211 protein-coding genes, 3 tRNA genes and 1 riboswitch (1 of these 215 cut by a window edge) are annotated in these 228,118 nt (G+C 67.6%); of the genes, 93 read left to right on the top strand and 121 right to left on the bottom strand.

The annotated features are described in order from the left end of the window. A protein-coding gene (locus K8P10_RS01065) for a TrmH family RNA methyltransferase (RefSeq protein ID WP_224779961.1) crosses the window boundary here: on the bottom strand, positions 1-489 show its 5' portion. Its footprint begins 147 nt before the window's first position; only the first 489 of its 636 coding nucleotides appear in the window; it begins with the start codon at positions 487-489; the stop codon falls past the left edge of the window. An 85-nt stretch (positions 490-574) separates the two neighbouring features. Between K8P10_RS01065 and K8P10_RS01060 the strand changes: the two genes are divergently transcribed. Both K8P10_RS01060 and K8P10_RS01055 read left to right on the top strand, forming a co-directional pair. Then, positions 575-1,225: a TetR/AcrR family transcriptional regulator gene (locus tag K8P10_RS01060; RefSeq protein WP_224779960.1), complete on the top strand. Its 651-nt coding sequence runs from the start codon at positions 575-577 to the stop codon at positions 1,223-1,225. Continuing rightward, positions 1,222-2,493: a nitroreductase family protein gene (locus K8P10_RS01055; protein ID WP_224779959.1), complete on the top strand. Its 1,272-nt coding sequence runs from the start codon at positions 1,222-1,224 to the stop codon at positions 2,491-2,493. The genes K8P10_RS01060 and K8P10_RS01055 overlap by 4 nt, the downstream gene beginning before the upstream one ends. Before the next feature lie 9 nt (positions 2,494-2,502). Here K8P10_RS01055 and K8P10_RS01050 read toward each other — a convergent pair whose 3' ends face one another. The 7 genes from K8P10_RS01050 to K8P10_RS01020 form a co-directional block, all read right to left on the bottom strand. Further along, positions 2,503-3,465: an aldo/keto reductase gene (locus K8P10_RS01050; RefSeq protein ID WP_224779958.1), complete on the bottom strand. Its 963-nt coding sequence runs from the start codon at positions 3,463-3,465 to the stop codon at positions 2,503-2,505. 122 nt (positions 3,466-3,587) lie between these two features. Continuing rightward, entirely contained in the window at positions 3,588-4,913 is a 1,326-nt protein-coding gene (locus K8P10_RS01045) for an LCP family protein (RefSeq protein WP_224779957.1), read from the bottom strand. A 123-nt stretch (positions 4,914-5,036) separates the two neighbouring features. Then, positions 5,037-5,459, bottom strand: coding sequence for a hypothetical protein (locus K8P10_RS01040; RefSeq protein ID WP_224779956.1), 423 nt, complete (start codon positions 5,457-5,459; stop codon positions 5,037-5,039). A gap of 88 nt (positions 5,460-5,547) precedes the next feature. Next, positions 5,548-6,579 (bottom strand): DUF418 domain-containing protein, encoded by a 1,032-nt coding sequence (locus K8P10_RS01035; protein ID WP_224779955.1) that lies wholly within the window; start codon positions 6,577-6,579, stop codon positions 5,548-5,550. Between the two features lie 207 nt (positions 6,580-6,786). Further along, a complete protein-coding gene (locus K8P10_RS01030; RefSeq protein WP_224779954.1) occupies positions 6,787-9,021 on the bottom strand; it encodes an ATP-dependent Clp protease ATP-binding subunit in 2,235 nt (744 codons plus the stop codon). A 69-nt stretch (positions 9,022-9,090) separates the two neighbouring features. Next, positions 9,091-10,068, bottom strand: a complete 978-nt coding sequence (locus K8P10_RS01025) for an Lrp/AsnC family transcriptional regulator (protein ID WP_224779953.1) — start codon at positions 10,066-10,068, stop codon at positions 9,091-9,093. Positions 10,069-10,140: 72 nt separating this feature from the next. Beyond that, positions 10,141-11,550, bottom strand: a complete 1,410-nt coding sequence (locus K8P10_RS01020) for an amidase (RefSeq protein ID WP_224779952.1) — start codon at positions 11,548-11,550, stop codon at positions 10,141-10,143. A 202-nt stretch (positions 11,551-11,752) separates the two neighbouring features. On the opposite strand from K8P10_RS01020, the gene K8P10_RS01015 reads away from it, so the two are divergent. Genes K8P10_RS01015 through K8P10_RS01005 form a run of 3 tightly spaced genes read left to right on the top strand, consistent with a single transcriptional unit; the run spans position 11,753 to position 14,475 of the window. Then, positions 11,753-12,502 (top strand): DUF5058 family protein, encoded by a 750-nt coding sequence (locus K8P10_RS01015; protein ID WP_224779951.1) that lies wholly within the window; start codon positions 11,753-11,755, stop codon positions 12,500-12,502. 17 nt (positions 12,503-12,519) lie between these two features. Further along, the gene (locus K8P10_RS01010; protein ID WP_224779950.1) at positions 12,520-13,245 is read left to right on the top strand and encodes a hypothetical protein; all 726 of its coding nucleotides are present in this window, start codon (positions 12,520-12,522) and stop codon (positions 13,243-13,245) included. An 18-nt stretch (positions 13,246-13,263) separates the two neighbouring features. Beyond that, positions 13,264-14,475 (top strand): amidohydrolase, encoded by a 1,212-nt coding sequence (locus K8P10_RS01005; RefSeq protein WP_224779949.1) that lies wholly within the window; start codon positions 13,264-13,266, stop codon positions 14,473-14,475. Between the two features lie 27 nt (positions 14,476-14,502). Here K8P10_RS01005 and K8P10_RS01000 read toward each other — a convergent pair whose 3' ends face one another. Genes K8P10_RS01000 through galE form a run of 3 tightly spaced genes read right to left on the bottom strand, consistent with a single transcriptional unit; the run spans position 14,503 to position 18,471 of the window. Continuing rightward, positions 14,503-16,056 (bottom strand): sulfatase-like hydrolase/transferase, encoded by a 1,554-nt coding sequence (locus tag K8P10_RS01000; RefSeq protein ID WP_224779948.1) that lies wholly within the window; start codon positions 16,054-16,056, stop codon positions 14,503-14,505. Between the two features lie 4 nt (positions 16,057-16,060). Next, complete coding sequence (locus tag K8P10_RS00995) at positions 16,061-17,461, bottom strand: LCP family protein (RefSeq protein ID WP_224779947.1); 1,401 nt, start codon at positions 17,459-17,461, stop codon at positions 16,061-16,063. Then, complete coding sequence (gene galE, locus K8P10_RS00990) at positions 17,458-18,471, bottom strand: UDP-glucose 4-epimerase GalE (RefSeq protein WP_224779946.1); 1,014 nt, start codon at positions 18,469-18,471, stop codon at positions 17,458-17,460. The genes K8P10_RS00995 and galE overlap by 4 nt, the downstream gene beginning before the upstream one ends. A gap of 156 nt (positions 18,472-18,627) precedes the next feature. Between galE and K8P10_RS00985 the strand changes: the two genes are divergently transcribed. Continuing rightward, complete coding sequence (locus K8P10_RS00985) at positions 18,628-19,986, top strand: mannosyltransferase (protein ID WP_224779945.1); 1,359 nt, start codon at positions 18,628-18,630, stop codon at positions 19,984-19,986. Between the two features lie 17 nt (positions 19,987-20,003). Here the strand turns inward: K8P10_RS00985 and purE are convergent, their stop codons facing one another. From purE to K8P10_RS00970, 3 genes are all read right to left on the bottom strand, one after another. Further along, positions 20,004-20,519: a 5-(carboxyamino)imidazole ribonucleotide mutase gene (gene purE / locus K8P10_RS00980; RefSeq protein ID WP_224779944.1), complete on the bottom strand. Its 516-nt coding sequence runs from the start codon at positions 20,517-20,519 to the stop codon at positions 20,004-20,006. A 43-nt stretch (positions 20,520-20,562) separates the two neighbouring features. Further along, positions 20,563-22,155, bottom strand: coding sequence for a hypothetical protein (locus K8P10_RS00975; RefSeq protein ID WP_224779943.1), 1,593 nt, complete (start codon positions 22,153-22,155; stop codon positions 20,563-20,565). A gap of 386 nt (positions 22,156-22,541) precedes the next feature. Further along, the gene (locus K8P10_RS00970) at positions 22,542-23,687 is read right to left on the bottom strand and encodes a 5-(carboxyamino)imidazole ribonucleotide synthase (RefSeq protein ID WP_224779942.1); all 1,146 of its coding nucleotides are present in this window, start codon (positions 23,685-23,687) and stop codon (positions 22,542-22,544) included. Positions 23,688-23,888: 201 nt separating this feature from the next. Between K8P10_RS00970 and K8P10_RS00965 the strand changes: the two genes are divergently transcribed. Further along, positions 23,889-25,592, top strand: coding sequence for a DHA2 family efflux MFS transporter permease subunit (locus K8P10_RS00965; protein ID WP_224779941.1), 1,704 nt, complete (start codon positions 23,889-23,891; stop codon positions 25,590-25,592). After that, positions 25,585-26,190, top strand: a complete 606-nt coding sequence (locus K8P10_RS00960) for a MarR family winged helix-turn-helix transcriptional regulator (RefSeq protein ID WP_224779940.1) — start codon at positions 25,585-25,587, stop codon at positions 26,188-26,190. The genes K8P10_RS00965 and K8P10_RS00960 overlap by 8 nt, the downstream gene beginning before the upstream one ends. Before the next feature lie 4 nt (positions 26,191-26,194). Here K8P10_RS00960 and K8P10_RS00955 read toward each other — a convergent pair whose 3' ends face one another. From K8P10_RS00955 to K8P10_RS00945, 3 genes are all read right to left on the bottom strand, one after another. After that, positions 26,195-26,905: an endonuclease/exonuclease/phosphatase family protein gene (locus K8P10_RS00955; RefSeq protein ID WP_224779939.1), complete on the bottom strand. Its 711-nt coding sequence runs from the start codon at positions 26,903-26,905 to the stop codon at positions 26,195-26,197. A gap of 80 nt (positions 26,906-26,985) precedes the next feature. Beyond that, on the bottom strand, positions 26,986-27,804 hold the full coding sequence (locus K8P10_RS00950; protein WP_224779938.1) for an MOSC domain-containing protein: 819 nt from the start codon (positions 27,802-27,804) through the stop codon (positions 26,986-26,988). A gap of 15 nt (positions 27,805-27,819) precedes the next feature. Further along, positions 27,820-28,755 (bottom strand): LysR family transcriptional regulator, encoded by a 936-nt coding sequence (locus K8P10_RS00945; protein ID WP_224779937.1) that lies wholly within the window; start codon positions 28,753-28,755, stop codon positions 27,820-27,822. A 123-nt stretch (positions 28,756-28,878) separates the two neighbouring features. Between K8P10_RS00945 and K8P10_RS00940 the strand changes: the two genes are divergently transcribed. After that, complete coding sequence (locus K8P10_RS00940; RefSeq protein ID WP_224779936.1) at positions 28,879-32,448, top strand: bifunctional proline dehydrogenase/L-glutamate gamma-semialdehyde dehydrogenase; 3,570 nt, start codon at positions 28,879-28,881, stop codon at positions 32,446-32,448. A gap of 183 nt (positions 32,449-32,631) precedes the next feature. Next, positions 32,632-34,128, top strand: coding sequence for a sodium/proline symporter PutP (gene putP, locus K8P10_RS00935; RefSeq protein ID WP_224779935.1), 1,497 nt, complete (start codon positions 32,632-32,634; stop codon positions 34,126-34,128). Positions 34,129-34,221: 93 nt separating this feature from the next. Here the strand turns inward: putP and K8P10_RS00930 are convergent, their stop codons facing one another. The 10 genes from K8P10_RS00930 to rplK all read right to left on the bottom strand — a co-directional run bounded on the left by K8P10_RS00930 (position 34,222) and on the right by rplK (position 50,602). Continuing rightward, positions 34,222-35,034 carry a PP2C family serine/threonine-protein phosphatase gene (locus tag K8P10_RS00930; protein WP_224779934.1) on the bottom strand — a complete coding sequence of 271 codons (813 nt, stop codon included), beginning with the start codon at positions 35,032-35,034 and terminating at the stop codon, positions 34,222-34,224. Then, positions 35,031-36,638 (bottom strand): DUF5684 domain-containing protein, encoded by a 1,608-nt coding sequence (locus tag K8P10_RS00925; RefSeq protein ID WP_224779933.1) that lies wholly within the window; start codon positions 36,636-36,638, stop codon positions 35,031-35,033. Before K8P10_RS00925 ends, K8P10_RS00930 begins: the two co-directional genes overlap by 4 nt. Before the next feature lie 91 nt (positions 36,639-36,729). Beyond that, the gene (locus tag K8P10_RS00920; protein ID WP_224779932.1) at positions 36,730-36,990 is read right to left on the bottom strand and encodes a hypothetical protein; all 261 of its coding nucleotides are present in this window, start codon (positions 36,988-36,990) and stop codon (positions 36,730-36,732) included. Continuing rightward, a complete protein-coding gene (locus K8P10_RS00915; protein WP_224779931.1) occupies positions 36,987-39,515 on the bottom strand; it encodes a transglutaminase domain-containing protein in 2,529 nt (842 codons plus the stop codon). The genes K8P10_RS00920 and K8P10_RS00915 overlap by 4 nt, the downstream gene beginning before the upstream one ends. Next, the gene (locus K8P10_RS00910) at positions 39,512-40,888 is read right to left on the bottom strand and encodes a DUF58 domain-containing protein (protein ID WP_224779930.1); all 1,377 of its coding nucleotides are present in this window, start codon (positions 40,886-40,888) and stop codon (positions 39,512-39,514) included. The genes K8P10_RS00915 and K8P10_RS00910 overlap by 4 nt, the downstream gene beginning before the upstream one ends. Beyond that, complete coding sequence (locus tag K8P10_RS00905; protein WP_224779929.1) at positions 40,885-41,898, bottom strand: MoxR family ATPase; 1,014 nt, start codon at positions 41,896-41,898, stop codon at positions 40,885-40,887. Before K8P10_RS00905 ends, K8P10_RS00910 begins: the two co-directional genes overlap by 4 nt. Positions 41,899-41,947: 49 nt before the next feature. Beyond that, complete coding sequence (locus K8P10_RS00900) at positions 41,948-48,019, bottom strand: Ig-like domain-containing protein (protein ID WP_224779928.1); 6,072 nt, start codon at positions 48,017-48,019, stop codon at positions 41,948-41,950. Further along, a complete protein-coding gene (locus tag K8P10_RS00895) occupies positions 48,016-49,149 on the bottom strand; it encodes a serine/threonine-protein kinase (protein ID WP_224779927.1) in 1,134 nt (377 codons plus the stop codon). Before K8P10_RS00895 ends, K8P10_RS00900 begins: the two co-directional genes overlap by 4 nt. Positions 49,150-49,475: 326 nt before the next feature. Next, positions 49,476-50,162, bottom strand: a complete 687-nt coding sequence (rplA, locus tag K8P10_RS00890; RefSeq protein ID WP_224779926.1) for a 50S ribosomal protein L1 — start codon at positions 50,160-50,162, stop codon at positions 49,476-49,478. An 11-nt stretch (positions 50,163-50,173) separates the two neighbouring features. Continuing rightward, complete coding sequence (rplK, locus tag K8P10_RS00885; protein ID WP_224779925.1) at positions 50,174-50,602, bottom strand: 50S ribosomal protein L11; 429 nt, start codon at positions 50,600-50,602, stop codon at positions 50,174-50,176. A gap of 135 nt (positions 50,603-50,737) precedes the next feature. Here rplK and K8P10_RS00880 point away from each other — a divergent pair, with 135 nt between their 5' ends. Beyond that, on the top strand, positions 50,738-51,244 hold the full coding sequence (locus K8P10_RS00880) for a zf-TFIIB domain-containing protein (protein ID WP_370631919.1): 507 nt from the start codon (positions 50,738-50,740) through the stop codon (positions 51,242-51,244). A 63-nt stretch (positions 51,245-51,307) separates the two neighbouring features. Here the strand turns inward: K8P10_RS00880 and K8P10_RS00875 are convergent, their stop codons facing one another. Both K8P10_RS00875 and K8P10_RS00870 read right to left on the bottom strand, forming a co-directional pair. Beyond that, on the bottom strand, positions 51,308-52,645 hold the full coding sequence (locus K8P10_RS00875; RefSeq protein ID WP_224779924.1) for a M20/M25/M40 family metallo-hydrolase: 1,338 nt from the start codon (positions 52,643-52,645) through the stop codon (positions 51,308-51,310). A gap of 95 nt (positions 52,646-52,740) precedes the next feature. Continuing rightward, a complete protein-coding gene (locus K8P10_RS00870) occupies positions 52,741-53,430 on the bottom strand; it encodes a TetR/AcrR family transcriptional regulator (RefSeq protein WP_224779923.1) in 690 nt (229 codons plus the stop codon). 185 nt (positions 53,431-53,615) lie between these two features. On the opposite strand from K8P10_RS00870, the gene K8P10_RS00865 reads away from it, so the two are divergent. The 5 genes from K8P10_RS00865 to K8P10_RS00845 are packed head-to-tail and all read left to right on the top strand — an operon-like array spanning position 53,616 to position 60,469. Next, positions 53,616-55,301: an amidohydrolase gene (locus K8P10_RS00865; RefSeq protein ID WP_224779922.1), complete on the top strand. Its 1,686-nt coding sequence runs from the start codon at positions 53,616-53,618 to the stop codon at positions 55,299-55,301. Next, positions 55,298-56,950, top strand: coding sequence for an ABC transporter substrate-binding protein (locus K8P10_RS00860; RefSeq protein ID WP_224779921.1), 1,653 nt, complete (start codon positions 55,298-55,300; stop codon positions 56,948-56,950). The genes K8P10_RS00865 and K8P10_RS00860 overlap by 4 nt, the downstream gene beginning before the upstream one ends. Continuing rightward, positions 56,947-57,972: an ABC transporter permease gene (locus K8P10_RS00855; RefSeq protein ID WP_224779920.1), complete on the top strand. Its 1,026-nt coding sequence runs from the start codon at positions 56,947-56,949 to the stop codon at positions 57,970-57,972. Before K8P10_RS00860 ends, K8P10_RS00855 begins: the two co-directional genes overlap by 4 nt. Beyond that, positions 57,969-58,841, top strand: coding sequence for an ABC transporter permease (locus K8P10_RS00850; protein WP_224779919.1), 873 nt, complete (start codon positions 57,969-57,971; stop codon positions 58,839-58,841). Before K8P10_RS00855 ends, K8P10_RS00850 begins: the two co-directional genes overlap by 4 nt. Next, the gene (locus tag K8P10_RS00845; RefSeq protein WP_224779918.1) at positions 58,838-60,469 is read left to right on the top strand and encodes an ABC transporter ATP-binding protein; all 1,632 of its coding nucleotides are present in this window, start codon (positions 58,838-58,840) and stop codon (positions 60,467-60,469) included. Before K8P10_RS00850 ends, K8P10_RS00845 begins: the two co-directional genes overlap by 4 nt. Positions 60,470-60,487: 18 nt before the next feature. Here K8P10_RS00845 and K8P10_RS00840 read toward each other — a convergent pair whose 3' ends face one another. Genes K8P10_RS00840 through K8P10_RS00820 form a run of 5 tightly spaced genes read right to left on the bottom strand, consistent with a single transcriptional unit; the run spans position 60,488 to position 66,780 of the window. Next, complete coding sequence (locus tag K8P10_RS00840; RefSeq protein WP_224779917.1) at positions 60,488-60,778, bottom strand: cupin domain-containing protein; 291 nt, start codon at positions 60,776-60,778, stop codon at positions 60,488-60,490. Positions 60,779-60,810: 32 nt separating this feature from the next. Then, on the bottom strand, positions 60,811-62,061 hold the full coding sequence (locus tag K8P10_RS00835) for a M20 family metallo-hydrolase (RefSeq protein WP_224779916.1): 1,251 nt from the start codon (positions 62,059-62,061) through the stop codon (positions 60,811-60,813). Continuing rightward, entirely contained in the window at positions 62,058-63,719 is a 1,662-nt protein-coding gene (locus tag K8P10_RS00830; protein ID WP_224779915.1) for an amidohydrolase, read from the bottom strand. The genes K8P10_RS00835 and K8P10_RS00830 overlap by 4 nt, the downstream gene beginning before the upstream one ends. Next, positions 63,716-65,401 (bottom strand): thiamine pyrophosphate-dependent enzyme, encoded by a 1,686-nt coding sequence (locus K8P10_RS00825; protein ID WP_224779914.1) that lies wholly within the window; start codon positions 65,399-65,401, stop codon positions 63,716-63,718. The genes K8P10_RS00830 and K8P10_RS00825 overlap by 4 nt, the downstream gene beginning before the upstream one ends. 47 nt (positions 65,402-65,448) lie before the next feature. Next, positions 65,449-66,780 carry an MFS transporter gene (locus tag K8P10_RS00820; RefSeq protein WP_224779913.1) on the bottom strand — a complete coding sequence of 444 codons (1,332 nt, stop codon included), beginning with the start codon at positions 66,778-66,780 and terminating at the stop codon, positions 65,449-65,451. A 155-nt stretch (positions 66,781-66,935) separates the two neighbouring features. On the opposite strand from K8P10_RS00820, the gene K8P10_RS00815 reads away from it, so the two are divergent. Next, positions 66,936-68,087 (top strand): helix-turn-helix domain-containing protein, encoded by a 1,152-nt coding sequence (locus tag K8P10_RS00815; RefSeq protein WP_224779912.1) that lies wholly within the window; start codon positions 66,936-66,938, stop codon positions 68,085-68,087. Between the two features lie 15 nt (positions 68,088-68,102). Here K8P10_RS00815 and K8P10_RS00810 read toward each other — a convergent pair whose 3' ends face one another. Continuing rightward, a complete protein-coding gene (locus K8P10_RS00810; protein WP_224779911.1) occupies positions 68,103-69,020 on the bottom strand; it encodes a LysR family transcriptional regulator in 918 nt (305 codons plus the stop codon). A gap of 135 nt (positions 69,021-69,155) precedes the next feature. Here K8P10_RS00810 and K8P10_RS00805 point away from each other — a divergent pair, with 135 nt between their 5' ends. The 3 genes from K8P10_RS00805 to K8P10_RS00795 all read left to right on the top strand — a co-directional run bounded on the left by K8P10_RS00805 (position 69,156) and on the right by K8P10_RS00795 (position 73,217). Next, positions 69,156-70,322 (top strand): iron-containing alcohol dehydrogenase, encoded by a 1,167-nt coding sequence (locus K8P10_RS00805; RefSeq protein WP_224779910.1) that lies wholly within the window; start codon positions 69,156-69,158, stop codon positions 70,320-70,322. A gap of 67 nt (positions 70,323-70,389) precedes the next feature. After that, on the top strand, positions 70,390-71,802 hold the full coding sequence (locus K8P10_RS00800) for a cytosine permease (protein ID WP_224779909.1): 1,413 nt from the start codon (positions 70,390-70,392) through the stop codon (positions 71,800-71,802). Positions 71,803-71,819: 17 nt separating this feature from the next. Beyond that, positions 71,820-73,217, top strand: coding sequence for an amidase (locus K8P10_RS00795; protein WP_224779908.1), 1,398 nt, complete (start codon positions 71,820-71,822; stop codon positions 73,215-73,217). A gap of 10 nt (positions 73,218-73,227) precedes the next feature. Here the strand turns inward: K8P10_RS00795 and K8P10_RS00790 are convergent, their stop codons facing one another. The 5 genes from K8P10_RS00790 to K8P10_RS00770 all read right to left on the bottom strand — a co-directional run bounded on the left by K8P10_RS00790 (position 73,228) and on the right by K8P10_RS00770 (position 75,467). After that, the gene (locus tag K8P10_RS00790; protein WP_224779907.1) at positions 73,228-73,773 is read right to left on the bottom strand and encodes a TspO/MBR family protein; all 546 of its coding nucleotides are present in this window, start codon (positions 73,771-73,773) and stop codon (positions 73,228-73,230) included. A gap of 63 nt (positions 73,774-73,836) precedes the next feature. Further along, entirely contained in the window at positions 73,837-74,160 is a 324-nt protein-coding gene (locus tag K8P10_RS00785) for a hypothetical protein (protein WP_224779906.1), read from the bottom strand. A 13-nt stretch (positions 74,161-74,173) separates the two neighbouring features. Then, entirely contained in the window at positions 74,174-74,521 is a 348-nt protein-coding gene (locus K8P10_RS00780) for a hypothetical protein (protein WP_224779905.1), read from the bottom strand. After that, positions 74,518-75,156, bottom strand: coding sequence for a hydrogen peroxide-dependent heme synthase (gene hemQ / locus K8P10_RS00775; protein ID WP_370631995.1), 639 nt, complete (start codon positions 75,154-75,156; stop codon positions 74,518-74,520). Before hemQ ends, K8P10_RS00780 begins: the two co-directional genes overlap by 4 nt. A 38-nt stretch (positions 75,157-75,194) precedes the next feature. Beyond that, positions 75,195-75,467 (bottom strand): hypothetical protein, encoded by a 273-nt coding sequence (locus K8P10_RS00770; RefSeq protein ID WP_224779903.1) that lies wholly within the window; start codon positions 75,465-75,467, stop codon positions 75,195-75,197. Between the two features lie 105 nt (positions 75,468-75,572). Between K8P10_RS00770 and K8P10_RS00765 the strand changes: the two genes are divergently transcribed. Then, complete coding sequence (locus K8P10_RS00765) at positions 75,573-76,046, top strand: MarR family winged helix-turn-helix transcriptional regulator (RefSeq protein WP_224779902.1); 474 nt, start codon at positions 75,573-75,575, stop codon at positions 76,044-76,046. A gap of 62 nt (positions 76,047-76,108) precedes the next feature. Continuing rightward, positions 76,109-76,372 carry a GlsB/YeaQ/YmgE family stress response membrane protein gene (locus tag K8P10_RS00760; protein ID WP_224779901.1) on the top strand — a complete coding sequence of 88 codons (264 nt, stop codon included), beginning with the start codon at positions 76,109-76,111 and terminating at the stop codon, positions 76,370-76,372. Positions 76,373-76,431: 59 nt separating this feature from the next. Here the strand turns inward: K8P10_RS00760 and K8P10_RS00755 are convergent, their stop codons facing one another. Together K8P10_RS00755 and K8P10_RS00750 are read right to left on the bottom strand one after the other, a co-directional pair. Beyond that, positions 76,432-78,090 (bottom strand): amidohydrolase, encoded by a 1,659-nt coding sequence (locus K8P10_RS00755; protein ID WP_224779900.1) that lies wholly within the window; start codon positions 78,088-78,090, stop codon positions 76,432-76,434. Next, positions 78,087-79,547: an APC family permease gene (locus K8P10_RS00750; protein ID WP_224779899.1), complete on the bottom strand. Its 1,461-nt coding sequence runs from the start codon at positions 79,545-79,547 to the stop codon at positions 78,087-78,089. Before K8P10_RS00750 ends, K8P10_RS00755 begins: the two co-directional genes overlap by 4 nt. Positions 79,548-79,729: 182 nt before the next feature. Here K8P10_RS00750 and K8P10_RS00745 point away from each other — a divergent pair, with 182 nt between their 5' ends. Continuing rightward, positions 79,730-80,437, top strand: coding sequence for a TetR/AcrR family transcriptional regulator (locus tag K8P10_RS00745; protein ID WP_224779898.1), 708 nt, complete (start codon positions 79,730-79,732; stop codon positions 80,435-80,437). 23 nt (positions 80,438-80,460) lie between these two features. Here K8P10_RS00745 and K8P10_RS00740 read toward each other — a convergent pair whose 3' ends face one another. The 9 genes from K8P10_RS00740 to K8P10_RS00700 form a co-directional block, all read right to left on the bottom strand. Then, on the bottom strand, positions 80,461-80,610 hold the full coding sequence (locus K8P10_RS00740) for a MetS family NSS transporter small subunit (RefSeq protein WP_224779897.1): 150 nt from the start codon (positions 80,608-80,610) through the stop codon (positions 80,461-80,463). Continuing rightward, positions 80,607-82,172 (bottom strand): sodium-dependent transporter, encoded by a 1,566-nt coding sequence (locus tag K8P10_RS00735; RefSeq protein WP_224779896.1) that lies wholly within the window; start codon positions 82,170-82,172, stop codon positions 80,607-80,609. Before K8P10_RS00735 ends, K8P10_RS00740 begins: the two co-directional genes overlap by 4 nt. Positions 82,173-82,340: 168 nt before the next feature. Beyond that, positions 82,341-84,140, bottom strand: a complete 1,800-nt coding sequence (locus K8P10_RS00730) for a bifunctional 3'-5' exonuclease/DNA polymerase (protein ID WP_370631915.1) — start codon at positions 84,138-84,140, stop codon at positions 82,341-82,343. A 2-nt stretch (positions 84,141-84,142) separates the two neighbouring features. Continuing rightward, positions 84,143-85,384 (bottom strand): Fic family protein, encoded by a 1,242-nt coding sequence (locus K8P10_RS00725; RefSeq protein WP_224779894.1) that lies wholly within the window; start codon positions 85,382-85,384, stop codon positions 84,143-84,145. Positions 85,385-85,553: 169 nt separating this feature from the next. Further along, entirely contained in the window at positions 85,554-86,522 is a 969-nt protein-coding gene (gene nrdF / locus K8P10_RS00720; RefSeq protein ID WP_224779893.1) for a class 1b ribonucleoside-diphosphate reductase subunit beta, read from the bottom strand. Between the two features lie 278 nt (positions 86,523-86,800). Then, positions 86,801-88,906 (bottom strand): class 1b ribonucleoside-diphosphate reductase subunit alpha, encoded by a 2,106-nt coding sequence (gene nrdE, locus K8P10_RS00715; RefSeq protein WP_224781193.1) that lies wholly within the window; start codon positions 88,904-88,906, stop codon positions 86,801-86,803. 35 nt (positions 88,907-88,941) lie between these two features. After that, positions 88,942-89,343, bottom strand: coding sequence for a class Ib ribonucleoside-diphosphate reductase assembly flavoprotein NrdI (gene nrdI / locus K8P10_RS00710; RefSeq protein ID WP_224779892.1), 402 nt, complete (start codon positions 89,341-89,343; stop codon positions 88,942-88,944). 73 nt (positions 89,344-89,416) lie between these two features. Further along, a complete protein-coding gene (gene nrdH / locus K8P10_RS00705) occupies positions 89,417-89,653 on the bottom strand; it encodes a glutaredoxin-like protein NrdH (protein ID WP_224779891.1) in 237 nt (78 codons plus the stop codon). A gap of 288 nt (positions 89,654-89,941) precedes the next feature. Beyond that, positions 89,942-90,400: a 23S rRNA (pseudouridine(1915)-N(3))-methyltransferase RlmH gene (locus K8P10_RS00700; RefSeq protein WP_224779890.1), complete on the bottom strand. Its 459-nt coding sequence runs from the start codon at positions 90,398-90,400 to the stop codon at positions 89,942-89,944. Positions 90,401-90,516: 116 nt separating this feature from the next. Between K8P10_RS00700 and K8P10_RS00695 the strand changes: the two genes are divergently transcribed. Beyond that, a complete protein-coding gene (locus tag K8P10_RS00695) occupies positions 90,517-90,867 on the top strand; it encodes a hypothetical protein (RefSeq protein ID WP_224779889.1) in 351 nt (116 codons plus the stop codon). Between the two features lie 35 nt (positions 90,868-90,902). Then, positions 90,903-91,208: a hypothetical protein gene (locus K8P10_RS00690; RefSeq protein WP_224779888.1), complete on the top strand. Its 306-nt coding sequence runs from the start codon at positions 90,903-90,905 to the stop codon at positions 91,206-91,208. A gap of 23 nt (positions 91,209-91,231) precedes the next feature. Here the strand turns inward: K8P10_RS00690 and K8P10_RS00685 are convergent, their stop codons facing one another. The 3 genes from K8P10_RS00685 to K8P10_RS00675 form a co-directional block, all read right to left on the bottom strand. Next, on the bottom strand, positions 91,232-91,489 hold the full coding sequence (locus tag K8P10_RS00685) for a hypothetical protein (RefSeq protein ID WP_224779887.1): 258 nt from the start codon (positions 91,487-91,489) through the stop codon (positions 91,232-91,234). 66 nt (positions 91,490-91,555) lie between these two features. Then, positions 91,556-91,831 carry a Rho termination factor N-terminal domain-containing protein gene (locus tag K8P10_RS00680; RefSeq protein ID WP_224779886.1) on the bottom strand — a complete coding sequence of 92 codons (276 nt, stop codon included), beginning with the start codon at positions 91,829-91,831 and terminating at the stop codon, positions 91,556-91,558. A gap of 107 nt (positions 91,832-91,938) precedes the next feature. Next, positions 91,939-93,165, bottom strand: a complete 1,227-nt coding sequence (locus K8P10_RS00675) for a pyridoxal phosphate-dependent aminotransferase (protein WP_224779885.1) — start codon at positions 93,163-93,165, stop codon at positions 91,939-91,941. Between the two features lie 202 nt (positions 93,166-93,367). Here K8P10_RS00675 and K8P10_RS00670 point away from each other — a divergent pair, with 202 nt between their 5' ends. After that, positions 93,368-94,276 (top strand): hypothetical protein, encoded by a 909-nt coding sequence (locus K8P10_RS00670; RefSeq protein WP_224779884.1) that lies wholly within the window; start codon positions 93,368-93,370, stop codon positions 94,274-94,276. Between the two features lie 18 nt (positions 94,277-94,294). On the opposite strand, the gene K8P10_RS00665 is transcribed toward K8P10_RS00670, so the two are convergent. After that, the gene (locus K8P10_RS00665; RefSeq protein WP_224779883.1) at positions 94,295-94,597 is read right to left on the bottom strand and encodes a thiamine-binding protein; all 303 of its coding nucleotides are present in this window, start codon (positions 94,595-94,597) and stop codon (positions 94,295-94,297) included. Between the two features lie 71 nt (positions 94,598-94,668). Then, the gene (locus tag K8P10_RS00660; protein WP_224779882.1) at positions 94,669-96,150 is read right to left on the bottom strand and encodes a DHA2 family efflux MFS transporter permease subunit; all 1,482 of its coding nucleotides are present in this window, start codon (positions 96,148-96,150) and stop codon (positions 94,669-94,671) included. A 182-nt stretch (positions 96,151-96,332) separates the two neighbouring features. On the opposite strand from K8P10_RS00660, the gene K8P10_RS00655 reads away from it, so the two are divergent. The 3 genes from K8P10_RS00655 (at position 96,333) to K8P10_RS00645 (ending at position 99,474) form a co-directional block, all read left to right on the top strand. Then, complete coding sequence (locus K8P10_RS00655; protein WP_224779881.1) at positions 96,333-97,187, top strand: exodeoxyribonuclease III; 855 nt, start codon at positions 96,333-96,335, stop codon at positions 97,185-97,187. 62 nt (positions 97,188-97,249) lie between these two features. Further along, a complete protein-coding gene (gene trpS, locus K8P10_RS00650) occupies positions 97,250-98,260 on the top strand; it encodes a tryptophan--tRNA ligase (RefSeq protein ID WP_224779880.1) in 1,011 nt (336 codons plus the stop codon). A gap of 233 nt (positions 98,261-98,493) precedes the next feature. After that, positions 98,494-99,474: a hypothetical protein gene (locus K8P10_RS00645; protein WP_224779879.1), complete on the top strand. Its 981-nt coding sequence runs from the start codon at positions 98,494-98,496 to the stop codon at positions 99,472-99,474. A 122-nt stretch (positions 99,475-99,596) separates the two neighbouring features. On the opposite strand, the gene K8P10_RS00640 is transcribed toward K8P10_RS00645, so the two are convergent. The 3 genes from K8P10_RS00640 to K8P10_RS00630 form a co-directional block, all read right to left on the bottom strand. Then, positions 99,597-100,637, bottom strand: coding sequence for an alcohol dehydrogenase catalytic domain-containing protein (locus K8P10_RS00640; RefSeq protein WP_224779878.1), 1,041 nt, complete (start codon positions 100,635-100,637; stop codon positions 99,597-99,599). Between the two features lie 81 nt (positions 100,638-100,718). After that, a complete protein-coding gene (locus K8P10_RS00635) occupies positions 100,719-102,419 on the bottom strand; it encodes a BCCT family transporter (protein WP_224779877.1) in 1,701 nt (566 codons plus the stop codon). A gap of 102 nt (positions 102,420-102,521) precedes the next feature. Beyond that, positions 102,522-103,469 (bottom strand): flavin reductase, encoded by a 948-nt coding sequence (locus K8P10_RS00630; RefSeq protein ID WP_224779876.1) that lies wholly within the window; start codon positions 103,467-103,469, stop codon positions 102,522-102,524. A gap of 116 nt (positions 103,470-103,585) precedes the next feature. Here K8P10_RS00630 and K8P10_RS00625 point away from each other — a divergent pair, with 116 nt between their 5' ends. The 12 genes from K8P10_RS00625 (at position 103,586) to K8P10_RS00570 (ending at position 115,108) form a co-directional block, all read left to right on the top strand. Continuing rightward, the gene (locus K8P10_RS00625; RefSeq protein ID WP_224779875.1) at positions 103,586-104,263 is read left to right on the top strand and encodes a GntR family transcriptional regulator; all 678 of its coding nucleotides are present in this window, start codon (positions 103,586-103,588) and stop codon (positions 104,261-104,263) included. After that, positions 104,260-104,916, top strand: coding sequence for an amino acid synthesis family protein (locus K8P10_RS00620; RefSeq protein WP_224779874.1), 657 nt, complete (start codon positions 104,260-104,262; stop codon positions 104,914-104,916). Before K8P10_RS00625 ends, K8P10_RS00620 begins: the two co-directional genes overlap by 4 nt. Beyond that, positions 104,913-105,476: an amino acid synthesis family protein gene (locus tag K8P10_RS00615; protein ID WP_224779873.1), complete on the top strand. Its 564-nt coding sequence runs from the start codon at positions 104,913-104,915 to the stop codon at positions 105,474-105,476. The genes K8P10_RS00620 and K8P10_RS00615 overlap by 4 nt, the downstream gene beginning before the upstream one ends. 29 nt (positions 105,477-105,505) lie before the next feature. Beyond that, entirely contained in the window at positions 105,506-106,264 is a 759-nt protein-coding gene (locus K8P10_RS00610) for an alpha/beta fold hydrolase (protein ID WP_224779872.1), read from the top strand. Further along, a complete protein-coding gene (locus K8P10_RS00605; RefSeq protein ID WP_224779871.1) occupies positions 106,261-107,745 on the top strand; it encodes an aldehyde dehydrogenase in 1,485 nt (494 codons plus the stop codon). The genes K8P10_RS00610 and K8P10_RS00605 overlap by 4 nt, the downstream gene beginning before the upstream one ends. Before the next feature lie 6 nt (positions 107,746-107,751). Next, a complete protein-coding gene (locus tag K8P10_RS00600) occupies positions 107,752-107,967 on the top strand; it encodes a tautomerase family protein (protein WP_224779870.1) in 216 nt (71 codons plus the stop codon). 14 nt (positions 107,968-107,981) lie between these two features. After that, positions 107,982-109,028: an LLM class flavin-dependent oxidoreductase gene (locus K8P10_RS00595; RefSeq protein WP_224779869.1), complete on the top strand. Its 1,047-nt coding sequence runs from the start codon at positions 107,982-107,984 to the stop codon at positions 109,026-109,028. Positions 109,029-109,106: 78 nt separating this feature from the next. Further along, positions 109,107-109,245, top strand: a riboswitch (FMN riboswitch). Between the two features lie 60 nt (positions 109,246-109,305). Continuing rightward, positions 109,306-110,586, top strand: coding sequence for a bifunctional diaminohydroxyphosphoribosylaminopyrimidine deaminase/5-amino-6-(5-phosphoribosylamino)uracil reductase RibD (locus tag K8P10_RS00590; RefSeq protein ID WP_370631913.1), 1,281 nt, complete (start codon positions 109,306-109,308; stop codon positions 110,584-110,586). Beyond that, complete coding sequence (locus K8P10_RS00585; RefSeq protein ID WP_224779867.1) at positions 110,586-111,290, top strand: riboflavin synthase; 705 nt, start codon at positions 110,586-110,588, stop codon at positions 111,288-111,290. The genes K8P10_RS00590 and K8P10_RS00585 overlap by 1 nt, the downstream gene beginning before the upstream one ends. Further along, on the top strand, positions 111,287-112,657 hold the full coding sequence (gene ribB / locus K8P10_RS00580; protein WP_224779866.1) for a 3,4-dihydroxy-2-butanone-4-phosphate synthase: 1,371 nt from the start codon (positions 111,287-111,289) through the stop codon (positions 112,655-112,657). Before K8P10_RS00585 ends, ribB begins: the two co-directional genes overlap by 4 nt. After that, complete coding sequence (gene ribH / locus K8P10_RS00575; protein ID WP_224779865.1) at positions 112,654-113,145, top strand: 6,7-dimethyl-8-ribityllumazine synthase; 492 nt, start codon at positions 112,654-112,656, stop codon at positions 113,143-113,145. The genes ribB and ribH overlap by 4 nt, the downstream gene beginning before the upstream one ends. A 64-nt stretch (positions 113,146-113,209) precedes the next feature. Beyond that, positions 113,210-115,108, top strand: a complete 1,899-nt coding sequence (locus K8P10_RS00570) for an ABC transporter ATP-binding protein (RefSeq protein ID WP_224779864.1) — start codon at positions 113,210-113,212, stop codon at positions 115,106-115,108. Here the strand turns inward: K8P10_RS00570 and K8P10_RS00565 are convergent. The 4 genes from K8P10_RS00565 to K8P10_RS00550 form a co-directional block, all read right to left on the bottom strand. Continuing rightward, positions 115,098-116,204, bottom strand: a complete 1,107-nt coding sequence (locus K8P10_RS00565) for an acyltransferase family protein (RefSeq protein ID WP_224779863.1) — start codon at positions 116,202-116,204, stop codon at positions 115,098-115,100. The genes K8P10_RS00570 and K8P10_RS00565 overlap by 11 nt on opposite strands. Before the next feature lie 68 nt (positions 116,205-116,272). After that, positions 116,273-116,983 (bottom strand): hypothetical protein, encoded by a 711-nt coding sequence (locus K8P10_RS00560; RefSeq protein WP_224779862.1) that lies wholly within the window; start codon positions 116,981-116,983, stop codon positions 116,273-116,275. A gap of 2 nt (positions 116,984-116,985) precedes the next feature. Further along, positions 116,986-117,930 carry an ABC transporter ATP-binding protein gene (locus K8P10_RS00555; protein WP_224779861.1) on the bottom strand — a complete coding sequence of 315 codons (945 nt, stop codon included), beginning with the start codon at positions 117,928-117,930 and terminating at the stop codon, positions 116,986-116,988. Continuing rightward, complete coding sequence (locus K8P10_RS00550; protein WP_224779860.1) at positions 117,927-118,331, bottom strand: GntR family transcriptional regulator; 405 nt, start codon at positions 118,329-118,331, stop codon at positions 117,927-117,929. The genes K8P10_RS00555 and K8P10_RS00550 overlap by 4 nt, the downstream gene beginning before the upstream one ends. Before the next feature lie 171 nt (positions 118,332-118,502). Between K8P10_RS00550 and K8P10_RS00545 the strand changes: the two genes are divergently transcribed. After that, positions 118,503-119,708 (top strand): hypothetical protein, encoded by a 1,206-nt coding sequence (locus K8P10_RS00545; protein WP_224779859.1) that lies wholly within the window; start codon positions 118,503-118,505, stop codon positions 119,706-119,708. On the opposite strand, the gene K8P10_RS00540 is transcribed toward K8P10_RS00545, so the two are convergent. Further along, positions 119,654-120,586, bottom strand: coding sequence for a carbohydrate kinase (locus K8P10_RS00540; RefSeq protein ID WP_224779858.1), 933 nt, complete (start codon positions 120,584-120,586; stop codon positions 119,654-119,656). The genes K8P10_RS00545 and K8P10_RS00540 overlap by 55 nt on opposite strands. Beyond that, complete coding sequence (locus K8P10_RS00535) at positions 120,583-121,650, bottom strand: LacI family DNA-binding transcriptional regulator (protein WP_224779857.1); 1,068 nt, start codon at positions 121,648-121,650, stop codon at positions 120,583-120,585. Before K8P10_RS00535 ends, K8P10_RS00540 begins: the two co-directional genes overlap by 4 nt. 237 nt (positions 121,651-121,887) lie before the next feature. On the opposite strand from K8P10_RS00535, the gene K8P10_RS00530 reads away from it, so the two are divergent. From K8P10_RS00530 to K8P10_RS00500, 7 genes are all read left to right on the top strand, one after another. After that, complete coding sequence (locus tag K8P10_RS00530; RefSeq protein ID WP_224779856.1) at positions 121,888-123,282, top strand: MFS transporter; 1,395 nt, start codon at positions 121,888-121,890, stop codon at positions 123,280-123,282. Continuing rightward, positions 123,275-124,771, top strand: coding sequence for a glycoside hydrolase family 32 protein (locus K8P10_RS00525; RefSeq protein ID WP_224779855.1), 1,497 nt, complete (start codon positions 123,275-123,277; stop codon positions 124,769-124,771). Before K8P10_RS00530 ends, K8P10_RS00525 begins: the two co-directional genes overlap by 8 nt. Before the next feature lie 125 nt (positions 124,772-124,896). Further along, on the top strand, positions 124,897-126,162 hold the full coding sequence (locus K8P10_RS00520; protein WP_224779854.1) for an ATP-binding protein: 1,266 nt from the start codon (positions 124,897-124,899) through the stop codon (positions 126,160-126,162). Further along, positions 126,159-126,953: a response regulator gene (locus K8P10_RS00515; protein ID WP_224779853.1), complete on the top strand. Its 795-nt coding sequence runs from the start codon at positions 126,159-126,161 to the stop codon at positions 126,951-126,953. Before K8P10_RS00520 ends, K8P10_RS00515 begins: the two co-directional genes overlap by 4 nt. 53 nt (positions 126,954-127,006) lie before the next feature. Beyond that, positions 127,007-127,789, top strand: a complete 783-nt coding sequence (locus K8P10_RS00510) for a cyclase family protein (protein WP_224779852.1) — start codon at positions 127,007-127,009, stop codon at positions 127,787-127,789. Next, positions 127,786-129,501, top strand: coding sequence for a thiamine pyrophosphate-binding protein (locus K8P10_RS00505; protein WP_224779851.1), 1,716 nt, complete (start codon positions 127,786-127,788; stop codon positions 129,499-129,501). Before K8P10_RS00510 ends, K8P10_RS00505 begins: the two co-directional genes overlap by 4 nt. Continuing rightward, positions 129,501-130,421, top strand: coding sequence for an AEC family transporter (locus tag K8P10_RS00500; protein WP_224779850.1), 921 nt, complete (start codon positions 129,501-129,503; stop codon positions 130,419-130,421). The genes K8P10_RS00505 and K8P10_RS00500 overlap by 1 nt, the downstream gene beginning before the upstream one ends. Before the next feature lie 9 nt (positions 130,422-130,430). Here the strand turns inward: K8P10_RS00500 and K8P10_RS00495 are convergent, their stop codons facing one another. The 9 genes from K8P10_RS00495 to K8P10_RS00455 form a co-directional block, all read right to left on the bottom strand. Continuing rightward, a complete protein-coding gene (locus tag K8P10_RS00495) occupies positions 130,431-130,844 on the bottom strand; it encodes a hypothetical protein (RefSeq protein WP_224779849.1) in 414 nt (137 codons plus the stop codon). Positions 130,845-130,872: 28 nt separating this feature from the next. Then, the gene (locus tag K8P10_RS00490; protein WP_224779848.1) at positions 130,873-131,658 is read right to left on the bottom strand and encodes a uroporphyrinogen-III synthase; all 786 of its coding nucleotides are present in this window, start codon (positions 131,656-131,658) and stop codon (positions 130,873-130,875) included. 206 nt (positions 131,659-131,864) lie between these two features. Next, the gene (locus K8P10_RS00485; protein ID WP_224779847.1) at positions 131,865-132,125 is read right to left on the bottom strand and encodes a hypothetical protein; all 261 of its coding nucleotides are present in this window, start codon (positions 132,123-132,125) and stop codon (positions 131,865-131,867) included. Further along, positions 132,122-132,583: a phage holin family protein gene (locus K8P10_RS00480; protein ID WP_224779846.1), complete on the bottom strand. Its 462-nt coding sequence runs from the start codon at positions 132,581-132,583 to the stop codon at positions 132,122-132,124. Before K8P10_RS00480 ends, K8P10_RS00485 begins: the two co-directional genes overlap by 4 nt. Beyond that, entirely contained in the window at positions 132,580-132,927 is a 348-nt protein-coding gene (locus K8P10_RS00475) for a YtxH domain-containing protein (protein WP_224779845.1), read from the bottom strand. The genes K8P10_RS00480 and K8P10_RS00475 overlap by 4 nt, the downstream gene beginning before the upstream one ends. 97 nt (positions 132,928-133,024) lie before the next feature. Then, on the bottom strand, positions 133,025-134,395 hold the full coding sequence (locus tag K8P10_RS00470) for a hypothetical protein (RefSeq protein WP_224779844.1): 1,371 nt from the start codon (positions 134,393-134,395) through the stop codon (positions 133,025-133,027). Then, entirely contained in the window at positions 134,392-135,615 is a 1,224-nt protein-coding gene (locus K8P10_RS00465; RefSeq protein WP_224779843.1) for a CPBP family intramembrane glutamic endopeptidase, read from the bottom strand. Before K8P10_RS00465 ends, K8P10_RS00470 begins: the two co-directional genes overlap by 4 nt. A 52-nt stretch (positions 135,616-135,667) precedes the next feature. Further along, positions 135,668-137,053, bottom strand: coding sequence for a glycine--tRNA ligase (locus K8P10_RS00460; RefSeq protein WP_224779842.1), 1,386 nt, complete (start codon positions 137,051-137,053; stop codon positions 135,668-135,670). A 296-nt stretch (positions 137,054-137,349) separates the two neighbouring features. After that, the gene (locus K8P10_RS00455) at positions 137,350-137,964 is read right to left on the bottom strand and encodes a TetR family transcriptional regulator (RefSeq protein WP_224779841.1); all 615 of its coding nucleotides are present in this window, start codon (positions 137,962-137,964) and stop codon (positions 137,350-137,352) included. A gap of 78 nt (positions 137,965-138,042) precedes the next feature. On the opposite strand from K8P10_RS00455, the gene K8P10_RS00450 reads away from it, so the two are divergent. From K8P10_RS00450 to tagD, 5 genes are all read left to right on the top strand, one after another. Beyond that, complete coding sequence (locus K8P10_RS00450) at positions 138,043-138,654, top strand: biotin transporter BioY (protein ID WP_224779840.1); 612 nt, start codon at positions 138,043-138,045, stop codon at positions 138,652-138,654. Continuing rightward, complete coding sequence (locus tag K8P10_RS00445) at positions 138,651-139,406, top strand: energy-coupling factor ABC transporter ATP-binding protein (RefSeq protein ID WP_224779839.1); 756 nt, start codon at positions 138,651-138,653, stop codon at positions 139,404-139,406. The genes K8P10_RS00450 and K8P10_RS00445 overlap by 4 nt, the downstream gene beginning before the upstream one ends. After that, positions 139,403-140,014, top strand: coding sequence for an energy-coupling factor transporter transmembrane protein EcfT (locus K8P10_RS00440; protein WP_224779838.1), 612 nt, complete (start codon positions 139,403-139,405; stop codon positions 140,012-140,014). Before K8P10_RS00445 ends, K8P10_RS00440 begins: the two co-directional genes overlap by 4 nt. 10 nt (positions 140,015-140,024) lie before the next feature. Further along, a complete protein-coding gene (locus K8P10_RS00435) occupies positions 140,025-140,495 on the top strand; it encodes an SseB family protein (RefSeq protein WP_224779837.1) in 471 nt (156 codons plus the stop codon). A gap of 64 nt (positions 140,496-140,559) precedes the next feature. Further along, the gene (gene tagD, locus K8P10_RS00430; protein ID WP_224779836.1) at positions 140,560-140,958 is read left to right on the top strand and encodes a glycerol-3-phosphate cytidylyltransferase; all 399 of its coding nucleotides are present in this window, start codon (positions 140,560-140,562) and stop codon (positions 140,956-140,958) included. 22 nt (positions 140,959-140,980) lie between these two features. Here tagD and K8P10_RS00425 read toward each other — a convergent pair whose 3' ends face one another. The 3 genes from K8P10_RS00425 to K8P10_RS00415 are packed head-to-tail and all read right to left on the bottom strand — an operon-like array spanning position 140,981 to position 143,655. Next, a complete protein-coding gene (locus K8P10_RS00425) occupies positions 140,981-141,733 on the bottom strand; it encodes an amino acid ABC transporter ATP-binding protein (protein ID WP_224781316.1) in 753 nt (250 codons plus the stop codon). 17 nt (positions 141,734-141,750) lie between these two features. Next, positions 141,751-142,755, bottom strand: a complete 1,005-nt coding sequence (locus tag K8P10_RS00420; RefSeq protein WP_224779835.1) for an amino acid ABC transporter permease — start codon at positions 142,753-142,755, stop codon at positions 141,751-141,753. A 12-nt stretch (positions 142,756-142,767) separates the two neighbouring features. Further along, complete coding sequence (locus K8P10_RS00415; protein WP_224779834.1) at positions 142,768-143,655, bottom strand: ABC transporter substrate-binding protein; 888 nt, start codon at positions 143,653-143,655, stop codon at positions 142,768-142,770. 274 nt (positions 143,656-143,929) lie between these two features. Between K8P10_RS00415 and K8P10_RS00410 the strand changes: the two genes are divergently transcribed. The 3 genes from K8P10_RS00410 (at position 143,930) to K8P10_RS00400 (ending at position 147,247) form a co-directional block, all read left to right on the top strand. Next, entirely contained in the window at positions 143,930-145,306 is a 1,377-nt protein-coding gene (locus K8P10_RS00410; protein ID WP_370631910.1) for a glycine betaine/L-proline ABC transporter ATP-binding protein, read from the top strand. 11 nt (positions 145,307-145,317) lie between these two features. Further along, positions 145,318-146,286 (top strand): ABC transporter permease, encoded by a 969-nt coding sequence (locus K8P10_RS00405; RefSeq protein WP_370632020.1) that lies wholly within the window; start codon positions 145,318-145,320, stop codon positions 146,284-146,286. A 67-nt stretch (positions 146,287-146,353) separates the two neighbouring features. After that, positions 146,354-147,247, top strand: a complete 894-nt coding sequence (locus tag K8P10_RS00400; RefSeq protein WP_224779832.1) for a glycine betaine ABC transporter substrate-binding protein — start codon at positions 146,354-146,356, stop codon at positions 147,245-147,247. Positions 147,248-147,311: 64 nt separating this feature from the next. On the opposite strand, the gene K8P10_RS00395 is transcribed toward K8P10_RS00400, so the two are convergent. The 7 genes from K8P10_RS00395 to K8P10_RS00365 form a co-directional block, all read right to left on the bottom strand. After that, the gene (locus K8P10_RS00395) at positions 147,312-148,550 is read right to left on the bottom strand and encodes a hypothetical protein (RefSeq protein WP_224779831.1); all 1,239 of its coding nucleotides are present in this window, start codon (positions 148,548-148,550) and stop codon (positions 147,312-147,314) included. Beyond that, entirely contained in the window at positions 148,540-149,316 is a 777-nt protein-coding gene (locus tag K8P10_RS00390) for a TIGR03943 family protein (protein ID WP_224779830.1), read from the bottom strand. Before K8P10_RS00390 ends, K8P10_RS00395 begins: the two co-directional genes overlap by 11 nt. A gap of 7 nt (positions 149,317-149,323) precedes the next feature. Further along, complete coding sequence (locus tag K8P10_RS00385) at positions 149,324-150,307, bottom strand: permease (protein WP_224779829.1); 984 nt, start codon at positions 150,305-150,307, stop codon at positions 149,324-149,326. A gap of 27 nt (positions 150,308-150,334) precedes the next feature. Further along, complete coding sequence (locus K8P10_RS00380; RefSeq protein WP_224779828.1) at positions 150,335-151,288, bottom strand: DMT family transporter; 954 nt, start codon at positions 151,286-151,288, stop codon at positions 150,335-150,337. A 13-nt stretch (positions 151,289-151,301) separates the two neighbouring features. Beyond that, a complete protein-coding gene (locus K8P10_RS00375) occupies positions 151,302-151,790 on the bottom strand; it encodes an SRPBCC family protein (RefSeq protein ID WP_224779827.1) in 489 nt (162 codons plus the stop codon). Positions 151,791-151,812: 22 nt separating this feature from the next. Further along, positions 151,813-152,100, bottom strand: a complete 288-nt coding sequence (locus K8P10_RS00370; RefSeq protein ID WP_224779826.1) for an ATP-dependent DNA ligase — start codon at positions 152,098-152,100, stop codon at positions 151,813-151,815. A gap of 265 nt (positions 152,101-152,365) precedes the next feature. After that, positions 152,366-154,657, bottom strand: coding sequence for a glycoside hydrolase family 3 C-terminal domain-containing protein (locus K8P10_RS00365; RefSeq protein WP_224779825.1), 2,292 nt, complete (start codon positions 154,655-154,657; stop codon positions 152,366-152,368). Positions 154,658-154,753: 96 nt separating this feature from the next. Between K8P10_RS00365 and K8P10_RS00360 the strand changes: the two genes are divergently transcribed. Continuing rightward, the gene (locus K8P10_RS00360; RefSeq protein ID WP_224779824.1) at positions 154,754-156,082 is read left to right on the top strand and encodes an MFS transporter; all 1,329 of its coding nucleotides are present in this window, start codon (positions 154,754-154,756) and stop codon (positions 156,080-156,082) included. Positions 156,083-156,113: 31 nt separating this feature from the next. After that, positions 156,114-156,731: a TetR/AcrR family transcriptional regulator gene (locus K8P10_RS00355; protein ID WP_224779823.1), complete on the top strand. Its 618-nt coding sequence runs from the start codon at positions 156,114-156,116 to the stop codon at positions 156,729-156,731. A gap of 79 nt (positions 156,732-156,810) precedes the next feature. On the opposite strand, the gene K8P10_RS00350 is transcribed toward K8P10_RS00355, so the two are convergent. Then, entirely contained in the window at positions 156,811-156,972 is a 162-nt protein-coding gene (locus K8P10_RS00350; protein ID WP_224779822.1) for a hypothetical protein, read from the bottom strand. 121 nt (positions 156,973-157,093) lie between these two features. On the opposite strand from K8P10_RS00350, the gene K8P10_RS00345 reads away from it, so the two are divergent. Further along, positions 157,094-158,305: an MFS transporter gene (locus tag K8P10_RS00345; RefSeq protein WP_224779821.1), complete on the top strand. Its 1,212-nt coding sequence runs from the start codon at positions 157,094-157,096 to the stop codon at positions 158,303-158,305. A gap of 11 nt (positions 158,306-158,316) precedes the next feature. Here K8P10_RS00345 and K8P10_RS00340 read toward each other — a convergent pair whose 3' ends face one another. After that, on the bottom strand, positions 158,317-159,189 hold the full coding sequence (locus tag K8P10_RS00340; RefSeq protein WP_224779820.1) for an Fpg/Nei family DNA glycosylase: 873 nt from the start codon (positions 159,187-159,189) through the stop codon (positions 158,317-158,319). Positions 159,190-159,368: 179 nt separating this feature from the next. Between K8P10_RS00340 and K8P10_RS00335 the strand changes: the two genes are divergently transcribed. The 4 genes from K8P10_RS00335 (at position 159,369) to K8P10_RS00320 (ending at position 162,263) form a co-directional block, all read left to right on the top strand. Continuing rightward, a complete protein-coding gene (locus tag K8P10_RS00335; protein ID WP_224779819.1) occupies positions 159,369-159,719 on the top strand; it encodes a helix-turn-helix transcriptional regulator in 351 nt (116 codons plus the stop codon). After that, positions 159,716-160,594 carry an SRPBCC domain-containing protein gene (locus K8P10_RS00330; protein ID WP_224779818.1) on the top strand — a complete coding sequence of 293 codons (879 nt, stop codon included), beginning with the start codon at positions 159,716-159,718 and terminating at the stop codon, positions 160,592-160,594. Before K8P10_RS00335 ends, K8P10_RS00330 begins: the two co-directional genes overlap by 4 nt. A gap of 42 nt (positions 160,595-160,636) precedes the next feature. Next, positions 160,637-161,344 carry a hypothetical protein gene (locus tag K8P10_RS00325; protein WP_224779817.1) on the top strand — a complete coding sequence of 236 codons (708 nt, stop codon included), beginning with the start codon at positions 160,637-160,639 and terminating at the stop codon, positions 161,342-161,344. A gap of 79 nt (positions 161,345-161,423) precedes the next feature. Next, positions 161,424-162,263: a PhzF family phenazine biosynthesis protein gene (locus K8P10_RS00320; RefSeq protein ID WP_224779816.1), complete on the top strand. Its 840-nt coding sequence runs from the start codon at positions 161,424-161,426 to the stop codon at positions 162,261-162,263. A gap of 78 nt (positions 162,264-162,341) precedes the next feature. Here K8P10_RS00320 and K8P10_RS00315 read toward each other — a convergent pair whose 3' ends face one another. The 5 genes from K8P10_RS00315 to K8P10_RS00295 form a co-directional block, all read right to left on the bottom strand. Continuing rightward, on the bottom strand, positions 162,342-163,031 hold the full coding sequence (locus tag K8P10_RS00315; protein WP_224779815.1) for a TMEM175 family protein: 690 nt from the start codon (positions 163,029-163,031) through the stop codon (positions 162,342-162,344). A 65-nt stretch (positions 163,032-163,096) separates the two neighbouring features. After that, on the bottom strand, positions 163,097-163,660 hold the full coding sequence (locus K8P10_RS00310; RefSeq protein ID WP_224779814.1) for a TetR/AcrR family transcriptional regulator: 564 nt from the start codon (positions 163,658-163,660) through the stop codon (positions 163,097-163,099). 2 nt (positions 163,661-163,662) lie between these two features. Continuing rightward, the gene (locus K8P10_RS00305; RefSeq protein WP_224779813.1) at positions 163,663-164,847 is read right to left on the bottom strand and encodes a GDSL-type esterase/lipase family protein; all 1,185 of its coding nucleotides are present in this window, start codon (positions 164,845-164,847) and stop codon (positions 163,663-163,665) included. A gap of 55 nt (positions 164,848-164,902) precedes the next feature. Further along, positions 164,903-165,625 carry an ABC transporter permease gene (locus K8P10_RS00300; protein WP_224779812.1) on the bottom strand — a complete coding sequence of 241 codons (723 nt, stop codon included), beginning with the start codon at positions 165,623-165,625 and terminating at the stop codon, positions 164,903-164,905. A 38-nt stretch (positions 165,626-165,663) separates the two neighbouring features. Next, positions 165,664-166,548, bottom strand: coding sequence for an ABC transporter ATP-binding protein (locus K8P10_RS00295; protein ID WP_224779811.1), 885 nt, complete (start codon positions 166,546-166,548; stop codon positions 165,664-165,666). Positions 166,549-166,657: 109 nt separating this feature from the next. Here K8P10_RS00295 and K8P10_RS00290 point away from each other — a divergent pair, with 109 nt between their 5' ends. From K8P10_RS00290 to K8P10_RS00275, 4 genes are all read left to right on the top strand, one after another. Next, a complete protein-coding gene (locus K8P10_RS00290; RefSeq protein ID WP_224779810.1) occupies positions 166,658-167,806 on the top strand; it encodes a sensor histidine kinase in 1,149 nt (382 codons plus the stop codon). Next, positions 167,803-168,405: a response regulator transcription factor gene (locus K8P10_RS00285; RefSeq protein ID WP_224779809.1), complete on the top strand. Its 603-nt coding sequence runs from the start codon at positions 167,803-167,805 to the stop codon at positions 168,403-168,405. The genes K8P10_RS00290 and K8P10_RS00285 overlap by 4 nt, the downstream gene beginning before the upstream one ends. Then, a complete protein-coding gene (locus tag K8P10_RS00280) occupies positions 168,402-169,088 on the top strand; it encodes a hypothetical protein (protein ID WP_224779808.1) in 687 nt (228 codons plus the stop codon). The genes K8P10_RS00285 and K8P10_RS00280 overlap by 4 nt, the downstream gene beginning before the upstream one ends. Before the next feature lie 119 nt (positions 169,089-169,207). Continuing rightward, a complete protein-coding gene (locus tag K8P10_RS00275; RefSeq protein WP_224779807.1) occupies positions 169,208-170,188 on the top strand; it encodes an aminotransferase class IV in 981 nt (326 codons plus the stop codon). Here the strand turns inward: K8P10_RS00275 and K8P10_RS00270 are convergent. The 4 genes from K8P10_RS00270 to K8P10_RS00255 all read right to left on the bottom strand — a co-directional run bounded on the left by K8P10_RS00270 (position 170,156) and on the right by K8P10_RS00255 (position 174,915). Then, positions 170,156-173,128 (bottom strand): aminotransferase, encoded by a 2,973-nt coding sequence (locus K8P10_RS00270; RefSeq protein WP_224779806.1) that lies wholly within the window; start codon positions 173,126-173,128, stop codon positions 170,156-170,158. The two genes, K8P10_RS00275 and K8P10_RS00270, sit on opposite strands and share 33 nt — an antisense overlap. A gap of 81 nt (positions 173,129-173,209) precedes the next feature. Then, positions 173,210-173,665 (bottom strand): ASCH domain-containing protein, encoded by a 456-nt coding sequence (locus tag K8P10_RS00265; RefSeq protein ID WP_224779805.1) that lies wholly within the window; start codon positions 173,663-173,665, stop codon positions 173,210-173,212. A 47-nt stretch (positions 173,666-173,712) separates the two neighbouring features. Continuing rightward, positions 173,713-173,877, bottom strand: coding sequence for a hypothetical protein (locus K8P10_RS00260; protein ID WP_224779804.1), 165 nt, complete (start codon positions 173,875-173,877; stop codon positions 173,713-173,715). A gap of 21 nt (positions 173,878-173,898) precedes the next feature. Continuing rightward, positions 173,899-174,915, bottom strand: coding sequence for a proline racemase family protein (locus K8P10_RS00255; protein WP_224779803.1), 1,017 nt, complete (start codon positions 174,913-174,915; stop codon positions 173,899-173,901). A gap of 160 nt (positions 174,916-175,075) precedes the next feature. On the opposite strand from K8P10_RS00255, the gene K8P10_RS00250 reads away from it, so the two are divergent. The 6 genes from K8P10_RS00250 (at position 175,076) to K8P10_RS00225 (ending at position 182,015) form a co-directional block, all read left to right on the top strand. After that, positions 175,076-175,924, top strand: a complete 849-nt coding sequence (locus K8P10_RS00250) for a CPBP family intramembrane glutamic endopeptidase (protein WP_224779802.1) — start codon at positions 175,076-175,078, stop codon at positions 175,922-175,924. A 184-nt stretch (positions 175,925-176,108) separates the two neighbouring features. After that, the gene (locus K8P10_RS00245) at positions 176,109-177,965 is read left to right on the top strand and encodes an iron ABC transporter permease (RefSeq protein WP_224779801.1); all 1,857 of its coding nucleotides are present in this window, start codon (positions 176,109-176,111) and stop codon (positions 177,963-177,965) included. Positions 177,966-177,969: 4 nt separating this feature from the next. Next, complete coding sequence (locus K8P10_RS00240; RefSeq protein ID WP_224779800.1) at positions 177,970-179,064, top strand: ABC transporter ATP-binding protein; 1,095 nt, start codon at positions 177,970-177,972, stop codon at positions 179,062-179,064. Then, positions 179,061-179,882, top strand: coding sequence for an inositol monophosphatase family protein (locus tag K8P10_RS00235; RefSeq protein ID WP_224779799.1), 822 nt, complete (start codon positions 179,061-179,063; stop codon positions 179,880-179,882). The genes K8P10_RS00240 and K8P10_RS00235 overlap by 4 nt, the downstream gene beginning before the upstream one ends. Before the next feature lie 83 nt (positions 179,883-179,965). Next, a complete protein-coding gene (locus K8P10_RS00230; RefSeq protein WP_224779798.1) occupies positions 179,966-181,138 on the top strand; it encodes an ABC transporter substrate-binding protein in 1,173 nt (390 codons plus the stop codon). A gap of 70 nt (positions 181,139-181,208) precedes the next feature. Beyond that, positions 181,209-182,015 carry a GntR family transcriptional regulator gene (locus K8P10_RS00225; RefSeq protein WP_224779797.1) on the top strand — a complete coding sequence of 269 codons (807 nt, stop codon included), beginning with the start codon at positions 181,209-181,211 and terminating at the stop codon, positions 182,013-182,015. Between the two features lie 59 nt (positions 182,016-182,074). Here K8P10_RS00225 and K8P10_RS00220 read toward each other — a convergent pair whose 3' ends face one another. From K8P10_RS00220 to K8P10_RS15400, 3 genes are all read right to left on the bottom strand, one after another. Beyond that, a complete protein-coding gene (locus K8P10_RS00220) occupies positions 182,075-183,403 on the bottom strand; it encodes a pyruvate dehydrogenase complex dihydrolipoamide acetyltransferase (protein WP_224779796.1) in 1,329 nt (442 codons plus the stop codon). Then, complete coding sequence (locus tag K8P10_RS00215) at positions 183,403-185,595, bottom strand: thiamine pyrophosphate-dependent enzyme (protein WP_224779795.1); 2,193 nt, start codon at positions 185,593-185,595, stop codon at positions 183,403-183,405. Before K8P10_RS00215 ends, K8P10_RS00220 begins: the two co-directional genes overlap by 1 nt. Before the next feature lie 375 nt (positions 185,596-185,970). Next, positions 185,971-186,105 carry a hypothetical protein gene (locus K8P10_RS15400; RefSeq protein ID WP_255596773.1) on the bottom strand — a complete coding sequence of 45 codons (135 nt, stop codon included), beginning with the start codon at positions 186,103-186,105 and terminating at the stop codon, positions 185,971-185,973. A 37-nt stretch (positions 186,106-186,142) separates the two neighbouring features. Between K8P10_RS15400 and K8P10_RS00210 the strand changes: the two genes are divergently transcribed. The 4 genes from K8P10_RS00210 (at position 186,143) to K8P10_RS00195 (ending at position 189,930) form a co-directional block, all read left to right on the top strand. Next, positions 186,143-186,898: an SDR family NAD(P)-dependent oxidoreductase gene (locus K8P10_RS00210; RefSeq protein ID WP_224779794.1), complete on the top strand. Its 756-nt coding sequence runs from the start codon at positions 186,143-186,145 to the stop codon at positions 186,896-186,898. Between the two features lie 73 nt (positions 186,899-186,971). Further along, positions 186,972-188,315, top strand: a complete 1,344-nt coding sequence (locus K8P10_RS00205; protein WP_224779793.1) for an MFS transporter — start codon at positions 186,972-186,974, stop codon at positions 188,313-188,315. A gap of 75 nt (positions 188,316-188,390) precedes the next feature. Then, positions 188,391-189,170, top strand: a complete 780-nt coding sequence (locus tag K8P10_RS00200) for an SDR family NAD(P)-dependent oxidoreductase (protein WP_224779792.1) — start codon at positions 188,391-188,393, stop codon at positions 189,168-189,170. An 82-nt stretch (positions 189,171-189,252) separates the two neighbouring features. Then, on the top strand, positions 189,253-189,930 hold the full coding sequence (locus K8P10_RS00195; protein WP_224779791.1) for a GntR family transcriptional regulator: 678 nt from the start codon (positions 189,253-189,255) through the stop codon (positions 189,928-189,930). 12 nt (positions 189,931-189,942) lie between these two features. Here K8P10_RS00195 and K8P10_RS00190 read toward each other — a convergent pair whose 3' ends face one another. The 3 genes from K8P10_RS00190 to K8P10_RS00180 form a co-directional block, all read right to left on the bottom strand. Next, complete coding sequence (locus K8P10_RS00190) at positions 189,943-190,497, bottom strand: VOC family protein (protein ID WP_224779790.1); 555 nt, start codon at positions 190,495-190,497, stop codon at positions 189,943-189,945. Positions 190,498-190,607: 110 nt separating this feature from the next. Continuing rightward, on the bottom strand, positions 190,608-192,068 hold the full coding sequence (locus K8P10_RS00185; protein WP_224779789.1) for a carboxylesterase/lipase family protein: 1,461 nt from the start codon (positions 192,066-192,068) through the stop codon (positions 190,608-190,610). A gap of 332 nt (positions 192,069-192,400) precedes the next feature. Further along, positions 192,401-192,484 (bottom strand) — tRNA-Leu (locus K8P10_RS00180). A 399-nt stretch (positions 192,485-192,883) separates the two neighbouring features. Here K8P10_RS00180 and K8P10_RS00175 point away from each other — a divergent pair. From K8P10_RS00175 to pknB, 7 genes are all read left to right on the top strand, one after another. Continuing rightward, entirely contained in the window at positions 192,884-193,672 is a 789-nt protein-coding gene (locus K8P10_RS00175) for an FhaA domain-containing protein (RefSeq protein ID WP_224779788.1), read from the top strand. Further along, a complete protein-coding gene (locus K8P10_RS00170) occupies positions 193,669-194,232 on the top strand; it encodes an FHA domain-containing protein (protein ID WP_224779787.1) in 564 nt (187 codons plus the stop codon). Before K8P10_RS00175 ends, K8P10_RS00170 begins: the two co-directional genes overlap by 4 nt. Next, complete coding sequence (locus K8P10_RS00165) at positions 194,229-195,485, top strand: PP2C family serine/threonine-protein phosphatase (RefSeq protein WP_224779786.1); 1,257 nt, start codon at positions 194,229-194,231, stop codon at positions 195,483-195,485. The genes K8P10_RS00170 and K8P10_RS00165 overlap by 4 nt, the downstream gene beginning before the upstream one ends. Continuing rightward, the gene (locus K8P10_RS00160; RefSeq protein WP_224779785.1) at positions 195,475-196,866 is read left to right on the top strand and encodes an FtsW/RodA/SpoVE family cell cycle protein; all 1,392 of its coding nucleotides are present in this window, start codon (positions 195,475-195,477) and stop codon (positions 196,864-196,866) included. Before K8P10_RS00165 ends, K8P10_RS00160 begins: the two co-directional genes overlap by 11 nt. Further along, the gene (locus K8P10_RS00155; protein WP_224779784.1) at positions 196,863-198,344 is read left to right on the top strand and encodes a penicillin-binding protein 2; all 1,482 of its coding nucleotides are present in this window, start codon (positions 196,863-196,865) and stop codon (positions 198,342-198,344) included. Before K8P10_RS00160 ends, K8P10_RS00155 begins: the two co-directional genes overlap by 4 nt. Further along, the gene (locus tag K8P10_RS00150) at positions 198,341-200,107 is read left to right on the top strand and encodes a serine/threonine-protein kinase (protein WP_224779783.1); all 1,767 of its coding nucleotides are present in this window, start codon (positions 198,341-198,343) and stop codon (positions 200,105-200,107) included. The genes K8P10_RS00155 and K8P10_RS00150 overlap by 4 nt, the downstream gene beginning before the upstream one ends. Positions 200,108-200,206: 99 nt before the next feature. Further along, on the top strand, positions 200,207-201,910 hold the full coding sequence (gene pknB / locus K8P10_RS00145) for a Stk1 family PASTA domain-containing Ser/Thr kinase (RefSeq protein WP_224779782.1): 1,704 nt from the start codon (positions 200,207-200,209) through the stop codon (positions 201,908-201,910). Positions 201,911-201,923: 13 nt separating this feature from the next. Here the strand turns inward: pknB and K8P10_RS00140 are convergent, their stop codons facing one another. From K8P10_RS00140 to K8P10_RS00130, 3 genes are read right to left on the bottom strand one after another with little or no spacing between them, the layout of a single operon-like run. Next, complete coding sequence (locus K8P10_RS00140) at positions 201,924-202,568, bottom strand: aminodeoxychorismate/anthranilate synthase component II (RefSeq protein WP_224779781.1); 645 nt, start codon at positions 202,566-202,568, stop codon at positions 201,924-201,926. Beyond that, positions 202,565-202,723 (bottom strand): hypothetical protein, encoded by a 159-nt coding sequence (locus K8P10_RS00135; protein ID WP_224779780.1) that lies wholly within the window; start codon positions 202,721-202,723, stop codon positions 202,565-202,567. Before K8P10_RS00135 ends, K8P10_RS00140 begins: the two co-directional genes overlap by 4 nt. A 5-nt stretch (positions 202,724-202,728) precedes the next feature. Next, a complete protein-coding gene (locus K8P10_RS00130; RefSeq protein WP_224779779.1) occupies positions 202,729-203,502 on the bottom strand; it encodes a class E sortase in 774 nt (257 codons plus the stop codon). 59 nt (positions 203,503-203,561) lie between these two features. Here K8P10_RS00130 and K8P10_RS00125 point away from each other — a divergent pair, with 59 nt between their 5' ends. Beyond that, positions 203,562-203,840, top strand: coding sequence for a cell division protein CrgA (locus K8P10_RS00125; protein ID WP_224779778.1), 279 nt, complete (start codon positions 203,562-203,564; stop codon positions 203,838-203,840). 96 nt (positions 203,841-203,936) lie between these two features. Here the strand turns inward: K8P10_RS00125 and K8P10_RS00120 are convergent, their stop codons facing one another. Both K8P10_RS00120 and K8P10_RS00115 read right to left on the bottom strand, forming a co-directional pair. After that, a complete protein-coding gene (locus tag K8P10_RS00120) occupies positions 203,937-204,872 on the bottom strand; it encodes a rhomboid family intramembrane serine protease (protein WP_224779777.1) in 936 nt (311 codons plus the stop codon). Between the two features lie 5 nt (positions 204,873-204,877). Continuing rightward, complete coding sequence (locus K8P10_RS00115; RefSeq protein WP_224779776.1) at positions 204,878-205,387, bottom strand: peptidylprolyl isomerase; 510 nt, start codon at positions 205,385-205,387, stop codon at positions 204,878-204,880. A 149-nt stretch (positions 205,388-205,536) separates the two neighbouring features. Here K8P10_RS00115 and K8P10_RS00110 point away from each other — a divergent pair, with 149 nt between their 5' ends. Further along, on the top strand, positions 205,537-206,034 hold the full coding sequence (locus K8P10_RS00110) for a DNA/RNA helicase (protein WP_224779775.1): 498 nt from the start codon (positions 205,537-205,539) through the stop codon (positions 206,032-206,034). Between the two features lie 69 nt (positions 206,035-206,103). Here K8P10_RS00110 and K8P10_RS00105 read toward each other — a convergent pair whose 3' ends face one another. Genes K8P10_RS00105 through K8P10_RS00095 form a run of 3 tightly spaced genes read right to left on the bottom strand, consistent with a single transcriptional unit; the run spans position 206,104 to position 208,038 of the window. Then, complete coding sequence (locus tag K8P10_RS00105) at positions 206,104-206,553, bottom strand: NUDIX hydrolase (protein WP_224779774.1); 450 nt, start codon at positions 206,551-206,553, stop codon at positions 206,104-206,106. A 10-nt stretch (positions 206,554-206,563) separates the two neighbouring features. Then, complete coding sequence (locus K8P10_RS00100) at positions 206,564-207,589, bottom strand: alpha/beta hydrolase (protein ID WP_224779773.1); 1,026 nt, start codon at positions 207,587-207,589, stop codon at positions 206,564-206,566. Continuing rightward, positions 207,586-208,038, bottom strand: a complete 453-nt coding sequence (locus K8P10_RS00095; protein ID WP_224779772.1) for an Lrp/AsnC family transcriptional regulator — start codon at positions 208,036-208,038, stop codon at positions 207,586-207,588. The genes K8P10_RS00100 and K8P10_RS00095 overlap by 4 nt, the downstream gene beginning before the upstream one ends. A gap of 120 nt (positions 208,039-208,158) precedes the next feature. Here K8P10_RS00095 and K8P10_RS00090 point away from each other — a divergent pair, with 120 nt between their 5' ends. The 3 genes from K8P10_RS00090 to K8P10_RS00080 all read left to right on the top strand — a co-directional run bounded on the left by K8P10_RS00090 (position 208,159) and on the right by K8P10_RS00080 (position 211,433). Next, positions 208,159-209,601, top strand: a complete 1,443-nt coding sequence (locus K8P10_RS00090; RefSeq protein ID WP_224779771.1) for a DUF6421 family protein — start codon at positions 208,159-208,161, stop codon at positions 209,599-209,601. Beyond that, positions 209,594-210,286 (top strand): SDR family NAD(P)-dependent oxidoreductase, encoded by a 693-nt coding sequence (locus tag K8P10_RS00085; protein WP_224779770.1) that lies wholly within the window; start codon positions 209,594-209,596, stop codon positions 210,284-210,286. Before K8P10_RS00090 ends, K8P10_RS00085 begins: the two co-directional genes overlap by 8 nt. A 67-nt stretch (positions 210,287-210,353) precedes the next feature. Continuing rightward, positions 210,354-211,433 carry a low specificity L-threonine aldolase gene (locus tag K8P10_RS00080; RefSeq protein WP_224779769.1) on the top strand — a complete coding sequence of 360 codons (1,080 nt, stop codon included), beginning with the start codon at positions 210,354-210,356 and terminating at the stop codon, positions 211,431-211,433. A gap of 28 nt (positions 211,434-211,461) precedes the next feature. Here the strand turns inward: K8P10_RS00080 and K8P10_RS00075 are convergent, their stop codons facing one another. Beyond that, on the bottom strand, positions 211,462-212,142 hold the full coding sequence (locus K8P10_RS00075) for an aspartate/glutamate racemase family protein (RefSeq protein WP_224779768.1): 681 nt from the start codon (positions 212,140-212,142) through the stop codon (positions 211,462-211,464). Positions 212,143-212,207: 65 nt separating this feature from the next. Here K8P10_RS00075 and K8P10_RS00070 point away from each other — a divergent pair, with 65 nt between their 5' ends. Next, positions 212,208-213,251 carry a YeiH family protein gene (locus tag K8P10_RS00070; protein ID WP_224779767.1) on the top strand — a complete coding sequence of 348 codons (1,044 nt, stop codon included), beginning with the start codon at positions 212,208-212,210 and terminating at the stop codon, positions 213,249-213,251. A gap of 87 nt (positions 213,252-213,338) precedes the next feature. Here the strand turns inward: K8P10_RS00070 and K8P10_RS00065 are convergent, their stop codons facing one another. Both K8P10_RS00065 and K8P10_RS00060 read right to left on the bottom strand, forming a co-directional pair. Further along, positions 213,339-214,166 (bottom strand): aldo/keto reductase, encoded by an 828-nt coding sequence (locus tag K8P10_RS00065; RefSeq protein WP_224779766.1) that lies wholly within the window; start codon positions 214,164-214,166, stop codon positions 213,339-213,341. 11 nt (positions 214,167-214,177) lie between these two features. After that, complete coding sequence (locus K8P10_RS00060; RefSeq protein ID WP_224779765.1) at positions 214,178-215,374, bottom strand: MFS transporter; 1,197 nt, start codon at positions 215,372-215,374, stop codon at positions 214,178-214,180. A gap of 178 nt (positions 215,375-215,552) precedes the next feature. On the opposite strand from K8P10_RS00060, the gene K8P10_RS00055 reads away from it, so the two are divergent. Beyond that, entirely contained in the window at positions 215,553-215,993 is a 441-nt protein-coding gene (locus tag K8P10_RS00055) for a MarR family winged helix-turn-helix transcriptional regulator (protein ID WP_224779764.1), read from the top strand. A gap of 192 nt (positions 215,994-216,185) precedes the next feature. On the opposite strand, the gene K8P10_RS00050 is transcribed toward K8P10_RS00055, so the two are convergent. Then, positions 216,186-216,261, bottom strand: a tRNA-Ala gene (locus K8P10_RS00050). A 181-nt stretch (positions 216,262-216,442) separates the two neighbouring features. On the opposite strand from K8P10_RS00050, the gene K8P10_RS00045 reads away from it, so the two are divergent. Further along, positions 216,443-217,933, top strand: coding sequence for an MFS transporter (locus tag K8P10_RS00045; RefSeq protein WP_224779763.1), 1,491 nt, complete (start codon positions 216,443-216,445; stop codon positions 217,931-217,933). Positions 217,934-217,992: 59 nt separating this feature from the next. Here the strand turns inward: K8P10_RS00045 and K8P10_RS00040 are convergent. From K8P10_RS00040 to dnaA, 8 genes are all read right to left on the bottom strand, one after another. Then, positions 217,993-218,069 (bottom strand) — tRNA-Ile (locus tag K8P10_RS00040). A gap of 72 nt (positions 218,070-218,141) precedes the next feature. Further along, positions 218,142-218,549, bottom strand: a complete 408-nt coding sequence (locus K8P10_RS00035) for a DUF3566 domain-containing protein (RefSeq protein ID WP_224779762.1) — start codon at positions 218,547-218,549, stop codon at positions 218,142-218,144. Next, entirely contained in the window at positions 218,542-221,097 is a 2,556-nt protein-coding gene (gyrA, locus tag K8P10_RS00030) for a DNA gyrase subunit A (RefSeq protein WP_224779761.1), read from the bottom strand. The genes K8P10_RS00035 and gyrA overlap by 8 nt, the downstream gene beginning before the upstream one ends. After that, the gene (gyrB, locus tag K8P10_RS00025; RefSeq protein ID WP_224779760.1) at positions 221,087-223,081 is read right to left on the bottom strand and encodes a DNA topoisomerase (ATP-hydrolyzing) subunit B; all 1,995 of its coding nucleotides are present in this window, start codon (positions 223,079-223,081) and stop codon (positions 221,087-221,089) included. Before gyrB ends, gyrA begins: the two co-directional genes overlap by 11 nt. Positions 223,082-223,283: 202 nt before the next feature. Continuing rightward, positions 223,284-223,772 carry a DUF721 domain-containing protein gene (locus tag K8P10_RS00020; RefSeq protein WP_224779759.1) on the bottom strand — a complete coding sequence of 163 codons (489 nt, stop codon included), beginning with the start codon at positions 223,770-223,772 and terminating at the stop codon, positions 223,284-223,286. Next, positions 223,765-225,027, bottom strand: coding sequence for a DNA replication/repair protein RecF (recF, locus tag K8P10_RS00015; RefSeq protein ID WP_224779758.1), 1,263 nt, complete (start codon positions 225,025-225,027; stop codon positions 223,765-223,767). Before recF ends, K8P10_RS00020 begins: the two co-directional genes overlap by 8 nt. 10 nt (positions 225,028-225,037) lie before the next feature. Next, on the bottom strand, positions 225,038-226,180 hold the full coding sequence (gene dnaN / locus K8P10_RS00010) for a DNA polymerase III subunit beta (protein WP_224779757.1): 1,143 nt from the start codon (positions 226,178-226,180) through the stop codon (positions 225,038-225,040). A 398-nt stretch (positions 226,181-226,578) separates the two neighbouring features. Continuing rightward, positions 226,579-228,003 (bottom strand): chromosomal replication initiator protein DnaA, encoded by a 1,425-nt coding sequence (gene dnaA, locus K8P10_RS00005; protein ID WP_224781314.1) that lies wholly within the window; start codon positions 228,001-228,003, stop codon positions 226,579-226,581. Positions 228,004-228,118 lie beyond the last annotated feature (115 nt).

The raw sequence follows: 228,118 nt of genomic DNA, 5'->3' as shown, positions 1-228,118 counted from the left end.
TGGCCCCTCCTGCCCGAACAGCATGATGCAGCGCTCGGGCCACACGAACGTCTCGAGGGGCACGCACCCGGGGACGTTGTCGATCGCAACGATGGGGATCCCCTCGGCACGCGCCCACTCCGCGAGCTGCGCCACGTCCGAGTGGTATCGCACGTGCTGGTATCGATCCGTCACCATGGCGCCGCGCTTGTTCCAGCGGCGGCGGCCGACGATGTGCACGGTGTCGGCGGCGAACGCGTTGGCGCTGCGTACGATCGACCCGATGTTCATGTCGTGCTGCCAGTTCTCGATGGCGACGTGGAAGGGGTGTCGCTGTTCGTCGAGGTCGGCGACGATGGCGTCCATCTTCCAGTATCGGTACCGGTCGACGACGTTGCGGGTGTCCCCGTGCTCGAGGAGATCGGGGTCGTAGAACGGCTCGTCGGGCCAGGCGTCGCGCCCTCCGGGCCACGGGCCGACGCCGGGGAGGCTGGGGTCGCGATCAGTCACTGGACCATCATTTCAGATGCGCGCACCGCTTCCCCGGGTGCGGAGGAGGTTGACGGCGGCCGTCTAGAGCAAATACTCTAATCGCATGACTCCGCCCCCGGCAGACGCCTCCCGCCCAGAGAATGCGCGCGCGAAGATCCTCCGCGCCGCCCGCGACCTCTTCAACGAGCACGGCACGGCGGCCGTGTCGACGAACCACATTGCCGAGCGCGCATCGGTCAGCCCCGGCAACCTCTACTACTGGTTCCGCAACAAGTCCGCCATCATCTCCGCACTGTTCGACGAGTGGTCGGCCGCCTCCACTCCTGTCACCCCCGCTGACGAGTCCCCCGCTGCGCTGCTCCGCGCCCTCCTCGCCACGGAAGCTCAGAACTCCGTCACCGCGCAGGCCTATCGCGGGCTCAGCCGCGATCTCCTCCCGCTCCTGCACGCAGACGCCGAACTCGCGGAGCGCTACCGTGAGAACTTTCGCGCGCGCTCCGCAGCGCTCACCACTGCCGCGCAGCAGCTCGTGAGTGCCGGGTTGCTGCGCTCACCCGGAGGAGATGAGCAGGTCCGCGCGTTCGTGTCCGCCTTCTGGGTGCTCACCGAGTTCTCCGCCCCGTTCGGGGAGGTCGTGCAGGGAGCCGAGCCGCCGGAGCGCCCCCAGCCGCTCGCGGGAACGGTGCTCGCCGGCATGCTCACCGACACCGGACGGGCCGCGCTCTCGGCCGCAGCGAACGAGGTCGACGCGTGAGCCGGGACGAGCGCGCAGCCGACGGCAGCGGCGCGGCCAGGGTCGAACACGAGCACCAGGACGCCCCGTCCGAGCAAGGCGCGGGACTCTCCCGCCGTCGTCTCCTGAAGTGGGCGGGGATCGGCGCCGGCACGCTCGCCGTCGGAGCGCTCGGCGCAGGAGGAGTCCGCGCCGCCACCAACGGCGTGTGGCGCGCGGGCGCTCTGGACGCCCACGAATTGTGGAGCACGTGGCGGACCGAGACGGGTATCAGAGGGGTCGCCGCAGCGGGTGCCCTCGCCGCGAGTCCGCATAACACGCAGCCCTGGCACTTCGACCTCGCCGCGAATCGCATCGACCTCCACGCGGTGGCCGAGCGACGCATCCCCATCACCGACGCCTCCCTGCGAGAGCACTACGCGGGACTCGGATGCGCGATCGAGAACATGGTGCGCGCTGCACCGGGCCTCGGTTTCGTCCCGGCGGTGTCGCTCTTCCCCCAGGGCACCGAGTCATCGCTCGTCGCGCGCGTTCAGCTGGTGCCGTCGCGCGGAGAATCCGACTCGCTCGATGTCGAGATCGACCGGCGGCACACGAATCGGGGCCCGTACGCGGCGACACCCGTGCCCGCGAGCACGCTGCAGGCGCTCACGCGCGTCGCCGAAGCGCACCGGGGCGTCGAGCTGGTGTGGTTGACCTCAGCCGCTCAGCGGGACACGATGTCAGCACTGCTCGTCGAGGCCACAGAAGCCCTCATCGCCGACGAGGAGCAGTCGCTCGATTCTGCGGCGTGGTTCCGCACGTCGAGCCGCGACGTCGATACCCACCGAGACGGGATCACGCTCGACGCGCAGACGCTCGACGCGTTCACTCTCGCCGCCGCGAAGATTCTGCCCCCGCAGTCGCGGGAGGCGGCAGACCGCTTCTGGGTGGACCGCGCCCGGGACGAGCAGTGCCCGACGGCTGCCGCGTATGGAATCCTCGCGGTGCCAGACGTCGCGGATCACCGCGCCCAGGTGCTCGGCGGTCGTGCCCTCCAGGCCGTACACCTTGCCGCCACCGCTGAAGGACTCGGCCTCCACCCGATGAACCAGATCACGGAACGCATCGACCGCAATCGCGCGCTCGGCGAGGCCGACCAGTTCAGCTCGCGCTTCGGAGCGCTGCTCGGCAAGCCAGCCGAGACGCTCCTCCTCGCGTTCAGGATCGGATACCCGGAGCGGGCCGCCCTCCCGAGCCCGCGCCGCACGCTCGACGCCGTGACGACCGAGACGATGCAGCGCCCCTGAACCCGCCCCTTACTGCGACGCGACGGAGAGCTGCAGCAGGTCCGAATCGCTGAGGGTCAGGGTGAGGGAGCGGAGCAGCGCCTGCAGCTGCTCCGTGTTGCGCGCACTGGCGATCGGTGCGGCGATGGTCTGCTGCTGCCGCAGCCACGCGAGAGAGATGGTCGCGACGGGCACGTCGTACTCCGCGGCGATGCGGTCGAGCGTGGAGAGGAGCGTCCGACCCTTCGGCGTCAGGTACTCCGCGACCTGCCCGGCCCGCGGGCTCGCTCCTTCGGCGGTGGTGTCTGACTCGTCCCGGTACTTGCCCGCGAGGAACCCCTTCGCGAGCGAGAAGTACGGGAACACGGCGAGCTGCTCGCGCACGGCCTCGTCGCGCAGCCCGTTCTCCTCGTAGTCGCGCTCGACGAGGTTGTAGTGCGGCTGCAGTGCGACCGGGAGGTGGTAGCCGCCCTCGCGGGCGATCCGGAACCACTCCGCGATGCGCTCGGCGCTGTAGTTCGAGACGCCGATCGCCCGGATCTTCCCGTCATCCACGAGCTGCGAGAAGGCGGCGACGGTCTCGTCGAGCGGCGCCTTCGGGTCGTCGAAGTGCGCGTAGTACAGGTCGATGCGGTCGGTCTGCAGTCGACGCAGCGAAGCTTCGGCAGCAGCGCGGACATTGTCGGCTGCGAGTCCCTCGAACTCCGGATGCGTGGAGACCTTCGTCGCGAGCGTGACCCGGTCGCGGGAACCGCGGGCGGCGAACCACTCCCCGATCACGGTCTCCGACTCGCCCCCGCTGTTGCCAGGCACCCAGTGCGAGTATCCGTCCGCGGTGTCGACGGCGTCACCACCGCCCCCGACGAACGCGTCGAGCACCTCGAAGGAGGTCTCGCGGTCGGCCGTCCACCCGAAGACATTGCCGCCGAGCATGAGTGCGGCGATCTCGAGATCCGAAGACCCGACCGGAGTGCGAAGAACATCGAGCGACATGGAGAACTCCATTCAGAGATGAGCGGTGCGTGAGCGCAGAGCCGGAGAGCAGTGCTGGTTCGACGCTAGCACTGCTCCCCGCGAGAGTCGGCAGGAGCGAGGTCCCGAACGAGGGCAGCCGCTCAGTTCACACAGGGAACCGCCCCCGCCCGGATCGGCTGGTCCCAGGACTCGTAGACCTCGACCTCCTCCGCCGTATCGTCCTCCGGGCCTGCTGCCGTCTGGTCGGAAGCCCCTTCGGACTCCGTGGAAGGATCCACATCGGACTCATCGCTTCCCCCGGCACTGCCGGGCTCCGCATCATCGTCTTCCGCTGTCTCGTTCGGTGAGAGCAGTTCGGCGACGACACTCTGGATCTCCTCGACATCGACGAGATTGACGTCGCTGCCGTCGACCACTCCGAACTCCTCGATCGGCAGCGTCACGAACTCGATTCCGTGGTCGGAGACTTCCTTCGCCACCTTGAGGAAGCCGAACAGCTCGAACTCCGAGTCGAGCGCAACGGAGGATTGCGTGGCATCGACGAGCGATGTCACGGTCTTCGGCTGCGTCAGCGTCTCGGCGTCTCTCAGCCGATTGGCCAGGCCGACCAGGAATGCCTGCTGTCTGCGCGAGCGGTCGAGATCCGTCAGGAAGACCCCGCTGTCGCCCGTGTCGCGCCGCTGCCGCACGAAGCTCATCGCCTGTTCGGCATCGAGCTGCTGCACTCCCGCAGCGAAGTCGGCACCCGAATACACGTCTTCGGTCGCCTGGTTGAGGCACACCTCGATGGGCTGCACGGCTTCGGCGACGTGGAAGAACCCGCCCATGGTGACCTCGACGAAGTGGTCGATGCGCACGTCGCCGAGCAGGTGCGAGACCGTCTCGATCTGCGCTTGACGCCCGGCGGCACGCGCGTCCTGATACGCCTCGGCAGGGTCGGGGATCTCCCCGGTCGCGCTCAACTCCTCGAGACGTTCCTCGAGTGCGAGCCCGTAGGCCTCTTTGATCTTGCCGTGCGTAACACCGAGCGGCGCACCGGCGAGCTCGACGTAATCGTCTCGCGGGATCGAGATTCCGACGGCCTGCGACCGGTCTTCCGGCAGATGGAGCAGGATGAGCGTGTTCGCGTTGTACCCGCCGTCCTCCGCACCTCCGGCGTGGAGTGCCTGGTACACGTCTTCGGGGAGCGCATCGCCGTTCTGGTCGAGTCGACTGTCGAGCCCCATGATGAGCACGTTCATCTCACCCGGGTCCTCGGCGGACTCGATGCCGGGGAGGTCGAACTCCGAGCGGGTGATGCCCTCATCCACGTGGCGGAAGAAAAACGCGGCGAATATCGCCACGAGCGCGAGAACGAGCACGAGGGTGACGGCGATCGTCACGAGAAGCCGTCGTCGACGGCCGGCGGTCATCGAGGGGCGCGGAGGCGAGTCCGAGGACGGTGATGGACGATGAAAGGTGGGCATGAAGTTTCCGTTCCGCTGAGAGCGTGCCTGTCGGCATGGCCAGAGTCGTGTGCGGCGGATGCACGCGACACCGCACCGGCCCCACGGGGTCAGTGCGTCATGGATCGACACGCAGTCCGGCGCTCAGGCCAGCAGTAACGGGGGCGGGGTCGCGACGCGCAAGGACGGCTGCTCGGGGAGGAGCAGCCTGGACAGCCGCAGTCTCTCGACGGTCAGAAGCGGAGGGAGCCGGAACTCGGTCATCGGCCACAGGACGGCCGACGCCGCGACGGAAGGTACATGGGTGATGACCTGGGAGCCGTGCGACCGACTCCCGGAGTCTTCTGCGTGTCCGGGCGGAGCAGAGATGCTGACGTCTTCCGCTCCCTCGTCGAAGACGATCTCCTGCTGAGTTCTCGACTCGTCGAATCGCAGCGTCACCTCACCTGCTGAGGCGTCGGGAGACGCGGCTTCGCCCTGCATCGCATCGATGACCCAGAACGTCGGCACGAACAACGCGAAAGCCAGCAGGAGCGTCAGGAGCGAGCACGCACGACCTGACCGCATCGCGCCTCCCTCACCTCGGACCTCCGGGAACAGTCCTCGAAGAGGCTAGCAAAACCTCGCTGCGAGACGCGAAATCGCAGAGCGAAGGTCACGCCCGCGTCTGACGCAACGGCTGCGGTTTCCACCAGGTGACGGTCCGCCAGACCCATTCCATGGGACCGAAGCGGAAAGCGCGCAGCCAGATGGTCGAGAAGATCCAGATCAGTGGGGCCACGGCCGCCAGGACGAGGTACCCGTATTCGGGCAGCCACGCGATGTGCTGCGCATCGATCGCACGGGCGAGTATGAGGACGAGGAGGGTGGTCGTCAGGTAGTTCGTGAAGGCCATTCGGCCGAGCGGGGCGAAGAGCACGGTGAGCCCGCGTGCGGCAATACCGTTGCGCATCAGCAGCATCACTCCGGTGGCCAGCGCGAACATCGTCAGCACGCCAGCGATGCGGCCCGGCTTGGAGAACGAGCCGAGACCGATCTCGCCGATCTGCATCACTGCGAAGCTGCTGGCCGCGATCGCGAAGGCTCCGCAGGCAGCGGCGAGCACCCCCGGACGACGCATCAGCACCGTGATGAGGTCGTAATCGGCGATGGCGCAGCCCAGGAGGAACAGTCCGGGGATCAGCACCGGCCCGCCGAACGGGGCGCCGGCACCGGTCAGCACGATCCCGCCGATGAGCGGCACCCAGCGCGGCAGGAAACTTGCCGGCAGGAGAATGATCAGCCCGCCCACCGCGTAGAACGCGAGCACTTCGCCCGGGTAGAGCAGATGGTGCAGCACCCCGATGATCAGGAGGAAGACCAACCGGCGCATCAGCACGATACGCGGATGCTCGGTGCGGGTACGAGCGGATCGAAGGAAGAGCGCAAACCCGATGCCGAAGAGGAGCGCGAAGAGCGGCATCATCCGCCCCTCGAACACCAGCCCGGTGATGAAGTCGATCGCGGTCGGGTCATCGGTCGCCGGCTTGGGCGAAACGTCGTACCCCCACCGGGCGATGGCCTGGACGTTGACGGGGATGATCCCGGCGATCGCGATCCCGCGCAGCACGTCGAGTACCGCGATCCGAGGCGCAGGCTCGGGCAGGTCGCCGGATACTCGGGAGTGCACTGCTGACGGGTGAGACATGTGTTCCTTCCTGGCGTTCTCGGGGCCGACTCGTGCCGGCCTCAAGCAGTTTAGGGAGGCCCACTCTCACCCAGAGTCCTCCCGAGGTGCCCGATGCATGGCACCTCGGTACCACGGCTCGGAGCACCCTGCGCGCGCGAGCCGCCCGGGCGCAGACACGAAACGGGCGGACCGGCTTGTCGCCCGTCCGCCCGTTCGCTCGTGAGATCAGTCGTCGAGCAGTTCGGCCTCGATGACGTCGTCATCGCCCGGCACCGGCCCAGCGGTCGGCGACTGGGTCGGCCCCTCGCTGGTGAGCGTGAGCGCGTCCCCGTCATCTGCCACGTCGACCCGCACCGTGTCGCCGTCGTGCACTTCGCCGCCGAGCAGACCGCGAGCGAGACGATCCTCGATCTCGCGCTGCATGAGCCGACGCAGCGGCCTGGCACCGTACACGGGGTCGTGACCGCGAGACGCCAACCAGCTGCGGGCTGCCGGAGTGACGCCGATGGTGAGGCGGCGATCCGACAGGCGCTCCTGCAGCCGGTCGATCGAGATGTCCACGATCGCGGCGAGGTCGCTCTCGCTCAGCGGCGTGAAGATCACCATCTCGTCGAGGCGGTTGATGAACTCCGGCTTGAACGCGCGGCGCACCGTCTCGCGCACCGAGTGCTCCTTCTCCGACCAGGGCATATCGGGGTCGATGAGGTACTGGCTCCCGAGGTTCGAGGTGAGGATCAGGATCACATTGCGGAAGTCGACCGTGCGGCCCTGCCCGTCCGTGAGGCGCCCGTCGTCGAGCACCTGCAGCAGCACGTCGAAGACCTCGGGGTCGGCCTTCTCGACCTCGTCGAGCAGCACGACCGAGTATGGACGCCGGCGCACGGCCTCGGTCAACTGACCGCCCTGCTCGTAGCCGACGTACCCCGGAGGGGCGCCGACGAGACGCGCCACGGAGTGCTTCTCGCTGTACTCGGACATGTCGATGCGGACCATGGCCCGTTCGTCGTCGAAGAGGAACTCGGCGAGTGCTTTCGCGAGCTCGGTCTTGCCGACGCCGGTCGGGCCGAGGAAGAGGAACGAGCCGGTCGGCCGGTTCGGATCCGAGATGCCCGCTCGGGTCCGGCGAACGGCGTCGGCCACCGCGGAGACAGCGTCTTCTTGCCCGATGAGTCGCTTGCCGAGCTCGCGCTCGAGGTGCATCAGCTTCTCGGTTTCGCCCTGCAGCAGCCGGCCGACGGGAATGCCCGTCCACGCCGCGACGACCCCGGCGATGTCCTCGTCGGTGACCTGCTCATTGACCATGCGCGGCTCCCCGCCGACCTCATCGGCGGCCTCGGCCTGCTCGGCCTCGTTCAACTGCTTCTGGATCACGGGGATCTCGCCGTACAGCAGCTTCGAGGCGCGCTCGAGGTTGCCCTCGCGCTGCGCGACCTGCGCCTGCATGTTCAGCTGATCGAGCTTCTCGCGCAGCTCGCCCACCTTGTTGAGGTCGGCCCGCTCCCGCTCCCAGCGGGCTTCGAGCACTTCGAGCTCCGCCTGCTTCTCAGCGAGCGTTTCGCGCAGTTTCGCGAGGCGCTCCTTCGACGCGGCGTCTTTCTCCTTCTTCAGTGCGAGCTCTTCGAGCTTCAACCGGTCGACGGCGCGGCGCAGCTCATCGATCTCGAGGGGTGCTGAGTCGATCTCCATACGCAGACGCGACGCTGCCTCGTCGATCAGGTCGATCGCCTTGTCGGGCAGCTGCCGCGCGGTGATGTACCGGTTCGAGAGCGCCGCCGCGGCGACGAGCGCTGAGTCAGCGATCGTGACCTTGTGGTGCGCCTCGTACCGCTCCTTCAAACCGCGGAGGATCGCGACGGTGTCGGTCACGCTCGGCTCCCCGACGTACACCTGCTGGAACCGGCGCTCCAGCGCCGCATCCTTCTCGATGTATTCCCGGTATTCGTCGAGCGTGGTGGCACCGATGAGACGCAGCTCGCCGCGGGCCAACATCGGCTTCAGCATCTGCGACGCCGCTACCGAGCTCTCGCCGCCGCCTGCCCCCATGAGGGTGTGCAGCTCGTCGATGAAGGTGATGAACTTGCCGTCGGAGTCCTTGATCTCCTGCAGCACCGCCTTCATGCGCTCCTCGAACTCGCCCCGGTACTTCGCGCCCGCGATGAGCGCGGAGATGTCGAGCGAGATGAGCTCCTTGTCCTTCAGGGACTCGGCGACGTCGCCCGCGACGATGCGCTGGGCAAGACCCTCGACCACGGCCGTCTTGCCGACGCCGGGTTCGCCGATGAGCACGGGGTTGTTCTTGGTGCGCCTGGTGAGCACCTGGCTCACTCGGCGGATCTCCGAGTCGCGCCCGATGACGGGGTCGAGCTTGCCCGATCGCGCGACCTCGGTGAGGTTGACGCCGAACTGCTCGAGCGCGCTCTGTTCGCCTTCACCCTGGGCGGGCTGCCAATTCGCTTGCATGTGGGTCTCCTTCCGTTCAGCAGACCGAAACGACACAACTGTCGAAACTTGAGTGTGATTGGCTCAAGTTTACCTCGAATCCCTGTTCAACGCTAGGGTCCGTCCACCGCGCTTGCGCGCCTCAACCACGAGGTCGGTCCGCACGCGAGATGCGCCCTTCCACATCTCGTGCGCGAGCAGCGCATACAGCTGAGCGTGCGTCGCCACCGTGACGTCGACGAGCAACTGCGCATCGCCCGCGATCGCCGCCAGATACCTGACCTCGGTCCGGTCGCGCAGCCATGACCCCAGCACTTCGACGCGATCCGGTTGCGCCTCCACCCAGAGCATGGCCTCGACCGGCAGTCCGATCGCCGCCGGCTCCACGAGGGCGCGGATCGATATCTGACCCGACGCCACGAGCCACTCGACCCGCCGCGCAGCGGAGGTGGCACTCACCTGCGTGCGTCGCGCGATCGACTCGATACTCGCCCGGCCGTCCTCCTCGAGGCACGCGATGATGTCATCGTCGTGCAGACCCTGCGCCGCGGACGTCGACGCACCGAGATCGTCAGACCCGGCTCGCGGGGTGAGCGCCCGCTCCTCCGCAGGGCTCAGCGCGCCGACACGCCACCCTCGCACGGTCTTGAAGTAGCGCAGCACTGGGAACGCCGAGAACCGTGTGATGCCGGGCGTCGCGGGGAGCTGAAGTGTGAGCAGATCGACGAGGTCACCCGAGTAGCCGACCTCTGTCACGACGTCCGAGGTGCCGGTGGTGAGGTAGCTGTACGTCGTCCCTTCCTGCTGAGTCATCGCCTGGGCGGTGAGTCGCGCCGAACCCGGCGTGCACTCGCATGCGACGATGACGCGGTTGGCGAGCGTCCGCACAGCCGCGACGGTCACAACCCCCCGCTCGAGCAGTTCGACGCCGTACCGCGCGACGGTGCGCTCGGGCTCGCCGAGGGCGTCCGCGATCCGGCTCCAGGGAGCCCGTCCGTCCACCTGCAGCGCTGCGATGATACGCAGGTGCAGATCGCTCAGTTCCATCCGCCCGGTCTTCAGCGCCATGGGGGTACTGTACCCGCAGACGCCGCGATCGGGCACGCCGCAACCGCGCGGCGCACCCGATCGGGGTGGGCGTCAGTCGAGGATCGCCGGGGTGCGCGCGGCGAACCCCGTGGCCTGCTCGTAGGCAGCGGCCCAGTTCAGCAGGTCGACATCGCGGTAGTGGTTCGCCGCCATCTGCCACCCGACGGGCAGCCCCGCGCCGGTGAACCCTGCGGGCATGGCGATCACGGGAAGGCTCGCCGCCGACAGGAGGCACGCCGAGCGCATCCAGTCGAGATACGTCTCCGCCTGGGTGCCGGCGATCTCCTGCGGCCAGCGCCAGCTCGCATCGAACGGCAGCACCTGCGTGGCCGGGCTGAGGAAGGCGTCGTATCGATCGAAGAACTGCTGCGATGCGTGCTCGAGGCGAGTGCGTGCTGCGTGCGCTGAGATGATCGCCGCGGCCGATAGGTTGAGGCCGAGCTCGACGTTCCAGATCACCTCGGGCTTGATCACGTCCGCGAAGCGCTCCAGCAGCGGACCGATCCCGGTCGCGAAGTCGAATGCCCTGGTCGTCTGGAAGACCTCGTCGGCATCGGTGAAGTCGATCGTCGCTTCCTCCAGGATCGCACCCGCTTCCTCGAAGACGGCGAGCTGACCGCGGAGCACCTCGATAATCTCGGGCTCGACGGGAACGCCGATACCGAAGTCGAAGCTGTAGCCGATTCTGACCCCGCGCAGATCGGGCAGCGGCGTGCCGAAGTCGGCCCCCTGCAGCGGGCTGGGGTTCGGCAGACGCGTCGGACCCGCCGAGGCGCGCATGAAGAGCGCGAGATCCTCGACGGTTCGCGCCATGGGACCCGAGCGCCCGAGCCAGCTGAACGCGTTCACCGGCGACTCCATGGGGATGACGCCGTAGGAGGGGCGGAAGCCGAAGACGTTGCAGAACGCGGCCGGAATGCGGAGCGACCCGCCCATGTCGGACCCGTCGCCGAACGGCTGGATTCGGGAGGCGATCACGGCCGCGACACCGCCAGAGGAGCCGCCGGCCGAGACGCGGGTGTCGTAGGGGTTCACCGTCGTGCCGAACAGGTCGTTGAACGTGTGCGAGCCCGCGCCGAACTCCGGCACGTTGGTCTTGCCGGTGCGAATCGCACCCGCGGCCGTGAGACGGGCGATCTGAAGGTCGTCGGCCTCGGGCACGTGGTGCTCGAGCGCCAGGGACCCCTGCGTCGAGCGCAGTCCGCCGGTGTTGAAGGTGTCCTTGTGCGTCATCGGCAGACCGTGCAGCAGACCGTGGCCCTCTCCGCGCGCGGTCCGCTCGTCGGCATCGGCGGCGAGCGCCTGTGCACGGTCGAAGTCGGTGGTGATGACGGCGTTGATCGCAGGGTTGCGCTGCTCGATTGCCGCGATGTGACTGTCGAGCGCCTCACGAGCGGAGAGTTCTCCGCTGCGGATCGCTCCCGTCATCTGCGTTGCCGAGAGATCCTGGATCCCGCTCATGTGCCCGCCTTTCCTCGTTGAACTGCCGTGAGAAATCATTGCCCTCTTTCGCGCTGTGACCAAGCCGTTTTCGCCAATCGGGCGGTTTTGGGGGATTTCGCCAAGTTCGTGACTGAATCCTGCAGGCGCTTGTGTACCCGGGGGTTGCCCCAGAAGGTGAGAGGAAGTCGTTTCCGCGCTTGCATGGTCAAAGGAGCACAGCATGCCGCCCATCCCCCGTTTCGCCGTCGGCGATCCCACTTCGACGGACATCTGGTCCGTCGCCAATGTCCCCATCCTGTGGGTCTTCGCGGTCGGCGTCTTCGCCGTCATCTTCGTGCAGACGTTCCTCTACTCGCGCGCCGCTCGCGCCGCGGCTCCCGGAATCGAGATGCCGCAGAAGGAAGTCAGGGAGTCGTTCCGCGCGGGAGCGGTCGCCTCCATCGGTCCGTCGCTCGCGGTGGTCCTCGTCGCGATCGCCTTGCTCGCCCTCTTCGGAACCCCGGCGGTTCTCGTGCGCATCGGCCTCATCGGCTCCGCGGCGACGGAGACCGCCTCGGCGGGTATCGCCTCCGCGACTATGGGTGCTGAGCTCGGCGGCCCCGACTACACCCAGCAGGTCTTCGCGGTCGCCTTCATGGCGATGAGCCTCTCCGGCGGCATGTGGATGCTGTCCACCCTGATCCTCACCCCGATCCTCAAGAGGGGCAGCAACACGCTCAGCAAGCGGAACCCCGCGGTCATGGCCCTCATTCCCACGGCAGCCCTGCTCGGCGCGTTCTCGATGCTGTCTGTCGCCGAGACCGCGAAGTCCTCGGTGCACCTGATCCTCGTTCTCACCTCGGCGGCCATCATGGGCCTGTGCCTGCTGCTGGCGAAGCTGCTGAAGATCCACTGGCTCAAGGAGTGGGCGCTCGGCATCGCCATCATTCTCTCCCTCGCCGTCGGCTACCTGATCCACACCGGATCCTGAAGGAGCACAGAGTCCTCATGACGACCTCACCCAACCCCACGCTCACCGCCGAGAACGCGATGGCGCGCTTCGACGCGCAGACGACCCGGTACGGCTCGATCACCATGATCGCGGGCCTGATCCTCTCGCTCGCCGGCCCCTTCTACCTGCTCTTCTTCGGCGGCCTCGACCTCTCCTGGCCGATGATCTGGACCGCGTTCATCGCGGTCGCGGCGACCTTCGGCGTCTTCTGGATCGTCGAACCCGTCACCTACTTCCCGGTCCTCGGGCCGGCCGCCATGTACCAGGCGTTCATGATCGGCAACATCTCGAACAAGCTGCTCCCCGCCGCGATCGTCGCGCAGTCGAGCATCGACGCCAAGCCGGGCACGAGCCGCGGCAATATCGCCTCCGTGATGGCGATCTGCGGCGCGGCGACGGTGCACCTGCTGAGCCTGCTCATCTTCGTCGGCGTGCTCGGCACCTGGCTCATCTCGATGATCCCGCCTGACCTGATCGAGGTGGCGCGACTGTACATCCTCCCGTCGCTCATGGGCGCCGTGCTCGTGCAGTGCATCGTGTCGATGAAGCAGCTGCGCCCGACCATCGTCGCCCTCGCACTCGCGCTGATCGTGCAGTTCGGCGTGATCCTCGTCGCACCGGCGGTCGCACCATACGCCACGGCCATCGTCGTGATCTCCTCGATCGTCATCTCCTGGCTCGTGCGCGACCGGAAGAAGACATCGGGTGGGACACTGAACTAGGACCAACGAAGGGACATCATGCTCAGCACCACGCTCACCGACGACGAACGCGACGCGCTCCACGAAACCTACCGCCACCTGCACCGCAATCCCGAGCTCTCGATGCAGGAGCACCGCACGGCGGAGTTCATCGAGCGGCGGCTGGACGAGATCGGCATCGAGCACTTCCGCTGCGGCGGAACCGGTGTGGTCGGCATCCAGCGGAACGGCGAAGGGCCGGTGGTCGGCTTCCGCGCCGACTCCGATGGGCTGCCGATCCAGGAGGACACGGGCGCCGACTACGCCTCGACCGCGACGGGCGAACTCGCGGACGGCACGACCGTGCCAGTGATGCACGGCTGCGGGCACGACACCCACGTCTCCTCCGCACTCGCGACCGCGGCGCTCATGGCGCGGCAGACGGACGGCTGGTCAGGCACGATCGTGTGGCTGTTCCAGCCGGGCGAGGAGACCGCTGCCGGCGCGGCCGCAATGGTCGACGACGGGCTCTGGGATCGTGCGCCGAAGCCGGAGGTGGTGCTCGGGCAGCACGTCTTCCCCTCGGTGCCCTCCGGCGGCGTCGCGATCTCCCGCGGCACCGCCATGGCGCTGGCCGACTCGCTGAAGGTCACCGTGTTCGGCACGCAGTCGCACGGTTCGCAGCCGCAGAACGCGATCGACCCGATCGTGCTCGGCGCGCACATGGTCACGCGGCTCCAGACGATCGTCTCGCGCGAGCTCTCGCCGCAGGAACCCGCCGTCGTGACGTGCGGCACGTTCCACGCCGGGTTGAAGGAGAACATCATCCCCGACCGCGCGGAGTTCACCCTGAACATCCGCACGCTCACGGAGGAGAGCCGAGCCCGCGTGCTCCCCGCGATCACGCGCATCGTGAATGCGGAGGCCGAAGCCTCCGGCGCTCCGCAGCCGCAGATCGAGGAGATCTACCGATTCCCGAGGCTGTACAACGACCCCGAGCGCGCCGACCAGGTCATCACGGCGCTGCGCTCGGAACTCGGCGACGATCGCGTTGTCGAAGTGCCGCCCGCCATGGGTTCGGAGGACTTCGGATGGCTCGCCGACAGCATCGGCGTGCCGTGCGTGTTCTGGTTCTTCGGCGGTTTCGCTGCGGAGAACACTGCCCCGCCCGTGAACCACTCGCCGTTCTTCCTCCCCGACATGGAGCCGACGCTCAGCACCGCCGTCCGGGCGGGCGTGGCGACGCTCCAGCAGGCGCTCGCCCGCCCCTAGCGCCGCAGCACCGACGCGCTGCTCCGCTCACCCGCTCCAGAGATCCCGGTAGAACTCGGGGGAGCGCGAGCGGAGCAGCGCGTCGTACGTTTCGTCGTCGAGGGCGAGCGCCGATCCCTCGGGAATGCCCGGTGCGAGCGCTGAGACGCCGAGCCCTGCACGGTGGTCCTCGAGCGGGATGCCAGCGAGTTCGATGAGCGTCGGGTACATGCTCAGCTGATCGATCCGTTCGCGGGTGAACGCGACCGGTTCGGGACTCCACACGCGGTTGAAGATGGTCCGCTCGGGCGTCCGGCCCGGTGCGAGCGCCGCGTCAGCCTCCGCGAGCGGACCGAGCTCGTCGTGGAAACTCGCCCAGCTGGCGACCTGCTTCAGGTGATCCCCCATCACGACCACGGTGGTGTCCTCCAGAATTCCCTCCGCATCCAGCGACGCGACGAACCCGGCGACCGCCTCCATGGAGCACCGCGTGATGTCCGTCATCGGCTCCGCGGCGCGCATGTCGCACCCCTCGGGGGCGACGGCGGGCTCGTGGGTGTCGAGCGTGAGGACCGTGAGGTTGAACGGTGCACCCTCGCGGTGCAGTTCGGCCGCCTCGTCGGCGGCGAGTTCGAGCAGGCGGCGATCCCCGAGGCCCCAGTCATCGCGCATCGCCGACGCGGGCTCCCCCTGCTCGCGCCAGGTGCGCAGGTCGCGGACCTCGTCGTATCCGTGCTCGCGCAGAAAGCGATCCTTCGCGGCGAACGTCGCGTTCGCGCCGCCCAGGAAGATGCTGCGGTATCCGTGTTCCTGGAGGACATCGCCGAGACAGACGGCTCCTGGAAGATAGCGACCGGGCTCCTCCCCCACGCGGTTCAGGATCTGCGACCCCGTCGCCGCGGTAGCGCTGCGCAGCGGGATCCCGCACTGGGTCGCCACGACCCCCGCCATCGTCCAGCCGCCCCCGGGCGCCTGGGTGAGCGCGTCGATCCGCTCCCAGTCGGTCGTCGCGGCCGCGAGGGGCGCGAGCATGTCCTCCTCGAACGTGCCGTCGTCCGCCATCGCGTCCTCCACGGACTCGAGGTACACGAGAATCAGGTTGCGCGGTTCGCCGCTCCCCGTGACCGGCGAGACGGCGTAGTCGGCGAGATCGAGCCCGCTCGCGATGGACCGCGCATAGTCGCGCACCTGTACCGCACCCCCGAACAGGGCTCCGCCCACGCCGACCGAGGCGATCGGGAGGGCACAGGCGAGAACGCCGGCGGCGACGCGCGACGCTCTCGGCGTGCCCGCCCCGAGGAGCCCGGCGTCTCGCAGCGAGCGTCGCGAGAGCGTCACGAGCACGACCAGCGCACCCACGACCAGGAGGGGCACCGCACCCACCCACAGGGCGCCGCGCCAGACGAGCGATGCGTCCCCAGTCTCGGCGCCGACGAGGTTCATCTGCAGCTGATCGACGGAAACCACGCCGAACGCGGCCCGGATCCAGAGCCCAGCGGCCGCGAGCACCACTCCCGCCCAGACGAGCACCCACATGAGGATCCAGAGCGCGTTCCGCGCTCCCGCCACAACCCGGGCGCTGCGCCCTCTGCGTCGGGACACCGCCCTACTCCGTCTCCTCCTCGTCGGGCGGCGAAGCCTCGGCGATGCCCTGCTGCACCAGCTGCTGCACCACCGCGTAATCGGGGTACTCGGCGTCGACCTCCGGAGGCGTGAGCTCGACGCTCACCGGCGAGAACTCGCGCGCCTTCCCTGCCAGATCGACGAACGGGCCGAGCATGGAGTTCGGAATGTCGGTGTCCACGATGTTGCCACCGGCCTTCGCGACCTCCTCGAAGCGGAGCAGCACGTTCTGCGGGTTCATCTGCGCGAGGATCGCAGCCTGCAGCGTCCGCTGACGCTCCATGCGGTCGTAATCGCCCTGCGCTGACCCGTAGCGGGACCGGGCGAACCAGAGGGCGTGGAACCCGTCGAGATGCTGTTCGCCCGGCTCGATCCACTCGTCCACGTTCACGAGCTCGCCGGTGTACTCGTCGATGTTGCCGCCGACGGGCAGGCGCTCCTCGACGTTGATGTCGACGCCGCCGAGGGCGTCGATGAGCTGCTCGAACCCCTTCATGTCGATGAGCACGTAGAACTGCACGTCGAGTCCGGTCGCACCGCTCACGGCGTCCTTCGTCGCCTCGATGCCGGGCGAGGAGCCCCGCGAGACCGCGTCGGGGTACAGCTCGGGCTGGAAGTACTCGACCTCGGCGTACACACCGTTCAGCCAGCACCGACCGACGTTGCAGCCGTAATCGACGCCGAACCCGTTGGGGTGCTCGGCGTACATCGGCGAGTCGGAAGGGAACGGCATGTTCGGCAGCTCTCGGGGCAGGCCGATGATCGTCGACTGACCGGTCTCGGCGTCCACACTGATGAGCGACAGACTGTCCGCCCGCATGCCCTCGCGATCCTCACCGGCATCGGTGCCGAGGAGCAGGATGTTGTAGCGTCCGTCGACGGGTTCGACGGCCGCAGCGCCGCCGCCGAAGATCTCGCTCAGCGCGCCGCGCGCCGAGCCGACCGTCATCGCCGCCCACGCCGCACCCGCGACCGGGAGCACGGTAAGGACGATCGACAGCATCGCCACCGGCACCCGCCACTTCGGCGACACCCGGATGAGTTTTGCGAGCTGCAGCGTATTGAATCCGAACACGAGCCACATGATCGCGTACGCCACGATCACCCACTGGACCACGAGCAGCACGATCGGGTTCGTGAAGAACGACAGGGTCGCGACGCGGGCGACGCCGAAACCGATCACCGAGACCAGGGCTACGAGCAGCAGCGTGAACGTCGCGATGAGCCCGAAACGACCCATGCGCCGGTTCCCCGCCACGACCTGGGCGCTGCCAGGCAGGAGGAACCCGAGCACGACGAGCCACCTTGCCCGCTTCGTCATGAGCGGGGTGGACTGGGCATCCGGGTAGCGCAGGGGCCGTTCGAGGTCCACGCTTGCGCTCATCCGGCGTATCCGTTCGGGTTCGCCGACTGCCAGGCCCAGGTGTCCCGGCAGGCGTCGGCGAGGCTGCGCGTGGTGCCCCACCCCAGATCCCGATTCGCGCGGGCCGGATCGGCGACGACGACCGCGACATCACCAGGTCGCGGAGGCACGATGTCGTACGGCACCTCACGACCCGACGCCTCCTCGAACGCCCGGACCACGTCGATGACGCTCGACCCGTCGCCCGAACCGAGGTTGTAGGCGACGACACCGGGAACCAGGTGCTCGAGCGCGGCGACATGCCCCTCGGCGAGATCCATCACGTGGATGTAGTCGCGGACTCCGGTGCCGTCGGGTGTCGGATAGGTGTCTCCGAATACGCTCAACCGCTCGCGCTTGCCCACCGCCACCTGGGCGATGAACGGCATGAGGTTGTTCGGGATCCCGGTCGGGTCCTCTCCGATCCGTCCGGACGGATGCGCGCCGACCGGGTTGAAGTAGCGGAGCAGGACGGCCTCGAGCTCCGGCCACGCCACCTGCGCGTCGCGGATGATCCGCTCGTTCATGAACTTCGACCACCCGTAGGGGTTCGTGACCCCAGCGCCGACCGGGTGCTCCTCATCGATCGGGGAACGCTCCGGATCGCCGTACACGGTGGCCGACGAGCTGAACACGAGCTTCGTCACCCCGCGCTCGCGCATGATGTCGAGCAGTGCCAGCGTCGAGTCGAGGTTGGTGCGGTAGTACCGGATCGGCTCGGCCACCGACTCGCCGACAGCCTTCAACCCGGCGAAGTGGACGACGGCGTCGAAATCGACATCCACGAGCGCCGTAGCCGCTGCCTCGCGGTCGGTAAGATCCGCCGTGATCACCGGGATCGATCGCCCGGTCAGCTCTTCGACCCGGCGCACCGACTCGGCGCTGCTATTGGAGAAGTCGTCGAGGATCACCACGTCGTCACCGCGCTCGAGCAGGACGAGCGCCGTGTGCGATCCGATGTAGCCGGCACCACCAGTGAGGAGAACACGCATGCCCACTAGGGTACGCCCCGGAGTTCCCCGCGCCTGTGGACCCGCCGCGAGTCCTGATTGTGACCTTCGTCATCGTTTCCGGTGCCGATCTCAGGGGTTTGCCGGGAGCCGTTCGTTTAGGATGGACGCGGAGATGGGGTGTGTGAGAGGGGGACCATGACCACGCTCACCGTATTGGGAGAGCCCTTTCCCGACTGGGAATCGGAGCTGCAGCGCGCTGCGGCAGCCGACCTGCTCGCGGCCCTCGCCAGCACCGCGCCTCGCGCATGCTCGACTCGACTGCTCGTCGCCAAGGGCAAGCCGCAACCCAGGTTCGCGTCACCGAAAGCTCAGGTCGATTCGCTTCCCCTCGCCGCTGGAATGCTCCCGGTGCTCTGGCAGAGCGGCGCGTCGGCGAGGCCCCTCGACGGCGAACTCGTGCACTCCCTCACCCCTATGATGCCGCTGCGCTCCCGCCCGGCCGACGACGGAACTCAGACCTCGGTCACGGTGCCTCACACGCTCGCCTGGGAGGCCCCGCACCTCCTCGGCTCATCGCAGGCTCGCCTCTACCGCGCGTTCGTGCGCCGGGCCGTCAAGTACGCCGACGTCCTCGTCACCCCCACGTACGCAGTCGCATCGCTGCTCCACGAGTACTACGGCGACGCCCTCCCCGTGCAGGTCGTCCCGCTCGCACCGCCGACCGAGCTGCTGAAGCCCAGCGACGCCGACGAGCGCCGCACCGCGCTCGGCATCCCCGACCACTACATGGTCACCACGGCGTCCGCGACCGAGCACGGTCGCCTCGAGTGGATCTTCACCGCCATGCGCGCCGATCGCACGATCCCGCACCTCGTGATCGTTCCGGGTCTCGATCCGACACTCGCCGAATCCGCGCGGAAGATGCGCGCTGGCGCGGCGGCGAAATCGGCGCAGGCATCCACGTCCGCGACGGTGGACGCCGCCTCGGACGCCGCGGACGCGAACCAGACCTCCGCTGCACCGACGAGCGCCGCGAGCGGCACGACCTCGGCTGGCGCCGTCTCGGGTGAGACCACCGTCGGTGAACGCGCCTCGACGGCGGTCGACGAGACACCCCCGCCCTCCGAGACCGCCACCGGCGCGTCGAGGTCCAGTTCGACTCCCGTGGCGAACCCCTGGTCTGAGGTTCCCGCAGACCTTCGCGACCGCGTCACGGTGATCACGCCGGGCGATCTCGCCGACATCGGGGCGACGCTCTCCTCGGCCCAGCTCCTCTTGCAGCCGCAGTCCGTCGCTGGCAGCGGCTACACCCTGCTAGCGGCTCTGGCTGCAGGCGTTCCTACCCTGCACTCGGGTGCCGAAGCGGTCGCAGAGCTGATTCTGGACGGCGGAGTCAGCGCCGAGAGCGAGACCGCATTCGCCTCCGAGCTCTCGCGCCTCGCCGGCGACCCTGCCGAACTCGATCGCCTCTCCGTCTACGCGGAGGACCGCAGTCGCACCTTCAGCTGGGTCGGCACGGCGTGGAGCCTGTGGGAGCTGCACGCGAACCTCTGATCGGGGCGCGCGACCCGCTACTCGGCGGCGAGCCGTTCCTGCAAAGCGGCGTTCTTCTGCTCCACGGCGGACTCGAGGTCGGCGGCGTAGCGGTCGAGCTGCTCGGCGACGGCCTGATCGTGCGATCCCAGGATGCGCGCGGCGAGCAGACCGGCGTTCTTCGCCCCACCGATCGAGACGGTCGCCACCGGGATCCCTCCGGGCATCTGCACGATGGAGAGGAGCGAGTCGAGCCCGTCCAGCTTGGCCAGCGGCACCGGCACGCCGATGACCGGGAGCGTCGTCATCGATGCGACCATACCGGGCAGGTGCGCCGCACCACCCGCACCTGCAATGATGACCCGCAACCCCCGGCCGGCGGCCTCGCGCGCGTACCGCACCATCTTGTCCGGGGTGCGATGCGCGCTCACGACCTCCGTCTCGTGCGGGATGCCGAAGTCGCGCAGCACCTGCACGGCGTCGCCCATCACGGAGAAGTCGGAATCGGAACCCATGATCACGCCGACGAGGGGCGCGGTGGTGCGGTCTGCCATATCCCCAGGGTAGCGCGGCGGCGCGCACCCCGGGGAACGGCGCTCACCGCTTCGACGCGCGGTACCCCGCCTGGCGCGCAGCGCTCTCGGTGGTGAAGCACTCCTCAGGCTTCGTGCGCGAGTAGTAGGCGCCCCCGGGCACGTGATAGATCATCGAGTTCGCATTGCCCTTGATCGGCGCCCAGGTCGGGCAGTTCCACGCCGAGGAGGGCTTCGTACGGCTTGGATACGACACCTTCCCCGTCTGCGATGAGGTCTTGGACGCCGTCGTGTAACCCGACTTCGAACCCGTCACGGTGACGGAGATGCGGTGCCCGCGGTCTCCCGCTGCCACCCGGTATGTCGACTTCGTCGCGCCCGAGATGTTCTTTCCGCTCCGCTTCCACTGGTACTTCAGCTTCACCGGTTTCGGACTCCACGTTCCGGCGTTCGCGCGCAGGGTCGAACCGATCTTCGCCGCGCCCGAGACCGACACCTTGCCCGTCTTCAGCACACGAGGCACCGACTTCGACGCCGAAGTCTTGGTCGTGGTCACGTATCCGGACTTCGACCCGCGAACGGAGACGGTGAGCTTGCGCCCCGCATCGGCAGAGGTGATCTTGTACTTCGCCTTCGTCGCACCCCTGATGGCCTTGCCATCGCGGTTCCACTGGTACTTCACCGTGGAGGCCTTCGGCTTCCACGTGCCGACGGACGCCGAGACGGTGGATCCGACCTTCACACTGCCGCCGATCTTCGGAGCGGGGGCAGAGAACACCCGGAGCACCTTCGCCGTCTTCGCCGACGTCGCAGACGCGGTCGTGTAGCCGGCCTTCTTCCCCGTCACCTTGACGGTGATCGTCTTGCCAGCGTCAGCACTCCCGAGCTTCAGAGTCGCTTTCTTCGCCCCCGAGATCGCGCTGCCGTTCCGATACCACTGGTAGGTGAACCCGACGCCCGTCGCACCCCACTTCCCCGGCTTCGCCGTCAGCGTCGACCCGACGGCGGCCTTCCCTGAAATGCTGGGCTTCGCCGCAGTGAGCTTGAGGGCCTGCACGGGCCCGACGGCCGGCGAATCGCGCACGATCGAGGCATCGCCGCGCACGCCGGAGACGCGCACCTTCAGTCGCTGACCCACATCGGCGGCCTGCAGTACGTAACTGGCACCCGTCGCCCCCGGTATGGCTGCCGTACCGCGGAACCACTGGTAGGAGAGGCGGGCTCCGTGGGCCGCTCCGTCGACGGCCGTCGTGAGCGTCGATCCGAAGCGCACCTCACCGGTGACGGAGACCGTGAATTCCAACGGCTCGGGCTCAGGCTCAGGCTCGGGCTCAGGCTCAGGCTCAGGCGTGACGTCGTCGTCGCCCCCGCCTTCTGGCGTGTCCGAGTCCCCCTGACCGTTGACGCCGGCATCGGCGTCGGTCCCGTCAGCAGCACCCTGGGCGTGCGCTCCGGCCTGCGCATCGACTTCGGCGTCCGCCAGAGTCTCCTCCACTGGCGCGAACCCGTTCCCGGATTCGAAGACGGTGGTCGCACCGTCATCGGCCACGGCGGGTGCAGTGCCCCCGACAGCGAGACCGGTCAACAGCAGAGCCGCCGCGGTGGAGAGGGAGATGAGGCGCTGCCAGGAGGCAGGGCGCGCGACAGACTGATGCATGCGTTCTTCCGTTGTACGTCGTGATCAACAAGGTGCTGCCGTCTCACAACGAACACGGCTTCCTTATTATGCGGGAAGCCCGTGGTTTACGCTACACCTGCTGCAATGTTGAGCGGCCGCGGCGGTACCGCACCCGTCGCGTCCTCGCACCCGTCGCGTCCTCGAACCCGTCGCGTCTTCGAACCCCCCGTGACGCCACATCCCCGGCCGGAGCACATTGAATTCACGCGAACACCCGAACTATCCCGGGATACGGGTGTGCCCGCGTACACTCCATGTGCCCGCGCGAAGATCATGTGCCCCGGCGGGCGCGCCGGGCGAGGGCGACAGCGCTGGGCAGGCGGGCACCTCGCGACGGCCACGCCCACCACGCCCCGTTCAGTCGATCAGTCGAACAGGGCCGCGGCCGCCTCGGCCTCCGCGCGCACCTCGGCGAGATCGTCACCGGTCACCGTCACGTGGCCGACCTTGCGCCCCGGGCGGGACTGCTTGTCGTAACTGTGCACCTTGGCGCGCGGGTGCGCCGCGAGCACGTCGGCGTAGCGGACGGGCATCGGCCCTTCCTCTGGCCCGCCGAGCACGTTCATCATGACGACGGCCGGCGCGGCCATCGACGTGTCGCCGAGCGGCAGGTCGGTGACAGCGCGGAGGTGCTGCTCGAACTGGCTCGTCACGGACCCCTCGATGGAGAAGTGGCCGGAGTTGTGCGGCCGCATCGCGAGCTCGTTCACGAGGACGCGTCCGTCTCGGGTTTCGAACATCTCGACCGCGAGTACTCCGGTGACACCCACGCCCTCGGCAACCGTCGCGCCGATCCGCGCGGCCTCGTCGAGGGCCTTCGGGTCGGCGACGGGGGCCGGGGCAAGTACCTCAGCGCACACGCCGTCGCGCTGGATCGTCTCCACGACCGGCCAGGTGCGCGATTCACCAGAGGGCCGACGCGCCACGAGCTGCGACAGTTCGCGGGTGAAATCCACGAGCTCTTCGACGAGCAGGCGGCCACCCCGGCCATCCTCGGCGAGTGCCGTGAACCAGTCGCGAACCTCGTCGGCAGCCGAGACGACGCGCACGCCCTTCCCGTCGTAGCCGCCGCGGGCGGTCTTCACGACCGCCCTGCCGCCGTGCAGGCCGATGAAGTCGTCGAGGTCGGCCTCGTCTGCGACGGCCCGCCAGGCAGGGATCGGGACGCCGAGCTCGGCGAGCTTCTCACGCATCAGGATCTTGTCCTGCGCATACTGCAGCGCGTCCGGGCGCGGGTGGACGGCGGTCCCGCGCCGCTCCAGCTCGCGGAGAATCTCGCCGGGCACGTGCTCATGGTCGAACGTGACGACGTCGACGGTCTCGGCGAACGCATAGACCGTCTCGGGGTCGCGGTAGTCGCCGACCGCATCGGCGGCGCGGGCGGCGCTCATGCCCTCGGCCTCGGCGAGCACACTGATCCGCAGCCCGAGGTGGATCGCCGGGGGCACCATCATGCGAGCCAGCTGCCCGCCCCCGATCACGCCGACCCTGATGACACCGGTCTCCGCCATGCTCCGCCTCTCGTGGTGCGCTCGACTGGACACCCCTATTCTGCCGCATGACCGGGGGCCGGGCGATCCGGATCCTGTACATCGCCCCAGAAGGTTGATTTGCGTCAACCAAACGCCTATAGTTGATCTTCGTCAACGAATCACGGCGACCATCCCGCATCCTCGCCGCCCCACTCTGCTCCCGAAGGATTCCACCCTCAGATGACCAGTTCCCCCGCGAACGCCGCACCCAGCGGCCTCCTCGTCGGACGCGCGAAGAACCTCGCGCTCGCCGGCCTCTTCCTCAGCATGTTCGTGACGATGATCGCCATGAACGTCGTCGGCACGTCGATGCCGATCATCATCGCCGACATCGGCGGCTCGCAGGCGTCGTTCACCTGGGTGATCATGGCCACCACGCTCGCCTCGGCCATCTCGACCCCGATCTGGGGCAAGCTCGCCGACCTCACGAGCAAGAAGGTGCTCGTGCAGACCTCGCTCGTCATCTTCACGGTCGGCTCGATCGTCGCGGGCATGGCGCAGGATCCGTCGTGGCTCATCGCCTGCCGCGTGTTCCAGGGCCTCGGTGCCGGCGGTATGGGAGCACTCGGCCAGATCGTGCTCGCCGAGATCGTGAGCCCCCGCGAACGCGGCAAGTACATGGGCATCATCGGTGCCGTCATGGCGGTCGCGACGGTTGCCGGGCCGCTCGTCGGCGGCCTGCTCACCGACACCATCGGCTGGCGCTACAACTTCTACGTCGCCGTGCCGATCGCGATCGTCGCCATCGTGATGCTGCAGTACACCCTGCACCTGCACACCGAGAAGCAGAAGGTCAAGATCGACTACGCCGGAGCGTCGTTCATCTCCGTCGGCTTCTCCAGCCTCCTGATCTGGATCACCCTGGCCGGCACGGACTTCGACTGGTGGTCGTGGCAGACGGGCCTCATGGTCGGCGTCGGCGTCGGCGCCCTCCTCATCGCGATCTTCGTCGAGCTGAAGGCGGAGGAGCCACTGATCCCGCTCACCCTCTTCAAGAACCGCACCTTCACGCTCTCAGTGATCGCCAGCATCGCCGTCGGCATGGTGATGTTCGCGACGGTGGTCTACCTCAGTCAGTACATGCAGCTCGCACGCGGTCGCTCCGTCATCGAGTCGAGCCTCCTGACGCTCCCCATGATGCTCGGCGTGCTCGGTTCGTCCACGATCGTGGGCCAGCTCATCAGTCGCAGGGGCAACTGGAAGAGCTACATGGTGACGGGATCGGTGCTCCTCGTCATCGGTCTGGCGCTCATGGGCCAGCTGCGTTACGACACCCCCTACTGGATCGCCGAGGTCTCCATGTTCGTGCTCGGCTGCGGCGTGGGCATGACGATGCAGAATCTCGTGCTCGTGGTGCAGAACACGGTGTCGCCGAACCAACTCGGGGCGGCGAGCGCGGGCGTGACCTTCTTCCGCACGCTCGGCGGCAGTGCCGGCATGTCGGTCATGGGCACGATCCTGGCCCACGAGGTGGAGAGCCTGATCTCCGATGGTATGACGAAGCTCGCCGCGTCGAACCCGGCCGCTCTCGAGGGAGCGGAAGCCCTCAAGGGCGGTGCGATCCCGAAGATCGCCGAACTCTCCGGTCCGCTGCGGACGGTCGTCGAGTCCTCGTACGGCGAAGCGATCGGACACGTCTTCCTCGCCGTCTCCCCCGTCGCCGTGATCGCGCTCATCGCCATCGCGTTCCTGCCGAACCTGCCGCTCAGCACGAAGACCAACGCCGAGCGCCTGTCCGAGGAGCGCAGTGCCGTCGAAGAGCAGGCGTCGGAGCTTTTCGAGGTGAGCACCGGCACGATCCCGGTCGTCGATCCCGCGGATCACGACGGCTCGCGGTCGTCCGCCACGACGCGCGACCAGCGGACCGGCGGCCCGAATGCGTGAGCGCGAGCCGGGTGCCGCCGTCGACGGCGCGGCACCCGGCGATGACGCCGATCACACCATCAGCGAGATCATCGCCGAGTTCTCCGAGGTCTTCGCGTTCGCGCGCACCCGGTGGGCCTGGTACGCCGAAGAGGTGCACCCCGATCTCAAGGGCGTCGGCATGATGGTGCTGCAGACGATCCTGCGCAAGGGTCCGATCACGGCGACCGAGCTCACGCAGATGCTCGACATGGACAAGGCGGTCGTGAGCCGCCAGGTCTCGAAGCTCCGTCAGCTCGGCCTCATCGACGCCGAGCCTTCGGCGGAGGATCGTCGCGTCACCCGCCTCTCGGTCAGCCCCGAGGCGACGCACACGCTCGACGACATCCGCAGCCGCATCGACCACGCCTACCAGCAGCAGTTCGCGGGCTGGAGCGAGGGCGAGCTCGAAGGGCTCCGTGCGGCGCTCCACCGCTTCAACGGGACGGCGCACGGCGCCGAACGCCCCGAGTGGCCGCTGCACCGGTGCGGCAAGAGCGGTGCGTCACCGAGCGGCGACACCGACGCCGAAGCGGCCGACGGCGCCGACGCGGCAGACGCCGCGAGTCGCCAGGGCTGACGGCTCAGGCGAGAACCGCCACCGGCTCCTCCTCGGCAACCGGCTCGCCCCGGAGGGCGGCGGAGACGAGGATCGGCAGGTGGTCCGAGCTGCCGCGGTCGAGAGTGCGCACGCTACCGATGTCGAGACCGATCGACGTCGCGAAGTCGAAGTGGCCGCGGAACATCTTGTACCGCGTGTAGGTGCGCTTGTCGCTGAGCGACAGATCGTAGCCCGTCTCGCGCATCTCCCGGCCGAGCCGCGACTGGTAGACGGGGTAGTTGTAGTCGCCCACCATGAGCGCAGGCAGTCCGGGGCCGAGCAGCTTGAGCTCGGCGAGGGCCGCGTGGATCTGGTGCCGACGCAACGAGTTCAGAGCGGTCAGCGGGGCGGCGTGGAACGAGGCGACGATGATGTCGCGCTCCAGTTCGGCGTCGTGGATGCGCGCACCCAGCAGACGCTCGTGCGCCGGGGCGAGCAGCCGGTCGTGCAGCGACTTCTTCAGCTGGAACGTGTGCGCCGCCCGCGCGTGGAACCGATCTTCACGCACGTACATGGCGAGCCCCAGGCGGTTCTTCTCGGTCGCGTGGAGCAACCGCAGATGTCCGAGGTGGCTCGGCAGCGACACCGCTTCCGCCTCCTGCAAGCAGAGCACGTCGACGTCGTGATCGTCGGCGAGCGCGCCGATCTCCGTGACGGCGCGGTTCTTTCGCAGGTTGTAGCTGATGACCTTCATAGCGAGTCTGGCTCCCTCCCACGACCGGCGTTCCCGGCCGCGCTGTGCTTCACGTTACGCGCTTTTTTCTGCGGATTCACTCAGATCACGCTGACCGTATCCCCCACGCGGATCGTTCCACCGCCCGCGATCGGCAGCAGCATGCGACCCAGCGTGGGCCGCTGCTGACCGACGTTTCGCGTCAGCGTCGTGAGGACCGGAACGTTCCGCTCGCCCGTATCGGGGTCAGCGTGCGTGGCGAGACAGCGGACGATCGGGATATCCGCCCGGAATCGTACGTCCCCGATCCGGATCTCGCGGCCTTCTTCCCACTCGAGCTCCTCCCATGCGCTGAACCCGTCGACCACGACGTTCGACCGGAAGCGACGATCGTCGATGCGGGAGCCGCTGTCGGAATCGGAGCCGAGCGCCGCGGCGAGCGCGGCGACGCTGGCGGTCGCGTGCAACGACACGTACCCCCGCGGGTCGTCCTGGAACCGGGAGGTGACTCCGTCGCCGAGGAGCGTGAGCGGCAGCCGCCCGGCGTGCTCGAGGCGCGGCCCCTGCGGCGAGTCGCGGACGAACGCGGTGACGGCCGCCACGAGCGCCTCGCGGCCGGCATCGTCGAGGCCCGCCTCGACGAGGGTGTTTTCCCCGCGCCGGATCGTGATCCGTCGCGCCTCGTCGTCGACCGTGAGACGGAGCTGCGCGAGCGCGGGGAAGTCTTGGAGGGCGAGTCCTTTCGTCTTCGGCCAGTACTCGAGCCCGTCGCGTGCTTCCGGTTCCACGGCGTCTGCGAAGCGGAATGCGAGCGTTCGGTCACCCCTGATACGTCCGTCCGCCTGCACCTCGAGCACCGGCAGTGCCTCGGGCGTGAACCCTTTCACGGGGTGGCGGAACAGCGCAGTCACTCGAGCCATGGCCGCTATTCTGCCCTATCCGGCCGCGGCGGCCTCCGCGCGGACCTCGAGGTCGGCGGCGACGACGGAGAGGACACTCCGGACGGCGGCCAGTGCGGGGTGCCCGCCACTCGACTCCCTGGCGGCGGTGAAGAGCGCGCGGTGCGGTCGTCCGGCCAGGTCGATGAGGCGCACTCTCGGACGATCCTGGGCGTGCACGAGTCCTGGCAGGATCGCCACGGCGTTGCCCGACTCAATGAGACGCACGTGCGCCTGCAGATCCGCCGTCTCGAATCTGACGTCCGGCTCGAACCCCGCATTGCGGCAGGCCTGCTCGGCGAAGTGGCGGGATGCGGCTCCGCGCGGTTCCATGACCCAAGGGAGGCCGGCGGCCTGCTCGATGCGCGTGACACGGTCGAACTCTTCGCCGACGGTGCCGCGCCAGGGGACGGCGAGCCGGATCGGGTCCGTCGTCAGGATCTCGCGGTCGAGCCCCGCGAAGTGGGCGGCGGCGTGGTGCGGGTACTGCTCCGCGACCACGAGGTCGAACGAGCGGGCCCAGGTCTCGCGGAGCGCGGTCTCCGGTTCGTACTGCACCATCTCCACCCGGAGTGAGGGATACGCGTCGCGGAGCATCCGGAGGGCGCGCGGCATGATGGCGAGGACGGCGGTCTGGAAGACGGCGATCCGGATCGATCCGGACAGCTCGGTGCGCCCGCGGTGCAGTTCGGCCTCCGCGCGCTCGAGGCCTGCCAAGAGCTCGGCCGTTTCCGCCACGAGCCCCTCTGCCGCGGCCGTCAACTCGAGGGTCCGTCCGACCTTGCGGAAGAGCGGCACTCCCGCCTCGCGTTCGAGCTGCCCGAGCTGCTGCGAGACGGCCGAGGGGGTGTAGTTCAGTGCTTCGGCGACGGCCGCGACGGTGCCCCGCGCGTCCAGCTCCCAGAGCAACCGGAGACGACGCATTTCCAGCACCTGCGCACCCCGCAATCATGTAGTCACACTTCACCTTAATCGGCAATATCGGTAACTTTACTTGAGGGATTCGAGGTCGCAAACTGGGGGCATTCCCCTATACCGACGTTCGAGAGGCCTGCCGTGAGCACTGTCGCCCTTACCGCAACCCATATCCGCCCGCAAGACCTCGCGGATGATGCCATCGCGCTCGTGCGCCGCTGGCTCACGGAAGCGGCGGAGGTTCCGGCCGATGCCTCGGCCGAGCGCCTCGCCGGCGTGCTGCGCGACCCCAATGGACTCGACTTCACCGTCGGCTTCGTCGACGGCGTCGTGCGCCCCGAAGACCTCAAGGCCGCGGCGAAGAAGCTCTCCGAGCTCGTGCCCCTGACCCCGAAGTTTCTGGCGAGCCCGCTCCGCGGCGCCATCGGGCTCGGGGGCGCATTCGCCCGCCCGCTGCCCCAGGTCGTCGTGCCGATCGCGCGGAAGGTGCTGCGCCAGATGGTGAGCCACCTCATCATCGATGCCACCGACTCGAAGCTCGGCCCGGCCATCGCGAAGATCAAGCGCGACGACGTCAGACTGAACATCAACCTGCTCGGCGAGGCGATCCTCGGCGAGCACGAGGCCGAGCGCCGCCTTGCAGGCACCCACCGCCTGCTCGACCGCCCCGATGTCGACTACGTCTCCATCAAGGTCTCCTCCACTGTCGCGCCCCACAACCACTGGGCCTTCGACGAGGCGGTCGACCACATCGAGCAGCAGCTCGTGCCGCTCTTCGCGAAGGCCGCACAGGCGACTCCCCAGAAATTCATCAACCTCGACATGGAGGAGTACAAGGACCTCGACCTCACGATCGCGGTCTTCAAGCGCATCCTCGACCGCCCCGAGTTCGCGACACTCGAAGCGGGTATCGTGCTGCAGGCCTACCTGCCCGACGCACTCGGCGCCATGATGGACCTGCAGGACTGGGCGGCGGAGCGCGTCGCCGCCGGCGGCGCGCCGGTCAAGGTGCGCGTCGTCAAGGGCGCGAACCTGCCGATGGAGCAGGTCGACGCCGCGATCCACGGCTGGCCGGTCGCCACCTGGGGGTCGAAGCAGGACTCGGACACCAGCTACAAGGCCGTGCTCGACTTCGCACTCGCCCCCGAGCGAGTGAAGAACGTGCGCATCGGAGTCGCCGGCCACAACCTGTTCGACATCGCCCTCGCCTGGCTGCTCGCGAAGGCCCGCGGCGCCCAGGACGGCATCGAGGTCGAGATGCTCCTCGGCATGGCCACCGGGCAGGCGGAGGCCGTGAAGCGCGAGGTCGGCTCGCTGCTGCTCTACACGCCCGTCGTGCACCCTGAGGAGTTCGACGTCGCCATCGCCTACCTCATCCGCCGTCTCGAGGAGGGCGCGAGCCAGGAGAACTTCATGTCCGCCGTGTTCGAGCTCAACGACAGCACCGAGCTGTTCGAGCGCGAGAAGAGCCGCTTCCTGGCGTCACTCGAGGACCTCTCGGGCATCACGGCGGACGGCGACCCCGAGCACTTCTCGGTGCCGCGGCCGAATCGCGATCAGGATCGCCGCGCGTACGACGCCGAGGGCGCCGAAGCCCGCATCGCCGAGCTCACCGACGGCGGATACGACGCCTTCCAGAACACCCCGGACACCGACCCCGACCTGCCGAGCAACCGCGCCTGGGGTCGGGAGATCGCGAACCGCATGGTCGACTCGACGCTCGGCACCGACCTCGTCGAGTCGTCCCGCATCTCGGACGAGCAGGAGCTCGAGGCCGCGATCACCCGCGGTATCGCCGCAGCCGACGAGTGGCAGGCGCTGAGCGCCGACGAGCGCGCCCGCATCCTCCACCGCGCGGGCGAGAAGCTCGAGGAGCGTCGCGCAGCGCTGCTCGAGGTCATGGGCTCGGAGTGCGGCAAGACGCTCGACCAGGGCGACCCCGAAGTCAGCGAGGCCATCGACTTCGCCCACTACTACGCAGCCCTCGGCCAGGCCGTCACACAGGTCGACGGTGCCGTGTACCAGCCGAAGAAGCTCACCGCCGTCATTCCACCGTGGAACTTCCCGACCGCAATCCCCGCCGGCGGTGCCCTCGCCGCGCTCGCCGCGGGGTCATCGGTGATCTTCAAGCCCGCTTCGGCATCGGCCCGCACCGGTGCCGTCATGATCGAGGCGCTCTGGGAGGCCGGTGTGCCGCGCGACGTGCTGCAGTACGTCCAGTTCGCCGGGCGCGAGCTCGGATCGAAGCTGGTCGCTGACGAGCGCGTCGACCGCCTCATCCTCACCGGCGCGTACGAGACCGCGGTCAGCTTCCGCGAGCTCCGCAAGGACCTGCCGATCCTCGCCGAGACGAGCGGCAAGAACGCGATCATCGTCACCCCGGACGCAGACCTCGATCTCGCCGCGAAGGACGTCGCGCAGTCGGCGTTCGGCCACGCCGGCCAGAAGTGCTCGGCCGCATCGCTCGTGATCCTCGTCGGTTCGGTGGCCACGTCGAAGCGCTTCAGGCGCCAGCTCATCGATGCCGTCGAGTCGCTGAAGGTCGGCACCCCCGACCAGCTCGAGACCCAGATGGGACCGATCATCGCGGCCCCCTCGGGCAAGCTCCTCCGCGGGCTCACCACGCTCGGCGCCGGAGAATCCTGGATCGTGCGCCCGAAGCCGGTCACCGACGCCGGCCCGCTCTCAGTGGACGCCGACGGCCAGGAGAAGCTCTGGACTCCCGGCGTGCGCGACGGCGTCCGCCGCGGATCCGAGTACCACCTCACCGAGTACTTCGGCCCGATCCTCGGCATCATGACCGCGAAGACCCTCGACGAGGCGATCGACATCGTCAACGAGATCGAGTACGGCCTCACGAGCGGCCTCCACTCCCTCGACCGCGCCGAGATCGCGCACTGGCTCGAGCGCATCGAAGCCGGCAACGCCTACGTGAACCGCGGCATCACGGGCGCCATCGTGCGTCGCCAGTCGTTCGGCGGCTGGAAGAAGTCGGCGATCGGCGCAGGCACGAAGGCCGGCGGCCCGAACTACCTGCACGGTCTCGGCGACTGGACGGACGCGCCGGTGCGGAGCGAGCTCCGCGCGCCGCGCCGCGCCGCCGCATCGCTCGTGGTGGCCGCGCAGCAGGCCGGCGTCTCTGGCGACGAGCTCGAGTGGCTGCGCGCCGCGGTGAGCTCGGACGCCCACGCGTGGGACGACGAGTTCGGCATCGCGCGCGACGCCTCGCAGCTCGGACTCGAGCGGAACCTGCTCAGGTACCGGCCCGTTCCCGTCACGATCCGCATCGCCGCAGACGCCCCGCTCCACCACACGCTGCGCGCCATCGCGGCCGGACTCGCGGCGAACGCGAACCCGACCGTGAGCTCCCCCGTCGCGCTGCCGCAGCCGGTGCTCGAGGCGCTCAGCACCGCGCACGTGACCGTCCACTTCGAAGATGAGAACGCGTGGAAGCAGCGGGTCACCCGCATGGCGGCGCAGGATGGACCGCACGCCAGCGAGCGCATCAGGGTCGTTGCAGGGGCATCCCGCGAGGAGCAGGTCGCCCAGGTGTTCCGCGCCGCGAACGGCAAGCCAGACATCGCCGTCTACGGCGGTGAGGTCGTCTCCGCCGGACGCGTGGAAATGCTGCCCCACCTGCACGAACAGGCCGTCTCCATCACGGCGCACCGCTTCGGTACGCCGAGCCGCATCTCGGAGGGAGTGCTCTAACCACGCACGAGTACGGGAGGGGTGGCCGAGTCTCCACCCCTCCCGTGTCACAAAACAGACTCGATTTCGCTTCCCGTGGTCCGTGGGAACTGAAATCGGCGCCGTACCTGGCACGCTAGTGATGCCGCTCACGCCTGTGGGGCATCGGACAGTACACGACGGACCCTCAGAAAGGGGACACTGATGTCCAACCAAGTCTGGCTCTTCATCGCGCTGGGGATCTACTTCGTCGCGATGCTCCTCATCGGCTACCTGGCATACCGCCGGACCTCGGGCCATGAGGACTACATGCTCGGCGGGCGAAACCTGCCGCCGTGGGTCGCGGCGCTCAGCGCGGGTGCCTCTGACATGTCCGGCTGGCTCATCATGGGCCTTCCCGGAGCCATCTACCTCGCGGGCCTGATCGAAGCGTGGATCGCCGTCGGCCTGACCCTCGGCGCCTACTTCAACTGGCTGGTCGTGGCACCGCGTCTGCGGGCGTACACGCAGGTGGCGCAGAACTCGATCACGATCCCGAGCTTCTTCGAGAACCGTCTGCGCGACAAGACCCGGCTGCTCCGGGTCGTCTCGAGCATCATCATTCTCGTGTTCTTCACGTTGTACGTCTCGTCGGGAATGGTCGCCGGCGGCGTCTTCTTCCAGAGCGCGTTCGACGGCGACTACATCTGGGGCATGGTCATCGTGACCGCGGTGACACTCGCCTACACGCTCTTCGGGGGCTTCCTGGGTGCATCGCTCACCGACGTCGTCCAGGGCCTCATGCTCGTGACCGCCATCGTGCTCGTGCCGATCATCGCCGTCTTCTCGGTCGGAGGTTTCGGCGAGGCGATGTCGCTCGTCCGCACCCTGGAGCCCACCCACTTCGATATCTTCGGCGGAACCGGCCTGACCTCCGTCACGGTGATCGGAGTCCTCTCCGGCCTCGCCTGGGGTCTCGGCTACTTCGGCCAGCCGCACATCATCGTCAGATTCATGGCGCTGCGCTCACCGCAGGAGGCGAAGAGCGCACGCCGTATCGGCATCACCTGGCAGGTCCTGTCGCTGTCGGGTGCCGTGTTCGCCGGTCTCGTGGGCGTCGCCTACGTCGCGCAGAACAACATCGACCTCGCCGATCCCGAGACGATCGTGCTGATGATGTCTCAGGCGCTGCTCCACCCGCTGTTCGCCGGCTTCGTCCTCGCCGCCGTGCTCGCCGCGATCATGAGCACGTTCTCGAGCCAGCTCATCGTGTGCTCGTCCGCGCTGGTGGAGGACCTGTACAAGGTCCTCAAGAAGACGCCGCCCGCTGAGAAGAACCTCGTGCTGCTCGGCCGCCTCTGCGTGCTCGGCGTCGCAATCATTGCGGCGCTCCTCGCAGTGAGCCCGAACGACTCGATCCTCGGCCTCGTGAGCTTCGCCTGGGCAGGCTTCGGCGCCTCCTTCGGACCGATCGTGATCCTCAGCCTGTACTGGCGCAAGCTCACCAACTGGGGCGCACTCGCCGCGATGGTCGTCGGAGCGGTCACGGTGTTCGTCTGGAGCAACCTCGAGCGCGGCCTGTTCGACCTCTACGAGCTGCTGCCCGGCTTCATCCTCGCGACCCTGACCGCGGTCGTCGTCAGCCTGGCGACGTACCGTCGCGACGAGAACATCGAGAACGAGTTCACGGAGACGGAGAGTCTGCTCGTCGTCCAGAAGTGACACCGTCGCCGGCGCGAACGCCGGCATGCTGAACCGCGAGCCCGCCCGGCGCCCCGAGCACCGGGCGGGCTCGCGGCGTTCGGGCGGAGCGGATCAGCGCCCGGACGCGTCGCGCGTCGCGTCGTCGGCGGTGTCCACGAACGACGAGTCCCACGACTGAGCGTCGGTCCCACCGGTGTCGGGGGGCGGCTCGAGTGCGAACAGGGTGTCGACCACCACGACGCTGATGTTGTCGTGGCCTCCGGCCTCGCACGCGCGCTGCACGAGTTCATCCGCGACGGACTCGGGTCGTCCGCCGACGGTGAGTACGCCGCGCAGCTCCTCGTCGGTGAGCTCATTGGTGAGCCCGTCCGAGCATACAAGGATACGGTCCCCCGTCTGCATGGGCAGCAGCCAGGAATCGTGCCGCGAGTCCCCGGCGCCGAGGGCTCGCGTGATCACGTTGCGCGGCACGTCCGCGGCCTCGGAGCGCCCGGCCGCCTCCAACTCGGCGAAGAGGGAGTGGTCCGACGTGAGCTGCGTGAACGCTCCGCCCCGCAGCAGGTAGACCCGCGAGTCGCCCACGTTGACCACGTACCAGCAGGGGAAGCCGTCGTGCTCGCACCGGATCACGCCGGACAGCGTGGTGCCCGCGCCGCGGGAGGTCGTCCGGGAGACGTCCAGCACCGCAGCGCGCGCACGCTCGATCGCGTACTCGATGGCCGGGAGCGCGGCCGGGCGGCCGAGCTCCTCCGCGAAGACCGACACAGCCGCCTGGCTCGCGAGATCGCCGGCCTCGTGGCCGCCGAGTCCGTCCGCGACGAGGAAGTACGGATCCTCCGCGATCACGGAGTCTTCGTTCACCGTCCGGTGCATGCCCACGTGCGATCGCGCGGCTGCGGCGACCCGGGGTTCCTGCTCGCTCACTCGGCGCTGCCCTCTCGTGTGAGCACGACGCGCATCGTGCCGATGATGAGTCGACGGGTCGCGACGGTCGCGGTGCGCGGTGCGACGTCCTCCTCGCGGCCGTCCTCGTGCACGAGGGCGACGCCGTTCGTCGAGTCGAGATCCTCGATCGTCCACACCTCGCCCGAGCGGCGCAACCGCGCGTGGGACTTGGACAGCGTCCGGCTCGGATCGGGAATCGCGACGGCGGGAACCCCGTCTGCCGAGGGCTTCCGCCCGATCACGACATCGTCGGCCGGGAGGGGGATCGTCGTGCCGTCCTCCAGCTCGATGATCCAGCCCGTGGATCGCGGACGCCGAGCGACGACGGTCTGTTCGAGGTCGTCATCGAGACCTGCGAAGTCCTCGGACTCCGGAGCAGGCACCTCGGGGCCCTGAGCCGACCCGTCAGGTTCAGGTTCAGGCGCGCGGTGCACCGGCGGACGGAATCTCCGCGAGGGGTCGGTGGTCTCCGCCGGCGTGGCATCCGCGGAGGATGCGGGGCGCAACGGGGCTTCTCCAGGCGCCGCTGCGGCAGGCGCCTGAGCGTGCGGGGCCTGGGCCTGCGCTGCCGGCTCGGCAACGGGGTGCAGCGGAGGCGCGGACTCGGTTCCGCCGGGAGCAGGCTCCGCATCTCGGACCGGTTCGGGGCCCGGCCACGCGAACGCGCGCAGCGGGGTGGTCGGCCGGAGGGGCGCCTGCTGGGGCCGCTGCTCCTCTGCCGCGAGACGCGCGAACTCCTGCTCCGTCGTGAGTCCGAGCCACCACTCCCCCGGCCCCTGGGGTCCCGGTCGCCCCTGGCCGTCCGGGCGGTCTCGATCCGCTTCCGGGCGCAGCGAGGCCGGTGCGGCGGGCAGGTCACCGACGCCGAGTTCTCGCCAGGGCTCGTGCGGCGGGTCGGGCTGCTGCACCGGGCCGGCAGAGGCGGATGCAGCCGCATCGACCTCGCCGAGGAACGCCGGAGCGACCGACGGCGGCGTACTGTGCTGGGACCGGTACGGCTGCGGAACGGCGTCCGGCTGGGCCTGCTGCTGCGGGAGCCCGGGAAGTCCGGCGTGCGCAGCAGCCTCCGGAGCGACCGCCCGCTCACCGGCGCGGGCGTAGGTCGGAGCGGACTGCGGTGCGGCGGCCGGAGCCGCCTGCGGCACGAGCGGCTGCGTCAACGGTGCGTCCTCGCTCAGTTCGGCAGCGAGCAGGGTCGCCCAGAGCGGAGGCAGGAACGCGCCGAGCACCGTGTACTCGGCACCGACCCCCGCTGCACGGTTCAATCGGTGCATCGCGATGATGGAGCAGACGTAGGGCACGACGGCGACCACCGGGATCACGACGAGGACCGCGAGCCATCCCGGCAGGCCGGCGCGATCAAGCAGACGCCACTGGTTCCACACCGGGATCCACCCGGCCGACGCCGGGAGCCCGATGCGCGGGAAGAGCCGCGCGAGCGCCCAGAGGTACCAGACCAGCAGGGCGATGCCGACGAGCGACCAGATGGTCAGGATCGGCGCGAGCACTCCGGATAATCCCACCGCGTCACCCGATGGGCCCGGTGCGAGCGCGCGCGCCTGATCGCCGGCGACGTCGCACACGACTGATCACGGGATCGGCTCCTCACGGGCTGCAGCACATCACGAATCCATTACGCTGCCATGTTAGCGTGTCATCGCCGACCAGCGCGCATCAGCCGAATGCGAGACCGGCCACCACCCAGAGCCCGGTCACCGACACCGCGAGCACGACGAGTCCTCCCCCGAGGGCGACGGCGCGGTACCGCGCCGCGATGCGACGCGTGGTCGGCAGCGAAGCGCGATCGGCACGCTGGTTCAGCTGTTCCGTCGGGGCGGGATCGGGCGGCGGAGGTCCGATCCGCCCGCCGGCCTCGACCGACCCCGGCGCGGGCGTCTGCGTCTGCGGCGAGCGCGGGCCGTACACGGGCTTCATGCCGACCTCCTGTCGGTCCACCGCTCGCGGAGGCGGCGGACCAGTCGGGGCACGCCGAATGAGGCGAGGGAGCACGCTGCGCGGATCCTGCCCCAGCGTCCCGCCGCCCGCTTCCGGGCATCCAGCTCGTGGTCGACCGCGTCCCAGAGCGCATCGGCCTCGGCGGCAGCGACACTCTCGGGAGCGAAGACCGCTCGGTCGACGACCGCGACGAGTCGGTCGCCATCGGTCAGCGCGAGCCGGTACGCGAGGTCTCGCCTGGTCTCGGTGCGGGCGGCGACAGCGCCCTCCTGCCCGAGGTCGGACAGCCGGTCGACGAGTTCGTCCCAGGCTCCGAGCGCCCGCACCTCGGGGATGCGCGCTCGGCGCCTGGACGCGCGTCGCAGCGCCTTGACCGCGAGGATGAAGACGAACGGCAGCGCGAGGAGCAGGACGGCCGCGAGGGAGAGCCCGGCGATGCGTGCGGCCTCGAGCCATGCCGCCCAGTCCTCCGCCTCTTCCCGGTCGGCATCGTCAGTCTCGGAGTCGCTCGCGCCGATCGGCGGGTCGCTGACGGAGGCGTCGCGCTCCTCGGGGACCGTCGCGAACTCCGGGTACCGCTCCCCCTCGGTGAGGGTGCGCGGCGGTGTCTCCACCTGCGGCGTCACATCGAAGGGAGCCCACACCCCGTCGGCCCCGCGCGCCTCGACCCAGGCTCCGACGTGCTGCCCCGCGCAGGAGGCCTCGCACGCGGGAACACCGGGAACGCCCTCGTCGAGGCGCACCCCCACGACGACGCGCGAGTCGAAGCCCATGGCGCGCGCGACGAGCGCGGCGGCCGCGGCGAACTGCTCGTCATCGCCGATCCCCGCGACCAGCATCTCCGAGGTGGCGCCCTCTCCCGCCGTGCTCTGCTGTTCCGCGAGCTGTTCGAAGAGCGTCTCCAGCCGGGCGACGGAGTGCCCGCCAGGGCTGGTGACGAAGCGAGTGCCGTAGGTCTCGGAGAGCGGGACGAGCCAGTCGTTCTCCCCCTCGCCGTCCGTGAGCGAGTGACTCAGATAACCGCGCTCGCGCAGGCGCTCGATCGCCTGTGCGAGGCCCGGTCCGCTCGCGGGGAGCGCCTGCGCGCGGAGCCAGCGGTCGAGCTGCGGCATCGCCTCCAGGTCGATCCCCGGTTCAGTATGCGCCGGAGTGTCGTCGAGGGACGCATCGGCGACCGCGCTCATCGACGCCGTGAACGCGTCCCCGGGTCGCACGCCCGCACCGTTCGGCACCGCGATCCCGCTCCCCGCGGACCGATTGAGGTAGAAGCCGTCGGTCAGGTCGGCCGCGCGCGGACCCGAGAACTCGGGGGGTGCGGCGAGCGGCGGCGCGAGCGGCATCCAGATCCCGCGATACCCCTCGTCGAATCTGACTTGCACCTCGGTCGGATCCTCGACCCGGTCCCCCGTCGGGAACCGAGTGAAACGCCCCGTGTCCGCGACATCTCCGACGGAGAAATCGACACCGTCGAAACGGTCGAGCACCGCGAGTCTGAGTCGATGCGGGGCGGCACCGTCGACGGAGACCGAGAAAAGCGACTGGTCGTAGGCTCCGTCGCGCTTCCACGCCCGGTACGACGCGAGCGCACTCGTCTGCTCGCGAACGACGAGTTCCGGATCAACCCGGTCACGCGGTACCCGCCGGTCGTCGGCCGCGACGGTCGGTGCGAACGCCGCGCCCGCGGCCAGCGCCACGACGACGAGGGCCGCCCCGGCCAGGCCTCGCGCCGCACGGTTGCCCCGCACCCGGCGCACCGCCATCCGCGAGGTCGCTCGTGCCGAGGCGCGTCCGAGCCTAATGGCCCGTCGCCTCGCCGCTCCGGCCGACCACGCGACCCAGGCCGTCGCCACGGCTCCGGCTGCGAACCAGATCGCGAGCTCACGGGGAGCTGCGAGCTCCCAACCCTGCAGCACGAGGGGCTCACTGACCTCGGCAGGTCCGAACGCGGTGCCGAACGCCACCGGGAGGATCACCCCGACGGCCGCGACCGGCGCGGCTCGCCCTCCGCGGAGCGCGAGTGCCGTCGCGCCCGAGGCGGAGAGCATGACGGTGACGAGCAACGGGACGAGCACGGCCTGATACGTACCCACCGGGAGGTCGAGTGTGAGGAGCTGCTTCCAGCCCAGCGCGACCGCTGCGAGACCGTCGATGAGGCCGCGCAGGATGGCAGCGGCGTCGTCGAACGGCGTATCGGGTACGGCGAGCGGGACTACGACGATCGCGAACGCCGCGAAGAGTGCCGGGATCGTGAATGCGCCCCAGCGCCATCGGATCCCCGCCCAGGTGACGAGACCGGCGAGCAGCCCGCCGACGCCGACCGTGATCCACCGGAAGTCGGTGTCGTACAGCGGCTCGGCAGCGATCCCGGCGAACAGGATCACGGCGAGCACGAGCGCGGCGGCGCCGAGAGACGATCCGGCCGCTCGCGCTCGGCGCCCGGCTCGAGCCGGCACCCGCTCGCCGGATTCCGCGCCCGCGCGGTCGCGCACCTGCTCGGCGCTCATGCGCCGCCTCCCCTGAGGAGCAGTCTCGGCAGGTCGCTGAGCATGCCGACCGTGAGCACGGTGCAGGCGTCCGCACGCCGCGCATGCGGGTCGGCCAGAAGTTCGCAGCGGATCGCAATCACGGCGACGCCGGGGTCGAACGCGGTGGCGGCTCGCTGGAGTCGCGCCGCTGACGCACCGGACCCGGTGACGGCGAAGACCACCGAGAGCGGACGTCTGGACCTGGCGAGTTGACGGGTGAGCTCGTCGAGCGGACGCGCCTCCTCGTCGGCGTGGGCGAGTTCCGCCCAGGAGTCGAGCAGCATCGTCGACGTCTGGGCGGGGAGCTCCTCGAGTCCGTCGACGCTCGGGCGCACGCGCCCGGAGGACCACTGCGACGCGACGAAGCGCTCGCGCCCCTCGCGAACGGCCTGGAGCGACAGCGAGGCAGCGACGCTCACGCCGAGCTCGAACTCCTGACCGCTCCCGTATCCGGCCCGCACCGCATCGAAGAGGATCGCCGTGCGTGCCGTCTGTGACTCCTCGAACTGGCGCACCATGAGCACGCCGGTCTTGGCCGTCGACTTCCAGTGGATGTTCCGCCGTGCGTCGCCGTGGGCGTACTCGCGCACGGCGTGGAACGAGAGATCCGCGTCCGTCAGGCGGCGACTGGCCGCGCCCTCGAGGTCGCGGACGAGTCCGGCGGATCCCGGCGGGAGCGTCACCGTGCGGGGGTGCACGTGGACCAGGTGCCGGTCGCGCCATCTCGCTTCCCGATGCAGCAGGCCGAGCGGGTCGCGCCTGGACAGCGTGATCGGCCCCACTTCGAAGACCCCGCGCTCGGCGGCAGCGATCTCGACCGGCAACTGCACGGCCCCCCGCGGCCCGATGAAGGGGATCGCGAGCTCGCGCAGCGCCTCCCCCACCGGCAGGTCGGCGGTCGCGGGCAACGCTGGCCGCGCGCCGCCGTTCTCGACCTCGACCACGGCGCTGACCTCATCGCCGACCACCACCCGGTCACGGTCGATCACGATCCTGATGAGATAGGAGCGGCTCCCGGCGAGGAAGGGGACCGCCGTGACGAGCAGCACCGCCCCGACGACGGCGAGGAACGCCGCCTCGACCCAACCAGCACCGAGCGCGGCGCCCGTAGCCCCCAGCGTGGCGAGGATCACGAACCAGCCGGGGGCGGTGACCGTTCGCGTGACGCGGCGGACACGTCGCGTCACCCGCACCCGCGACCGACGCCACCAGCGCCGCAACCGCGTGCGGCGCGATGGAGCACCGCCCTGGCCCCCGCCCGCGCGCGTCGTGTCGCCCCAGCGGGTCGTCCCGATGGTGCGACCGCGCGTCCCGGTGGCGGAGACCGGCGCGCGCGAAGTCCTCGCTTTCACGCCCCTCCGTTCTCCTGGGGCACCTCGACGTCCATGAGCACCTGGCCGACGATCTGCTCGGCCGTAACGCCGTCGAACTCCGCCTCGGGCTCAAGGATGAGACGGTGCGCGAGCACAGGCACCGCGAGATCGCGGATGTCGTCAGGCGTGACGTAGTGGCGACCGTGCGCAGCAGCCCACGCCGAGGAGAGCCGGACGAGCGCCAGCGCGCCGCGGACGCTCGCGCCGAGCCGCACCTCGCTCGCTCGGCGCGTGGCCTCGACGAGTCGTACGGCGTAGTCGGCGACCAGAGAGCCGACGTGCGTGGTGGCCGCGAACCGCTGCGCCTGTTCGATGACGTTCGTCGAGGCGATGGGCTCGAGCGGCTCGCTCCGCCCACGCGCGCCCTGCAGGATCCGCATCATCGCCGCCTCGTCCGGGTATCCGACCGAGGTCTTGATCATGAACCGATCGAGCTGCGCCTCCGGAAGCCGGTATGTGCCGGCTTGCTCCACCGGGTTCTGAGTCGCAATGACGAGGAACGGAGTCGGCACGTCGTGCGAGGTGCCGTCGACCGTCACGCGACCCTCCTCCATGACCTCGAGCAGGGCGGACTGCGTCTTCGGGCTCGCTCGGTTGATCTCATCCGCGAGCACCACGTTCGCGAAGACCGGGCCGGCGTGGAACTCGAAGAGGCCGGCGCGCTGGTCGTACACCGAGATTCCGGTCACGTCGCTCGGCAGCAGGTCGGGCGTGAACTGGATGCGCGTCGAGGTGCCGTGGATCACCTGCGCCAGCGCCCGGGCGAGCGCGGTCTTGCCGGTGCCTGGCACGTCCTCGAGCAGCACGTGGCCCCCGGCGAGCACGCTCGCGAACACCAGCTCGATCACCCGTCGCTTGCCGTGGATGACCTCCGCGATGGCGTCGGAGCAGGCGTCGAACACCTGGGCCACCCACTGCGCCTGATCCGGCGTGATGACCGGCTGACGGGCGGCGTCGTCGGCCGTGGACTGCTGCGGCTCGGGGTTCATGCGCGAGGCTCCTTCATCAGAGTGGTCGGGTGGGTCGAAACGGGCGGGTTCATTCCGCGCACGTCGTCAGCGTGGCTGCGGAGAGCGGGGCGAAGCCACCGCCCCAGGTGACGGTCAAGAGAACGGTATCGCCGTCCGGCTCTCCTGCCGTGACGGTCGCGTGCGGGCGCGCCGCCGCGGAGATGTTCACGAGGCTCGCGGCGTTCTCCGTCTCCGAGGTGAAGCACTGACCGTTCGTGCTCACCGAGACCGGTGCCTTCACCGTCTCGGCGCGCACCTCGGTCCAGTCCGAGCAGCTGGCCTCGTCAGCGGTGTCCACGCACTGCCGCACCGCGACCTCGTGCTCACGATCCTCGGTCAGCGCGAATCGGGGAACGACCGCACCGTCGATGCGGTACTGCAGCGTCGCGCCATCGATCGCCGTCGGTGACGGCTCGCGCGTCACGGCATAGCGAACGGTACCGGTGCCATTGCCGGCCGGCGACGTCGCGACAGCGTAGGAGGGGCTGCCGCCCGGAGGCTCCGGTCGACCGCCGATACGCACCTCGGCGCTCGACTGCCGGGTGATCCCGTAGTCGCTCACGGCGCAGGCCATCGCCCGATACTTCTGGAAGCGAGCGAGTCCGCCGAAGTCGGCGCTCGTCTGCCCGTTCACGCAGTCCGGCGGCGCACCGCCACCGGCCGGCCCGAGCGAGAAGCGAGTGCTCACCGACTCGCCGCCGTGCCCGCCGAGTCCCTGCACCGCGACCCGCGCGCTCGTCGCTCCCGTGGACTCGAGGGCCGCTCCCGAGAGCCGCGGCGCTCCGATCACAGTGACGCTGGCCTGCGCGGCAGAGCCGGTCGGCGAACCTCCGATGCTCGGCACCTGGTGCCGCGTCACCGGGGTGACGGTGAACGTCTGCCCGCCGACGGGGATCCCCGAGTAGGTCTCGCTCCCCTCCGGCCCCCGGATCGTCCCGAGCACCGACCCTCCCAGACGCACTTCGAAGGACGCCGCATCGCTCGACCCGACGACGCTGACCCGCACGCCGCCCGAGCGCTGATCGCTATTCGAAGCGTTCTTGACCGCGGTCGCCGTGACGGAGGAGACGCGCGGTGCTGCGTACGCCCACGCCGTGACGCCGTTCGACGGATCGGAGCGACCGACATCGTTGACCGCCCTGGCGGTGAACCGGTGCTGCTCACCGCTGCGCAGCCCGGAGGCCACGCACTGGTACACCGAGCCGCCCCGCGGCGCGCAACTCGTCGACCCGGCGCCCGACAGTTCGACACCGGTGACGGCGGGGTGCGCGGCGCGCGATCCGAGTGTGACGGTGAACGTGGCGCTCGTCGCGTCGTACCCCGTCTGCGCGATGCTCGCGGGGGCGTCGGGAACCCCCTGCGCGTCCAGCTCGATCGTGCCCTCTCCCACCCGGTTCTGCGCATCGCGCACCGTGAATCCCGCGGTGCAGGTGCCCCCGGTCGTGCGGTCGCCCCACGCGACGCGCACGCCCCGATCGCCCTGCTTCACGAGGGTGCCGACGGCGCAGGATCCACCGTTCACCGACGCCACCTCCAGGCCTCCGCCGCTCTTCCCCGCGAAGGGGTCGTGCTCGCCGGCCACGCCGACGAGATCGGTACTGCACTCGCTCCCGACCGTGCAGCGGAGCGCCACCGTGCCGCCGCGCGGCAGGTCACGGGGTGCCGAGCCGACCCGCAAGGTGAGCGTGCCGCGCGCGTCGCCGGCGCCGCTCACCTGCACCGTGACGGGTTGCTGCCTTCCGGGGGTCGCGTCCGCCCGCGCGGAGACCTGCAGCGCGCCGCCCTCGAGCCTGGTATCGAACTGCGAGCCTCCGCCGTCGGCGACGAAGCTCAGGTCGGCAGCCGATCCTGCGCGCTCGCCGCGCCAGACGACCATATCGGCGAGGGCGACCGTCTCGCTCGCACCGGGCGCGACGGTGCGCGTGATGCCCTGGAGCTCGGCGATCGGGTCTCGCGGCACCACCGAGACCGGGACGGGCAGCGAGCTCCAGCGCTCCTGCCCCTCGAGTCGCACGTCCATGACGCAGACGTCGTCCCACGGCGCTCCCGCACCAGCCGTGTAGCGCACCGTCGTGTCCGACACCGCTGTGCATGCCGCCTGCGCCCGACCGACGCGGAGATCACCGTCGCGCACCTCGATCCGGTCTCCCGATGCGATCTCGACGAGCGTCGCCACCCGCATATCCGCCGACTGCTCCTCCTTGACGGAGAGAGGCCGGATGCCCGGCTTGAGCGTGAGCCGGAGTTCGTCGAGCGGCGGCACGATGAGCAGACCGTAGGTCGTCACCTCCGCGCCCGTGGCATCAGTGCCCGAGAGCCGGAAGACCACCTGATCGCCATCGGGGTTGTAGTCCCCGGAGATCCTGCTGCCCTCGACACCGTAGCGGTCGGAACTCTCCCCCCACAGCGAGAGCTCCAGCGCGTCGGGGTCGCCCGTCGCCCAGCGCACCTTGCTGGTGAGCACGTCGATGCCGTCTCCCTCGAGTGCGGCTCGGTCCCCCACGGTCAGCACGGTGTCCGACACGGCGGGCGCCTGCGTGCCGACGCGTTCCGAGGTGTGGACGACGATGAGCCCGGTCGCGGTGCTCGACGTCGCGCTCGACCGGGTCGTGTACCGGTACGAGACGGTCCCGAGATCCTCTCCCGCCGAGATCGCCACCCGCCCGCGCGCGAGCTCCCGGGTATCGAGACGATCGGCGAGACGGCGGTACTCGGCGCTGTCCTCACCGCCAGCGACGTTCGGTTCGACGGCCGTCAGGGCGAGCGTCCCTTTGGCGGGATCGACGTCGTTGTCAAGCGGGCGGATCGTGACCGGGGTCCCTCCCGGTGGCAGTCGGACGTGATCGGTCGTCGCCACCGGCGATCGTCCCTGCCCGCCCGTTTCGGCAACGACGACGCGCAGGCGGCCGGTGCCCTCGCCGCCCGCCTCGTCGCGAACGGTGTACTCGAGGTCGCGCACTCCCGGTTCAGTGCCTCCCGCAGCGGAAACGCTGATGCTCGCTCCGTCGGAGCCGACGACCGCGGAGACCCGGGGGTCATCGCCCGGGTCGACGCCCATGAGGCGCACTCGGTCGCCATCGGGATCGACGCCGGACACCGGCACGGCGATGTCGGTCTGCTCCTCCGGCGCGACTCGTGCCGTGAGCGTCGCGGGTGAAGGGTCGCGGTTCGACCCCTCGGCGACGACGGTCACCAGGACGGTGCCGACGTCGCTCGCGTCCGGCTGGCTCGCCCCGTACGTGGTGTAGCTCAGCCGGTACGTTCCCGGTTCCTCGGGGGCGAGATACCGGAGCGTCGAACCCGATGCGAACGCGAGTTCGCCCTCCGCCCCCGAGCCGACGATCTCCGGGTCGAGCAGCAGGCGGTCACCCGCTGCGGAGACATCGTTGCGCAGCACGGGAATGTCGACGACCGATCCCGCTCGCGCGGTAGCCGTGTCGGTCACGGCGACCGTGCCGCCCGAATCGGAGTCCGGCACCTGGAAGACCGTCAGGCGACCCTGAACCTCGTCAGCTCCATCCGTCACTGTCACGTCGACGTCACCGACGCGACCCGCTGCACCATCCGGTGTGGATCCTGCGACCCGCACTCGCTGGTGCTCGATCACGTCGGCCTCGACCTCGCCGTCGGCCGGCTCGGCCGCGGCGACCGACAGCGTGCGCGCCGCACCGCCGGGTACTGCGTCGAGCACATCGACGACGGCGTCGGAGAGTGGGCGAATGAACGCGCGCATGGGAGGGAGGGCGAGTTCCGGCGCCTCCTCAGTCGCGGTCACCCTCACGACGCCCGTCGCTTCGAGGCCCGTCACCACGTCGCGTACCGTCACCGAGACCAGCGCGGCACCCGCTTCCGCGGCCGTCACCTCGACGGCGTCGGTGCGGTGCGACACGGAAAGCCCCGATCCGGAACCCTGAGCGGCGGCATCGGTGATCTCGAAGGCCCCGGATCCCCCGAGCACCCGGGTGAGCGGCCGGATCTCGGTCGGCTCGTCCACCTGCACCGTCGAGGCCGACGCAGCGAACACGGGAGGGGCGTCGGGCTGCACCCGGAGCGTGAGCTCGCGCGTCGTCTCCTCACCGCGGCTGTCGCGCACCGTGACCTCGAGGGCGGTCTCCGACGCTCCGGCATTGGGGTCGGTGTGCCGCACGGCGAGACGCCCGTCTCCCGTCACGATCGCGGTAACCGGGGCGTCGGCATCGGCGACCCGCACACCCCCGAGGATCATCACGTCGCTCTCGGGGTCGACCCAACCGTCGAGCAGCGGAGCCACGAGCGTGCCGCCCGGAGCAATGGCAGGCACGCCCCACTCACGCTGGCAGCCCACGACGGGGCACCACTCGGGCGCCGAGTTCGTCTCCTCCGCAGCGACGGAGAGGGTGACGGTCGCGGGCTCCGACGTAAGGGCTCCGTCGGTGACCCGGTAGGTAAAGGTCGCCGAGCCCGAAGCGCCCTCCGCGATCTCGGCGGCGATGCCCTGCCCGTCCGGCAGAAGCTCCACCGACCCGAACTCCGCGGGCAGCGGGGAGGACTCCAGGGATTCCGGGACGATCGTGAGGACGTCACGCTGATTCGCGTCGAAGTCGTTGAGGAGCACGGGAAGCTGCGCCGGCGCTCCGGCGCGCACGCCGAAGTCGTCGTCCTGCGCCGTCGGAGGCACCTGCTCCGTCACCTCGTCGACGACGACGACGCCCTCGTCCTCCTTCGGCGGATCGGAGATGTCCCACTGGGAGAGGGGTATCGCCACCCCGTCCGGCACCGTCCACAGCATGCCGGTGCCCATCTCGCTCAGCACGGCGCGCTCGCCGTTCCCACGGAAGACGGGGGTGAACTCGCCAGGATCCTCGACCGAATCGTCGTAGTCGAGCACTACCGGTTCACCGTCACCGGTCCACAGCGTGCCGTTCTGCTGGCCGAGCCACGCGGCGGCGATCGACCCGTCGATCGGGATCGGCTGCGCCGCCGCCCCTGCGGCGTTCACCACGCGTTCGGCCGCCCCGTCGTCGTTCAGACTGAGCAGCCCCGCGCTGTCGGCGATGAACACGCCGCCCGAGGAACCCGACGCCTGGAGTCGGGGCTCTCCGTCGAGCGGAAGCGCGGTCTCGCCCGAGCGCTCGCGGTACACGCTGCCGGATTCCGGATCGAGCAGCACCCAGTCGCCGTCCACCACCGCGAGCTGCGGTCGCTCGATACCGTGCCAGGACTCGGGAAGCTCGTGCTCGTCTTCGAGCGCGTTCCGCGCGATGTTGAACGTCGAGACGGTGCCGGTCTCCGCCGCGTACGCGACGAGCGCGCCGTCAGCCGTCACCGCCACGGCATCGGCGGAGAACGGCTCGGGCGCCGCGGGAGATCCCTCTTCCTCAGCGTCAGCGGCTGCCGCGGCGTCCTCGGCAGGTGCGGAGTCCTCGGCGCCCGTCGCCTCGCCGGACGCGGCGTCCACTGCGGTCAGGCTCGCGAGCCGGCTTCCGAGGTCTTCGGCGCCCTGCTCAGCGGCGAGGGCGACACCCCCCTCTGCGCCGTACGGGCTGCTCGTCCCCGCCTCGTTCCCCGGCCGCAGCGCGCCGGCGTACACCTGCCCCGACTCGGTTCTCACCGCCACGAAGTCGCCCGCTGTCACGACGTCCCTCGCCCCCTGGGGCAGGTTCACCGCACCACCGCCGGCCTCGGCCGGAGAGGAGACCGTCTCGGCATCGTCGGTCGACCCGCCGGCGTCGTCACCCTCACCGTCACCCTCACCGTCTCCGGCGCTGTCGACGGCGGTGTCGTCGATGCCGAGGTCTTCGGGCGAGGCGGCATCGACCGGCCACGCGCGTCCGTTGCCGTGCGTGAGCACTGCGGTGCGATCGCCCGACTGCACCAGCCCGCTCGGGTTCTCCACCCGTCTGACCGCGTCGATTTCGCCGGTGTCCGTGTTCACCCGCGCGTACTGGCCCGCATCCCTCGCGACCCACACTCCCGGCTCCGCGCGGGGCACCTCGCGGGCGTCGTACCCGTTCGCGATGACGGCGATGGTCGCCACGAGGGCCGCAGAGACGGCTCCGGCGACCCACACGCGGGTGGAGCGTCGTCGACGCGTCGCCGGCGCCGCTCCCCCGCCGCTCACGCGAGACCGCCCAGCAGCGCCCAGATCCCGACGAGAATCAGGGCAGACCCTGCTGCACCGATCGCCGCACCGATGAGTCCAGCGCGCATCGGTGACATCGGGGGGCGGTCGTACACCACGCCGTCGGAATCCGTCGTCAGGTGCTGCGCACGCAGCTCGGCCCTGGCCTCCGCCCGCGTCCGTCGCCCCGCAACTTCGCTGATAGCGGGGCCGCGCACACCGCTCTCGGCTGGTGTCGCCCTGGGGATCCACCCGTCGGCCACGACCTCCAGAGGCGTCACATCGAAGCCGTACCCGCGCTGCAGCTCTTGCAGGGCCTCACCGAACGCCGCCATGGAAGCGAACCGATCCTCGGCGCGCGCGGCCAGCGCCCGCTGCAGCACCGCGTCGAACGGCTCGTACCCGCGCGCGTCAGGCACGGGCGTGTAGGCGGCGCGGGCGATTCGCGCCGTGAGCTTCTCCCGGGAGTTCTGGGCCCGCTCCGGCTTCTCGAAGGGGGAACGGCCCGCGGCGAAGGAATACAGGGTCGCGCCGAGCGACCACACCTCGCTCGACACGCTGCCGGTGCTCTCGAGCTGCACCACTTCGGGCGCCGACCAGGGGATCGACATGGCCGCGCGCGCGTCGGCAGCCGCTGCCTGATCCGCGACGAGAGCGATGCCGAAGTCGGAGAGGACCGGCCGCCCCAGCGTCGTGATGAGCACGTTCGACGGCTTGATGTCGCGATGCAGCACGCGCGCTCGATGCGCCGTCTCGAGCGCGCCTGCGATCCGTACGCCCGCGTCGAGTACCTGCTCCAGCGGCGCCGGCCGTCCCTTCGTCTGCGCCCCCATCGAAGCCGGGCAGAACTCCATGGCGAGATACGGGAGCCCCTCCTGGGAGATGCTCGCCTGAAAGATCGAGACGATCGACGGGTGGCTGCTGAGGCGCGCCATCACGTCGGCCTCGCTCTCGAACGCCGAGCGCAGCGCCGCAGGTTCAGTTGCTCCGCCGCCGAGTACCTTTACCGCGACGACCCGTCGCGGAATGTCCTGCTCGTAGAGGTACACCTGCGCGAATCCGCCAGACCCCAGAGGACGCACATAGGTGAACCCCGAGATGCGCGGGGGTCGTGGCGTGCTGGCGCTCATCGAACTGCACGAATCCGGTCGAGCACGTCGGCCGCTGGAGCGCCGGGCACGCCGAATAGGCGCGCGTGGACGGCTCTGCTCAGCGTGCCGTCCGACCGCCCGCGTCCCCCAGAGGAGCCGAACCCAAACACGTCTCCAGTGTATCCGTCGCCCGCCGTAGCGGGTCACCGTCGAGTAACGGTCGCGCATCGCTCCGCGCTGCTCGGCGCTGCTCGGCGCGTCCCGTGCCGCCGGGCGCAGCCTGCGCCGCTCGGCCCCGAAAATCCTCCCGGAAACGCCGATGGGCCCCCACGCCGAAGCGCGAGGGCCCATCAGAGAGCTGCGAGTTAGAGACCCGCGACGTCGAGCGGGATGCCCGGGCCGAAGGTGGTCGAAACCGCACCCTTCAGCACGTACTTGCCCTTGGCCGACGACGGCTTGAGACGCGAGATCTCCTCGAGCACGGTGTTGAGGTTCTCACCGAGCTGCTCCGCCGAGAACGATGCCTTGCCCACGATGAAGTGAACGTTGGCGTGCTTGTCGACGCGGAACGAGATCTTGCCGCCCTTGATGTCGGACACGGCCTTCGCCGGGTCCGGGGTGACGGTGCCGGTCTTCGGGTTCGGCATGAGACCACGGGGGCCCAGGACCTTACCGAGACGTCCGACCTTGCCCATGAGATCGGGAGTCGCGACAGCCGAGTCGAAGTCGGTGTAGCCGGCGGCCACCTTCTCGATCAGCTCGTCGCCGCCGACCTCATCGGCGCCTGCGGCGATGGCCGCCTCCGCCTGAGCGCCGTTCGCGAACACGATGACGCGGGCGGTCTTGCCGGTGCCGTGGGGCAGGCTGACGTTGCCGCGAACCATCTGGTCCGCCTTGCGGGGGTCCACACCGAGCTTGACGGCGACCTCGACGGTCGAGTCGGTCTTGGTGGAACCGGTCTCCTTCGCGAGGGCGACTGCCTCAGCGGGAGCGTAGTACTTGCCGGCCTCGATCTTCGCGGCAGCGGCGCGGTATGCCTTTGACTTTGCCATTGTTCTGCCCCTTACTCGACCGTGATGCCCATGGAGCGAGCGGTGCCCGCGATGATCTTGGTGGCCTGGTCGAGATCGTTCGCGTTGAGATCTGCCTGCTTCTGCTCGGCGATCGCGCGGACCTGCTCGGTCGTGACCTTCGCCACCTTGACGGTGTGCGGGGTGCCGGAGCCCTTCTGGACGCCTGCAGCCTTCTTCAGCAGCTCGGCTGCCGGCGGGGTCTTCAGGACGAAGGTGAACGAGCGATCCTCGTACACCGTGATCTCGACGGGGATCACGTTGCCGCGCTGCGACTCGGTGGCCGCGTTGTAGGCCTTGCAGAACTCCATGATGTTGACGCCGTGCTGACCCAGCGCAGGACCCACGGGGGGTGCCGGGTTGGCGGCGCCGGCCGAGATCTGAAGCTTGATCAGACCTGTGACCTTCTTGACTTTCGCCATGAGTGATTCCTTTCCTCGAACGCGTGCGGTTCCGCACGAGTTCTCCCGCAGGTCCGGCCGTTCCGGATCGCGGTGCGATGTTCACGGCGCGCAAAATGCCGCAAACCACACCATCATACCTGAAACACTCCCGGCATGCACTCGGCGAACGCCGGTACGTTGATCCCCATGAAGTGTCCCGCAGACGGAACCACCCTGCTCATGAGCGAACGCCAGGGCATCGAGATCGACTACTGCCCGGACTGCCGCGGCGTGTGGCTCGATCGCGGTGAGCTCGACAAGATTCTGGAGAAGGCTCGCGTGGAGAGCGAGGAGGCGGCTCCGGCCCCGCCGTTGCCCCCCGCACCGTCCACTCCCGTCCAGGCCCCCTCGGTGGCACCGCCGTCGGCTGCCCCTCCCGTGCCGCCGATGCAGCCGCCTGTGCAGCCGCCGCCCGCACAGGCTCCCGGAAACGACCCCCGGTTCGACCCGCGCTACGACCAGCGCGGATACGGGGATCGCGGGCGCGAGGGCGACCCGTACGGGCAACCGCGCTACGACGATCGCGAGCATCGCGGCTACGAGGGCGGGTACGACCGCCGAGCCGATCCGCGATACCGCAAGAAGAAGCGGATGGACTGGTTGGGCGACCTCTTCGACTGAGCGGCGCACCGGGCTGGAACGCCACGGCGCTTCGTCCGGTGCCCGGCGGCGGGAAGCGCCGTGTCAGCCGACGCGCTCGGCGACGATCTGCCTGAGTGCCCGCAGGGCGAGGTCGACCGAGCCCACGCCGATCCGCTCGTCGTTGCCGTGGATGTGCGCCCGGTAGCGCTCGTATGACCAGTCGGGCTCGAGCAGACCGAATCCGTAGGCCGGGATTCCGCGGTCGCGGAAGAGCCGCGCATCGGATCCCCCCGCGGCGAGGTTCGGCACGACCGGCGCCCCGGCGACGTCGCCGACGGCGCGTTCGATGGCGGCGAAGAGCGGGGTGTCGATCGGGGATCCCGTCGCCGCCCAGCCGTGCAGGTGCTCGATGCGGACGCTTCTGGCCAGTGGCCCGAGCATCTCGGTGAGCAACTGGTCGACCTCGTCATCGGTCGTTCCCGGAAGGGTGCGGATGTCGAGGTCGATCGTGGCCTCTCCCGGGATGACGTTGTGCGCCTGGCCGGCGCGGATGACGGTGGGTGAGATCGTGTTCCGCGAGATCGCGTGCGCGTATCCGGCTATGCCTCCGATCTCGGGCAGCGCGGCGTCGACCCTGACGGGGTCGAGCAACCGCTCGGCGAGCTCCGGGTCCGAGACGCGCGCGGCGACGAACCGCGCCCACAGCTCACCGAACTCGATGGCGGGCTGCACATCGGACAAGCGCTGCAGCACCTCGGCGACCTCGAACGCCGCGCTCTTCGCCCCGTACGGGATCGATGCGTGCCCGGGAACTCCGCTGACCACGAGACGCCGGCCGGCCGACCCTTTCTCGGCGACACCGATCGCGACGTGGTCGCCCATGCGCATGCCCCCGGACTCGGAGAGCACCTCGGTGACCTGCACGACCGCCGGGTGCTCACGGAGCAGCCAGCGCAGGCCGAACTCTCCTCCGGCCTCCTCATCGGCCACGGCCAGCAGAACCAGGTCGCCCTTCGGCGGGGTCGGCGCCAGCGCGACCTCGCGCACGACGCACGCGAACACCGAGGTGAGGTAGAGCATGTCGACGGCGCCGCGACCCCAGATCTCGCCGTGCTCGAGGTCGCCGACGAGTTCCCCGCCGAACGGGTCGCGGGTCCACCCCGCAGCGTCGACGGGTACCACGTCGAGGTGACCCAGGAGTCCCAGCGCCGGAGCACCAGGCTCGGTGCCGCGCACCCGCGCGACGAGCGATGCGCGACCGGGCGATGCCTCGAGCACCTGCACCTCGACCGGAGTGTCGGCGAAGAACCGCTGGAGCACCCGCACGCTGCGGATCTCCTGGCCCGACTCGGGCGCTCCAGTGTTCACGCACGCCTCGCGGATGAGGGCCTGCAGGAGGGCGACCGCCTCGGGGGTCCCGGGATCCCGATCGTCAGCCACCCGCCACACTCCTCCCGTGCCGGCACCCGGGGCCGGCGCACTCTCGCGTACCCCCACGATACCCCCGGAAGGGAGCAGCCCCGCGCGCTCCAGTTCTACGCGGCCGGCCCGCTCCGGACGTCTGCGACCGTTCCCCGCTCGACGGAGTCGAGAATCGCCGCGATCCCGGCGCGATACACCGTGACGCCGTCGATGGCGAGCAGTGCGTCGCGGTGCGCGTCGACGAACGGATAGTCGGAGAGCCTGACGGTGCCGAACGTACTGATCCAGGGTATCGAGCCGTCGCGGGCGGCGCCCGGAGTCACCATGACCTCGTGCGCCAGGGCCGCACCGTGCGATAGAGCGAACCCCGAGAGCGCGGCGTACGCCCGGATGAGCGCACCCCCCTCGAGGCCGGCTTCGGTGAGCTTTTCGAGGAGGAACTCGACGGTCCCGGTGTCGCCGGGGCCCACCGGATCGATGACCGCAGCCTGCGCGCCGATCGACGGGTACTCGAGGCTGACCTCGACGAATCGCATCATGTGCGTCTCGAGTTGCTCGCGCCACGTCCCAGGGACGCTGCGCGCGTAGTCCGTCGTCATCGCCCTGAGACGGTCGAGTGCGGCACGGGTGAGTTCGTTCTTGCTTCGGAAATGCCGGTACATGGCGGTCGCGTCGACGCCGAGCGCTTCACCGAGCCGTCGGAACGTGACGTCGGCGTGCGGTTCGCTGCGCGCGAGTTCGAGCGCGGCCTCCACGATGAGCTCGCGGTCGAGACGCACCCGCTTCGCCACGGTCTCTGGCATGGGATTACCTCCGTGTCTCGTCCGCCGCCATCAGCGCTGCAGCACCCCTCGTGGAGGACTCCCGCCAGTCTAGACCCGGGATCGGATTTGGGGTCAACACGAATGTCATCGCTGTTGACATACGTGTTGACACACGCCTAGTGTGTGCTTCACGGATCAACGATGAGCCGTTCCGAGGAGGCCCCATGTCCACTGCCCCGACCACCGACCGCACCCGCGCCGATGTGGTGCTCGAGAACGGCTGGGTCTACACCGGATGCGACGCCGCCCCGCGGCGAGGGGGCCTCGCGATCCTGGACGGACGCGTCCTGAGCACGGACGACGAAGAGGTCGCCAGGCTCGCCCCCGGCGCGCACCTGCGCATCGATCTCGACGGTCGCCTCGTGACCCCGGGGTTCCAGGATGCGCACATCCACCCGATCCTCGCGGGCATGGAGCTGCTCGGTTGCGATCTCTCCGCGTGCTCGACAGCCGATGAGACCGTGGCCGCGGTCGCCGCGTACGCGGACGCCCACCCGGAGCTCGACTGGATCGTCGGCGCCGGCTGGTCGATGGATGCGTTCCCTGGTGGCACCCCGACGCGCGGCATGCTGGATGCCGTCGTGCCCGACCGGCCCGTGTTCCTGGAGAACCGCGATCACCACGGGGCGTGGGTCAACACCCGGGCGCTCGACCTCGCGGGCGTCGACGGTGAGACGCCCGATCCCTCCGACGGCCGTCTCGAGCGCGAGTCCGACGGATTCCCAGCGGGCACGGCGCACGAGGGGGCGATGAACCTCTTCAACACGGTCCGCCCGATGGCGACCGAAGACGAGGCGTACGCCGGCCTCCTCGCCGCGCAGGAGCACCTGCTGGGATTCGGCATCACGGCCTGGCAGGACGCGGCCGTCGGCGAGTTCATGGGGAGTCCTGACACCGTTCCCGTCTACTTCAGGGCGGTGCGCGAGGGAGCGCTCAAGGTTCGGGTTCGCGGCGCGCAGTGGTGGAATCGGGAGGACGGAGACGCCCAGCTCGCCGGAATCCTTGCGCGCCGCGACGAGGCGGCCGCCTCGTGCGATCCGGATCGCTTCTCCCTCGCGTCAGTGAAGGTCATGGTCGACGGCGTCGCCGAGAACTTCACCGCCGCGATGCACGAGTGCTACCGCGATCACCACGGCCGCCCCACCGACAACCGCGGGATCTCCTTCTTCGATCCCGCCGACATGGCGGCGTTCGTGTCCGAACTCGACCGCGAGGGCATGCAGGTGCACTTCCACGCGCTCGGCGATCGAGCGGTCACCGACGCGCTCGACGCCGTCGAGCGCGCGCTGCACGAGAACGGGCCGGGCGACCGGCGTCACCACCTCGCGCATCTGCAGGTGGTGCGGTCGGCTGACGTCGCGCGCTTCGCGCCCCTCGGTGCCACCGCCAACATCCAGGCGCTGTGGGCGTGCCACGAGGATCAGCTCGACGAGCTCACCCTGCCCTTCATGGCCGCGGACGCGGAAGAGCACCACTACCCCTTCGGCGAACTCTCGGCCTCGGGAGCCCGACTCGCGGCGGGAAGCGACTGGTCCGTATCGAGCCCCGACCCGATCCAGGCGATCCACGTCGCGGTGAACCGCGTCGGCCCGGGCGAGCACCACCGTCCGCTCGGCCCTGACCGGCAGCGCCTCACCCTCGCACAGGCGCTCGACGCCTACACACAGGGCACCGCCTACGTGAATCACCTCGACCACGTCACGGGCCGGCTCGTGCCCGGAGCGTACGCCGACTTCGCGGTTATCGATCGCAACCTCTTCGACCTCCCACCCGAGCAGCTGCATGACGCTCGGGTTGATGAGACCTGGGTCGGCGGCGAACGCCTGTTCCGTCGCGGGGGCGCGGCGTGAAGCGGCGGAACGGCGCGCTCCGCCGCCCGCGTACCGGCATCGCCGTCGCCGTGAGCCTCGTCGGGGTTCTCGCGCTGTCCGGCTGCGGGCAGAGCGCCATCGGGCAGCACGCCGGCACCTTCGAGCTGACGGCCGAGACCCCCGCGCCGGCCGGAGACATCGACCGGTTCACCTGGGCACTCACGACCGAGCCGTTCTCCCTCGATCCGGCGTACGCGTTCGACTACGCCGACAATACGGTGCTCTCGAACATGTGCGAGTCCCTGCTCCGCTGGAACGCCGACCTCTCCGTCTCGCCAGGCCTCGCGACCAGCTTCGAGAACCCCGATCCGCTGACCTGGGTCTACACGATCCGGGAGGGCGTGCAGTTCCACGACGGGACGACGATGACACCCCACGATGTCGTCGTCTCGCTGCAGCGTCACCTCGACCCCGAGGTGGGGTCGTTCTGGTACAGCACATTCCAGAACGTGGCGTCGGTCGAGCAGACCGGCGAGCACGAGGTGACGGTCCGCACCACAGAGCCCGACTCGCAGTTCAACCAGCTCATGTCCGCGGCGCCAGGCGTGGTGCAGTCGGCGGCCAGCACTGAGGAGGCCGGCCCCGACTACGGCAACCAGTCGACCGGCGTGAACTGCACGGGCCCCTTCCAGTTCGAGGAGTGGCGGTCGGGCGAGTCGATCACGATGTCCCGATTCGACGATTACTGGGACCCCGACCTGCGCGCACGCGCTGACGAGGTCGAGTTCGTGATCCTCAACGACGCGAACGCCCGCGTCAACGCGCTCCAGACCGGTGAAATCGACGGCGCGTGGACGATCCCGACCAACGCCATCGACCCGATGCGCGCGAGCGACACCGGCAACGTGTACTTCGGCACCAATGCGACGGTGCAGAGCATCGTCATCTCAGACATGGAGGGTCCACTCGGTGACGTCCGCGTCAGGCGCGCCCTCGCGCTGGCGCTCGACCGTGAGGCGCTCGCGCAAGCGGCCGTGCAGGGCTACGGCACCCCCACCGACTCCCTGACCCCCGAGTCGGTGTGGCGAGACGCCGACGACGCGACCCGCGCGCGCGCTTTCGACGACATCGCCCACTACGACTACGACCTCGAGGAGGCCCGCGAACTCGTCCGCGAGGCCGGCGCAGAGGGCGAGCGGATCGTCTTCGCGACCTCGTCCCTCGACCCCTCGTTCGATGTCGTCTCGCAGGCGATGGCGTCAGCCGGCAAGGAGATCGGGCTCGACATCGAGATCGACACGCGCTCCCAGAACGCCTACACACTGCTGTTCTCCGACCCGGCCGCAATCGAGGGCGTCGACATGTTCACGACCCTCTGGTACCTCTCGAGCACCGATCCCCTCGAGATGTACTCCGTCTTGCGGACCGACGAGTTCTCGAACTACGGCAAGTGGTCGGACCCCGAGTTCGACGACGTCGTGAACCGCGCCGTCGCCACGCTCGACGCCGACGAACGCTTCGCCCTCGCGGCGGACGCGCAGCGCATCGCGACCGACCAGCTGCCGTGGATCCCCCTCTTCGATCTGCCCGCGACCGTCTGGATGGGCGATCGCATCACCGGCGTCGATCCGTCCATCAACTACCTCTACTTCCCCTGGGCCGCGAAGATCGGGAGGGCCGAGCAGTGACCGAGACTTCCACGCGAGCGGTGCGCATCCGAGAGGACCGACCGACCCGACCATCCGGACGCTGGCGGCGCACCGCCCGCTTCATCGCGGGGCGTGTGATCGGCCTCGCACTGACCCTCGTCGCCGCCTCCCTCGTCGTGTTCTTCTCGCGCTTCGTCGTGCCGGGAGACCCCGCCCGCTTCCTCCTCCGCGGACGCAGCCCGAGCGAGGAGGCCATCGCCGAGGTCACTCGCCAGTACGGGCTCGACCTCCCTCCCCTCCAGCAGTACCTAAACTGGGCCGGAGGGATCCTCCAGGGCGACTTCGGCCGCTCCCTCCAGTACCGCGACGACGTCTCCACCGTGCTCCTGCAGCGGCTGCCGGTCACCCTCGAGCTCGTCGCGCTCGCCGCCGTCTTCATCGTCGTACTGGGTCTCGCCGCCGGCGTGCTCGCGAGCCTCAGACGGGGGCGCCCCACGGACCGGGTGATCCTCGTCGTCTCCACGGCGCTCGGCGCGATCCCGTCCTTCGTCATCGCGATCCTGCTCATCGCGATCTTCGCAGTGCAACTGGGATGGTTCCCCTCGTTCGGCAGCGGCGACGAGGGGCTCGACCGGTTCGTGCACCTCATCCTCCCTGCCCTCGCGCTCGGCCTCACGTTCGTCGCGCTCGTCACGCGGGTCACCCGATCATCGATGAACGAGCAGTTCGTCCGCGAGCACGTCGAGGTCGCGACAAGCCGCGGTCTCACACGCCCGTCGGTCGTGCTGCGGCACGTGCTCCGCAACGCGATCAGCCCGATTCTGCTGGTGAGCGGCGTGCTCGTCGCCGGGCTCCTCGTCTCCAGCGCGATCGTGGAGCAGACTTTCGGGCTCGCCGGCATCGGTTCCCTCCTCGTGCAGTCGGTCGACCGGCTCGACTTCCCGGTCGTCCAGGCCATCGTGCTCGTCGTCGTCATCGCCTTCGTGACGGTCAACACCATCGTCGACATCATTCAACCGCTGATCGATCCGAGGATCGCCGCAGGAACGGAGACCCGATGAGCATCGCCCCCCTCACCGGCACGCAGGCGCTCGTCGTGCCCCCGAGACCGCGCCGCCGGGCCCTGCTCACCCCGCTCGGGCTGATCGCTCTCGGGTTCGCCTCCGTCGTCGTTCTCGCAGCCGCGTTCGCACCGCTCATCGCACCGTACGACCCCGACTACGTCGATCTGCAAAGCGTGCTCTCCGGCCCGTCGCTCGCGCACTGGCTCGGCACCGACGCGCTGGGCCGCGACCTGCTCACCCGGCTCATGTTCGGCGCCCGCACGTCCCTCATCGGCCCGCTCATCGTCGTCATCGCGTCGACCGTCGTCGGTATCGCGCTCGGCCTCACGGCCGGGTGGCGGGGCGGCTGGATCGACGCCGCGCTCTCCAGAGTCTTCGACTTCCTGTTCTCATTCCCCGCGCTGCTCCTCGCGATCCTCGCCGTCGCACTGTTCGGCAAGGGACTGTTCGCGCCGATCCTCGCCATGTCGATCGCGTACATCCCCTACATCGCCCGGCTGACGCGCGGCCTCATCGTGGCGGAGCGGTCCAGGCCCTACGTCCAGGCGTACCGCGTGCTCGGGTTCCGAAGCACCTGGATCGCGTTCCGCCGGGTGCTCCCGAACGTCTTCCCGACCGTCGGCGCGCAGTCGACGTTGAACTTCGGCTACGTGCTCGCCGACCTCGCAGCGCTCTCATTTCTGGGCCTCGGCGTCCAGGCTCCCACCGCCGACTGGGGCTCCATGATCAACGAGAGCCGCGGCGCGCTCATGGGCGGGCACTTCCTGCCCACCCTGATGCCGGCGCTCGTCGTCGTGCTCGTCGTCGTCGCGATCAACATCATCGGCGAAGAACTGTCCGACCGCATCGGAGGCAACTTCTCATGACCGCACCGCTCCCCCTGCTCAGCGTCGACGGCCTCACCCTCGCAGTGCCAGGCCGAGGCGCCCTCCTCCACGACATCTCGCTCAGCGTCGACGCTGGCGAGGCGGTCGCGCTCGTCGGCGAATCCGGATCGGGCAAGTCGCTCACGACCCGGGCCGCACTCGGCCTGTTCCCCGACCGGGCCTCCCTGACGGGCTCCGTTCGCGTGGCGGGTGTCGACACCGTCACCGCCGACGCGGAACAGCTCAGGAGCATTCGTCGCGTGCGCGCCTCGATGATCTTCCAGGATCCCCGCGCCGGCATCAATCCCGTCAGACGCATCGGCGACTTCCTCACCGAGACCCTCATCCGCTGGCACGGACTCGACCGACGAGACGCCGCCGCGCGTGCGATCGACGAGCTCGCGCAGGTCGGCCTGCCCCGCGGCGAAGCCCTGCTGGAGCAGTACCCCCACCAGCTCTCGGGAGGCATGCTGCAGCGCGTCATGATCGCCGCAGCACTGCTCGACGAACCCCAGCTGATGCTCTGCGACGAACCCACCACCGCGCTCGATGTGACGACGCAGGCCGGCATCGTGGAACTGCTGCGCGAGCAGCAGCAGGCGCGCGGCATGGGCATGCTCTTCATCACCCACGATCTCGGACTCGCGGCGTCGCTCTGCGAGCGCACCGTCGTGCTCCAGGGGGGCCGCATCGTCGAGACCGGCCAGACCGAGACGGTCTTCGAGCACCCCGAGCAGCAGTACACGCGCGACCTCCTCGCGGCCACGCCCCGCATCGATCTCACCCGCTTCGCGGAACCGGAACCACTCGGCGCGCGGGACGACGATGCGCGCACCGCGAGCGGGACGCCCGCCGTCGTCGCCGAGGGCCTCGTGAAGCGGTACGTCGTCCCTGGCCGCGACGACGTCATCGCACTCTCCGACGCTGGGTTCACGCTCGATCGGGGCGGGTCGCTCGGCATCGTCGGCGAATCGGGGTCGGGCAAGTCAACGCTCGCCCGGATCCTCGTCGGACTCGAGCAGGCAGACGCCGGCACCCTCGAGATCGACGGCGTCACGCGACCGGACCGCCCGCTGAAAGCTGCGGAGCGGCGCGCGTTCGCCGCGCACACGCAGATGGTCTTCCAGGATCCCTATCTGTCGCTCGACCCGCGCGTCCCGGTCGGCAGATCGGTATCCGACGTCATTCGGCTGCACCGCGGGCTCGACCGTTCCACCGCTGAGCGAGAAGCGGGAGCGCTGCTCGAGCGGGTCGGGATTCGCCACGAGCACCTGCCCGCTCGACCGCGAGCGCTCTCGGGCGGCCAGCGGCAGCGCGTCGCGATCGCGAAGGCGCTGGCCGCAGAACCCACCATGCTCGTGCTCGACGAGGCGACCAGCGCGCTCGACGTCTCGGTCCAGGCTCAGGTGCTCGCCCTCGTCGAAGAAGTGCGCGAGCAGCTGGGACTCACGATCGTGTTCGTCACCCACGACCTCGCCGTCGTCTCGCAGGTCTGCGAGCACACGCTCGTGATGCAGCGCGGCCGGGTCGTCGAGCAGGGCCGCACCGCGCGGATCCTCGGCGCACCAGAAGACCCCTACACCGTGCGCCTCCTCGCCTCGCGCCCCGAACCGATCTGGGCCGCCTGACAGCCGTCGCAGCAGGCCTCAGTCGAGCCGTTCGACCTCCACGAAGACGATCGGCTCCCCGTCGCCGCGATGCTCCATGCGGTGCTCGGCACCCGCCTCACGCGCATAGCTGCTGCCCTGCTCCAGCTCGACGACGATCTCGTCGCCGTCAGGGCCCACCGCGAACATCGTGCCCGTCACCAGTGGGATCACCGCGTAGTCGTGGTGATGCCGGTGCATAGGAATCGCACCGCCTGGCTCGATCGTCCAGCGGGTGACCCGCATCCGGTCGTTCTCGACCTGCACTTCCCCGTGCGCCGCTCCGGTCATGTCGGCCTCGCCTCCTCGCGCTCCCGCGCGTCTCACGCGTCCGCGACCAGGGCACCCGCCGCGAGTCGCCGAACCACTCCAGTGAGGTGATCGACGCCTGCGACCAGATCCTCGTCGCGGGTGTACTCCTTCAGGTTATGCGAGATCCCGTCCACGCTGGGAACGAACAGCATGACCGTCGGCACGCTGTCCTTCATGTTCGTCGAGTCGTGACCGGCGACCGTCATCACCCGGTCGTTCGCAAGCCCGAGCTCCTCCGCGACCTGGCGGGCGAGCTCCACGCCCGCCTCGGGGTACGGGTTCTGATCCCAGCTGTGCTCACCGACGATCTCGATCTCGACGCGATCCTCGCGCTGCACCCGCTCGATAGTGAGCATGAGCGATGCGTGCGCACGTGCGATGACGTCGGGGCTCGGGGATCGCAGGTCGAGGAGCAATTGCACCTCGCTCGCAACGACGACCGGTGAGTTCGGGTAGACGTTCAGTTCGCCGCACGCCGTATGGAGTTCTCCGGGCGAGAACTCGTCGACGAGCTCCCGCGCCGCGACGACGAGGCGGGCGGCCCCGAGCAGCGCGTCACGCCGGTCGGCCATGAGCGCGGACCCGCTGTGCGCCTGTTCGCCCGTTACGCGGAAGTCGAACTTGTGAGCGGCCCACGTCGCCTCGACCAACCCGATCGTGACCCCGTCCTCCTCCATGCTGCGGCCCTGCTGCACATGAATCTCGGCGTACGAGGCGACTTCGAGGCCATCGAGATCACCGCGTTCACCGATCTCGTCGAGCGCGTCACGCACCGAGACACCCTGGAGGTCGCGTGTCGCCAGTGCGTCGGCGAGCGGCATCTTCCCCGTGAATACGGAACTCCCCATCATCGACGGCTTGAACCGCGAGCCCTCCTCGTTGAACCAGTTCACGATCGCGAGGTTGAACCGGGCTGCAGCCGGATCCGCGCGCAGCTCGTCGGCCACCCGGAAGCAGGCGTGCGCGGCCGCCATGACACCGTACGCCCCGTCGAAGCGGCCGGCGGTCGGCTGGGAATCCATGTGCGAACCGGTCACCACGTAGGGGGCCCCCGGCACGAGTTCGAGCAGCCCGAACTGGTTGCCGACCGCATCCCGCGTCACCGTGAACCCGTGCGACTCGAGCAAGCGCTCGAACCACTTGCGCTGCGCACCGTCCGCGGTCGATGCGGCCTGCCGATCGACACCGTGAGTCCCCTCGACGGCCCCGAACTGCGAGTGCACCGCCCAATCTGCGAGGAATGCCTCATCCTGCTGGGTCATGCCGTGGTCCCTTCTCGAGCATCGTGCGTGAACTGCCCGCCGACGACGGTCGCGACGATGTCGAGCGCATCGATGCGGGAAGCCGTCAGCGGCGAGGCGGAGAAGACCGTGAAGTCGGCGAGCTTGCCGCGCTCGAGCGTTCCCCGGTCGGCGAGGAGGCCCGTCGCGCGGGCGGCCCAGACCGTATGCGTGCGCAAGGCCTCCTGTGGCGTGAGCGCCTCCCGCTCCGCCAGGACGGCGCCGGAATCGGTCCGCCTGTCGACCGCGGCCTGCATGCCGCGCCGCAGGTTGTTGTCGGCGACCGGGAGGTCGGAGGAACCGGCGAGGATCACACCGGCGTCGATGACCGATCGTCCGCGATACAGCCAGCCCACTCGCTCCTCCCCGACGAGATATGCCATCTGATCGCCGAGCGGTCCGATGAAACCGGCTTGGGGGGTCACCGCGATCGCGAGACGCGCCGCACGCTCGACCTGATCCGGCCGTGCGATACCGAAATGCTCGATCCGGCACGGCACCGGCGCCACCCCATAGGCGACCTGCGCCTCTTCGATCAGGTCGAGTGCGAGGTCGATCGCCGCGTCGCCGATGGCGTGGAGTGCGAGGGGCCACCCCGCTCGATACGCCGCGAGAGCGCGCTCACGGTAGGTCTCGGGTGCATCCAACAGATACCCCGTTCGGTGCTCATGGCCGCAGTAGGATTCCGTGACGGCCGCCGTCGTCCCGAGGAGGGACCCGTCGAGAAAGACCTTCACGTGCCCGAACCGCACGCGGTCATCCCCGAAACCGAACCCGACCCCGAGGTCGAGTCCTGCACCTCCGCCGTTCCCGTGGAAGTCATCGGCGTTTGCAGTGAGCGGGCGCAGGGCATCCAGTGCGGGCATGAGCTGGGCACGGGCGTGGAGGCGGCCCGTGTTCGCCGCAGTCCGGTACGCGGCTGCCTCGACGGGACTGTGCCCGATCCACCCGCCGCCGACTCCGGCCTCGGTGAAACTCGTGATTCCCTGTGCGGCGTAGCGCGTCGTCGCCGCATCGAGCGCCTCGACCAGACGATCGGTCGAGTACGGCAGGAGAAGCGCCTGCACGAGTCCCTGCGCAGCCTCTTCGACGAGACCCGTCGGGTGCCCGTGCTCGTCGCGCACGATGACCCCGCCCGTCGGATCCTCGAACCCCGCCTCCAGGGCGCCGATCAGGCGCAGCGTCGCCGTGTTCGTGATCGAGGCGTGGCCAGAGGTGTGCCGCAGATAGAGGGGGCGGTCACCGGTGATCTCGTCCAGTCTCGCGATATCGGGGAAGGCTCCACCGTGGTGCGACTGGTTGAAACCCGTGCCGTGCACCCAACCGCCGACGTCCCCCGCTCGGTCGAGCCGGTCGACCTCATCTGCCACGGCGGCGTAGAGGGCTTCGATCCCGCGCACGACACTGAGGTCCACCGCCGACAGGCCGAGACCCCACCACGCGGTGTGGCAGTGCGCATCGATGAGCCCCGGGGTCACGCACGCCTCCCCGAAGTCTGCGACCCGCACCGCATCGACGTCTGAGAGTTCCTCGTCGAAGCCGACGATGCGCCCGTTCAGCACGCCGACCGCCGTCGCGGTCGGTCGCGCGTCGTCGAGCGTCAGGATCTCGTGCGCCCGAATGATGAGGTCGATCTTCAACGGTCCTCCCCGTTCTCGTCGTGGTCCGGTCGCCCGACCGGGATCTCGTCCGACGCCGGCGGCATGACGGACGCGTCCACCATCAGGTGGAGAAGGGCAGGACCCTCGGCGGCGAGCGCGCGGTCGAGGGCGGCCTCGAAGTCCTCGGTGCGGTCGACCCGCTCGCCGAAGCCGCCGAACGAGTGCATCCACGCGGCGAAGTCGGGGTTCGTCATTCCGGTGCCCGACGGCCGACCCGGGTAGTGGCGCTGCTGATGCTGCACGATCGTGCCGTAGACCCCGTTATCGACCACGATGACGAGGGGCGAGGCGGCGTGCGCGAAGGCGGTCGCGAGTTCTTGCCCGTTCATGAGGAAGTCCCCGTCACCGCACACGGCGACAACTCGACGATGCGGCTGCACCAGCGCGGCCGCGACGGCTGCCGGCACGGCGAGGCCCATGGCCCCGTTCCGGGCGCCCACGAGTGAGGCCGGGCGCAGATGCCGCACGAAGCGATGCGGCCAGATCGTCGCGTTCCCGGCGCCGTAGGTCAGGGTCGCTTCGCCGGCGAGCCGGTCGTCCAGCAGACCGAACGCGACACCGAGGTCGACACCGAGCGGCTCCGAGTCGGGCGACCGGTCCGGCCGGTGCGCCGCGACGTTCCGCTGTCGCTCGGCGCACGCGCGCATCCACCCGTCGTCGCGGGAGCCCCGCGCATCCGCGACGTCGGTGCGGTCGAGTGCCTCGGCGAACGTCGCCGGTGTCGCGATGAGGTGCTGGTCGAGTCGACCGGCATGCACTCTCGCATCGGGGTCTGGCAGCACCACCACCGTCTCGGTGTCCATGCCACGGGTGAACCCGTCGCTCAGCACGTCCGACCGCCCGCAACCCACGAAGATCAGCAGGTCGGCGTCGGCGTACCCGGCGACCACTGCGTCGGCGCGACCGTACCCGAGCCAGCCTGCCCAGGCGGCCCCGCGGTGAGGCACGGCATCGTAGGCCCGCCAGTCTGCGAAGACGGGGATCCCGGCGCGCTCCGCGAAATCGAGTAGGGCGGCGCCGGAACCGCGCTCCCAGCCGTCACCGCCTACCACGATGGCCGGCCGGGCCGCATCGGCAAGACGGCTAGTGAGCTCTTCGAAGCCCCCGATGTCGGGAGCGGGCTTCGCCTGACCGAGCACCGGGGCGACATCGGCGTCCGTCGCCCGCACCAGCACGTCCTCGGGCAGGCCGACGACGACTGGTCCTGGTCGCCCGCTGGCGGCGATCCGCATTGCTTCGCCCACGAGCTCGCCTGCACGGTCGGCGTCGTCGATCGTGAGCACGCGCTTCGCCGTCGATCCGAACCAGCCGTTGAGACTGAACTCCTGGAACGCTTCGCGTTCGCGATCCGCAACCGGGACGAGCCCGACGAAGAGCACGAGGGCGGTCGCATCCTGCCACGCCGTATGCACTGCGATCATGGCGTTCGCCGCTCCAGGCCCCCGGGTGACCATCGCGATGCCGGGCCGGCCGGTAAGACGTCCCTCCGCGAGCGCCATGAACCCGGCCCCGCCCTCCTGCCGGCAGACGATCGTGTCGATCTCCGAGTCGTACAGGCCGTCGAGCACATCGAGATAGCTCTCGCCGGGAACGGCGTACACACGCTCGACCCCGTGTGCTTCGAGCGTGCGGACGATGAGATGACCGGCGGACTGCGACACGGTGCGGCTCCTTGTCAGGTCGGTGCGAATGAGATGTTGGGTCGGCGTCAGTGCTTGAAGCCGGGTAGCTTCACGCTCATCCGGGGCGCGACGACCCCGGCGAAGGCGGTGAACACTGACAGGAGGACGAGCACCAGCGCCGCCGGCCACCAGTGGTCGGATGCCGCAGCGACGAGGCCGGTGGCGAGCAGCGGGATGAACCCGGAGAGCATACCTGCGGCATTCTGCGCCATGCCCACGCCGGTGTACCGGGTCTTGGCGGGGAACAGGCCGGTCAGCACCGTACCCGACGCCGCGTAGGGGAACGACAGTGCGGAGACGGCGAGAGTCATGCCGAGCACCACGAGCATCGGAACGCCCGACTCGAGCAGCATGAAGGCGGGGAATGCGACGACCGCGGACGCGATGCCTCCGTAGATGATCACCTTGCTCGCACCGAAGCGGGACCCGAGGCGGCCGCCCAGGATCAGCACCGGGATCTCGACCGCTGCGGCGACCATGCTGCCGAGCAGCATGAGCTGCGAGCTGTACCCGAGCACATTGACGCCGTACCAGACGCAGAACGCGGTGACGAGGTAGAACCCGCCGACGCCGAGCAGCGCCGCTGCCATACCGATGATGATGTGCTTCCAGCTGTTCTTGAAGGTGGTGGCGACCGGGCTCTTCTCGACCTCCCCCGATGCTTCCAGCTGCCGGAAGACCGGCGACTCCTCGAGGCGGCTGCGAATGTAGAGCGCGATGAGCAGCATCGGAATCGCGATGAGGAACGGGATGCGCCATCCCCAGGCGTCGAAGTTGTCCTGCGAGAAGAGCAGCGTCATCACGAAGAAGCCGCCCGAGGAGAGGATGGTGCCGATCGGCGAGCCGATCTGCGGGATCGCCGCGTAGCGCGCACGCAGGTGAAGGGGCGCGTTCTCGACGACGATCGTCATCGCGCCCGACCACTCGCCCCCGACGAACAGGCCCTGCAAGATGCGCATGAGCACGAGCAGGATCGGTGCCGCAATGCCGATCGCGGCGTAGGTCGGCAGCATTCCGATGAGTCCGGTCACGAGCCCGATGCCGACGATCGTGATCATCAGCACCTTCCTCCGGCCGATCCGGTCCCCCATCGCACCGAAGATGATGCCGCCGAGCGGTCGAGCGGCGAGTCCCACACCGAACGTCGCGAAGGAGGCGAGGGCGGCTGCCGTCGCATTCTCGCTCGCGAAGTACTGGACGTTGAACACGAGCGCGGCCGCCGCGCTGAAGAGGAAGAAGTCGTACCACTCGAGGGCGGTGCCGATCAGCGCGCCCACAGCGACCTTATTGGCGTCCTTCACGGTCAATTCTTGTGCGGCGTCGTATTCGATCGCCGCAGTTGGGGTCGTCTCGGTCATGTCTCTCCGTCGAGGTCGTGATCGTTCCTGCTGGGTTCGGTGCGCGGGCCGGCTCGCCCACGTGTTCGAGCCTAGGTGGCACATCGCCCATCTGAGGTGGGCATTCTTCGCTCTTTCAGGCCCACAAACAGTGCATCTGCACATATCATGACGGTGTGCCCCCGGAAAGCCCCGACACCGCAGACCACGAGCGGTGGTGCGCTCTCGTCGATCGGCTCGACGCACGCGTGCTCGCCGACCGCTTCACGACGCTCCTGCGAGCCGTGCCGGACTACGACCCTCCGCCCGTCCCGATGACCGAGATACTGCGCACCGGTAAGCTCACCTTCGCCGCGCTCCTGAACCGCCTCCGCTCCGAAGATGTCGAGGAGTTCCTCCCGGCGGCCCGCGAAGTCGGCGTGACTCGAGCGCGGGCCGGCATCCCGATCACCTCGCTCATGACCGCCATCCGCCTCGATTTCACGGTCCTCTGGCACGCCATCGCCGAAGTGGCGTCTCCCGAGGACGCCGCTCTCCTCGTACGACGAGCCGGGGTCGTCCTCGCCGCTGTCGACGAGTATGCGGGGCAGGCGCAGAGCGCCTACATGTCCGAGCTGCACCGCATCCGCGAGGAGGCCTCGTCCGTCCGACAGGGGCTGATCGCGCGCCTCTTCCAATCCCCGAGCCCGACCGAGGTCCAACTCGCGCAGATCGGAGAGGACCTCGAACTCCCCCACGACGAGCCCCTGCTCGTCGTGGCCGCGATCGGAGACGACATCCCCGCCCTCCGCGTCCTCATCGCCGAGGGCGAGCGGGCGGGCACCACGATTCTCACCCACCACCTCGGTGACACGCTCATCGCATTCACCCGGTCCGCGCACTATCCCGGATCACGGCTGGAGACGTTCTCCCGCGGCATCGTCGATCATAGAGTCGGCGTGTTCGAGGCGCCCCGCGGCCTCGAAGACGTCCACGAGTCGGCCACGACGGCACGGGTTCTCGCTCAAGCCCTCGGCCCGGACGACGCCCACGCAATGACCTGGCAACGCGGTTGGGCCAGAGTCGCCCATGAACACCTCGCACACGCCGGCCACCCCGTGATCGCAGATGTGGATCGCGCACTGGACAACTGCGGAGAGGCCGAACGGGAACGGCTCACCGATGCGGTCAGAGACTATCTCGTCACCGGGAGCGTCAGCGCCTCCGCCGCGAGACTCTACTGCCACCGCAACACGCTCACCAATCGGCTCGGACGGTTCGCGAAGCTCACCGGCATCGACCCCTTCATCCCGCAGCAAGCGGCCCGCCTAGTCGTTGGTTGGGCGTGACGTCACGGTGCATACTCACTCCAACCGGCGCGGGCGATCCGGCGTTTCAGGCGGAAGAAGCTGGGGATGATCCGCCACGATGCGCTCGAGAGCGGAGCAGAACGCCGTGACACGCGCCAAGAGGAGCGTCGACCGAGGCACCGTCAGCCAGTAGCGACGCCGTACTGAGAGTTGATCATGGAGTACCGGACACAGGTCGGGCTCGGCCTCGCCGATGTAGGTGGGCAGGAGAGCGATGCCGAGACCTGCTCGGGCGGCGGTCAGATGCCCGGCGATGTTATTCGTCTGCACCATCGCCGTGGCGTTCGGAACGACCTGATCGAGGAGGCGGAGCGGCTCAACGTCGAGGAGCGCGTCGACGTACCAGATGAGCGTGTGTCCGCTCCGCAGATCCGTCGCGTTACGAGGCGACCCGTGCGACTCGAGGTACTGAGCCGATGCGTACAAGCGCAGTTCATAGTCGGTCAACGCGCGCACCTCGGCCGTTTTCGACGGAGGTCGTTCCAGAGTGATCGCGACGTCGAAGTCTCGATCGGTCGCCGCGGTGTGGGAGGTTGAAGTCGAGACCTCGATCCGGAGTGCCGGGTGGCGCTCGTGGAACTCGGTGAGCTTCGGCAGCATAACGTAGGCCCCGAACCCGTCGGAGGTGACAATCCTCAAGGCGCCTGACAGTTCACCCGCGCCAGCAGCGAGATCCTCGGTGGCAGCCATCATCTGGGAGTCGATGGCCTCAGCATGCGGCACCAACCGTCTACCCGCCTCGGTAAGACGCCACCCTTCACGACCCCGATCCATCAGACGCACGCCCAGTGATGCTTCGAGTCGCCCGAGACGCCGGGAGACCGTGGTCTCGTCGAGACCCAATTGCGCGGCTGCGCCGCGCAGGGTCCCCCACCGCGCCAACTCGAGAAAAACACCGATGTGCTCGAGCACGTGTCTCCATTCGTCACTGCAACTCTGCAGTCAAGTCTGCGGAAATGGCCATTGATACCGCAATCCTGTCAGAGCAGACTGAAACTCGTCCCCACGGCCGCTGCCGTGACCCGGCGAAGAGGAGTTTCTACCGCAATGGCGCAACACATCGCTGTTCCACCCATTCTGAGTATCGGAGGTGGTGCCCTGCGAGAGATGCACGACGTGATCGCCCGCCTCGGCGCGTCTCGCGCGCTCATCGTGACCGATGCCTTCCTGTCGAGCACCGGTCTCGCGGCGCGCCTCGCGGAAGATCTGACATCCTCGGACATTCCGACAGCGATCTTCGACGGTACGGTTCCCGATCCCACGACCGCTTCACTCAAGGCCGGTGTCGATGCCGTTCACGCTCACCGGGCCGACGTCATCATCGGACTCGGCGGGGGAAGCCCGATCGACAGCGCCAAGGCACTCGCAGTACTCGCCCGACGCGGAGGCACCATGAGCGAGCTGAAGGCCCCGGTGCAGTACACCGGCTCCGCGCTACCCATCGTGGCGGTGCCGACGACCGCCGGTACCGGCTCGGAGGCCACCCAGTTCACCGTCATCACCGATTCCGAAACCGGTGAGAAAATGTTGTGCGGAGGGCCATCGTACTTGCCAACAGCAGCACTCGTGGACTACGAACTCACGCTCACGATGCCCCAGCGCCTCACCGCGGACACCGGTCTCGACGCACTAACCCACGCCGTGGAGGCGTACGTGAGCTCCCGGGCCTCAGGTTTCTCCGACGCCGTTGCGCTGCAGGCAATCCGGCAAATCGGGCAGCACCTCAGACGAGCCGTCGCCGATGGGACCGACCGCGGCGCCCGGTCAGCCATGATGGAGGCCGCGACGCTCGCGGGTATCGCGTTCTCGAATTCTTCAGTCGCTCTTGTGCACGGCATGAGTCGCCCGCTCGGGGCGCACTTCCATGTCGCGCACGGGATGGCGAATGCGATGCTCTTCGCGGCAGTGACCGAGTTTTCACTCGGTGTCTCCGACGCTCGATACGCGGACTGCGCTCGCGCGCTCGGCGTGGCCACCGAGCGTGACGATGATTCTGCGGCGGCGCGCGCGCTCGTCGCCGAGCTCCACCGATTGAGCGTCGAACTCGAGGTACCGTCGCCTCGCGCATTCGGCATCTCATCCGAAGCGTGGGAGCAGGCCCTCTCAGTGATGGCAGAGCAGGCCCTCGCCTCGGGCTCACCCGCCAACAATCCGCGCATTCCCGAGCACGCCGAAATCGTCGAGCTCTATCGCAGGATCTACGACGCCCGCTAGCGGGCACACCCTGCACCGCACTCCCACCCGATCCCACCCACCACCCTGATGGCGAAGGAGCCACCTCATGGCCTGGAGAGACGCATTCACGAGTCCCGCAACCTCGCTGGACGATCAGATGGAGAGCTACGCGACGTCGCGCGTGCCCAGCTCTCAGAGATGGCCCGCGTTCGCGATTCTGCTCATCCTGACCGGCAACGTCACAGCGATGTTCTGGTTCACCCTGGGGGGTCAGATCGGTTTTCTGGTGGGGTGGCCGAACATGTTGCTCCCGATCGGGTACCTAATCATCGTGTCGACGATCCTCGGGTCGCTCATCATGCGTATCGCGTCCAAGGAGGGCCTCAGCCTCGTCTTACTCACCCGCGGTCTCGGTTTCGGGGCCAAGGGATCAGCGCTCGCCTCGTTCGTCTACGGCATCAATTACATCTTCTACTTCATCTTCGAGGGCAGTATCGTCTCGCACGCCCTCAGCGAGTACTTCGGGATCGGCCAAGGCTCGCCGATGGCGAGCGTCATCTTCGCACTTGTCGGGGCGGCCGCACTCTACTTCGCTTGGCGCGGAATGCACTCGATGAACATCCTCCAACGATTCGGCATGCCGATCTTCATCGGGCTCTTCATCGTCGGCATGTTCATGCTCGCCGACGGCCACGCGATCGTGGGCCCAGGCCAATGGGAGTCCCTTTCCCCCAACGATCCGACAGTCATGGCTCAGGCGTTCTCACTGGTGAATGGGCAGATCGTCTTCCAAGCCCTGCTCGCGACGGATTACGGCCGCTTCTCTCGCACGCAGATCGGCTACCGCGGCACCGCGGGCATCATGTTCGGCGAGCTCGTAATGATCTCCGTGGTGATGATCCTCGGCGCGCTTCTCGCCTTCACTCTGTATCCGACACTGACCCAGGACAATCCTGAGCTCTGGGCCACCGACCCTGGGTTCGTGTTCGCGCTCGTGATGGGCTTCCTCGGGGTCGTATTCACGATCATCACTCAGATCCGCATCAACGTCATGAATCTCTACTCAGGATCACTGGCGTTCGCGAACACCTGGGACGCGTTCGCCAAGCGGCCGATCAAACGGAATTACTGGATGGTCGGCCTGCTGATTCTCGGTATCGCCCTATATCCGATCAACGTGCTGCAGTACACGGACACTTTCCTCGCGGTGACGGGCATCATGACGAACACTTGGATCTTCATTCTCCTTGCCGACTACTTCATCTGCCGAAAGGCCCTCAAGTACGCCTCCACCGACCGGATCGAGTACGAAGACCACGAGGTGCGCAAGTGGAACCCCTGCGGCATCATCGCCATGGTGGTCGCCGTCGCCATCGGCGCGCTCGGGCTCGTCGGCCTTTACCCCGTGTACTACGCTTCATTCGCGGCCATGTTCGTCGGCCCGATCCTGCACATCATTCTGACCGCGATCACTCGCGGTCGCTTCTACGCGGTCGCGCCCGTCGCCGCTCGAGTTTGAGATTGGGAGAACAGCACATGACCAACCAGCCCCTCCACTACGAGACCATCGAGAATATCTCGCACCTCCTCGCTCGGGGAGAACTCAGCGCCGTCGAACTCACCGACGCCATGCTCGATCGGATTGCCGCAGTCGACCCCGTTCTGGGCGCCTATGCGCACGTCGACGGGGCCGGCGCGCGAGCATCCGCTGCTCGGCTCGATCAGGAGCGTGCCGCCGGTACTTGGAGGGGGCCGCTTCACGGAGTGCCCCTCGCGGTCAAGGACATCTATGCGGATGCTGGCCAGCCTCTCGAAGTCGGGATGCCGAGCCGCATCGGAGCAGTCGCGGAAGAGACAGCCACCGTCGTGCGTCGCCTGCGCGACGCTGGCGCGGTCATCATCGGCCGCGTACACACGACCGAGGGCGTGTACGGGGAACACACCGCTCCGTTCGTCGCACCGAAGAACCCATGGGGGCTTGATCGGTGGGTGGGAGTATCGTCGAGCGGCAGTGCATCGTCGACCGCGGGCGGGCTGGCCTTCGCCGCCCTCGGCTCGGACACCGGTGGATCGATCCGAATGCCATCGTCGGCCAACGGCGCCACTGGGATCAAGCCGACCTGGGGGCGGTGCAGCAGATTCGGCGTCTTCGAGCTCGGAGCAACCCTCGACCACGTCGGCCCGATCGCGCGGTCAGCACGCGACGCCGGCTTCGTCCTCGAGGCGATCGCCGGTTACGACGTGCATGATCCGACGTCGCTCGCTGCCCCGGTCGACCCGTACGGGGCCAGGACCTCGACCGACTTGAGTGGAACACGGATCGGCCTCGACGTCGACTGGGCGCTCGGCGACGTCTCAGACACGGTTCGGCGCGGCATGCTGGAGGCCATCGACCAGCTTGAACAGCTCGGCGCCGAGTTCGTTCCGGTGCGCTTCCCCGACCCCGAGCAGATCAACGAAGACTGGTTCGTCGTCTGTGGCGTGCAGACGGCGACAGCGCACGGTTCGTGGTTCGATACCCACGAGGCGACCTACGGCGCCGCCCTCCACGAGCTGATCTCGATTGGCCGGAGCACCTCCGGAGTCGGGTACCAGGAAGTGCTGCAGCGCCGGGAGTGGTTCAAGGGACAGGTCAATCACCTGCTCTCCGAGGTCGATGCGCTCTTCATCCCCGGGCTCCCCTACGAGGCCCCACTGGCCTCGGATACGGTGCAGATGGGGGCTCAACAGCTCGCCGAAGTGCACCGATACACGGTGCCCTTCACGATGAGCCAGGTACCGACGATCACGTTCCCGATCGGATTCACCGAGGCGGAAGGACTCCCGGTCGCGGGGCAGCTCGTCGGCGCTCGACTGACCGAAGCCAACCTGGTGCGGATCGCGAGCGCGTTCCAGCGGGTGTCGCGTTTTCACCTGAAGCACCCGGCCCTGTGAGTTCCGGTCCTCAGTTCAGCGCGATGATCCCGATGTTCAGCGTCGACGCGAACAGCAGCCAGAGGAGGTAGGGCACGAGCAGGATGGTCGCCGCCGTCGAGCGACGTCGCGCCAACACCATCAACCAGATCACGGCGATGATGAGTGCCGTGATCACGACGAGTCCCGCCCACCATGCGGGGGCTCCGATGATCGGATATCCGGCGAAGAACGTCGGAGTCCACAAAAGGTTCAGTCCGAGCTGCACGCCGAACACCGTGAGCGCCCGCCGCGAGGCGTTCGGTGCACCCGCGCCGCGGTACCCGGCGCGCCAGAGGAGAAACCCGACGACGGCGTTCGCCGCGTAGAGCACACCCCAAGCCGGCCCGAACACGGAGCCTGGCGGATTCCATGGCACCTTCTCGGCATCCTGGTACCACCCTTCGACGTTCGACGTGGAGGCCAGCGACCCCAGGAACGAGACGAGTGCCACCGCCGCGATCATGGCGATGAGCACCACGATCTGACGACCCAAGGGAGGCTTCACTGCGGGCGCAGCAACGGATTCTGATGTCATGTTGCGCACACTCTACGGCAGTCCGCGGGTGACTACCTGATGACCCGAAGGCCGCTCGCGCTCCTACGCGAAGAAATCGAGCCGAGAGACCAGGTAAGACACTTCGAGTTGCACGACGGCCACCACTCCCAATCCACAGAGCAGCGCGAGCAAGCGAATCGGTATGGCTCGCCGCCGCGCCGCCCACACGCTCGCTGCATAGATCGGCACGGGGAAGAGCACACCGAACCAGAGCCAGAAGACCCCGTTGGAGGTCACTCCGAGCCCCATGTTCTCGCGAGCTGCGCGCGGGAGTTCGATAAGATCCACGACGCCGCGAACGACGACCGAGGCATACAGTGCGGTGATTACTGCCGAGACGACCCAGGCGAGTACGCGTGCGGGCACGGGAAGCCTCCGATCAGTCGAGGAAGACGGGGAGCGGGGCGAGCACAATCAGGCCGGCCACGAGCCGCAGCAGGGTCGTACGCGGGGACTCACGGTGCATGAGCCAGACGGTGCCGCACCAGAGTAGCGGCGCAGCCGGCGCGCACCAGTGCACGATCTGCTGCGTGACCCCGAGGATCGGCTCCGCCCCGTGTACGAGAGCGGCCGCGACGTCGGCGGTGAACCTGGCCCAGCTGAACCACGCCCAGGTGTACACCGCGTAGATGCCGAGAATCACCCCGCTCAGGACCAGGGCGGGACTCGAGAAGAACGCGCCTCGGTCGGCTACGCCGGAGACACTCTCGCCGCGTGCCGGGGTCACGGCACATCCGAGATCAACGCCTCAATCGACGTGCGCTCGCCGGTGAAGAAGGGGGTCTCTTCGCGGACATGCCGTCGGGCGTAGGTGCCGCGGAACGCTCGCATCACATCGACGAGTCGGTGCAGGTGCTCCGCTTCCAGTGCCAGGATCCACTCGAAGTCACCGAGCGCGAAGGCGGAGACGGTGTTCGCAATCACGTCGGGGAATGGGCGCGCCGCGGCACCGTGATCGATGAGCAGGGCCCGGCGCTCGTCTTCTGGCAGCAGATACCACTCGTATGACCGGACGAAGGGGTACACCGTCAGGAACCTCGCGGGTGCGACGTCGCGCAGGTATGCGGGCACGTGGTCTCGGGAGAACTCGGCGGGTCGGTGCACACCGACGGCGCTCCACACCGGCGTGCTCGCGCGCCCCCACGCGGTCTTCCGGAAGGCGGCATACCGATTCTGCAGCGCGGTGATGCTCGGACCGTGCGTCCACACGAACCAATCGGCGTCCGCGCGCAGACCGGAAACGCGATACAGGCCGCGTACGGTCACCCCGTCATCGTTCGATGCCCACGCCTCGCGCGCTTCGCGGACCGCGTATGCGCGGTCCGCGAGCATGCCTGTCCGGTGTGCGAACACCGACCACATGGTGTAGCCGAAGGGTTCCTGCTCCGCTTTCGGCCCCGTCACGAGCGATCTCCGCGCTTCACGCGCCAGTTCGGGATCAGGCCGAACGCCATCCACAGGCCCAGCGCGTCGAGCAGCACACCACCGAAGAACAGCCAGAATCCCCACTCCTCGTAGGTGAAGGCGAGGCTCATCACATAGAAGCCTCCGAACACGAGCGCGGCCGAAACCAGGAAGCACAGCAGGTCGAACGCAGACATGCGCGGGTGGGGCGACGGTTCAAAGAGCGGCCGGGACGGGATGCGGTCTTCAGTGCCGGGTTCCCCAGACATGTGACTCCTCCTCGGTTACTTCATGCACAAACTATTCGTGCATGAATCTTAGTCTAGCCGATCCTCCACCAGCAGATTCGACCGCGGGTAGGGGATGATGGGGGCATGACGTCGACCGATCCGCTGTCCCTCGAGCGCCAGGTGTGCTTCGCGCTCACTGTGGCCTCCCGCAGCATCGTCGCGGCGTACCGCCCCGTACTCGACCCGCTCGGCATCACCCACCCGCAATACCTCGTCCTGCTCGCCCTCTGGGAAGAAGAGCCGCTTGCGCTCACCGAACTCGCCACGAGACTGCACCAGGAAGCGCCGACACTGTCACCGCTCGTCAAACGTCTTGAAGCACGCGGTCTCGTCGAACGACGCCGAAATACCGAGGACGAGCGTCGACTGGAGGTGTCCCTGACCTCGGCGGGAGCAGACCTGCGCAGGCGCGCCGAGCGCGTTCCCGCTGAAATGGCGTCCCGTCTCGGAATGAGCACCGCTCGGCTCGAAGAACTCCACGCAGCGATGCTTGAACTCATCGAAGCCAGCGAGCGTTCACTGCGGAACGATATGGGATCGACGCCGCGCGAGGCTTGACCTTACCGCGCGCGTGCCGCTGTAATAGCTGGGAAAACCACAGTTATCGCAAGGGGGACACCATGGGATTTTTCGCATTTATCATCCTCGGCCTCATCGCGGGCGCGATCGCGAAAGCCATCATGCCGGGCAAGCAGGGTGGCGGCTGGATCGTCACTTTGATCCTCGGCGTCGTGGGCGCTGTCGTGGGAGGCTGGCTCGGCTCGCTGCTCTTCGACGCGTCGCTTGAGGAGTTCTGGTCGCTCCAGACCTGGGCGCTCGCCATCGGCGGATCTCTCGTGGTCCTGCTGATCTGGGGACTCATTTTCGGCCGCAAGAAGGCGTGAGGGAGCGCGGCGAGTGCAGACATCCCCGTGTCACGGGCGTCTGCACTCGCCGCCGCCGGTCACTCCGCCCGATACCGTTCTTCGCCTCGCACGACCGTGGATCGCACCCGAGACGTCAGCATCGCGGCTGGAGCACTCTCGAGCGGGTTCACATCGAGCACGATGAAGTCGGCACTCAGTCCCACTCGAATGCGGCCGGCAGTCCGGTCCATCTCCCCCGCGTAGGCCCCGCCGGCGGTCAGCGCGATCAGCGCCTCGGCCGGAGTGAACGCGCGCTCCGGATGGTAGGGCTCTCGGTGAGGGGCCAGCGCCGATCCGCCGGTCAACGCGATGTACAGATTGGGCAGCGGTTCGTGCGGTGCGGTCGGTGCATCGGTACCGAGGGTGATCGGCACGCCCGCCGCGCGAAACTTGTGCCACGGGAAGCCGAGCTCTTGACGTTCGTCGCCGAGTTGTGCCTTCCAGTTGTCGAGCACCGCGGGGTCGGAGTGCACCGGCTGCATCGACGCCACCACCCCGAGCTCGGCCATGCGGGCGATGGTGTCATCGGCCACGCTCTCCAGATGCTCGATTCGGTGACGTCGCGCGCGCGGTCCGTTGACGCGGACGCAGTGGTCGACGACTTCGAGTGCGATCTCGCTCGTGCGATCCCCGATCGCGTGCATCGCGAGCTGCAGGCCAGCACGATCGGCGGCCTCGGCCACCGGCATGATGCGCTCCGACGTCCAGATCGGTTCGGCGTTCGTGCCGTTCGCGTACGGAGCGATCATGGTCGCCGTGCAAGCATCGATCGTGCCGTCCATGATGAACTTTACGCCGGCGACGCGTAGCCACGCCGCTTCCGGGCCCGCGGCGAGCGCGTCGCGCAAGTGCACGATGCCATCGATCCCGGCGAGGTCCTGGTCAATGTCGCCGCTGGGCTCGAGTATCCAGTGCGCCGTGATCGGGAACGGGAGTCGACCGTCTCGCGTGATGATGGCACGCAGCCCGGCAACCTCTGCAGCGGTCAACGACATCTCCGTGGCACCCGTCACGCCGACGGAGAGGTATGCGTCGAAGGCGCGATCCAGGGCTGCGATGATGTCGCTCTCAGTCGTCTGTGCGCTCAGGAACCCGCCGGCGTACTGCGTACCCGCGGTTTCGAGCAGCAGACCCGTCGCGCGGCCCGCCGCGTCTCGCACGATTTCGCCGCCCACGGGGTCGGGCGTCGACGCATCGATCCCCATCTCCTCCAGCGCGGCGGAGTTGACCCATACCGAGTGGAAGTCGTTGGCGTCGAGGTAGACCGGTATGTCGGGGAGCACCGCATCGAGCATCGCCGCGGTCGGCTGCCCCTCTGCGATCGCCCCGAACATCCAACCGCTACCGAGCACGCGATCGGCCGTCGGATCCGCCGCTCGTGCAGCGACGAGTCGCTGCTGGATCTCCACGAGCGACCCGCAGTCTCGCAGCAGAACGCGAGCGAGGGCGTCGCCGAAGCCGACGAGGTGGGTGTGCGAATCGATCACCCCTGGGCAGACGAACTGCCCGCCCAGGTCGATCTCGACCACCTGCGCGCCACCCGCGGTCTGGCCGACGGCTCTGCGCACCTCTTCGACTGAACCGACTGCGACGAAGTGTCCGTCGTCGACGGCGAAGGCTTCGGCGAGAGGCCCCGGCCGGCCGGCACTCTGGTCGGCCGTGAAGACGACGGCGTTGCGGTACAGCGTTGTCGTCATCGCTGCGGTCCATCCGCCTCGCCGGAGGCCGTTCGGGCTCCGGCGTGCTCATCAAGCGGGTACTCCGCAGACAGCGCGTCAATGGCCTCCGTCGACGGGATCTCCTCGGAGAAGTTCAGCTTCGGCACGGGCTTACGGAAGAACCCGGTCTTGAGAGCGAGAATCACGACGCCGATGGCGACCCAGATGCCGCCGATGATCCAGGTCAGACTCTCGAGCGAGGTCCACAGCCAGATGGTCAGCCCGAAGCCGATGAACGGGAGCAGTCCATAGCGGATCCACGCCCAGGCGGTGACGGGCTCGGTGCGCCCGCCCTTCGGGAAGAGGTAGGTGCGGATCACCGAGAGGTTGACCATCGCAAAGGCGGCGAGAGCTCCGAAGCTGATCATGAACGCCGCCTGTTCGAGACTGACGAAGAGGCTCGCGAGCGCGACGACGGAAACCGTGGTCGCCGCCACGACCGGGGTGCCGAAGCGCCGTGAGAGCTTGCCGAGGGGTTTCGGCAGAATCCCATCGCGACCCATCGAGTACAGGATGCGCGAGACGGCGACCTGGCCGGCGAGACCGGAACCGAAGCAGCCGGCAACGGTGATGATCACGAAGATGATGGCCAGTACGTCGCCGCCCACGTGGCTGAACAGCACGGCCCCCGCCGCGTTCAACAGGTCGTCCGAGGCGGTGCTCCAGTCAGAGAGATAGTACGCGCGCGCACCGACGTATGAGACGAAGATGAAGAGCAGTCCGCCGACGATCGTCGTCAGCATGATGGCGCGGGGAATATCACGGCGCGGGTTCTTCGCCTCTTCCGACAGCGTCGAGACAGCATCGAATCCGAGGAATGACAGGGCGAGCACGGCAGCGCCCGTGAAGATCGGGCTGTAGCCGGCCGAACCGGGGATGAACGGCTCGAGCAGCGAGGGGGCGTTGGGGTCGTTGATCGCGGCCTTGATGGCGAGGATTGCGAAGACGATCACCGCGGCGACCGAGACCACAACGATCACCGTGTTGATCTTCCCGACGAGCGAGATGCCGAGCACGTTGAAGATGAATACGCCGATGAGGGCGGCGAGCGTGAAGATCCAGCTCGGCACGCTCGGGAACTGCGTCCCGACGTACAGACCGAGGATCAGGAAGTTGATCATCGGGATGAACAGGTAGTCGAGCATAAGAACCCAGCCCGTGAGGAACCCGGTGGCGCCGCCGAACGCTTGCTGCGAGTAGGTGTACGCGGATCCGGCGACCGGGTAGCGCCGTACCATCGCCGCATAACTCCCGGCGGTGAATAGCATGACGACAAGGGCTACGACGTACGAGTCGACGAGATGGCCTTCGGTGAGCTGGTTGACGATGCCGTAAGTGGTGAAGACGGTACCGACCGCCATGTACGACAACCCGAAGAGGGTGAGGGTGAAGACGCCGAGGGTGCGTTTGAGATGCGCACCGGATGCTTGGCTCACGGGGAACTCCTGGAATACAGCGGCAGATGCCGATAGTGAGCAGCAGGATCCATCGTCGGATCGCGCCGGCAAAATGAACAACGTTCTTTTTAGCTTCACTAGGATAAGTCTTGAATGGGAACAAAGCGAGCCGTGATCGCATTTTCTTCGAATGCGGTACCGGCACTGGCGAAAGGACTTCGATGGCAGGCCAGAAGCGAAGAGGCGTCGGCAGGCCGAACGAGAACGTTCTCTCCCGCGTACTGATCGTCGAGACTGCGCTTGACCTGCTCGACCGTCACGGCCGCGACGGTTTCGGAATGCGAGATATCGCACACGAACTCGGAGTGCGCCCTTCGGCGCTGTACAACCACGTCTCCAGTAAGGATGACGTCTTCAAGGGCATTCGCGAGGTCATCGCTACCCGCATCACGGTCGCCCCGTTCACGACGCAGCGGTGGGATGAGGCGCTCAGAACCTGGGCGCGCTCCTATCGCGAAGTGTTCGCCAGCCACCCGCCCACCATCGCCCTGCTCGCGGTGATGCCGTTCGCGACCGACTCCGAGATCTTCACCACCTACGAACAGGTCATCGAGGCACTGCACCGCGAAGGGTGGGAGCGGTGGGAAGCGCTCAACATTCTCGTCGCGATGGAGTCGTTCATCCTCGGCTCCGCGCTCGATGCGGCGGCTCCAGCCGACCTGATGTCACCGGGCGATCGCGGGGATGTTCCCCAGTTCTCCGAGGCGTATGCCCAACGAGAGACTCGAACCACCGAGACCGGCGCGAGTCCGGCGGACCAGGCGTTCGAGTCGGGGCTGGACGTATTCATGATGGGCCTGCAGGCCCAGCGGGATGCGCGAGCAGGACGCGAAGAAGAGCGCCTCGCCCGACAGCGCAGACCGCAGTGACGCCGACCGCGATCTGGCGTCGGTCACTCCTGCACGTCGCCTTCTGCGTCGTTCCCGCCCTCGGGGTATGTTCCGACCGACGGTTTCATCGAGAGGAAGACAATGCTCGCGATCAGGCCGCCCCAGATGATCACGGCGGCGATGACGAAGCAGGTCACGGCGATGGCGCTCATCGTGCGCCTCCCTTCACTCCGAGTTGTGCATCGGTCGGCCACGCATCGAACTTGTCCGGATCGTGGCGCCAGCGGAGCTGGGGCAGCACGAAGGCCGCGATCAGCATGACGAGGATACATCCCCATCCGGCCGCCCAGAGATACCACGTGTCATACCCCTCGTAGCCGTTCTGAAGGAAGTCGATGATCTTCGCGATCAGCATGTAGCCCAGCACGAGCGGGGCGAGCACGGTAGTGAAGATCTGCCACAGGGTGCCCACCTTGAACGTCGAGACCGCACTGAGGTGACGGGCGAGCTCCGGGCCCTTCCGCTTGACCCACAGCACGATGACCGACATGCCGACCGCGGACCCGACGATACCGATCTGGTTCGACCACGCATCGATGGTGTCGAGCGCGGTGAGACCGGAGGTCGAGCCGAACAGCACCAGCGAGATCACGGCGAGAATGCTGCCGAAGCCAAGCACTGCCTTCGGCCTGCTCCAGCCGAACTTGTCGCGCAGCGAAGCGATGACGACCTCGAGGATCGAGATCAGTGAGGTGAGGCCCGCAAGCGTGAGCGAGCCGAAGAACAATGCCCCGAACCAGGCACCACCAGGCATCTGACTCACGATAGCGGGGAAGGTCATGAACGACAGCCCGACGCCCGTGAGCCCCTCGAGCTGCGAGACCGCAACGCCCTGCTGGAAGGCGAAGAAGCCCAGGGTGGCGAACACGCCGATACCTGCCAGCAGCTCGAAGGCCGAGTTACCGAAGGCGACCACGAGTCCCGCACCGGTCATGTTCGAACGCCTGCGACGGTAGGACGAATAGGTGATCATGATGCCAAACGCGACTGACAGGGAGAAGAAGATCTGTCCGTACGCGGCGATCCACACGTTCGGATCGGCGAGGGCGGCAAAGTCGGGCGTGAAGAATGCGTTCAGGCCGTCCATCGCCCCTGGCAGCGTCAGCGCGTACCCGACCAGGATCAGGAAGCCGACGATCAACAGTGGGATGAAGATGATGTTCGCGCGCTGAATGCCCTTCACCACTCCCGCTGCGAGGATGCCGAGCGTCACGACCCACGCGATCACCAGCGGGATCATCACGCCGGGCACGAAGTCCAGCGTGAACGGGCTCGCGGCCGTCTGCAGGTAGTCGCCGGTGAAGAAACCCGCGGTGTCATCGCCCCACCGCAGGTCGAAGGAGAACACGAAGTAGCTCGACGACCACGCTAGTACCGCGGTGTAGTAGATCGCGATGAACACGCAGATGGCCACCTGGAACCATCCGAGCCCCTCGCCCAGCTTCCCGCCGAGGCGTCTGAGCGCGAGCGGCACGGAACCTCTGAACCGGTGGCCGATGGCATAGTCCAGGAACAGGATCGGAATACCCGCGGTCACGAGCGCCACGATGTACGGGATCAGGAACGCCCCGCCTCCAGATTCGTAGGCGACGCCGGGGAAGCGCCAGATGTTTCCGAGGCCGACGGCGGAACCGAGCGCCGAGAGGATGAAACCGACCTGGCCCGTCCACTGCTCGCGCTCAGGGACCGCCGTCTGGGGGTCTGCTCGTGTCATCGGTTTCCTTCCGCCGGTGAGGGTGGCGTCACGGACGAGATCATCAACGACGTCAGACCCAGAGCGTAGTCTGTGCACGCACTGAAAGAAAGCTCATGGAACGCGGTGTCGGAAGTGCGGCCCCCCACTCGGGTGGGTTTCGCCCCCGTGCGGGGCGATCTCAAGATCTCATTTCGACGCCGTATCCGCGACACTGACCTCGAGTGCGAACTCCACCGGGGTCTTGCCGAAGAGCAGTTCACCAGCCGCCGCCGCGGCATCCTGAATGGCCGCGGCCGCGGCCTTCGCCTGGTCGAGCGGGGCATGAACGATGACCTCGTCGTGCAGGAAGAACGCGAGGTGCGCGCGTCGTGCGAACGCGGGGCCGGAGGCCGGGGCATGCACTCCGCCGGTCTCCGGGAGTCGTGCGAGCCGCAATCGGAGGTCGGCCATCCACGCGAGCGCCCACTCCGCCGCCGTGCCCTGCACGATGAAGTTCCGGGTGAAGCGCCCGAAATCGCGGGCCGCACGGCGGGCGCGGGTTTCGTCCGCCGAGGTCGCGGAGTTCCCCTGGGCGCGGGCCTGCAGGTCGGCCCACTCGGGTCCTGGCTCCGGCGACGAACGGCCCAGCCAGGTCGACACCACGCCCCCGCGCTCCCCCGCGGAGGCCGCCTCATCGACCATGCGCATCGCGTTCGGGTAGATCCGGCGGAGTCTCGGCACCAGGCGACCGGCGTCGCCGGTCGTCGATCCGTACATCGCCCCGAGCACCGCGAGCTTCGCCTCCTCCCTCGACTGCACCGCGCCGCTCTCGACGATGCCGGCGTAGAGGTCCTTGCCCTGTCCCGCGACCGCCATGGCACGGTCCCCCGACATGGCCGCGAGCACCCGCGGCTCGAGCTGGGCGACGTCGGCCGAGACGAAGGTCCACCCCTCATCGGCGCGGATCGCCGGTCTGAGCCTCCGCGGAATCTGGAGGGCGCCCCCGCCGCTCGACGCCCACCGCCCCGTCACCACTCCTCCGGGAACGTACACCGGCCGATACCGGCCATCGCGCACCCACTCGTCGATCCACGCCCACCCGTTCGCCGAGAGGAGCCGCGCGAGTTTCTTGTACTGCAACAGCGGTGCGATCGCGGGGTGCTCGTGCTCCATGAGTTCCCACTGCGAGGTGGAGTGCACGTCGATCCCCGCGCGGCGGAGCGCCTGCAGCAGCTTCGGCGCGGAGTCGATCGAGAGGCCCCGCACGCCGAGCGCCTCTTCCACACGCGTCGCGAGTTCCACCATCGCCGACGGTTTGGTGCCCGTCGCCGGGCGCGGGCCGAGCGCCTCGCTAAGCAGGCGGTCGTGCTCCGATGCGCTCCACGGGAGGCCGGCGGAACGCATCTCGGCCGCGATCAGCGCACCCGCCGATTCGGCGGCGAGCAGGATCCGCAGACGCCGCGCTTCCCCACCGCTCGAGGCGAGCGCTGCGCGCTGCCGCGCGAACTCATCGAGCGCCGCCCCCAGACCATCGGGCACTGTGACACGGTCTGCGCTCTCGACCTCGAGGTCGAACAGGGTCGCCGCCGGCGCTGCGACCTCGGGTTCCTCGAAGTCACGCCGCCACTCGTCCGCGGCCACGAGCGCCTGCCGGGTCCCCGTGTACTCGGAGCGCGCCAGGATCGCGTGGCACAGCCGAAGATCATGGCAGCGCGCCACCGTGACGCCGTCTGTCAGGAGGCTCGGCAACCAGTGCGCGGTGTCACTCCACACCCACCGGGGTGGGTGCGTTGTTTCGCGGTCGCTCACGTAAGTCGACAGCTCCTCGTGCGAGAGCTCGACCGGGTCGCCGGTCTGGCCATCCGCGCTCACATCGACAGCGCCGATGCCTCCGCTCGGCAGTACACCGACCACGCACCAGCCGGGGCGGGGGCGGTGTCCCCCTGAGTCAGAGGCGGGTGGCGCGATCACCTCTCCACCGTAGTCGCGACGTCTGACGCGCAACATCCTTACCACGTCGACATGCGCCGGATCTCCGCGGCGTAATCGTCCAGTATCCCGAGAATTCCCCCGTGCTGCCATACCCGCCCACGCGCCCGACCCGTGACTTCGGTCAGCACGCCGCGCTCGGCCAGGGCCTTGAGGGATCGCAGCGCAGCCATCTCCCCCAGCCCGAGCTCGCGGACGAGATACGTCGTATTGACGACGGGCTGGGCGACGAGAGCGGGCAATATCCGCCAGGCCGCAGCATCAGACCTGAGCCCCTGAAGCCTGCTTCGCGATTCCGATAGCTGAGCGGCGAGGTCGTCGACGAGCCGTATTCCACTCGTCGCGGCGATTCGGCTCGCACGCGCGAACTCGCGAACGATGGGACCTGCATCCCCCTCACGGAACGCTCCGAGCGCGGTGAAGTAGCGACCCACGTCGACGAGCAGTCCCGCCGAGATCGGCACCGCCGTTGAACCGACGAGACCCTTATTGCGCAAGATGGACTGCGCCAAGGCCCGCCCGGTGCGCCCGTTCCCATCAGGGAACGGGTGAATGGTCTCGAATTGGGCGTGCGCGACCGCGACCTGCACAAGTACCGGCACGTCCTCGCGCTTCGCGAAGCGCACGAGGTCGTGAATCGATTCCGAAATGCGGGTGTGGTGCGGTGCGACGAAGTCCGCCGTCCGGGGGCCGGCCTCACCTGGCCCGATCCAGACCTGCTCCGAGCGGTAGCACCCGGCGGCAGCAGGGTCAAAGCCTGGCTGGTGCAGCATGAGCGCCCGGTGCATCGCCAGAATCGAGTTTTCGCTCACCTCATCCGCGAGATCCAGGGCGGCTTCCATCGCCCGGACATTGCCAATCACGGTGAGCGCATTGTGCTTCTCGCCCTCATCGATCTCCGCGAGCGCGAGCTGCTTCGCCGAGGTGGTCAACTGCTCGATCTGCGAGCTCGAGGCCGACTCGGTCCGGAGGAGGATCGCCGTCATGGGCCCCAGCGCGGGACTGTCGGTGCCGAGGGCACGCTGTGCGTGACCGTCGAACTCCACCAGCCGACGCGTCGCATCTTCGATATCGGACGAGTCCTCCGCACCCAAGCGCGGCGACCAGCCACAGATCGATGCCGCGATCGAGGCCCGGTAGGAGCCGGTCTGCCTCGCCACCTCGGCCCGCGAGTGCATCTCGGGAGCACGCGGCCGCCAGTCGAGCGTCTCGAACGAGACGGGTTCGATCGGAATGCTGATGCGCTCGAGAGGTGTGGGCATGACCGAATTTTACCAACACTTAATGAGCTAAGTGTTGGTAAGCGGAATGTTATGTACGGATGCTTGAATCTCGCGCTCGCCCGCGAGCCACGAGAGGCCCGGTGTCGCAGCGATGCGCGAAAACCGGACCCCTCCAGAGTCCCACCGGGTGCGGTAGGAACTCAGCGACTCAGAAGTCCCAGTCCTCGTCCTCGGTCGCGACGGCCTTGCCGATAACGTAGGAGGAGCCCGACCCCGAGAAGAAGTCGTGGTTCTCGTCCGCGTTCGGCGAGAGCGACGAGAGGATCGCCGGATTGACGTCCGACATCTCCTTGGGGAACATCGGCTCGTAACCGAGGTTCATGAGCGCCTTGTTCGCGTTATAGTGCAGGAACTTCTTGACGTCCTCGGTCAGTCCAACATTGTCGTAGAGATCCTGCGTGTACTGCACCTCGTTCTCGTAAAGGTCGAACAGCAGCGAGAAGGTGTAGTCCTTGAGCTCCTGACGGCGCTCCTCGGTCTCGTTCTCGAGCCCCTTCTGGAACTTGTAGCCGATGTAGTACCCGTGCACGGCCTCGTCGCGGATGATGAGGCGGATCAGGTCGGCGGTGTTCGTCAGCTTGGCGTGGCTCGACCAGTACATGGGCAGGTAGAAGCCCGAGTAGAAGAGGAAGGACTCGAGCAGCGTCGAGGCGACCTTCCGCTTCAGCGGATCCTCTCCCTCGTAGTAGTCGACGATGATCTGCGCCTTTTTCTGCAGATTCGGGTTCTCCATGGACCAGCGGAACGCGTCGTCGATCTCCTGCGTCGAGGCGAGCGTCGAAAAGATCGAGGAGTAACTCTTCGCGTGCACCGACTCCATGAACGCGATGTTGGTGTACACCGCCTCCTCATGTGGTGTGATCGCGTCCGGAATCAGCGATACCGCGCCGACCGTGCCCTGGATCGTATCGAGCAGGGTCAGGCCGGTGAACACGCGCATAGTGAGGAGCTGCTCCTCAGGCGTAAGCGTGTTCCACGACTGCACGTCGTTGGAGAGCGGCACCTTCTCGGGCAGCCAGAAGTTGTTCACCAGGCGGTTCCAGACCTCGAGATCCTTGTCGTCCTGGATCCGGTTCCAGTTGATCGCCTGAACAGCGTGGCCCAGCTTGAAGTTCATCGGCTCCCTTTTTCTCCGCTCGCGTCGGATCACCGTCGTGGAACACCACGGGGTGACCGAGAAGCACCGTCTATGAGATTTCATCCGTTCCGGCCACGACAGGCCGGGGACGAACCACCTCAAACTCTACCCGGTTCCCTCGCGAACCGCGCCCACCACTCCGCAGTCGACGAATACTAGATCTAGTGCCCGAGCGCCCACAGCACCGCAACATGGTGTGGGTATGACGGAAAGGGCGACCCCGATCGGGATCGCCCTTTCACGCCTGCTCGCAGTCGTTACAGCATGCAGCTGACGCACTCTTCCATGTCCGTTCCTTCGAGCGCGAGCTGACGGAGACGGATGTAGTAGATCGTCTTGATGCCCTTGCGCCACGCGTAGATCTGCGCCCGGTTGATCTCGCGGGTCGTCGCGGTGTCCTTGAAGAACAGCGTCAGCGAAAGACCCTGGTCCACGTGCTGCGTCGCCGCCGCGTACGTGTCGATGATCTTCTCGGGACCGATCTCGTAGGCGTCCTCGTAGTACTCGAGGTTGTCGTTGGTGAGGAACGGGGCCGGGTAGTAGACGCGGCCGAGCTTCCCCTCCTTGCGGATCTCGATCTTCGACGCGATCGGGTGGATCGAGCTCGTCGAGTTGTTGATGTACGAGATCGAGCCGGTCGGGGGCACCGCCTGCAGGTTCTGGTTGTAGATGCCGTACTGCTGCACGCTCGCCTTGAGCTCGCGCCAATCGTCCTGGGTCGGGATGTCGACGTTCGACGAGGCGAACAGCTCGCGCACGCGCTCGGTCGCCGGCTCCCAGGCCTGGTCGGTGTAGGTGTCGAAGAACTCGCCAGACGCGTACTTCGAGTCGGCGAAGCCCTCGAACTGTTCGCCCCGCTCCTTCGCGATCTGGTTCGACGCGCGCAGAGCGTGGAACAGGATCGTGTAGAAGTAGATGTTCGTGAAGTCGATGCCCTCTTCCGACCCGTAGTGGATATGCTCGCGAGCGAGGTACCCGTGCAGGTTCATCTGGCCGAGGCCGATGGCGTGCGACTTGTCATTGCCGTCCTCGATCGAGCGGACCGAGGAGATGTGGCTCATGTCGCTCACGGCGGTGAGGGCGCGGATCGACAGCTCGACGCTCGAGCTGAAGTTCTCGCCGTCCATCATCATGGCGATGTTCATCGACCCGAGGTTGCAGGAGATGTCCTTGCCGATGAGGTCGTAGCCCAGGTCCTCCGTGTAGGTGGTCGGGGTGTTGACCTGCAGGATCTCGGAGCACAGGTTCGACATGTTGATGCGGCCCTTGATCGGGTTCGCCCGGTTCACGGTGTCCTCGAACACGATGTACGGGTACCCGGACTCGAACTGCAGCTCGGCGATGGTCTGGAAGAAGTGGCGCGCGTTGATCTTCGTCTTCTTGATCCGCGAATCGTTGACCATTTCGTAGTACTTCTCGGAGACCGAGATGTCGCCGAAGGGCACTCCGTACACGCGCTCGACGTCGTACGGCGAGAAGAGGTACATGTCCTCGTTCTTCTTCGCGAGTTCGAACGTGATGTCGGGGATCACGACGCCGAGCGAGAGCGTCTTGATGCGGATCTTCTCGTCCGCGTTCTCGCGCTTGGTGTCGAGGAAGCGCATGATGTCGGGGTGGTGCGCCGACAGGTAGACGGCACCGGCGCCCTGACGCGCGCCGAGCTGGTTCGCGTAGCTGAAGCTGTCTTCCAGGAGCTTCATCACGGGGATGATGCCGGAGGACTGGTTCTCGATCTTCTTGATCGGGGCGCCGGCCTCGCGAACGTTCGAGAGGAGCAGCGCGACGCCTCCGCCGCGCTTCGACAGCTGCAGCGAGGAATTGATGCCGCGCGAGATCGACTCCATGTTGTCCTCGATGCGGAGGAGGAAGCAGGAGACGAGTTCGCCTCGCTGCGCCTTGCCGAGGTTCAGGAAGGTGGGGGTCGCCGGCTGGAAGCGGCCGGAGAGGATCTCGTGGACGAGACCTCGGGCCAGATCCTGATCGCCCTGCGCCAGGCCGAGAGCGACCATCACGACACGATCCTCGAATCGCTCGAGGTACCGCTTGCCATCGAACGTCTTCAGCGCGTACGAGGTGAAGAACTTGAACGCTCCGAGGAACGTCGGGAAGCGGAACTTCAGCGCGAACGCCTCGTTCGTGAGCCGCTCGATGAAGTCGACCGAGTACTGCTCGATGAGCTCGCGCTCGTAGTACTCGTTGTCGAGCAGGTAGCGCATCCGCTCCTCGAAGGAGTGGAAGAACACCATGTTCTGGTTGACGTGCTGGAGGAAGTACTGCCGAGCGGCCTCACGGTCCTTATCGAACTGGATCATGCCGTTGGCGTCGTACAGGTTGAGCATCGCGTTCAGCGAGTGGTAATCCATGTCGCTGACCTTCGACGAGTCGAGGCCCGGCTCAGTCACGAGAGTTTCCAAAACTGTTCCAATCCTTCTCGAACGGCGATGACGTCGTCCGGTGTTCCAAAGAGTTCGAATCGATAGAGGTGCGGGACTCCGCACTTGCGAGCGATGATGTCTCCCGCGATGCCGTACGCATCGCCGAAATTCGTGTTTCCCGCCGCGATCACCCCGCGGAGGTGACGGCGGTTGCGCTCATCGTTGAGGAAGCGGATCACCTGCTTCGGCACGGCCTTCGTTTCGGGTCCGCCGCCGTAGGTCGGAACGACCAGGACGAACGGTTCGTCGACCAGGAGGGGATCCTCGCGCGGATAGAGGGGGATCCTCGCCGCCGGACGCCCGAGCTTCTCGATGAAGCGGTGGGTGTTGCCCGATGCGCTCGAGAAGTAGACGAGATCCACCATCCGCACCTCCGGTCGAACAGGACCGGGAGGCGACTCGGGGTGCGTGTGCATCGAATCGTCTCCCGGCGGAGGACTAGTCGGCGAGGCGGCCGGCGAGCTCCGAGATCTTATCGGGGCGGAAGCCCGACCAGTGCTCGTCGTCGGTGACCACGACCGGTGCCTGGAGGTACCCCAGACCCTTCACCGTCTCCAGTGCCGTCTCGTCTTCCGAGAGGTCGATCACGTCGTACTCGATGCCCTTGCTATCGAGCGCTCGGTACGTCGCCGTGCACTGCACGCATGACGGCTTCGTGTACACCGTGGTTGCCATTTCACGCCCTTCGATCAAAACCGGTGCGCCCCGTCCGAGGCACTACATATAGTGAACCACACGAGAGGCGACCACAAGATGCTGTAGTTACACCCCTGTAGTTTTTCACGCGATTTCCACCGCGATCACCCCTCATCTGGGGAGAACTTTCGGCGAGATTCTGCCGCTCACCCTCACTTATCCACAACGTCGGGAGGGGGGAAGAAATTTCCTCCACCGATGCCTCTCGGCGTGTCGCGAGCGCGGGTGCGCGGGGCTGCCTGCGGGGCCGGGATCGGTGCGAGCGGCCTACTCGTGGTGGTAGGGACGCCCCGCTGAGATCTCCTGCGCGCGGTACAGCTGCTCCGCCACGATGAGGCGCACGAGCTGGTGGGGGAACACGAGGCGTGAGAGGCTCCAGACGAGGTTCGCGCGCTCGCGCACGCGCTCGTCCACCCCGTAGGCGCCGCCGATCACGAGCGACACTCGCGCCGACCGGTCGAAGGCCTGCTGCAGTGACCGCGCCAGTCCGGGCGAGGCGAGGTTCTCCCCGCGCTCATCGAGGAGCACCGCGAAGTCGTCGCGGTCGATCTTCGCGAGGAGACGGTCGGACTCCTCGCTCCGAGCGGCGTCGGCAGCACGGGACGAGTGCGGCAGCAGCGCCCAGGAGACGTCGAACGGCTTGCGCAGCCGCTGTTCGTAGCGGCCGATGCCCTCGGCAACCCAGCGCTCATGCTTCTTGCCCACAGCGAGGATCCTGACCGACATACGTTCATCATCTCAGGCCCGGGGCCGCATCGGGCGACGGCGGGGTGGCAGGATCCCCGATTTCACCCGGCGCGCCCGCACATGCAGCGGCCGTTGGCTGTGGGATTCTTGTACCCATGGGTCACCTCATCTACGGCAGCGGCATAGAGTACGACATCGAAGACCGCACCCTCGCCCACGCCAAGGTCGCGATCGGCATGAAGCTCCGTCGCGGCGAGGCGTTCTTCGTCAGCTGGCCCAACCCGGTCTCCAAGGGCAGCGGACGCGTCTCGATCTGGCTCTCCCCGCACATTCCGCTGGTCTTCCGCTTCGCGGGGAGCCGCGTCCCTGAACTCAATCAGACCTGGGTTAACGTGCTGCACGACCTCTCGAACACGTCTCGCGGCCTCGTGCTGCTCACCGAGAAAGAGGCGGAAGCCTACGCTGCTCAGCGCGCCCAGGAGGGCGCGCAAACCCAGTTCGAGTAATCAACGACCGAGCCACCACAGAATCGAGGACGCGCGTGGGGAAGCTGCACTACGGACACGGACAGACATTCGCGTTCGACGATCGTACGCTCGCGCATCTGCGCTCCGTCATCGTCGTGAAGCTCACGCTCCAGGAGAGCGTCGTCTTCACCTGGGACGACGCCGGGCAGCGCCGGACCATCTGGTTGCACCCGTCGATTCCGGTAACCTTCGAGTTCGACTCGACGGATAACCAGGACATCAATCACCGCTGGCTCGAACAGCTCACCGGCCTCGCCAACGGACGCGGCGGACTCGTGCTCACGCCGGAACCGGCGGCAGACCCTCAAGACGACGCCTAACCCAGCCCGCGGGCTGCGAGCGATCAGCTCGGCGGATCGAAATTGACCGGTGTCGACGGGATGTGCTCGGCCGTCTGCGAGACGGACACGTCCTCACCCATCACCGAGCCACCGGCCCGCCGGTCTCCACCAGCATCACCGTCGTCGACTGCGGATTCCGCCGTTGCCGGACCCTGGGGGGTCGCGCCGCCCTCGTCGGCCCAGTCAGCCCCGGTCTCATCCGACCGTGCCGGGTCACTCGTCGCATCGGGATCTCGACGATCCCCATCATGCTCGATCATGAGGTTCCTCCTTGTTTCTTCAGGTGCTCTTCCGACCGCGCGGGCTCGGTAACGATCCCTCAGGGATCAGTGCTCGCGCAGCAGCTCGATGAGCTCGTCTTTCCGCAGATCCGAGTATCCGCTGAGTCCGAGCTCCTTGGCACGCTCGCGCAGCTCGGGGACGGTGCGATCCTCGTAATCCTCGGCCGCACCCCCGCGCTTGCCGACGCTCCCTCGGCCGTCACGCGCTGCGGCGTTGGCGATCCTCGCCGCCTTCTCCTCGGACGCCCCCTCATCGGTCAGACGCTCGTAGAGTTCGGGGTCCTTGATGGACGGATTCTGCTTCGCTGATTGCTTCGCCACGACATCACCTCCGGACCCCCAAAGTAACGAGATCCTCGGCGACGAGAACACCCCTCGACAGGTGCCCCGAACCCCGATAGTCTTTCTGCTTTCGCGGAGACGGACCCTCAGTCTTCGCGGATCGACGCCAGGTATTCGCCGATGCGCCCGATCGCCTCGGTCAGCACCGGCACCGCAGGCAGGGTCACGAACCGCAGGTGATCAGGGGTCGGCAAGTTGAAGCCGCGCCCGTTCGTCACGAGCACGTGCGTCGCCCTGAGGAGGTCGATCACGAATGCCTGATCGTCGGCGATCGGGTACCGCTGCGGGTCGAGACGCGGGAACAGATACATCGCCCCTCCGGGCATTGCGCAGTCGACACCCGGAATCTGCGTGAGCAACCGGTGCGCCGCGTCTCGCTGCTCGCGCAAACGGCCACCGGGTGCGCACAGCTCGGCGATCGAACTCCCGCCCGCTTCTCCGCCGAGCGCGACGGGGATCGCGTACTGCGCCGGCACATTCGAGCACATGCGCATGTTCGCGAGCAGAGTAAGACCCTCCAGGAAGTCGCGCGCACGATCCCGGTCTCCGCTCACCGTGACCCAGCCCGCGCGGTAGCCCGCAACCCGCTGCGCCTTCGAGAGCCCGCTGAACGTGAGGCAGAGCGTGTCGGAGACGTGGAGCGCGGCGTGTTCGTGCACCGCGCCGTCGTACAGGATCTGCTCGTAGATCTCGTCGGCCATGAGCACGAGGCCATGACGCTCCGCCAGCGCAGCGAACCCGCGCACCAGCTCGGCCGAGTACACGGCCCCCGTCGGGTTGTTCGGGTTGATCAGCACGATCCCCTTCGTGCGATCGGTGACGAGACGCTCGATCGCCTCGAGATCAGGCATCCAGCCGTTCGACTCGTCGCACGGATAGTGCACAGCGTGCCCGCCGGACAGCGTCACCTGCGCCGTCCACAGCGGATAGTCGGGCGACGGTACGAGCACCTCGTCGCCGCTGTCCACCAGCGCCTGCAGCACCAGCGAGATCATCTCGCTCACGCCGTTGCCGATGAACACGTCGTCCTCGGTCACGTCGGCGACGCCCTCGTCACGGTAGAACTGGGCAACCGCCTGCCGCGCCGCGGGGATTCCGCGCGAATCGCTGTAGCCCTGCGCCGTGGGCAGCACCTGGCGCAGTTCGTCGACGATCTCGGGCGGCGCCTCGAACCCGAAGGGCTCGGGGTTGCCGATGTTCAGTTTCAGGATCTCGTGACCGTCACGCTCGAGACGCTGCGCCTCCTGCAGGATCGGACCGCGCACGTCGTAGCGCACCCCGCTGAGCTTGCGTGACTGAGTAATCGGACGCATGCACTGATTCTGGCACTCCCTGGTCGACTCGCCCAAACGCCTGGTCCGCCATGGGCGATGGACCTCGAGCGTCGCAGACACGGGTGTCGATGTCCGATGGCAGCCGCTCTTTCCCGCCACACCGTCCATTCAGCAGGCAGCAGAGACGGTGGACCGCCGTAAGCTGAAAGACAGTGACATCGGCAACTACCGGGGAGACAGCATGCGAAGCGTCTGGGAGCGCGCAGGGATGGTGGCGTTGGCCATCGCGTTGACGGCGAGCGCAGTTGGGTGCGCGAGCCTCAGCCCGTCCGTCGATGACGACGCCGAAGCCGCCCCGGCTCAGACCTCGTCCGCGGAGCAGCTCCTCGAAGGCGGGTGCAAGACGGTGAACTCCGAGTGGGGATTCGCCTTAGAACCCTGGGCGGCACTCGAAGCCGACACCCAGAGCCAGGATTTCGCGCAGAAGCAGACGGAGCACCAAGCCGTGATCTCTGCCTTGCAGGACATTGCTGACCGTGTCGAGGCCCCCGAGCTGCGAACAGCTCTGGACGCATCGATCAGTGCGCATCAGCAGTACGCCGACACCATCTGGCCCGGCTTGAACGAGGTTCCGGAAGGGTACGCGGTCGATCTCGAGGATCCCACGAACCTCTTGGTCATTCTGGGGGAGCAGCGAACCGCATTTGAGCAGCAGATGTCAGATGCAGATGTGCAGCGGTACGATCTGTGCGGTCCGATGCAGAGCGGCCAGACCGCCGCGCAGGCGTGCGAGATAGCCAACGGGGACTGGGTCGACGGGGGCGAGGTGTTCAGCGACGCCGCCAACCTCGCGGCCGACGGCGACGTGGCCGCGGCGCAGCGTCAGGCAGCCGACGGACTGGCGCAGCTCAAAGCCGCCCTGGTACAGGTGACCGACCCCGAGGCCCATACGGAGATGGCGCGCATGTACGACGCGTACGAGACATACTCCGAGGACGTGGTCGCGACGTTGCTCACGGAGGAGCAGGCGCTCGAGCTTTCCCCTGAAAAGCTTGATGCGTATATCGCTCAGGCCGACGCGGACTTCACCGTTTGGGACGAGGCGCTGACTGCAGGTGAGGAGCGCCTGTCCGCCTACTGCAGCAGGTGACGTCAGCCACCCCGGACGCTACGTTTCCAGGGCCGATTCCATGCGCTCGAGCTTGCCGTCCAGCTCACCGGTGTATCCGGGGCGGATGTCGGCCTTCATCACCAGCGAGATGCGGGACCCGAACGGCGCCACCGCCTCCGTCGCGCGCTTCACCACGTCGAATACCTCGTCCCACTCCCCCTCGACGGTCGTGAACATGGCGTCAGTGCGGTTGGGCAGCCCGGAATCGCGGACCACCTGCACGGCAGCGGCGACGGCGTCGTGCACGGAGCCGTCCGCCCGGCCCGTTCCAGACGGGGCGACGGAGAATGCGAGCAGCATAGGGAATCCCTTCGGGTCACGGACGGTCTTGCCACCAGAGTACGGGCAGCCCGACCACCCGGACGAGATCGTTACTTCGCGGCGACCGCCACCGACTCGGTGCGCGTCTGCGCGGGGCGCGGGGCGAAGCAGAGCGTGAGCAGCAGACCCACGACGATGGCGGAGACCGGCAGGATCAGCGACTGGGCCATCGCGATCCCGAACCCCTCGCGGAGCGCCTCGGGAAGCTGCCCGGCAGCTTCCCCTGGCCCGCCGGCGCCGGCGCCGAGCTGCGCCGTGATGCGCCCCTCCATGAGCGCCGCTACTCCAGCGGCGCCCAAGACAGCGCCCACCTGACGGCCAGTGTTGTACACCCCTGATCCGGCCCCGGCCAGCGATCGGTCGAGGCTGAACGTCGTGATCGACGCGAGCGGCCCCCACATGAACGCGTTGCCGAACCCGAGTACGGCGCTCGGCACGAGCATCCAGAGCACCGGGACCTGCACCCACATCATCGCCCCGTAGCCGACGAGACCGATCGCCATGAGCGCGAGCCCGACGGTCGAGACGCGGCGCGCATCGTGAGCGTCGATGTAACGGCCGACGGGGCGAGCCATCGCCACTGACACGACCGCCATCGGCACGAGCATGAGCGCGGCGCGGGTCGGGGTGAGGCCGTCCACCAGCTGGAAGTAGAACATGATCGGCAGTCCGAGCGCCGTCACCGTCGCGCCCACCGTCACGATCGTCGCCGAACCGACCGAGAAGTTGCGGTTGCGGAACAGGGAGAGCGGCATCAACGGCTCACCCCGCTGCACCCGCTGCCACAGGACGAACAGCGCCAGGAAGACGGCACCCGCAGCGATCAGCATCCACACCGTGATGGGCCCCCAGATGCGACCCCAGTCGAAGGCCTCGCCCTCCTGGATCCCGAACACCACCAGAAACATGCCGACTGCGCTGAGCAGCACACCGAGCAGATCGAAGCGGTGCGCGCTCGTCTCGAGCTTCGGCACATACTTCAGTGCGAGCACGAACGCGACGACACCGACCGGCACGTTGATGAAGAAGATCCACTCCCACCCGAACCCGTCGAGCAGGAAGCCGCCGAGGATCGGGCCGACGAGCGTCGCCACCCCGGCAGTGACGCCCCACACCGCCATGGCGGAACCGCGCTCGCGCGGGCCGAAGATCCGGGTGATGACCGCCATCGTCTGGGGGGTCATGAGCGCGGCACCGAGCCCCTGGAACACGCGCGCGACGATCAACGTCGTGATGTCGCCAGCCAGCCCGCAGGCGAGCGAGGACACCGTGAAGACCGTGAGACCGATGAGGTAGACCCTCCGCTGGCCGAAGCGATCGCCGAGCCGCCCCGTGATCAGCAGCGGAACCGCGTACGCAAGCAGGTACGCGCTCGTCGCCCACAGCGTCGCCGTCAGCGAAGCGCCGAGTCCGCTCATGATCGAGGGGTTCGCGACGGACACGATCGTGGTGTCCACCAGGATCATGAAGAACCCGATCACCATCGCCCAGAGTGCGGCCCACGGCCTGATGGGAGCGCTGTTCACAGACATCGACGACCTCTCTCATTCGGGGCGCCCGCGCGCCCCGTGACCCGACCGGCGCGTCGGGACCCAGACAGCATACGCCCGGCCACTGACGTTTCGACGCGGCGCCGAGAACGGACCCTTCAGCCACCTCGGCACCGTCGGCCGCCGCCCCGCGGATGTCGGTGGTGCGAAGTAGACTGGTGGTCATGGCTGAATCCCTGCGCGTCGCATCCGTGAACGTCAACGGCATCCGTGCCGCGTACCGCAAGGGCATGGCCGACTGGCTCGCCTCGCGCGACGTCGACGTGCTCGCGCTCCAGGAGGTCCGCGCCGACGACTCCCACGTCGAGGAGCTGCTGGGCGACGACTGGCACATCCTCCACGTCCCGTCGCTCGCCAAGGGGCGCGCAGGCGTCGCGATCGCGAGCCGTGTCGCCCCGCTCGCGCACCGAGTGGGTCTCGGCGCGGACGACGCGCAGGATCGCATCCAGTCGGCGGGCCGCTGGCTCGAGGCCGACTTCGCGTTCGGCGACGACACCATCACCGTCGTCAGCAACTACACGCACTCCGGTGAGGCTGATACGCCCAAGCAGGAGGCGAAGTGGGCCTTCCTCGAGGCGATGACCGAGCGCATGCGCGAGCTCTCGCACTCCTCCCATGTCGCCATCGTCGGCGACTTCAACGTCGGCCACCGCGAGCTCGACATCAAGAACTGGCGAGGCAACCGCAAGAAGAGCGGCTTCCTGCCCGGCGAGCGCGCCTACTTCGATCGCTTCTTCGGCCCCCGCGGCGAAACGGTGCAGGGCGTCGACGAGTCAGAGGGCGAAGGGCTCGGCTGGGTCGACGTCGGTCGCACCTGGGCCGGCGAGGTCGAGGGCCCCTACACCTGGTGGTCGAACCGGGGGCAGGCCTTCGACAACGACACCGGCTGGCGCATCGACTACCACGTCGTCACCCCGGCGCTCGCCGAGCGCGTCGTCGACTACCGGGTCGACCGCTACCCCTCATACGACGCACGCTGGTCCGACCACGCGCCAGTCGTCGTCGACTACCGCATCTGAGCGGTGCTGCGCCGGAACGGCGCGATCCTGATCTCTCATCTGCCCCGAACCAAGGAACCACTGTGAGCACCACCGGCAAGCCCGTCATCTTCTCCGGCATGCAGCCCTCCAGCGACTCGCTGCACCTCGGCAACTACATCGGCGCCCTCTCGCAGTGGACGCGCATGCAGGAGGACTACGACGCCTACTTCTGCGTCGTGAACCTGCACGCGATCACGGTGCCGCAGGATCCGGCAGCACTCGCCGAGCGCACCCGCCGCACCGCTGCCCAGTACATCGCCGCCGGCATCGACCCCGCCAAGTCGACGCTGTTCGTGCAGTCGCACGTGCCCGCGCACGCCGAGCTCGCCTGGGTGCTGAACACCCTCACCGGCTTCGGCGAGGCGAGCCGCATGACCCAGTTCAAGGACAAGTCGCAGCGGTACGGGTCAGACGCCAGCTCGGTCGGCCTCTTCACCTACCCCGTACTCATGGCCGCCGACATTCTGCTCTACCAGACCGATGTCGTCCCCGTCGGCGAGGACCAGCGGCAGCACATCGAGCTCACCCGCGATCTCGCGATCCGCTTCAACTCGCGCTTCGGCGACACGTTCGTGGTGCCCGAAGCGCAGATCCAGAAAGGCACCGCGAAGATCTACGACCTGCAGGACCCGACGTCGAAGATGTCGAAGTCCGCAGACAGTGAAGCCGGGCTCATCAAGGTGCTGGACCCCGCCAACGTCACGAAGAAGAAGATCATGCGGGCGGTCACCGACGCGGGCGACACGATCCGCTTCGACCGCGAGGAGAAGCCCGGGGTGTCGAACCTCCTCACCATCCACTCGGTGCTCACCGGCCGGTCCGTGGACGACCTCGAAGAGGAGTACACGGGCCAGCTCTACGGGCACCTCAAGAAGGGGCTCGCCGAGATCGTCGAGTCGACGTTCGCCCCCGTGCGCACTCGTACCGAGGAACTGCTCGCCGACCCCGCGGAGCTCGACCGCCTCCTCGCGGGCGCGGCGGATCGCGCGAACGAGGTGGCGTCCGCGACGCTCGACCGAGTGTACGACGCCGTCGGGCTGCTGCGCCGGTAGGGCGCACACGGTCCGGGGTGCGGCGTTGCGCGCCCCGGACCGGGGCCGGGGCCGCCGTTCGGTGTACGGTCTCGCATGCTATTCGTGGCTCATTCCATGCGCAACGCGCCACCGAATAGACGTCAACGAGCGATGCGGCGAGCGCACTGCTCGCGGCACGTGAGCGACAGCGAGTTATTCACAACCCTGCGCGAAAGCCGGCGCTTCGACAGGGACTCGATCAGACTGAAGCCATGTCGCGCCGGCCCGCACCGCTTCCGCCCTCGCTCGGGAGCGTCTTCACGACGGCCGAAGCCCTGGCGGCGGGAGTGGGACGGGGTCGCCTGCAGGGAACCGATCTCGAGCGACTCATCAGAGGGGTGTATCGGATCAGGCCGTTCCCCCACCGTATCCAGGAGGAACACCCCTCGGCGGCATGGAGACGACGCCAGTGGGAGCGCATCAACCTGCTCGTGTCATCCCTGCCGCACCACACCTTCTTCTCCGGCACCACAGCGGCCGTGATCTGGGGAGCCCCCGTGCCGCCCGCGACCACCGACGATCTCGAAGTGGGGGCCTTCGCGCCTCGTCGTCCACCGCGCAAACTCGGCATACACGGCACCACCTACCGAGAACACCTCGTGACGGTGACGATTCACCGCGGGCTTCGGGTCGTGACCCCGGCCTCACTGTGGTGCACTCTCGGTCCACGCCTCAGCCGGGACGAACGGGTGGCGCTCGGCGACTCGCTCATCCATGAAGCGCGAGTCCCCGGCACCCGTCGACTCGAAGCTCCGGCGCTCACAACCGTGACCGAGTTTGCCGCCACCATGAGTCGCGGTCGCCGCCCCGGAATCGTTGCACTCCGGGAAGCACTCCCGCTGCTCTCAACACAAAGCGCCTCGCCTCCCGAGACGCATCTGCGGCTCCGCTGCCGAGAATGGGGCCTCCCGCGCCCCGAACTCGACTTCGATGTGAGGAACGCACACGGTCGTCTGCTCGGGGCGTCGGAGCTCGCATTTCCCAAGTTCCGGGTCGCCCTTGAATACGAGGGGGACCACCACCGCACCAGCGTCCGCCAATGGAATCGAGACATCGAGAAGCAGCAGGCATACGCCGCAGCAGGCTGGACGATGATCCGCGTCACGGCCCGCATGCTCTACCGCGAACCGGACCGACTTCGAGCGGCCGTCGCCACCGCACTCCGAGCACGAGGCTGGAGTCATCCGGGCTAGGTTCGGCGGGCCACGGCGGACACCGGCCGATCAGTGGAGGATTCCGCACGCAATTCATGGGACATAACCTGCGAAACCCTCCACTGAAGCGGGCGGGCCGTGCCCGCTCGGTCAGAGTCGGCTTACGGCACCAGCACGGCGCGGCCCTGCACGCGCCCGTGGTGCAGGTCGTCGAAGGCCTGCAGGGCGTCGTCGAGCGGATAGCGCACGACCTCCACGCCGATCTTCCCCGCACGGGCGAGTGCGATCGCCTGCCGCATGTCGGAGCGCGTGCCCCCGTAGGCGCGCTCGATGTTGACGCCCCACGGCAGCGGAGTGCCGCTGCCTGCCACGTACTCGAACGCACCGTTGCCGAGCCCGACGAAGCGGATCGCGCCGCCACCGGCGACGACGGCGAGCGCGAGGTCGACGGTCGGCTGCACTCCGACGAAGTCGAAGACCACATCCGCGCCGCGGCCGCCGGTCTCGGAGAGGATCCGCTCAGCGGCGGAGCCGTCGCTCTGCAGGGCGAGGTCTGCCCCGTGAGACTCTGCGTACTTCAGCTTCTCCGCGTCGGTGTCGAGGGCGATGATCCGCGCGCCCGTCGTGGCGGCGAGGATCTGCAGCGCCATGTGTCCGAGCCCGCCGAGTCCGATGGTGACGACGGTCGCGTCGCCGACGAGGCGGTCGCGGACGGTGTTGATCGCGTGGATGGGCGTGAGTGCAGCGTCGGCGAGGGGCGCAGCGTCGACGGGGTCGAGGTCGCCGAGCGGATCGAGGTGGTGCGCCTTCACGGCGATGTAGTCGGCCATGCCGCCGGGCGATCCGATGCCGGGCGAGAGGGGGGCGAGTGCATCGCGGGGGTACGCCACCTCGCACTGGTTATCGCGCCCGGCAAGGCACTCGCGGCACTGCCCGCACGCGAGGATGAGCGCGACGAGTGCGCTGTCGCCGGCTTTCCAGCCGGTGACATCGTCGCCGATCTGCTCGACGGTGCCGGCGACCTCGTGGCCGAGGGTGCTGCCGATGAGCGGGTTGTCGTCGCCCATGCCGATGATGGCGATGTCCGAGTGGCAGAGACCTGCACCGCCGACGCGGAGCAGTACCTCGTCCGGCTGGATCTCGGGCTTCGGCTTCTCCTGCAGCTCAACGGTGTCGTTCTTCACGTAGGTCACTGCGCGCATGAGATCTCCTGTCTCAGTCGGCTCCGACGGTGGGCGTCGGAGCGGTCGTACAGGGCGTCGGATCGGCGTCCTCCCTCCAGGCTACTCCCGTGAGGAGCGACCATCGGACCGATCGGGATGGACGTTGAGGGCTCGACGCATCTCGTCTCGGGTGACGGGGCGTGTGCCCGCGAATCTCGCATCGTTGCGCAGTTCTTTGACGAGCGAGACGCCGAGGAGGGACACGATCACGGTGAACGGGATCGCGGAGAGGATCGCGGCCTGCTGGAGCGCCTGGAGCCCTCCGACGATGAGCAGCACGATCGCGCACACGCCGGTGAGCACCCCCCAGATGCCGAGCACGGTCTTCGTGGGTTTCAACGTGCCGCGGGACGTGAGGGAGCTGAGTACGAAGGTATTCGAATCTGCGCCGGTGACGAAGTACAGCACGACCATGATCACAGTAAGGATTGAGGTGATCGTCGAGAGCGGCAGTTCGGCGAGCAGCGCGAAGAAGGTGACGTTGGTATCCGCGAGGGTTGCTTCTCCGATACCGGTGCCTCCGAACATCTCGAGGTGTATCGCAGTTCCGCCGAAGATGGTGAACCACAGGGAGAAGACGATGGTGGGCACGCCCAGGACGACCGCCACGAACTCTCGGATGGTCCTGCCCTTGGAGATCGCGGCGAGGAAGATGCCGACGAAGGCGCCCCAGCTCAGCCACCACGCCATCATGAAGTAGGTCCACCACTGCATCCACTGCAGATCTTCCGGCGATCCGGGCGTCAGGAGGGCTACCATCGGGAACTCACCGATGAACTGTCCGAATGACCGGAAGTAGAGGTTGCTGATGAAGCTCGTCGGCCCGATGACGAGCACATAGACGCCGAGGAGTGCCGCGCCGATCATGGTGATCTGACTGACCCACTTGATGCCGCGTCCGATTCCGGAGAGCGCTGAGAGCGTGAAGATGACGGTCACGCCCGCGATGATGACGATTTGCACGAAGAGGTCGGTGGAGATGCCCGTCAACCGGTTCATCCCTTCGGCGATCTGCGATGCTCCGAGACCGAGGGAGGTGGTGGTTCCGAAGAGCGTGGCGAGCACGGTGAAGATGTCGATGGCTTTACCCGCCCACCCGTCCATGCTCCTCCCCAGCACGGGTCGCAGCATGGGAGAGATCAATCCGGAATTGTGCCGTCGGTGGGTGGAGTAAGCGATCGCGAGTCCGAAGACTCCGAAGAGCGCCCACGCGTTCGGTCCCCAGTCGAAGTAGGAGAACTGCATCGCGGTGACCGCGGCGTCGATCGTCTCGGGCTCGGCGAGACCGTGCGGGGGGACCATGAAGTGCGTCATCGGTTCGGCTGCACCGTAGCTGATGAGCCCGATGCCCATGACCGCTCCGAGAATCATGGCGATCCACGCCCACCGGGAGTACTCGGGTCGGTCGTGATCCTCGCCGAGGCGGATACGCCCGTAACGGCTGAAGCCGAGGAACAGCATCAGGATGATGCACGCGCCCGTCACCACGAGATATGCCCAGCCGATGTTCTGCGCCGCCCAGTTCGAGGCCTCGGTCATGACGCCACCGAGCCGCTCCGGCGCTACAGCAGCCCAGACGACGAAGGCGATGATCAACGCGACAGAGACGAGGAACACGACCCCTGGCCGCCCCCGCTTCCGGTCCGCCTCTCGCACCGCGAAGGACGATGTCGCGAAATCCGTTTCGCTCTGTCTGGTGCCGATCGCGATCGAAGGATCGGCACCGGGCTCAGATTCTGGCTGGCGTCCGTCTACTTGCATGGCGTACACGTCCTTGTGTCGGGGTGGCTGCCCGGATGGACAGCCGCATGGGGAGGTTGAGCTGGTTCGGCATCGGCTACCGGACCGGGGTGGTGAGCGAGCTCAGAGCTCGTTGAGCTGTGCGCCGTCGAAGAAGCGGCCGGCCTTGTAGACCATGGGCTCGACGTCGGAGAGTTCGGCGTGCGTCACCTTCGCGATGAACACGGTGTGGGTTTTGGCCTGGAACCGCTCCTTGATCTCTGCCTCGATGGAAGCTGCGGATCCGTCGATGAGCGGACTCCCCGACGGGCCGGCGTGCCAGTCGAGATCGGCGAACTTGTCAGCTCCCTTCGACGCGAAGACACCGACGGTGCCGCGCTGCGCGTTGCTCATGATGTTGATACCGAGGTGCGTCGACTTGAAGAGCGATGCGTAGGTGCTCGTCGTCTTCTGCACGCAGACGAGCACGAGCGGCGGGTCGAGCGATACCGATGCGTACGAGTTGGCGGCGAGCCCCCTGGGCTTCCCCTCCGCGTCGATGGTGGTGACGACGGTCACGCCGGTGATGAACTGCCGGTTGAAACCTTTGAGGGCTTCGAGCGAGGGCACGCCGCTCATATCGTCGACCACGGAGTCATCGGCTTCGAAGGCGGATCTGAGCGACGGCACCCCGAGATCGCGGAGCAGCTCGCTCTGATCCCAGGTCACCTCTTCGCGCGCGATCTTGCCGTCGCGGAACTGGACGAGATTGGAACCCCGGGTTTCAACCCGAGTACCGCTCGCGGGCACGCCCTGAAGATCGTTCGTGAAGGTACCGGTGGTACTCCAGAAGATCGCAGCGGAATCACCGGCCTCGTCGATGACCAGGCTGTCGACAGTGGTGACGAGGTCGGGAAAGGCTTCGCGTACCTCACTGATCTCACGCTTGAGCGCCTCGGCGTCGGTCACCCGCTTCGAACTCGTGCTCACGCGCTGATAATCCCGATGCAGGATCGTGTCGAAGGCGTCGAGCTCGCCCCGGTCCCACGCGGCTTCCCACGCGCCAATCACGGCTTCCTTGATCTGATGCATACATGGAATGCTAACAGCGATCCGGAAATCGTCAAGAAATCATCGGGAAACACTCAGAACACTGGAAACTAACGAGAATTCTTGACCCGCTCATGAATGCAAGATACGGTTGATGTATGCAAGAAGGCACGATTCTGGATCGACTCCGCGACATGGTCGTCAGCGGATCGGCACCCCCCGGTGAACTCCTCGGCGAGATCGCGCTCGCCCAGGAGTTCGAGGTCAGCCGCACCCCGGTGCGCGAAGCACTCAAGCAGCTGGAGCGCGAGGGCCTCGTCGAGGTGCGCCCGCGCGTCGGCACGTTCGTGCGTAAACCAACCGAGCGGGAGATCCTCGAGCTGTTCCAGCTCAAGGAGTCCCTGGAGGGTCTCGCCGCCGGTCTCCTCGCCCAGCGGGGTGAGGTCGTCGAACTCCGCGCACTCAGGCAGAACGTCGCCGACGAACGCTCCGTCGTCGAGGCGGGTGACGCCCGCGCCTACGCCACACTCGTGCACGAGTTCCACCACACACTCGTGACCGGCGCCGATAACCGCAAACTCGCCGAGCACTATGAATTGCTGATGAATCAGCTGGCCTATCACCGGATCGTCACGCAAACGCTCGCGTTGCCCGGCCGTCTCGGCGAATCGCTCAGCGAGCACGGCAAGATCCTCGCGGCGATCGAGTCGAAAGACGCTCTCGCCGCAGAGTTCGCCACCCGCAATCACGTCGCGCACTCGCGGCAGGCGGCCACGCTGGCCCGTCTCCGCGAGGACGACGGCGATACAGCCTCAGCGACAGGAGCTCTGGCATGACCCAGCCCCACGCCACCACCGATCTCACTGCCCGCTCCACCCTGCACGACTACGCCGATGTCGCAGACGCCTGCGGACTCCGCCGCGTCGTCACCCAGGTCGAGGAGGCGCCGGGCCCTCACGGCTCGTCCACGCGGCGCGCCGCAGCCATCGCCGTGATCCGAAACCCCTGGATCGGCACCGATACAGACCACGACCTCGCTGCAGAGGGCGAGCGGATCGCGGCCCTGCTCGCGAAGCTGCTCACCGACCGCCTTCTTGCCGCCCTCGGAGGTGCGGCGGCGGTGCAGGCGTTCGGCAAGGCAGCGCTCGTCGGTAACCACGGCGAGCTCGAGCACGCGGCCGCGCTGATCCACACCCCCTACTTCGGCAACCTGGTCAGGGAAGCCCTCGCGGGCACGTCGATCCTCTGCTTCACGGACGGCCGGGCCGAACCAGGCGAACTGCTCCGCGTCCCGCTCTGGCACAAGACCGCGGCTGCGACGCGGGATTACTACCAAACCCTTGAGGTTGCGCTGCCCGATGCACCGCACGCCGACGAGATCGTCGTGATCGCCGCGGCCTCGACCGGCCCGCGCCCCCACGCGCGCATCGGCGATCGCGCAACCGACCGCCCCATCACCTCGGAGATCCTGAAGGAGATCGCACTGTGAGCACCGCTGAACTGACCCCCCGCAAGATCTTCACCATCGTCGAGGAGACCGTCCTCGAGGGCGGGCGTCCCGTCGACCCGGTCGCCCGGGTCGCCATCGTCGGCACCGTCTTCCCGAATCCGTGGGCCGGCCAGGGCTTCGTCGAGGATCTACTCCCCGGCATCAACTCGGTCGCCTCGGACCTCGGCGCACTGCTCGCCCCCCGCGTGATGGAGGCACTCGACGCGCCGCTCGAGGCGTACGGCAAGGCTGCGATCGTCGGCTTGAACGGCGAGGTCGAGCACGGCTCGGGCATCATCCACAATCTGCGCTTCGGCGACCACTTCCGGAACGCAGCGAACGCCACGACGCTGCTGCCCGCCGTCGAGAAGCGCGGCCCCGCCGGGATCGCCTTCGACATCCCACTGAAGCACTTCACGGACATGAAGATCCGCTCGCACCACCAGACTGTTGAGGTGCGCGTCGCCGATGCGCCGCATGCCGACGAGATCCTCATCGCGCTGGCGGGTGCCAACCGGGGCAGGCCGCAACAGCGCCTCGCCGAGCTCGGCCAGGACTGACCGCACCGGACCGGACGGGCGAGATTTCAATGGTGCACTCCGCTCAAATGCCGATCGTGCTGCTGCACGGTGTCGGCCTCGACAGCTCGATGTGGGCACCCCTCGTCGAAGTGCTTGAGGCCGACGGCCACCGCTGCATTGCGCTCGACCTGCCGGGCCACGGCGCACAGCCGCCGCTGCGCGAGGCGCAGACGCTGGCCTCGCTCGCGGACGATGTACTTGCGCGGCTCGACGGGGATCGCGTGCACCTCGTCGGGTTCTCGCTCGGAGCGCTCATCGCCCAGCACATCGCGCGCTACGCTCCCGATCGCGTCGCGACCCTGACGAGTGTGAATTCGGTGTGTCGGCGCACTCCTGGGGAGGCGGCGAAGGTCGAAGCGAGACTCGAAACTGCCGGTGACGACTTCGCGGAGGGCGTCGAGGCGTCGATCGAGCGCTGGTACCCCGCAGCATCGACGACGGTGCCGCGGGAGCTCGTCGAGCGCACGCGGGAGACGCTGCTCGGCAACGACATCGAGTCCTACCTGCACGCCTACACCGTCTTCGTGCGCGGGGACCGCGAGATCGGACCCGAGCTCGGCGCCATCGCCGCCCCCGCGCTCGCCATCACCGGGGAGCTCGACCCCGGCTCAACCCCCGAAATGTCGCATCGGCTCGCCGAGGCGATCCCGGACTGCGGGCTGACCATCGTTCCGGGGGCGCGGCACATGATGCCCGTCGAGGACACCCCGGCGCTCGCACACGCCATCACCGCATTCATCGCAGCATCGGAAGGAACGTCACTATGACTGAACGACTGCAGCACTTCATCGGCGGCGAATACGTCGCCCCCGCTGACGGCGGGTACTTCGAGAGCACGAACCCCGCGACGCTTGCCGTGCTCTACGATGCGGCCCGCGGCACCGCGGCCGATGTGGACCGCGCCGTCGCCGCAGCGCGCACCGCGCACGAGTCCCAGGCCTGGTCCGGTCTCACCGCGACGAAGCGCGGCCATCTGCTGCGACGCCTCGCCGACCTCATCGGCGAGCACGCGGACGAGCTCGCCATGCTCGAGAGCCTCGACAACGGCAAGCTGCTGCGCGAGATGCGCGGCCAGATGGCGACGCTACCCGAGTATTACTACTACTACGCGGGTCTCGCGGACAAGGTGCAGGGGTCGCAGATTCCGGCATCGAACCTCGCGATTCTGAATTACACGCAGCGCGAGCCACTCGGCGTTGTCGGGGCAATCACGCCGTGGAACTCACCGCTCACGCTCACCACCTCGAAGATCGCCCCGGCCCTCGCGGCGGGCAACACCGTCGTCATCAAGCCGAGCGAGTACACGTCACGGACGGTGCTGCGGCTCGCCGAGCTCGCGACCGAGGCGGGATTCCCCGCCGGCGTCGTCAACGTGGTTACAGGGCTCGGCGTCGAGGCGGGCGCCCCCCTTGTCAGCCACCCCGATCTCGCGAAGATCTCATTCACCGGTTCGACGGCCACGGGCTCGCGCATCGCGTCAGAGGCAGCCGCGCGGTTCATCGGCTGCACTCTCGAGCTCGGGGGCAAGAGCCCGAACATCGTCTTCGACGACGCCGATGTATCGAACGCCGCAATGGGCGTCATCGCCGGCATCTACGCGGCGGGCGGGCAGACCTGCATCGCCGGCAGCCGCGTCTTCGCCCACAAGGCCGTGTACGACGAGCTGCTCGAGCGCGTCACCGAGCGCGCGCAGTCGATCAGGATCGGAGACCCCCTCGCCGACGAGACCGAGCTGGGCCCCCTCGCCTTCTCCGACCAGCTCAGCAAGGTCGACTCGTACGTGCAGTTGGGCGCCTCGGAGGGCGCGCGCATCCACGCGGGCGGCGGACGCCCCGAGGGTCTCGAGCTGCCAGGCTACTTCTACTCCCCCACGGTGCTCACCGACGTGAACAACGACATGCGGGTCGTGCGCGAGGAGATCTTCGGTCCGGTCGCGGCGATCATGCCGTTCGAGCACGAGGACGAGCTCGTGGCGCTCGCGAACGACACCCAGTACGGGCTCGCGGCCGGCGTGTGGACGCAGAATCTCGCGCGTGCACACCGTATGGCCCGCCGCCTCGATGCGGGCACGATCTGGGTGAACACGTACCGCGCGATGTCGCCGATGTCGCCCAGGCAGGGCTTCAAGAGCTCGGGCGTCGGCATCGAGCACGGTATCGAGTCGATGCAGGAGTACACACGGCTCAAGAGCGTGTGGATCAACACCGACGAGGGCCCCGTCGCCGACCCATTCGTGATGCGGGGCTGATCCGCCATGCCCCTCATCGACGTGTCGATCGCCCGCGGACGCTCGCCCGAGCAGCTGCGCGCCTTCATCGATGCCGTGCACCGCGCGGCAGAGGAGACCGTGGACGCGGCTCCGGAGAACATCACCGTGATCGTGCGCGAGGTCGAACCCGCGCTCTGGTCGCGGACCAATCAGACCGTCGCCGAGCGCGCAGCAGCGCAGGCGGCACCCGAGCAGCAGTAGAACAGGAGCACGCGATGCGCTTTTCACTCTTCATCCACATGGAGCGGTACGACGATTCGATCCCTCACGAGCAGCACTGGGAGAACCTCGTCGAGCTGGCGCTCCTCGCCGAGGCCGGCGGGTTCAGCACCATCTGGATCGGTGAGCACCACTCCATGGAGTACACCGTGTCGCCGAACCCGATGCCGCAGCTCGCGTACCTCGCTGCGAAGACGTCGACGATCCGGCTGGGTGCCGGCACCATCATCGCCCCGTTCTGGAATCCGATCCGCACGGCGGGCGAGGTCGCCCTGCTCGACGTGATCAGCGGCGGCCGGGCGGAGCTCGGCGTCGCCCGAGGCGCGTACCAGTTCGAGTTCGACCGTCTCGCCGACGGCATGCCGGCGACCGACGGCGGCAAGGCGATGAACGAGATCGTCGCCACCGTGAACCACCTCTGGGACGGCGACTACGCGCACGACGGCGAGGTGTACCGCTTCCCGACCTCGACGAGCGTGCCGAAGCCGGTGCAGAAGAACCCGCCGGTGTGGGTCGCGGCTCGGAGCCCCGAGTCGCACGACTTCGCCGTCGCCCACGGCGCGAACGTCATGGTGACCCCGCTCATGAAGGGCGACGAGGAGGTCGAGGACCTGGTCCGGAAGTACGAGACCGCGATCGAGAATCACCCCGAAATCGAGAGCCGCCCCGACATCATGGTGCTGCGTCACACCTACGTGCACAGCCAGGAGGAGCCCGAGGGCTGGCGTCCAGCGGCCGAGGGCATCAACACGTTCTACCGGACGTTCGCCGCCTGGGCGTTCGAGAAGAAGACCCCCGAGAACGGCTTCCTCGCACCGTCCGATCCCGCGAACTTCGCCGAGCGCCCCGAGTTCGCCCCTGAGGCACTGCACCGGACGGCAATGATCGGCACGCCTGAGGAGGTCATCGAGCGATTGCACCACTACCAGGAGCTCGGTGTGACGGAGTACAGCTTCTGGAGCGACAACAGTCTTCCCCACGAGCTGAAGAAGCGCTCGCTCGAACTGTTCATCGCCGAGGTCATGCCGGCGTTTTCGCGATGAGCGCAGCAACGCGCGTGCGCGTGCGCGTCATCCGGAGCAATCCGACGCGCGCATTGCGGGCGTGCGGGGTACAGTAGAGGGGTGTTCCGGGGTCGGTGAGAATCCGAACCGGCGGTGACAGTCCGCGACCCTCGCTCCCGCGAGGTTGAACCGGTGGAATTCCGGTACCGACGGTGATGAGCGTCTGACGCTCTAGTCCGGATGAGAGGAACGCGAGCGACGCCGCCGAGGTGTCGCGAGCGACCCGGAACTGCGATGGGCAGGAACCACGGACCGGATGTTGCAGCGAAGTGATCTCGAGGACGCAATGCGTCGTGCCCTGACGTTGGCGCGCCGCGGTCCGGCGGAGAACGCGAACCCGCAGGTGGGGTGCGTGATCCTCGACGGCGAGGGGCGCATCGTCGCCGAGGGGTGGCACCGGGGGCTCGGCACCGCGCACGCGGAGGTCGACGCGCTGGCGCATCTGCCGCAGGAGTGGCGGGAGCGCGCCGGTGAGCTCACGGCGGTCGTGACGCTCGAGCCGTGCAATCACACGGGGCACACCGGCCCGTGCGCCGAGGCGCTCGTCTCGATCGGGATCGGCGCGGTCGCGTACGCGGTCGCCGATCCGGGGCGCGAGTCCGCAGGTGGCGCTGCGACGCTGCGGGAGGCCGGGGTCCAGGTGCTGGGCGGCGTGCTCGAGCGCGAGGCGCGGGCGCAGATCTCGCACTGGTTGAACGGCGCGGCGACCGGATCGCACGACGCCGCGCACGGGACGTCGACGCGGGTCGGAACCGCCACGGGCTCGGTGCCGACAACGCGTACCGGTGCGGTGCAGGCGGCGGGGCCGTCTGCGGCGTCGGTCGCGGCATCCGCGGCTGCCCGCGCCGGCGGGGCGCGACCGCGGCGTCCCCGGGTGATCGCGAAGTGGGCGCAGACCCTCGACGGTCGTGCCGCGGCGGCGAACGGGACGAGCAAGTGGATCACCGGCCCAGAGGCTCGCGCTGACGTGCATCGGCGGCGCGCCGCCGCCGATGCGATCCTGATCGGTACCGGCACCCTGATCGCCGATGACCCCGAGCTCACGGCGCGCACGCCCGACGGGCAGCTGCTCGTGCCAGCTGAGCGTCAGCCGATCCCCGTGGTCGTGGGCAACCGCGAGATTCCGGCGGACGCGAAGGTGCGCCAGCACCCCGCGCTCGCGGCCCATGAGATCTCGGAGCCGATCCAGCTGCCTGGCGTCGACATCGAAGCGGAGCTCTCGGCACTCGCCAGGTACCGCATCTACACCGTCTTCGTCGAGGGCGGCCCGAAGATCATCAACGGCATGATCGCAGCGGGTCTCGTCGACGAGCTGCTGGTGTATGTCGCCCCCGCACTGCTCGGCGGGCCCAAGGTCTCGCTCGGCAACCTCGGCATCACCGACATCTCGGAGATCCGGCGGCTGCAGGTGCTCGAAACACTGCCGCTCGGCGCCGATCTGTTGCTCCGGGCGCGTTGGAGCCAGCGGGTTTCCGGCCGCGAGGAGATCGCCGAATCGTTTCCCGAAGCGCTGGCGCGCAGGGAGGAGATCAACTGATGTTCACTGGACTGATCGAGGAGACCGGAGAGATCACGGCGATCGACGCCGGTGACGACTCGCTGCGACTGACCGTCGCGGGCCCCGTCGTCACGAGCGACGCATCGCACGGCGACTCCATCTCCGTGGACGGCGTGTGCCTGACGGTCGTCGCGCAAGACGCGACGGCGGACGGCAGGAGCACCTTCACGGCCGACGTGATGCGCCAGACGCTGCAGATGTCGACGCTCGGCGCGCTCGCGCCGGGCGCGCGCGTGAACCTCGAGCGCGCGGCGCGCGCCGACAGCCGCCTGGGCGGGCACATCGTCCAGGGGCACGTCGACGGCACCGCTGAGCTCATCTCCGTCACGCCGGGCGACGCCTGGCGTGTGCTGCGCTTCTCCCTCGACGACGCGCTCTCGCCGCTCGTCGTCAGCAAGGGATCGATCACGCTTTCCGGAGTCTCGCTGACGGTCTCGAACGTCTCCGACCCCGCCCTGCGCGCACCTGAGGCGTGGTTCGAGGTGTCGCTCATTCCCGAGACGCTCGCCGCGACGACGCTCGGCGACCTGGAACCGGGCGACCGGGTCAACGTCGAGACCGATATCGTCGCCAGGCACCTGCTCCGGGTGCGCGCCTATCTCGCAGCGGAGCCGGCAGCACCCACCGAACCGACCGAGCCTCACCCCGACTTCCGCCCCGTTCTGAGGAGCCCCCGCTCATGACCGCACCCGCTTCAGGCATCGCCGCGATCCCCGCTGCGCTCGACGCGCTGCGCGCCGGCCGGCCCGTGATCGTCGCCGACAACGAGGACCGCGAGAACGAGGGGGACGTCATTCTGTCCGCCGAACTCGCGACGCCCGAGTGGGTGGCGTGGACGGTGCGGCACTCCTCCGGGCTGCTGTGCGCGCCCATGACGAACGAGATCGCCGACCAGATCGATCTGCCGATGATGGTGGAGCGCAACGAGGACGTGCGGAGCACCGCGTACACCGTGACGGTCGACGCGGCATCCGGCGTCACCACGGGCATCAGCGCGAGCGACCGGGCTACGACGCTGCGCACGCTCGCGAACCCGACCGCGGTACCCGGCGATGTGAACCGTCCGGGGCACATCCTCCCGCTCCGCGCGGTCGACGGCGGGGTGCGGGCACGCGACGGCCACACTGAGGCCGCGGTCGAGCTGATGCAGCTGGCGGGTCTGCGGCCGGTCGCCGCGATCGCCGAGATCGTCGCGGAGGACGGCGAGATGATGCGGCTGCCCGAGCTCATCGAGCTCGGTGCGCGCGAGGAGATCCCGGTGATCACCATCGCGCAGCTCATCGCGTACCTGTCCGAGCAGGATCCTGACGGGGCTCCCGCGGGAAGCGACGCCGAGACCAATCCGCACCGTCGCGTGAGCCTGCGGGCCGAGACCCGCCTGCCGACCGAGCACGGCGAGTTCTGGGCGAGCGCGTACCGGGATCGGCGGCTCGGGGTGGATCACGTAGCACTCAGCGCCCCGGTGCCAGAGGGCGTGCCCGACGCCGATCCGCTCGTGCGCGTCCACTCGGAGTGCATCACCGGCGAGGCCTTCGACTCCCTCAAGTGCGAGTGCGGTCCGCAGTTGCGCGCATCACTGGATCTCGTGCACGATCGGGGCGGCGTCGTCGTCTACCTGCGCGGCCAGGAGGGGCGCGGCATCGGCCTCGCGAACAAGCTCCGCGCGTATCAGTTGCAGGATCAGGGCCTCGACACCCTCGACTCGAACCTGAAGCTCGGCCTGCCGGCCGACGCCAGGGACTACACGGCGGCGGCCGAGATCCTCGCGGAGCTCGGCATCGAACGCGTCCGGCTGCTCACCAACAACCCCGACAAGGTGGCGCAGCTCGAGGCGCACGGGGTCGTCGTGACTGAGCGAGTCCCCCTCATCGTGGGCGTGACCGAGGTCAACCTCGGCTACATGGAGACGAAGCGCGATCGCATGGGGCACACGCTGCCAGGCGATGTCGCGCACGCCGAGGACGCGTCGCTCCGCGCCGACGAGCAGGACGCCACCGACCAGGACACCGATCGCGCAGCAGCGCACACCGACGACAGGAGCACCTCATGAGCGGCGCAGGAGCCCCCAATCTCACCGTGGACGCGACGGGACTCACCGTCGCCGTCATCGCCGGCAGCTGGCATGAGGAGGTCATCGACCCCATGCTGACCGACGCTGTCGCCGTGATCGAGCAGGCGGGCGCGACGGCGCAGACGTTCCGGGTGGCGGGATCGTTCGAGCTGCCGCTCGCGGCGCAGGCCGCGCTGCAGGGCTCGTTCGACGCCGTGGTCTGCCTCGGGGTCATCATCCGCGGCGGCACTCCGCACTTCGACTACGTCTGCAACTCCGTCACCGACGGGCTGACCCGCGTGCAGCTCGACAGCGGCAAGCCCGTCGGCTTCGGCGTGCTCACGACCGACGACGAGCAGCAGGCGCTCGATCGTTCCGGCCGACCGGGAGCACCCGAGGCGAAGGGACGCGAAGCGGCAGAGGCGGCACTGCATCTGGCGGTTCAGACGCGCGGCATCCGCGAGGCGGGACCTGCCGCCACCGCGTGAGCTCGACGCGCAATCCGTGGCGTACGCAGCCGCACATCAGATGTGGGGGGCTACGCTGGAGGGTGTGGCTGACGTGACCCCAGACGACCGACCCCGCGGCCCCCGAGCGTCGCTGAAGGAGCTGCTCCCCTACCTGTTCGAGCAGCGCGGCGCCCTCGCGCTCGCCCTCGGACTCGGGGTGATCGGTGCCGCGACATCGCTCGTCCAGCCGGTGCTGCTCGGCCAGGTGATCGCGAACGTCGAGGCTGGCCGTGCGCTCGCCGGCCTGCTGTGGATCCTCACCGCGATCATCATCGTTGATGCCGTGCTCGCCGGGCTGCAGCACTACGTGCTGCAGCGCATGGGCGAGGGCGTGGTGCTCACCAGTCGGCGCCGTCTGATCGCGAAGGTGCTGCACCTGCCCATCTCGCAGTTCGATCGCCGACGTACGGGCGATCTCGTCTCGCGCATCGGCAGCGATACGACGCTCCTGCGCGCGGTCCTCACTCAGGGATTCGTCGAGGCGATGAGCGGTGTGCTCGTCTTCGTCGGCGCTCTCGTCGGCATGCTCATCATCGACCCGATGCTGTTCGGGATCACCTTCGGCGTCGTCGTGGTCGCGCTCATCGTGGTGGTGCTCGTGTCGGCGCGGATCCGGCCGGCAGTCGCGCGGGCGCAGGAGAAGGTCGGCGACCTCGCGGCGCAGGTGGATCGGTCGATCACGTCGATCCGCACCATTCGCGCTGCAGGAGCGGCACTGCGTGAGCAGGAGTCGACGGAGCGGGACGCGACCGAGGCGTATGTGCTCGGGCTCAAAGTGGCGCGCATCTCCGCCGTCATCGTGCCGATCTCGTTCCTCGCGATGCAGGTGTCCTTCCTGCTGGTGCTCGGCCTCGGCGGGTACCGCGTCGCGATCGGGGCGATCGAGATCTCGCAGCTCGTCACGTTCATCATCTTCCTGTTCCTGATGGTCATGCCGCTGGGGCAGGCGATCGGCGCCATCTCGGCGGTGAATCAGGCGCTCGGCGCCCTCGGGCGGATCCAGGAGATCGCGAATCTGCCCACCGAGACCGCCCGTGATCTCGAGCTCTCCCCCGCCGGGCGCATCGTTCCGCTCGCCGAGGCGACCGACGAGTCCGCGGCGGCGATCCGATTCGACGACGTCCACTTCACCTATCGCTCCGCGGCACCCGATCGCGCCGACGCGCGGTCGCTCGTGAACACGAGCAAGCGCGGCGGACAGCGCGACGCCGAGGCAGCCGCACCCGAGATCGTCGAGACACCCGTTCTCCACGGGGTGACGTTCACGGTGCCGCGCGGGTCGCGCGTCGCGCTCGTCGGCCCCTCCGGCGCCGGCAAGTCGACGATTCTCGGCCTCATCGAGCGGTTCTACGACCCCGACGACGGGGCGGTCTTTCTGTACGGGGCAGACCTCCGCACCCTGGACCGTGGCGAACTGCGATCGCAGCTCGGCTACGTCGAGCAGGACGCCCCTGTACTGGCGGGCACGATCCGCGACAACCTGCGTCTGGGCGCCCCTGACGCGACCGATGCGGCGTGCGAACGCGTGCTGCGCGCCGTGAACCTGCACGACCTCGTCACCCGTTCCGCGGCGAACGCCCGCGCCGAATCGGGGCTCGACGTGCAGGTCGGCGAGCACGGCATCATGCTCTCGGGCGGCGAGAAGCAGCGGCTGGCCATCGCGCGAGCGCTCCTCACGGCTCCGCCGATCCTGCTGCTCGACGAATCGACCGCCAGCCTCGACGGCGTCAATGAGCGGTTGATGCGCGACGCCCTCGACTCGGTCGCGACCGGGCGAACCCTTGTCGTGATCGCGCATCGCCTCTCGACCGTCGTCGATTCCGACGTCATCGTCGTGCTCGACGAGGGACGCGTCGTGGGAGTCGGGTCACATCACGAGCTGGTCGAGACGGTGCCGCTCTACCGGGAGCTCGCCCAGCACCAGCTGCTCGTCAGCGAGTGAAGAGCCAGTCGATCCTGGGCGTCGTGAGCGGGCGGAACAAGCGCGCGATCGTTCGCGTGGAGAAGACGATCGCGATGACGACGCTGATGGCGACGAGGATCGCAAGTCCCCAGATGCCCCACTCTCCGAGCGCGTCGACCACTCCGAATTTGCGCAGCGCCCACACCACCGGAGCGTGCAGCAGATAGACGGTCAGCGTCTGCGCGCCCCAGGCGGTCATACGTGAAGTACCGCGCGGTGTGACGATGAGCAGGGCGAGCGTCAATCCCGCGGCGATCATCAGCAGCGCCAATCTTATGACCATGCCGCTTGCGATCATCGTTCCGAGGTCCTCGGGAACGAAGCCGAACGGGGCCGCATTGGCGAAGAGTTCGCCGTAGTGGTCCTTCCAGAGCGTCCACGCCCGCACATCCCACTGGTTCCGGAGATCCGGCAGAGCGAAGAAGGCCACGACGACCGCCGCGATGCCGGCCCACGCCATCGCGCGCACTCGCATCGTCGGGCGCGCAAGCCAAGGCTGCTCGCTCCACCCCCGTTCGCGAAGCTGCCATCCGAGCACGAAGAACGGCAGCAGGCAGAGCGTGCGCGAGGCTGAGAACTCCGCGCCGATCGTCGGGCTGACGCCCGCGAGCAGAGCGATCACCACGGAAGTGGTCAGCGGATACCGCAGGCGGGCGATATAGGGGAAGATGATCCGCATCGTCGCGAGCGAGACGAGGAACCAGAGCGTCCAGGCCTGCGAGATGAGCAACCCTTGGCCCGGTCCTTCTCCATCTCCGAAGAGGTTGAGCACGAACCAGATCCCCTCCCATACCAACCAGGTCGCGAGGAGCTGCGCCGTGGAGATGACGGCTTTCGTGGTCACCTCAGGTTTCGCGAACACTCCGGAGAGCAGGATCATGGCGGGCATGTGGAAGAGATAGATCCCGGCGTAGACGCCGTAGACGGCCGCGCCGTCATCACGGGCCGTGCCGATCAGGTGCCCGATCACCACGAGGACGATCAGCAGAAACCTCGCGTTGTCCCAGAGCGCGATCCGGGACCCTCCCCGGGGCTTCTGGGGTGCACTGTCGTTGTACGTCGTCTCGGCCGCCACGGCACCAGCATAAGAACCGGGCGGCCGAGATGTCGACTTTGATCGTTATCTTGATGTGCGCCGATGACTCACCGCACGGCGGTCCGCCGCATGCACAACCAGGTGCCGAACATCGCGGCGGCGGCGACGACGACCGCGACGAGCGCGACGCGCGGGCGGGTGATCCCCGCCACGATCTCGTTGATCTGCGGCACCACGATGAGCAGCGCGATCACGAGCAAGAGAACGACGGCGAGCGCGACGATGGTCGGGCCCTTGGCACCGAATCTGACCCACACTGCACCGAAAGCACCTCCGACACTGAGCGCGACCAGGGTTCCCAGGAAGACGGCCGGGATGAGGACGCCGAAACTGCCGTTGCCGAACGCGACGTTATCAAGCGCGTAGGCACCGAAGAACCAGTGGTTCGTCGCCAGCTCCAGTGCGAGCAGCGCGGTCATGATGACCGTGACGTAAGCCGCGATCGTCACGTTGGCGAGTGCGGTACCCAGTACGTACGCTCGGCGCGACGATCCGAGCGCGAGCGCATAGGGGAAGGTCGTGGCGACCGCCTGGACGCCGAAGTACACGAGGAAGCCTGGCAACGACCACACCATTCCGAGGTTCTGACGCGCGCCGTCCGCATACTCGGCACTTGCGGGATCGAGTCCGGCGCGCATGAGGATCGCGGCGATGATCCAGGTGACGACCAGCACGAGGGCCACGATGAGCAGCGGGGTCCCCAGCGAGACGAGTGGTTTGACGAAGTGCAGGCGGGTCACGTTGAGTGCGCGTTGCATGATTAGGCTCCGTTCGTTGCGGGTGCGGCGGTCGCTTCGGGCTGGACCGCGAGTTCGTCGGGCTGGTGCTCGACGTCTGCGTCGTCGAATCCGTAGGCGGCGACGAGCTCCTGCAGACTTACCGACGTGCACTCGAGACCGAGCAGCCCTGCCCGCTCGCGATCCGTCGCGGTCAGTCGTCCCTCGACCACCGCGGTCGCGAGACCTCCGACGCGGTGTCGGCGCAGCACGCGAAGGTTCGCCGTGTACTCGGCGACGGCCTCCGCCTTGCCGGAAACCTGGTGAGCGGTGCCGCGCAGGTCGTCGATCGCAGCATCCTGCACCACTCGGCCGTCGTCGAGGATCACGACGTGCTCCAGGAGGCGGTCCATCTCGTCAATAAGGTGCGTGGAGAGGATGATGGTGCGCGGATGTTCGGCATAGTCGCGGAGCAGCACGTCGTAGAAGCGGGTGCGCGCCGTCGCGTCGAGTCCGAGGTAGGGCTCGTCGAAGAACGTGACCGGGGCGCGCGATGCGAGCCCGATGACGATCCCGAGCGAGGAGAACTGACCCCGCGAGAACTTCTTGATCACCACTTTCTGCGGAATGCGGAAGGCGTCGACGAGCTCCTCGGCGAGTGCCTGGTCCCAGTTCGGGTAGAACATGCGCGCCGCGCGCAGCGCGTGCTTGGCTCGGTAGTCGTCGGGGTAGCGCTGGTTGTCGCGGATGAAGCACATTTGCTCGAGCGTGGCCGCCCGCTCAAAGGGCTGCTCGCCGAAGACTCTGACCTCGCCGGAGGTCGGGCGATCCTGTGCCGTGACGAGCGACATGAACGTGGTCTTGCCTGCCCCGTTGCGGCCGAGGAGACCGGTGATGGTGTCCTTTCGGATCTGCAGGCTGACATCTTCAAGGGCCGGGGTGCCGCGGTGTCTGCGGGTGAGGCCTCGGGTTTCGATCGCGATGGTCATGATCCCCCCTCTGGGTTTCGGGTTGCTGCGTGGATGTCGGTGCGGGTGCGCGCCCGTTCCGCGACGAGGTCGGTGATGGCGGAGGCGTCCAGGCCGAGCGCCGCCGCCTCATCGAGGAGCGGGTCGATGAACGCCGTGACGAGACCCTGCTGACGGGCGCCGGCGATGCGTGCCCTCGCGCCCTCGGCGACGAACATGCCGAGGCCGCGGCGCTTGAAGAGGACCTCGCGGTCGACGAGCAGGTTGAGCGACTTCCCCGCCGTCGCGGGGTTGATGCGCAGGTGCGCCGCGAGTTCGTTGGTCGAGGGCACCTGCTCCCCCTCCGCGTAGACGCCTCGGAGGATCTCGCCTGAGATCCGGTCGGCGAGCTGGAGGAATATCGGCCGGTCTTCGTCGAACACTCGGAACTCCTCTTCGCTGGTTCATTACTTCACTAATGAACCTACCCACCCCCGGTCCCGATTGTCAATCCCACCCCGTTCCCTCATAGGATGACCACACGTTGTTCGACGAACGTCGTCGGCCGAACTGTGAACCGGCGCGACGAAGCGCCGACATAAGGGAGACCCGCTGTGGACGTCATCACCTCCTACCTCGATACCCTCTTCGCACCGCACCCGGCCACCACGCGCATGCGAGAGGCGAGAACGCAATTGCAGGCGCTCATGGAGACCGCGAGCGCCGACGCCAGGGCGTCCGGACTCTCCGAGCATGAAGCCGTCGCGCGGGCGATCGCCGAGTACGGCGACCTCGACGAGATGGCCCCCAGGCTCGGCATCGCCGAGGAACTCGCCCGCGCCAGCGCGCACGCCCCTGCACCCGCAGCGACGCACGCCGCTGGTGACGGGCCGCGCGCCGCCATCGACACATCGGCGGATACGCAGCCCATCGACACCGACAGCCTCGACATCCCGCCCCCATCAGCGCTGCCAGCACCACCCGGGCCGCAGTCGGCTCCGGCGGCCATCCAGGATCCGGAGCCGGCGTTCCAGCCACCGCCAGCATCGGGACTCGCCCCCGTCACTCTCGATGAAGCGCGGGCGTTCGCCGAGGATGCGCGTCGTGCGCAGCGACTCCTCACCGTCGCGGTCATCCTGTTCGTGCTCTCGCCGACGGCGCTCATCGCGCTCCCCGTTCTCTCAGCGCTCCCCGGGTTCGCGCTCACCGACGCGGTGTCCAGCCTCATCGGGCTGTTCCTCCTCGCGGTCCTCGTGTTCCTCGGGGTCAGCGTCGTCCTCCGACGCAGCCGGGTGCTCCGGCCGCACCGACGCCTCATCGAGGGTCGCTTCGAGGAGGATCCCGCCGTCACCGCCTGGGCGCTTGAAGTCAGAGAGTCTGCAGAGGGGAGGCGCGCCCGCGCCCTCGTCATCGCGGTGGGCTGCTGGATTCTGAGCCCGATCCCGACGATCGCGAGCGGGGTGCTCGCCGACAGCGACGCCCCGTGGCCGCGCGAACTCGCGGGCATCGGCGTTCCCGGCACGCTGCTACTCGTCGCGCTCGGACTCGCGATCTTCCTGCCCACCGCGTGGCCGGCGGGCGTCGCCGAGACCTTGGAGGACGATCATGACCCCCACGCCGTCGACGACGACACCCCTGATCCCCCGGCGATCCGCGTGCTGAAGGCCGTGCTCTGGCCGTTGACGCTTGCGACCTATCTCGCGTGGAGCTTCCTCGGGAACAGCTGGGGCGTCTCGTGGCTGGTCTGGCCGCTCGCAGGTATCGTCTACTGGGCCCTCTCCTCCGTCGCCGACGCGTGGAAGGGGCGCTCCCCCGCGTAGGCGTCGAGCGCCGCACGGGTCGGAGGGTTCGCTCCCGCGACCGACACCGCGATCGCGGCGGCGCGCGCCGCGCGATCCAGTGCGCCCGGCAGACGGGACGCCATCGCGTCCGGCCCGAGCTCGAGGAGGCTCGACACGAGGCTCGCCATGAACGAATCACCCGCACTGATGGTATCGACGACGCCTCCGGCGTAGGCACGCACGCCCACCGCCCCGTTCCCCGCATCGCCTACGGCGCCGTCCGCACCACGTGTGATCACGACGATCGCCGGGCCGAGCGCCCGAATGTGCGCGAGCACCTGCTCCAGGCTGCGACCGGGATAAAGCCACACGACGTCCTCGTCGCTCAACTTGACGAGGTCGCACCTGGACGCGGCGGCCTCGAAGCGGGTGAGCGCGTCGGCGTGGTCGGGCAGCAACGACGGACGCACATTCGGGTCGAGGGTCACGAGCGTCGATGCGGGGAGCGACGCGAGCAGGTCGAGCACCGCCGCTCCTCCCGGTTCGACGAAGAGCGCGATCGAACCGGTGTGGACGACGGACGCTGCCGTGTCGAGTCCGCGCGGGAGCTCCCAGCTGAGGTCGAACCGGTACGTCGCCGACCCGTCGGGGCCGATCTCCGCATCCGCGGTCGACGTGCGCCGCGCAGACCATGACCGCTCGTGCAGGTCGACGCCCTCGTCGCGGACGTGCCTCGCGATCCTCTCCCCGCGCTCATCGCGGGCGATGTGTGTCAGCAACTGCGTCCGATGTCCGAGCCGTGCGGTGCCGATCGCGAGGTTCGCGGGGCTGCCGCCCACATACTCCCGATGGCCGTCCTCACGCCGCACGATGTCGATGAGCGCCTCCCCGATCACGAGGACTTCGGGTGCCGTCATGAGGTGATTCCCTTCCGAGGAGGCTGGGGGCCCGGGCTGATCTCGCCCGAACCGCGTTCGATGAGACTGGTCGGGAGCCGGACCGTCTGAGGGGCCCCGGTGTCCCCATCGAGCCGCGCGAAGAGCCGCTGGGCCGCTCGCGCGCCGATGCTCGAAGGGTCCTGAGCCACGACGGTGACCCCTGGCGAGAGAAGATCGGCCAAGGAGAAGTCGTCGAACCCGACGAGCGCGATGCGGTGCTCGAGCCCGCGGGCGTGCAGCGCTCGGACGGCACCGATGGTCGCGAGATTCTGTCCGGTGAGGATCGCCGTCGGCGGTTCCGGAGCGTCGAGCAGAGTGCCGATCGCCGCTTCGGCGGAGACGACACTCATCGGGCCGTTGAGCGGGGGGATCTCTGCAGTGGATCCGGCCTCGGCGAGGGCGTCGCGGAACCCGGCGAGCCGCTCGCCGGCCGTCTGAAGCATGAGGTCGTCGCCGAGGTAAGCGATCCGGCGATGCCCGCGAGTGAGCAGGTGCCGCGCAGCCATTGCGGCGCCCGCGCGGTTCTCGGTGACGACCGCGTCGACGCTGATGCCCCGCGCTTCGCGGTCGATGAAGACGATGGGCACCCCGCGCTGAATCTCGGGGAGCAGGTATCTCTGATTGGCGGTCGCCGTGGTCAGGATCAGTCCGTCGACCCTGCGGCGTAGAAATCCCCTGACCGTCTCAGCTTCTTTCAACGGATCCTCGTCGAGGCTTGCAGCGAACACTGCGACCCCGCGCCTCCGCGCTTCTGTCTCCACTGCACGGTGAATCGCACCCGAGAAGGGGTTGGCAACGTTGCCAACCAGCAGACCGATGGCGCCCGTCCGACCGTCCGACCGCTTCAGGTTCCCCGCATTGATGTCGGGTTGATAGTTGAGCTGAGTGATTGCGCGACGGACCCGCTGCTTCGTTTCCGAGGAGACGTTCGGCTCGTCGTTCACGACCCGGGAGACGGTCTTGATCCCTACACCTGCGAGCGCTGCGACGTCGCGCATCGTCGGTCGATCATTGCTCGCAGCTGCGATTTCGTGTTGAACCATCGTCGAGACCTCCCCGCCCCCACTGTAGTGCCGGAGCGCCGCCAAAGGGATGTACCGGTTCGGCCCCGGACACCGTGAGCTTCCCCTCATCAGCCGTACAGCAGCGCTCTCTTGACCTTTCGCAACTTCTTTGTCATGCTGTCGTCATTCGTCGGTAATGAACTCTACCGAAAATTGACAACGTTGTCAGTATCGAGCAACGGAGCCGACACCGTATTTCACAGAAGGCGGTCACAGATGACATCGATGACCCGGACATTCCGGAACACCTCGTACATGCAGAGCTCCCTCACGCTCCTGCTCTTTTTCGGCTCCTGGGGCATCTGGTGGTCGTTCTTCCAGATCTGGCTCAGCAACGAGCTGCAGTTCGACGGTACGGAGATCGGCACGATCTACTCCGTGAACTCGCTCGCGACGCTCGCGGTCATGTTCGTGTACGGCACGCTGCAGGATCGGCTGGGCACGAAGCGCACGCTCGCCATCATCGCTTCGATCGGCATGGCGGCCACGGCACCGTTCTTCATCTTCGTGTACCAGCCCCTCCTCGAGAACGCATTCATGATCGGCGTCGTCGTCGGCGCGGTCGTCCTCTCCGCGGGATTCATGGCCGCGGTCGGGCTCTTCGAAGCGCTCGCCGAGCGGTTCAGCCGCACCTACGGTTTCGAGTACGGGCAGGCCCGCATGTGGGGCTCGTTCGGGTACGCGATCGTCGCACTGCTCGCCGGAATCCTGTTCAACATCGATCCGAACCTCAACTTCGTACTGTCCTCAGTGCTGGGCGTCGCCTGTCTCCTGATCCAGCTGTTCTGGAAGCTTCCGCCCGAACTCTCCGCCACCACCGAACGGCCAGTGGCTGGCACGACCCAGGCGACTGGCACGGAGCCCGGTCCGAGCGATGCAACCGCCGGCGCCGTCGCCGCGGAGCTCGCGGAGGAGCGTGCTCAGCCCGCGACCCCGGGATTCCGTGAGATGGTCGGACTGCTCAAGTTGCCGGCGCTCTGGGCGGTGATCGGCGTCGTCCTCTTCACGTGGACGTTCTATACCGTGTACGACCAGCAGATGTTCCCGGGGTTCTACACCGGTCTTTTCGCGACTCAGGAGCTCGGAAATCAGGTCTACGGGGTGCTGAACTCCGCCCAGGTCTTTCTCGAGGCGATCATGATGGGGGTGATCCCGATCCTCATGCGCAAGATCGGCGTCCGGAACACACTCATGCTCGGGATCCTCGTCATGAGCCTGCGCATCTTCGGGTCGGCCGTCTTCACCGATCCCACCGTCGTCTCCGTCATCAAGATGTTCCACGCGATCGAGGTCCCGCTCTTCATCCTGGCGATCTTCCGGTACTTCACGCTGCACTTCAACTCGGCGCTCTCCGCGACGCTCTACATGGTCGGGTTCCAGATCGCCTCGCAGGTCGGCAACGTCGTGCTCTCGACCCCGCTCGGCGCCCTGCGTGATCAGCTCGGGTTCCAGCCCGTGTTCTTCCTGATCTCGGGCATCGTGCTCGTCGCCGGTGTCATCGCGTTCTTCATTCTGAAACGAGACGACGAGGACGTGTTCGGGGATCCCCTCACCGAAGCCGTCGAAGTCATCAAGATCAAGCCGGCCCGAGAGGAGCAGACCGATGCGTGAGCAGATCGAGCACGCCGAAACCGCGAATCGCGAACTGCGCGCGCAGCGCGTGGACCGTTGGTATCCGAAGTTCCATATCGCGGCACCGGCCGGGTGGATCAACGACCCGAACGGACTCTCCCACTTCCGGGGGCGCTTCCAGGTGTTCTTCCAGCACAACCCGTTCGCTCCCGTGCACGACTCGATGCACTGGGGCCACGTCTCGAGCGCCGACCTCGTGACCTGGAGACGCGAACCGATCGCCCTGGCGCCGAGCGTACTCGAGGACCGTGACGGCGTTTTCTCCGGGTCCGCCGTGGTGAGCGATGACGATCGGCTGATCGCATACTTCACCGGTCATCGCTGGCGCAACGGCGTCGACGAGGCCGAGGGCAATCTGCAGGTCCAGTGCATGGCGGTGAGCGACGACGGTGTCACGTTCGAGAAGCAGGGCGTCATCGTGGACTGCCCGGAGGACCTCCTCCACTTCCGGGATCCGAAGGTCTGGCGTACCGACGGCACCTGGTACATGGTGTTCGGCGCGTGCTCGGCCGAGCACCGCGGCGAGGTGTGGTTGTACACGTCGCAGGACATGTGGGAGTGGGAATTCGCGCGCGTGCTCTTCCGGGATCCGAATCCGGAGGCGTTCATGCTGGAGTGCCCCGACATGTTCCCACTGGAGACAGCGCACGGGGTGAAGTGGGTCATCCTGTACTGCCCGATGGGGCCTTCACCGTCCGGCTACCAGGCGCGGAACCAGCACAATGCTGGATACGTCGTCGGCGACTGGACGCCGGGCGGCGAGTTCGTGCAGCTCACCGACTACCGACCGGTCGACTGGGGCGCGCAGTTCTACGCGCCCCAGACTTTCGAAGCGCCGGATGGGCGCCGGATCGTCTTCGGCTGGATGGGGCAGTTCGGGTCACCGTTGCCCTCGGTCGAGGACGGCTGGAACGGGCAGCTGACCGTGCCGCGCGAGCTGACGCTCGACGACGATCTGCGCCTCATCCAGCGACCCGTCGAGGAGTTGGAGCAGCTGCGTATCCACAGTACGGACCTGGGTGAGGTCTCGCTCTCCGCGGAAGAAGACCGGCTGTTGCTCGACGACGTCGACGGAGCCGAAGTGGAGCTCGAACTCGATCTCACCCGGACGGATGCCGAGCGCGTGAGCCTGGCCGTGAACCGCACGGTGGACGGGCACGAGACGCTCGTCTCCTTCGACGACCTCTCCGGACGGGTCGCTGTCGACCGGCGCGCTGCGGGTGCAGGACCTCGCGGATATCGGGCGGCCCCGGTGCCCGCAGGAACCGAGCGGCTGCGACTCCGCGTCCTCATTGATCGGGCCTCGGTCGAGGTGTTCGTGAACGACGGCGTCGCGGCCGTGAGCTCGTTCGCGTTCCCCGCCGAGGGACCGAAGTCGATTCGGCTGACCGCCGAATCCGGCAGGGCTGAGGTGACGAGCCTCCGCGTGCATCGGCTCGGATCGATCTGGGAACAGGACCGCGACTGACCGATCGTCCCGTCCTGGGCTGAGCGGCGAGTCTGAGCGGCGAGGCCACACGGCGGGCCGGCCCACCCCCTCGGTACACTGGGCTGCACGGATTCAGTGCTGACTGCGGCGGAGGGGGACGGCTCATGGGTATCGCCCCCGTGCGTCCTCGCGGGCGCATCGCGCGGCTCGGCATGCTGCTGCTGCCCTCGATCATCGTGCTGCTGTGCGTGGGCATCACGGCGGCGATCGCGGTCTCGGTGCAGGAGCACAGCATTCGGGCGGCGACCACCGAACGGGTTGTCGACGTCGCCACCCACCTCGCCGAACTCGACCAAGTGCGCGACGCCGTCCTCCGAGATCGTGAGACCGCGACGGCCGAGCTGCAACCCCTCACCGATGTGGTGCAGCGCGCTGCCGGCGTCGACTACGTCGTGATCACGGACGACGCGGGGATCCGCATCACCCACCCGACCCCCGCCGAGCGAGGCAAACCCGTCTCCACCGACCCCTCGCGCGCGCTCGCGGGGGAGACCTACGTCGACACCGAAGCCGGTACGCGCGGGCTCACCCTCCGCGCCAAGACCCCGGTGCTCGACGACGACGGCAATGTGATCGGCATCCTGTCCGTCGGCATTCTGGAGTCGCGCATCTCGGAGGACTTCGGCGAGGCGGTGGCCGACCTGCTCCCCTGGATCATCGGCGCGCTCCTCGTCGGCACGCTCGCGAACACTCTGGTGAGCGCCGCGGTCCGGCGGCGCTTCCGCGGCGCCGACGAGATGACGCGCGAGATGGAGCATCAGCGGTCGACCACTGCTCTGCTGCGCGAGCAGACCCATGAGTTCCGCACCCGCCTGCACGTGCTCCACGGGCTCATCTCGCACGGCGACTCGGGCGAGGCACTGCGCTACATCGAGGACATCGCACCGGTGCAGACCGCCACCGCCGACGACGGCGTGGACATGCATCCGTTGATCCGCGCCGTGACCGAGGCCCTGCGCTCAGAGCTCGCCGATCTCGGCACCACCTTCAGCGCCGACGTCGACCTCCGCACCCCTCCCGATGACGACCTCATGCTGGTGATCACCAATCTGTGCCGGAACGCGGGCGAGGCCGGGGCGTCGCGCGTACGCCTGCACCTCGTCGAGACCGAGCATTCGGTCCACGGCACGGTGGACGACGACGGGACCGGCATCGATGCGGCGCAGCGGTCGCAGGTGTTCTCGCTCGGATTCTCGTCGAAACCCGACCGGAGCGGTGTGGGGCGCGGCATCGGGTTGAACCTGGTCCGCCGCCTCGTCACCGACCGCGGGGGCACCGTTGAGATCGGGGAATCGTCGCTCGGGGGCGCCCGATTCTCCTTCGAGATGCGGATGCCGGCGTGGTCGGCAAGCGCCGAGGAGCAGCGATGAGCGTCGCACCGATCCGGACCCTCGTCGTGGACGACGATGCCGGGGCACGCGCACTCCACGGGCGCTTCGTCGATGAGGCGCCGGGGTTCGCGCTCGTCGGCACTGCCGGCACGGGTGAGGACGCGGTGGCCCGCGTGCGGCGGGGCGGCGTGGACCTGGTGCTGCTCGACATGCAGATGCCGGGCATCAGCGGCATCGAGGTGCTCCACCAGTTCCATCAGGATCCGAGCACGGCTCCCGCCGTGCTCGTGATCAGTTCCGCCCGCGATCAGGTCACGGTGCGGCAGGCTCTGTCGGCTCGGATCGTCGGGTACCTCGTGAAGCCGTTCACGCAGGAGGCGCTCGCGACCAGGCTCCGGTCGCTGCGTGAAGATTGGGACCGTGATGCGCCGGCCGAGCGGGACCATCTGCTCGGACAGGGCGACATCGATCGGATGCTCGGCGTAGGACGAGTCGACCCGCGGACGGCACCGATCTCGGTGGCGCGGCCCGTGGGCGGCGGAGCGACCGACGCTGCGGGTGCACCGACCTCGACGTCGGGGATCCCGGTGATCACGCCGAAGAAGGGGATCTCGGAGGTGACGCTCCGGCAAGTCCTCGCGGCACTCGACCACACTCGGCCGACCTCGTCGAACGAGCTCGCTGAGCGCTGCCAGATCTCGCGCGCCACCGCCAGGAGGTATCTCGATCACCTGGTGCGCTCGGGCGCGATCTCCCTGTCGCACCGCTACGGTGCCCGGGGCAGGCCCGAAGTGCTCTACCGTCTCGCCGTGCCGCCGGTCGACCCCTGATTCCAGTCGAGCGCTAGGCTGGAGGCAGTACCCGACCCCGCCGAGGAGGACCCATGACGCTCATTCCCGAACTCCTGTCGGCCATCGGGTCTGGCTCGCTCCGCGTCGTCGACCTCACGAACCGTCTCCAAGCTTCGACACCTGCGCTGCGGCTCCCCGAGCCGTTCGCGAACCTCATCGACTTCTCGCTCGAGACGGTCAGTGCCTACGATGAGCCCGGCCCGTTCTGGAAGCACGCGAACATTCACACGGGAGAGCACGTCGGCACGCACATCGATGCGCCCGTCCACTGGATCAGCGGCAGGGACGGGCACGATGTCTCGCAGCTCCCGCCCGAGCGCCTCGTCGGACCGGCCGCCGTGCTCGATTTCACGGCGGAGGCCACGGAGAACCCAGACTTCCTTCTCGACATCCCGCACGTGCAGGCGTGGGAGGAGACGCACGGAACCTTCGAACCCGGTACCTGGCTGCTGCTCCGCACCGGCTGGGATCGCTACGCCGAGGACGAGCGAGCATTCCTCAACGCAGACACGACGGGGTCGCACACTCCGGGATTCACGGCGGCATGCGCCGAGTGGCTCGCCGGGCGGTCCGAGATCTCCGGGGTGGGCGTGGAGACGGTGGGCATCGACGCGGGGCGCGGTGCGGAGCTGATCCCGCCTTTCCCCGTGCACTACCACCTGCTCGGCGCAGACAAGTACGGCATCACCTCGCTCCAGAATCTCGGCGAGCTCCCCCCGAAGGGTGCAGCGATCATCGTCGCCCCGCTCCCCATCGTGGGCGGTACGGGCAGTCCGGCTCGCGTGTACGCGCTGGTCGAAGCCGCGACCCGGTGACCGGGGCCGCTGCCGCCGAGACGGCATCCGTCGCGGTGCTCGTCGGGCGGGCGCTCGCCCGCCTGGGCGCCGGTCACTGCTTCGGGGTGGTCGGATCCGGGAACTTCCACGTCACGAACGCGCTCCGCGCATCGGGGGTTCCCGTCACCGCAGCCAGGCACGAGGGCGGGGCGGCAACCATGGCCGACGCCTTCTCACGCATGAGCGGGACCGTCGCGCTCGTGTCCGTGCATCAGGGGTGCGGTCTCACGAACGCCGCAACCGGCATCGGCGAGGCGGCGAAGAGCCGCACCCCGGTGATCGTGCTCGCTGCGGAGGCCGGCGGGGCGCGCTCCAACTTCGCCATGGATCAGACGGGATTCGGTCGCGCTCTCACCGCTGAGTCCCATCGCGTGACCAGTCCGGAGACGGCGCTCGACGAGGTCGTCGCGGCATTCGTCACGGCTCGCGACGATCGCCGGACGGTCGTGCTCAACCTCCCGCTCGACGTGCAGTCCGCCTCCGCCCCCGCCGAGGCACTCGCGACGCTCGAGACCCTCCTCGCACCGCCTCCACCGGCTCCGCGGGAACCGGCCCCTAGAGACGTATCGGCGCTCGCTGACGCACTGCAGGCGGCCCGTCGCCCCGTTCTCATCGCCGGCCGCGGCGCCAGGGACGCATCGGGTCCGCTGCGCGACCTCGCGGAGGCGAGCGGCGCGCTCCTCGCGACCTCGGCGGTCGCCAATGGTCTCTTCGCCGGCGACCCCTATTCGCTCGGGATCTCCGGGGGTTTCGCATCACCCGTCAGCGCTGACCTCATCGCATCAGCCGATCTCATCGTCGGAGTGGGGTGCGCCCTCAACATGTGGACCACGCGCCACGGGCGCCTCATCGCTCCCGCTGCCACTGTGGTCCAGGTCGACGTGGAGGCTGAGGCCCTCGGGCTCCACCGGCCGGTCGACCTCGGCGTCGTCGGCGACGCCGGTGCGACCGCGCGCGCCGTGACCGCGCTGCTCCGCGACCGCACCCCCTCCGGACCGGCCTCGGACGCCACATACCGCACCAGCGAGGTGCGCGAGCGCATCGCTGCAGGATCCCGCTGGACCGACGTGCCCATCGATCCGGCACTCCCGGAGATCCCGGGCGGTGAGCAGCGCATCGACCCACGGCTCCTGAGCGCCCACCTGGATCGCCTTCTCCCGCCCGAGCGCATCGTCGCGGTCGACTCGGGCAATTTCATGGGCTATCCCTCCGCGTATCTTGGAGTGCCAGACGAGTTCGGCTTCTGCTTCACCCAGGCGTTCCAATCCGTCGGGCTCGGCCTCGCGACCGCGATCGGCGCCGCGATCGCCAGGCCTGATCGCCTCCCGGTGCTCGGCGCTGGCGACGGGGGCACGCTCATGGCGATCGCGGAGCTCGAGACGGCTGTGCGCCTGCGGATCCCCCTCGTTGCGATCATCTACAACGATGACGCCTACGGGGCGGAGGTTCACCACTTCGGCCGCGAGGAGGATCTCTCCACGGTGGTCTTCCCTCCCACGGACATCGCGGCCATTGCTCACGGGTTCGGAGCTGAGGGGGTGACGGTGCGCGCGGTGGAGGATCTCGCCCCGCTCACCGACTGGTTGGAGCGGCGAGCGCGCGGCGAACGCGTGCCCCCGATCGTCATCGACGCCCGGATCGCCGACGACGGTGGGTCCTGGTGGCTCGCAGAAGCGTTCAGGGGGCACTGATGCTCGGCATCATCCAGGGGTTCACCGTCATCCTCGGCGTCATCGGCGTCGGGTATCTCGCCGGCCGGTTCGGGGTCGTCAAGGGCGAGCAGCGACTCGTCCTCAACCGTGTGGCGTTCTCCGTCGCGACCCCCGCCCTGCTCTTCACGGTGCTGCACCGCAGCGACCCCTCGATCATCGTGTCGCCCGTGATCCTCGTGACGACCGTCTCCGCGGTCCTCGCGGCTGGTGTCTTCGTTGCGGCCTCGCGGCTCTGGTTCAAGCGCGACATCGGCGCCACGACCCTCGGGGCCACGTGCGCCGGATACGTCAACTCGAACAACCTCGGTCTGCCGGTCGCCGTCTACATCCTCGGCGACGCCGCCTACGTCGCACCGCTGATCCTGGTGCAGCTGATTCTCTTCGCCCCCACCATCCTCGCCATCCTGGAAACGACGCGCGGCAATCAACGCGGGGCGCTGCTGGCGCTCGGGCGGGCAGCCTCGAACCCGATCATCCTCGCGTCGTTGGCCGGCCTCGCGTTCGCGCTCATCGGGATCCCCGTACCGGAGATCGCGCTCGCACCGATCGAGATGATCGGGGGCGCCGCGATACCGATGGTCCTCCTCAGCTTCGGGATCTCCCTGCACGGGCAGCGCGCACTCCGGCGCGGCAGTGGACGCGCAGCGGTGTTCACGGCGACGGGGATCAAGCTGTTCTTCATGCCGCTCGCCGCGTGGGGGCTCTCGGTCGCATTCGGGCTGTCCGCCCATGAGACGTTCGTCGCAACGATCATCGCTTCGCTTCCGACTGCGCAGAACGTCTACAACTATGCGGCCACCTATCAGCGCGCGGAGATCATGGTGCGGGACACCGTGCTCGTCACGACGTTCGCCTCTCTCCCGGTCATCGCCACAGCGGCCTGGCTGCTGCAGTCGTAGCCGCTCGCGCTACGGCGTCTCGGTGGTGAAGACGCCGTTCTCGCCAGGCTGCTCGAGCCGGAGGGCGCGCACCAGATCCGCGGCGTGCCCGGTGGAGACGATGACGCGCACGTGATCGTCGAACCCCTCGGGAGCGCCGGCCGGGGCTTCCTCGAGATCGATGACCACCGCGTGGCGCCCCTTCCGCAGGAGTGCGAAGTCCTTCCCGGAGAGGTGCCGCCACGTGCCGAACGCGGTCCGTCCGAGAATGCGGCTGCCGAGCACACGGGAGCCGCGCAGCCAGACCCAGGGGTCGTCGGTGATGATCGCCGACGTGATGCGCGACCGATCGATCACCAGGTCGCCCCGATGCATCGCGAGCACCTGCTCGGCGCGGGTGAGCTGGATGACGAGCCGATCTGCGTGCACCTGGAGTCTTGCCATGAACTCCAGTCTGCCCGGTCGGGGTGAACTAGTCGAGCATATCGCTCTGATCGATCACCGACTCGACCGTTTCGATGAGCGCGTGCTTCATCTCGGACTCGACGTGCTCGGCCGTGTGCCTGACGCCCGAATCGATCGCGGCCTCGTGGGTGTGGGGGCCGACGCACGCGACGATCGTGTGCTCGGGGATCTCGGGGAACTGCTTCGCCACCTCCCGGGCGATCGCCGGAGATGCGATGAGCAGCGCGTTGATGCGGCCCGACTGCACGTCTTCGCGGATGTGCACCGAGGCCGGAACACCGACAGTGCGGAACGCGACGACCTGCGTCACATCGTGCCCGCGACTGATGAGTCCTTCCGTCAGCACCGGCTTCGCCACGTCGGAGCGCAGCGTCAGCACCTTCAGCACCTCATCGGTCTCGATCTCGGGCCACACCTTCAACAGACCCTCGGTCGTGTTGTCGCCGTCCTGCGGCGTGCGAGCGACCTCGTAGCCGGCAGCCTCGAAAGCCTGCAGCGTCGCCTCACCGACGACCGCGACCTCGGTGTGCTTCGGAATGACCGCCTGGTGGTGGGCCAGCACGTCCACGACCGTGGCGCTCGTCGCCGTCATCCACTGGAACTCGCCTGCCTCGAGGCGGTGGAGCGCGTCGACGAGCTTGTCCTCCTCGCTCGTGTGACCAAAGTCCACAAGCGGAGCGATCACTGTGCTCGCGCCCTGTTCGCGGAGCGCCTTGGAGACCAATTCACCCCAGGTACCACCGCGAGGCACGAGGACCCGGAGACCGCTGAGCGGTTTCGCCTCAGCCGACATAGACTCCTCTTCACTCGCTCGAACCACACTCGGAACGCTCCGGCGACTCAGAAGTGAGACGCCGGTCGCAGCCCAGAAAGCTCTGCTTCCGCTGAACCCTATTCTTACCCCGTGCCGCGCTAGACGCAAAACGCGGCGCCCCACGACGGGGAACGCAATCGAAATGTGACCCGATCGACGGTGTTACGGTCGCTCGGGTCGCCGATTCATTCCGCGAACTTGCGGGCGACAGCCACCGAAATCTTCCAGACGGCGAGCCCCGCGATCGCTGAGGCCCCGGCGACTCCCGCGGCGAACCCCAGCGGGTTCTCCCGCTGCTGCGTCGCCATTCGCGCCTTCGCGCGGGCTACGGCATCGTCGAAGCGTCGCGCGTAGTTCAGGCGGTCCCGCAGATGCGCGAGGGTGTCGTACAGTTCAGCGCGCACCGCTTCGGTCTCGGTGACGCTCTCGACTCGCTCGTGACTCATCGCCAGTTTCCCTTCTCCCCGACCCGGGGCAGTTCGCTGCCGCCGGCAGCAGGCGGATCCTCCGCGTTGATGCGCACCTCGGACATGGCCTTGGCATCGTCCTCGAAGCGGTGGAGGGTCTCCGTGGGCACGGGAACGTTCTTCTTCATGAGCAGGATGCCGCCCAGGATCGCGAGCCCCGCGAGCACGAGCAGGCCGACCGCGACGACGAGAGCAGACAGCCATACGGGCCAGACGACGGCCACGCCCGCGATCGCCGCGACGACGAGCGCCTCGAGCGCGAAGAACACGAAGAACAGGGCGACCACCACGGCGACCGCGCCGATCCCGAGCTTCTTCGCCTTCGCCGTGACCTCGCGCTTCGCATTCGCGATCTCGAGCTTGACGAGCTGGATGATCTGGTGGGGCAGTTTCGCGAGGAGTTCGAACGTGCCCGGCTGGTCGGAGCGACGACTCATTTCTCGTCCCGCTTCGACTGCTGCCCGGTGCTCCCCGACTTCCCGGTGCTCCCCGACTGAGCCCCAGTCGAGTCCGAGGTGGAGTTCACGCTATTCGCGGCGCCCTTCGCGGAACCGATCACGGTCGAGAGGGCATCCTTGCCCGCACTGAGCGCAGCGGCCTTGACCTCTTCGAACTTCGCCGTCGCAGCATCCTGGACGATCGAAACACCGTTCTGCACGGGATCGGACTCCCAGGCCGCCTTCGCCCCCGACTTGATCTTCTCGTAGCGGGCACGACCGGCACGGGCTCCCAGCACATACCCGACGGCAGCTCCGAGAACGAACGCGACTTTGCCTTTCATCTTGCCTCCAGAGATTGGTGTGTGCGTCTCAGCCAACCCTACAGCTGCTGATCGCTGAGTCATATTCCTTGACAGCAATACGGTATTCGTGCAGTGGCTACTCCGCGATCCCCGTGAGGTGCCGCCGCAGCGGCACCGATTCCTCGCGGGCCGCCCTGACCGCCTCGGCCAGGGAGTCGCCGTGCACCCGGCGCCCCACCACCAGCAGGGATCCCGCATGACGACTCTCGAATGCCGACACGGCATTCCGCAGCCGTGTTCGCTCGTCGAGCGTCGGCGTCTCGGCTGCTACGCGCAGCACATCCCACTCGGCACCGGGCGCTTCGCTCACGCCAGCCGCTTCGAGAAGCTCGGCGAGGATCGCTGAGGGGAGCGGGGGCTGCTCGCGTCCGGGCTCCTCCGACGGTCCGGCGAGTTCGGCGACCCAGTGCCCAGTTTCTCGCAGTTCGAGCCTGACCGACCAGACCTCGTTGCGGACGCTGCTCGGCGCACTCCCCTGCCCCGCGACGGTGACGCGTTGCAGGAGCGGGCCCGCGTGCTCGGGCACCGCCTCGGGCGGGGTCACACGCAGTCGGGCGCGGACGCGCGTTCGCGCTGCCGCGGTGATCTCGTCGAGTTCCTCCGCCGTCTCGGCGTCGGTGTCGGGCCACGCGGCGTCCACGCGCCGTCCGGCGTCGAGCACCAGCGCCCGCGTCTCGAACGATCCACCGGCGACGTCGTGCACTCGCCACCCCGCCTCGGTCCGCTCGATCGACGCGACTCCCGCGTCGACGAACTCGACCGCGAAGGCGCGCAGCTTGCGCCTGAGGGCAGCATCAAGCGCCGACCACCCGCCTCCGGGCACGACGGCTGTTTCACGTGCAACGGTCCGCTCCGATTCCGCGAGGACACCACCCGTCAGCGCGCCCGCCCGGCTCATCGCCTCGTTGAGTCCTGGCGCCGCGACTGCGGCATCGACGTCCGCTGCACCGACACCGAACCGTTCGACCGCGAACGGCTCCACCAGACGCTCCCGCACCCGCGGCCCGAGTCGCTTGTCGACGAGCGTCCCCAACCGGCGCGTCTTGCCGATCGTCAGGAGCGGCTTGAGCCGGTCCAGGTAGGCGCGGAACGCGGCGCCCCCGCCGAGAATCGCCAGCGCCTCGTGCGACAGCGGCACGGCAGGCACCCCCGAGACGGCCGGAAGAGGCTGTCGGGTCCAGCCGCCGCGCACGTCTGGCAGCCAGACCGGTGCAGGCGGCACCCGGAGCGGAGACGCCTGCTCGTCGGGATCCTCGCCCCCACCGAGCGGAGCGGCCACGTGATCCAGAAAGTCCTGCAGCACACCATCGCCGTCGGCAGCCGCGAGGTCCCGAGCCTGATCCGCATCGCCGGTGTCGACGACGCGCACTCGCAGGCCGAGTTCGGCGAGATCGAGCGCCGCCGCGAGCGCGGAGAGGCTGCTGCCGGTCACGGTGGCGTCGATCACGATGAGGACCCGCCCGCCTGATCCTGGTGCTGGCTCGGGCCGGCAGACGGCGCCGGATGCTCTCCCACAATCGGCTCAGGGTCCGTCGCCGGCACCTGCACCAAGTCGATCCGCGTGCGTCCGTAACCACCCGAGCGGAACACAATCACCGTGAGCACGAGGAACAGCCCCAGTCCGGCCGCCTGCACCAGGATCGAGACCCAGGATCCGCCGGTCTCGGCCTCCTGCGCCGTCGACCCGCTGAGGCCGGTGGCCATGATCCCGAACGCGATCAGGTTGTTCACCACGTGGATGCTGATCGCGGCCTCGAGGCCTCCCGTCCGCCACGTGAGCCACGCCGCGATCAGCCCCATCACGCCGACCGAGAGCATGCCCCAGACGTCGTAGATGTGCGCGAGCGCGAAGGCCACCGTCGGCAGCAGGATCGCGAGCCACGGGCTCCGCAGCCAAGAACCGATCACCTGCATGAAGAAGCCGCGGAACACCAGCTCCTCCGCTGCGGCTTGGAACGGCACGAGCAGCACCACGATGAGCAGCGACCACAGCGCTGCAGTCAGGTCGATGTCCGGCATCTCGGCCGCCACCTCCTGAGGGGAATCGACGAACAGCACCTGCACCGCGATGCTGAGTCCATTCGTCACGAGCAGGCAGGCGACCGCGAGACCCGCCGTCTTCCAAACGAGCCCCCAGCGGACCCGGAGCGCGACCGACCACGCGCGGCCGAACGGGCGGATGCCGACGCTCAGCAGCGCCAGCCACACGCTCGGAATCATGAGAATGATCGAGCCGAGCGTGAACACCAGCGACAGCGGCTCCTGGGTGTCGAGCACGGTCAACCGCTCAAAGCTCTCCATGAACGCGCCCATGTCGCCGACCGGCACGCCCGTCGCGAGCACCAGGACCGGCCCCATGACGATGCCGAACACCAGGGACAGCGTGAAGTAGTACAGCGCGGCGAGCACGAGGGCAACCAGCGGCTTCCACCACCGATACCCCGTCACGCCGCGGAACAGCCGATGGTACTCGAGCTCCTCGGTCTCCACGGTCTGCCAGCGCCTCCGCTGCACCCAGGGCCACGGCTGCGCCTGAGCTGCTGCGGGGTGTGCCGATGCTGCTGCCGGCGGTGCCGGCGTCGCCGGTTGTTCGGCGCCGCCCGGCGCACCCTGGGCCGCCTCCGGCCACTGCGACCGGCCGGGCTCCGGCGGTTGCGGGATCGTCATCTCGGACCCTTCCTGTCTGTTCCGTCCGACCCGGGCCTGACCGGGAACCCGACTATGCGCCGCGCAGGCGCTCGGCGAGGTACGCGTGGAGCTCGCTGCGCGGTACGCGGTGCTGCTCCATCGTGTCGCGCTCGCGCACCGTCACGGCGTCGTCGTCAAGCGAATCGAAGTCGACCGTGACGCAGAACGGGGTGCCGATCTCATCCTGACGACGGTACCGGCGGCCGATGGCGCCCGCATCGTCGAAATCGATGTTCCAGTCGTCGCGCAGATCCTGGGCGATCTCCTTCGCCAGCGGCGAGAGCTTCTCGTTGCGGCTGAGCGGCAGCACCGCGGCCTTCACGGGAGCGAGGCGCGGATCGAGCGCCAGCAGCGTCCGGGTGTCGGTGCCGCCCTTGGCGTTCGGAACCTCCTCCTCGCGGTACGCATCGACGAGGAACGCCATCAGCGATCGGGTGAGTCCCGCCGCCGGCTCGATGACGTACGGCGTCCACCGCTCGTTTTTCGCCTGATCGAAGTAGGAGAGGTCTTTGCCCGATGCCTTCGCGTGCGTCGACAGGTCGAAGTCGGTGCGATTGGCGACACCCTCCAACTCGCCCCAGTCGCCGCCGGTGAAGCCGAACTTGTACTCGATGTCCGCCGTGCGCTTCGAGTAGTGGGACAGCTTCTCCTGCGGGTGCTCGTAGAAGCGCAGGTTCTCGGGATTGATGCCGAGGTCGGTGTACCAGCGCATGCGCTCGTCCATCCAGTACTGCTGCCACTCGTCATCGGTTCCCGGCTCGACGAAGAACTCCATCTCCATCTGCTCGAACTCGCGCGTGCGGAAGATGAAGTTGCCCGGCGTGATCTCGTTCCGGAAGCTCTTGCCGATCTGCGCGATGCCGAACGGCGGCTTGATGCGTGCGGCCTGCAGCACGTTCGCGAAGTTCACGAAGATGCCCTGCGCCGTCTCGGGGCGAAGGTAGTGCAGACCCGCCTCATCGTCCACGGGGCCGAGGTAGGTCTTCAGCAGGCCGGAGAAGGCGCGCGGCTCGGTCCACTCACCGCGGGTGCCGCAGTTCTTGCACACGATCTCGGCGAGGCCGTCCTTCGGCGCACGGCCCTTCTTCTCCTCGAACGCCTCGATGAGGTGATCCTCGCGCTCGCGCTTGTGGCAGTTCTTGCACTCCACGAGCGGATCGCTGAAGACCTCGACGTGACCGGAGGCCTCCCAGACCTGCTTGGGCAGGATCACGCTCGAGTCGATGCCGACGATGTCGTCCCGCTTCTGGACCATCGCGCGCCACCACTGCTTCTTGATGTTCTCCTTGAGCGCGGTGCCCAGCGGACCGTAGTCCCACGCCGAACGCGAACCGCCGTAGATCTCACCCGCCTGGAAGACGAACCCGCGGTGGCGGGCGAGTGAGATGACTTTGTCGAGGCGAGACTGCTCGGCCATGTGTGTGAAACTCCAAGGGGCGTGTGGGGATCTCGGACCGCCGCGTGCTCGACGCGGCATACCCGCCCAGTCTACTCAGCGGCCTCACGGTGGCCTGAGTGCCCGGCCCCGGCCCCACCCCGGCCCCACCCCGGCCCGGCCCCGGCCTCACCCCGCCCTCACCCCGGCCTCACCCCCGCCGAGATTGCGGAATGTGCGCTTTCGAGGCCCCTCAAAGCGCACATTCCGCAATCTCGGTGAAGGGGCGGGTGGGGGCGGGTGGGGTGGGGTGGGAGGATGAGGGAGCGCAGCCGCGACTAGCGCAGACCTCGGATGATGATCGCGAGCCCCTCGTCGAAAGACGCATCGAGCGTTGCGGCGCTCTCCCCCACCGCGCCGGCGCCACCAGACGCGCCAGCAGCGCCAGGCGACTCGGACGCCTCGGACTCCCCCACCAGCGCTCCGAACAGCTGTGCCTGCAGGCGGGTCTGCGTCGACTGGGCGTGACCGAAGGTGTAGAGCAGGAGGGTGCGCGCACCCGATGGCCCGACGAGGTCGGCCAGCTCCGCTTCGACGCGCGAAGCTCCCAGCCGGAACGCCGCCGCGGTCGCCACCACGTCGGCTCCGTCTCGCACGCGCAGCATGGCGGAGCGCAGCGCGCGGCAGAGGTCACCCGCCGCCGCGACCTGCGCACCCGCGGACACCCCGTCGACGTTGCGCCCGACACCCCGCCCGCTCGTCCGCCCCACATCGGCAACGATCTCGTCGGCCATGAGCGCCAGGAGCGTCTGCTTGTTCGGCACGTGATGGTAGAGCGCTCCGGGCTGCACCCCCAGCTCCGCTGCGACGCGACGCATCGAGCAGCCTTCGAGTCCGTGCTCGCCAAGCACGAGCAGCGCGGCGGCGACGACGTCGGACCGAGAATTGCGCATGACCCCACCCTATCGCTAACCTGAACAGCGTTCAGTTGAACACCGTTCAGGAAGCACGTCGTGAACCTCGGAGGCCCCATGTCCCAGCAGACGGACACCACAACACCCCGCCGTCGGCGCACCGGCACTGCGACCGACCTCGCACTCATTGCGACGTTCGCGGCACTGATCGCCGTGTGCGCGATCCTCCCAGCCATCACCGTGGGGGGCGCCGTGCCGATCACACTCCAGACGTTCGGCACGATTCTCGCGGGGGCGGTGCTCGGCGCCAGACGCGGATTCCTCGCGGTCCTGCTCTACCTCGCGGTCGGCGCGGTCGGCCTCCCCGTCTTCGCAGGGGGATCCGCCGGCGTCGCCCCCTTCGTCGGCCCCTCCGCCGGATTCCTCGTCGCCATGCCGCTCGCCGCCGCGCTCTGCGGCTTCATCGTCGAGCGGCTTCCTCGCAAGCGCGTCGGGGTCAGCATCGCCCTCATCGCGCTCGCCGGCCTGGCCAGCAACATCGTGCTCACGCATCCGCTCGGCATTCTGGGCATGTCCTGGCTCGGCGACCTCACACTGCAGCAGGCCTTCTTCGCCGACATGGCGTTCTGGCCGGGCGACGTCGTCAAGAACGTGCTCGTCGGCGTCGTCGCGGCGTCCGTGCATCGCGCGTTCCCCGCGCTCCTGCCACCGCGTACACTGCCAGCGTGATCGAGCTCCGCGCCGCGACCGTCGAGGCGACGACCCCCGATGGTCGCATGACGATCCTCCACCCGACGACGCTCACGCTCACCGAGCGGCGCGTCTCGGTGATCGGCGCGAACGGGTCGGGCAAGTCGACGTTGGCCCGGATCCTGAACGGACTCGTCGAGCCCTCGAGCGGATCGGTGCGGATCCGGCGGGAGCGCGAGCCCGCACCCTCCGGGCACGACAACACAGACGGAGATACCAGCAGTCGACTCGCGGAAGCCTGGCTCGACACCGTCTCGGACGGTGCCGCGGTCCGCCGTCTCGTCGGCTTCACCTTCTCCGATCCGGGGGCGCAGCTCGTCATGCCCACGGCGATCGAGGATGTGGCGCTCTCCCTCCGCAGGCGGCACCGACGACGGGCCGAGCGCGACGCTGCCGCGCGTGCGACCCTTGAGCGCTTCGGGATCGCCGAGCTCGCCGAGCGATCCGTGCACACCCTGTCCGGTGGCCAGCGCCAGTTGCTCGCGATCGCGAGTGTGCTCGCCGCCGATCCCGCGATCCTGATCGCCGACGAACCCACGACCCTGCTCGATCTGCGGAACGGCCGCATGATCGGAGACCTGCTCATGCGCCTGCCGCAGCAGGTCGTCGTCGTGACGCACGACCTCGACCTGGCGGTGCGGGCCGACCGCACTCTCGTGATCGACGAGGGTGCGGTGGTGTTCGACGGGGATCCCGCGACCGCTGTCGACCGCTATCGGAGCATGGCGTGACCGCCTCGCCGCTCGGCTCCTACGTGCCGGGCACATCCGCTCTGCACCGGATCCCTCCCGGCCCGAAACTGCTCGGCCTGTTCGTCTTCGCGGGCGTCGCCATCGCCTTCCGCACCGTGCCGAGCACTCTCGTCGCGCTCGCGATCGCCGTCGCCCTGGTGCTCTCGGTCGGCCTCGGCTCGAGCGCCTTCGGCAGAACGCTGCGCCGCTTCGCGCTCATCGGCGTGCCCCTGTTCGCGTTTCAGGCGTGGCAGCAGGGGTGGGATCGCGGTTTCGCGGTCGTCGGCACTCTGTTCGCGCTGATCCTCGCGGCGAGCGCACTGACCGCCAGCACCCGGGTCGAAGACCTCATCGACACCATCACTCGGGTGCTCGGCCCGTTCCGCAGGTTCGGAGCGCGGCCCGAACGAGTGGCGCTGGCATTCTCGCTCGTGCTTCGGATGATCCCGACACTGCTCTCCCTGGCTCAGGAGACCCGAGCGGCGGCGCAGGCTCGCGGGCTCGAACGCAACCCGCGCGCGCTCATGGTGCCGCTCGTGCTGCGGACCGTGGCACACGCGCAGCAGACGGGCGAGGCCCTGCACGCCCGCGGCATCGGGGATGACTAGGCTGGTCCCCATGGCTGAGGCGAGCATCCCCGAGGACGTGTCCGCTGACTACGAGAACCCCGTCGCCCGAGCGGCGCTCGACGCGTTCCGCACCGCCCCCGACTACCCGCACCTGGCGGCACTGCTGACGGCGCTCCGGGAGGGGTACCTCGTCGTCGACGTCACCGGCACCCGGAAGGGCGGGGGCGGCAAGAAGGGTGCACGGGTCCGCACGATCCGTTCGACGCAGGGGCAGCTGGTGCTCCCGATCTTCACCTCGATGGCTGAACTCCGGGCAGCCGTCACCGATAAGCAGCGCGCCGAGCTCAAAGGTGCGGTGATGCCGGCGCTCGAGGCGCTCAGGCTCATCTCGACCGACCGGTTCGTCGCGGCTGAGATCGATCACGCCTCCGCGAAGCTCGTGCTGCTGCGGAAGTACGTCGAACTCGCGGCCGGAGGGGACCCCATCACGGCGGAGACGCTGGAGCAGATGAAGCGGTAGCCCGAGCGACGGGCAGGCGCACCGCTGTTCGGGGCCTGCGCCGATCATGCATAAGATGGACCGCATGAAACGCATCCTCACCTACGGCACGTTCGATCTGCTGCACTGGGGCCACATCCGCCTGCTGCAGCGTGCCCGGGCGCTCGGAGACTACCTCGTCGTCGCGGTCTCCACCGAGGAGTTCAACGCGGGCAAGGGCAAGCAGACGTATCACGACTTCGAGACCCGCAAGATGATGCTCGAGGCAGTCCGCTACGTCGACCTGGTGATTCCCGAGAACGACTGGGATCAGAAGATCGGCGACGTCGAGCGCTATGCCATCGACACTGTGGTGATGGGCGGCGACTGGGAGGGCGACCCCCGCTTCGAGGTGCTCCGCGGGCACTGCGAGATCGTGTACCTCGATCGCACGGAGGGCGTCTCCACGTCGAAGATCAAGGAGGATCTCGGCGAGGGCGCCTGAGTCAGGCACCCTCGCCGATCCGCTACAGCACCTTCGAGAGGAACGCTTTCGTACGTTCCCGCTGCGGGTTGAGCAGCACCTCACGCGGGTCGCCCGATTCGATGACGACTCCGCCGTCCATGAAGACGAGGCTGTCGGCGACTTCTCTGGCGAACCCCATCTCGTGAGTGACGACGACCATCGTCATGCCAGACTCGGCGAGTCCCTGCATGACGTCGAGCACTTCGCCGACGAGCTCGGGGTCCAGCGCTGAGGTGGGCTCATCGAAGAGCATCAGCTTGGGTTCCATCGCGAGCGCGCGGGCGATGGCGACGCGCTGCTGCTGTCCGCCGGAGAGGTGCGCAGGGTAGTAGTCCCCCCGGTCGGCGAGGCCGACGCGGTCGAGCAGCTCTTCGGCCCGCTGCTTGAGCTGTGCGCGGTTCCCCTTCCGCAGCAGCGTCGGGGCGGCCATCACGTTCTCGAGCGCCGTCATGTGCGGGAACAGGTTGAAGCGCTGGAACACCATACCGATGTCCCGTCGCTGCTTCGCGGCCTCTCGCGGGTTCATCTCGTAGATCTTGTCGCCGCGCTGCCGGTAGCCGACGAGGCTCCCGTCCACCCAGAGGCGGCCGGCATTGATCGTTTCGAGGTGGTTGATGCAGCGGAGGAAGGTGGACTTGCCCGACCCCGATGGGCCGACCATGCACAGCACCTCGCCCCGGTTGACCTCCAGCGAGATGGATTTCAGCACCTCGTTCGAGCCGAAGCTCTTCGAGATCGCCTCGGCCTTCACCATGGGTACGGTGTCGTTCGTCACGACCGGCTCCTCTCGCCGTCGGGCCACGGGGCATCGGGGTCATCGTTGCGATCCGCAGGTGCGACCGCCTCGGTCTCCTTCGCGCGCTGGATCGCGACGGCCTCCGTCGGTGTCAGCGGCTTCACGGTGTCCGGGCGTGCGCCGACGCCCTTCGCGAAGTAGCGCTCGAGGTAGTACTGGCCGATCATCAGCAGTGAGGTGACGAGCAGGTACCAGATCGAGGCGACGATGAGCATCGGCACGGGCTTGTAGGTCACTGCCGCGATGTCCCTGGTGCGGGTGTAGAGCTCGAGGGTGAACGGCACTGCAATCACCAGCGAGGTGGTCTTCAGCATCGAGATGACCTCGTTGCCCGTGGGCGGAATGATGACGCGCATCGCCTGCGGGAGGATGATACGGCTCATGGTGTGCCACCAGCCGAGGCCGAGAGCGACTGCGGCCTCCTCCTGCCCCTTGTCGACGGCGAGCAGGCCGGCGCGCACGATCTCGGCCATGTAGGCCGACTCGTTCAGCGCGAGACCAATGACCGCGAGCGTGAAGTAGCTCAGCATCGCCTGCGTGTCGAACTGGAACCACGGCTCCTGGAACGGGATGCCGATGTCGATCGTCTTGTAGACAACGCCGACGAGGCCCCAGAAGGTGAGCTGCACGTAGACCGGCGTTCCGCGGAACACCCAGAGGAACGCCCACGCCACCGACCGCAGCACCGGGTTCGGCGACAACCGCATCACGGCGAGGATCACTCCCAGCACGATGGCGATGATCATCGAGTAGACCGTCAGCTGCAGGGTGTAGCCGATGGCCGAGAGCACGCGGACGTCGAAGAGGTACTTGCCCACTTCGTCCCACGCGTAGACGGGGCGGTTGAACGCCGCGTCGTACAGGAACAGCGCGACCATCGCCAGAACGACGACCGCGAACACGTTGCGCCACGGGTGCCGGAGCCTGATCGCCTTGATCGGCTCCGGCACCTCGTGGCCGGGAGTTCGGGAGTCAGACATCGAGGTGATGGCCTATTCGGTGCCCGCGTTGATCGTCGCCTCGTCGATGGCACCGGTCTCTGCACCGGCGTTCTCGAGGATCTCCAGGTACGTGCCGTCGTCCATCAGCGACTGGACGGCGGCCTGCACCGCCTCGGACAGCTCACTGTCCTTTTTGATGGCGAACCCGTAGGGGGCCGCATCGAAGAGCTCGCCCTGGATCTCGATCTCGCCGTCGAGCTTGTTGACGGCATCGATGGTGACGGGCGAGTCGGCGGAGAAGGCGTCGGCCTGACCGAGCACGACGGCGTTCGTCGCCTCGGGCTGACCGTCGAACGGCAGGATCTCGATCGCCGATTCCCCGTCCTCCACGCACTTCTCGCTCCGCTGGGGCAACTCGTGCGTGTGCTGGACGGTGCCCGACTGCACCGCGACCTTCAGGCCGCAGGCGTTCTCGGGGTCGACGGTCTCCCCGGTGGGCGCCGCCCACAGAGTGCCCGCGTTGTAGTAGTTGACGAAGTCGACGGTCTTCTGCCGCTCGACCGTGTCGGTGAAGGATGACGCGCCGACGTCGACGCCGTCCTCCTCGATCTGGGGCAGGATGCTGTCGAAGCTCAGGATGCTCCACTCCGGCTCCAGACCGAGCTTCGCGGCGACCGCCTCGGCCAGCTCGACACCCCAGCCGACGGGATCGCCGTTCTGGTCCTTGAACTCGTTCGGCGGGTAGTCGGCGTCCGTGGCGAGGCGGAGCGTGCCCGACTCGCTGATCGCGTCGGGCAGCAGCGCGACCGCCGCGTCGTCCGCGGTGATCTCCGCACCGCCCGTGGTCTCCTCGGTGCCTGCGCCATCATCATTCGTGCACCCGGTCAGCACGAGGGCAGCAGCCGCAGCGAGTACGGGAACCGCATATCGAATCCTCATTGATCGTCCTCTCAGAGTCAGTGAAACATGGGCAACAGTACCGGTCTTCGCGAGCTTGTGACAATGCATGCGATAACAATGGTGTATCGGCACTTACCCCCGATCGGACAGGGAAAGTACGATACTTCGCACGGGAATACCTCCCGGCTCGCGTTGAGGGGGGCTCGGCAACTTGTTAGCGTCAATCAGCGGTGAAGATCCGGGCGTCACGTGCGCCTGCCCCGCGATAGACCCGCCACCGAGCACCGCGCTCGGCGGCTAGGAGGCAAAAATAGTGAATAGTTCCCCAGCCAGCACTCGATCGACGGCGGGCACTGAACGTGAAGTCGCTTTCGAGGTCTCCCAGGTCTTCAAGGTCTTCGGGCGCCGCCCGAAAGAGGCCGTGAAGCGCCTGCGGACGGGTTCGACGCGAGACGACGTGCAGCCCCTCGGCACCGCCGCGGTGATCGATGCCTCGTTCGACGTGAAGAAGGGCGAGATCTTCGTCGTCATGGGCCTCTCCGGCTCGGGCAAGTCGACCCTGATCCGCATGCTCAACGGGTTGAACCCCACGACCGACGGGTCCATCAAGGTCTTCGGCACCGAGGTCGTCGGCTCGGGCCCCACCGAGCTGCGCGGCCTCCGTCGTGACCACATGTCGATGGTCTTCCAGCACTTCGCGCTGCTCCCCCACCGCACGGTCCTCGAGAACGTGGCTTACGGCCTCGAACTCCAGGGTGTCGCGGCCGGCAAGCGCACCGAGCGCGCCAAGCACTGGCTCGAGCGCGTCGGCCTCAAGGGGTGGGAAGATCACTATCCGGAGGAGCTTTCCGGCGGCATGCAGCAGCGCGTCGGCATCGCCCGCGCATTCGCCGCTGACACCGAGATCCTGCTCATGGACGAGGCGTTCTCCGCACTCGATCCGCTGATCCGGCGCGAGATGCAGGAGCAGCTCATCGAGCTGCAGCAGGAACTCGGCAAGACGATCGTGTTCATCACCCACGACCTCAACGAGGCGATGTTCCTCGGCGACCGGATCGCGGTCATGCGCGACGGACGCATCGTGCAGGTAGGCACCCCCAACGACATCCTCACCGACCCCGCGAACGACTACGTCGCGCAGTTCGTGCAAGACGTCGACCGCGCTCGCGTGCTCACCGCAGGTGACGTCATGGAGGCGCCACGCGCCGTCGTCTTCGCCTCGGCGGGTCCGCGCGCCGCGCTGAAGACCATGCGCGACCTGCAGACCGCGGCCCTCTTCGTGACCGACGCCAAGCGGAAGCTGCTGGGCGTGGTCCGAGACAAGGACATGATGCGCCTGGTGCGCGAGGGGGGCACCGACCTCCACGAAGCGCTGCGCCCCACGCCGGCAACGGTCACGGCGGAACAGTTGATCGCCGAGCTGTTCGAGTTCGCCGTCGAGAGCTCGCTCCCGATCGCGGTGACCGACGAGCAGGGCCGCCTCATCGGCGTCGTGCCGCGCGTCACCCTGCTCGCCTCGCTGGCGCAGGTTCCGCCGACCACCACCGCGATCCCGATCATCGAGCCGACGCCGACGGTGCCGGCCGCGACGATCACGGCAACGCTCGATGATGGGGCTGTCGACGTCGCGCATCAGGAACCGGTGACCCTGCCGGAAGCCTCGGACTCGATTGAAGGGGGCCGCGCCTGATGGACGACTTCATGGACAACTTCCGCCTGCCGCTCGGTGACGCCGTCAGCGATGGCGTCGACTGGCTCACTTCCACACTGAGCGCCTTCTTCCGCGTGCTCCGCGACATCATGGGCACCCTCTACGACGGTCTCGACTTCGTCACGTCGACCCCGCCGTTCTGGGCCATGATCATCGTGCTCGCGATCATCGCGTACTTCGCCAAGGGGTGGAAGCTCGCGGTCGGCACCGTCATCGGCCTCTGCGTGATCGTCTCGGTCGATCAGTGGGACAACGCGATGGACACGCTCGCGCTGGTGATCATCGCATCGCTCATCGCCCTGGTCATCGCAATCCCGCTCGGCATCCTCGCCGCGCGCAACGACACGGCGTCGAAGATCATCCGGCCCTTCCTCGACTTCCTGCAGACGATGCCCGCGTTCGTCTACCTCATCCCCGCCCTGATGCTCTTCAGCGTCGGCGTGGTCCCCGGTATCGTCGCGACCATCGTCTTCGCCCTCGCTCCGGGCGTCCGGCTCACCGAGCTCGGCATCCGCGGCGTCGACAAGGAGGTCGTCGAGGCCGGGTACGCATTCGGGTCCACCCCGGGCAAGATCCTGCGCCAGATCCAGCTCCCGCTCGCCATGCCGTCGATCATGGCAGGTGTGAACCAGGTCATCATGCTCTCCCTCTCGATGGTCGTCATCGCCGGCATGGTCGGCGCCGGCGGCCTCGGCGGAGATGTCGTCGCGTCGCTGAACCGCATCGATGTCGGGCTCGGGGCCGAAGCCGGCCTCTCGGTGGTGATCCTCGCGATGATCCTCGACCGCATCACCGGCGCGTTCGGCACATCGAAGCGGAACCGCAAGAAGAAGAGCAGCGGTCGCGCGGCCAAGCCCGCCGACGAGGCTCCCCAGGGAGCCGATACGTCGGCCGCCGATGCACAGGAGGAGGCGGACCGGAAGGCCGCTTCACCCCAGCGCGCCCCTATCCCCGGATGATTCGGCGGTCCCTTCGAGGGGCCCCTCACCCGCACCAGCCCACGTACGACAGAAAGAAGGACACACGATGAAGAAGAAGTTCCTCACCAGCGCCCTCGCGCTCGGTGCCGCAGGCGCCCTTGCGCTCACCGGCTGCGCCAGCGACGGCGGCAGCGGCGACGAAGGCGGCGACGAGAAGGGCACCGTCACCTTCGGTCTCTTCAACTGGGACGAAGCGATCGCCGTCACGAACCTCTGGAAGGTCATTCTCGAGGATGAGGGTTACGACGTCGAGATCGAGACCGCCGACCCCGCACCGGTCTTCCAGGGCCTCGCCGACGGCGCCTACGACGCCGTGCTCGATGTCTGGCTCCCGCTGACCCACGAGGAGTACGTCGAGCGGTACGGCGATGACATCGTCGAGCTGGGCGCCTGGAACGACGAGGCGAAGCTCACCGTCGCGGTGAACTCCGACGCGCCGATCGACTCGCTCACCGAGCTGGCCGACAACGCCGATGAGTTCGGCAACCGTCTCGTCGGCATCGAGGCGGGTGCAGGTCTGACCGCCGCCACCGAGAACGAGGTCATCCCGACCTACGGTCTCGAGGACATGGACTTCATCGTCTCCTCGACGCCGGCCATGCTGACGGAGCTGAAGAGCGCCATGGACTCCGGTGACAACATCGCCGTGACCCTGTGGCGTCCGCACTGGGCCTACGATGCCTACGACATCAAGGATCTCGAGGATCCCGAGGGCACCCTCGGCGACGCCGAGAGCATCTACTCGTACGGCAGCTCGACGCTGGCCGAGGATCACCCCGAGGTCTCGGAGTGGCTCACCAACTTCAAGATGGACTCGGATCACCTCTACTCGCTCGAGAACCTCATGTTCAACGAGAACGAGGGATCGGACGACTACGAGCCGATCGTTCGCGAGTGGATCGAGCAGAACCAGGAGTACGTGGACGGCCTCACCAGCTGATCCGCTGCACTGTCAGGGGGCCGGGTCGCATGGCGATCCGGCCCCCTGCTGCGTCTGGTCCCGGCTACTCGCGGCACCAGTCGGGCTGCAACCCGTTCGCACTGCGAACGACGGCGCCATCGGCGACCCGCACGTAGGAGACGGATGCCCCGGTGAAGCCGGGAACCGGGTACCCGTCCGGCTCGCCGTCACCCGAGAAGACCTCGACGGCGACGTACTCCCCGTTGGGAGCGGTGCACACCGCACCCACTCGGCTCGTCTCGGCTGCGGGTCGGAAGAGCTCTCGCTCCCCCGCCTCATCCCGCACGATCACCGCGTCTTCCGTCGCCTCGATGTCGAGCGTCTCACCGGCCGCGGCCTCGACCGCCGCGTCCCAGTCCTCCTCGGTCGCCGGCGTCGCTGCGGTTCCCATCGCCGGGTCGTACTCGACCAGTTCACCGTCGAGCGTCCTGGCGACCACGGCCGTCGTTCCCGGCACGAATCGCCAGTCCGCGATCTCGAGCGGGCGATTCTGCTCGTCGACCACGGTGGCGAGGAGCGTGCCGGGATTGTTCATGTCGTAGAGCAGTAGTGAATCCGTGTACGACAGCACCTTGAAGGTCTCGGACCGGTCGAGATCATCGACGATGAAGCCGACGAGGCGCGTGCGCGGCTCGACCCGCAGGTCGCGGACGGTGGCGATCCCCGAGTCGATCATCGGAATCGGCTCACCGCCGTCGCGGGGTATCGTCTCCACGGCGGGGCGATCCTCGTCGTCGAGCGTGACGAGCACCGTCTGGTCGTCGAGCAGCGCATACTCCTGGATCCGGTCCGCGACGGCGAGTCCCCGGTGCGATTCACCATCGCGGAGTCGCTGGGAGAAGACCTGGTCAGAGCCCCCTCCTCGGACGAGTGTCGCAACTTCGGGGTCGAGCGTCGTGAATGCAGTGCGCAGTTCGCCCTGTCTCCCGGTGTGCAGTCCCTCAACCGTCGCCGTCAGCGCGTACTCCGTCGCGTAGTCGAGGGGTTCGGCGAAGGTGACGGTGACCGTGTTCCCGTCGACCGCCGTTTCGACCGGCACCTCCGGAGCGACCGTCACCTGTGGCGACGCGTCACCATCGGAGCTCAGCGGCTGATTCGCCTGGATCGTTACCGTCTGCCCTGCGCGCTCCGTCACCGCCGCCGTATTGACGTCGATCCCCTCCAGTCGCGGGCCCTGCGTCTGCGTGGCGAATCCGAGTCCCGCGGCGATGACCGCGAGACCGCCGATCACTGCCCAGACGAGCCGCGAGTGGCGGCGCCGGGGTGTCGACTCAGTGGACATAGGGATCCTCCGGCATGTCGACCGCGGTCGCCTCGGCGGGTACGAGCACCATCGGGTGCGCTCCGTCGGGGTCCGGATTCGTCGCGAACACCCCGGTCACCCGCACCCAGTCGTCGGCGACGAAGTCGTCCTGCCACCCGGGAGCGTAGACGGGCACCCCCACCGGCTGGGCGTCGATGGTGCAGCAGGTCACCGAGAATCGGGCGACGTAGAAGACGTCGTCCGGTGCGCCGTCGGCCGGCATCACGAAGCCGGTGAGGTCAGCCGTGCGCCCGAGCGCCGCTTCCCCGCCCTGCTGCCGGAGGAGCAGGGACCACTGCTTGACGTCGAGCTGCGACAGGTCGTCGACGTCGTCGATCGCGACCGGTGCTTCTCCACCGGGGCTGATCGACGCGTTCATCTCGCGCTGACCAGCGGTCGCGGCGCTGAGCGTCGCGGGCGGGATGATGAGCAGTGCCGTGGCGAGCGCCGCCACGAGAGCGCCCGCTGAGACGACCGCGATCGTCCGCGGACGGTCGGCACGCTCGGGGTGGGGCGGGTCGGTGGGGGCCGCGGGTATCTCGGCACGCGCTCGACGGTGGCGCACCGCGCCGGCGGCGAGGATCCCGACCGCCAGCATCCCGACGAGCGCGCCGAGCACCGACATCGTGACGGTGAAGACGGTGTACCTGGGATGGATGTACCAGTCGAGCCGCCCGCTCAGGGCGAGGGAGAGGGTGGCGGCGATCCCGATGGCGCTGATCGCCAGTCCTCGCCAGTGCGTCATGATGCGGTCACGCGACAAGGTTGACCCCCCATCCGATCGCGATACTGCAGAGCCCGATGATCGCGAGAAGCTGCAGCAGGGTCCGCGTCGTGAACGTGGTCCGCAGCAGTGCGAGCATCTTGATATCCATCATCGCCCCGAAGACGAGGAACGCCACGATGCCGCCGGGCATGAACGTCGACCCGAACGACATGATGAAGAACGCGTCGACGTTCGAGCAGATGGAGATGATGAACGCCAGGGCGACGAGCGCGAGCACTGAGAGCAGCGGGTGGCTGCCGAGCAGGAGGAGTGTTTCACGTGGCACACCGACCTGGATCGCACCCGCAACGCCCGATCCGACGGCGAGCGCCGGGAGCATGGCACTCGACTCCTCCGCGAAGCTCAGCGCGCTCCGGCGCAAGCGTGTCCGCGTGCGGCGGGAGAGGCCCGCGAGGGAGCCGGCGTTCGCACGCGCCTCGCCATCCTCGCCGAGGTGGGCGTCGTGATCGTGCTCGTGGTCATGGTCCCCACCCGCCGCGGCGTGGCGGCAGCTCGCCTCGAACTGGGGCGTCAGAATCTCGTGCTGCCTGGGGTGCCGGCTGAACACCCACCCCACGAGGTTCGCGATCACGAAGCCGCCGAGGATGCGGGCGACGAGAATGCCGTGATCCCAGCCGAAGGCCTGGTAGGTCGTGATGATGGTGACGGGATTCAGGATCGGCGCGGCGAGCAGGAAGGTCAGCGCCTCGGCGGGCGTGAATCCTCGGAGGATCAATCCCCGGGCGAGCGGGACGTTGCCGCACTCGCACACCGGCAGCAGCACCCCGAGCAGGGAGAGCGCCGCCCTCCGAAGCGCTGGCCGCCGCGGCAAAACCCGCTCGATGAGCGTGGGCGGCAGCCACACCTGCACCACGATCGACAGCAGGATGCCCAGGAAGACGAACGGCAGCGATTCGATGAACACGCTGACGGAGAGCGTGACGAAGTCACTGAGCCGATCGGGGAGCACCTGACCAGTGTAACGAGAACCGTTATCTCAACTGGAGCGACGCTCCAGCGCGTGCCTGCGTTCCAGGCGCACGTCGCCCCACTTGATGAAGGCGATACCCCCGAGGATCCCCACTCCTCCGAGCAGCTGCACCGGCGTCAGCACCTCCGCGAGGATGATCCACGCGGCGATCGCCGAGAACGGCACCTCGACGAGGTTCACGAACGATCCGACGGTCGCCCCGATGTACCGGAGGCCGACGATGCCGCAGAAGTACGCGCCCACCGTGAACATGACGATGAGGATCATCGGGACCACCCACGAGACCCGCGCCCCGGCGAAGTCGACTTCGGCGGCCACGAAGCGCAGGGGCATGATCCCGACCGCATTGACCACGACCGCCGCGAGTGCGCCGACGCACATGCCGAGCCCGGTGAACGCGATCGGCGGCACTCGGATCGTCGTGTTCGCCGACACCAGGAAGTAGCTCGCGAGGCACACCGCCGCGGCGAGCGCCATCGCGACACCGAACGCGTCGAGCGACACGTTGCGCAGGTCGAGCACGAGGACGACTCCGATCAGCGAGACGACGACGCCGGCGAACGTGAACGCTCCCGGTCTCTTGCGCGTGCGCGCCCACAGCCAGAACACGATGAGGATCGGCGCCGTCATCTCGAGCAGCAGTGCGACAGCCACCGTGAGGTGCTCCACCGCGAGGAAGAAGAACGCCTGCACGCCGGCCATCGAGACGACGCCGTAGGTGACCACCGTTCCCCAGTGCCGGCGCACCTCGCCCCAGTAGCCGCGCAACGCGAAGAGCGTGGGCACGAGCAGCAGCACTGCGGAACCGGCAAGCCTGACCAGCACGACCGCGCCAGGTGTCCAGCCGATCTCGTACATCGTCTTGGCGACGGGGCCAGCGACGGCGAAGAAGAATGCCGACAGCAGCGTGAAGACGAAACCGAGGACGACGATGCGACGCAACGCGCCCCCCCTCTTCACACCCCGCCCTATCCTAGGCGGTGCGCGGTGGCGGGTGCGCGGGACCTCCGATCAACTGCGGCTGCACGGCCTCTGCTTCCTCCTCCGCGTAGTGCACGAAGGCCCGCAGATCCGCGTTTACAGCAGCGTCGTCCACGAGCGTGATCCCCGGATCCGCCCCATCGGGCAGGTCGAGGACCCGGTGGTCCCACGCCATCTGGAGTCGCACTCGCGTCGTGCGATCATCGACCGCCGCGAAATCGACGCTTCCGGTGTGGAAGGCAGCGCCGAGGCTTCGCCACGCCAGGCGCCGCCGGGGCACGTGCTCGGCGATGACGGTATCGAAGTCGCGTCGATACTCCCCGAAGCGAACCCGCCAGTGCAGCACGGTATCGCTCAGTTGCGCCACCTCCTCGAGCGGCGCGAGGAAGCGCGGATATGTTTCGACGCGGACCCACAGCCGGTACACGTCGTACAGCGGCATCTCGATGTCAATGTGTCCGGATCCGGTATGTTTCGTCATCAGCGGCTCTCCGCCCCGGCGCCTACGCTGCCGGTTCCTTCACGATGCGCAGCCCGGATGATCCGTTCGCCTGTTTCGTCAGCGCTTGGAGCCAGGTGCGATTGAGCTGCGGCGACGGCTCGGCCGCGAGCTGGAAGGACAGCGTAATGGCGGGGTGCAGCCAGATGCTGCGACGGTGTCCCCGGTCCGTCCAGGTGAAGGCGAAGCTCTCCTGACGGCTGAGCTTCGCGAGAATGACGGGTTGCAGATGAGCGAGCGTGCGGTCGTCGAACTCGAAGACGTGCCTCGCCCCATAGTTGAGATATCCCAAGTGAGGTTTCCTAGATTGGCCCCGCCGCGCAGCCATGCGTGAACGCGCGACGAACTCGCGCTGCGATGACGCAGCGCCGTGGGCGATATGAGTACCGCGTTCAGAGCGAACGCGGTGAATAAGGAACGTCGTGATCACGAGCGCGATCACGACGGTGTTGCGAGGTTCTGACCCCATACTCGCAGATATCGAACAAAATAACGACTCCCCGGCGAGTCGGGCCCGATCACGCCCTGCGCTTGAACGCACCCGACTCGCCGCCGACTCACGCGTTGATCGCTCGAATGAGCTTCTCGGTCTCCCGCCTCGGCAGTGGGAACCCGTCGATACGCCCGACCGGTACTCCGCCGAGGAAGATGCGAGTGGCCTGATCGACGACGACGCCGTTCGCCTTCATCGCGACTTCGAGGCGAGCGGCGGTCTCCGGGTCCGCCATGAGCTCGTCGAACGTGGTTTCGAGGGTCACCGGGAGCGGTCGCTCATCTCCCTCAACCTCGACCGTGGCGGTCGCTCGAATGTCTCGGCTCGACGCGCCGACGTCGAGCGTGTACCGACCGGTCTCGACGACCCACCGATCCTCGCGGACGCTCCAGTACGCGAGATCGGACCGCCGGATTTGGATCACCACCTCTCGGGACTCCCCGGGTGCCAACTCGACGCCGCTGAACCCGCGCAGTTCACGGGTCGGCCGCCGCACGCCGGATTTCTCGAGTGCGGCATACACCTGCACGACCTCCCGACCCGAAACGGCTCCGGTGTTCGTCACCGTGACGGTCACGGCGATCCCTTCCTGGGAGGATGTCGCACGCGGATTCGTCATTTCGAAGGTGGTGTACGAAAGCCCGTGCCCGAAGGGGAAGCGTACGTCGAGCTGCCGAGTGTCGTACCAGCGGTACCCGACCAGCACGCCCTCGCCGTACCGCACGTGCCCCTCCTCTCCCGGGAACGTCCCGAACGCCGGGGTGTCTTCGAGGCGCAGGGGGATCGTCTCGGTCAGACGAGCCGAGGGATTGACGGAGCCGAAGAGCACATCCGCGGTGCCGGAGCCGCCCGCCTGCCCGAGCAGCGACGCATCGAGAATCGCGGGCACGCGATCCGCGAAGGGCAGCGAGACCGTTCCCCCGTGCGAGAGGACGACGACCACGTTCGGGTTCGCCGAGATCACATCGTCGAGCAATGCCAACTGCTCTGTCGGGAGATCGATGTGGGCGCGGTCGAAGCCCTCAGACTCCTCGTGCGCGGGCAGGCCCAGGAAGAGTACGACCGTCTCGGCGGCTTCCGCGATGGCTACGGCCTCGTCGCGCAGCTCGTCGGCGCGGGCAGCCTCGTCTCGTCCCGTATCCGCCTCGGCGTCCAGCGGGTCGATTTCGAACCCCTGCGCGTAGACGACCTCACCCTCCGCGTACCCCTGGATCGCGTTGAGTGCCGTGTCGATGCGCGTCGGAACGACGCGCGACGATCCGTCGCCCTGGTAGCGCGGATCGGCCGCGAATGCACCGATGACCGCCACTGAGGCGCTCGGCCGGAGCGGGAGGAGCTCGCCCTCGTTCCGCAGCAGGACGATCGATCTCGCCGCGACCTCCCTGGCGAGTTCGTGGTGCGCGTCGAGATCCACCGGGTGCGGTTCCACCCCGGCGGCGCGACGCGCGAGCTCGAGCACCCGGTCAGCGACGGCGTCGAGTTCCCGCTCCGCGAGCCGACCGTCCCGGACCGCGGCCACGAGCTCGGCATCGGTCCGCCCGCCGGAGGACGGCATCTCGAGGTCGAGACCTGCCTGCACCGCGGCGACGCGGTCGACGACTGCGCCCCAGTCCGACATGACGAGGCCGGTGAAGCCCCACTCCTCTCTGAGCACCTGGGTCAGCAACCAGGGATCCTGGGAGACTTGGACGCCGTTGAGGCGGTTGTATGAGCACATCACCGTCCACGGCTGCGCAACCTCCACGACGCGCTGGAACCCCCGCAGGTAGATCTCGCGCAGCGGCCGCGGATCGATGTCGCTGGAGGTGCGGTGACGGTCCGTCTCCTGGTTGTTCGCGGCGAAGTGCTTGAGCGATGCCCCGACCCCGCGGGACTGGATGCCGCGCACCACGCTCGCCCCGAGCTCACCCGATACCAGCGGATCCTCGGAGAGATACTCGAAGTTCCGCCCGCAAAGCGGGGTCCGCTTGACGTTGATCCCGGGTCCGAGCAGCACCGCGACCCCGGCTGCGGCGGCCTCGGCCCCGAGCGCCGCGCCGACGCGTTCGGCCAACTCGGGGTCGAACGTCGCACCGAGCGCGACCGCGGGCGGGAAGCATGTCGCCGGCGCGCTCGCGCCAATACCCACCTCGCCGAATCCGTTCGCCGGCTTCCGCAGTCCGTGCGGACCGTCCGCCAGCACCAGAGCGGGGACTCCGACGCGCGCGACGGCCTGGGTGCGCCAGTGGTCCGCACCGCTGGTCAGGCTCGCCTTTTCTTCCAGGGTGAGCCGGTCGACTGGCACTCGCTGCCCCGCCGCTGCTTCGGCAGGCTCCGAAGACGCTGATCGTGCCGGCATCTGCGGGGTATTCTTCATGGGATCTCCTTCGTTCGCCTCGAAAACCTTGACAGTTTCGGCTTTCAGTATGACACTTCTATCAGGCAATATCTACATGGCACAGAGGAGTCGTCAATGAGTAGTGTGAGCGGGTCCGCAGCGGGACAGCCCTCGGGCATCACCGGAGCATCAGCGGTTGTGGGATCTACTCCGGACGCGTCCGAGCCAGGAGCCCCGGCGCCGAAGTCCTACAGCATCGCCCTGGTCACTGCGCAGGTCTTCCTCTACATCGCTCTCCTCGGACCGGCGATGGTCGGGATCGGCATGAAGATCCAGTCGTTGATCGACGCCGGGGCGATTGCCGACGGCGCCGCAGAGAGCTCGATCGCCGTGCTCCAGGGAGTGGGGGCGGCGTCAGCATTCATCGCGAACGTCGTCTTCGGTCGCCTCTCCGATCGCACGACCTCGCGCTGGGGTCGCCGGCGCCCGTGGGTCGTCGGGGGCACAGCACTCATGACCATCGCCTTCGGCATCATGGCCACGGCCCCCAACCTCGGCACCGCAACCGCGGGGTGGGCCCTCGCCCAACTCGGCGCGAACGCCACGCTCGCCGCCTTCATCGCGACCATCTCCGACCAGGTACCCCGATTCCAGCGCGGCAGCATCACCGCGCTCCTCGGCATCGCGCAGAACGTCGGGATTCTCGGCGGCGCCTACGTCGCGGACTTCTTCGCCGGCCACCTGCTCATCATGTTCGTCGGCCCCTCCGTCGTGGCGGTCATCGCCATGCTGGTCTTCGCCCTCATCCTGCAGGATCGCGTGCTACCCGAGCGGCCGCCCCGGCTCTCCTTCCGCGGTTGGATCAGCACCTTCTGGGTGAGCCCGCTCGCACACCCCGACTACGCGCTCGCCTGGTGGTCCCGCTTCAGCATCATGACAGCGGCATTCATGTTCAGCACGTTCCGGTTCTTCTTCATCCAGCGCGAGCTCGGGGTGCCACCCGAACAGACCCCTCGGGTACTCTCGACCGCGGTACTGATCTATACCTGCGCGCTCGTTATCTCAGGGTGGCTGGCCGGCAGACTGTCGGACCGCCTCGGGCGCCGCAAGGTCTTCGTATGGAGCGCGACCGTCGCGTTCGCGATCGGCACCGCGATGCTCGGTACCGTCACCGACGTCCAGGGTTTCTATCTGGTCGAAGCATGGCTCGGTTTCGCCTACGGTGTCTACATTGGCGTGGACCTGGCCCTCGTGGTCGACGTGCTGCCGAACCCGGATGACGCCGGGAAGGACCTCGGAGTGTTCAACATGGCCAATGCTCTGCCGCAGAGCCTTGCCCCCGTGATCGCCGGCGCGTTGATCTACGTGGGCTCCTACCCCAACTACACCCTCATGCTCGGCATCGCCGGTGGGATCGCGCTGCTCGGGGCCCTCGTGATCTTTCCGATCCGCAGCGTCCGATAAGATTCGCTGCGGATCTCGTAGGCTGGAGTCCATGAGTCAACGGGGGCCATACGCGAAGGGCATCGCGAAACGGCAGGAAATCATCGATGTCACGCTCGATATCGTGGCGCAGCGAGGATGGCGGCAGACCTCCAATGCGGAGATCGCGTCCCGCGTCGGCTTGAGCCAAGCCGGGTTGGTCCATTACTACGGCTCACGCGAGGAACTCGCGATCGCAGTGCTCCGCTCGAAAGACCAGCACGATCGAGAGCAGTTCTTCGACCCCAACCCAACGTTCGAGGGCTTCATCGCCGTCATCACGCACAATACGACGGTGCCCGGACTCATCCAGCTCTACGTCGAATGCTCCTCCGAAGCCACGATCGAGGGGCACCCGGCGCACGAGTTCTTCCAGGAGCGAGTCGAGCGGATCCGGGCCCTCTTCACCAAGGTCATCGTGAACGGGCAGCGCAACGGTGAGGTCGGGTCGCACATTGACATCGCCGCGACGGCGAACTTGCTTATGGCGGCCGCCGACGGCCTGCAACTGCAGTGGCTGCTCGACCGCTCCGTCGACATGACCGCACAGCTCCGGCTGATGTGGGAGAGAATCCGTGCGCACTCCTGGACGCATGCGCACCGGACCGGAGGCGCGGCCGCGGGGAGCTGACACCTGAATTGCGAGGCCCTCCGGATACACTTCGGGGGCCGCACGGTGTCCCGTGCGGCCCCCGAAGGATCGTTCAGACTTAGCGGCGACTGCCCGTAATGGCCCGGAAGAGCCACATGATGACGGCGATGATCGCGAGCACCAGGCCCACCCAGAGGAGGAACCGGACCGCTTCGACCAGACCGCCGACGAGCAGCAGCGCGATGGCGACAATGATGATGAGGATCAGGAAGATATTCATCCTCGCAGTGTATCTCTCAGCGGTTTTTGCGAGAATTTCCACGTGAGGGCCTGGCACTCTCGCCACTGACCAGTTATCATCCCCTCCCGAAAACCTGGCGACCCGTTGATAGTGTCGCAGTGTGGCCGCGGACCCTCACAAGAACTCACTGGGCTGGCTCTGGGTGCTCATGGGTGCCGCCCTGCTCAACCAGGCCACGATCTATCTCGTCCGCCCGACGACCACCTACAAGCTTTCAGGCCTGGGCGCCGGGGCAGAGGTCGTCGGCCTGGTCGCCGCTCTCTTCGCGCTCCTGCCGCTGGTGATCGCCATGCCGCTCGGAGCCGCGGTGCAACGCACGCGGCACGTGAAACTGCTCCTCATCGTCGGGAGCGGCCTCGTCAGTGGCGGCGGGGCCATAGTGAGCGCCGCCCCGTCAGTCGTCGTCGTCGGACTCGGCACTGCAGTGCTCGGGCTCGGTCACCTCGTCTTCACGATCACCGGTCAGGCGATGATCGCGCGCTTCACGTCCGACCGCGACCTCGATCGCGGGTTCGGGTGGTTCGAGGCTGGGTACGCCGTGGGGCAGATGGCCGGTCCGCTGCTGGGCGGGATCCTCATCGGTTCGTCAGGCAGCGGGGCCGGAGCCCCCGGCGACGTCGATACGGCGCTCTGGATCGGCACCGCGATCGCCGTGCCGGCCCTTTTACTCCTGCTCGGCCTGCGCACCCCGTCCGCGCCGAGCGCGCAGCCGCACTCCGTGGTCGACGCCCAGTCAAAGCAGCGCGCGAAGCCCTCCGTGCTCCGGCTCCTGCGAACACCCGGTATGCCCTCGACCCTGCTGGCGTCGTTCGCCGTCGTCGCCGTGCTCGACATCCTCGCGGCGTTCCTGCCCCTGCTCGGCGAAGCCGTCGGCGCATCGCCCGTGCTCATCGGCGCACTCCTCGCGGTGCGCGCCGCGGCGACCATCGTCTCCCGATTCCTGCTGCCCGCCCTGCGCCGCGCATACAGTCGCAACGCCCTCGTGCTGGCGAGCCTGTGGGGGTCGGCGGTCGCCCTCGTGCTCCCGCCGCTGACACTGCACCTCCCGGCCGCCGCGATCGCGGCGATGGCGGTCGCGGGGTTCTTCCTCGGCCTCGGCCAGCCCCTCACGATGTCACTCGTCGTGCAGGCCGTCCCACCGGCCTGGCGGTCATCGGCGCTGTCGCTCAGACTCGTGGCGAATCGCGTCGGCCAGGTCGGTGTCCCCCTCGCGGCCGGAGCTGCAGCAGCACCACTTGGACCGGCAGGGGCGATCTGGCTCTCCTGCGTGATCCTCGCCGCGGCAGGCACCGAACGACTCTTCCGCCGGTGAGACCACCGCCACTATTTCAGCAGTCGCGAGAGGACCCGATCGGCGAGCGGCTTGCCCTTCGTCTGGCACGTCGGGCAGTACTGCAGCGATGAATCGGAGTAGGTGACCTCTCTGACGGTGTCCCCGCAGACGGGGCACTGCTCACCGGTGCGGCCGTGCACGCGCATGCCGGATCGCTTCTCACCCTTCAGGCCGGCTGCCGGAACGCCGGCTGCGCGGGCAATGGCGTCGGCGAGCGTGGACTCGAGCGCCGCGTACAGCCGTTCCGCATCGTCGCCGGTCATCGCGGCTGGCGCGAACGGCGACATCCGGGCCACGTGCAGGATCTCGTCGGAGTAGGCGTTCCCGATACCCGCGATGAGCGATTGGTTTCGCAGCACCCCCTTGATCTGGGAGCGACCGGCATCGGCGAGGATCCGCGCGAACACGTCGAAGGTGAAGGACGGGTCGAGCGGGTCGGGCCCGAGCCTCGCGACGCCCGGCACCTCGCCTGGGTCATCGACGAGGTACAGTGCGAGGCTCTTCTTCGTCCCGGCCTCGGTGATGTCGAGACACGCGTCGCCCGTATCCGTATCCGCGAACACGAGACGAGCGGCGAGGGGCCCCTTCCCCGAGCGCGCCACGGTGTCGGGCACCTCGTCGCGCCACTTCATCCACCCCGCACGCGCCAGGTGGATGACCAGGTGGTGGGGACCGATCCGGAGATCGAGGAACTTCCCGTGCCGATCAACGGCGTCGACCGTCAGACCGTTCAGCGCAGTCGAAGCGATACCGGCGGTCTTCAGAGCGGCGAACGCCCGGGTGTCGAGCCGGTCGACCACGCGGCCGACGGCGCGCCGACGCAGATCCGCCACGAGCGCGGTTACTTCGGGCAATTCCGGCATCTCCCCAGTATGCGCCAGCACGGCGCGCGCCCGCCATGCCCTCCGGATGCCGGTCCGCCCCGGCGGCCGGGCGCCAGTCCGCACGGGCCCGCCGACCCCAGGCCGCTCCCCCGCTTGACTGTGTCACCGGATCGGCGCACTATGGAACCCAATAGTTCCCGAACCGATTGGTACCAGATATGACAGCCGATGCGTTGACCCTCACGTTCGCGGCCCTGGCCGACCCGACGCGCCGCTCCATCCTCGCCGCTCTGCGCGAGCACGGCGAAGCGTCGGTGTCAGATCTGGCGCTGCCGTTCGATCTCACTCCACGCGCCATCTCGAAGCACATCTCAGTACTCGAGCACGCGGGCCTCGTCTCCCGCGGCCGCGACGCGCAACGCCGTCCGAGCCGATTGCGCGTGGAACCCCTCCAAGAGCTCGACGACTGGCTCGAGCACTACCGCGCGGTGTGGGAACACCGCTTCACCGCCCTCGAGGCCGACCTCGAAGCCGGCCCCGAAGCCCACGATCCAGAGGACCCATCATGACCACCACCGACAGCCGCACGTTCAGCATTGATGTCACTCGCGAACTGCCCGCCGCACCCGACCGCGTCTACCACCGCTGGACCGACGCCGATGCGCTCGCGCGCTGGTTCGCGCCGCCGACCTACCGGACGGTGCACGCCGAAGCGGATCCTCGAATCGGAGGGGCGTGGCGACTCGACTTCGCTGCAGACTCCGGAGAACACCGCTACACCGAGCAAGGGATCTTCAGAGCGCTCGACCCGAACACACGAGTCGAGCTCACCCTGCAGCAGGTCGACGGGGAGACCACGAACTCCGAGACGCTCGTCACCGTCACGTTCGCAGACATCGGCACAGCGGAGCACCCGCGCACGCTGTTGCGCTTCACCCAATCCGGCTACACCTCACTGGCGCTGCGGAACGCGAACCAGGACGGGTGGCTCGGCTGCTTCGACTCGCTCGACCGCGACCTCGCCGCCGATGCGGGAGCCGCCGAGCTCCGCGCGCTCTTCGCAACCTGGTTCGACGCCTCCACCCGGAAAGACGTCGACGCGCAGATGGAACCGATCGCCGACGATATCGTCTCCTACGAGCACGACACTCCTCAGGAGTATCGCGGCGTCGAGGCGGTCCGCGCCGTCTGCCAAGCGGGCATGGAGTACCAGACGGGAGATTTTCGGTGGGACATCCCCGATCTTCAGATCCGCATCGCCGGAGACGTCGCGGTAACCTGGGGCCTCAACCGAATGCGCAATGTCGCCTCCGACGGCTCCGTCAGGGTGGACTGGTCACGGGGCACGCGCATCTTCGAGCGTCGCGACGGGCGGTGGCAGATGATCCACCAACATGTCTCGTTCCCCGTCGACAGCGAAGGGCGCGCTTCGACTGAACGGTGACGGCACTGGCGCGGGCACACCCCGCCCGCTAGCGTGAACCCTGTGATGGAGGCCGAGTTGCTGCGCTACGCCGGCGGAGCGGTGAGCCTCATCGGGCTCGGTCTCGTCATGGGGTTCAGCCCCACGCTCATCGCCGTCGCCCTCCGCGTTCTCACCCACGCGAAGCGACCGGATCGGCTCATCGCCGGAATGCTGGTGGGTTTGGCGATCGGTTCCACGGCGCTACTGCTGGTGCTCCAGTTCGTCGATCCGCGCACGCTCGAGGCGGCGCTGCGGGACGACGTGGAGGGCGTACTCGTCCGCCGCAGCATCGATCTGGCGTTCGGTGGGCTGTTCGTCCTGGCTGCGGTGATCATGGGCACCCGGCTGCATCGCCCGCGACGCGTACGGCCGCCGCGAGCGACCGGCACGGAGCAGCCGTGGCAGATGATCCTCGTCGGCGCCTCGAACGCGGTCATCGGGGTGAGCGGTCTCGCCACCATGTACCTCACGGCACGACTCATCCGCGGCATCAGCGAGGACGACGCGATCCGGCTCATCGCCTATGCGCTCTTTCTCCTCGCCACGGTGTCGCCGTACGTGCTGCTCGCCTGGGCGTGGCAGCGCCTCCCGCAGCTCGCGCGCCGGATCACCGCCGTCTTCCACCGGCTCGCCGCAATGGATCGGCGGCCCTGGGAGTTCGGGATCGTGCTCACGATCGGGATCATCTTCCTCGGCCTGGGCGTGTGGGGAACGCCCCACCCCGCCTGACGGCACCACCGCAATCGCTACGCGCGGACGCTCCGGGCGTGCCAGGATCGAACTCGACCCAGCCGAAAGGAACCGATCGATGCCCGCACCACACCCCTTCGCCCAGGTCGATGTCTTCTCCCGGGAACCGTATCGCGGCAACCCGGTGGCGGTGATCCTCGACGCCGACGACATCGATGAGGGCGACATGCAGCGCATCGCACGGTGGACGAACCTGTCCGAGACCACTTTCGTCCTCACTCCGACTGACGCGAGCGCCGACTACCGCGTGCGCATCTTCACCCCGGGAGGTGAGCTCCCGTTCGCCGGGCACCCCACGCTCGGGTCCGCTCGGGCGTGGCTCGATCGGGGCGGGAAGCCACGCACGCCGGGCACGGTCGTCCAGGAGTGCGCTGCTGGCCTCATCGAGCTCCGTCACGAGGGCGAGTCGCTTTCGTTCGCCGGCCCTCCGGTGCTTCGCTCGGGCGACCTCGACGAGTCGTACGTCGCGCAGATCGCCGACGCGTTCGGCATCGATCGGGAGCGGATCATCGCGCACCAGTGGGTCGACAACGGCCCCGGATGGGCGGTCGTGCGTCTCGCGAGCTCCGACGAGGTGCTGGCACTCGAGCCCGACTTCTCCCGAATTCCCGACGCGAAGGTCGGCGCCATCGGCGCGACCCCCGACGGGTCCCCTCACGCCTTCGAGATCCGAGCATTCGTGACGGGCGTGGGTGTGCGCGAGGATCCGGTGACGGGCAGCCTCAACGCGTCGACGGCGCAGTGGCTCATCAGTCGGGGCGAGGCTCCCGAGCGGTACACCGTCGCTCAGGGCACCCGCCTCGGCCGCGCGGGCGAGGTCGAGATCACCTCCGGGTCGGGCACCGTGTGGGTCGGCGGTGCGACGACGGTCTGCTTCCGCGGAACTGCTGAGGTCTGATCGGGGTATCGGCCCGACCCGACGCCATCGAGTGAGCGCAATTCGTTCCGATCCGGTCCGCTGGGGAACCAATTGCGTTCACTCGACGGGGGTGGCCTCGGTGGCCTCGGTGGCCTCGGGGCCCGACCCGGGGCGGCGCAGCAGCATGCGGTCGAAGATGCGCTGCAGGAGTCCCGTCAACGACATCAGGAGGAGGGCGAGGTATCCGATTCCCGGAACCAGGAGCGCGACGATGAGCGACACGGCGAAGAGCGTCGCCATGGAGAGGTCCACGCCAATCCCGCGAGTGAGCGCCTCCGGTGTGGCGGAGTGCACGTCGGGGTGCCTTCGCAGGTAGAGGCGGGTGGTGAGCAGCAGGAGCGGTGTCGCGATCATCGTGCCGATGTACAGCGCCTTCGCAACGGGGTCGTCATCCGGCATCTGCCCGGTGATCGCTGTCGCCACGGGAAACCAGACGATGGTGAGCATCCACGCGACGGTGATCCACATGATCGCGGGTGTGATCCGCTCGATGCTCGAGAAGAGTCGATGGTGGTTCATCCAGAAGAGCGCGATGATGACGAAGCTGAGGGCGAAACTGAGCAACTGGTTCGTGTGCGCGCCGAGCCAGACGGCGGCGGTGTCCCCGGCACCCGCGACCTCACCGACGCTTTCCATCAGCGGCAGAATGAGCAGCGTCATCGCGATGGCCACGACGGCGTCGATGAACGCTCGTGTGCGTTCGGCACTGAAACCGACCTGCGATGTTGCGGGCCCTTCTCCGCTCATGCGGTGATCCTACTCCGCGGGCTGGTGGCTTCCGGCGATGCCTCCGACGTCACCGGGTCGCCCGCTCACGGCCACGTCCGCAGCGCCCGGTCGAGCGCGTCGATGGCCGCCTCCCAGGAGTCGATCGTCTGCGGCTCGCGGTGCCGGATCGACCCCGCCGCCTCAAGGCTGATGAAGCCGCTAATCGTGGCCCCGACCAGGCGCGCCGCGTGCACCGCGGCCGCGCCGGAGAGACCGTAGCCCCTGAGCACGGCGAGGGTCAGTCGGGAGACCCGGTCCGCGCTCGCAGAGGCGACGGTCTCGGGGTCGGCGCTGCGCTGGAGGGCTTCCCAGAGCCCCGGGCGCGACGCTGCGAATGTGCGATGCGCGTCGAAATACCCGCTCAGCGCATCGCGACAGGACGCCCCCACCGTCGCGTCGGCGACCAGGGCGCCCAGCTCGTCGAGCGCACGCCGATGGAGCCGGCCGAGGAGTGCCGCCTTGCCGCTCACGTGTCCGTACAGGCTCGCCGGTTGCACCCCGAGCGATCGTGCGACCGCAGAGACGGAGACGGCGTCGTAACCGTCTCGGTCGGCGATTGCCGCAGCCGCCTCTTCGACGATGTCGGGCGTGAGCCCCGCTCGCGCCATCGTCAGGCTCCGGCGACCGCGTCGCCGTGCACGGGCAGGTCGCCGAAGGGCCGCGCCTCCGAACGGACGTGGTCGACGAAGCGCTCACCGATCAGCCGGTGCGCCTCGGTGTCGGGGTGGAGAGCGTCAGGCAGGGGGATCCGGCGCTCATCGTCGGCGCCGTAGAGGTCGGTGCCCTCGAGGTAGTGGAGATGGGGATCGGCGGGCCGGTGCGCCACCACGTCTCTCAGCGCCTGTCGTACCGTCGAGAGGGTCAGCCGGCCGTGGTCGGTGTCGCCCTCGGTTCCCGTTGCGATGAAGCGCACCCGCCCCTCTGCGGCAGCAGCGGGGTCGAACGCTCCCGGCCCAGGCGTGTGCTCATGGATCGCGCAGTGGATCGGCGACATGAGCAGGATCGGCGTGTTCGGGTGCCCCTCCCGGACGGTATCGAGGAACCCGTGGACGGCCGGCACGAGCGTGCGCAGCCGCATCGCGTCGAGATTGACGATGTTGATGCCGAACTTGAGGCTGATGACGTCGGCCGGCGCGTCCCTGATCACGCGGGCGAGGAACGGATCGACGAACGCACTGCCGCCCAACCCGAGGTTCCGCAGGTCGAGCCCGAGGCGCTGCGCAGCTATGGCGGGCCAGATCTCGCTCGGGCCGGTCGCGTTGGATCCCTGGCTGATCGAGCTGCCGTGGTGCACCCAGAGCGGCCCGGCATCGGCGGCCACCGGAACGAGCTCTGCGTCCGCGGCGAGCGCGACCACGTCGAGGCGTTCGTTGTGCGGGAGCCAGATCTCGACCGTCTGCTCCTCGCCGGGAAGCCCGGAGACCTCGGTCGTGTGCGATGCCCCCGCGTGCCGCTGGGTGTCACCGGTCCGCATGTCGACGACGGTGAGGTCGCCCCCGGTGAGCCGATCCCGGAGGAGGAGTGCACCGTTGACGCGCACGTCGATCGCACCGCGGGGCCGCTCGAGCCCCGTGTAGGTGAACCGGTCAGGGTGCGTGACGAGGGTGATCCGCGTCGCTGACGTGCGGAACCTGAGGCGCACTCCCGACGGCTGCCCCTCCATGCCGAGCAGCTGCGGGTCGGGGAACTGATCCCCCACCCATGCCGGAAGGCGGTGCGGACGCAGGCCGTGCTCTGCGGCTTCGAGATGGTCGATGCCGTGGAAGAGTTCGGCGTGGAGCTCGTGCGTGATCATGACCACAATCCTACACCCTGTAGTTTTCTGCCTACTGCTATTAGGTCACCGCGCCTCAGCGCCTCGGCTCCCAGCGGAACATGACCTTGGCGAGCACGACGGCAACCACGATCCACCCCAGCGTGGGCGCGAGCAGGAGGAGACTCTCCCCCAGCTCGGCTCCGCCGTTCCACGCCGTGATCGTCAGCTCGGTGGCTGCGCCTCCGGGAAGCAACCGCTTCAGCAGGGCGAGCTCTTCAGTGCCGGTGAAGCCGATCCAGAACGCGATGGCAGACGCCCCGAGGGTGATGGGGAGGGTCGTCACCTGGGCGTGCTCGGGCGACTGGGTGATCCCCGCAGTCGCGAGCGCGAACCCGAGCATCATCAGCACCAGCGTGAGGCCTGACACGACGAGCAACAATGGCTCGGCCGGTGGTTCGTCGATGACGCCGAGCACGACGAGGACGGCGGTGACCTGGACCACGCCGATGATCGCCGGGGGCAGTACGATCCCGCTCAGCGCCGCGGGATCACTGACGGCGGTCGAGCGCAGTCGTTTCAGGAACAGCGTCTGCCGCCGCGCCGCGAGCGTCGTGACCGCCGTCGAGTAGAGCCCCATGCTGATCAGGATCATCATGAAGGCTCCGGCGAGCAGACCGACTCCGGTTGGCGACTGCGCGAACACTTCGCGCTGGGAGATGAAGAGCAAACTCAGGCCGATCGGAACGATCGTGGCGCTGACGAAGACCATCCGGTTGCGGAAGATCTGCAGGAATTCACTGCGGGCGATGGGAAGCATGGTGGGAGTCCTTCGGGTCGGGGGACGGCGTGGTCGGGTCAGTCGTTCGCGATGGAGCGGAACACGTTGTCGAGACGGGTCGGCCCGGCCTCGAGCTCGACGAGCTCGAGCTCTCGCGCGTCCGCCCAGGCGAGGAGGCGGTGCAGGTCGCCCTGCAACTCGTGGGTCTCGACGAGGACCGTCCCGTCGTCCCGCCTCGCATGCGCCAGTGGAATCTCCGCGGACTCGACGGGTGCCCTGAACGAGATCGTCGCCGGGAGGGTGCGGGTGATCTCGGCGACGGTTCCCTCCATCCGGAACTGGCCGCGGTGCATCAACCCGACCCGGTCGGCGCGCTGCTGCGCCTCCTCCAGGTAGTGCGTGGTGAGCACGATCGTCGCACCGTCCTCCCTGAGGCGGTCAACGCTCTCCCACAGCGCGTCGCGGGACTGGATGTCGAGTCCGGTCGTCGGTTCGTCGAGAAAGAGGAGTTCAGGGGATCCGTAGATCGCAGTCGCGAAGTCGAGTCGTCGCTTCTCGCCTCCGGAGAGTTGCGAGACGCGCGTGCTCGTCTTCTGCGTGAGGCCGACGACATCGAGCACCCGTTCGGGCCTATCCTCGCGCTGCGACAGACTGCCGATCAGGCCGAGCGTCTCACGCACCGTGAGGTCCTCGGCGAACCCGCTCTCCTGCAACATGATGCCCGTGCGCGGGCGCACGGAACGCCGGCGCGTCGGCGGCTCCCCGAACACGCGGACCTCGCCAGACGACGCGGTGCGGTGCCCCTCGATGACCTCGAGCGTCGAACTCTTGCCCGCCCCGTTCGTGCCGAGGAGCGCGTAGAGCTCCCCTCGCCGCACTTCGAAGCTCAGGCCCCTGACCGCTTCGAAACTTCCGTACCGCACGTTCAGGTCGTGCACATCGATCACTGTCTCTGTTGTCATGCCCCTATTCCACGCCGATCCGCGGCCACCCGGCAGGGCGGGAGCGTCACCAGCTCATGTGAGGTTTTGTCACTGTTCGGATGTGCCGCGGTCTGTCAGAGTGGGAGCCATGTCAGCCCCGAGCGCGCAGGCGAGCCGCCGCATGCACCGCGCCACGGTGCTCACTGCGGTGCTCGCGATCGCGCCGCTCACTCTGGTGCTGGTGGCGACCACCGCCGAGTCGTGGTGGGAGGGGGTCGCGATCGGCGCCGGACTCGGCGTCGCCTTCTTCGTGCTCTACGAGTGGCGGCCCGCGAGGCTCACCTGGGTCATGATCGCCGCACTCGCATTCTCGGCGCTCGTCTGGGTCGCGTCCACGCTCTTCGGCTTCAATCCGCTCGGGTTCTTCGGTGTGGCGCTGCTCGGCGGCGTCATGATCCCCCGGCTTCCCCGGCATCACATTTCCGCCGCCATCGGCATCGGGCTCCTCGTCGGCGCGACCGGATCCCTCTACTTCACCCATGAACCGCTCACCTGGAACAACGCTCTGCGGTACGTGCTGCTCCCCACCGGGTTCACGGTGTTCGTGGTCGCGGTGATCCTGATCCTCGAACGGCACCGGGCGATCCTGCACGATCTTGAGGCCGCCCAGCGGGCCGAGGCGGAGCTCGGCATCATGCGGGAACGGGTACGGTTCGCAACGGATCTCCACGACATCCAGGGCCACACCCTCCACGTGGTGAATCTGAAAGTCGCTCTCGCCGACGCGGTGCTCGACGCCGACCCCGAGCGCGCCAGACGCGAGCTCCGCGAGGTCTACGCGGAAGTCGAAGCCACGATCGCTCGCACGTCTGCCCTCGCCCACGGGCAGCACCGGGTGAACCTCGATGCGGAGATCGAGAACGCGAAGAACCTGCTGGAGGCCGCCGGTATCGAGGTGAGGATCAGCCGGACCGCCTCCGAGGATCCACGGAGCGATGAGGCGCTCGGCCAGGTGCTGCGCGAGACCACGACCAACATCCTGCGCCACAGCGACGCCGCCTCCGTCGACATCGACCTCACCGGGCACTCCCTGCGCGTCATCAATGACGGTGCCGCGCACTCAGGCGCGCTGCGACTGAGCGGTCTCGCGATGCTGCACGATCGGGTGGCCGCGGACGGGGGCGCGCTCACCGCCGAGCGCACCGGGGATCGCTTCATCACGACCGTGCAACTGCCGAGGAACGCGAGCGTGAGCCCCGATGCGGACGACGGCATCACCGCGGAGACGCCGACATGATCAGGATCGTGCTCGCCGACGACGAAGCCCTGCTACGGGGCGCGCTCGCGGCCCTCCTCCCGATGAAGGGCGAGATCGAGGTCGTCGCCGAGGCCGCGGACGGAGCTGCCGCGACCGCGGCGACGCTGCTCCACGCACCCGACGTACTCGTCATCGACCTGGAGATGCCCGGCACCGACGGACTCGAGGCAGTACGGCGCGTACTCGCCGAACGACCGGAGCAGGCGGTGCTCATGCTCACGCGTCACGCGAGACCGGGAGTGCTGCGCCAGGCGCTGCAGGCCGGGGTGCGGGGGTTCATCAGCAAGAGCGCGCGACCCGAGCAGATCGCGATGGTCGTCGAGACCCTGCACCGGGGCCGACGCTGGATCGACCCAGAGATCTCTGCGCTCGCGGTCGCCGGGGACTCCCCGCTCACCGACCGCGAACTCGACGTGCTGCAGGGCACGCTCGACGGACTCTCGGTCATCGAGATCGCACAGCGGCTGCACCTCGCCGAAGGCACCGTGCGCAACTACCTCTCCGGGGCGATGCAGAAGACCCAATCGCCGAATCGGCGGGCCGCGGCGCGGTACGCACGGGAGCGGAACTGGCTATGAAGACGGGCACGCTCTTGGCCTCAGCACCCTCCCGAGTGCAGATCGGATCGCTGCTGTGGGTCATCGCATTCGTGCTGAATTTCGGGCTCCAACTCATCGTCGTGCAGGCCTGGCCAGTCCCCTATCTGATCGCCGACCACACAGTGAGCGACCTCGGGTACACCGCCTGCGTCGAGGAGGCCCGTCCGGGCGGCGTACTGGAGACCTGCTCGCCGCTGCACGCCCTGTTCAACATCGGCGGAGTCGCGCAGTACCTCATCGTCGGAGCCGGGGCGATGCTTCTCGCTCGACGGTATCGGTGGTCGCGAGCAACCATCGCAGCGGCACTCGTGATGACGGCAGGCGGGATCGGCGTCTCCGTGGTGCCGGGAAACGTCAGCATCACCGCGCACACCTTGCTCGCGGTTCCGCTCTTTCTCGGTGGACTGGCGCTCCTCCTCTTCGCGGCGCGCCAGTCGCGCGGCGTCTCACCCCTGGTATCCGTCTCAGCTGCGGCAGTGGCAGGAGCGACACTCGCGGGGATGGTGTGGCTCGGATTCTCGCTCGCCGGGCACGGGCCTGTCGGCTGGTCCGAGCGCCTTGCCGCCGAGAGCATCTACGTGTGGTTCGTGATCGCAGGGATAGCCGCCCTCCGCAGTCCGCGAGAAGGCGACGACAGCACCCCTCAGGCGTCCAGGGCGTAACGCCTGGCCCGCGGGGGACACCGGTGGCCGGTGAGTTCCTCTGTGCGATTCTCCGCACTCAACGGGTATATTCTGCCGATGGCGCGCAACACCAGGCGAGCCGCTGAAAGGGGATGGCGATGGCCGGATCGAGTGAGCGGATCTTCCCGACGGTGGTCGCTCGAGGCGACCACGGTCTCCTGGGCTCGGCCGCCCCGAGCCGCGGGGCGGACCCCGGCTTCGAGGTCCTCGGCGGAGCCGCTCAGACGGTCGGGATCCACGACCTCGGTCTACTGCGGGGTGACGGGGTCTTCGAAGCCACCCGGGTGGTCGACGGACGCGCGGTCGCCCTCGCGTATCACCTGCGTCGGCTGAACCACTCGCTCCGCCACCTCGACCTGCCGGGGCTCTCGTCGCTGAATCTCTGGCGCCGAACCGTCGAGGGCTTCCTCGCCCAGTGCGCGGACCCCGCACAGCGCCTCCTGTTCCGGATCGTGATCACGCGAGGGCCCGAGCACCCCGAAGCCGACGGAACGGCGGCACACCCGACGATCCTCTTCATCCTCGAGCAGGCGCCCGATACGGGCGCCGAACTGCCACTCAGGGCCACCCTGCTGTCTCGGGGCGTCCCCGCCGGGTACGGGCGCGACGAACCGTGGCTGCTGGCCGGCGTCAAGACGCTCTCCTACGCGTCGAACATGGCGACCAACCGGTACGTGGCGGCACACGGCTACGACCTCGCGATCTACCGCACCACCGACGATCATGTCCTCGAGGCGCCGAACGCGACGGTCGTCAGCCGCGTCGGCGACACCCTCCGCACCCCGGACCCCGGCATCGGCATCCTCCCCGGCACCACGCTCGAGCTCTTCTTCAGGCACGCGCGCGGCCTCGGCCTGAGCACCGAGTTCGTCGAGCTGTCGACCGCTGACCTGCTCGCCTCAGACAGCGCATACTCGCTCGGGGGCGGACGGATCCGCGGTATCGGCGCGATCGATGCGACAACCCTGACGGTGGACGAGCCACTGCTGGAGAGCTCCAGGCGCTTCCTCGTCAGCCCTGAGGTCTACGAGGAGGACTGGCACGCCTCAGAGGGCTTCCTCGAACCCCTCCCCGAGTGAGCGGCGTTCACGCTTCCCCAACTCGGTGAGCACCGCTTCAAACGCAGCGACGAACACGTCGACGTCGCGCAGCCCGAAGGTCATCGGGGGTTTCACCTTGAGCACGTTCTGGCGCTCAGACGCTGGCTGCACGATGACGCCGAAATCGAGCAGGCGCTCGCAGATCCACGCCGTCTCCTCGACCGCTGGCTCAAGACTCTCACGGTCACGCACGAGCTCGATGCCTCGATAGAGACCGCTGCCGTGGACCGCGCCGATGAGCGGGTGCCGCGCAGCGAGTTCCTCGATGCGCTCGGCGAAGACCGCACCGACCAGGAGCGCGTTCTCCTGGAGCCCCTCGTCGACGATGACGTCGATCACCGTCGCACCGGCGACGGCGCTGGCGGGCGCACCCGCCGCCGAGGAGAAGAACATGCCGTCGCGCCTGAGGGCGTCGACGATATCCCTCCGGGTGATGACGGCGCCGATCGGATAGGCGTTGCCCGCGGCCTTCGCGACCGCGATGATGTCGGGCACGACGCCCTGCATCTCCGACCCCCAGAAGGCAGCGCCGAGTCGGCCGTACCCGACCTGCACCTCATCGGCGATGGCGAGACCGCCGTGCTCGCGCACTGCCGCGTACGCTCCGGCGAGGTACCCCTCAGGTGGGATCACGCCCCCTGCGTTGCCGAGCACGGGTTCGCAGATGAACGCGGCGGGCCCGTGGCCGGCTTCCGCGAGCTGTGCTGCCCGGTCGGCGACCTGCCGCGCGTACGCAGCGCCTGCACCAGCGCCGCGGTGCGGGCCGCGGTAGGCGTTCGGCGCGTCGACGAGGTGCACCCAGTCGGGCCGCGAATCCAGGGCAGAGGGGTTGTCGTAGGCGGACGTGCTCACGGAGTCCGCCGCCATCGTCCAGCCGTGGTACCCCTCGAGCGCTGCGATCACGTCGCGTCGACCCGTGGCCGCCTGAGCCAGACGGATGGCGAGGTCGACGGCCTCCGAACCGCTGTTCACCGGGATCACAGTGTCGAGCGTGGGGTCGGGCGCGTGCGCGAGCAGTCGCTCGGTGAAATCGGCGTACGCCTCGTAGAGGAACCGGGAGTTCGTGTTGAGCAGGTGCAGCTGCCTCCCGACAGCGTCGGCGAGCCGCGGGTGCGCGTGCCCGATCGCCGTGACGTTGTTCACCATGTCGAGGTATGCGCGCCCCTCGGTGTCGATGAGGATCGCGCCCCACCCTCGTTCGATCTGCGGCGGTTCGGCGTAGTACCGTTCGGCGGCACCGCCCATGGCGCGGTCGCGACGGCGGCGCTCTTCGCGGAGCCGCAGGATCGGGTCGGGGCAGGCCGGCACTCCGAGGATCGGCGAGGGATCCGCGGCGCCCGCAACGGCGTACTCGTCACCGGCCGCGCCGAACGCAGGATCGGGTGCGGCCCCCATAGCCCGGCGGAGCATCCGCAGGCGTCCGAGCCCAGGCACTCGCTCGGCGATCCTGCCGATCACGGCGCCTGAGGAGACCGGACGGCCCTGATCCGGAACATCAATCCCTGCGGCGTCGGCTTCGAGACCGTCGAATCGAAGCGTGACTCCCCCGTCGGTGAGCTCGATGATCTCGCCCACCCGGGTCAGGACTCCGCTGAACGGCGCGTGCACCGATACGCCCGGTCGCGACCACAGGTCCACGCACCTCGCTTTCGTCGGCGCCGGTGCGGAAACGTCGGTGGAGACACGGGTGAGGCGGCTCTCACCGAACCGCATGACGGCGACCGGTGCTGCGGCGAGCGCCTCGCGCGCGAGGTCGGTTTCGATGGACGGCGAGGTCCAGCGTCCTCGGTCGAGGTCGGCGCTGCGGATGCCGAGGTCGATGACGCGAGCTGATCGCTGCTCGGTGAGGATCGGCGCGTACTCGAGCCCCCGGCGGTGGGCGCGGCCGGCGGCGAGCCGCAGCTGCGCGACTACGTCGTCGTGCGCGAGACCTGCGGTGCGCGAGAAGACCTGCCACTCGTGCTCGATCCGCTCGCGGGCGTAGTCGTTTGCGGGGTCGATCCGGAGCTGACTCCACCCGCTCACGGCGAGCACCGCCCCGCGGAGCACGACGAGCGGCCAGAGGGCGTCGAGCTCGTCGTCGGTCAGGGCGAACCCCGCCTCTGCCACCTGCTGCGAGAACCCCCGCACCGCCCGGCACGCGATCGTCAGGTCGCCTGTGCGTCCCATGATGTCGGCGACGAGGACCGCGAGTTCGGCGATGCGCCACGACTGCGCGACGTCTCCGAGGTCGATGATCCAGGAGACACCGGAAGAGTCGCGCATGATGTTGTCAGCCGTGAGGTCTCCGTGGATGATCTGGCGCGGCAGATCATCCAGTGCTTCGAGGTGCGCCGCCGCGCGGCGTGCGGCGGCGAGACAGGCGTCGCGGCGATCCCCGGGAAGTTCGTGCAGCAGCTCTGCGACCACCCGCGGTGCCAGGGTGAGCTCCCACTGGATCTCTCGGTCGGCACTCGGGTGATCGAGGTTCCGCAGCGCATCGACGGCCCGCCCGACGAAGCCGCCGAGGTGCTCGGCTGCGGCCCCGTCGACGGCCTCGAGGTCGGCGAGGGTGCTCCCGTCTACGAGCGCGAACGCGCACATCTGCGCCTCGCGTCCGTCTGGCAGGGTGATCGGTACGCTGATGTCGCCATCGCTCGTGCGCAGCAGCGCCGGGGTCGCCAGTCCGGCGTCGCGATAGCGTTCCGCGACCGCCGCCTGCAGTGACACGATCTCCCCGGTGACCACCGGGTGGTGGATCTTGAGGAGCGCCCCCGCGCCCGATTCGGCGGACACGAGATAGTTCCGATCCTGTTGGCTGCCGAGTTCCCGGTACTCGCCGCCGAGACCGAAGTGCTCGGTCGCGTGCCGGCGCACCCGGTCGAGGTCGACCTCGGGTCGCGCGAGGAGCCAGGGTTGCTGCATTTCAGGGTCGGCCACGGAGGCCCCTTTCTGGAATCCACGGGGTTCACCGAGAGGATACCGGGAGCGCTCGTGCGGCGCGCGTGCGGCGCGGTCGGGTCAGTCCGCGTGCTCGGGTGGCCACACCACCGAGAAGCGCTCGAAGACGATTTCGTCTTCCTCCGACCACGATTCACCGCGCGCCGCGCACACCCGTTCCCAGTACCGCCGGTGCTCCCGCCGCCAGCTCTCCAGGGAGCCGTCGTCCTCACCCTCGTCGGCGGCGAAAGCCGTGTCGCCCGAGGCGAACGCGCCGATTCGCAACTCGGTGCTGCGGATCACGATGCGCGGCGCGCCGGAGCCATCGCACGCGATCCAGTGCGACCCGATGCGCGGCACCCGGTCGCCGGCCGCGTGGTACTCGCGGACGAGTTCCGCCGTCGCGCGTTTTCGCCCCGACAGCACCAGCGCGAGAAGTTCGTCGGCGAGTGCCGGGTGATCCCCGAACCGCTCCACGGTGTACTCATCAGCGCCCAGGATCGCCTCCGGGTGGGCGGCCGTGTACGCCTCCCACATCTCGACCGCGGCTTCGCGGTCGACCGGAGCCAGCTTCTGAGGGACGATCAGTGCGCCTCGAACTGAATCGGCGACTCGCCCATCGCGATGGTGGCGACGACCAGGCCGAGCATCGCCACGCTCGTCCCGATGAAGACGATGCCGTAGAACCAGGCGGCGAGGGTGAAGATCTTGGAGAACACGCGGAACCTTTCAGCAGAGGACTCGGTCATTCGAGTCTCCCATGTTCGGAGTCAGCGCAGCACGAACCCCGGCACGAGCTCATCCCGTGGGTCGACAAAGAAAGTGTGCTCGCCCGTCAGGTAGGCGGTTCCCGACACCTCCGGCACGACGGCCTCGCGACCGGCTGCGACCACGCGTTCGACTGCCCTCGCCGTGAACCGCGATCCGACGATCGACTCGTGCATCAGCGGAATTCCGGGCCCAAGTATGCCCTGAGCGGTCAAAGTGGCGACTCGCGCAGAGGTCCCGGAACCGCACGGCGAACGGTCGACCTCGCCGTCGGCGAACACCGTCGCGTTGCGCTGCCGGATCTCACCGGATGCGCCGGGCAACGATTCGAACACGATCGTCCCGTAGACCCCACTCAGCCGGTCATCGAGCGGATGGGCGGCCTGCGGACTCGCGTTCAGGGCCCACTTCACCTCGCGACCGATCGCGATGATGTCGCCGTAATGCTCCGGCGTCACGGTCAGGCCCACCGAGGCCGCGTCGAGCTGCGCGTAGATCGCACCGCCGAACGTCACATCCACCTCGACCTCCCCGCGGGAGGTCGAGACCGGGACGCGTTCGTGCAGCACGTAGCTCGGCACGTTCACGAAGTCCGCACCGAGGACCGACCCGTCCGCGTCGGTGCGGACCCTGGCCGTGACCCGCCCCGAGGGCACGTCGATCACGACGTCGGTGACCCCGGAGGGATCAGCTGCGACCCTGCCGCTCTCGACCGCCCAGACACCGAGGGCGATGGTGCCGTGGCCGCATGCGGTGGAGAATCCATCCTTGTGCCAGAACAGGACCCCGAAGTGCGCCCCCGCATCGTCGGGCTCGACGAGGAAGCCTCCGTACATGTCGGCGTGCCCTCGCGGCTCGAAGCACAGGATCTTCCGGATGCGTTCGATCTCCGGAGACGCCAGAGCGAACATCCGTTTCGCCGGCACGTCGGCTCCGACGAAGTCGACCGGGACATCCGGCACGATCCGGAATGGTTCGCCCGCCGTGTGATAGTCGATCGTGGCAAAGCGTTCGGGCATGCGCGACCCCGTGATCCTCTCGATACCCAGACGCCGTGTGCGCTGGGCGATGCAGTTGCTCAGTGGTATTGCAATAGTACCTTCCGCGTGCTCAGTCGATCTATCCGCACGTCCCTGCGCGGGGTAGCGTGGGCAGGAGGCAACCTTCGGGAGGACATCGATGAACGACACACCTGTGGTGCCCACGGCCCCGCAGGGTGCGTGGCGGCGATTCTGGTCTCGAGGCGGCTGGTGGCGGGCCGTGCTGCTCGCCGCCGCCTACTACGGCATTTACCAGCTGCTCGCGCTGCTGATCAACCGGACCGTCGGGGGCGATACCGGTGCGGGCCTCGGAACGAGCGACCCGCTGGTCGTGCTCATCGGCACGGCGCTCCCCATCGCACTCGGCGCCCTGCTGCTCATCGGGTTCGCCGCCTCTCTCGGCTGGCTTCGCAACCTCTTCGGCCGGCAACCGCGTCGCCGCATGAGGTGGGTTTGGGTCGGGATCGTCGTCGTGCTCGCCATCAACGCGTCCGCACTCATCACCCTCGACTTCGCGGCGGCAGGCGGCGCCCTGGTCGCCGTCTGGCTCCTCACCGGACTCTGCATCGGCCTGGCGGAGGAGCTGCTCACCCGTGGGTTCGTCGTCACCCTGATGCGCAAGGCCGGACACGGTGAGATCGCGGTGGCCCTGGTGTCGTCCGGGGTCTTCGCGGCGCTGCACGCCGGCAACCTCTTCACGACCGATCAGGGACTCGCCACCACTGCGACTCAGGTCGTCTACACCTTCGGGTTCGGGGTCATCATGTACCTGACGCTCCGGGTCACCGGGCGTCTCATCTGGCCGATCCTGATCCACGCCTCGACTGATCCCGCGATCCTGCTCTTCTCTGAGCACCCGACACAGGGCAACCCGCTCGAGCTGCTCCCCGCCCTGAGTACTCCCCTCGTCATCGCGATCGGAGCGCTCATGCTCATCATCTTCATCGTGAGCGAGCGGCGGACGACCCGCTCCCTCCGCGCGGCCTGATCTGACATACATTCCCGAACAGGGATCATTAATCTCAGGTGTTGCCTGGACCTCGCTCCGGCCTGCGTCGAACTCCGTATGCGAATACTGCGGTGTGCGAAGTTGACAGAACCCAAATAGGTCTCTACTCTCATCTAAAGATACCTACTTCGATATGAATCACGAGGCCCGAGACGAGGATGTCTTGACAACGAATATCCTGATGCCGCCCGGTGAGGACGAGCAGCCGGACACCAGATCGAAGCCTCGTCGGAGGTCAGGGATCGGTTCGCGGTTGCGCGCACTCGTCAGCAACCCGACCAACGCCATCGGGCTGCTGGGGCTGCTGCTCTTCACCTACCTGATCGTCATCCCGATCGTGGCGCTCCTCGCTGAGGGCACGCTCGTCGGCGGCCCCGATCAGGCGATCACCCGCCAGCCAGAGGGCTCGCTCACCTCGTACTACCTGTGGCGGGTGTTCCTCTCCCCGCAGGCGGCCACCATCTTCTGGGAGCCGCTCGCGAACACGCTCATCATCGCTGTCGCGAGCATCGTGCTCGCTCTGCTCCTCGGAGTCGGCGTCGCCTGGCTGCTCGTCCGCACCGACATGTGGGGGCGCAAGTGGTTCGCCACCGCGCTCATCGTGCCCTACATGCTGCCCTCCTGGACCTTCGCGCTCGCTTGGCTCACCCTGTTCAAGAACCGCACGGCCGGTGGGCAGCTCGGCTGGCTCGAAGCGCTCGGCGGCTCGGTTCCCGACTGGCTCGCCTACGGTCACGTGCCGATCATCGTGATCTTCGCCATTCACTTCACCCCGTTCGTCATCCTGCTCGTCGGCAACGCGCTGAAACGGTTCGATGCGACGCTCGAGGAGTCCTCCCAGATCCTCGGCGCGAGCCGCCTCCGCACGACCATGACGATCGTGCTGCCGATCCTGCGCCCCGCGCTCATCTCCGCGGTCACGTTGATCCTGGCGAAGGTCATCGGCGAGTTCGGCGTCGCCTACGTGCTCGGCCTGCCGATCAACATGAACGTCCTCGCGACGAGCCTGTACCGGAACATCTACAGCAACCAGACGGGTGCCGCCGCGATGATCGCGGCCGTGATCGTGCTCATCGGCGCCATCTCGCTGTGGGTCGACGTCCACTTCGTACGTGAGGCGAAGCGATTCGTCACGATTTCGGGCAAGAGCGGCAGTGTCGGCGCCGTGACGCGCCTCCGTCGCAGCCGATTCGTCGCGACCGCTGGCTGCGCCCTGCTGTTCCTGTGCAGCGTCGCGATCCCGATCCTGGTGCTGTCCCTCTCGACGCTCATGCGCCGGCCCGGAGACTTCTCGCCTGAGAACTTCACACTGGACTGGTGGATCGGACGCGGTCTCGACACCCTCGGCTTCCCGAACGGCATTCTGCTGAACGCCGATGTCTGGCAGGCAGCCTGGAACAGTCTCTGGATCGTCGGATCGTCCTCGATTCTCGCCGGCGTTGTCGGCCTCCTCGCCGGCTACGTGGTGGTGCGATCGAACTCGAGGTTCATCTCGAACGGGCTCCGCCAGATGCTCTTCCTCCCCTACCTCGTGCCTGGCATCGCCTTCGCCACCGCCTACATGGCGCTGTTCGGCGAGCAGCGTGGCCCGATCCCTGCTCTGTACGGCACGGCAATCCTGCTGGTGATCATCTACTTCACCGAACAGATGCCTTTCGCATCGCGGTCGGGCATCTCATCGATGATGCAGCTCGGCAGCGAGACGGAGGAAGCGGCGCGGGTCGCCGGGGCGAAGTGGTTCACCAGGTTCCGCACCATCGTGCTCCCGATCCAGAAGGGCGCCGTCGCGGTCGCGATGGTCATGGCGTTCATCTCCGGCATCAAGAGCCTGAGCCTCGTCATCATCCTCACAGTTCCCGGCCTCGACGTGCTCACCACGCTCTCGATCCGCCTGCTCGATCTCGGATACGCCCAGGCCGGCAACGGTGTCGTGCTCATCGTCTCGGCACTCGCGTTCGCGGGAACCTACACCGTCCAGAAAGTCATGAAAACCGATCTCTCCCGAGGACTAGGAGCGTAAGCGCATGCCTCAGATCACTCTCACCGACGTCACCAAGAACTACGGCGGCTCGACGAACGCGGTCAACGGCCTCGACCTCACGATCGAGGACGGCGACTTCATGTGCATCCTCGGCCCGTCCGGGTGCGGCAAGACGACGACCATCCGCATGATCGCGGGCCTCGAAAGCGCCACCAACGGATCGATCACGATCGGCGATCAGACCGTCGATCAGCCGGCGACCCGGCGGTTCGTGCAGCCGGAGTCACGTGACCTCGGCATGGTGTTCCAGAACTACGCGCTGTGGCCGCACCTGAGCGTCGCCGACAACATCGACTACGGTCTGAAGCTCAAGAAGCTCGACAAGACCGCCAGACGGCAGCGGATCGAAGAGGTCCTCGACTCGCTGAGCATCGCCCAGTACCGCGACCGGTACCCGGCCCAGCTCTCCGGCGGCCAGCAGCAGCGCGTGGCGCTCGCGCGCATGCTCGCGGTCCGACCGCACACCATGCTGCTGGACGAGCCCCTGTCGAACCTCGACTCGCGTCTGCGGCTCGAGATGCGCGCCGAGCTCAAGCGCATCCACGCGGAGACGAACGCCACGATCGCCTTCGTCACGCACGATCAGTGGGAGGCGATGACGCTCGCGACGCGCGTCGCCGTGATGTTCGAGGGCGAACTGCAGCAGGTCGGCACGCCGCTCGACATCTACGACCGGCCGGCGAACCGATTCGTCGCGAACTTCCTCGGAGTGCCGCCCATCAACTTCTTCGAGTTCGCGCCCGTCACTCCGGACGCCGTGCAGGCGGAAGCGTTCCTGTCTCGCCGCGCGGATCCCGACACCCTCGGATCGCTCGGGATCCGGCCAGAGGCGCTCCGGATCGAGCGCGAGGCGACGCACCGGCCAGACGAGCTCGCGCTGCACGGAACGGTCAAGTCGATCATGCCCACCGGCGGCAGCTGGATCACCGAGGTCACGATCGCGGACCGCGACGTCTACGTCGCATCAACGCTTCCCGGCGACGCCCGCCCGGGAGACGAGGTCTTTCTCAGCGCACCGGTCGGGGCGCTGCACGTATTCGACCGCGAGGGTCGACGAATGGAGGTTGCAGGAGCATGACGGACGCATCGATCGCTCTCGCGGACATCGCGGAGTACGCGGCACGAGAAGCCGGCGCGGTCGCCGCGGAGGGGTTCCGCACCCCGGGCCTCGAGTTCTCCGCGAAGAGCAACCTCCACGACTTCGTCACCGAGTACGACCGCCGCAGCGAGATCCGCGCCCGCGAGGTACTCGCTGAGCGCTCGCCCGGCTCCCGGATCGTCGGCGAGGAGGACGGTGAGACCGGCGAGGGACCGCTCACCTGGTACGTCGACCCGATCGACGGCACCTCGAACTTCGCGAGGGGGATCGCTCTTTGGAGCGTCTGCATCGCCGCCGTGCGCGACGGCGAGGTCGTCGCGGGGATCGTCTACGACCCGATCGCCGACCACATGTTCCGCGCGGACGCGCGAGGGGCGTTCCTGAATGGCAAACCGATCCGCGCCGAGGGCATGACCCAGCCGGAGCGGGCGACGGTGCTCGCAACCTTCCCGCCCGCCGCAATGCTCACTACCTCGCGTACCGAGAAGCTCGAAGCCCACGCGGAACTCCAGGACTCCTACTCCCACGTCCGCGACTTCGGCAGCGCCGCCATCGGGCTCTGCCACGTGGCCGCCGGCTGGGCGGACGCTGCCTTCGGGTTCGGCATCCACGCCTGGGATGTCGCCGCGGGATCCCTGATCCTCCGTCGGGCCGGGGGCGTCTACCGCGGCTACGCCGACGGCGAGGCGCAGCCGCGCGACGCCGACTACCTCCACCGCCACTACTGCGGCACCGTCGCCGACGCCGAGTTCCCTCTGCTCGACTCGATCATGCGCCTTCAAACGCGCGACGGCTGACCTCTCCGATCCTCTCTTCCCCACTCCATTCCCATTCGAAGGACACCACTATGCACACCACTTCAGTTTCGAGGCGCAGGACGATGACGACCTGCGCGCTCGCGGGCCTCGCCGTCGCGGCCCTCTCCCTCACCGCCTGCGCTCCCCCCGGCGCCTCAGGCGGAGGCGAGGCCGTAGAGGACACTAAACCCGCGTACACCCCCGAAGCCGACGAGACTGCGGACGGCTTCGATCTCGACGCACTCATCGCGGCGGCCCAAGAGGAGGAGCCGATCACGATCTACGATCAGACCGGAAAGGTCGTCCAGATCGCTGAGGCGTTCTCCGAGAAGTACGACGTCGAAGCCACCGGTGTGAAGATCGAGACGAACGTCATCGAGAAGGTCCGCACCGAGGGCAAGTCGGGCAACGTCATCGGAGACGTCGTCGCATCGGCAGAGGTGGCCGGTGTCTACTCCCTGATCGAGGACGACGTCCTGACCAACTGGGTGCCAGGCGACATGTACGACCAGCTCCCCGAGTCGGCGCGCTTCCCCTTCCTGAACCTGTACGAGACGTACGTCTGGACCTACAACTCTGACGTCTACCCCGACGGGTGCCCCGTCTCGAACGTCTGGGAGCTCACGGAGGACGAGTGGCAGGGCCAGACGGCGCTCCCCGACCCGGAGAAGTTCGCGACCTACCCGATCGGGTGGAACCAGACGGCTCGTGACCACTCGGCTGAGTACGACGCGGCCTACGAGGAGCAGTACGGCGAAGCTCTCGAGACCGAGGAAGCCGACTCGGTTCACGAGTGGCTGAAGCGCTTCGCCGGCAACTCCCCGCTCGTCGGCAAGGATGCCGAGGCGCCGTCCGACGCCGTGGGCGGTGCGGGCCAGCCGGATCCGGCCATCGCTCTGATCCCCGGGTCGAAGTACCGCAACAACGAGGACAAGGGGTACGCCCAGGCGGTCTGCACCGACCTGATGCCGAACGCCGGCTGGACCGTCCCCCAGTCCATGGCCTACGCCACGAACACGAAGAGCCCGAACCTCGCGAAGCTCTACATCCACTTCGCGACCTCGCAGGAGGGCATGGAGTTCGTGATGCCCGACGGCAAGGCGTCCTTCTCGCCCGAGGTGAAGCCCGCCGAGGATCCCTACGGTCTGCTCGCGCTCGACGAGGAGGGGCAGCTGCAGCCGTACAGCACCGAGTACCTCACCGACGACTTCGCCCAGATCTCCGCGTGGCTGGACTTCTGGCGCAGCAATCGATGAGCGCATGCTGACGCGGACGAGGGGGTCGGGCCTGAGGCACGACCCCCTCGTTCCGGCTACACTCCAGAGTGTGGATGAGCACTCGGAGACCGTTCGCGCCTCCCGGCGAGTCCAGTTTTCCGAGGTCTTCCACCCCATTCCCGTTGGCAACCGCGCGCAGCGCTACGTGCAGGTCATCGAGCAGATCGAGAGCGCGATCAGGCGAGGGCTCCTCGTTCCGGGTGACACCCTGCCGACCGAGAGCCAGTTCTGCGAGGGTTTCGGCGTCGCGCGGTCCACGCTGCGACGCGCGATGGACGACCTCGAAGAGCGGGGCATCGTCGCTCGTACTCAGGGCAGCGGCACCCGTATCGCCCGCGCCCTGGCGATCGAATACCGACCAGAGACGTCGAACACCATCTTCCAGGCGATCGCCCGGAGCCACCGGCAGCCCCGCACCGTTGTCACCGAGTTCGAACCGGTGATCACCGACGACGCCATCGCCGTGATGACCGGGTTCGCGGTCGGCACCCCGCTCCTCCGGATCATCCGCGAACGCTACGCCAACGACACACCCATCGCGGGCCTCGAAACCTATCTCTTGCCCGAGGCGCTCTGCTTCACGCGCGAGGACCTCGAGACGAAGAGCCTCGACGCAATCCTGCACGAGAACGGGTGGACGATGGACCGGGTCGAGTACGACATCCGCGCCCGCGGCCTCGAACCCGCACTCACCGAGTTCATGCAGGTCGACGCCGGAACGCCGGTGCTGCAGGAGTTCCGCCGCGGCTTCCACGGGACCCGCCTGTTCTCGTCGGGCTGCAACACCTACCACCCCACGAACCACCGCCTCCACGGTGTCGTGGATCGGGGCGCGACGACCTCGTTCGCTGAATAGACGAGGGCCGGCGGCCGTATCTGTCCGATCGGCCCCCGGCCCCTCTGCCGTGCCGCGCGTCAGATCAGCAGACTCAGCGGTTGCTCGATGCGCTTCTGGAACGCGGCAAGCCACTCGGCGGCGAGCGCCCCGTCGAGCACGCGATGGTCGGCGGAGAGCGTCACCGTCATCACCGTCGCGATGCCGAGGGTGCCGTCCTCCTGGACCACGGGACGCTGCTCGGCGGCGCCGACCGCGAGGATCCCCGCCTGCGGCGGGTTCAGGATCGCCGAGAACTCGGTGGTGCCGTACATGCCGAGGTTGGAGACCGAGAAAGATCCGCCCTCGAGCTCGTGCTGTTTGAGCTTCCCGCTCCTCGCGCGATCCGCGAAGTCCCGGATCTGGCGGCTGAGTGCCCCCAGGGAGAGCTGCTCAACACCGCGGACCACCGGAGTGAATAGACCGTCGGGTACCGACACGGCGACCGAGATGTCGACGCTGTCGAAGCGTCGCGTCGCATCGTCCGTCCAGATCGCGTTCGCGCCCGGCACCTCCTGCAGTGCCGCGGCGACCGCCTTCACGATGAAGTCGTTGACCGAGACCCGCACCTCACTGGACACGTTGATCTGCTTCCGCAGCTCGAGGAGGGGGTCCATACGGCAGTGCGCGACGAGATAGAAGTGCGGCACGGTGCTCTTACTCTCCGTGAGTCGCCTCGCTATGGCGCGTCGCATCCCGGAGTGCGGAACGTCGGTGTATCCCAGCTCCGACTCCTCCGACATCGCTGCCGGCTGCCGGCCGATCGGGGCCGGTGCCGACTGCACGGTGGGAGCAGAGGCTTGCCCGGGACCAGAATCGAGGTGTTCGATATCCCTCCGCACGATCCGTCCGCCAGGACCGCTCCCGCGAACGGCGCTCAGGTCAAGTCCTCGTTCCCTCGCAAGCTTCCGGACCAGAGGGCTGGCAAAGCGCCGCTCACCGTCTCCTGCGGGAGCCGACTCACCGGTCGCACCTGGCTCACGTGATTCGTCACGGGTGGTGTTACTCCTGGGAGTTTCAACTGCAGGTTGCTCCTCTGCGATCCCCGGATCCGGCTCGGCCGGCTCCACGCCGCTGCGCTCCGTGCCGGCATCGATTCCAGCCTCGCTGAGCGCCTCCTCAGCCGGCTGCCCGTCGGTGGCGAGCACAGCGATCGGGGTACCGACCTGTGCCGCATCACCCGACTGCAGCAGGACGCCGGCGAGCACTCCGGAGCCCTCTGCCTCGTATTCGACGGTGGCCTTCTCCGTTTCGATCTCGACGAGCGCCTGACCTGCGGTGACCTCCTCGCCCACGGCGATGAGCCACCCCGCGATTGTGGCCTCGGCGGATCCGGTCACGAGGGCGGGCATGCGCACGACGGTCGCCATTATCGGTCGCCCCCCATCGCACTCCGGACTCGCTCGAGGCCGGCAACGACCTCCTCGGTTCCGGCGATCGCGGCACGCTCGAGCACCTGCGAGATGCTGGGGCTCGCCTCGCCACCGGTGACGCGCTCGACCGGCTGATCGAGCCAGTCGAAGAAGCGGCGCTGAATCTCATCGGCGAGCCAGCTTCCATACGATGATCCGCGAGCGCCCTGTTCGACGATCAGCACGGCGTTCGTCTTCTTGATGCTCTCCCCGATAGTCTCCCAGTCGAGGGAGGCACGATCGAGCCAGCGCAGGTCGATGACCTCCGCATCGATGTCGACCTCGTCCAGGGCCTCGAGCGTGCGATCGACCATGGAGAGGTAGGTCAGCACCGTGACATCGGCACCCGAGCGACGCACGGCGGCCGAGCCAGGCGGGATGATGTAGTCCAGCTCTCCCTCGGGGACGCGATCGCCCTTGCCGTAGAGATCCATGTGCTCGATCACCAGCACCGGATCGTCGAGCGCCACGGCTGCGTTCAGTAGGCCGACGTAGTCCGCCGCGTTGGAAGCGGCCACGATTCGCCACCCGGCCTGCGTGGCGAAGATGCCGGCAGGATCCATGAGGTGCTGGGATCCGTAACCGGACCCCATGGCGACCTTGGTCCGCAGCACGAGCGGCACCGCGGTGTTGTCGCCGAACATGTGGCGCGCTTTGCCCGCCTGGTTGAAGACCTGATCGGCGGCGACCCACATGAAGTCGGGGTACATGAACTCGACGACCGGGCGGATGCGCCCGTCGAGGGCTGCGCCGGTGGCGAATCCGAAGAACGCGTTCTCGCTGATCGGGGTGCCGACCACGCGACCGGCGCCATACTTCTGAGCCAGGCCCTTCGTCGCGCCATTGGTGCCGCCGCCGAGCTTGTGCACATCCTCGCCGAGGACGACGATACGGTCGTCTGTCTCCATTCGACGGTCCATGACCTTCGCCACCGCTTCGACGAACTTGGTGTCCGTCCACGCACCCTCGTGCTCTGCGGGCTCCTTCGCTTCCCATGATTCCAGTTCGCGCGCGTCGCTGCGGATCCCGGTGTCGACGACCGACGGGTCAGGCCACAGCGACGGCGTGATCCGACGCTTCCCCTCGCGGTCCGGGTCATCCTCGATCAGCTGGTTCACCGCATCGGCCATCGCCTGCTTGGCCTGATTTCGCACTTCCGCGATCTCCGCCTCGGACGCGTACCCGAGTTCCTGCATCTGCGCCGCGACCCGCAGGAGGGGATCACGCTGCCGCCACTCCTGCTCTTCGGTCTTGGCACGGTAGCCGAACGCGCTCCCGGGGAACGGGCCGTTCTGGTGGAAGAAGCGGTACACCTCCGCTTCGATGATCGTCGGCCCCTCTCCGGCGCGCATGCGTTCGAGTGCCTCCTGGGTCGCCAGGTGCACCGCCAGCGGATCCATTCCGTCGACGCGCCACGCCGGAATCGAGAACCCCTGACCGCGCACCGAGAAGCGCAGATCGGCGCTGGCCTCGCTCGCGTGGGTCGACACCGCATACAGATTGTTCTCGATGAAGAACATGGCCGGCGTCTTCCAAGTCGCGGCAAGGTTCATCGACTCGAGCACGGATCCGATCTGGCTCGATCCATCGCCGAAGTAGTTGATCGACACGTCGTCGGTACCGGCGTACCGCTGTGCCCAGCCGTTGCCGGCTGCGAGCGGAGCACCCCCGCCGACGATCGCGTTCGTTCCCAGGGCGCCGGCTTCGAGCCACTGCAGGTGCATCGAGCCTCCGCGCCCACCCGAGAAGCCCTGAGCCAAGCCGAGGATCTCCGCGAGCGTGCGTTGCAGCATCGCCTGCATGTCGCCGTCGACCAGGGCACTCAGGTCGAGGTTGCCGCCCGACACGTATGTGATCGCTTTCGCCAAGAACTGATGGTGACCACGGTGCGACCCGTTCACACCGTCGGTCGGCCTGAGCGACAGAATGGACCCGACCGCCCCGCCCTCCTGACCGATGCTCGAGTGCGCAGGCCCGTGGACGAGCCCCGCGCCCGCGAGTTCAAGCACGGTCTCCTCGAAGGCGCGGATCAGCTGTATCTGGCCGAGCATCGTCGCCAGCAGTTCAGGGTCAGCACGCTTCCAGTCGGCCGCGGTGGTGGTGAGCTCGATCCAGGGCACGCCCGTCTCGAGCTTCTGGCGTTTCGCCATGGTGCTACTCCGTCTTCGCTTCGTTGGTAGGACTGCCGGTCGTGCGGGGTCATACGCTGACGCCGATCCGGCCCAATTGGATACAATAGACGCTCACGGCGGGAAAAGTCCACTGGGCGATTCCCGCTGAGCCCCCGGGCATACACACCCGGAGTTCACCGAACAAACGCCAGCGGCGCAGGCGGGATATCGGCCCCTCTACTGTTCACGTGCGCATGCCAACGTCTCGAGCCGCCCGATCTTCAAGCAACAATATTGGATGCGATTTTTACTCAACTCGCGAGTTTCGTCTTGACTTTACCTCCCCGAAACATAAGACTGGATACATTCACTCCGGTGTCTGCGCTGTACGGTGCGATGATCTGAGTGGCACATTCACAGGCGGTACGCGCGGATGACCTGGCTGATCAGGGCAGCGCCGCAGCGTCCGCCCTGCTGCCGGACTCCCGCTTCCACCATGACGCGAGGGCTCGGACAATGTATCCACATGCGCGCGCTGTTGAACCGCATTCCCTCCCTCTCACTCAATCTGGCAAAGGAGCACTTCGTGGGTGACATCACTTTCGACTTCTCGAACAAGGTCGCGCTGATCACTGGTGCTGCTGGAGGCATCGGCGGTGCCCTCGCAACGCTCCTCGCGCGATCGGGGACCACCGTCGTCCTCGCGGATCTCGACGCACAGGCGATCGAGACGCGCGCAGCGAGCATCGGGGAGCAAGGCGGGTCGGCTCTGCCTCTTCCGCTGGATGCCGGTGACGCGGAGAGCATCGACCGCCTCATCGGGGAGGTCCGCGAGCGTCTCGGTCGCATCGACTTCCTGATTCCTTCGGCCGGCATCTACCCCGCCTCTGAGATCGACCAGATCTCCGATGAGCAGTGGCGCACCACGCAGCGGATCAACCTCGATGGCGTGTTCATGCTCACGCGCCGAGCGCTTCCACTGATGGCCGAGGGCGCAGCCATCGTCAATCTCACCTCGGTCGCCGGACATCGCGGAAGTGTAGGGCACGCTCATTACGCTGCGAGCAAGGGCGGTCTGATCGCCTTCACCCGATCCCTCGCAGCGGAAGTCGGCCCGCGGGGCATCCGCGCGAACGCCGTCTCCCCAGGCATCATCGACACGGCGATGACCGCTGAGGCCCGCGCCCTCAATGGCGCGGAGTGGGTCGCATCGACCCCTCTCCGCCGCAACGGTTCCGCTGCAGAAGTCGCCGCGGTCATCGCCTTCCTCCTCAGCGAGACCGCAAGCTTCATCCACGGTGAAGTGGTCCACGTGAACGGTGGCCTCTTCATGGCGGGCTGACCGCACCCGTCGCCCTTCACTCTTCCTCACCCCCTTGGTGATCATCAACGACGCTCATCACGAAAGGAACGTCATGCCTTCTCACACCGCCGCTCCCCGCCCCGCGGCGCCTCCCGCTGATGCGGCCCAGCTCAAGAACGCGCGTAACGCAGCGACCTCGGGCTTCGTCGGGACCACACTGGAGTACTACGACTTTTACATCTTCGCGACCGCCGCGGCACTGTACCTGCAGCCACTTTTCTTCCCGGGCGAAGGCAGTGCCGGGCAGATCTTCGCTCTCGCGACCGTGGGGGTGTCGTACGTGACCCGCCCCATCGGCGCGATTCTCTGGGGCTGGCTCGGGGACGTCCTCGGACGCAAGACCTCACTGATGGCCTGCATCGTCATGATGGGTGTGGCGACCTTCATCATCGGACTCGTGCCGACTTACGAGACGATCGGTATCTGGGCCCCGATCATCGTCGTGCTCATGCGCCTCCTCCAGGGCCTGTCGGCCGGCGGGGAGTCTCCGGGATCCGCATCGCTCTCGATGGAAGCGGCACCGGAGCACCGGCGCGGCTTCTACGCGAGTTGGACCATCGCCGGCGCGAGCATGGGCTTGGTCCTCTCCTCGGCGATCTTCATCCCGCTCAACCTGATTCCCGGTGACTTCATGCTCGATTTCGGGTGGCGCATCCCCTTCCTCCTGAGCATCCTCGTCACGGTGGTCACCGTCTTCATGCGCGCGCGTCTTCAGGAGCCCGAGGTCTTCGAAGAGGCGAAGGAGCAGGAGGAAACCGTCAAGGTCCCGCTCTTCTTCCTCCTGAAGCACTACCCGCTCCAGATGATCCGCATCGCTGGAATGGCACTGTTCATCCTCATGGTGGGCCTATTCAGCACGTTCTCGCTCGCCTACGGCACTCAGGTGGCCGGCATCTCGAACGCCGAGATGCTCGCGCTCATCACTGTCTCCAACATGGGTACGGTCATCATGATCCCGATCATGGGTCACCTCTCCGACAAGATCGGCCGCAAGCCGGTCTTCATCACCGGGTGCGTCGGCATGATCGTGCTCGTCATCGCCTACCTCGGCGCCCTGTCGAACGCCGGACCTGGGAACACCTGGCTGGTGTGGATCCTCGGCATCCTCCTGATTTCTTTCGCATACACCGCATCGAACGCGATCTATCCCGTGTTCTTCCCCGAGCAGTTCCCGGCCCAGGTGCGATACAGCGGGATGGCGATCAGTCTCATGGCAGGTCTGGTCCTGGCAGGGTTCGCGCCCGCGATCGCCCAGGCCATCAACGGCGAGAACAACAACTGGCTCGGCGTCTCGTTCTTCGCGGCAGGCTGCATCGCGGTCTCCGGCATCTGCGCCCTGCTGACCCCAGAGACCGCGAAGATCCCGACCGCGGAACTGGGTCTGAAGCGGCAGTAACATCCGGAGCGGGGAGGCTGTGAGAATGACATCTCTTGCAGCCTTCCTACTCTCACACCGACACCGGAGGTCCTCATGTTCGACAGGTCAGTTGCGTTCATCACGGGGGGCGCCGCGGGTATCGGACTCGCGTTCGCCCACCACTGGATCAGCGAGGGCGGACACGCGGTTCTCGCCGACCTCGACAGCGGGTCTCTGCAGGCCGCTCTCACTCATCTGCCCGAGGGCTCGGCGCGAGGGGTTGTCTGTGATGTGACGGACACGAACAGCGTGGATACGGCGATAGATAGCGTGCTGGAGACTGAAGGACGGCTCGACACTGTGCTGAACTCTGCGGGCATCGCCCGTCCCGAGACGAGCACAGACATCTCCGATGCGGCGTTTGCGTCCATGCTCGATATCCACGTCACCGGCTCCATGCGAGTCTGCCGCGCGGCGCATCGAGCATTCGCCGGGCGCGGGGGCACGATCGTCAACGTCGCGAGCGTCGCCGCCCTGTCCGGCATGCCGCGGCGGGCCAGCTATACCGCGGCGAAGGCCGCGATCGGCGGGCTGACCCGGACACTTGCGGTCGAGTGGGGTCGCGAGGGGATCCGCGTGAACGCGATCGCCCCGGGCTACGTGCGCACCGCTCTCACCGACGTCCTCATCTCAGAAGGGAAACTCGACGACCGACCGATCCGCGCACGTACTGCGCTCGGCCGCTTCGCTGAGCCGGAAGAGATCGCTTCGGTTGCCCACTTCCTCGCCACTCCGTCTTCTTCTTATGTCAACGGTCACACTCTCGTGGTCGACGGCGGGCTCACCGTCGACGGGAACTGGTATCCGGAAACCGACGGAAGCCGCCTCGCATGAGACACCGGCAGGCGCGATCGCTCTCAGTAGTATGGATCGGAACCTGCCACTTTCCTTCCCGAACCGGCCGATGGGACACCACATGACAGCCCGACCGAAGCGTTCGACGAGCGCGAACGGGAGAGTCGCCGCGGAGCTGCGCGAGCTCATCCTGACGGGGGCCTACCAACCCGGCGAACGGATCGTGCAGGAAGACCTGGCGGAACGATTCGGCGCCAGCCGTCTCCCCGTCAGAGATGCTCTCCGGCTGCTGGAGGCGGAGGGTCTCGTAACGCTGGTCGCGAATACTGGCGCATGGGTCTCGAAACTCAGCCTGGAAGAGTGCGAAGAGGTGTACCAGATCCGCGAACGCGTCGAGCCTCTGCTCATCCGCATGAGCATTCCCCAGCTCGACGAAGAGACAAAGCAGCGACTTCGCTCGCTCTCCGAGGAGATGAGCACGACGGACAGCATCGAGGAGTTCCTTTCACTCGATCGAGAGTTCCACAACCTGACGTACTCCGGTGCGCAGACGAGTGTGCTCGGCGAGTTCGTATCGCGGCTATGGAACACGACGCAGCACTATCGCCGAGCCTTCTCGCAGATCTTCGGCACCCACACGAACCGTACCGTCCACCTCGAGCACGAACTGCTCGTCCTGGCGATCGAGCGGAGTGATCTCGACGAGGCAGAGCGGATCGTCAATACCCACATCAGACGCACACGACTGAGCCTCGTCCAGCATCCCGAGATCTTTCAGAGCGGCGTCGGAGCGGGCTGATTCCACGCCCGGCTACGCGCGGGATCCATCTCCCTCGCCCTGATCCGCCGTTCTCGTATCCCACAACAGCACATCGGCCGTGGCCTCATAGGCTTTCCCCCGCGGAAAGCTGACGAGCTCGAATTGCAGCCCCCACGGTGCGAGGAAGTAGACCCACCTCTGCCCCAGACTCGGACCCCCGCTCGCCGTGGGCTCACCCAAGACGCGGATGTCCTTGCTCCGCAGGTACGCGACCGCCGCGTCGAGATCGTCGACGTACAGTGCGATGTGATGGCCGCCGACATCGCTGTTCCTTGGCGGGGTCTCCGATGCCGCGGGCGCGTCGTACTCGAATACCTCGAAGTTGGAACCGTTGCCGCACCGGTAGAAGCGGATCTCTCGCATGACGGTGTCGTCATCGATGTTCAAATGCTCGCTCATCCATGAGCCCCGCGGCAGGAACGGGCCCAGGTCATACACGTGATCGCACCCGAGCACCTCGGTGAAGAAGCGGTGCGCCTCTTCGATATCGGGGACGGTGATACCGATGTGGTCCGTGCCGCGCAAACCGGGCAGCGTCTGGCTCATACTCTCCCTCGAGCTCGAATGTTGACGGGCAACTTTAATCGTATCCGATACTGTCCTGAAAGATGAGCAAACTGCGCCTTTAGCCTTTTGGGCGGCAGGGTTGGATACGATCAGAGTGGCAGCAACCGCTCCGCCGCATACCCGTCCTCGACGGTGCCGCTCTCCAGGCCGAAGCGCCGGATCGCTCGCCCCCGCGCGTAGGGCGCCCAGCCGGGATCACCGCCCGAGATGAACGCGGTCCACGCGTCGTGCATCTCTGCGGCGAGCGCCGTTGGTGCCTCCCCGGTAGCGCGGAGGGACTCCGGTCTGCCGAGGACATTCCACACGAACGGGAGATCCAGGCAGTGGAATGCCCGACCGGGATCGATCTGCCCCTGACTCCCCCACCTGAAGTCGTATGCCCAGGTGTGCGCACGGTCCTCGGCCACGTGGGGCACGGCAGAGCGGATGAACACATCGCTGAGGAGCTGCCCGAGCAGCTCTCCCTCGGGAGCGGTGGACTGCGCCTCGAGGTAGGCGTCGGCGATCCCCGAGGCGCCGAACCCATCGAGCACCTGACGCGCCAGCGCCGCTGCCCCGGGGATCCCGGCTGCCATCCCATTGAACTCCTGGCCCACTGCGCCGATGAGCAGCGGGATCGCCGCCCCCGCACCAGTGCGCGGCCCCTCGGCCACCGGTGTCTGCACCAGCTCCCCGTCGAGTACGGGCGTGAACGGAAGCGATGCGAGCACCGCGGGCACGAGCATGGCGGGCGCGGGGAGTTCGCCGACGCTCACCTCGGAGGTACCGAAGACGTTCGGCATCGACCACGGAGCATCGGCGAGCACCTCCCGGGGCAGGCTCGCGAACGCTGCGGCGGTCGCTTCGACGCCGAGCCGCTCTGCTGCGACCGCCGTCGCTCGAACCGCTTCCTCAAGCGAGGAGACCTTCGTCACGGGCGACATCGCGATGGCGCCGTGCACGAGTTCATCGATACCCTCTGTGCCGAGGAGAGTGAGTACCGCTCCCCCTCCAGCCGACTGCCCGGCGATGGTGACCCGATCAGGATCGCCCCCGAACCCCGCAATGTTCTCCCGCACCCACTCGAGCGCGGCGAGCCAGTCGCGCACCGCGCGGTTGTGGGGTGCGTCGGGCACCACCCCGAACCCGGCGACGCCCAAGCGGTAGCCGACGGTCACGACAACGATGCCGTCACGCGCGAAAGACCGGCCGTCATACCAGGGGCTGACCGGCGACCCGGCGATATAGGCACCGCCGTGGAACCAGACCAGCACGGGCAAACGCGCATCGCGCGAGGCCTCAGGTGTCCAGACGTTCACGGTGAGGATGTCGTCGCCCGGGACGGTGGGGTCAGGGATCGTCCCTGTGGCGAATGCCCGATGCTGCGCCGTCGGTCCGGGGACCGTCGCGTCGCGCACTCCGCTCCACGCGGTCGGCGGGATCGGCGCAGCGAACGCCAGCTCATCTACGGGCGGTGCAGCGTACGGCACGCCGTAGTAGACGACCGTGTCGCCGAGATCCTTCCCCCGTACCGACCCCGACGTTGTGTCCACCGTGACGCTCGCTCCCATGAGATGAGCCTAGTGCGGGGCACGCGGAGGCGTGCCGGTTGCGCCGCCGCACCGCGCTGTCGCACCGTCGACACATCTTCCGCGCGCGAACACACCAGATATCCCGCGAATCTCATGTGCCCCGGTGAGGAAGATGTGCTTGCCCGGACGAAGACCTTGAATGAGACTCACACCTCGCTCCCGAAAACCGGCACCGCGTATCCCTACGAAAACCGTGTGCCGTTGTGAAAGAACATGTGCGGGCGCGCGCCGGCGGAACCCGTGCGCGAAACGACCGCCGTAACGACGAAGCGGCCCGGATCCACACAGATCCGAGCCGCTCCGAACTCTCGTGCGCGAGGGGGGACTTGAACCCCCACGCCCTTGCGGGCACTGGCACCTGAAGCCAGCGCGTCTGCCAATTCCGCCACTCGCGCGAGTCGTGTGTCCGGCAGCGATGCCGTGACAACCCCCTCACTCTAGCAGGTGTTCGGGCCGCGAATCCAATTCGCCAAGCCCCAGCCGGGTGCCCGCCAGACCCCAGCCCGACGCCGGGCGCCATCCCTGCGCCTGCCGCCCATGGACCCCCGCACTTCCGCGCCAACACCGCCCGCGAGTGGCGCGCAGACCGCCCGAGCACCTGCGCAGCGCGGCAACGAACGCATCCCGATTTGGCTCCTCGCTTGGGTGTTGTCAACTCCTACCGAGTAGCATTCATAGACGAGCCGGGTCGTCGGCCTCCCGTGCGGGGTTCCGCGCGGGTGCACGGCAGCGCGGGTCCACCAGTGAAGCGGCAGCAGCCAGGACCACGGAACACAGAGAGGGGGTCGCGGCCCATGGGCATACTCGACAATGTCGAACGCGGCCTCGAGCGCGCAGTGAACGGTGCGTTCGCCCGGACCTTCCGATCCGGTGTGCAGCCGGTGGAGATCGCCTCTGCGCTGAAGCGCGAGCTCGACATCGGTGCCGTGATCGTCGACCGTGATCGTGTGCTGGCTCCGAACCGTTTCGTCGTGCGCGTCTCCGAGGCCGACTACGAACGGCTCACCAGTCTCGGCGACACTCTCGAGCGCGAGCTCGTGGGCGTGGTGAATAAGCACGTCAAGCGGCAGGGATACCAGTTGGCCGGCGACGCCGATGTCGAGGTGCGCCCCGACGAGAACCTGACCAAGGGCGTCCTCGAGGTCGACGCGACGCGCGTCGACGGCGCGGTCGGCTGGACCCCCATGCTCGTCATCGACGGTGGTGTGCGCTACCCGCTGCGTCGCGGGTCGAACATCGTGGGCCGTGGCAGCGACGCGGCGATCCGCATCACGGATTCGGCCGCCTCTCGCCAGCACCTCGATGTGCTGTGGGACGGCCAGGCCGGCCTCGCCCGCGACCTCGGCTCGACGAACGGCTCGAAGATCAACGGAGAGCGGTTCCGCGAAGCCGCCCTCGCCCCTGATACGACCATCACGATCGGCCAGACCTCACTGCGTTTCGAACTCGTCCCGTCGCGCACCGACGCCCCTGCACGGCAGCAGCGGTCGTCGAGCGGCGGTTCCTCGCAGTCTTCCCGCGGCTCAGACGCTGAGTCCGGATCAGGGTCCGGCATCGAGCAGGACTTCTGGAGGGGCCTGTGAGCGAACTGACCCTGATGATCTTGCGCATCGGCTTCCTGCTGCTGCTCTGGTTCTTCATCTTCGCCATTGTCTACGCGCTGCGTAGTGATCTGTTCGGCACTCCCGTGCGCCGCATGCGCGGCGAAGAGGCCACCAATCGGGCCGCGAACAGTGCGGCAGCGGCCGCAGCCGCACCGGCGGCAGCACCGGTCGCCTCCCCCGCGCCGAGCGATGCCCCGACCGCCATGGTCGCGCCACCGAGAGGCCCATCTGCCCCGACCGGTCCGGCGAGATACCTCGTCATCACGGGCGGGAAGGCCGCAGGTACCTCCATCGCCCTCGATGACGACATCGTGACGGTGGGGCGGAGCGCCGACTCAACGCTCGTCATCGTCGACGAGTACACCTCGACCTACCACGCACAGCTCAACCGCTCAGGCGATCGCTGGACGATCTCAGACCTCGACTCGACTAACGGCACCAAGGTCTCGGGCAACCGCATCACCTCGCCGATGCAGCTGCCCATGTTCACGCCGGTCACGATCGGCACGACGACCTTCGAGCTGAGGCCGACGCCGTGACGATCGGTTTCGCGAGCGCGATCGGCTCCCATGTCGGGATGGTGCGGTCGAACAACCAGGACTCCGGCTTCGCGGGCGACCGGTTGTTCCTCGTCGCCGATGGCATGGGCGGCCACGCCGGCGGCGACGTCGCATCCGCGCTCACCACGAAGACGATGGCCGACATCGAGGGCCAGCCGACCGGCAACGCGGTCGAGAGCGCGCGGGCGCTGAAAGCCGGGCTGCTCGATGCCAACCGGATGCTCCGCTCAACGGTCAAGGATCGGCCGGAGCTCGCGGGCATGGGCACCACGTTCACGGGGTTCCTCACCGTCGGCGACCAGCTCGCACTCGCCCACATCGGCGACTCGCGGCTCTACCTGCTGCGGAACGGCAAGATGCGTCAGGTCACCCGCGACCACACCTTCGTGCAGCGGCTGGTCGACAGCGGCCGCATCACCGAGGAGGAGGCGAAGACCCACCCTCGCCGCTCGGTGCTCATGCGCGTGCTCGGCGACGTCGACTCGTCACCGGAGATCGACACCGAGGTGCTCGACTCGCAGGTCGGCGACGTGTGGCTGCTCTGCTCCGACGGCCTGTGCGGGTACGTGGACGAGCCCGACATCGAAAAGATCCTGAAGCGCAGGACCACGCTCGAGGGCGCCGTCGAGAACCTCATCGACAAGAGCCTCGCGGCCGGTGCGCCCGACAACGTGACCGTCGTGCTGGTCGAGGCGATCCCCGCGCCGATCGAGCCGGATCAGCTGCCGGGACCGCGCTTCGCCGGTTCTGCGGCCTCCGATATCCCCGGCGGGGAGCGCGTCAGCACCGCGAGGAACAAGCTGCTCGGCCGCCGCAGGCCTCCGCGCCGCGCGCAGCCGGTGGAGGAGAGCCACTTCGAACCCCGTGTGGACGAGTACCTCGCCGAGCTCATCGCAGAGACCCGTCGACGCAACTGGCGCCGACGCGTGCTCTGGCTCGTGGGCGTCATCGCCGTGCTCGCGACGATCGCCGGTGCGCTGTTCCTCGGGTATCAGTGGACGCAGACCCGCTACTTCGTCGGCACGGACGGCAACTCTGTCGTGATCTACCAGGGTGTGCAGCAGAGCATCGGCTCCATCGACCTGCACTCCGTCGCCGAGGACACCGATATCCCGATCGACGCGCTCGACGGGAATGAGCGCCGGCAGATCGAGCGCACGCTCAGCGCGAGCTCGCTCGAGGAAGCCCGCGACATCGTGACCCGCTTGGGGGTGCACGACGATGACGAGTGATGCGAACACGTACGAGCGCGTCCGCACGAGCGAGACGGTGCTGCAGCGGATCACCGCGATCCGTGCGCCCCGACTGCTGCGCGGGCTGGAACTCGCCCTGACGGTCTTCGCTGCGATCGTCGGCATCGCCGCGATCGTCATCGTCGACTTCACGGTCAACGGCGAGCTCTCGATGGTCCTCGTACCGACGGGCGTCGCGTTCCTCATCGCCGTCGCCGCGCTGCACATCGTCGTTCGCCGCACGGCTCCCGACGCCGATCCGCTCATCTTGCCGGTCGCGGTCATGCTGAACCTGCTCGGAACGGCGATGATCTACCGCATCGATCTCGCCGACGGCGCGGTCACGATGGGCTCCGTCTCGGCCCGTCAGCTGCTGTGGGCCACGATCGCGGTCGGGATCGCGATCGTAGTGCTCCTGGTGATCAAGAATCATCTGGTGCTCTTCCGGTACACCTACCTCCTCGGTCTCACCGGGCTCCTCCTGCTCCTCCTGCCGATGCTCCCGGGCATCGGCCAGGAGATCAATGGCGCCCGCGTCTGGATCCACGTGGGCGGCTTCTCCTTCCAGCCCGGCGAGGTCGCGAAGATCATGCTCGCGATCTTCTTCGCCGGATACCTCGTGCGCAACCGCGAGGCGCTCGCCATGGTGGGCAAGAAGGTGCTCGGCATCCGGTTCCCGCGCGGGCGCGACCTTGGGCCCCTGCTCGTGTTCTGGCTCCTCGCGATGTCGGTGCTCGTCTTCCAGCGCGACCTCGGCACGTCGCTCTTGTACTTCGGCCTGTTCCTGTCGATGCTGTACCTCGCGACCGGCCGCATCGGCTGGATCGTCCTCGGTGTCGGCCTCTTCCTGTTCGGCGGCATCCTCGCGAGCCAGACTCTCGCATACGTCGGCAACCGGTTCGCGAACTGGCTCGATCCCTTCGCCGATCCGCTGGGCGCGAGCTACCAGCTCGTGCAGGGTCTCTTCGGCATGGCCAACGGCGGAATGACGGGCACCGGACTCGGCCAGGGATTCCCGCAGGACACGCCCCTCGCCCGGAGCGACTACATTTTCCCGAGCCTCGGTGAGGAACTCGGTCTCATCGGCCTGTTCGTGGTGCTCGCCGCCTACCTCCTGCTCGTGAGCCGCGGGCTCCGCATCGGTTTCGCCGGTCAGGACGACTTCGGCAAGCTCCTCGCCGCCGGACTCGCCTTCACTCTCGCACTCCAGGTCTTCGTCGTCGTCGGCGGTGTCACCCGGGTGATCCCCCTGACCGGTCTCACCGCGCCGTTCCTCGCGGCAGGCGGTTCTTCGCTGGTCTCGAACTGGATCATCATCGCGCTGCTCCTCCGGCTCTCGAACGCCGTGCGCAACCGACCCAAGCTGGTGATCCGCGCATGAACAAGCAGCTGAAATTCATCACCCGAACTGTGTTCGGCATGTTCCTCATCCTGTTCTTCGCCGTGACGATGATCCAGTTCGTCTCGGCCGATGAACTGCGCAGCAACGAGCTCAACAGTCGCACCGTGAAGAACAGCTACAACGTCGAGCGCGGGTCGATCCTCGTCGACGGCAACCCGGTGGCTTACTCGACCCCGACGGACGACGAGTTCAAGTACCAGCGTCAGTACGAGAACGGGCCCCTCTGGGCGCCGATCACCGGCTACTTCTCGCACACCCAGGGCCTCACCGGCATCGAGTCGTCCATGAACCAGGATCTCGCCGGCATCGGCGACGCCCAGTTCTTCTCGCGATTCATGAACACGGTCTCCGGCATCGAGCCGCAGGGCAGCTCGGTCGAGCTCACGATCGACCCGGCGGCGCAGGCCGCGGCGGCCGAGGGGATGGACGGCCTCGAGGGCGCTGTCGTGGCACTCGAGCCGAAGACCGGCAAGGTGCTCGCGCTCGTGTCGACGCCGAGCTTCGATCCGAATCTGCTGTCCTCGAACAACGACGCCGAGATCATCACGAACTACCGGCAGTACGAAGAGGATCCTGCGCGGCCCCTCACGAACCGCGCGATCGGCGGCGACCTCTACCATCCCGGTTCCACCTACAAACTCCTCACGGCGGCCGCAGCCCTCGAGAACGGCGACGCGAAGCCCAGCACCGAATTCGCGAACCCGCGCACGCTGCAACTCCCGCAGTCCTCCGCGGAGATGCAGAACTCGACGCGCGAGACCTGCGATTCCGGATCGAAGGTGTCGATGGAACGCGCCCTCGTGCTCTCGTGCAACATCCCGTTCGCCGAGCTCGCGATGAGCATGGACTCCGGCGACGTCCCGGCGATGGCGCGCGACTTCGGTTTCGGGCAGGACATCGAGATTCCGATGAGTGTGACACCGAGCGACGCGCCCGAGCCCGACGGCCAGGCGCAGGTCGCCCTCTCCTCGATCGGGCAGCTCGACGTGCGGGCCACACCGCTGCAGATGGCGATGGTTTCCGCCGGAATCGCGAACGATGGCCAGGTCATGAAGCCGCAGCTGGTGAACCAGGTGATCACCCCAGACCTGCGGGTCGAGCGGGACTTCTCGGCCGAGCAGTTCAGCCGCCCCATCTCCGAGGGCACCGCGAATACACTCACGGATATGATGACCAAGGTCGTCTCAGAGTCCGACGGCACCGGTCACCTCGCCGCGATCGACGGTGTCGACGTTGCGGGTAAGACCGGCACGGCGGAGAACGGCAAGGACGAGGCGGGCGAGGATCTGCCCTACACGCTCTGGTTCACCGGATTCGCCCCAGCGGACGATCCGGAGGTCGCAGTCGCGGTCGTCATCGCCGACGGTGGCGGAGAAGCGTATGGATACGAGGGGAGTACGTACGAACTCCCCACGCAGATTGGGAAACAAGTCATGGAAGCGGTGTTGAGCGAATGAAACCAACGTCAGGAGTCACGTTCGGCGGGCGCTACGAGCTCAGCTCGAGGATCGCCGTCGGCGGTATGGGTGAGGTCTGGAAGGCAACGGACAGCATCATCGGTCGTACCGTCGCGATCAAGATCCTCAAAGACGAGTACATGGGCGACCCCGGCTTCCTCGAGCGTTTCCGCGCGGAGGCGCGTCACGCTGCTCTCGTGAACCACGAGGGCATCGCGAACGTCTTCGACTACGGCGAGGAGCAGGGCTCCGCATACATCGTCATGGAGCTCGTGCCGGGTGAGCCGCTCTCCGCCATCATCGAGCGCGAGGGTCGGCTTCCCACCGACCAGGTGCTCGGCATCGTCGCTCAGACCGCCACATCGCTGCAGGCCGCCCACGACGCGGGACTCGTGCACCGCGACATCAAGCCGGGCAACCTGCTCATCACGCCAGAGGGCCGCGTCAAGATCACCGACTTCGGTATCGCGCGCATCGCCGATCAGGTTCCGCTCACCGCTACCGGCCAGGTCATGGGGACGGTGCAGTACCTCGCGCCCGAGCAGGCGAGCGGTCACATCGCGACTCCGGCGACGGATATCTACTCGCTCGGCGTCGTCGCCTACGAGTGCCTCGCGGGCAAGCGTCCCTTCACGGGCGAGTCGCAGGTCGCCATCGCGATGGCGCAGATCAACGACACCCCGCCCGACCTGCCGAACGACGTGCCCGCACCCGTGCGGAACCTCGTCATGGCCTGCCTCGCGAAGGACGCGGACGGTCGCCCGCAGAGCGCGACGAAGCTGGCGCAGGCCGCATCGGCGCTGCACCGCGACGACGTGCGCGCAGCTGCCGGGTTCGTGCCGCAGATTCTCGGCTCGGGCGATGCCGCCACCACGGTGATGCCGGCGACCACCATGGGGGACGCCGCCACCACGGCTCTGCCGCGCACTCAGGCGCTGAACGAGCAGGACGGGCAGCCGCTCCTCGACGAGGACGGCAATCCCATCGAGGAGGGACCCGCCGAGGGCGAGGACGGCAAGAAGAAAAAGAAGAAGAGTCCCTGGACCTGGCCGCTCATCACGCTCCTCATCCTGCTGCTCCTCATCGGAGGCGGCACCGCCTTCGCTCTATGGGCAAACGGCAACGACGATCCCGAGCCCAGCGAAACTCGGACGACCGAAACCACGACGCCGACCCCGACGGAGACCGAAGCGACGACCGGAGTCGTCGATGAGGGCGAACTCGTCGGCATCCCCTACGAGCAGGCGGTCGGCATCCTGGAGGGGCGCGGCTTCACCGACGTCCGTGTCCAGGAAGGATCGCCGTCAGCCGACGGCGCCGGCCTCGTGACGCAGGTCAATCCGACCGGCCAGCAGGTGGGGCTCAACGAGCCGATCACCCTCACCTACGCCGTCGGATTCGGGGATCCCGAGCAGCCCGCGGCCCCGAGCGGCTCGACGGAGATCGAGTCGGGTGAGTCCACCTCCCTCTCGCTCGATTCGAGCGTCTGCCCGACCGGGTTGAACGTCGAGGGATACCGTGTCCAGGTTTCGGGCGACGGGTCGCTCAGCAACCAGTCCGGATCCTCAGCGAATATCAAGGCGAAGACCCTCGAGCCGGGCGCGAGCGATGGCACCATCACCGTCACGTATGTCGTCCAGTGCAGCGGCAGTGGTGCCAGTATGGAATCCCCGTCATCGCCGGAGACGAAGATCACCGTCAAGGCTCCGTCGCGGCCCGAGCCGTCGCCGACACCCCCCGGAGACAACAACGACGGTAACTAACGGAACGGTCACGGAGTCACGGAATACTTGGACCGGGGCAAGGTTCGCATGTTGCGAGCCCGTAAACTAGGTCCAGCCCATGCACAGATTGAGGTGAACATGCCAGAGCCCACGGAAGCTGGTGAGCAGCGAATCCTCGCTGGTCGCTACGCGATTGGTGAGTTCGTCGGCCAGGGCGGCATGGCGACGGTGTACCGGGGCACGGACACGAAGCTGGGACGCCAGGTCGCCATCAAGGTCATGAAGGCCAACCTGGCGGACGACGCCGACTTCCGCGAACGGTTCCGCCAGGAGGCGCAGTCCGCCTCCCGTATGGCGCACCCCACGATCGTCCGGGTGTTCGATGCCGGTGACGACCTCATCCAGACGGCGGACGGCCCTCAGCGGCTCCCGTTCATCGTGATGGAGTACGTGGAGGGCACCAACCTCAGGCAGCTCGCCTCGGAACGCCGAATCTCGCAGAGCGAGGCGTCGCGCATCACCGATTCCGTGCTCACTGCGCTCGAGTACTCGCATCGTGCCGGCATCGTGCACCGCGACATCAAGCCCGCGAACATCATGATCACGACCGACGGCCAGGTCAAGGTGATGGACTTCGGCATCGCCCGAGCCGTCTCCGAGACCTCGTCGACGCTGCAGCAGACGACCGCCGTCCTCGGCACCGCCGCCTATTTCTCGCCCGAGCAGGCGAAGGGCGACACCGTCGACGCCCGGACCGACCTGTACTCGACCGGCGTGCTCCTCTACGAGCTGCTGACCGGCGCCGTCCCCTTCCAGGGCGACACCGCCGTCTCCGTGGCCTATCAGCACGTGAGCGAGCGACCGACGCCGCCGAGCGAACGCGACTCAGACGTCACGGCCGAGCTCGACCGCGTCGTGCTGCACGCCATGCAGAAGGATCGCGCACGACGCTTCCAGTCCGCCTCCGAGTTCCGCGATGCGCTGCGCCTCGCGGCCGAGGGCACCATGCCCAAGCTCGCCTCCGATCACGGCGGCGACAGCGACACCGTCCTCTTTTCAGGCGGCGAAGAGGTGTCGGAGTCCGATCTCGCGCTGCGTCAGCTCGCCGAGAGCGGTGGCGGATCGCGCACCCAGAGCCGTCCGCCCGTCATGTGGACGTGGGCGGCGATCCTGACGATCGGCGCCGTCATCGTCGCGGTGGTCTTCTGGCTCGTGACGCTGTCCCCGTACCAGGTGTTCCCCGAAGAATCGCGCGAGGTGCCCGATCTCGCCGGCATCGAACGAGAGGCCGCGACCGAGACACTCGAGGGCATGGGCCTCGTCCCGATTCCCGTCGAGCGCGCCGACGAGGACGTCGCTGCGGAACATGTCATCTCGACGGACCCCGAAGTGGGGGCGAACCTCTCCGAGGGCGACACGATCACCATCTACGTCTCGACCGGCCCCGCCACGGCAGAGATCCCGGAGACGGAGAACATGTCTGTCGAGGATTACACGAGTGAGATCGAGGGACTCGGTCTCGTCGTCGGGCAGGTGAACACCGAGAACGATCCCGTCGCCCCGAAAGGACGTGTGATGGGCGTCTCGCCCGAGGTCGGCACCTCTGTGGAATCCAACACCGTCGTGACGCTCACGGTCTCGAGCGGCAATGTTCAGGTGCCGGATGTGAAGGGCCAGTCGCTTACCGCGGCGCAGTCGCAGCTCGAGAGCCTCTCACTGTCGCTGAAGATCGTGCCGAACGACGACTGCGACCAGGTCAACAACCTGCCCATCGTCGAGCAGAGCGCCGTGGGGGATCAGCCGCAGGGCACCGAGGTCTCGCTCACGTACTGCTCGGGCTGAGCCGGCCGTCCGCTCAGTCGACGTTGCGCGTGAGCAGCGGTGAGAGCGTCGCCGCGATCTCAGCCGCGTTCGGCGAACCCGCCACTCCGAGCCAGTTGCCGAGCTGCACGTACCCGCCCTCGGTCAGTACCGACTCAGGGTGGTACTGCACCCCGTAGATGGGCAGCTCCCGATGCCGCAGGCCCATGACGACACCGCCGTCGGTCTCCGCTGTGATCTCCAGTACCTCGGGCACCGTGCTCCGCACGACCGCCAGCGAGTGGTACCGCGTGGCGGTGAACTGCTCGGCAACCCCGCGGAAGAGCAGGTCGTGGTGATGGGTGACCACCGACGTCTTGCCGTGCATGAGCTCCTCGGCGTGCGTGACGGTGCCGCCGAGGGTCTCGGCGATGGCCTGGTGCCCCAGGCACACCCCGAGCAGCGGGATGCCGGTGCGGAGCGCGATCTCCACCATCGGTATCGAAACACCGGCGTCGACGGGAGCACCCGGCCCTGGCGACAGCAGCACGCCATCGAACTCGCGGGCGAGGGCCTCGAGTTCGCCGACGCTGACGGCGTCGTTGCGGATCACTCGCGTCTCCGCGCCGAGCTGCTGCAGATAGCCATTCAGCGTGTAGACGAAGCTGTCGTAGTTGTCGATGACCAGAATGCGCGTCATTGGTTGATCGTCACCTCGGGTTCGGGCAGCAGTTGAGACACCCACGGATAGATATAGAAGATCATCGCATACACGAGCGCGGCGAGGGCGACGAGCAGCACGATCACCCGCACCCATGCGGGTCCGGGGAAGAATCGCCACAGCAGGGAGAACACTCCGTCTACGCTCCTTCCACGTTGGGGTTCTGCTCCGCGAGCTCAGCGGGTGGACCCTCGCTCAGCGGCTGGAAGTCTTCGAGCACGGCGTAGGCGATCGCCCGTTCCTCGCTGCCCGCCCACTTCGGGTGGCAGGTCGTGAGGGTCAGGATCTGGTCCTCGCCCGGCGTACCGTCGAGTCGGGGGAACGGGTTCGTGACGTCGAACTCGTCGGGCCAGACGTACTCGAGGTCGCGGAACCGGTAGGTGTACCAACCCTTCGGCGTCTCGATGAACATGCCGTCGCCGATCCTGAGATTCATCACCTCGCGGAACGGGGCGATAATCGGCCCGTTCCGGTGGGCGGCGATCGCGAAGTTGCCCGGTTCGCCCGGCATCTGCGTGACGTCGTACTGGCCGATGCCGTGGTCGCCCGAGTCGATGATGTACTGCTCGGTCGAATACGTGATGCGGTTCGAGAACGTCTCGCCAAAAGCCGGAACGTACAGGTTGGCGAACACGTCGCCGGGCTCCGGCCTGTCCACCACGGGAATCCCGTCGATCGAGGGCTGCTCCTCGGATTCAGCGGCCTGCCGCCAACGATCGGACTCCTCCGCGGCCAGGTCGTTCTGCTGGCCCTGCACGACGAAGCCGGTGTACCAGGGCTGCCAGATCATGTAGCCGAGCACACCGAGCCCTCCGAGCAGCAGGAGTTCACCGAACACCGTCAGCGGGCTCAGTCGTGCGCGCCGGCGCACGCGTCGACGGCCATGCCGTGCAGGCCGCGCAGACTCAGTCATACCGATCATTCTAGGTCCGCTCTCTGAGATGGATCGGAGATGCCGGTAGACTCGATGTCATGGCAGCAGCTGGTAAAGACGTGAGCAAGCGCAAGTCCGCGGAGACCGAGCGCAGCAAGGCCGAGCTCTCGGCGGCCCGGAAGGACACCCCGAACCCCGTGTGGTTCAAGCCGGTGATGTTCGGGTTCATGCTGCTCGGCCTGATCTGGATCGTGGTGTACTACATCACCAGCGCGTCCGCCATGCCGCTGCCGATCCCGCAGCTCGGTCAGGCCAATATCTTCATCGGCTTCGGCCTGATCCTCGTGGGCTTCCTCATGACGCCCTGGTGGAAGTAGCCCCCTCCGCGCACTGAATCACACCGGTGTAATTCTTCCCCAGCTGGGAGTAACCCTGTGGATAACTCCCCTGAGTAACCCGAATTCGTCGGGGGTTCAGGCGATGGGTAACGGCAGGGCGACGAAGTAGGCGCAGGCCAGCGCCGCCAATACGACGGCCATGCCGACGAGCGCCGCGATCCGCACACCGCGTTTGCGGGGTCCGCGCAGCACGACCATCACCTGCATGGTGAGGGCACCGACGATCATGCCGCCCAGGTGCGCCTGCCACGAGATCGAGCTGCCAGGTATGAGCCCGATCGCAAAGTTGATCGCGATGAGCACGGCGAGCGAGGTGATATTCGCCCGGGCGGCCCTGAAGGCGACGAGCGTGGCGGCCAACACTCCGAAGATCGCGCCCGATGCTCCGACCGTGGGGGTCATGAGCGAGTTCGGGTCGACGTACGCCCAAAACATCACTCCGAGCGCCCCGCCAAACCCGGCGAAGACATAGAGCACGGCGAACTGGACGCGACCGATCATCTGCTCGAGGTTCCGCCCGAACAGCCAGAGAGCGTACATGTTGAGCAGGATGTGGAAGAAGAAGCTCGGCGAATGCGTGAACATCACGGTGAGCATGCGCCACGGCTCGAAGCTCGTGCTTCCGGCACCCGCGAGATCGGACGGCAGCGAGTAGAGCGGTGCGTACCAGAGGGTCTGCGTCACGGTGTCGCTCAGCAGCTGCCCGACGAACACGAGCGCGCAGAGGATCATGATCCCGTACGTGACGACGGGAGCATCGGTACTCGACGCCCTCCGGCTCATCACCCGGGCGGATCGCCCCACGCGCTCTGCTGCGCCCGGGCGCGTGGCTCGCACGCACTCCGGGCACAGCACGCCGACCGCTGACGCGGTCTGGCAGTCCGAGCAGATCGTCCTCCCGCAGCGTTGGCACAGCGTGAAGCTCGGCACACCGGGGTGCCGGTAGCACACGTCCTCAGCGCCGTACTCGGCGCGTTCACCGAACTGCGGGGTCGATCCGCCCGAACTCAACGGTCTTACGCCTCGGTGACGGTGACGCTCTCGATCACCACGTCGTCGACGGGACGATCCTGCGCACCGGTCTGCACCGCGGAGATGGCGTCGACGACTGCCTTCGATGCATCGTCGGCGACGACGCCGAAGATGGTGTGCTTGCCGTTCAGCCAGTCGGGAGCCGTCGTCGTGATGAAGAACTGCGACCCGTTGGTGCCCGCGAGACGACCGGTCAGGTCGGGGCGCTTGCCGGCGTTCGCCATGGCGAGCTGGTAGGGCTGGTCGAAGACGAGCTCGGGGTGGATCTCGTCATCGAAGGTGTAACCGGGGCCGCCCGTGCCGGTGCCCGTGGGGTCGCCGCCCTGGATCATGAAGTTCGGGATGATGCGGTGGAAGATGACCCCGTCGTAGAAGCCCTTCTCGGCGAGGTCGACGAAGTTCTTCACCGTTTTCGGCGCGTGATTGCCGAAGAGGTTCAGCACGATGTCGCCGTGATTGGTCTTGACGGTGGCTACAGAAGTGTGGTTGCTCATGGGCCTCAGTCTAGTTGCGAGCACCGACGCGACCCGTCGATCCCGCTGGGAATGCGGATCAGATCGCGCATCGACTGTCGCTTCGGTGTAGCGTTGGGGATACGTGAGCCGAACGAAGGCGACCCGCTTCACACCGTATGGAGGATTCTGTGGCACTTTCACGCAAGCGCCGTCGCGAACTGCGCAAACTCCGGAGTCACGCTAACGACTTGCTCGACGCCCAGCGCGTAGTGCTCGGTCGGGCGGGCGACGTTCTCGGCGAGGCCGGTTCTCAGGCCCGCCACCTCAGCGATGAGCACCTCGCTCCTCGCGTCGATGCCGCCGCAGAGAACCTGCGGCCCTACGTTGAAACCGGCGTCGATTCCGCACGCCGCGCCGCGGGCCGTGCGCGTCGCGCCACCGCCCCCGTGGTGGCCGCCGCTCTGGTGAGCACCGTGCGGGCGCTCGACAAGCTCGAGAACCCCGACGCCGCGAAGCAGGTGCGCAAGTTCGGCGAGCGCACCGGCTACCTCAAGAAGTCGAAGGCTCGCCGCGCCGGCGGCGTCATCGGCATCATCCTCGGCGCAGTCGCGGCCGTGGGCGTGGGATACGCGCTCTGGCAGGCGTTCCGTTCCGACGACGAGCTCTGGGTGTCGCCCGAGAACTGACGTCGACCGACGAACGGCGCGATCCCGACATACCGGGGTCGCGCCGTTCGTCGTTTTCCAACTGCCGGACTACTTGCGCGGACGCGTGTTCGGGCTTCTCCGTCCGAGTCCGGCCATGCGCATCCCCGTCTGCACGAGTGAGAGTGTGCGAAGCCCGCGCACCTCCTTGAGCGGGACCCAGCGCGCCTCGTCCGACGACCCGCCCACCTCGTGACGCAGCGGGCCGTCCTTCACCGAGGCACGGTAGATAATGCGGATCGTGTGCAGTTCGGGGTCTCGACCGTCGGTGACCTCTTCGCGGACCATGACCCGCGAGTCCACCCCGAGGAGCTTGCCCACGCGTGCTTCGAGCCCCGTCTCCTCGAGCACCTCGCGCACAACGGCGTCCTTCGGGTGCTCGCCCGCCTCAAGCCCGCCTCCGGGCAGCGTCCATCCGTGCATGTGACCGCGACGCCAGTGGGTGAGCAGAATCTTCCCCCGGCGTTCGACGACCGCATATGCGGCTACTCGGAGATCCATACCCCCGAGCCTAGCTTGCCGGTGAACGGTAGGGGTACGGGACGGCCTGCCAGCCCACGACCCACCGGTCGAGCCTCGCGTACGCCTCGTTGCGCGCCTCCCGCCTGGACAGGAAGATGTCGTGCAGCGCGCCGTCGATGCGCTCGATCGTGACCGATGGCCCGAGTTTCAGGGATGCCCGCGCGACCTCGTCGACATCGAGTACGGTATCTGCCCGCGTCAGATTCTCCGACCACCGCAGCGGAGCTTCCGAGCGCGCGGAGAGCAGTACGCAGATGGGCGTGTTCACCACGAGGCCCGCGCCGACCTCGGCGTGACCGGCGAGCACGGCACGCAACCAGCCCGGTGTGACGGCGTGCGAGCGGTCGGGACGCCAGGCGGTATCGATGTCCATCGGATCGTCCGGATCCGCGGCCTCGCGCACTGCCCGCGAATAGAACCCCGCATCGAGCTGCGGCGCCTCCTTCATGGGTTGCAGCCGGGCGCGCAGATCGACGAACGGTGCGATCAGCTGTCGGATGCGCGAGCTCAGCTGGAATTCGAGCCAGGGACTGTTGAGTACCAGCGCATCGGCGACACCCGGGTTCCGAGAGCTCCAGAGGCTCAGGATCAGCCCTCCCGTCGAGTGCCCCATGAGCACGAGCCTGCGTTCGCCCACGCCGCTCTTGCGGATGAGTGCGAGCGCTTCGCCGATCTCGGCGTCGTAATCTTCGAGGTGCTCCACATAACCTGCGGTCTGATTGGGTCGGAGGCTTCTGCCGTACTTCCGGAGGTCGAGCGCGAAGAAGCGGGCTCCGCGATCCGTCCAGAAACGCGCCAGCCTCCGCTGGAAGAAGTAGTCGGACCAACCGTGGATGTAGAGGACGTCCACGTTCTCGAGCGGGAGCGGGCGGAGGAAGAGCCGGGCTCCTACCGAGCGATGACGCGGCAGCGAGCGGACGAGGGTGGCGACGAGCGGACCCTCGTCGTCCGCACCGAGGTCGATCGTGAACTGCTCGAACCCGGCGCCGAGCACGTCCGGCTGCCACTCGCTCATACCGGCGGCGGAAGGATCGGACGGTGCTCGTAGAAGGTCTGGAGCACGACGGTCGTTCGCGTATTGACGGAGGCGGCGTGCCGGATGTCGCGGATGAGCCCTTCGAGCTCGCGTGGAGACCCGACTCGGACGAACAGCATGTAGCTCGCCTCTCCGGCGATCGAGTGGCACGCTTCGATCGCCGTGAGGTGCTCGAGGAGCTCGGGCGCGTTGTCGGGCTGCGCCGGATCGAGCGGGGTGATTTCGATGAACGCTGAAAGGGGCTTGCCGACGGCCTCGGGGTCGAGCACGGCGCGGTACCCCGAGATGACCCCGGAATGCTCCAGCCGCTTCAAACGGGCCTGAACCGCGGAAGACGAGAGCCCGATCCGCTCGGAGAGCTGCGCGAGCGTCGCCCGCGGGTCGTTCGACACCGCTGCCGCAAGGCGCGCGTCGACGGGATCATCCATGTTGGGATCGTACCAGCAGCGCTGACTCTCCTTGACTCGGGCATTCCTCGGAGTAAAATGTTCTGCATACATCCGCTATCGCCGGATTTTTTACTGAATCACTCATGATCGGAGATGCTCATGTCCGCTTCCGCCGCCGCAACAGCCGCACTCATCGGAGCCGGCGCAGCCGTCGAGGACTCCGCACTCGACGTGCGGACTGTCGAGGAGAGTGCCCTCTGGCACGAGCTCAAGGCGGCAGTGACGGCAATGCAGGCGCTGCAGGCGAAGGACGGGTCCGTCCCGGATCCCGCCGACCACGCTGCCGCGACGACGCATATCGAGACGATCGTGGCCGCAATCCGGGGCCTAGCCCCGCTCTTCCCCCACGACGCCGCCTACCTCGAGGCACTCCCGCGCGACTTCGCCCGCTGGGTCGACGGCGGGCTCGGTGTTCCCGACTTCCTGGACTCGCTCGTGGCGTTCCAGCCGCAGGAGCATCGGGTCGACGGGATCCGACACCTCGTCGTCTTCCCCATGTATACGCAGAACGGCTCCCCCGATCGCCGCGTCGAAGCGCTCATCGTAGAAACCATCTGGCCCGAATTCGTCGCGGCGCTGGAAGCCGGCGACTACGGCAACCGACTGTTCGTCTCGCTCCGCCTGATCGACTTCACGTCCGGATACGACACCAACTCCGCCGTCCTGTTCCCGGAGACGGTCGCGATGCGCGAGATTCCGACGTTCACCTGGGGCGCGATCTTCCAGGATCGGGAGGCCGCCCGCTACCGCCGCGTCGTCCAGGCCGCCGCCGAGATCACGAAGCTCGACCTGCCCGACGACGCCGCAGCCATGCTCGCGGATCAGCAGCTCGCCGAGCAGACGTTCGTGATGTGGGACATCATCCACGACCGCACCCACATGCGCGGCGATCTGCCCTTCGACCCCTTCATGATCAAGCAGCGCATGCCGTTCTTCCTCTACTCGCTCGAGGAGATGCGGTGCGACCTCACCGCATTTCGCGAGTCCGTGAAGATCGAGCGCGGCCTCGCCGCTCGCGATGCGGCAGGCGAAGACCTGAACGATGTCGAGCGGCAGACCCTCGTCACCGCCAAGCTCGTGCAGTACGCCGTGATCTTCGATCGCATCTTCCGCTTCGCCATCACCGGCACCCGGGTGCGCAACTACGACGGGCTCGGGGGGCAGCTGCTCTTCGCCTGGCTCCACCAGCGTCACGTGATCGAGTGGCGCGACGTCGAGCTCAGTTTCGACTGGGATCGCGTCGCCGACGCCGTCGTCGAGCTCGGCGATGCAATCGACGACCTGTATTGGAAGTCCATCGACCGACCGAAGACGGTGCATTGGCTCGAGGCCTACCGGCTCGTGTCGTCGGTCGTCACCCCGAACCCCGCATCTGTCTGGGCCGAGGGCCTGCCCCGCGAGGTGCTCGCCGGGCCGCCGAAGGGATACACCGACCTCGTGATGGACGACGAGTTCCCGCTCTCCATGTTCTTCGAAGCGCTCAACAAGAAGATGGCCGACGTCATCGCGTCCACTGCCGGAATCCGGGCCTCCGATGACTGACTCGGCAGCGGCTCCCATCGACCTCACCGGTCGCCGTGTCGTCATCGCCGGTGCGACGAGCGCCGCGGGCGACGCGGCCACCCGCACGCTCCTCGCTGCGGGAGCCGAGGTGATCGTCACGGGCCGCGATACCGCGAAGCTTGCACCCCTCGCGAGCCTCGGTGCGCGCACCGAAGTCGTGGATCTCACGAGCGAGGGCGCGGTCGATGAGCTCGCGGATCGCGTACTGAGCGAGGGGCCCATCGACGGCCTGCTCCACCTCGTCGGCGGGTGGCGCGGCGGCGGCGGGCTCGCCGGTCAGACCGAGGCGGACTACCGAGCGCTCGAGACCTCTCTTACCGCCCTGCGATACGCCACGCGGGCGTTCGACGCAGCTCTGCGCGCCTCGCCTGGCGCGCGAGTGGCCATGATCTCGTCGACCGCCGTAGCCCGCCCCCTCGCCGGCGGCGCGAACTACGCAGCCGTGAAGGCGGCGAGCGAAGCCTGGATGCGAGCCGTCGCGCACGGCTTCGCGAAGGCTGCTCGTGACTCGGAATCCCCGTTGCGCGCCGCCGCGACCGTGTTCCGTGTGAAGGCCCTCGCCGGGCTCGAGCAGCGCGTCGCTGACGCATACCTCGCCCTCTGGAGCGAAGATGCCTCAGCCGTGAACGATACGATGCTCGAGATCGCACCGCGCGAGTCCTGACCGATCTCGCGGCACCACGTTCGCCCATTCGCACGTACATTCACGTTCGATCGCACGAAGGAGTCTCATGCCCACCATCCACGACCCCGAGATCCGGGGATTCGCGTCCGACAACTACTCGGGAATCCACCCCGAGGTGCTCGCGGCGATCGGTGAGGCGAACGGTGGGCACCAACCCGCATACGGCGCGGACGACTACACGACGCGTCTGCAGACCGTCTTCGCCGAGCACTTCGGGGAGGGCGTCTCGGTGTGGCCCGTCTTCAACGGCACCGGAGCCAACGTGCTCGGCATGCTCGCGATGCTCCCGCGGTGGGGCGCCGTCATCTGCGCCGACACCGCGCACATCCACGCCGACGAGGGCGGTGCCCCTGAGAAGTCGGCCGGCATCAAGCTGCTCCCGGTCGCGACGCCGGACGGCAAACTCACTCCGGAGCTCATCGCCCAGGAGGCGTGGGGGTGGGGAGATGAGCACCGCGCGCAGCCGCTCGTCATCTACATCACCCAGTCGACCGAACTCGGTACGGTGTATACGCCGGAAGAGGTCCGCGCGATCACCGACTACGCGCACGAGCACGGCATGCGCGTCTTCATGGACGGCGCTCGCCTCGCGAACGCGGCGGCGTCGCTCGACCTGCCGCTCCGCGCGTTCACCACCGATGCCGGGGTTGACGCACTGGCGTTCGGCGGCACCAAGAACGGTGCCATGGGCGCCGAGGCGGTCGTCGTGCTGAACGAGGAAGCCGCAGACGGACTCGTATTCCTGCGGAAGCACCAGATGCAACTCGCATCGAAGATGCGCTTCGTCTCGGCCCAGCTGCTCGCCCTGCTCGAGGGAGACCTCTTCCTCCGCAACGCACGCCACGCGAACGCCATGGCGCAGCGCCTGCGCGCCGGCATCGAGGAGAGCATCGCATCCGGAGCCCTCTCGGGAGTCTCCTTCACCCAGCAGACGCAGTCCAACGCCGTCTTCGCGACCCTCCCCGCAGGAGTCGCCGACCGCCTGCGCGAGCGTTTCCGCTTCTACGACTGGGATGCCGCCCAGGGCGAGGTGCGCTGGGTCTGCAGCTTCGACACCGCAGAGTCCGACGTCGACGCGTTCCTCGCAGCACTCGTCGAGGAACTGGCCCCCGCCCACTCCGTGTGACGAGGACCGGGGTCGATCTTCCGTCTGATCATCTCTCGGCGCGCAGCGCCTGCTCGACCCGCTTGCATGCTTCGGGGATCGGCTCGACGATTCGCGCCGGCACCGCCGACCGCAGCCGTCGCGCCGTTTCGCTCAACGGGCCCCCGGCGATGATCATGGCCTCCGCGCCCCGGTCGATGCCCCGTCGGACCGCATCGAGGAGCTGACGGTACTGCTCTTCGGGATCGGCAGCGAGTTCGAGAGGCCCGTCCTCGGTCAACTCGACTCCCGTGAATCCGGCCCCGCACTCATATGACGCGACCAGGTCCTCCAACGACCCGACGAGCTGATCCGTCGTGGTCGCCATGCCGAAGCGCGCACCTCGGTGCGCCGCGGCAAGGATCGCCGCCTCCCCGATCCCCACAACCGGAACGTCGGATTCCGCTTCGACCTCCCGGCGGCCAGGGTCGCCGATCGCCGCGATGATGATCGCGGCGGGCTTGATCGAGGCACGTGCTTCTCGAGCAGCTTCGCGTACCGGGTCGACCGCCGCGGCGAGCGCCTCCGGATCGATGATCATGCTCGGGCCTTGATTCGCCGTGAATCCATGGACCGCTGCCCCGCCGGCGGTCCAGAATTCCCTGGCGAGCTCCGTCATCTGCCGCGTAGTTCGACCATTGGTGTTCGGGTTGATCAGAGCGAGATCTTCGAGCGGGGCATGAACGGTCATGACACTCATCCTGGTCCAAGCGCCGCCGACTTGCCTCCCCTGCCCCGCAGGAGGATGCTGGGATCGTGCAGTTCACGCCCGTCAGCACCCTCCCCCGCCGCCTGCGCGAGCGTGGTGCGGTGGTGTGGCCGGGCGTTCTCCTGTCAGCGGCACTCGCCGTGTTCGCGACACTCGTCGGCACCGCGTTTCCCATTGTCGGATCAGCGCTGCCCGCCATCGTCTTCGGCGTCGTCCTCGGTCTCCTGCGTCGACCAGGGCCGCGCTTGCAGCCCGGCGTGACGTACTCTTCGAAGTTCCTCCTGCAGTGCGCCGTCGTCCTGCTCGGGGCGCAGCTTTCACTGAGCAGCATCCTCGTCGTCGGCGTCGAGTCGCTCCCGGTGATGCTCGCATCCCTCGTCGTCTGCCTCATCGGCGCATGGTGGATCGGCCGGATGCTCGGGGTCCACCGCCGACTGCGCACGCTCATCGGCGTCGGCACCGGCATCTGCGGGGCGTCCGCGATCGCCGCGGTCTCACCGATCATCGGCGCACTCGCCGGCGAAGTGGCCTACGCAGTCTCCGTGATCTTCCTGTTCAACATCCTCGCGGTGGCGCTCTTCCCGCTGCTCGGCCACGCGCTCTCCCTGGATCCGCACACGTTCGGACTCCTCGCCGGCACGGCGGTGAACGACACGAGCTCGGTCGTCGCCGCGGCGAGCGTGTTCAGCACCGCGGCGCTCGGCTTCGCCGTCGTGGTGAAGCTGGTGCGCACCCTCATGATCATCCCGATCAGCATCGGCCTCTCCGTGATCGAGGCGAAGCGCTCCACGCGGGGCACACCGCTCACGGCGGGTCGCGTCGCCTCGTTCGTGCCGTGGTTCCTGGTCGGATTCATCGCGGTCGCTCTGCTCAACTCCGCGGGTGCGATCCCTGAGGGCCTGCACGAGGTCCTCGTTCAGGCGAGCGTGTTCTTGATCGCTACCGCTCTGGCAGCGATCGGTCTCTCCACCGATGTCGGCGCCATGCGCAAGGCGGGGTGGCGTCCGCTGATCCTCGGTGCCGTTCTCTGGTTCCTCGTCACCGCTACGTCCCTGGGCGTCATGCTCGCCACCGGCTGGATCGAACTCTGACCGTGCGCTGTTTCACGTGGAACAGCGCACGGTCAGATTCGGTCCGGCCAGGCTGGCCCTCCGGATCACGTCCGATGAGGCGCCTACTCAGCCGTTGAAGTCGGCCGGGTGGGGGCCGGTCCGGCCGTCCCGCTCGAGTGCGTCGATCGCCGCCACTTCAGCGTCGGAGAGCTCAAACCCGAAGATGGCGAAATTCTCCGCGATGCGGGTCGGCGTCACCGACTTCGGAATTACGATGTTCCCGCGCTGCAGGTGCCACCGGAGTACGGCCTGCGCCGGTGAAACATCGTGTGCCGCAGCCGCCTCGAGTATCGCCGGTTCCTGGAGCACTGCGCCCTGAGCAAGGGGGCTCCATGCCTCGGTCGCGACTCCGAGCCGCGCGTTCGCCGCGACCGTCTCCCGGTTCTGCAGCGCCGGGTGCAGTTCGATCTGGTTCACCGCGGGCAGCGTCCCGCCGAGCTTCTGAAGCCGCTCAAGGTGTTCCGGGAGGAAATTCGAGACACCGATACCGCTGGTGAGTCCCGCTTCGACGGCGTCCTCCAGGCCCTGCCACGCCTCGAGGTAGGCGTCGGTAGCGGGGGCCGGCCAGTGGAGGAGGAAGAGATCGACGCGATCCAGCGCCAGCCGCTCAAGGCTCTCCTCGAGTCCCCGTCGCGCGGCGTCCCGCCCCAGATGATCGATCCAGAGCTTCGTAGTGACGAAGACCTCCTCGCGCGGCACCCCGGTTGCGGCCAGTGCGCGTCCGACTCCGGTTTCATTGCCGTAGATCGCTGCGGTGTCGATGCTCCGGTAGCCGGTTTCCAGCGCGGTTTCGACCGCGCGCTGCGCCTGATCCTCGGGCACCTGGAAGACGCCGAACCCGAGCTGCGGCATCTGCTGGCCGTTGTTGAGCGCAATGGTAGGTGTGGGTGACATGGTGTCTGCTCCTATCGAGTGTGTGAATGAGTACTGTGGTCAGCTGCAGCCGAGACGGGCCGCCGCTCTCCCCCGCTCACGCGAGCGGCGAAGAGATACACCGCGAGGCCCGCGAGTGTGACGGCGGCGCCGGCCCAGAGGGGCGAGGTGTATCCCCACCCCGCCGCGATCGTGAGGCCGCCGAGCCAGGCGCCGAAGGCGTTGCCGATGTTGAACGCGGCGATGTTCGCACCCGACGCCAGGGTGGGTGCATCGTCCGCATACGACATGATCCGCATCTGCAGACCGGGCACCGTCGCGAAACCGAACCCGCCCATGAGCACCAGCGCAAAGATCGTCACCACCTGCGATGACGCGAAGCCCGCGAAGATCGCGAGAATGATCACCAGCGCGACGAGCAGGGTGAGCAGGGTGCGGTACAGGTTCCGATCCGCGAACCGTCCGCCGACGATGTTGCCGACGAACAGCCCCGTACCGAAGAGCACGAGCAGCCACGGAATGGTGGAGGGCGCGAACCCTCCGACACCCGTGAGCGTGAAGGCGATGTAGGTGAAGCCTCCGAACATGCCGCCGTACCCGAGCACCGTCACGAGCATCGACAGCCAGACCTGAGGACGGCCGAAGATACGGAACTCGCCCAGCACGCCCTGACTCGGCTCAGCAGGAGTAGCGGGCACGAGCATGAGGATGCCGAAGAACGCAATCACGCCGATGATCGTGATGGCCCAGAAGGTCGCGCGCCAACCAGCGGCCTGCCCGAGGAACGTTCCGAAGGGCACGCCCGCCACATTGGCGATCGTGAGCCCCGCGAACATGACGGAGATCGCTGCGGCCTTCCGCCCGGCAGGCACCAGATCGGTGGCGACGACGGCTCCGATCCCGAAGAACGCTCCGTGGCACAGCGCTGCGATGATCCTGCCGGTGAGCATCAGCCCGTAGGTGGGCGCGATCGCCGAGAGGAGGTTGCCCGCGATGAACAGGATCAGGAGGCCGAGCAGCGCGCGCTTCCGATCCAATCGCCCGAGCAGCGCCGTGAACAGCACTCCCCCCAGGGCAACCGACAGCGCATACCCCGAAATGAGATATCCGGCCGCAGTCTCGGTCACGCCGAAGTCGCGCGCCACGTCGGGCAACAACCCCATGATCACGAACTCCGTCAGCCCGATCCCGAAACCTCCGAGTGCCAACGCGTAGAGCGCTATCGGCATCTCCCCCACCTTTCATGACGTGGCACGGTGAACCCGTGCAGGCCCGTACAAGTCCGTGCATGTCAGTGCAACAGCAAAGACCCGCGCTTGCAATGATTGCAGGCGCAGCGACAATGGTTGCACGCGCGGGCTATCCGCGCAAGCTGTTAAGCTGGGAGGCAGACAGAGGAGGTCCGACATGGGCATCAGCGACGACGCCGTACTCGTGCGTGCGCAGGGGTGGCGCACCCTGGCGGCGCTGCACGGCATGATCGAAGCGCAACTCGGGCGAGCCCTCGAGGCCGAGCACGAGCTGTCCGTCGTGGAGTACACCGTTCTCGATGCACTGAGCCGCCAGGACGGCTGGCACATGCGCATGCAGCAGCTCGCCCGCGCTGCGGCCCTCTCCAGCAGCGCGACCACCCGTCTCGTGACGCGTCTTGAGGACAGGGGGCTGCTCACGCGCATCCTCTGCGCTGACGATCGACGCGGGATCTACACGGAACTCACCCCGGCCGGCGTGGCACTGCTCGAAGCATCCACGCCCACGCACGACCGGGCGCTGCACGAGGCGCTCGAGTCGGCCGCCGAGGTCCCCGAACTCGCCGACCTCGTCGAGGCGCTGCAGGTCAGGAGCTGACCCGCACGCCGGCGCAGGTGTTGGGCGCCACCGTAGCGGCTCACGCTCCGCGCGGGATCGACGTTCAGCTGGATCTTTCCCGCCCGGCCCATCGAGCTGAGCCTCAATCCCGAGGAGAACAGCGGAGGAGAACGTCACAAGACCGACGAAAAGCACACACGCGAAGAAACCCCGCGATGTACTGGACAACAATGGTGGATCCTGGGAGATTCGAACTCCCGACATCCTGCTTGCAAAGCAGGCGCTCTACCAACTGAGCTAAGGACCCGTGTACCGGAATCATGTTACCGGCCCGCGGTCTGCAGCGCAAAACGAGCCGCCGCCGCAGGCGTGTCCTGCCCGCGCTCACCCGAGCAGGCGTAGCCTGTCAGTGCTGCACGTGATGTCAGGACGAGAAGTGTCCCGCAGAATCGCGTGCGCGTCGAGACAACACCACAGGAGGCACGGGTATGGCGCGAACGTCGAGCGGATTCAGTGCGGAGCAGCGGCGTGTGCTGCCGACGATCCTCGTCCCGGCGTTCATGTCGTTGCTCAGCGTCTCCATCGTCAATGTGACGCTTCCCGCCATCGATGACTCGCTCGACGCGGGCACCTCGGGACTGCAGTGGATCGTCTCGGGGTACGCCCTCGTCTTCGGCGTGCTGCTCGTCGCTGCCGGACGAGCGGGCGACGTTTGGGGGCGCGGCAGACTCTTCCTCATCGGACTGGCCTGCTTCGCCCTCGGCTCGCTGCTTTCCGGGCTCGCTCCGAGCATTCTCGTGCTCAACCTCGCCCGCGTGGTCATGGGCATCGGCTCCGGATTGCTCAACCCGCAGGTCACCGGCATCATCCAGCAGTTCTTCCAGGGCGAGCTCCGCGGCAGAGCGTTCGGCGCGTTCGGCGGAATCGTCGGAGTATCGGTGGCGATCGGCCCGATCCTCGGAGGGGGCCTGATCGCACTCCTCGGCGAGGAGTGGGGCTGGCGGGCGTCCTTCCTCGTAAACGTACCGATCGCGATCGCGGCCATCGTGGCCGCCCGTACGTTCCTGCCCGCCTCGGCGTGGCATCCGGTCCCCCAGGACGACCCGAGCTCGACCACGGCGAACATTCCGGTGGTCAGCGGCGCGCAGAAGCGACGCGCGAAGGTCGACTTCGACCCGGTCGGAATGCTGCTGCTCGCCCTCGGCACCCTGTTCACCATGGTCGCGTTCATGGAGGCCAAGCTCGGGTGGTGGGTCTGGGGCGGACTGGTGCTCGGGATCGGCCTCGTCGTGTGCTGGGTGCGGTGGGAGCTGGCCTATCGCGATCGAGGCCGCACGCCGATGGTCGACATGGACCTCTTCCGCACCCGTTCCTTCGCGAACGGCGCCCTGCTCATCGGCCTCTATTTCGTCGGTTTCACGAGCATCTGGTTGCTCGTCGCCCAGTACATGCAGATCGGGCTCGGCCATGACGCTCTCACGGCGGGCCTCATCGGCCTCCCGGCCGCACTCGCGGGGGCGATCACCGCTCCGATCGCCGGCCGCTACGTCGTACGCGTCGGTCGCGTCATCGTTCTGTGGGGCCTCGGGATCGGCGCTCTCGGTCTCGTGCTCAGCGCCGGGGTCGCCCTCCTGCATGGCGAGGCCGGCGTCAATGAGTGGTGGCTGCTCGGCACGCTCATGCTGACCGGTATCGGCCAGGGCCTCGTAGTCTCCCCCAACCAGACGCTCACACTCTCGGAAGTGCCGCTTCGCTACGCCGGCAGCGCCGGAGGCGTGCTGCAGACGGGCCAGCGCATCGGTACCTCGATCGGTATCGCGGTCATCACGAGTCTCGCGTTCGGCGTGGCCGTCAGCTCGGGGTGGGACGTCGCACTCGCCGTCGGCTTCGCGGCGATCCTCGTCGTGGTCGCTCTCGCTGCGGTGGTCGGCGCCTTCGACCTCGCCGCGACACGGCGGCAGCGCCGCACCGACGGCTGACGCCAGCGAAGGAAGAAACGAGAAGAGGCAAGCGGGTGAACCGCTTGCCTCTTCAGTGTTGGTGGGGCTACCAGGACTTGAACCTGGGACCTCTTCATTATCAGTGAAGCGCTCTAACCGCCTGAGCTATAGCCCCGTGACCAAGAAATGACTCTACCGGATGCGCGGCCGAAAATGAAATCCGGACCGCGCACCGGCGAGCCACGCCTTAGTTGCTCGTGAACCCGAGCTGGAAGCCGCCCAGCACGCGCACCAGCAGGTTGTACACCAGCGCCGCGATCGCTCCGAGCGCGGTGCCGACGATGACGTTCAGGATCCCCACGACGATGGCGAACCCGGCCACCTGGGGGAAGCCCAGGATATTGAGCAGGCTGTTCTCTTCACCGACGATGTCCATGAAGAGCGAATCCGCCTGATCCATGACGCCCGTCTGTACGAGCACCACGTAGATGAGGATGGTGGACACGACGCTCACCACGGCGATGCACACCGAGAGGAGACACGAGAACTTCACCGCAGACCAGAAGTCGATGTAGACCAGCTTCAGGCGCACCTGCTTGGACGGCGCCTTCTTGCGGGTCTTCCGCGCCAGTTTGTCGGCGACAGTGTTACTCATTCACGTCTTCCTTGCTCTCAGCGATCTCGTTCTCCGGCTCGGTATCGTCGCTCTCGAGCCCGCGCTCGGAATTCCGCGCGATGCCAATAATACGATCACCCTCTGGGAATCGCGCAAACACGACCCCCATGGTGTTCCTGCCCTTCGCCGGAACTTCTGCCACATTCGACCGTACAACCTTGCCGGTTGCCAGAACAACGAGCACCTCGTCCGTCTCGCCGACGATGAGTCCGCCCACGAGGTTCCCACGGTTCTCATCGAGCTTCGCGACCTTGATGCCATACCCGCCACGACCCTGCACGCGGTACTCGTCCACAGCCGTCCGCTTCGCGTAACCGCCCTCGGTGACGACGAAGACGTACCCGTCATCGTCGATTCGGCGCGCCGTCAGCAGGGCGTCGCCCTCGCGGAACTTCATTCCGCGCACGCCGCTCGTCGAGCGGCCCATGGGGCGGAGTGCCTGGTCGGAGGCGGTGAAGCGCACCGACATCCCCTGTCGGGAGATCAGGAGCACATCGTTGTCCGCATCGGCGATGAATGCCGAGACGAGTTCGTCGCCCTCGCGGAGGCGAATGGCGATAATGCCCCCCGTACGATTCGTGTCGTACTCCTCGAGAACCGTCTTCTTGACGAGTCCCTCGCGCGTGGCGAGGACGAGGAATCCGCTGTGGAACTCTCGGAGGTCGAGAATCTGCGTCACGGTCTCCTCGGGCGCGAGCGCGAGCAGGTTGGCGAGGTGCTGACCCTTCGAGTCGCGACCGCCCTCCGGGATCTCATACGTCTTCGCCCGATAGACGCGCCCCGTGTTCGTGAAGAACAGGAGCCAGTGGTGCGTCGTGGTGACGAAGAAGTGCTCGACGATGTCGTCTGCGCGCAATTGCGCACCGCGCACGCCCTTGCCTCCGCGGTGCTGGGTTCGGTAGTTGTCGATCCGCGTGCGCTTGACGTACCCGCCGCGCGTGACGGTGACGACCATCTCCTCTTCCGGAATGAGGTCTTCCATCGACATGTCGCCGTCGAACCCGTGCATGATCTCGGTGCGCCGCTCGTCACCGAACTTCTGCACGATCTCGTCGAGTTCCTCGCCGACGATCTCGCGCTGCTGCGAGGGCGATGCGAGGATCTGGTGGTACTCGGCGATCTGAGCTTCGAGCTTGGCAGCCAGGTCGAGGATCTTCTGGCGCTCGAGAGCGGCCAGACGACGCAGCTGCAGGCCGAGGATCGCATCCGCCTGGATCTGATCCACATCGAGCAGCCCCATCAGCCCCTCGCGCGCTTCGTCGACGGTGGGCGACCGGCGAATCAGTGCGATGACCTCGTCGAGCGCGTCGAGCGCCTTGAGATAGCCACGCTGAATGTGCGCTTCGGCCTCAGCCTTCTTCAGGCGGTACTCCGTGCGGCGCACAATGATCTCGACCTGGAACTTCACCCAGGCGAGAATGAAGCCGTCGATCGAAAGCGTGCGCGGCACGCCGTCGACGATCGCCAGCATATTCGCGCCGAAGTTCTCCTGCAGCTGCGTGTGCTTGTACAGGTTGTTGAGCACGACCTTCGGAATGGCGTCGCGCTTCAGCACGACGACGAGGCGCTGACCTGTGCGGCCGCTCGACTCGTCGCGGATGTCGGCGATGCCCTGGACCTTGTTCTCCTTGACCAGGTCGGCGATCTTGACGGCGAGGTTGTCCGGGTTCACCTGGTACGGCAGTTCGGTGATGACCAGGCAGTTCCGGCCGTGGATCTCCTCGATATCGACGACCGCGCGCATCGTGATCGACCCGCGCCCCGTGCGGTACGCGTCGCGGATGCCGCGCGTTCCCAGAATCTGAGCTCCCGTCGGAAAGTCGGGTCCCTTGATCCGCTCGATAAGCGCGTCCTGTAGCTCCTCGCGCGTTGCCTCCGGGTGGTCGAGGTGCCAACGAGCACCCTCTGCGACCTCCCGCAGGTTGTGCGGCGGGATGTTCGTCGCCATACCGACAGCGATGCCAACCGACCCGTTCACGAGGAGGTTGGGGAAGCGGCTCGTCAGAACGCTGGGCTCCTGCGTACGGCCATCGTAGTTGTCGTGGAAGTCGACGGTGTCCTCGTCGATGTCCCGCACCATCTCCATGGCGAGCGGGGACATCTTGGTCTCCGTGTACCGGTGAGCCGCGGCGCCGTCGTTACCGGGTGATCCGAAGTTCCCCTGCCCCAGTGCCAGCGGGTAGCGCATCGACCAGGGCTGTACGAGGCGGACCAGCGAGTCGTAGACTGCGCTGTCACCGTGCGGGTGGAACTGGCCCATCACGTCGCCGATGACGCGAGTGCACTTCGAGAACGCCTTGTCCGGCCGGTATCCGCCGTCGTACATCGTGTAGATCACGCGGCGGTGCACCGGCTTCAGGCCGTCACGTACGTCGGGCAGGGCACGCCCAACGATCACGCTCATCGCATAGTCGAGGTACGACCGCTGCATCTCGAGCTGCAGATCGACCTGATCGATCCGCCCGTGGCCGTCGACCTGTTCGGGTTCGATGATCTGCTCTTCCGGAAGATCGTTTTCAGATGTCAAGGAAACGCACGTCCTTCGCGTTCTGCTGGATGAAATTACGGCGGGCTTCGACGTCTTCGCCCATGAGGGTCGCGAAGATCTCGTCGGCGATGGCGGCGTCCTCCATAGTGACCTGGAGGAGGGTGCGAGTGGTGGGGTTCATCGTGGTCTCCCACAGTTCCTCGTGGTTCATCTCGCCGAGGCCCTTGTATCGCTGCACGCCGCTCTCCTTCACGAGCCGGCGACCGTTACTCGTGCCTGCCGCGAGGCGGATGTCCCGTTCAGCATCGCTGAAGACGTACTCGTCTTCGGCGTTCGCCCACTTGATGCGGTACAGCGGCGGCTGCGCAAGGTAGACGTACCCCAGGTCGATAAGCGGACGCATGTAGCGGAACAGGAGCGTCAGCAAGAGCGTCGTGATGTGCTGACCGTCGACGTCAGCGTCGGCCATGAGCACGATCTTGTGGTACCGCGCCTTCTCCGGATCGAAGTCCTCTCCGATGCCGGCACCGAATGCCGTGATCATCGCCTGGACCTCGGCGTTGTTCAGCGCACGATCCAGTCGCGCCTTCTCCACATTCAGGATCTTGCCGCGCAGCGGCAGGATCGCCTGTGTGAACGGATCACGGCCTGTCTTCGCGGACCCGCCTGCCGAGTCGCCCTCGACGATGAAGATCTCAGAGATGGTCGGATCCTTGCTCGTGCAGTCGGAGAGCTTGCCCGGCATTCCCCCGGATTCGAGGAGTCCTTTACGACGTGCCGTCTCACGTGCCTTCCGCGCCGCGAGTCGAGCAGTTGCGGCCTGGATCGCCTTACGGATCACGTCCTTCGCCGAGTTCGGATTTCGCTCGAACCAGTCGCCCAACTGCTCGCCGACGACCTTCTGCACGAACGCCTTCGCCTCGGTGTTGCCGAGCTTGGTCTTCGTCTGCCCCTCGAACTGCGGTTCTCCGAGCTTCACGGAAATGACGGCGGTCAGGCCCTCACGAACATCGTCGCCGGACAGATTGTCGTCCTTCTCGCGCAACAGGTTCTTGTCGCGGGCGTACCGATTGACGAGCGAGGTGAGCGCGGCTCGGAATCCCTCTTCATGGGTCCCGCCCTCGTGCGTGTTAATGGTGTTCGCGTAGGTGTGGACGCTCTCCGAGAACGCGGTCGTCCACTGAAGTGCCATCTCTACCGCAATCTTTCGAGACGTGTCCTCCGCCTCGATAGCGATGATGTCATCGTGTACCAGCTCAGCGCGCTTCGTCGAGTTCAGGTGTTCCACGTAGTCTTCGATGCCGCGCTCGTAGAAGAATTCGTCGTGCAGTACGGCGGGGGTGACGTCCTCCCCCCCTTCGTCCTCGACGGGGGTCTGCGGGCGCTCGTCGGTGATCTTGATGCGGAGCCCCTTGTTCAGGAACGCCATTTGCTGGAACCGCGTGCGCAAGGTCGCATAGTCGAAGTCGACGGTCTCGAAGATCTCGGGACTCGGCCAGAAAGTGATCGTCGTCCCCGTCGCATCGGTAGGCTCGCCCTGCGACAACGGAGCGTCGGGAACACTGTTCGTGAACGACATGTTCCACGTGAAACCCTGTCGGCTCACCGAGACCTCGAACCGCGTGGAAAGCGCGTTCACTACCGAAGACCCGACACCGTGCAAACCGCCGGAAACTGCGTATCCACCACCGCCGAACTTGCCGCCGGCGTGGAGCACCGTGAGCACCACCTCGACCGTCGACTTCCCCTCGATCGGATGCATGTCAACGGGGATGCCTCGCCCGTTATCGATAACGCGCACACCCCCGTCCGCCAGGATCGTCACGTCGATCGTGTCGCAGTATCCCGCCAGAGCCTCGTCGACTGAGTTATCCACGATCTCGGATACGAGATGATGCAGACCTCGGGGACCGGTAGAGCCGATGTACATACCCGGTCGTTTGCGCACGGCTTCGAGTCCCTCGAGGACCTGAATCGCTCCTGCACCGTACTCGTCTGTACTTGCGGAAGTGTCTGAACTCATGCCCTCATTAATCTCTCTGTCGCCGTCTCAGAGCGCGCAAATTCCACGCCTGGTTCTCCGGACCCCAGTCTATCAATGTTCGCCCGGGAAACGGGCCGATAAGGGCGTTCAGGCGAGATTGCGTCCTTGGGTCGTCCCCTGGGAGCGACCCTGCTTCGAAAATCTGCGCCTCCGGTCTTCGAGAACCGGAACTCGGCTGGGCCTACCCGTAAGTGTCCCGAGGCCCCCGGCCCCTGACCGAACGCGGTCCGTGCCGCCATGTTGGCGCTCCCGGCGCGAGAAATCGAATGTCACTGATCGCCGCGTCGGGATACTCCTCCATCATACGCGTCAAGATCTCGCCCCTGAGTCTCCTCAGTTCGGTCGCCCAGGAGGTCGAATCGCACTGGACCTGGAGGATGCCATGCTGGATGCCAACAATCTCGGTGTGTCCGGCGAGACGGTCACCGACAAACGTGCTCCAGTCGGTGATGATCTGCGCTTGAGAGAGTTCCTCTATCCAACCCATCTGCCGTGCGGTCAACTGAAGAACGCTCTCCAATGGCTTCGGCTCGCGTCCCTTTCCGAACGGCACACTCTCACCGGTCTGTTCAACGGTTCGCCGGCCGGTCCGCCTGATCGGAACACCTTTCCAGACGGATTTCGCGTGCAAGTACGACTCCGACGTGAAGGAAAGCACACCGTCAGTCATTACGGTCCTCCGTGCTGCGACCCGGCGACTCCGCGATCGAACCTTCGGAAATCGTTCGCTCAAACGCATTCTCCGGTTCGGAAGGATCGGTCCCCTCGATAATCTGGCCACCGGAGATCTCAGCGATACGCCAGCCAGCATGCTCGGGCACGTCATCCCGAACCGCAGCAGTGACGATCACCTGTTCGAAGTCCTGTACCGCCGCCATCAGCCGAGCGCGCCGCGCTGAATCGAGTTCTGCGAAGACATCGTCGAGAATAATAACGGGATCCCCCGCCGGGTCGTCCTCCCGCAGCACTTGTGCGATCGCGAGCCTGAGGGCCAGCACGAATGACCATGTCTCGCCGTGACTAGCGAAACCTTTCACTGGGAGATCATTCAGTGAGAGCAGGAGATCGTCCCGGTGCGGGCCAACCAACGTGAGTCCGCGTTCGAACTCCTGGTCCCGCGCGCTCTGTAGGGAATTCCAGAACTCCTGCGCGACTGTTTCACGTGAAACAGTCGACGTACTGGTGGTGGACTCTGCAGCCACTGTTTCACGTGAAACGGAGGGTGCCGCGACCGTCTCCTTCATCGCCAGAGCGAAGCCGTGATCCGCATTGACCAGTGCGTGATAGGCGTCGCGCCCGGGCCCAGACAGCCGAGCGAGAAGCTCCCGCCGCGCGATGATAATGCGAGAGCCGAACTCGACGAGCTGCTCATCCCAGACACCAATTGTCGCTTCGGCCGCGGACCGCCTCGATCCACCACCTCGAGCAGACTTCAGGAGAGTAGTGCGCTGACGAAGGACGCGTTCATAGTCCGCAAGAACCCCACTCATCGCTGGACGGTACGCTGCGACCGCTTCATCGAGGAAGCGACGACGAGTCGACGGATCCCCACGAACGATCCAGAGGTCTTCGGGCGCGAAGAGGACCGATGAGAACCATCGCGTGACCTCACGAGGGGGAACGCTCCCACGGTTCACTTGACCACGATTCGGCCGATCCCGGTTCAACTGCAGCTCGAGCAGCACTTCCCGCTCCCCCACGGCGACACGCATCCGGGATATCGCAGCATCGGCACCTGCTCTGATCATCGGAGCGTCTTGGGAGACTCTGTGGGATCGCAGCCCAGAGAAGTATCCGATCGCCTCGACGAGATTCGTCTTGCCCTGTCCGTTCCGCCCGACGATCAGATTCGCGCCCGGAGCGAGCGGCAATTCAGCGTGGTGATAGTTGCGAAAATCCGCGAGCGAGAGATGTGCCACCCGCATGAAGCACCCGTTACCGCAGGAGCAGGTTTGGCTGCAGCAGGTACCGGAACTCGGATTCGTCGGTGTCGTCCTTGCTGCGCTGACTCGTGATTAACACGGGGCCGGGCTTGCCCGGGTTGTCCGTCCGGGTGAATGCGATACGAGCGAACTCCGAGTGAGTCGAACGCAGGCCATCCAGGAGGAACTGGGGCTTCAGCGAGACGACCATCTCGTCGCCGACCAGATGAGCATCGACGGTCTCAACCGCCTGAGCAGCCTCGGATCCAGCGGCCTCGAGGGTCACGCTCCCCTCGGAGAAGGTGAACCTGAGCGCAGCTTCGCGCTCGAGCACCAGTCCAACTCGGCCAACCGCTTCGGCGAGCTCTGCCGAGCTCACTACCGCATAGTTATCTACCTCCGTCGGAAACAGACGACCAACCGGGGGATAGTTGCCCTTAATCAGCAGGGACGTCACGGTCTTATCGCCACCCGTGAACGCGATGAGTTCCCGGTCGTCTTCTTTGACAATGGCTACCTGGACTTGACCGGCGCTCGAGAAGGTCTTACCGACCTCCGTCACGATCTTCGAGGGAACAAGCGCGGTTGCTGACTCGACACCGGCAGTGTTCTCCCAGTCGATACCCCGGGTCGCCACACGGTAGCGATCGGTGGCCGTCAACGTCAGACTGTTGTCACTGACCTCGAACTGCACACCGGTGATCACCGGAGTCACGTCATCCTTGGATGCCGCAGTCGCCACCTGGCCGACGGCTTCGGCGAATGCGTCTGCGGGCACGGCACCGGTAACGCTGTCCACCTGGGGAACCTGAGGGTACTCCTCCACCGGCATCGCGGGCAGCGAGAAGTTCGCCGACCCACAGCGAACCTGGACGCGGCTCTCCGCAAGAGAGATCTCGACGTCCGAGTGCGGAAGACGCTGCGCGATCTCACCGAGCAACCGGCCTGAGACCAGAGCACGACCCGCATCTGCAACCTCTGCCGTGATCGAGGTGCGCGACGACACTTCGTAATCGAACGACGAGATCGTCAAAGCGCCGTCTTCGGCTTCCAGCAGGGCCCCGCTGAGCAGCGGCTGCGTTGGACGCTGAGGAAGAAGCTTCACCGCAAAGGAGACGGCATCACTGAACACGTCACGGTTGACGGTGAAACGCATAGAGACTCCTCGATCCTTCGACAGGCGCACTGAACCGCGCCGCGGACTCGCGTGGATAACGAGACTACAGCACTGAGGCTCACCATCTTCGCACACTTGTGATCCCGACACTCGGGCGACATCAGCCGGAGAGCGTGATCGAATGCCCGAAAAATGAATGAGAGGTGTTAACGGTGTTAACAGCTGTGGATTCTGTGGATAACCCCGGACATTCAAGCTGTCGCCACGGAACTACAAGATTGTGAGTTGTGCGGCGGGGGTGGAGAGATTCGAGCCCAGTGAAAACGCCAATGTTGTCATTCCGACTCCCACTCACAGGCGAAACGAATTCATCCACATTTTGACCGGCGTTGCCCCCAGCAATCCACAAGAGCGGAGAAAACTGTGGATAACTCGAATCAGCGGCTCCCCTGCTTGATTCGCGTCGTCAACTCAGTGACCTGGTTGTAGATCGATCGTCGTTCGGCGATGAGCTGGCTGATCTTCTTGTGCGCATACATAACGGTGGTGTGATCCCGACCTCCGAAGAGCTGGCCGATCTTCGGCAGGGACAGAGGGGTGAGCTCCCGACAGAGATACATGGCGATCTGTCGAGCAGTCGCCATCTGCTGCGCTCGCGAAGGGCCATACAGGTCATCTACGGAGAGATCAAAGTATTCGGCTGTCTTGCCGATGATGTCCGATGGCTGGACTTCATTGTCCTCATCAAGAGAGATGAGATCCTTCAGCACGGTCTGGACGAGAGGCATGTCGATTCGCTGCTGGTTGAGGCTCGCAAACGCCGTGACGCGGATGAGGGTCCCCTCGAGCTCTCGAATGTTGGAGGTGAACTTCGCAGCGATGAACTCGAGGATGCTGTCGTCGATCTCGAGATTCTCTCTCTGCGCTTTCTTGCGCAAGATCGCGATGCGGGTCTCGAGGTCGGGAACCTGAATATCCGTGAGCAGTCCCCACTCGAAGCGCGACAGCATCCGCTCCTCGAAGCCGCGGAGCTGCTTCGGCTGCACATCGCTCGTGATCACCACCTGCTTGTTGTGGTCGTGCAGCGTGTTGAAGGTGTGGAAGAACGCTTCCTGCGTCTCGGCCTTGCCCTCGAGGAACTGGATGTCGTCAACGAGGAGGAGATCCACACTGCGATACCGGCTGTGGAAGGCTGCCCCCTGGTTGTTGGCGATCGAGTTGATGAAGTCGTTGGTGAAGTCTTCCGAACTGACGTAGCGGACGCGGACCTCGGGGAAGAGTTCGCGGGCGTAGTGCCCGATGGCATGAAGCAAGTGAGTCTTGCCGAGCCCGGAATCGCCGTAGATGAAGAGCGGGTTGTACGCGCGGGCCGGGGCCTCCGCCACTGCAACAGCAGCAGCGTGAGCGAAACGGTTGGACTGGCCGATGACGAAGCTGTCGAATCGGTACTTGTCGTTGAGGCGACTGTCGACTTGCTCGTGAGAACTCGGACGAGCGAACGATTCGTGCATCGACCGGACCGAGTCGATGACCGTATCGCGGTGAGAGGCGTCGGTCTGCCCCGCAGCGGCGTGCGCGGGGGCGGCGTGCGCAGGTGTCTGCCGCTCAGGGCGCACGTCACCCGGATCCGGATCGATGGCCGGCTGCGCCTCGGGGTCGACGAGCACGATGAAGTTCTCGATCTCCTGGGCCTCGGGCACCCCTGACATGGCGTGCATGATCGCCTGTCGCAAACGATTCTCGAGGAGTTTCAACGTGAAGTCGTGCTGCACTGCGAGGTACAGGGTGCCGCCGCCCACGCCACGGGGGACGGCGAGCGCGAGCTGCGCGCCTACCGCGGGGCCGACCTCGGGATCCGCCATGACCGCGTGCGTCACGGTGGCCCAAATCTGTTGAACGTCGTCCTCTGTCACGTGCCCATCCGGTCCGATCTGATCCCGTCGTGCGGGAAGGTTATCCCCAACTGCTATCCACAGG

Origin of the sequence: Leucobacter sp. Psy1, assembly GCF_020096995.1 — a bacterium.
Classification (GTDB): Bacteria; Actinomycetota; Actinomycetes; order Actinomycetales; family Microbacteriaceae; genus Leucobacter.
Note: the sequence above shows the minus strand (reverse complement) of the source record. Positions and strands in the feature narration are given on the sequence as shown.

Excerpts from the sequence above, each read along its gene's own strand:
- K8P10_RS01060 (WP_224779960.1), top strand. The coding sequence starts at position 575 with ATGACTCCGCCCCCGGCAGACGCCTCCCGCCCAGAGAATGCGCGCGCG.
- K8P10_RS01050 (WP_224779958.1), bottom strand. The coding sequence starts at position 3,465 with ATGTCGCTCGATGTTCTTCGCACTCCGGTCGGGTCTTCGGATCTCGAG.
- K8P10_RS01045 (WP_224779957.1), bottom strand. The coding sequence starts at position 4,913 with ATGCCCACCTTTCATCGTCCATCACCGTCCTCGGACTCGCCTCCGCGC.
- K8P10_RS01040 (WP_224779956.1), bottom strand. The coding sequence starts at position 5,459 with ATGCGGTCAGGTCGTGCGTGCTCGCTCCTGACGCTCCTGCTGGCTTTC.
- K8P10_RS01035 (WP_224779955.1), bottom strand. The coding sequence starts at position 6,579 with ATGTCTCACCCGTCAGCAGTGCACTCCCGAGTATCCGGCGACCTGCCC.
- K8P10_RS01030 (WP_224779954.1), bottom strand. The coding sequence starts at position 9,021 with ATGCAAGCGAATTGGCAGCCCGCCCAGGGTGAAGGCGAACAGAGCGCG.
- K8P10_RS01025 (WP_224779953.1), bottom strand. The coding sequence starts at position 10,068 with ATGGCGCTGAAGACCGGGCGGATGGAACTGAGCGATCTGCACCTGCGT.
- K8P10_RS01020 (WP_224779952.1), bottom strand. The coding sequence starts at position 11,550 with ATGAGCGGGATCCAGGATCTCTCGGCAACGCAGATGACGGGAGCGATC.
- K8P10_RS01015 (WP_224779951.1), top strand. The coding sequence starts at position 11,753 with ATGCCGCCCATCCCCCGTTTCGCCGTCGGCGATCCCACTTCGACGGAC.
- K8P10_RS01010 (WP_224779950.1), top strand. The coding sequence starts at position 12,520 with ATGACGACCTCACCCAACCCCACGCTCACCGCCGAGAACGCGATGGCG.
- K8P10_RS01005 (WP_224779949.1), top strand. The coding sequence starts at position 13,264 with ATGCTCAGCACCACGCTCACCGACGACGAACGCGACGCGCTCCACGAA.
- K8P10_RS00995 (WP_224779947.1), bottom strand. The coding sequence starts at position 17,461 with ATGAGCGCAAGCGTGGACCTCGAACGGCCCCTGCGCTACCCGGATGCC.
- galE (WP_224779946.1), bottom strand. The coding sequence starts at position 18,471 with ATGCGTGTTCTCCTCACTGGTGGTGCCGGCTACATCGGATCGCACACG.
- K8P10_RS00985 (WP_224779945.1), top strand. The coding sequence starts at position 18,628 with ATGACCACGCTCACCGTATTGGGAGAGCCCTTTCCCGACTGGGAATCG.
- purE (WP_224779944.1), bottom strand. The coding sequence starts at position 20,519 with ATGGCAGACCGCACCACCGCGCCCCTCGTCGGCGTGATCATGGGTTCC.
- K8P10_RS00975 (WP_224779943.1), bottom strand. The coding sequence starts at position 22,155 with ATGCATCAGTCTGTCGCGCGCCCTGCCTCCTGGCAGCGCCTCATCTCC.
- K8P10_RS00970 (WP_224779942.1), bottom strand. The coding sequence starts at position 23,687 with ATGGCGGAGACCGGTGTCATCAGGGTCGGCGTGATCGGGGGCGGGCAG.
- K8P10_RS00965 (WP_224779941.1), top strand. The coding sequence starts at position 23,889 with ATGACCAGTTCCCCCGCGAACGCCGCACCCAGCGGCCTCCTCGTCGGA.
- K8P10_RS00960 (WP_224779940.1), top strand. The coding sequence starts at position 25,585 with ATGCGTGAGCGCGAGCCGGGTGCCGCCGTCGACGGCGCGGCACCCGGC.
- K8P10_RS00955 (WP_224779939.1), bottom strand. The coding sequence starts at position 26,905 with ATGAAGGTCATCAGCTACAACCTGCGAAAGAACCGCGCCGTCACGGAG.
- K8P10_RS00950 (WP_224779938.1), bottom strand. The coding sequence starts at position 27,804 with ATGGCTCGAGTGACTGCGCTGTTCCGCCACCCCGTGAAAGGGTTCACG.
- putP (WP_224779935.1), top strand. The coding sequence starts at position 32,632 with ATGTCCAACCAAGTCTGGCTCTTCATCGCGCTGGGGATCTACTTCGTC.
- K8P10_RS00920 (WP_224779932.1), bottom strand. The coding sequence starts at position 36,990 with ATGAAGCCCGTGTACGGCCCGCGCTCGCCGCAGACGCAGACGCCCGCG.
- K8P10_RS00915 (WP_224779931.1), bottom strand. The coding sequence starts at position 39,515 with ATGAGCGCCGAGCAGGTGCGCGACCGCGCGGGCGCGGAATCCGGCGAG.
- K8P10_RS00905 (WP_224779929.1), bottom strand. The coding sequence starts at position 41,898 with ATGAACCCCGAGCCGCAGCAGTCCACGGCCGACGACGCCGCCCGTCAG.
- K8P10_RS00895 (WP_224779927.1), bottom strand. The coding sequence starts at position 49,149 with ATGAGCGCCAGCACGCCACGACCCCCGCGCATCTCGGGGTTCACCTAT.
- rplA (WP_224779926.1), bottom strand. The coding sequence starts at position 50,162 with ATGGCAAAGTCAAAGGCATACCGCGCCGCTGCCGCGAAGATCGAGGCC.
- rplK (WP_224779925.1), bottom strand. The coding sequence starts at position 50,602 with ATGGCGAAAGTCAAGAAGGTCACAGGTCTGATCAAGCTTCAGATCTCG.
- K8P10_RS00880 (WP_370631919.1), top strand. The coding sequence starts at position 50,738 with ATGCACTCGGCGAACGCCGGTACGTTGATCCCCATGAAGTGTCCCGCA.
- K8P10_RS00870 (WP_224779923.1), bottom strand. The coding sequence starts at position 53,430 with ATGCCAGAGACCGTGGCGAAGCGGGTGCGTCTCGACCGCGAGCTCATC.
- K8P10_RS00865 (WP_224779922.1), top strand. The coding sequence starts at position 53,616 with ATGTCCACTGCCCCGACCACCGACCGCACCCGCGCCGATGTGGTGCTC.
- K8P10_RS00850 (WP_224779919.1), top strand. The coding sequence starts at position 57,969 with ATGAGCATCGCCCCCCTCACCGGCACGCAGGCGCTCGTCGTGCCCCCG.
- K8P10_RS00845 (WP_224779918.1), top strand. The coding sequence starts at position 58,838 with ATGACCGCACCGCTCCCCCTGCTCAGCGTCGACGGCCTCACCCTCGCA.
- K8P10_RS00840 (WP_224779917.1), bottom strand. The coding sequence starts at position 60,778 with ATGACCGGAGCGGCGCACGGGGAAGTGCAGGTCGAGAACGACCGGATG.
- K8P10_RS00835 (WP_224779916.1), bottom strand. The coding sequence starts at position 62,061 with ATGACCCAGCAGGATGAGGCATTCCTCGCAGATTGGGCGGTGCACTCG.
- K8P10_RS00820 (WP_224779913.1), bottom strand. The coding sequence starts at position 66,780 with ATGACCGAGACGACCCCAACTGCGGCGATCGAATACGACGCCGCACAA.
- K8P10_RS00805 (WP_224779910.1), top strand. The coding sequence starts at position 69,156 with ATGGCGCAACACATCGCTGTTCCACCCATTCTGAGTATCGGAGGTGGT.
- K8P10_RS00800 (WP_224779909.1), top strand. The coding sequence starts at position 70,390 with ATGGCCTGGAGAGACGCATTCACGAGTCCCGCAACCTCGCTGGACGAT.
- K8P10_RS00795 (WP_224779908.1), top strand. The coding sequence starts at position 71,820 with ATGACCAACCAGCCCCTCCACTACGAGACCATCGAGAATATCTCGCAC.
- K8P10_RS00790 (WP_224779907.1), bottom strand. The coding sequence starts at position 73,773 with ATGACATCAGAATCCGTTGCTGCGCCCGCAGTGAAGCCTCCCTTGGGT.
- hemQ (WP_370631995.1), bottom strand. The coding sequence starts at position 75,156 with ATGTGGTCGGTGTTCGCACACCGGACAGGCATGCTCGCGGACCGCGCA.
- K8P10_RS00770 (WP_224779903.1), bottom strand. The coding sequence starts at position 75,467 with ATGTCTGGGGAACCCGGCACTGAAGACCGCATCCCGTCCCGGCCGCTC.
- K8P10_RS00765 (WP_224779902.1), top strand. The coding sequence starts at position 75,573 with ATGACGTCGACCGATCCGCTGTCCCTCGAGCGCCAGGTGTGCTTCGCG.
- K8P10_RS00760 (WP_224779901.1), top strand. The coding sequence starts at position 76,109 with ATGGGATTTTTCGCATTTATCATCCTCGGCCTCATCGCGGGCGCGATC.
- K8P10_RS00755 (WP_224779900.1), bottom strand. The coding sequence starts at position 78,090 with ATGACGACAACGCTGTACCGCAACGCCGTCGTCTTCACGGCCGACCAG.
- K8P10_RS00745 (WP_224779898.1), top strand. The coding sequence starts at position 79,730 with ATGGCAGGCCAGAAGCGAAGAGGCGTCGGCAGGCCGAACGAGAACGTT.
- K8P10_RS00740 (WP_224779897.1), bottom strand. The coding sequence starts at position 80,610 with ATGAGCGCCATCGCCGTGACCTGCTTCGTCATCGCCGCCGTGATCATC.
- K8P10_RS00735 (WP_224779896.1), bottom strand. The coding sequence starts at position 82,172 with ATGACACGAGCAGACCCCCAGACGGCGGTCCCTGAGCGCGAGCAGTGG.
- K8P10_RS00730 (WP_370631915.1), bottom strand. The coding sequence starts at position 84,140 with ATGTTGCGCGTCAGACGTCGCGACTACGGTGGAGAGGTGATCGCGCCA.
- K8P10_RS00725 (WP_224779894.1), bottom strand. The coding sequence starts at position 85,384 with ATGCCCACACCTCTCGAGCGCATCAGCATTCCGATCGAACCCGTCTCG.
- nrdF (WP_224779893.1), bottom strand. The coding sequence starts at position 86,522 with ATGAACTTCAAGCTGGGCCACGCTGTTCAGGCGATCAACTGGAACCGG.
- nrdE (WP_224781193.1), bottom strand. The coding sequence starts at position 88,906 with ATGGATTACCACTCGCTGAACGCGATGCTCAACCTGTACGACGCCAAC.
- nrdI (WP_224779892.1), bottom strand. The coding sequence starts at position 89,343 with ATGGTGGATCTCGTCTACTTCTCGAGCGCATCGGGCAACACCCACCGC.
- nrdH (WP_224779891.1), bottom strand. The coding sequence starts at position 89,653 with ATGGCAACCACGGTGTACACGAAGCCGTCATGCGTGCAGTGCACGGCG.
- K8P10_RS00700 (WP_224779890.1), bottom strand. The coding sequence starts at position 90,400 with ATGTCGGTCAGGATCCTCGCTGTGGGCAAGAAGCATGAGCGCTGGGTT.
- K8P10_RS00695 (WP_224779889.1), top strand. The coding sequence starts at position 90,517 with ATGGGTCACCTCATCTACGGCAGCGGCATAGAGTACGACATCGAAGAC.
- K8P10_RS00685 (WP_224779887.1), bottom strand. The coding sequence starts at position 91,489 with ATGATCGAGCATGATGGGGATCGTCGAGATCCCGATGCGACGAGTGAC.
- K8P10_RS00675 (WP_224779885.1), bottom strand. The coding sequence starts at position 93,165 with ATGCGTCCGATTACTCAGTCACGCAAGCTCAGCGGGGTGCGCTACGAC.
- K8P10_RS00670 (WP_224779884.1), top strand. The coding sequence starts at position 93,368 with ATGCGAAGCGTCTGGGAGCGCGCAGGGATGGTGGCGTTGGCCATCGCG.
- K8P10_RS00665 (WP_224779883.1), bottom strand. The coding sequence starts at position 94,597 with ATGCTGCTCGCATTCTCCGTCGCCCCGTCTGGAACGGGCCGGGCGGAC.
- K8P10_RS00660 (WP_224779882.1), bottom strand. The coding sequence starts at position 96,150 with ATGTCTGTGAACAGCGCTCCCATCAGGCCGTGGGCCGCACTCTGGGCG.
- K8P10_RS00655 (WP_224779881.1), top strand. The coding sequence starts at position 96,333 with ATGGCTGAATCCCTGCGCGTCGCATCCGTGAACGTCAACGGCATCCGT.
- K8P10_RS00645 (WP_224779879.1), top strand. The coding sequence starts at position 98,494 with ATGTCGCGCCGGCCCGCACCGCTTCCGCCCTCGCTCGGGAGCGTCTTC.
- K8P10_RS00640 (WP_224779878.1), bottom strand. The coding sequence starts at position 100,637 with ATGCGCGCAGTGACCTACGTGAAGAACGACACCGTTGAGCTGCAGGAG.
- K8P10_RS00635 (WP_224779877.1), bottom strand. The coding sequence starts at position 102,419 with ATGCAAGTAGACGGACGCCAGCCAGAATCTGAGCCCGGTGCCGATCCT.
- K8P10_RS00630 (WP_224779876.1), bottom strand. The coding sequence starts at position 103,469 with ATGCATCAGATCAAGGAAGCCGTGATTGGCGCGTGGGAAGCCGCGTGG.
- K8P10_RS00625 (WP_224779875.1), top strand. The coding sequence starts at position 103,586 with ATGCAAGAAGGCACGATTCTGGATCGACTCCGCGACATGGTCGTCAGC.
- K8P10_RS00620 (WP_224779874.1), top strand. The coding sequence starts at position 104,260 with ATGACCCAGCCCCACGCCACCACCGATCTCACTGCCCGCTCCACCCTG.
- K8P10_RS00610 (WP_224779872.1), top strand. The coding sequence starts at position 105,506 with ATGGTGCACTCCGCTCAAATGCCGATCGTGCTGCTGCACGGTGTCGGC.
- K8P10_RS00605 (WP_224779871.1), top strand. The coding sequence starts at position 106,261 with ATGACTGAACGACTGCAGCACTTCATCGGCGGCGAATACGTCGCCCCC.
- K8P10_RS00600 (WP_224779870.1), top strand. The coding sequence starts at position 107,752 with ATGCCCCTCATCGACGTGTCGATCGCCCGCGGACGCTCGCCCGAGCAG.
- K8P10_RS00595 (WP_224779869.1), top strand. The coding sequence starts at position 107,982 with ATGCGCTTTTCACTCTTCATCCACATGGAGCGGTACGACGATTCGATC.
- K8P10_RS00590 (WP_370631913.1), top strand. The coding sequence starts at position 109,306 with ATGTTGCAGCGAAGTGATCTCGAGGACGCAATGCGTCGTGCCCTGACG.
- K8P10_RS00585 (WP_224779867.1), top strand. The coding sequence starts at position 110,586 with ATGTTCACTGGACTGATCGAGGAGACCGGAGAGATCACGGCGATCGAC.
- ribB (WP_224779866.1), top strand. The coding sequence starts at position 111,287 with ATGACCGCACCCGCTTCAGGCATCGCCGCGATCCCCGCTGCGCTCGAC.
- ribH (WP_224779865.1), top strand. The coding sequence starts at position 112,654 with ATGAGCGGCGCAGGAGCCCCCAATCTCACCGTGGACGCGACGGGACTC.
- K8P10_RS00560 (WP_224779862.1), bottom strand. The coding sequence starts at position 116,983 with ATGCAACGCGCACTCAACGTGACCCGCCTGCACTTCGTCAAACCACTC.
- K8P10_RS00555 (WP_224779861.1), bottom strand. The coding sequence starts at position 117,930 with ATGACCATCGCGATCGAAACCCGAGGCCTCACCCGCAGACACCGCGGC.
- K8P10_RS00540 (WP_224779858.1), bottom strand. The coding sequence starts at position 120,586 with ATGACGGCACCCGAAGTCCTCGTGATCGGGGAGGCGCTCATCGACATC.
- K8P10_RS00535 (WP_224779857.1), bottom strand. The coding sequence starts at position 121,650 with ATGGTTCAACACGAAATCGCAGCTGCGAGCAATGATCGACCGACGATG.
- K8P10_RS00530 (WP_224779856.1), top strand. The coding sequence starts at position 121,888 with ATGACATCGATGACCCGGACATTCCGGAACACCTCGTACATGCAGAGC.
- K8P10_RS00525 (WP_224779855.1), top strand. The coding sequence starts at position 123,275 with ATGCGTGAGCAGATCGAGCACGCCGAAACCGCGAATCGCGAACTGCGC.
- K8P10_RS00520 (WP_224779854.1), top strand. The coding sequence starts at position 124,897 with ATGGGTATCGCCCCCGTGCGTCCTCGCGGGCGCATCGCGCGGCTCGGC.
- K8P10_RS00515 (WP_224779853.1), top strand. The coding sequence starts at position 126,159 with ATGAGCGTCGCACCGATCCGGACCCTCGTCGTGGACGACGATGCCGGG.
- K8P10_RS00510 (WP_224779852.1), top strand. The coding sequence starts at position 127,007 with ATGACGCTCATTCCCGAACTCCTGTCGGCCATCGGGTCTGGCTCGCTC.
- K8P10_RS00500 (WP_224779850.1), top strand. The coding sequence starts at position 129,501 with ATGCTCGGCATCATCCAGGGGTTCACCGTCATCCTCGGCGTCATCGGC.
- K8P10_RS00495 (WP_224779849.1), bottom strand. The coding sequence starts at position 130,844 with ATGGCAAGACTCCAGGTGCACGCAGATCGGCTCGTCATCCAGCTCACC.
- K8P10_RS00490 (WP_224779848.1), bottom strand. The coding sequence starts at position 131,658 with ATGTCGGCTGAGGCGAAACCGCTCAGCGGTCTCCGGGTCCTCGTGCCT.
- K8P10_RS00485 (WP_224779847.1), bottom strand. The coding sequence starts at position 132,125 with ATGAGTCACGAGCGAGTCGAGAGCGTCACCGAGACCGAAGCGGTGCGC.
- K8P10_RS00480 (WP_224779846.1), bottom strand. The coding sequence starts at position 132,583 with ATGAGTCGTCGCTCCGACCAGCCGGGCACGTTCGAACTCCTCGCGAAA.
- K8P10_RS00475 (WP_224779845.1), bottom strand. The coding sequence starts at position 132,927 with ATGAAAGGCAAAGTCGCGTTCGTTCTCGGAGCTGCCGTCGGGTATGTG.
- K8P10_RS00465 (WP_224779843.1), bottom strand. The coding sequence starts at position 135,615 with ATGACGATCCCGCAACCGCCGGAGCCCGGCCGGTCGCAGTGGCCGGAG.
- K8P10_RS00460 (WP_224779842.1), bottom strand. The coding sequence starts at position 137,053 with ATGGCCGAGCAGTCTCGCCTCGACAAAGTCATCTCACTCGCCCGCCAC.
- K8P10_RS00455 (WP_224779841.1), bottom strand. The coding sequence starts at position 137,964 with ATGCGCAATTCTCGGTCCGACGTCGTCGCCGCCGCGCTGCTCGTGCTT.
- K8P10_RS00450 (WP_224779840.1), top strand. The coding sequence starts at position 138,043 with ATGTCCCAGCAGACGGACACCACAACACCCCGCCGTCGGCGCACCGGC.
- K8P10_RS00435 (WP_224779837.1), top strand. The coding sequence starts at position 140,025 with ATGGCTGAGGCGAGCATCCCCGAGGACGTGTCCGCTGACTACGAGAAC.
- tagD (WP_224779836.1), top strand. The coding sequence starts at position 140,560 with ATGAAACGCATCCTCACCTACGGCACGTTCGATCTGCTGCACTGGGGC.
- K8P10_RS00425 (WP_224781316.1), bottom strand. The coding sequence starts at position 141,733 with ATGGTGAAGGCCGAGGCGATCTCGAAGAGCTTCGGCTCGAACGAGGTG.
- K8P10_RS00420 (WP_224779835.1), bottom strand. The coding sequence starts at position 142,755 with ATGTCTGACTCCCGAACTCCCGGCCACGAGGTGCCGGAGCCGATCAAG.
- K8P10_RS00415 (WP_224779834.1), bottom strand. The coding sequence starts at position 143,655 with ATGAGGATTCGATATGCGGTTCCCGTACTCGCTGCGGCTGCTGCCCTC.
- K8P10_RS00405 (WP_370632020.1), top strand. The coding sequence starts at position 145,318 with ATGGACAACTTCCGCCTGCCGCTCGGTGACGCCGTCAGCGATGGCGTC.
- K8P10_RS00400 (WP_224779832.1), top strand. The coding sequence starts at position 146,354 with ATGAAGAAGAAGTTCCTCACCAGCGCCCTCGCGCTCGGTGCCGCAGGC.
- K8P10_RS00395 (WP_224779831.1), bottom strand. The coding sequence starts at position 148,550 with ATGTCCACTGAGTCGACACCCCGGCGCCGCCACTCGCGGCTCGTCTGG.
- K8P10_RS00390 (WP_224779830.1), bottom strand. The coding sequence starts at position 149,316 with ATGACGCACTGGCGAGGACTGGCGATCAGCGCCATCGGGATCGCCGCC.
- K8P10_RS00375 (WP_224779827.1), bottom strand. The coding sequence starts at position 151,790 with ATGACGAAACATACCGGATCCGGACACATTGACATCGAGATGCCGCTG.
- K8P10_RS00365 (WP_224779825.1), bottom strand. The coding sequence starts at position 154,657 with ATGAAGAATACCCCGCAGATGCCGGCACGATCAGCGTCTTCGGAGCCT.
- K8P10_RS00360 (WP_224779824.1), top strand. The coding sequence starts at position 154,754 with ATGAGTAGTGTGAGCGGGTCCGCAGCGGGACAGCCCTCGGGCATCACC.
- K8P10_RS00355 (WP_224779823.1), top strand. The coding sequence starts at position 156,114 with ATGAGTCAACGGGGGCCATACGCGAAGGGCATCGCGAAACGGCAGGAA.
- K8P10_RS00350 (WP_224779822.1), bottom strand. The coding sequence starts at position 156,972 with ATGAATATCTTCCTGATCCTCATCATCATTGTCGCCATCGCGCTGCTG.
- K8P10_RS00340 (WP_224779820.1), bottom strand. The coding sequence starts at position 159,189 with ATGCCGGAATTGCCCGAAGTAACCGCGCTCGTGGCGGATCTGCGTCGG.
- K8P10_RS00335 (WP_224779819.1), top strand. The coding sequence starts at position 159,369 with ATGACAGCCGATGCGTTGACCCTCACGTTCGCGGCCCTGGCCGACCCG.
- K8P10_RS00330 (WP_224779818.1), top strand. The coding sequence starts at position 159,716 with ATGACCACCACCGACAGCCGCACGTTCAGCATTGATGTCACTCGCGAA.
- K8P10_RS00320 (WP_224779816.1), top strand. The coding sequence starts at position 161,424 with ATGCCCGCACCACACCCCTTCGCCCAGGTCGATGTCTTCTCCCGGGAA.
- K8P10_RS00315 (WP_224779815.1), bottom strand. The coding sequence starts at position 163,031 with ATGAGCGGAGAAGGGCCCGCAACATCGCAGGTCGGTTTCAGTGCCGAA.
- K8P10_RS00310 (WP_224779814.1), bottom strand. The coding sequence starts at position 163,660 with ATGGCGCGAGCGGGGCTCACGCCCGACATCGTCGAAGAGGCGGCTGCG.
- K8P10_RS00305 (WP_224779813.1), bottom strand. The coding sequence starts at position 164,847 with ATGATCACGCACGAGCTCCACGCCGAACTCTTCCACGGCATCGACCAT.
- K8P10_RS00300 (WP_224779812.1), bottom strand. The coding sequence starts at position 165,625 with ATGCTTCCCATCGCCCGCAGTGAATTCCTGCAGATCTTCCGCAACCGG.
- K8P10_RS00295 (WP_224779811.1), bottom strand. The coding sequence starts at position 166,548 with ATGACAACAGAGACAGTGATCGATGTGCACGACCTGAACGTGCGGTAC.
- K8P10_RS00290 (WP_224779810.1), top strand. The coding sequence starts at position 166,658 with ATGTCAGCCCCGAGCGCGCAGGCGAGCCGCCGCATGCACCGCGCCACG.
- K8P10_RS00285 (WP_224779809.1), top strand. The coding sequence starts at position 167,803 with ATGATCAGGATCGTGCTCGCCGACGACGAAGCCCTGCTACGGGGCGCG.
- K8P10_RS00280 (WP_224779808.1), top strand. The coding sequence starts at position 168,402 with ATGAAGACGGGCACGCTCTTGGCCTCAGCACCCTCCCGAGTGCAGATC.
- K8P10_RS00275 (WP_224779807.1), top strand. The coding sequence starts at position 169,208 with ATGGCCGGATCGAGTGAGCGGATCTTCCCGACGGTGGTCGCTCGAGGC.
- K8P10_RS00265 (WP_224779805.1), bottom strand. The coding sequence starts at position 173,665 with ATGTGGGAGGCGTACACGGCCGCCCACCCGGAGGCGATCCTGGGCGCT.
- K8P10_RS00260 (WP_224779804.1), bottom strand. The coding sequence starts at position 173,877 with ATGACCGAGTCCTCTGCTGAAAGGTTCCGCGTGTTCTCCAAGATCTTC.
- K8P10_RS00255 (WP_224779803.1), bottom strand. The coding sequence starts at position 174,915 with ATGCCCGAACGCTTTGCCACGATCGACTATCACACGGCGGGCGAACCA.
- K8P10_RS00250 (WP_224779802.1), top strand. The coding sequence starts at position 175,076 with ATGAACGACACACCTGTGGTGCCCACGGCCCCGCAGGGTGCGTGGCGG.
- K8P10_RS00240 (WP_224779800.1), top strand. The coding sequence starts at position 177,970 with ATGCCTCAGATCACTCTCACCGACGTCACCAAGAACTACGGCGGCTCG.
- K8P10_RS00235 (WP_224779799.1), top strand. The coding sequence starts at position 179,061 with ATGACGGACGCATCGATCGCTCTCGCGGACATCGCGGAGTACGCGGCA.
- K8P10_RS00230 (WP_224779798.1), top strand. The coding sequence starts at position 179,966 with ATGACGACCTGCGCGCTCGCGGGCCTCGCCGTCGCGGCCCTCTCCCTC.
- K8P10_RS00220 (WP_224779796.1), bottom strand. The coding sequence starts at position 183,403 with ATGGCGACCGTCGTGCGCATGCCCGCCCTCGTGACCGGATCCGCCGAG.
- K8P10_RS00215 (WP_224779795.1), bottom strand. The coding sequence starts at position 185,595 with ATGGCGAAACGCCAGAAGCTCGAGACGGGCGTGCCCTGGATCGAGCTC.
- K8P10_RS15400 (WP_255596773.1), bottom strand. The coding sequence starts at position 186,105 with ATGCGGTTCAACAGCGCGCGCATGTGGATACATTGTCCGAGCCCTCGC.
- K8P10_RS00205 (WP_224779793.1), top strand. The coding sequence starts at position 186,972 with ATGCCTTCTCACACCGCCGCTCCCCGCCCCGCGGCGCCTCCCGCTGAT.
- K8P10_RS00200 (WP_224779792.1), top strand. The coding sequence starts at position 188,391 with ATGTTCGACAGGTCAGTTGCGTTCATCACGGGGGGCGCCGCGGGTATC.
- K8P10_RS00195 (WP_224779791.1), top strand. The coding sequence starts at position 189,253 with ATGACAGCCCGACCGAAGCGTTCGACGAGCGCGAACGGGAGAGTCGCC.
- K8P10_RS00190 (WP_224779790.1), bottom strand. The coding sequence starts at position 190,497 with ATGAGCCAGACGCTGCCCGGTTTGCGCGGCACGGACCACATCGGTATC.
- K8P10_RS00185 (WP_224779789.1), bottom strand. The coding sequence starts at position 192,068 with ATGGGAGCGAGCGTCACGGTGGACACAACGTCGGGGTCGGTACGGGGG.
- K8P10_RS00175 (WP_224779788.1), top strand. The coding sequence starts at position 192,884 with ATGGGCATACTCGACAATGTCGAACGCGGCCTCGAGCGCGCAGTGAAC.
- K8P10_RS00160 (WP_224779785.1), top strand. The coding sequence starts at position 195,475 with ATGACGAGTGATGCGAACACGTACGAGCGCGTCCGCACGAGCGAGACG.
- K8P10_RS00155 (WP_224779784.1), top strand. The coding sequence starts at position 196,863 with ATGAACAAGCAGCTGAAATTCATCACCCGAACTGTGTTCGGCATGTTC.
- K8P10_RS00150 (WP_224779783.1), top strand. The coding sequence starts at position 198,341 with ATGAAACCAACGTCAGGAGTCACGTTCGGCGGGCGCTACGAGCTCAGC.
- pknB (WP_224779782.1), top strand. The coding sequence starts at position 200,207 with ATGCCAGAGCCCACGGAAGCTGGTGAGCAGCGAATCCTCGCTGGTCGC.
- K8P10_RS00140 (WP_224779781.1), bottom strand. The coding sequence starts at position 202,568 with ATGACGCGCATTCTGGTCATCGACAACTACGACAGCTTCGTCTACACG.
- K8P10_RS00130 (WP_224779779.1), bottom strand. The coding sequence starts at position 203,502 with ATGACTGAGTCTGCGCGGCCTGCACGGCATGGCCGTCGACGCGTGCGC.
- K8P10_RS00125 (WP_224779778.1), top strand. The coding sequence starts at position 203,562 with ATGGCAGCAGCTGGTAAAGACGTGAGCAAGCGCAAGTCCGCGGAGACC.
- K8P10_RS00115 (WP_224779776.1), bottom strand. The coding sequence starts at position 205,387 with ATGAGCAACCACACTTCTGTAGCCACCGTCAAGACCAATCACGGCGAC.
- K8P10_RS00105 (WP_224779774.1), bottom strand. The coding sequence starts at position 206,553 with ATGGATCTCCGAGTAGCCGCATATGCGGTCGTCGAACGCCGGGGGAAG.
- K8P10_RS00100 (WP_224779773.1), bottom strand. The coding sequence starts at position 207,589 with ATGAGCGAGTGGCAGCCGGACGTGCTCGGCGCCGGGTTCGAGCAGTTC.
- K8P10_RS00095 (WP_224779772.1), bottom strand. The coding sequence starts at position 208,038 with ATGGATGATCCCGTCGACGCGCGCCTTGCGGCAGCGGTGTCGAACGAC.
- K8P10_RS00090 (WP_224779771.1), top strand. The coding sequence starts at position 208,159 with ATGTCCGCTTCCGCCGCCGCAACAGCCGCACTCATCGGAGCCGGCGCA.
- K8P10_RS00085 (WP_224779770.1), top strand. The coding sequence starts at position 209,594 with ATGACTGACTCGGCAGCGGCTCCCATCGACCTCACCGGTCGCCGTGTC.
- K8P10_RS00080 (WP_224779769.1), top strand. The coding sequence starts at position 210,354 with ATGCCCACCATCCACGACCCCGAGATCCGGGGATTCGCGTCCGACAAC.
- K8P10_RS00075 (WP_224779768.1), bottom strand. The coding sequence starts at position 212,142 with ATGACCGTTCATGCCCCGCTCGAAGATCTCGCTCTGATCAACCCGAAC.
- K8P10_RS00065 (WP_224779766.1), bottom strand. The coding sequence starts at position 214,166 with ATGTCACCCACACCTACCATTGCGCTCAACAACGGCCAGCAGATGCCG.
- K8P10_RS00060 (WP_224779765.1), bottom strand. The coding sequence starts at position 215,374 with ATGCCGATAGCGCTCTACGCGTTGGCACTCGGAGGTTTCGGGATCGGG.
- K8P10_RS00055 (WP_224779764.1), top strand. The coding sequence starts at position 215,553 with ATGGGCATCAGCGACGACGCCGTACTCGTGCGTGCGCAGGGGTGGCGC.
- K8P10_RS00045 (WP_224779763.1), top strand. The coding sequence starts at position 216,443 with ATGGCGCGAACGTCGAGCGGATTCAGTGCGGAGCAGCGGCGTGTGCTG.
- K8P10_RS00035 (WP_224779762.1), bottom strand. The coding sequence starts at position 218,549 with ATGAGTAACACTGTCGCCGACAAACTGGCGCGGAAGACCCGCAAGAAG.
- gyrB (WP_224779760.1), bottom strand. The coding sequence starts at position 223,081 with ATGAGTTCAGACACTTCCGCAAGTACAGACGAGTACGGTGCAGGAGCG.
- K8P10_RS00020 (WP_224779759.1), bottom strand. The coding sequence starts at position 223,772 with ATGACTGACGGTGTGCTTTCCTTCACGTCGGAGTCGTACTTGCACGCG.
- recF (WP_224779758.1), bottom strand. The coding sequence starts at position 225,027 with ATGCGGGTGGCACATCTCTCGCTCGCGGATTTTCGCAACTATCACCAC.
- dnaN (WP_224779757.1), bottom strand. The coding sequence starts at position 226,180 with ATGCGTTTCACCGTCAACCGTGACGTGTTCAGTGATGCCGTCTCCTTT.
- dnaA (WP_224781314.1), bottom strand. The coding sequence starts at position 228,003 with ATGGCGGATCCCGAGGTCGGCCCCGCGGTAGGCGCGCAGCTCGCGCTC.